Origin of the sequence: Dactylosporangium vinaceum (assembly GCF_019904175.1) — a bacterium.
GTDB lineage: Bacteria > Actinomycetota > Actinomycetes > Mycobacteriales > Micromonosporaceae > Dactylosporangium > Dactylosporangium vinaceum.
Window position 1 is genome coordinate 3095236 of sequence record NZ_CP061913.1, and the last position, 228346, is coordinate 3323581.

Annotated in this window: 208 protein-coding genes, 3 pseudogenes and 1 riboswitch (2 of these 212 running past the window's edge); of the genes and pseudogenes, 97 read left to right on the top strand and 114 right to left on the bottom strand. The window is 73.0% G+C overall.

Annotated features, from left to right (window positions below; all coding sequences use genetic code 11):
* On the bottom strand, window positions 1-320 hold the 5' portion of the coding sequence (locus Dvina_RS13675; protein WP_223102855.1) for a MarR family winged helix-turn-helix transcriptional regulator. Its footprint begins 166 nt before the window's first position; 320 of the gene's 486 nt are visible here — the first part of the coding sequence; its start codon is at window positions 318-320; the stop codon falls past the left edge of the window.
* 56 nt (window positions 321-376) lie between these two features.
* Between Dvina_RS13675 and Dvina_RS13680 the strand changes: the two genes are divergently transcribed.
* From Dvina_RS13680 to Dvina_RS13695, 4 genes are all read left to right on the top strand, one after another.
* The gene (locus Dvina_RS13680; RefSeq protein ID WP_223102856.1) at window positions 377-1306 is read left to right on the top strand and encodes an EamA family transporter; all 930 of its coding nucleotides are present in this window, start codon (window positions 377-379) and stop codon (window positions 1304-1306) included.
* Between the two features lie 11 nt (window positions 1307-1317).
* Window positions 1318-2619: a glycoside hydrolase family 16 protein gene (locus Dvina_RS13685; RefSeq protein ID WP_223102857.1), complete on the top strand. Its 1302-nt coding sequence runs from the start codon at window positions 1318-1320 to the stop codon at window positions 2617-2619.
* A gap of 101 nt (window positions 2620-2720) precedes the next feature.
* Complete coding sequence (locus Dvina_RS13690) at window positions 2721-5828, top strand: FtsX-like permease family protein (protein ID WP_223102858.1); 3108 nt, start codon at window positions 2721-2723, stop codon at window positions 5826-5828.
* Complete coding sequence (locus Dvina_RS13695; RefSeq protein ID WP_223102859.1) at window positions 5825-8854, top strand: FtsX-like permease family protein; 3030 nt, start codon at window positions 5825-5827, stop codon at window positions 8852-8854. Before Dvina_RS13690 ends, Dvina_RS13695 begins: the two co-directional genes overlap by 4 nt.
* A gap of 1339 nt (window positions 8855-10193) precedes the next feature.
* On the opposite strand, the gene Dvina_RS13700 is transcribed toward Dvina_RS13695, so the two are convergent.
* Window positions 10194-11129: an alpha/beta hydrolase gene (locus Dvina_RS13700; RefSeq protein WP_223102860.1), complete on the bottom strand. Its 936-nt coding sequence runs from the start codon at window positions 11127-11129 to the stop codon at window positions 10194-10196.
* The gene (locus tag Dvina_RS13705; protein WP_223102861.1) at window positions 11129-11716 is read right to left on the bottom strand and encodes a GDSL-type esterase/lipase family protein; all 588 of its coding nucleotides are present in this window, start codon (window positions 11714-11716) and stop codon (window positions 11129-11131) included. The genes Dvina_RS13700 and Dvina_RS13705 overlap by 1 nt, the downstream gene beginning before the upstream one ends.
* A gap of 68 nt (window positions 11717-11784) precedes the next feature.
* Here Dvina_RS13705 and Dvina_RS13710 point away from each other — a divergent pair, with 68 nt between their 5' ends.
* The 3 genes from Dvina_RS13710 to Dvina_RS13720 all read left to right on the top strand — a co-directional run bounded on the left by Dvina_RS13710 (window position 11785) and on the right by Dvina_RS13720 (window position 14907).
* The gene (locus Dvina_RS13710; RefSeq protein ID WP_246656200.1) at window positions 11785-12912 is read left to right on the top strand and encodes an alpha-hydroxy acid oxidase; all 1128 of its coding nucleotides are present in this window, start codon (window positions 11785-11787) and stop codon (window positions 12910-12912) included.
* Window positions 12913-13033: 121 nt separating this feature from the next.
* On the top strand, window positions 13034-14305 hold the full coding sequence (locus Dvina_RS13715) for an aminotransferase-like domain-containing protein (RefSeq protein WP_246656531.1): 1272 nt from the start codon (window positions 13034-13036) through the stop codon (window positions 14303-14305).
* Entirely contained in the window at window positions 14302-14907 is a 606-nt protein-coding gene (locus tag Dvina_RS13720; protein ID WP_223102862.1) for a 4'-phosphopantetheinyl transferase family protein, read from the top strand. The genes Dvina_RS13715 and Dvina_RS13720 overlap by 4 nt, the downstream gene beginning before the upstream one ends.
* On the opposite strand, the gene Dvina_RS13725 is transcribed toward Dvina_RS13720, so the two are convergent.
* From Dvina_RS13725 to Dvina_RS13800, 16 genes are read right to left on the bottom strand one after another with little or no spacing between them, the layout of a single operon-like run.
* Window positions 14888-15649: a 2-hydroxy-acid oxidase gene (locus Dvina_RS13725; RefSeq protein ID WP_223102863.1), complete on the bottom strand. Its 762-nt coding sequence runs from the start codon at window positions 15647-15649 to the stop codon at window positions 14888-14890. The genes Dvina_RS13720 and Dvina_RS13725 overlap by 20 nt on opposite strands.
* A 2-nt stretch (window positions 15650-15651) precedes the next feature.
* Window positions 15652-15936 carry an acyl carrier protein gene (locus Dvina_RS13730; protein ID WP_223102864.1) on the bottom strand — a complete coding sequence of 95 codons (285 nt, stop codon included), beginning with the start codon at window positions 15934-15936 and terminating at the stop codon, window positions 15652-15654.
* Window positions 15937-15970: 34 nt separating this feature from the next.
* Window positions 15971-16894, bottom strand: coding sequence for a 3-oxoacyl-[acyl-carrier-protein] synthase III C-terminal domain-containing protein (locus Dvina_RS13735; RefSeq protein WP_223102865.1), 924 nt, complete (start codon window positions 16892-16894; stop codon window positions 15971-15973).
* Entirely contained in the window at window positions 16891-18210 is a 1320-nt protein-coding gene (locus Dvina_RS13740) for a condensation domain-containing protein (RefSeq protein WP_223102866.1), read from the bottom strand. Before Dvina_RS13740 ends, Dvina_RS13735 begins: the two co-directional genes overlap by 4 nt.
* Window positions 18203-19834: a class I adenylate-forming enzyme family protein gene (locus tag Dvina_RS13745; protein ID WP_223102867.1), complete on the bottom strand. Its 1632-nt coding sequence runs from the start codon at window positions 19832-19834 to the stop codon at window positions 18203-18205. Before Dvina_RS13745 ends, Dvina_RS13740 begins: the two co-directional genes overlap by 8 nt.
* Before the next feature lie 11 nt (window positions 19835-19845).
* A complete protein-coding gene (locus Dvina_RS13750; RefSeq protein ID WP_223102868.1) occupies window positions 19846-20814 on the bottom strand; it encodes an alpha-ketoacid dehydrogenase subunit beta in 969 nt (322 codons plus the stop codon).
* The gene (locus tag Dvina_RS13755; RefSeq protein WP_223102869.1) at window positions 20814-21776 is read right to left on the bottom strand and encodes a thiamine pyrophosphate-dependent dehydrogenase E1 component subunit alpha; all 963 of its coding nucleotides are present in this window, start codon (window positions 21774-21776) and stop codon (window positions 20814-20816) included. The genes Dvina_RS13750 and Dvina_RS13755 overlap by 1 nt, the downstream gene beginning before the upstream one ends.
* A gap of 12 nt (window positions 21777-21788) precedes the next feature.
* A complete protein-coding gene (locus tag Dvina_RS13760) occupies window positions 21789-22601 on the bottom strand; it encodes a DUF3050 domain-containing protein (RefSeq protein WP_223102870.1) in 813 nt (270 codons plus the stop codon).
* Between the two features lie 10 nt (window positions 22602-22611).
* Window positions 22612-23535 (bottom strand): phytanoyl-CoA dioxygenase family protein, encoded by a 924-nt coding sequence (locus Dvina_RS13765; RefSeq protein WP_246656201.1) that lies wholly within the window; start codon window positions 23533-23535, stop codon window positions 22612-22614.
* The gene (gene hppD / locus Dvina_RS13770; RefSeq protein ID WP_223102871.1) at window positions 23532-24635 is read right to left on the bottom strand and encodes a 4-hydroxyphenylpyruvate dioxygenase; all 1104 of its coding nucleotides are present in this window, start codon (window positions 24633-24635) and stop codon (window positions 23532-23534) included. Before hppD ends, Dvina_RS13765 begins: the two co-directional genes overlap by 4 nt.
* 33 nt (window positions 24636-24668) lie before the next feature.
* Window positions 24669-25919, bottom strand: coding sequence for a beta-ketoacyl-[acyl-carrier-protein] synthase family protein (locus Dvina_RS13775; RefSeq protein WP_223102872.1), 1251 nt, complete (start codon window positions 25917-25919; stop codon window positions 24669-24671).
* Window positions 25916-26371: a beta-ketoacyl synthase chain length factor gene (locus tag Dvina_RS13780; RefSeq protein WP_223102873.1), complete on the bottom strand. Its 456-nt coding sequence runs from the start codon at window positions 26369-26371 to the stop codon at window positions 25916-25918. The genes Dvina_RS13775 and Dvina_RS13780 overlap by 4 nt, the downstream gene beginning before the upstream one ends.
* Window positions 26368-27516 (bottom strand): beta-ketoacyl-[acyl-carrier-protein] synthase family protein, encoded by a 1149-nt coding sequence (locus Dvina_RS13785; protein WP_223102874.1) that lies wholly within the window; start codon window positions 27514-27516, stop codon window positions 26368-26370. Before Dvina_RS13785 ends, Dvina_RS13780 begins: the two co-directional genes overlap by 4 nt.
* 4 nt (window positions 27517-27520) lie before the next feature.
* A complete protein-coding gene (locus tag Dvina_RS13790) occupies window positions 27521-27724 on the bottom strand; it encodes a phosphopantetheine-binding protein (protein WP_223105515.1) in 204 nt (67 codons plus the stop codon).
* 40 nt (window positions 27725-27764) lie between these two features.
* Window positions 27765-28043, bottom strand: a complete 279-nt coding sequence (locus Dvina_RS13795; RefSeq protein ID WP_223102875.1) for an acyl carrier protein — start codon at window positions 28041-28043, stop codon at window positions 27765-27767.
* Entirely contained in the window at window positions 28040-29455 is a 1416-nt protein-coding gene (locus tag Dvina_RS13800; RefSeq protein ID WP_380030212.1) for a class I adenylate-forming enzyme family protein, read from the bottom strand. The genes Dvina_RS13795 and Dvina_RS13800 overlap by 4 nt, the downstream gene beginning before the upstream one ends.
* Before the next feature lie 728 nt (window positions 29456-30183).
* Between Dvina_RS13800 and Dvina_RS13805 the strand changes: the two genes are divergently transcribed.
* From Dvina_RS13805 to Dvina_RS13825, 5 genes are read left to right on the top strand one after another with little or no spacing between them, the layout of a single operon-like run.
* Window positions 30184-31125 (top strand): methyltransferase domain-containing protein, encoded by a 942-nt coding sequence (locus Dvina_RS13805; protein WP_223102876.1) that lies wholly within the window; start codon window positions 30184-30186, stop codon window positions 31123-31125.
* Between the two features lie 2 nt (window positions 31126-31127).
* Window positions 31128-31406 carry a hypothetical protein gene (locus Dvina_RS13810; protein WP_223102877.1) on the top strand — a complete coding sequence of 93 codons (279 nt, stop codon included), beginning with the start codon at window positions 31128-31130 and terminating at the stop codon, window positions 31404-31406.
* The gene (locus Dvina_RS13815; protein ID WP_223102878.1) at window positions 31403-32569 is read left to right on the top strand and encodes a glycosyltransferase; all 1167 of its coding nucleotides are present in this window, start codon (window positions 31403-31405) and stop codon (window positions 32567-32569) included. Before Dvina_RS13810 ends, Dvina_RS13815 begins: the two co-directional genes overlap by 4 nt.
* Window positions 32570-32578: 9 nt before the next feature.
* The gene (locus Dvina_RS13820) at window positions 32579-33331 is read left to right on the top strand and encodes an ABC transporter permease (RefSeq protein ID WP_223102879.1); all 753 of its coding nucleotides are present in this window, start codon (window positions 32579-32581) and stop codon (window positions 33329-33331) included.
* Window positions 33332-33348: 17 nt separating this feature from the next.
* Window positions 33349-34305 (top strand): ATP-binding cassette domain-containing protein, encoded by a 957-nt coding sequence (locus tag Dvina_RS13825; protein ID WP_223102880.1) that lies wholly within the window; start codon window positions 33349-33351, stop codon window positions 34303-34305.
* Window positions 34306-34353: 48 nt separating this feature from the next.
* Here Dvina_RS13825 and Dvina_RS13830 read toward each other — a convergent pair whose 3' ends face one another.
* Together Dvina_RS13830 and Dvina_RS13835 are read right to left on the bottom strand one after the other, a co-directional pair.
* Window positions 34354-35622: a condensation domain-containing protein gene (locus Dvina_RS13830; RefSeq protein WP_223102881.1), complete on the bottom strand. Its 1269-nt coding sequence runs from the start codon at window positions 35620-35622 to the stop codon at window positions 34354-34356.
* Between the two features lie 69 nt (window positions 35623-35691).
* Window positions 35692-35883 (bottom strand): hypothetical protein, encoded by a 192-nt coding sequence (locus Dvina_RS13835; protein ID WP_223102882.1) that lies wholly within the window; start codon window positions 35881-35883, stop codon window positions 35692-35694.
* 166 nt (window positions 35884-36049) lie between these two features.
* On the opposite strand from Dvina_RS13835, the gene Dvina_RS13840 reads away from it, so the two are divergent.
* A complete protein-coding gene (locus tag Dvina_RS13840) occupies window positions 36050-37192 on the top strand; it encodes a serine hydrolase domain-containing protein (protein ID WP_223102883.1) in 1143 nt (380 codons plus the stop codon).
* A gap of 216 nt (window positions 37193-37408) precedes the next feature.
* Here Dvina_RS13840 and Dvina_RS13845 read toward each other — a convergent pair whose 3' ends face one another.
* The 8 genes from Dvina_RS13845 to Dvina_RS13880 form a co-directional block, all read right to left on the bottom strand.
* Window positions 37409-38728, bottom strand: a complete 1320-nt coding sequence (locus Dvina_RS13845) for an FAD-binding oxidoreductase (RefSeq protein ID WP_223102884.1) — start codon at window positions 38726-38728, stop codon at window positions 37409-37411.
* 371 nt (window positions 38729-39099) lie between these two features.
* The gene (locus Dvina_RS13850) at window positions 39100-39684 is read right to left on the bottom strand and encodes an HD domain-containing protein (RefSeq protein ID WP_223102885.1); all 585 of its coding nucleotides are present in this window, start codon (window positions 39682-39684) and stop codon (window positions 39100-39102) included.
* Between the two features lie 220 nt (window positions 39685-39904).
* A complete protein-coding gene (locus Dvina_RS13855; RefSeq protein ID WP_223102886.1) occupies window positions 39905-40579 on the bottom strand; it encodes a hypothetical protein in 675 nt (224 codons plus the stop codon).
* 222 nt (window positions 40580-40801) lie between these two features.
* The gene (locus Dvina_RS13860; RefSeq protein ID WP_223102887.1) at window positions 40802-41143 is read right to left on the bottom strand and encodes a hypothetical protein; all 342 of its coding nucleotides are present in this window, start codon (window positions 41141-41143) and stop codon (window positions 40802-40804) included.
* A gap of 70 nt (window positions 41144-41213) precedes the next feature.
* The gene (locus Dvina_RS13865) at window positions 41214-43229 is read right to left on the bottom strand and encodes an SIR2 family protein (protein WP_223102888.1); all 2016 of its coding nucleotides are present in this window, start codon (window positions 43227-43229) and stop codon (window positions 41214-41216) included.
* 15 nt (window positions 43230-43244) lie between these two features.
* A complete protein-coding gene (locus tag Dvina_RS13870) occupies window positions 43245-44471 on the bottom strand; it encodes a YqgE/AlgH family protein (protein ID WP_223102889.1) in 1227 nt (408 codons plus the stop codon).
* A 54-nt stretch (window positions 44472-44525) separates the two neighbouring features.
* The gene (locus tag Dvina_RS13875; RefSeq protein WP_223102890.1) at window positions 44526-44882 is read right to left on the bottom strand and encodes an effector-associated constant component EACC1; all 357 of its coding nucleotides are present in this window, start codon (window positions 44880-44882) and stop codon (window positions 44526-44528) included.
* Between the two features lie 44 nt (window positions 44883-44926).
* Window positions 44927-46372, bottom strand: coding sequence for a CYTH and CHAD domain-containing protein (locus tag Dvina_RS13880; RefSeq protein ID WP_223102891.1), 1446 nt, complete (start codon window positions 46370-46372; stop codon window positions 44927-44929).
* Window positions 46373-46432: 60 nt separating this feature from the next.
* Between Dvina_RS13880 and Dvina_RS13885 the strand changes: the two genes are divergently transcribed.
* The 3 genes from Dvina_RS13885 to Dvina_RS13895 are packed head-to-tail and all read left to right on the top strand — an operon-like array spanning window position 46433 to window position 49486.
* On the top strand, window positions 46433-46615 hold the full coding sequence (locus tag Dvina_RS13885) for a hypothetical protein (RefSeq protein WP_223102892.1): 183 nt from the start codon (window positions 46433-46435) through the stop codon (window positions 46613-46615).
* A 10-nt stretch (window positions 46616-46625) separates the two neighbouring features.
* On the top strand, window positions 46626-48698 hold the full coding sequence (locus tag Dvina_RS13890) for an alkaline phosphatase family protein (protein ID WP_246656202.1): 2073 nt from the start codon (window positions 46626-46628) through the stop codon (window positions 48696-48698).
* 8 nt (window positions 48699-48706) lie between these two features.
* Window positions 48707-49486, top strand: a complete 780-nt coding sequence (locus tag Dvina_RS13895) for a class I SAM-dependent methyltransferase (protein ID WP_223102893.1) — start codon at window positions 48707-48709, stop codon at window positions 49484-49486.
* Window positions 49487-49490: 4 nt separating this feature from the next.
* Here the strand turns inward: Dvina_RS13895 and Dvina_RS13900 are convergent, their stop codons facing one another.
* The 3 genes from Dvina_RS13900 to Dvina_RS13910 all read right to left on the bottom strand — a co-directional run bounded on the left by Dvina_RS13900 (window position 49491) and on the right by Dvina_RS13910 (window position 52315).
* Window positions 49491-50090: a DedA family protein gene (locus tag Dvina_RS13900; protein ID WP_246656203.1), complete on the bottom strand. Its 600-nt coding sequence runs from the start codon at window positions 50088-50090 to the stop codon at window positions 49491-49493.
* On the bottom strand, window positions 50087-50830 hold the full coding sequence (locus Dvina_RS13905) for an MBL fold metallo-hydrolase (RefSeq protein ID WP_223102894.1): 744 nt from the start codon (window positions 50828-50830) through the stop codon (window positions 50087-50089). Before Dvina_RS13905 ends, Dvina_RS13900 begins: the two co-directional genes overlap by 4 nt.
* A gap of 69 nt (window positions 50831-50899) precedes the next feature.
* Window positions 50900-52315 carry an MFS transporter gene (locus Dvina_RS13910; RefSeq protein ID WP_223102895.1) on the bottom strand — a complete coding sequence of 472 codons (1416 nt, stop codon included), beginning with the start codon at window positions 52313-52315 and terminating at the stop codon, window positions 50900-50902.
* 83 nt (window positions 52316-52398) lie between these two features.
* On the opposite strand from Dvina_RS13910, the gene Dvina_RS13915 reads away from it, so the two are divergent.
* The gene (locus tag Dvina_RS13915) at window positions 52399-53352 is read left to right on the top strand and encodes an Lrp/AsnC family transcriptional regulator (protein WP_223102896.1); all 954 of its coding nucleotides are present in this window, start codon (window positions 52399-52401) and stop codon (window positions 53350-53352) included.
* On the opposite strand, the gene Dvina_RS13920 is transcribed toward Dvina_RS13915, so the two are convergent.
* Window positions 53349-55634, bottom strand: coding sequence for a putative bifunctional diguanylate cyclase/phosphodiesterase (locus tag Dvina_RS13920; protein ID WP_223102897.1), 2286 nt, complete (start codon window positions 55632-55634; stop codon window positions 53349-53351). The two genes, Dvina_RS13915 and Dvina_RS13920, sit on opposite strands and share 4 nt — an antisense overlap.
* A gap of 78 nt (window positions 55635-55712) precedes the next feature.
* Between Dvina_RS13920 and Dvina_RS13925 the strand changes: the two genes are divergently transcribed.
* From Dvina_RS13925 to Dvina_RS13940, 4 genes are all read left to right on the top strand, one after another.
* Window positions 55713-56936, top strand: coding sequence for a sensor domain-containing diguanylate cyclase (locus tag Dvina_RS13925; protein ID WP_246656204.1), 1224 nt, complete (start codon window positions 55713-55715; stop codon window positions 56934-56936).
* Window positions 56937-56960: 24 nt separating this feature from the next.
* Window positions 56961-57377 carry a MarR family winged helix-turn-helix transcriptional regulator gene (locus Dvina_RS13930; protein WP_223102898.1) on the top strand — a complete coding sequence of 139 codons (417 nt, stop codon included), beginning with the start codon at window positions 56961-56963 and terminating at the stop codon, window positions 57375-57377.
* Complete coding sequence (locus Dvina_RS13935) at window positions 57374-57739, top strand: hypothetical protein (RefSeq protein WP_246656205.1); 366 nt, start codon at window positions 57374-57376, stop codon at window positions 57737-57739. The genes Dvina_RS13930 and Dvina_RS13935 overlap by 4 nt, the downstream gene beginning before the upstream one ends.
* A gap of 105 nt (window positions 57740-57844) precedes the next feature.
* Window positions 57845-59176 (top strand): condensation domain-containing protein, encoded by a 1332-nt coding sequence (locus tag Dvina_RS13940; RefSeq protein WP_223102899.1) that lies wholly within the window; start codon window positions 57845-57847, stop codon window positions 59174-59176.
* 731 nt (window positions 59177-59907) lie between these two features.
* On the opposite strand, the gene Dvina_RS13945 is transcribed toward Dvina_RS13940, so the two are convergent.
* Both Dvina_RS13945 and Dvina_RS13950 read right to left on the bottom strand, forming a co-directional pair.
* Entirely contained in the window at window positions 59908-60654 is a 747-nt protein-coding gene (locus Dvina_RS13945; RefSeq protein ID WP_223105521.1) for an alpha/beta hydrolase, read from the bottom strand.
* Window positions 60655-60674: 20 nt separating this feature from the next.
* Window positions 60675-61319, bottom strand: a complete 645-nt coding sequence (locus tag Dvina_RS13950) for a CGNR zinc finger domain-containing protein (RefSeq protein ID WP_223102900.1) — start codon at window positions 61317-61319, stop codon at window positions 60675-60677.
* A gap of 59 nt (window positions 61320-61378) precedes the next feature.
* On the opposite strand from Dvina_RS13950, the gene Dvina_RS13955 reads away from it, so the two are divergent.
* Entirely contained in the window at window positions 61379-62968 is a 1590-nt protein-coding gene (locus Dvina_RS13955) for an MFS transporter (RefSeq protein ID WP_223102901.1), read from the top strand.
* A gap of 850 nt (window positions 62969-63818) precedes the next feature.
* Here the strand turns inward: Dvina_RS13955 and Dvina_RS13960 are convergent.
* On the bottom strand, window positions 63819-64352 hold the full coding sequence (locus tag Dvina_RS13960) for a GNAT family N-acetyltransferase (protein WP_223102902.1): 534 nt from the start codon (window positions 64350-64352) through the stop codon (window positions 63819-63821).
* Window positions 64353-64987: 635 nt separating this feature from the next.
* On the opposite strand from Dvina_RS13960, the gene Dvina_RS13965 reads away from it, so the two are divergent.
* The 4 genes from Dvina_RS13965 to tsaA all read left to right on the top strand — a co-directional run bounded on the left by Dvina_RS13965 (window position 64988) and on the right by tsaA (window position 70802).
* The gene (locus tag Dvina_RS13965; RefSeq protein WP_246656206.1) at window positions 64988-66841 is read left to right on the top strand and encodes a glycosyltransferase family protein; all 1854 of its coding nucleotides are present in this window, start codon (window positions 64988-64990) and stop codon (window positions 66839-66841) included.
* On the top strand, window positions 66838-67950 hold the full coding sequence (locus Dvina_RS13970) for a glycoside hydrolase family 26 protein (RefSeq protein ID WP_223102903.1): 1113 nt from the start codon (window positions 66838-66840) through the stop codon (window positions 67948-67950). Before Dvina_RS13965 ends, Dvina_RS13970 begins: the two co-directional genes overlap by 4 nt.
* 18 nt (window positions 67951-67968) lie before the next feature.
* On the top strand, window positions 67969-70311 hold the full coding sequence (locus Dvina_RS13975; RefSeq protein ID WP_223102904.1) for an Hsp70 family protein: 2343 nt from the start codon (window positions 67969-67971) through the stop codon (window positions 70309-70311).
* 74 nt (window positions 70312-70385) lie between these two features.
* Window positions 70386-70802, top strand: coding sequence for a tRNA (N6-threonylcarbamoyladenosine(37)-N6)-methyltransferase TrmO (tsaA, locus tag Dvina_RS13980; RefSeq protein WP_223102905.1), 417 nt, complete (start codon window positions 70386-70388; stop codon window positions 70800-70802).
* Window positions 70803-70871: 69 nt separating this feature from the next.
* Here the strand turns inward: tsaA and Dvina_RS55165 are convergent, their stop codons facing one another.
* Window positions 70872-72611 (bottom strand): hypothetical protein, encoded by a 1740-nt coding sequence (locus Dvina_RS55165; RefSeq protein ID WP_223102906.1) that lies wholly within the window; start codon window positions 72609-72611, stop codon window positions 70872-70874.
* Window positions 72612-72872: 261 nt separating this feature from the next.
* Here Dvina_RS55165 and Dvina_RS13990 point away from each other — a divergent pair, with 261 nt between their 5' ends.
* The 3 genes from Dvina_RS13990 to Dvina_RS14000 all read left to right on the top strand — a co-directional run bounded on the left by Dvina_RS13990 (window position 72873) and on the right by Dvina_RS14000 (window position 76821).
* Entirely contained in the window at window positions 72873-74894 is a 2022-nt protein-coding gene (locus Dvina_RS13990; RefSeq protein ID WP_223102907.1) for an Hsp70 family protein, read from the top strand.
* A 28-nt stretch (window positions 74895-74922) separates the two neighbouring features.
* Window positions 74923-76272, top strand: coding sequence for a zinc finger Ran-binding domain-containing protein (locus tag Dvina_RS55170; RefSeq protein WP_223102908.1), 1350 nt, complete (start codon window positions 74923-74925; stop codon window positions 76270-76272).
* A 120-nt stretch (window positions 76273-76392) separates the two neighbouring features.
* Complete coding sequence (locus Dvina_RS14000; protein ID WP_223102909.1) at window positions 76393-76821, top strand: DUF2809 domain-containing protein; 429 nt, start codon at window positions 76393-76395, stop codon at window positions 76819-76821.
* On the opposite strand, the gene Dvina_RS14005 is transcribed toward Dvina_RS14000, so the two are convergent.
* Both Dvina_RS14005 and Dvina_RS14010 read right to left on the bottom strand, forming a co-directional pair.
* Window positions 76808-77644, bottom strand: a complete 837-nt coding sequence (locus Dvina_RS14005) for an undecaprenyl-diphosphate phosphatase (protein WP_223102910.1) — start codon at window positions 77642-77644, stop codon at window positions 76808-76810. The genes Dvina_RS14000 and Dvina_RS14005 overlap by 14 nt on opposite strands.
* Window positions 77645-77717: 73 nt before the next feature.
* Entirely contained in the window at window positions 77718-78392 is a 675-nt protein-coding gene (locus Dvina_RS14010; protein WP_223102911.1) for a hypothetical protein, read from the bottom strand.
* A 90-nt stretch (window positions 78393-78482) separates the two neighbouring features.
* On the opposite strand from Dvina_RS14010, the gene Dvina_RS14015 reads away from it, so the two are divergent.
* Window positions 78483-79541 carry a hypothetical protein gene (locus Dvina_RS14015; protein ID WP_223102912.1) on the top strand — a complete coding sequence of 353 codons (1059 nt, stop codon included), beginning with the start codon at window positions 78483-78485 and terminating at the stop codon, window positions 79539-79541.
* 42 nt (window positions 79542-79583) lie between these two features.
* Here Dvina_RS14015 and Dvina_RS14020 read toward each other — a convergent pair whose 3' ends face one another.
* Window positions 79584-80492, bottom strand: coding sequence for a LysR family transcriptional regulator (locus Dvina_RS14020; RefSeq protein ID WP_223105523.1), 909 nt, complete (start codon window positions 80490-80492; stop codon window positions 79584-79586).
* 150 nt (window positions 80493-80642) lie between these two features.
* Between Dvina_RS14020 and Dvina_RS14025 the strand changes: the two genes are divergently transcribed.
* Genes Dvina_RS14025 through murD form a run of 4 tightly spaced genes read left to right on the top strand, consistent with a single transcriptional unit; the run spans window position 80643 to window position 85300 of the window.
* The gene (locus Dvina_RS14025; RefSeq protein ID WP_246656533.1) at window positions 80643-81275 is read left to right on the top strand and encodes a succinate dehydrogenase cytochrome b subunit; all 633 of its coding nucleotides are present in this window, start codon (window positions 80643-80645) and stop codon (window positions 81273-81275) included.
* Between the two features lies 1 nt (window position 81276).
* On the top strand, window positions 81277-83214 hold the full coding sequence (locus Dvina_RS14030) for a fumarate reductase/succinate dehydrogenase flavoprotein subunit (RefSeq protein ID WP_223102914.1): 1938 nt from the start codon (window positions 81277-81279) through the stop codon (window positions 83212-83214).
* Window positions 83214-83951 (top strand): succinate dehydrogenase/fumarate reductase iron-sulfur subunit, encoded by a 738-nt coding sequence (locus Dvina_RS14035; RefSeq protein ID WP_223102915.1) that lies wholly within the window; start codon window positions 83214-83216, stop codon window positions 83949-83951. The genes Dvina_RS14030 and Dvina_RS14035 overlap by 1 nt, the downstream gene beginning before the upstream one ends.
* A gap of 11 nt (window positions 83952-83962) precedes the next feature.
* Window positions 83963-85300, top strand: a complete 1338-nt coding sequence (gene murD / locus Dvina_RS14040; RefSeq protein WP_223102916.1) for a UDP-N-acetylmuramoyl-L-alanine--D-glutamate ligase — start codon at window positions 83963-83965, stop codon at window positions 85298-85300.
* Between the two features lie 3 nt (window positions 85301-85303).
* On the opposite strand, the gene Dvina_RS14045 is transcribed toward murD, so the two are convergent.
* On the bottom strand, window positions 85304-86017 hold the full coding sequence (locus Dvina_RS14045; RefSeq protein ID WP_223102917.1) for a DUF6199 family natural product biosynthesis protein: 714 nt from the start codon (window positions 86015-86017) through the stop codon (window positions 85304-85306).
* A gap of 115 nt (window positions 86018-86132) precedes the next feature.
* On the opposite strand from Dvina_RS14045, the gene Dvina_RS55175 reads away from it, so the two are divergent.
* Window positions 86133-86264: a hypothetical protein gene (locus Dvina_RS55175; RefSeq protein ID WP_261964084.1), complete on the top strand. Its 132-nt coding sequence runs from the start codon at window positions 86133-86135 to the stop codon at window positions 86262-86264.
* 180 nt (window positions 86265-86444) lie between these two features.
* On the opposite strand, the gene Dvina_RS14050 is transcribed toward Dvina_RS55175, so the two are convergent.
* From Dvina_RS14050 to Dvina_RS14070, 5 genes are read right to left on the bottom strand one after another with little or no spacing between them, the layout of a single operon-like run.
* Window positions 86445-88595: a hypothetical protein gene (locus Dvina_RS14050; protein WP_223102918.1), complete on the bottom strand. Its 2151-nt coding sequence runs from the start codon at window positions 88593-88595 to the stop codon at window positions 86445-86447.
* Complete coding sequence (locus Dvina_RS14055) at window positions 88592-92107, bottom strand: DUF5682 family protein (RefSeq protein WP_223102919.1); 3516 nt, start codon at window positions 92105-92107, stop codon at window positions 88592-88594. The genes Dvina_RS14050 and Dvina_RS14055 overlap by 4 nt, the downstream gene beginning before the upstream one ends.
* A complete protein-coding gene (locus Dvina_RS14060) occupies window positions 92091-93248 on the bottom strand; it encodes an ATP-binding protein (protein ID WP_223102920.1) in 1158 nt (385 codons plus the stop codon). The genes Dvina_RS14055 and Dvina_RS14060 overlap by 17 nt, the downstream gene beginning before the upstream one ends.
* A complete protein-coding gene (locus Dvina_RS14065; RefSeq protein ID WP_223102921.1) occupies window positions 93245-98113 on the bottom strand; it encodes a hypothetical protein in 4869 nt (1622 codons plus the stop codon). The genes Dvina_RS14060 and Dvina_RS14065 overlap by 4 nt, the downstream gene beginning before the upstream one ends.
* The gene (locus tag Dvina_RS14070) at window positions 98110-98985 is read right to left on the bottom strand and encodes a DUF4132 domain-containing protein (protein WP_223102922.1); all 876 of its coding nucleotides are present in this window, start codon (window positions 98983-98985) and stop codon (window positions 98110-98112) included. Before Dvina_RS14070 ends, Dvina_RS14065 begins: the two co-directional genes overlap by 4 nt.
* A gap of 90 nt (window positions 98986-99075) precedes the next feature.
* Here Dvina_RS14070 and Dvina_RS14075 point away from each other — a divergent pair, with 90 nt between their 5' ends.
* The 4 genes from Dvina_RS14075 (at window position 99076) to Dvina_RS14090 (ending at window position 102421) form a co-directional block, all read left to right on the top strand.
* Window positions 99076-99354, top strand: coding sequence for a DUF2277 domain-containing protein (locus Dvina_RS14075; protein ID WP_223102923.1), 279 nt, complete (start codon window positions 99076-99078; stop codon window positions 99352-99354).
* A 4-nt stretch (window positions 99355-99358) separates the two neighbouring features.
* Window positions 99359-101830: a LuxR C-terminal-related transcriptional regulator gene (locus tag Dvina_RS14080; protein WP_223102924.1), complete on the top strand. Its 2472-nt coding sequence runs from the start codon at window positions 99359-99361 to the stop codon at window positions 101828-101830.
* A 94-nt stretch (window positions 101831-101924) separates the two neighbouring features.
* Window positions 101925-102176 carry a DUF4242 domain-containing protein gene (locus tag Dvina_RS14085; RefSeq protein WP_223102925.1) on the top strand — a complete coding sequence of 84 codons (252 nt, stop codon included), beginning with the start codon at window positions 101925-101927 and terminating at the stop codon, window positions 102174-102176.
* Between the two features lie 2 nt (window positions 102177-102178).
* Entirely contained in the window at window positions 102179-102421 is a 243-nt protein-coding gene (locus Dvina_RS14090) for a nickel-binding protein (RefSeq protein WP_223102926.1), read from the top strand.
* Between the two features lie 243 nt (window positions 102422-102664).
* Here Dvina_RS14090 and Dvina_RS14095 read toward each other — a convergent pair whose 3' ends face one another.
* On the bottom strand, window positions 102665-103474 hold the full coding sequence (locus tag Dvina_RS14095; protein WP_223102927.1) for a helix-turn-helix transcriptional regulator: 810 nt from the start codon (window positions 103472-103474) through the stop codon (window positions 102665-102667).
* On the bottom strand, window positions 103459-103599 hold the full coding sequence (locus Dvina_RS14100) for a hypothetical protein (RefSeq protein WP_223102928.1): 141 nt from the start codon (window positions 103597-103599) through the stop codon (window positions 103459-103461). Before Dvina_RS14100 ends, Dvina_RS14095 begins: the two co-directional genes overlap by 16 nt.
* 111 nt (window positions 103600-103710) lie before the next feature.
* Here Dvina_RS14100 and Dvina_RS14105 point away from each other — a divergent pair, with 111 nt between their 5' ends.
* Together Dvina_RS14105 and Dvina_RS14110 are read left to right on the top strand one after the other, a co-directional pair.
* The gene (locus Dvina_RS14105; RefSeq protein ID WP_223102929.1) at window positions 103711-104328 is read left to right on the top strand and encodes a hypothetical protein; all 618 of its coding nucleotides are present in this window, start codon (window positions 103711-103713) and stop codon (window positions 104326-104328) included.
* A complete protein-coding gene (locus Dvina_RS14110) occupies window positions 104325-105251 on the top strand; it encodes a Gfo/Idh/MocA family protein (protein ID WP_223102930.1) in 927 nt (308 codons plus the stop codon). The genes Dvina_RS14105 and Dvina_RS14110 overlap by 4 nt, the downstream gene beginning before the upstream one ends.
* Before the next feature lie 12 nt (window positions 105252-105263).
* Here Dvina_RS14110 and Dvina_RS14115 read toward each other — a convergent pair whose 3' ends face one another.
* The gene (locus tag Dvina_RS14115) at window positions 105264-106403 is read right to left on the bottom strand and encodes a sialidase/neuraminidase family protein (protein ID WP_223102931.1); all 1140 of its coding nucleotides are present in this window, start codon (window positions 106401-106403) and stop codon (window positions 105264-105266) included.
* The gene (locus Dvina_RS14120; RefSeq protein ID WP_223102932.1) at window positions 106400-106948 is read right to left on the bottom strand and encodes a SigE family RNA polymerase sigma factor; all 549 of its coding nucleotides are present in this window, start codon (window positions 106946-106948) and stop codon (window positions 106400-106402) included. Before Dvina_RS14120 ends, Dvina_RS14115 begins: the two co-directional genes overlap by 4 nt.
* Window positions 106949-107121: 173 nt before the next feature.
* Here Dvina_RS14120 and Dvina_RS14125 point away from each other — a divergent pair, with 173 nt between their 5' ends.
* Complete coding sequence (locus Dvina_RS14125) at window positions 107122-107730, top strand: DUF5753 domain-containing protein (protein WP_223102933.1); 609 nt, start codon at window positions 107122-107124, stop codon at window positions 107728-107730.
* On the opposite strand, the gene Dvina_RS14130 is transcribed toward Dvina_RS14125, so the two are convergent.
* Window positions 107711-107896 carry a DUF397 domain-containing protein gene (locus Dvina_RS14130; RefSeq protein ID WP_223105524.1) on the bottom strand — a complete coding sequence of 62 codons (186 nt, stop codon included), beginning with the start codon at window positions 107894-107896 and terminating at the stop codon, window positions 107711-107713. The two genes, Dvina_RS14125 and Dvina_RS14130, sit on opposite strands and share 20 nt — an antisense overlap.
* 179 nt (window positions 107897-108075) lie before the next feature.
* Between Dvina_RS14130 and Dvina_RS14135 the strand changes: the two genes are divergently transcribed.
* Window positions 108076-108984 carry a helix-turn-helix domain-containing protein gene (locus Dvina_RS14135; protein ID WP_223102934.1) on the top strand — a complete coding sequence of 303 codons (909 nt, stop codon included), beginning with the start codon at window positions 108076-108078 and terminating at the stop codon, window positions 108982-108984.
* A gap of 7 nt (window positions 108985-108991) precedes the next feature.
* Here Dvina_RS14135 and Dvina_RS14140 read toward each other — a convergent pair whose 3' ends face one another.
* From Dvina_RS14140 to Dvina_RS14165, 6 genes are all read right to left on the bottom strand, one after another.
* Window positions 108992-109438, bottom strand: a complete 447-nt coding sequence (locus tag Dvina_RS14140) for a DUF6232 family protein (RefSeq protein WP_223102935.1) — start codon at window positions 109436-109438, stop codon at window positions 108992-108994.
* Window positions 109439-109763: 325 nt separating this feature from the next.
* On the bottom strand, window positions 109764-111179 hold the full coding sequence (locus Dvina_RS14145) for a glycine hydroxymethyltransferase (protein WP_223102936.1): 1416 nt from the start codon (window positions 111177-111179) through the stop codon (window positions 109764-109766).
* Window positions 111180-111315: 136 nt separating this feature from the next.
* Window positions 111316-112797, bottom strand: a complete 1482-nt coding sequence (locus Dvina_RS14150; protein ID WP_223102937.1) for an arabinofuranosidase catalytic domain-containing protein — start codon at window positions 112795-112797, stop codon at window positions 111316-111318.
* 247 nt (window positions 112798-113044) lie between these two features.
* Complete coding sequence (locus Dvina_RS14155; protein ID WP_223102938.1) at window positions 113045-114028, bottom strand: hypothetical protein; 984 nt, start codon at window positions 114026-114028, stop codon at window positions 113045-113047.
* 150 nt (window positions 114029-114178) lie between these two features.
* On the bottom strand, window positions 114179-115003 hold the full coding sequence (locus Dvina_RS14160) for a MerR family transcriptional regulator (protein WP_223102939.1): 825 nt from the start codon (window positions 115001-115003) through the stop codon (window positions 114179-114181).
* A gap of 33 nt (window positions 115004-115036) precedes the next feature.
* Window positions 115037-115798, bottom strand: coding sequence for an endonuclease/exonuclease/phosphatase family protein (locus tag Dvina_RS14165; protein ID WP_223102940.1), 762 nt, complete (start codon window positions 115796-115798; stop codon window positions 115037-115039).
* 60 nt (window positions 115799-115858) lie between these two features.
* Between Dvina_RS14165 and Dvina_RS14170 the strand changes: the two genes are divergently transcribed.
* From Dvina_RS14170 to Dvina_RS14180, 3 genes are all read left to right on the top strand, one after another.
* Window positions 115859-118309 carry a PLL family lectin gene (locus Dvina_RS14170; RefSeq protein ID WP_223102941.1) on the top strand — a complete coding sequence of 817 codons (2451 nt, stop codon included), beginning with the start codon at window positions 115859-115861 and terminating at the stop codon, window positions 118307-118309.
* Between the two features lie 181 nt (window positions 118310-118490).
* Complete coding sequence (sigJ, locus tag Dvina_RS14175) at window positions 118491-119336, top strand: RNA polymerase sigma factor SigJ (RefSeq protein WP_223102942.1); 846 nt, start codon at window positions 118491-118493, stop codon at window positions 119334-119336.
* Entirely contained in the window at window positions 119326-121431 is a 2106-nt protein-coding gene (locus tag Dvina_RS14180) for an MMPL family transporter (RefSeq protein ID WP_223102943.1), read from the top strand. Before sigJ ends, Dvina_RS14180 begins: the two co-directional genes overlap by 11 nt.
* On the opposite strand, the gene Dvina_RS14185 is transcribed toward Dvina_RS14180, so the two are convergent.
* Window positions 121322-122080, bottom strand: a complete 759-nt coding sequence (locus Dvina_RS14185; protein ID WP_223102944.1) for a class I SAM-dependent methyltransferase — start codon at window positions 122078-122080, stop codon at window positions 121322-121324. The two genes, Dvina_RS14180 and Dvina_RS14185, sit on opposite strands and share 110 nt — an antisense overlap.
* A gap of 114 nt (window positions 122081-122194) precedes the next feature.
* On the opposite strand from Dvina_RS14185, the gene Dvina_RS14190 reads away from it, so the two are divergent.
* The gene (locus tag Dvina_RS14190; protein WP_223102945.1) at window positions 122195-123202 is read left to right on the top strand and encodes a caspase family protein; all 1008 of its coding nucleotides are present in this window, start codon (window positions 122195-122197) and stop codon (window positions 123200-123202) included.
* Here the strand turns inward: Dvina_RS14190 and Dvina_RS14195 are convergent.
* On the bottom strand, window positions 123169-123876 hold the full coding sequence (locus tag Dvina_RS14195) for a hypothetical protein (RefSeq protein ID WP_223102946.1): 708 nt from the start codon (window positions 123874-123876) through the stop codon (window positions 123169-123171). The genes Dvina_RS14190 and Dvina_RS14195 overlap by 34 nt on opposite strands.
* On the opposite strand from Dvina_RS14195, the gene Dvina_RS14200 reads away from it, so the two are divergent.
* Both Dvina_RS14200 and Dvina_RS14205 read left to right on the top strand, forming a co-directional pair.
* Window positions 123859-124326, top strand: coding sequence for a hypothetical protein (locus tag Dvina_RS14200; RefSeq protein WP_223102947.1), 468 nt, complete (start codon window positions 123859-123861; stop codon window positions 124324-124326). The two genes, Dvina_RS14195 and Dvina_RS14200, sit on opposite strands and share 18 nt — an antisense overlap.
* Before the next feature lie 154 nt (window positions 124327-124480).
* Complete coding sequence (locus Dvina_RS14205) at window positions 124481-124831, top strand: MmcQ/YjbR family DNA-binding protein (protein WP_223102948.1); 351 nt, start codon at window positions 124481-124483, stop codon at window positions 124829-124831.
* A 36-nt stretch (window positions 124832-124867) separates the two neighbouring features.
* On the opposite strand, the gene Dvina_RS14210 is transcribed toward Dvina_RS14205, so the two are convergent.
* On the bottom strand, window positions 124868-125434 hold the full coding sequence (locus Dvina_RS14210) for a P-loop nucleotide/nucleoside kinase family protein (protein WP_223102949.1): 567 nt from the start codon (window positions 125432-125434) through the stop codon (window positions 124868-124870).
* Between the two features lie 83 nt (window positions 125435-125517).
* On the opposite strand from Dvina_RS14210, the gene Dvina_RS14215 reads away from it, so the two are divergent.
* From Dvina_RS14215 to Dvina_RS14225, 3 genes are all read left to right on the top strand, one after another.
* Window positions 125518-125778: a YciI family protein gene (locus tag Dvina_RS14215; protein WP_223102950.1), complete on the top strand. Its 261-nt coding sequence runs from the start codon at window positions 125518-125520 to the stop codon at window positions 125776-125778.
* 67 nt (window positions 125779-125845) lie between these two features.
* Complete coding sequence (locus Dvina_RS14220; RefSeq protein WP_223102951.1) at window positions 125846-126280, top strand: SRPBCC domain-containing protein; 435 nt, start codon at window positions 125846-125848, stop codon at window positions 126278-126280.
* The gene (locus tag Dvina_RS14225) at window positions 126264-126602 is read left to right on the top strand and encodes an ArsR/SmtB family transcription factor (RefSeq protein WP_246656207.1); all 339 of its coding nucleotides are present in this window, start codon (window positions 126264-126266) and stop codon (window positions 126600-126602) included. The genes Dvina_RS14220 and Dvina_RS14225 overlap by 17 nt, the downstream gene beginning before the upstream one ends.
* Window positions 126603-126663: 61 nt before the next feature.
* Here Dvina_RS14225 and Dvina_RS14230 read toward each other — a convergent pair whose 3' ends face one another.
* Window positions 126664-128004 carry an ABC transporter substrate-binding protein gene (locus tag Dvina_RS14230; RefSeq protein WP_223102953.1) on the bottom strand — a complete coding sequence of 447 codons (1341 nt, stop codon included), beginning with the start codon at window positions 128002-128004 and terminating at the stop codon, window positions 126664-126666.
* A gap of 142 nt (window positions 128005-128146) precedes the next feature.
* Here Dvina_RS14230 and Dvina_RS14235 point away from each other — a divergent pair, with 142 nt between their 5' ends.
* The 6 genes from Dvina_RS14235 (at window position 128147) to Dvina_RS14255 (ending at window position 132599) form a co-directional block, all read left to right on the top strand.
* Window positions 128147-129289: a hypothetical protein gene (locus Dvina_RS14235; RefSeq protein WP_223102954.1), complete on the top strand. Its 1143-nt coding sequence runs from the start codon at window positions 128147-128149 to the stop codon at window positions 129287-129289.
* Between the two features lie 42 nt (window positions 129290-129331).
* Window positions 129332-129811 (top strand): hypothetical protein, encoded by a 480-nt coding sequence (locus Dvina_RS54195; RefSeq protein ID WP_246656208.1) that lies wholly within the window; start codon window positions 129332-129334, stop codon window positions 129809-129811.
* A 17-nt stretch (window positions 129812-129828) separates the two neighbouring features.
* The gene (locus Dvina_RS54200) at window positions 129829-130266 is read left to right on the top strand and encodes a helix-turn-helix transcriptional regulator (protein ID WP_246656209.1); all 438 of its coding nucleotides are present in this window, start codon (window positions 129829-129831) and stop codon (window positions 130264-130266) included.
* Window positions 130267-130275: 9 nt separating this feature from the next.
* Window positions 130276-130683, top strand: coding sequence for a VOC family protein (locus Dvina_RS14245; RefSeq protein WP_223102956.1), 408 nt, complete (start codon window positions 130276-130278; stop codon window positions 130681-130683).
* A gap of 78 nt (window positions 130684-130761) precedes the next feature.
* Window positions 130762-131142, top strand: a complete 381-nt coding sequence (locus Dvina_RS14250) for a nuclear transport factor 2 family protein (protein WP_223102957.1) — start codon at window positions 130762-130764, stop codon at window positions 131140-131142.
* Window positions 131139-132599 (top strand): M1 family metallopeptidase, encoded by a 1461-nt coding sequence (locus Dvina_RS14255; RefSeq protein ID WP_223102958.1) that lies wholly within the window; start codon window positions 131139-131141, stop codon window positions 132597-132599. Before Dvina_RS14250 ends, Dvina_RS14255 begins: the two co-directional genes overlap by 4 nt.
* A gap of 60 nt (window positions 132600-132659) precedes the next feature.
* Here Dvina_RS14255 and Dvina_RS14260 read toward each other — a convergent pair whose 3' ends face one another.
* Together Dvina_RS14260 and Dvina_RS14265 are read right to left on the bottom strand one after the other, a co-directional pair.
* Complete coding sequence (locus Dvina_RS14260; protein ID WP_246656210.1) at window positions 132660-134108, bottom strand: NCS2 family permease; 1449 nt, start codon at window positions 134106-134108, stop codon at window positions 132660-132662.
* Between the two features lie 94 nt (window positions 134109-134202).
* Window positions 134203-134505 (bottom strand): ArsR/SmtB family transcription factor, encoded by a 303-nt coding sequence (locus tag Dvina_RS14265; protein ID WP_223102960.1) that lies wholly within the window; start codon window positions 134503-134505, stop codon window positions 134203-134205.
* 86 nt (window positions 134506-134591) lie between these two features.
* Here Dvina_RS14265 and Dvina_RS14270 point away from each other — a divergent pair, with 86 nt between their 5' ends.
* Together Dvina_RS14270 and Dvina_RS14275 are read left to right on the top strand one after the other, a co-directional pair.
* On the top strand, window positions 134592-135575 hold the full coding sequence (locus Dvina_RS14270; RefSeq protein ID WP_223102961.1) for an aldo/keto reductase: 984 nt from the start codon (window positions 134592-134594) through the stop codon (window positions 135573-135575).
* Window positions 135576-135613: 38 nt separating this feature from the next.
* A complete protein-coding gene (locus Dvina_RS14275) occupies window positions 135614-136267 on the top strand; it encodes a cysteine hydrolase family protein (RefSeq protein ID WP_223102962.1) in 654 nt (217 codons plus the stop codon).
* Window positions 136268-136812: 545 nt separating this feature from the next.
* On the opposite strand, the pseudogene Dvina_RS55685 reads toward Dvina_RS14275, so the two are convergent.
* Window positions 136813-137062: pseudogene (locus tag Dvina_RS55685) on the bottom strand (IS481 family transposase); the annotation flags it as partial.
* Window positions 137063-137670: 608 nt separating this feature from the next.
* Here Dvina_RS55685 and Dvina_RS14285 point away from each other — a divergent pair.
* Window positions 137671-137946 carry a hypothetical protein gene (locus tag Dvina_RS14285; protein ID WP_223102964.1) on the top strand — a complete coding sequence of 92 codons (276 nt, stop codon included), beginning with the start codon at window positions 137671-137673 and terminating at the stop codon, window positions 137944-137946.
* Window positions 137947-138275: 329 nt separating this feature from the next.
* Here the strand turns inward: Dvina_RS14285 and Dvina_RS14290 are convergent, their stop codons facing one another.
* The 3 genes from Dvina_RS14290 to Dvina_RS14300 all read right to left on the bottom strand — a co-directional run bounded on the left by Dvina_RS14290 (window position 138276) and on the right by Dvina_RS14300 (window position 141121).
* Window positions 138276-139559 carry a hypothetical protein gene (locus tag Dvina_RS14290; RefSeq protein WP_223102965.1) on the bottom strand — a complete coding sequence of 428 codons (1284 nt, stop codon included), beginning with the start codon at window positions 139557-139559 and terminating at the stop codon, window positions 138276-138278.
* Window positions 139556-140080 carry a SigE family RNA polymerase sigma factor gene (locus Dvina_RS14295; protein WP_223102966.1) on the bottom strand — a complete coding sequence of 175 codons (525 nt, stop codon included), beginning with the start codon at window positions 140078-140080 and terminating at the stop codon, window positions 139556-139558. The genes Dvina_RS14290 and Dvina_RS14295 overlap by 4 nt, the downstream gene beginning before the upstream one ends.
* A gap of 84 nt (window positions 140081-140164) precedes the next feature.
* Window positions 140165-141121: an acyltransferase domain-containing protein gene (locus Dvina_RS14300; protein ID WP_223102967.1), complete on the bottom strand. Its 957-nt coding sequence runs from the start codon at window positions 141119-141121 to the stop codon at window positions 140165-140167.
* Between the two features lie 156 nt (window positions 141122-141277).
* Here Dvina_RS14300 and Dvina_RS14305 point away from each other — a divergent pair, with 156 nt between their 5' ends.
* Window positions 141278-141892, top strand: coding sequence for a hypothetical protein (locus tag Dvina_RS14305; RefSeq protein ID WP_223102968.1), 615 nt, complete (start codon window positions 141278-141280; stop codon window positions 141890-141892).
* A 93-nt stretch (window positions 141893-141985) separates the two neighbouring features.
* Here the strand turns inward: Dvina_RS14305 and Dvina_RS14310 are convergent, their stop codons facing one another.
* From Dvina_RS14310 to Dvina_RS14360, 11 genes are all read right to left on the bottom strand, one after another.
* Window positions 141986-142687, bottom strand: a complete 702-nt coding sequence (locus Dvina_RS14310) for a cutinase family protein (RefSeq protein ID WP_223102969.1) — start codon at window positions 142685-142687, stop codon at window positions 141986-141988.
* Between the two features lie 98 nt (window positions 142688-142785).
* A complete protein-coding gene (locus tag Dvina_RS14315; RefSeq protein ID WP_223102970.1) occupies window positions 142786-144147 on the bottom strand; it encodes a cellulose binding domain-containing protein in 1362 nt (453 codons plus the stop codon).
* A 109-nt stretch (window positions 144148-144256) separates the two neighbouring features.
* Complete coding sequence (locus Dvina_RS14320; protein WP_223102971.1) at window positions 144257-145636, bottom strand: ricin-type beta-trefoil lectin domain protein; 1380 nt, start codon at window positions 145634-145636, stop codon at window positions 144257-144259.
* Between the two features lie 217 nt (window positions 145637-145853).
* On the bottom strand, window positions 145854-147443 hold the full coding sequence (locus Dvina_RS14325) for an ABC transporter permease (RefSeq protein ID WP_223102972.1): 1590 nt from the start codon (window positions 147441-147443) through the stop codon (window positions 145854-145856).
* Window positions 147440-148339: an ABC transporter ATP-binding protein gene (locus Dvina_RS14330; RefSeq protein ID WP_223102973.1), complete on the bottom strand. Its 900-nt coding sequence runs from the start codon at window positions 148337-148339 to the stop codon at window positions 147440-147442. The genes Dvina_RS14325 and Dvina_RS14330 overlap by 4 nt, the downstream gene beginning before the upstream one ends.
* Window positions 148340-148346: 7 nt before the next feature.
* Complete coding sequence (locus Dvina_RS14335) at window positions 148347-148985, bottom strand: TetR/AcrR family transcriptional regulator (protein WP_223102974.1); 639 nt, start codon at window positions 148983-148985, stop codon at window positions 148347-148349.
* A 77-nt stretch (window positions 148986-149062) separates the two neighbouring features.
* Window positions 149063-149749, bottom strand: a complete 687-nt coding sequence (locus tag Dvina_RS14340) for a response regulator transcription factor (RefSeq protein WP_223102975.1) — start codon at window positions 149747-149749, stop codon at window positions 149063-149065.
* A 228-nt stretch (window positions 149750-149977) separates the two neighbouring features.
* Window positions 149978-150625, bottom strand: a complete 648-nt coding sequence (locus Dvina_RS14345) for a DUF6082 family protein (RefSeq protein WP_223102976.1) — start codon at window positions 150623-150625, stop codon at window positions 149978-149980.
* A 90-nt stretch (window positions 150626-150715) separates the two neighbouring features.
* Window positions 150716-152104, bottom strand: coding sequence for a hypothetical protein (locus Dvina_RS14350; RefSeq protein WP_223102977.1), 1389 nt, complete (start codon window positions 152102-152104; stop codon window positions 150716-150718).
* The gene (locus tag Dvina_RS14355) at window positions 152101-152472 is read right to left on the bottom strand and encodes a hypothetical protein (RefSeq protein ID WP_223102978.1); all 372 of its coding nucleotides are present in this window, start codon (window positions 152470-152472) and stop codon (window positions 152101-152103) included. Before Dvina_RS14355 ends, Dvina_RS14350 begins: the two co-directional genes overlap by 4 nt.
* Before the next feature lie 118 nt (window positions 152473-152590).
* Window positions 152591-153469 (bottom strand): NAD(P)H-binding protein, encoded by an 879-nt coding sequence (locus Dvina_RS14360; RefSeq protein WP_223102979.1) that lies wholly within the window; start codon window positions 153467-153469, stop codon window positions 152591-152593.
* 69 nt (window positions 153470-153538) lie between these two features.
* On the opposite strand from Dvina_RS14360, the gene Dvina_RS14365 reads away from it, so the two are divergent.
* The gene (locus Dvina_RS14365) at window positions 153539-154426 is read left to right on the top strand and encodes a LysR family transcriptional regulator (RefSeq protein ID WP_223102980.1); all 888 of its coding nucleotides are present in this window, start codon (window positions 153539-153541) and stop codon (window positions 154424-154426) included.
* On the opposite strand, the gene Dvina_RS14370 is transcribed toward Dvina_RS14365, so the two are convergent.
* Together Dvina_RS14370 and Dvina_RS14375 are read right to left on the bottom strand one after the other, a co-directional pair.
* Complete coding sequence (locus Dvina_RS14370) at window positions 154416-154883, bottom strand: TolB family protein (protein WP_223102981.1); 468 nt, start codon at window positions 154881-154883, stop codon at window positions 154416-154418. The genes Dvina_RS14365 and Dvina_RS14370 overlap by 11 nt on opposite strands.
* A gap of 120 nt (window positions 154884-155003) precedes the next feature.
* On the bottom strand, window positions 155004-155843 hold the full coding sequence (locus Dvina_RS14375; RefSeq protein WP_223102982.1) for a LysR family transcriptional regulator: 840 nt from the start codon (window positions 155841-155843) through the stop codon (window positions 155004-155006).
* Between the two features lie 75 nt (window positions 155844-155918).
* On the opposite strand from Dvina_RS14375, the gene Dvina_RS14380 reads away from it, so the two are divergent.
* Together Dvina_RS14380 and Dvina_RS55690 are read left to right on the top strand one after the other, a co-directional pair.
* Window positions 155919-156626 (top strand): SDR family NAD(P)-dependent oxidoreductase, encoded by a 708-nt coding sequence (locus Dvina_RS14380; protein WP_223102983.1) that lies wholly within the window; start codon window positions 155919-155921, stop codon window positions 156624-156626.
* 110 nt (window positions 156627-156736) lie between these two features.
* On the top strand, window positions 156737-157042 hold the full coding sequence (locus Dvina_RS55690; protein WP_223102984.1) for a hypothetical protein: 306 nt from the start codon (window positions 156737-156739) through the stop codon (window positions 157040-157042).
* A gap of 60 nt (window positions 157043-157102) precedes the next feature.
* Here Dvina_RS55690 and Dvina_RS14390 read toward each other — a convergent pair whose 3' ends face one another.
* Complete coding sequence (locus Dvina_RS14390; RefSeq protein ID WP_246656211.1) at window positions 157103-158086, bottom strand: glycerophosphodiester phosphodiesterase family protein; 984 nt, start codon at window positions 158084-158086, stop codon at window positions 157103-157105.
* Window positions 158087-158142: 56 nt separating this feature from the next.
* Complete coding sequence (locus Dvina_RS14395) at window positions 158143-158763, bottom strand: LuxR C-terminal-related transcriptional regulator (RefSeq protein WP_246656212.1); 621 nt, start codon at window positions 158761-158763, stop codon at window positions 158143-158145.
* A gap of 19 nt (window positions 158764-158782) precedes the next feature.
* Between Dvina_RS14395 and Dvina_RS14400 the strand changes: the two genes are divergently transcribed.
* On the top strand, window positions 158783-159877 hold the full coding sequence (locus tag Dvina_RS14400) for a sensor histidine kinase (RefSeq protein ID WP_246656213.1): 1095 nt from the start codon (window positions 158783-158785) through the stop codon (window positions 159875-159877).
* On the opposite strand, the gene Dvina_RS14405 is transcribed toward Dvina_RS14400, so the two are convergent.
* The 6 genes from Dvina_RS14405 to Dvina_RS14430 all read right to left on the bottom strand — a co-directional run bounded on the left by Dvina_RS14405 (window position 159867) and on the right by Dvina_RS14430 (window position 165102).
* Window positions 159867-160652, bottom strand: coding sequence for a PIG-L family deacetylase (locus Dvina_RS14405; protein WP_223102988.1), 786 nt, complete (start codon window positions 160650-160652; stop codon window positions 159867-159869). The two genes, Dvina_RS14400 and Dvina_RS14405, sit on opposite strands and share 11 nt — an antisense overlap.
* On the bottom strand, window positions 160645-161721 hold the full coding sequence (locus Dvina_RS14410) for a glycosyltransferase family 4 protein (protein WP_223102989.1): 1077 nt from the start codon (window positions 161719-161721) through the stop codon (window positions 160645-160647). The genes Dvina_RS14405 and Dvina_RS14410 overlap by 8 nt, the downstream gene beginning before the upstream one ends.
* On the bottom strand, window positions 161712-162719 hold the full coding sequence (locus tag Dvina_RS14415) for a lysylphosphatidylglycerol synthase transmembrane domain-containing protein (RefSeq protein WP_223102990.1): 1008 nt from the start codon (window positions 162717-162719) through the stop codon (window positions 161712-161714). The genes Dvina_RS14410 and Dvina_RS14415 overlap by 10 nt, the downstream gene beginning before the upstream one ends.
* Window positions 162720-162791: 72 nt before the next feature.
* On the bottom strand, window positions 162792-163817 hold the full coding sequence (locus Dvina_RS14420) for a LacI family DNA-binding transcriptional regulator (protein WP_223102991.1): 1026 nt from the start codon (window positions 163815-163817) through the stop codon (window positions 162792-162794).
* A 165-nt stretch (window positions 163818-163982) separates the two neighbouring features.
* On the bottom strand, window positions 163983-164237 hold the full coding sequence (locus Dvina_RS14425) for a recombinase family protein (RefSeq protein ID WP_223102992.1): 255 nt from the start codon (window positions 164235-164237) through the stop codon (window positions 163983-163985).
* Between the two features lie 64 nt (window positions 164238-164301).
* Window positions 164302-165102, bottom strand: a complete 801-nt coding sequence (locus tag Dvina_RS14430) for an SAM-dependent methyltransferase (protein WP_223102993.1) — start codon at window positions 165100-165102, stop codon at window positions 164302-164304.
* Between the two features lie 48 nt (window positions 165103-165150).
* Window positions 165151-165215, top strand: a riboswitch (guanidine-III (ykkC-III) riboswitch).
* A 20-nt stretch (window positions 165216-165235) separates the two neighbouring features.
* Between Dvina_RS14430 and Dvina_RS14435 the strand changes: the two genes are divergently transcribed.
* Together Dvina_RS14435 and Dvina_RS14440 are read left to right on the top strand one after the other, a co-directional pair.
* The gene (locus Dvina_RS14435; protein WP_223102994.1) at window positions 165236-165550 is read left to right on the top strand and encodes a DMT family transporter; all 315 of its coding nucleotides are present in this window, start codon (window positions 165236-165238) and stop codon (window positions 165548-165550) included.
* An 82-nt stretch (window positions 165551-165632) separates the two neighbouring features.
* Window positions 165633-166283 (top strand): NADPH-dependent F420 reductase, encoded by a 651-nt coding sequence (locus Dvina_RS14440; protein WP_223102995.1) that lies wholly within the window; start codon window positions 165633-165635, stop codon window positions 166281-166283.
* A gap of 77 nt (window positions 166284-166360) precedes the next feature.
* Here the strand turns inward: Dvina_RS14440 and Dvina_RS14445 are convergent, their stop codons facing one another.
* A complete protein-coding gene (locus Dvina_RS14445; protein ID WP_223102996.1) occupies window positions 166361-167638 on the bottom strand; it encodes a TRAP transporter large permease in 1278 nt (425 codons plus the stop codon).
* 224 nt (window positions 167639-167862) lie between these two features.
* On the opposite strand from Dvina_RS14445, the gene Dvina_RS14450 reads away from it, so the two are divergent.
* Entirely contained in the window at window positions 167863-169065 is a 1203-nt protein-coding gene (locus Dvina_RS14450; RefSeq protein ID WP_223092370.1) for an IS110 family RNA-guided transposase, read from the top strand.
* 8 nt (window positions 169066-169073) lie between these two features.
* Here the strand turns inward: Dvina_RS14450 and Dvina_RS14455 are convergent, their stop codons facing one another.
* Complete coding sequence (locus Dvina_RS14455) at window positions 169074-169565, bottom strand: TRAP transporter small permease (protein ID WP_223102997.1); 492 nt, start codon at window positions 169563-169565, stop codon at window positions 169074-169076.
* 1 nt (window position 169566) lies between these two features.
* Window positions 169567-170559, bottom strand: a complete 993-nt coding sequence (locus tag Dvina_RS14460) for a TRAP transporter substrate-binding protein (protein WP_223105525.1) — start codon at window positions 170557-170559, stop codon at window positions 169567-169569.
* A 105-nt stretch (window positions 170560-170664) separates the two neighbouring features.
* Between Dvina_RS14460 and kduI the strand changes: the two genes are divergently transcribed.
* From kduI to Dvina_RS14480, 4 genes are read left to right on the top strand one after another with little or no spacing between them, the layout of a single operon-like run.
* Window positions 170665-171486 carry a 5-dehydro-4-deoxy-D-glucuronate isomerase gene (kduI, locus tag Dvina_RS14465; protein WP_223102998.1) on the top strand — a complete coding sequence of 274 codons (822 nt, stop codon included), beginning with the start codon at window positions 170665-170667 and terminating at the stop codon, window positions 171484-171486.
* A complete protein-coding gene (locus Dvina_RS14470) occupies window positions 171483-172229 on the top strand; it encodes an SDR family oxidoreductase (RefSeq protein WP_223102999.1) in 747 nt (248 codons plus the stop codon). The genes kduI and Dvina_RS14470 overlap by 4 nt, the downstream gene beginning before the upstream one ends.
* A 30-nt stretch (window positions 172230-172259) precedes the next feature.
* Complete coding sequence (locus tag Dvina_RS14475) at window positions 172260-173033, top strand: IclR family transcriptional regulator (protein ID WP_223103000.1); 774 nt, start codon at window positions 172260-172262, stop codon at window positions 173031-173033.
* 22 nt (window positions 173034-173055) lie between these two features.
* Window positions 173056-173244: a tautomerase family protein gene (locus tag Dvina_RS14480; RefSeq protein ID WP_223103001.1), complete on the top strand. Its 189-nt coding sequence runs from the start codon at window positions 173056-173058 to the stop codon at window positions 173242-173244.
* A 76-nt stretch (window positions 173245-173320) separates the two neighbouring features.
* Here the strand turns inward: Dvina_RS14480 and Dvina_RS14485 are convergent, their stop codons facing one another.
* The 4 genes from Dvina_RS14485 to Dvina_RS14500 form a co-directional block, all read right to left on the bottom strand.
* Complete coding sequence (locus Dvina_RS14485) at window positions 173321-174607, bottom strand: condensation domain-containing protein (RefSeq protein WP_223103002.1); 1287 nt, start codon at window positions 174605-174607, stop codon at window positions 173321-173323.
* A gap of 396 nt (window positions 174608-175003) precedes the next feature.
* Window positions 175004-175672, bottom strand: a complete 669-nt coding sequence (locus tag Dvina_RS14490; protein WP_223103003.1) for a response regulator — start codon at window positions 175670-175672, stop codon at window positions 175004-175006.
* On the bottom strand, window positions 175669-176844 hold the full coding sequence (locus tag Dvina_RS14495; protein WP_246656214.1) for a sensor histidine kinase: 1176 nt from the start codon (window positions 176842-176844) through the stop codon (window positions 175669-175671). The genes Dvina_RS14490 and Dvina_RS14495 overlap by 4 nt, the downstream gene beginning before the upstream one ends.
* 79 nt (window positions 176845-176923) lie before the next feature.
* On the bottom strand, window positions 176924-177754 hold the full coding sequence (locus Dvina_RS14500) for a CPBP family intramembrane glutamic endopeptidase (protein ID WP_223105527.1): 831 nt from the start codon (window positions 177752-177754) through the stop codon (window positions 176924-176926).
* 309 nt (window positions 177755-178063) lie between these two features.
* Between Dvina_RS14500 and Dvina_RS14505 the strand changes: the two genes are divergently transcribed.
* Window positions 178064-179191 carry a SigB/SigF/SigG family RNA polymerase sigma factor gene (locus tag Dvina_RS14505; protein ID WP_223103004.1) on the top strand — a complete coding sequence of 376 codons (1128 nt, stop codon included), beginning with the start codon at window positions 178064-178066 and terminating at the stop codon, window positions 179189-179191.
* A 37-nt stretch (window positions 179192-179228) separates the two neighbouring features.
* Window positions 179229-180695 carry a cysteine--tRNA ligase gene (gene cysS / locus Dvina_RS14510; RefSeq protein WP_223103005.1) on the top strand — a complete coding sequence of 489 codons (1467 nt, stop codon included), beginning with the start codon at window positions 179229-179231 and terminating at the stop codon, window positions 180693-180695.
* Window positions 180696-180738: 43 nt separating this feature from the next.
* Here cysS and Dvina_RS14515 read toward each other — a convergent pair whose 3' ends face one another.
* From Dvina_RS14515 to Dvina_RS14525, 3 genes are all read right to left on the bottom strand, one after another.
* The gene (locus Dvina_RS14515; RefSeq protein WP_223103006.1) at window positions 180739-182055 is read right to left on the bottom strand and encodes a serine hydrolase domain-containing protein; all 1317 of its coding nucleotides are present in this window, start codon (window positions 182053-182055) and stop codon (window positions 180739-180741) included.
* Between the two features lie 43 nt (window positions 182056-182098).
* On the bottom strand, window positions 182099-182902 hold the full coding sequence (locus Dvina_RS14520) for a DUF1295 domain-containing protein (protein ID WP_246656215.1): 804 nt from the start codon (window positions 182900-182902) through the stop codon (window positions 182099-182101).
* Between the two features lie 253 nt (window positions 182903-183155).
* The gene (locus tag Dvina_RS14525) at window positions 183156-184355 is read right to left on the bottom strand and encodes an acetyl-CoA C-acyltransferase (protein ID WP_223103007.1); all 1200 of its coding nucleotides are present in this window, start codon (window positions 184353-184355) and stop codon (window positions 183156-183158) included.
* A gap of 100 nt (window positions 184356-184455) precedes the next feature.
* On the opposite strand from Dvina_RS14525, the gene Dvina_RS14530 reads away from it, so the two are divergent.
* The 6 genes from Dvina_RS14530 to Dvina_RS14555 all read left to right on the top strand — a co-directional run bounded on the left by Dvina_RS14530 (window position 184456) and on the right by Dvina_RS14555 (window position 192046).
* Window positions 184456-185685 carry an acetyl-CoA acetyltransferase gene (locus Dvina_RS14530; protein WP_223103008.1) on the top strand — a complete coding sequence of 410 codons (1230 nt, stop codon included), beginning with the start codon at window positions 184456-184458 and terminating at the stop codon, window positions 185683-185685.
* Window positions 185686-185696: 11 nt separating this feature from the next.
* Window positions 185697-187220 carry a carotenoid oxygenase family protein gene (locus Dvina_RS14535; protein ID WP_223103009.1) on the top strand — a complete coding sequence of 508 codons (1524 nt, stop codon included), beginning with the start codon at window positions 185697-185699 and terminating at the stop codon, window positions 187218-187220.
* On the top strand, window positions 187217-188179 hold the full coding sequence (locus Dvina_RS14540) for a winged helix-turn-helix transcriptional regulator (protein ID WP_223103010.1): 963 nt from the start codon (window positions 187217-187219) through the stop codon (window positions 188177-188179). Before Dvina_RS14535 ends, Dvina_RS14540 begins: the two co-directional genes overlap by 4 nt.
* Before the next feature lie 89 nt (window positions 188180-188268).
* Window positions 188269-189051: a phosphotransferase gene (locus Dvina_RS14545; RefSeq protein WP_223103011.1), complete on the top strand. Its 783-nt coding sequence runs from the start codon at window positions 188269-188271 to the stop codon at window positions 189049-189051.
* Window positions 189052-189339: 288 nt separating this feature from the next.
* Window positions 189340-191025 (top strand): class I adenylate-forming enzyme family protein, encoded by a 1686-nt coding sequence (locus Dvina_RS14550; RefSeq protein WP_223103012.1) that lies wholly within the window; start codon window positions 189340-189342, stop codon window positions 191023-191025.
* A gap of 64 nt (window positions 191026-191089) precedes the next feature.
* On the top strand, window positions 191090-192046 hold the full coding sequence (locus Dvina_RS14555) for an LLM class F420-dependent oxidoreductase (RefSeq protein ID WP_223103013.1): 957 nt from the start codon (window positions 191090-191092) through the stop codon (window positions 192044-192046).
* A 17-nt stretch (window positions 192047-192063) separates the two neighbouring features.
* On the opposite strand, the gene Dvina_RS14560 is transcribed toward Dvina_RS14555, so the two are convergent.
* From Dvina_RS14560 to Dvina_RS14570, 3 genes are all read right to left on the bottom strand, one after another.
* Window positions 192064-193926, bottom strand: a complete 1863-nt coding sequence (locus tag Dvina_RS14560) for a M48 family metallopeptidase (protein ID WP_223103014.1) — start codon at window positions 193924-193926, stop codon at window positions 192064-192066.
* Window positions 193927-194036: 110 nt separating this feature from the next.
* The gene (locus Dvina_RS14565) at window positions 194037-194792 is read right to left on the bottom strand and encodes an META domain-containing protein (RefSeq protein WP_223103015.1); all 756 of its coding nucleotides are present in this window, start codon (window positions 194790-194792) and stop codon (window positions 194037-194039) included.
* Window positions 194789-195163 (bottom strand): hypothetical protein, encoded by a 375-nt coding sequence (locus tag Dvina_RS14570; RefSeq protein ID WP_223103016.1) that lies wholly within the window; start codon window positions 195161-195163, stop codon window positions 194789-194791. Before Dvina_RS14570 ends, Dvina_RS14565 begins: the two co-directional genes overlap by 4 nt.
* 179 nt (window positions 195164-195342) lie before the next feature.
* Between Dvina_RS14570 and Dvina_RS14575 the strand changes: the two genes are divergently transcribed.
* The 3 genes from Dvina_RS14575 (at window position 195343) to Dvina_RS14585 (ending at window position 199580) form a co-directional block, all read left to right on the top strand.
* On the top strand, window positions 195343-198558 hold the full coding sequence (locus Dvina_RS14575) for a GH92 family glycosyl hydrolase (protein ID WP_246656216.1): 3216 nt from the start codon (window positions 195343-195345) through the stop codon (window positions 198556-198558).
* A gap of 85 nt (window positions 198559-198643) precedes the next feature.
* On the top strand, window positions 198644-199033 hold the full coding sequence (locus Dvina_RS14580; RefSeq protein WP_223103017.1) for a hypothetical protein: 390 nt from the start codon (window positions 198644-198646) through the stop codon (window positions 199031-199033).
* Between the two features lie 49 nt (window positions 199034-199082).
* Window positions 199083-199580 (top strand): phosphoribosyltransferase, encoded by a 498-nt coding sequence (locus tag Dvina_RS14585; RefSeq protein WP_223103018.1) that lies wholly within the window; start codon window positions 199083-199085, stop codon window positions 199578-199580.
* Window positions 199581-199610: 30 nt separating this feature from the next.
* Here Dvina_RS14585 and Dvina_RS14590 read toward each other — a convergent pair whose 3' ends face one another.
* Entirely contained in the window at window positions 199611-200648 is a 1038-nt protein-coding gene (locus tag Dvina_RS14590) for a LacI family DNA-binding transcriptional regulator (protein ID WP_223103019.1), read from the bottom strand.
* Between the two features lie 227 nt (window positions 200649-200875).
* On the opposite strand from Dvina_RS14590, the gene Dvina_RS14595 reads away from it, so the two are divergent.
* From Dvina_RS14595 to Dvina_RS14620, 6 genes are all read left to right on the top strand, one after another.
* A complete protein-coding gene (locus Dvina_RS14595; RefSeq protein ID WP_223103020.1) occupies window positions 200876-203476 on the top strand; it encodes a glycoside hydrolase family 78 protein in 2601 nt (866 codons plus the stop codon).
* 41 nt (window positions 203477-203517) lie between these two features.
* Window positions 203518-204801 carry an ABC transporter substrate-binding protein gene (locus tag Dvina_RS14600; RefSeq protein WP_246656534.1) on the top strand — a complete coding sequence of 428 codons (1284 nt, stop codon included), beginning with the start codon at window positions 203518-203520 and terminating at the stop codon, window positions 204799-204801.
* Between the two features lie 2 nt (window positions 204802-204803).
* On the top strand, window positions 204804-205661 hold the full coding sequence (locus tag Dvina_RS14605; RefSeq protein ID WP_246656217.1) for a carbohydrate ABC transporter permease: 858 nt from the start codon (window positions 204804-204806) through the stop codon (window positions 205659-205661).
* The gene (locus tag Dvina_RS14610; protein ID WP_223103023.1) at window positions 205658-206476 is read left to right on the top strand and encodes a carbohydrate ABC transporter permease; all 819 of its coding nucleotides are present in this window, start codon (window positions 205658-205660) and stop codon (window positions 206474-206476) included. The genes Dvina_RS14605 and Dvina_RS14610 overlap by 4 nt, the downstream gene beginning before the upstream one ends.
* 130 nt (window positions 206477-206606) lie before the next feature.
* Window positions 206607-207443: an MEDS domain-containing protein gene (locus Dvina_RS14615; RefSeq protein WP_223103024.1), complete on the top strand. Its 837-nt coding sequence runs from the start codon at window positions 206607-206609 to the stop codon at window positions 207441-207443.
* Window positions 207440-208390 carry a sensor histidine kinase gene (locus Dvina_RS14620; protein ID WP_223103025.1) on the top strand — a complete coding sequence of 317 codons (951 nt, stop codon included), beginning with the start codon at window positions 207440-207442 and terminating at the stop codon, window positions 208388-208390. Before Dvina_RS14615 ends, Dvina_RS14620 begins: the two co-directional genes overlap by 4 nt.
* A gap of 15 nt (window positions 208391-208405) precedes the next feature.
* On the opposite strand, the gene Dvina_RS14625 is transcribed toward Dvina_RS14620, so the two are convergent.
* A complete protein-coding gene (locus tag Dvina_RS14625) occupies window positions 208406-209509 on the bottom strand; it encodes a hypothetical protein (RefSeq protein WP_223103026.1) in 1104 nt (367 codons plus the stop codon).
* 230 nt (window positions 209510-209739) lie between these two features.
* Here Dvina_RS14625 and Dvina_RS14630 point away from each other — a divergent pair.
* Window positions 209740-210491: pseudogene (locus Dvina_RS14630) on the top strand (dipeptidase).
* Between the two features lie 4 nt (window positions 210492-210495).
* Here the strand turns inward: Dvina_RS14630 and Dvina_RS14635 are convergent.
* From Dvina_RS14635 to Dvina_RS14655, 5 genes are all read right to left on the bottom strand, one after another.
* Window positions 210496-211524 (bottom strand): SecDF P1 head subdomain-containing protein, encoded by a 1029-nt coding sequence (locus Dvina_RS14635; RefSeq protein ID WP_223103027.1) that lies wholly within the window; start codon window positions 211522-211524, stop codon window positions 210496-210498.
* A 16-nt stretch (window positions 211525-211540) separates the two neighbouring features.
* Window positions 211541-212815, bottom strand: a complete 1275-nt coding sequence (locus tag Dvina_RS14640; RefSeq protein WP_223103028.1) for a glycoside hydrolase family protein — start codon at window positions 212813-212815, stop codon at window positions 211541-211543.
* Between the two features lie 79 nt (window positions 212816-212894).
* Window positions 212895-214298 (bottom strand): hypothetical protein, encoded by a 1404-nt coding sequence (locus tag Dvina_RS14645; RefSeq protein ID WP_223103029.1) that lies wholly within the window; start codon window positions 214296-214298, stop codon window positions 212895-212897.
* A 123-nt stretch (window positions 214299-214421) separates the two neighbouring features.
* Window positions 214422-217115 carry a galactose-binding domain-containing protein gene (locus Dvina_RS14650; RefSeq protein ID WP_223103030.1) on the bottom strand — a complete coding sequence of 898 codons (2694 nt, stop codon included), beginning with the start codon at window positions 217113-217115 and terminating at the stop codon, window positions 214422-214424.
* Between the two features lie 84 nt (window positions 217116-217199).
* Entirely contained in the window at window positions 217200-217634 is a 435-nt protein-coding gene (locus Dvina_RS14655) for a GNAT family N-acetyltransferase (RefSeq protein WP_223103031.1), read from the bottom strand.
* Between the two features lie 29 nt (window positions 217635-217663).
* Here Dvina_RS14655 and Dvina_RS14660 point away from each other — a divergent pair, with 29 nt between their 5' ends.
* On the top strand, window positions 217664-219154 hold the full coding sequence (locus Dvina_RS14660; protein WP_246656218.1) for a dolichyl-phosphate-mannose--protein mannosyltransferase: 1491 nt from the start codon (window positions 217664-217666) through the stop codon (window positions 219152-219154).
* Window positions 219155-219164: 10 nt separating this feature from the next.
* Here Dvina_RS14660 and Dvina_RS14665 read toward each other — a convergent pair whose 3' ends face one another.
* Window positions 219165-220037 carry a LysR family transcriptional regulator gene (locus Dvina_RS14665; protein WP_223103032.1) on the bottom strand — a complete coding sequence of 291 codons (873 nt, stop codon included), beginning with the start codon at window positions 220035-220037 and terminating at the stop codon, window positions 219165-219167.
* A 67-nt stretch (window positions 220038-220104) separates the two neighbouring features.
* On the opposite strand from Dvina_RS14665, the gene Dvina_RS14670 reads away from it, so the two are divergent.
* Window positions 220105-220899: an inositol monophosphatase family protein gene (locus Dvina_RS14670; protein ID WP_223103033.1), complete on the top strand. Its 795-nt coding sequence runs from the start codon at window positions 220105-220107 to the stop codon at window positions 220897-220899.
* On the top strand, window positions 220899-221837 hold the full coding sequence (locus Dvina_RS55180; protein ID WP_223103034.1) for an NAD(P)-dependent oxidoreductase: 939 nt from the start codon (window positions 220899-220901) through the stop codon (window positions 221835-221837). The genes Dvina_RS14670 and Dvina_RS55180 overlap by 1 nt, the downstream gene beginning before the upstream one ends.
* Before the next feature lie 148 nt (window positions 221838-221985).
* Here Dvina_RS55180 and Dvina_RS14680 read toward each other — a convergent pair whose 3' ends face one another.
* A complete protein-coding gene (locus Dvina_RS14680; protein WP_223103035.1) occupies window positions 221986-223230 on the bottom strand; it encodes an NYN domain-containing protein in 1245 nt (414 codons plus the stop codon).
* A gap of 10 nt (window positions 223231-223240) precedes the next feature.
* Window positions 223241-223558 (bottom strand): TfoX/Sxy family protein, encoded by a 318-nt coding sequence (locus Dvina_RS14685; RefSeq protein ID WP_223103036.1) that lies wholly within the window; start codon window positions 223556-223558, stop codon window positions 223241-223243.
* Window positions 223559-223762: 204 nt separating this feature from the next.
* On the opposite strand from Dvina_RS14685, the gene Dvina_RS14690 reads away from it, so the two are divergent.
* A complete protein-coding gene (locus Dvina_RS14690) occupies window positions 223763-223936 on the top strand; it encodes a hypothetical protein (protein WP_223103037.1) in 174 nt (57 codons plus the stop codon).
* Between the two features lie 166 nt (window positions 223937-224102).
* Here Dvina_RS14690 and Dvina_RS14695 read toward each other — a convergent pair whose 3' ends face one another.
* Both Dvina_RS14695 and Dvina_RS14700 read right to left on the bottom strand, forming a co-directional pair.
* Window positions 224103-224693: a response regulator gene (locus tag Dvina_RS14695; protein ID WP_223105529.1), complete on the bottom strand. Its 591-nt coding sequence runs from the start codon at window positions 224691-224693 to the stop codon at window positions 224103-224105.
* Window positions 224694-224760: 67 nt separating this feature from the next.
* Entirely contained in the window at window positions 224761-225855 is a 1095-nt protein-coding gene (locus Dvina_RS14700) for a sensor histidine kinase (protein WP_223103038.1), read from the bottom strand.
* Between the two features lie 108 nt (window positions 225856-225963).
* Here Dvina_RS14700 and Dvina_RS14705 point away from each other — a divergent pair.
* Window positions 225964-226662 (top strand): annotated as a pseudogene (locus Dvina_RS14705) (ABC transporter ATP-binding protein); the annotation flags it as partial.
* Between the two features lie 2 nt (window positions 226663-226664).
* Window positions 226665-227387, top strand: coding sequence for an ABC transporter permease (locus tag Dvina_RS14710; protein ID WP_223103040.1), 723 nt, complete (start codon window positions 226665-226667; stop codon window positions 227385-227387).
* A 151-nt stretch (window positions 227388-227538) separates the two neighbouring features.
* On the opposite strand, the gene Dvina_RS14715 is transcribed toward Dvina_RS14710, so the two are convergent.
* Window positions 227539-228346 carry the 3' portion of an ATP-binding protein gene (locus Dvina_RS14715; protein ID WP_223103041.1) on the bottom strand. The gene runs 11 nt beyond the window's last position, so the window shows 808 of its 819 coding nt (coding positions 12-819); its start codon lies beyond the right edge, outside the window — the gene reads right to left on this strand; the stop codon is at window positions 227539-227541.

The window sequence follows — 228346 nt, forward strand, 5'->3', positions numbered from 1 at the left end:
CGGTCCTCCGGGTCGGGCGAGCGGGTGACGAGGCCGGAGCGCTCCAGGCGGTCGAGGCGGCCCGTCATGCCCCCGGTGGTCAGCATCAGCGTGGCGCTGAGCTGCTTCGGCGAGAGCTCGAACGGGTCGCCGGCCCGGCGCAGGGTCGCGAGCACGTCGAACTCGCCGCGGTTGAGGCCGAGCTCGCCGTACACCTTCTCCTGGCGATCTCCGAGCACCTTGGCCAGGCGGTAGATCCGGCCGAACACGGCCATCGCCTCGGTCTCCAGCTCCGGCCGCTCGCGCGCCCACTGCTCCACGATCCGGTCGACGTCGTCCATGCGGCAATCGTACAACTAACTTGCGTCTAAGTAGCTTGTGAGTAAGCTACTTAGTCATGAGGAACCTGACGGCCGTCGCTCCCGTGCTGTGGGGCACCACATATCTGGTCACCACCGAGCTGCTCCCCGCCGGCCGTCCGCTGCTGGCCGGCACGCTGCGCGCCCTGCCCGCCGGGCTGCTGCTCGTCGCCGCCGCCCGGGCCCGGCCCCGCGGCGCCTGGTGGTGGCGGGCGGCCGTGCTCGGGACGCTCAACATCGGGCTGTTCTTCGCGCTGCTGTTCGTGGCCGCATACCGGCTGCCGGGCGGGGTCGCGGCGGTGCTCGGCGCGCTCGGGCCGTTCGTGGTGGCCGGGTTGGCGTTCGGCATTCTCGGCCAGCGGCCCACCGCCCGGGTCCTGGCCGCCGGGGCCGCCGGGCTCGCCGGTGTCGCGCTGCTCGTGCTGCGCTCGTCGGTGGCGCTCGACCCGATCGGGCTGCTGGCGGCGTTCGGCGGCATGGTGTCCATGTCGTTCGGCACCGTGCTCGGCCGGCGCTGGGGCCGGCCCGACGCCGGCCTCCTGGCCCTGACCGGCTGGCAGCTCACGATCGGCGGCCTGCTCCTGCTCCCGGTGGCCCTGTGCGCAGAGGGCCTTCCCGGCCACCTGACGCCGGCCAACGTCGCCGGGTTCGGCTACCTGTCGGTGATCGGTACCGCCGGCGCCTACTTCCTGTGGTTCCGGGGCGTCACCACCCTCGCGCCCGCGCGGGTCAGCCTGCTCAGCCTGCTGAGCCCGGTCGTCGCGGCGGTCCTCGGCTGGGTCGTGCTGGGGCAGTCGCTCTCCGGCGGGCAGCTGGCCGGCGCGGCCGTGATACTGGCCGCCGTGCTGGTCGGGGCCACGACGTTCACGGTGCGGGGCCCGGGCCGGTCGGGCCCGCGCGGAGCGGCGCCGGACCAGGCCGGGTGCGTCGCCAAGCCGACACTGCTCAAGGCGGTGGTCGCGCCGTAGCCTTGGTCCACATGGTGTCGCTCAGCCCCCGGACCCGCCGAGCCGGCCTCGCCGCGCTCGCCGTGCTGGTCCTCGCGGGGCTGGCCGCCGTCGCCTGGCCGGACGGCGCCGGGCGGGCCGGGCGCGTGCTGAACCGGATCTCCTCGGCCCAGATCGCCGCCGGCGTCGGCTGGACCCACCGCTGGACGGCGGCCCCGGACGGCGCGACGGACGCCGCCGGCAACCAGTGGGACGCCGACACCGCGATCGTGCAGGGCGGGTCCGCGCCCAGAGCGCTCGCCGCGGGCAGTCCGGCGCCGTACAGGTACACCCGAAGCGGCACGTTGGTCTTCACACTGCCGGTGCCGCAGCCGGGCACGTTCGCCGTGATCCTGTCGCTGGCCGCCCCCGAGCGCGGGCCGGCGCCCGAGGCCGCCGTGACCGTGACCCTCGCCGGCGGCACCGCCCGGACCGTCCGGCTCGCGGCCACCGGCGCCGGGCGCGTCCGCCACGCCGTCGCCCTCGCCCCGGTCACCGGCGACGCCGTCTCGCTCACCGTCGGCGACCTGCACAACCTGGCCGGGGTCGCGGCCGTCACCGCCACCATGGCCCGCACCGGCACCGACGAGCTGAAGGCCGAGCTGGCCGAGGAGTTCGACGGCCCGGCCGGGACCGCGCTGCTGCCCGGCTGGCGGCACGAGACCGGCGGGGGCGGGTGGGGCAACGGGGAGCTGCAGGAGTACACGCAGAGTGCGGCCAACGGCGCACTCACCGGCGACGGCCGGTTCGCCATCACCGCCCGCGGCGACCGGGGGAAGTACACGTCGGCCCGCCTGCGCTCGGCGTTCGAGGCCCAGTACGGCCGGATCGAGGGCGTCATGCAGGTGCCCTCCGGCCGCGGCCTGCTGCCCGCGTTCTGGATGCTCGGCGCGGACGTCGCCACCGCCGGCTGGCCCGACGCCGGCGAGATCGACCTGATGGAGACCCTCGGCGCGGCCGAACCGGGCGTCGTGCACGGCACGTTCCACGGCCCCGACGGCTCCGAGCGCGGCTGGGAACGGCCGTTCACCGCCCGGCCGGCGGGCGGCCCGGACCGGGGCATGCACCGCTACGGCCTGGAGTGGTGGCCGGGCGTCCTGCAGTGGTCGGTCGACGGCGTCGTCCAGGCCACCCTGCGCCAGGAGGACCTGGGCGCCCGGCAGCACTGGGTGTTCGAGCGCAAGGCGTACCTGCTGCTCGACATCGCCGTCGGCGGCCGCTGGCCGGGCACGCCCCCGCCGGCGACGGCGTTCCCGCAGACGATGTACGTCGAGTCCGTCCACTGGTGGCGCTGAGGCCCGGCCCCGCCGGACCGGATCGGGCGCCGGCTGAAACTGTCGGACCCGGCGCGTAAGGTGCCCCGTGAGATCGACGGCAAGTGGCCCCGGGGGTGCGCGTGTTCGGACTGGTGTTCAGTGCCCTTCGAGCGCGCGCCGCCCAGGCCGGCACCGTGTTCGTCCTGGGCGTCCTGCTCGTGACCGCGGCCGCGGCCGGCCCCTGGTTCGCCGCCGGGGCGGCGCTGCGGGCGGCCGAGGCCGGGGTGGAAGCGGCACCGGCCGCCGAGCGGACCATCTCGGTGCGCCGCGCGACGAACGCGGACAGTGACCCCGAGTCGGCGCTTGCCGCCTACCGCGACACCGTGGAGCGGCTGCTGCCCGGGCGCGATCCGGCGGTGCCCGGCTACGTCGGCGTCACCGCGGACATGCTGCTGGAGCGGGCCGACGGCGTCGCCATCGGCGAGGCCGGGCCGCCCAAGGTCTCCGTCGCCTACCGCGAGGACCTCTGCGCCCACCTCCAGGTCGACGGGCGCTGCCCGGCGGCCGCCGGTGAGGTGCTGCTGAGCACGACCGCCGCCGACGCGCTGGGGCTGCGGACCGGCGACGTGCTGCAGCTGCGCAACCAGCCCCGGTCGAAGCCGGTCCCGGCCACCGTCGTCGGCCGCTACGACCTGGCCGACCCGACCGGGGTCTACTGGGGCGACCGGCTGTTCCGGGCGTCGGTCGAGGGCGGCCTCGACCCGGTGTTCACGGCCGCCGCCACGTTCCAGGACGCGCAGCTGGCCGGGCCGACGTTCGCCTACACCACCGAGCTGCCGGTGTCCGCGTTCACCGACCCGGCCGCCTCGGTCGCCGACCGCCTGGGCCGGGCCGACTTCGCGTTCGGCCGGGCCGGGCTCACCCTTGTGGCGCCCGGGCAGGACCTGGCCGTCCGGGTCGGCGCCGACCGGGCCGCGATCAGCGACGGCGTCGTGGCCGGCACCGTCGCGGCGGTGGTGCTGTGCTGGTTCGCGCTCGCGCTGGCCGGCCGGCAGACCGCCCGCGAGCGGCGCGGGGACGCGGCGCTGCTGAAGCTGCGCGGCGGCACCCGGCGCCGGGCGCTGCGGCTCGGGGTGGGGCAGCTGGCGGTGCCGCTGGTGGCCGGCCTGCCCATCGGCCTCGCCCTCGGCCGGCTGGCCGGTTGGCTGCTCGGCGGGTCGCCGGGCGGGTTCGGCCTCGGCCTCGGCGGGCCGTTCACCGGGGTCGCCGGGCTGTGGCTGCTCGCCGGGCTCGCGGCCGTCGCCGCGGTCCTGGGCGGGCTGCTGGCCATGGCGGCCGGTGAGTTCGCCGTGCTGCGGGCGCCGGTGGCCGTGCTGCTGCGGCGGGTGCCGTCGCCGGGCCGGGCCCGCCGGGTCGCCGTCGACGTGGTGCTGATCGTGCTGGCCGCGTTCGCCGCGGCCCAGCTCTGGGGCAGTGGGCTGCGCACCGCGGTGCCCGTCCTGATCGCGGCCGTGGTCGCCGTGGCCGCCGCCCGGGTCCTCGCGTCGGCGGCGTCGCGGGCCGGGGCGGGGGCGCTGCGGGCCGGGCGGCTGCGGGCCGGGCTGGCCGCGTTCCAGCTGTCCCGCCAGCCCGGCGCCGACCGGCTCATGGCGCTCGTGGCCGTCGCCGTGGCCGGGCTGGGCGTGGCGACCGGCGGCTGGGTGGCCGGGTTCGCCGCGCGCGACGACCGGGCCGCGCAGGAGCTTGGCGCGCCGCGGGTCCTGACCGTGCGGGCGGCCAACCCGACGGCGCTGCTCGACGCCGTCCGGCGGGCCGATCCGGGCGGGCGGGAGGCGATGGCGGCCGTCGTGGACCGGTCCCTGACGCCGCCGGTGCTCGCGGTCGACGCGGCCCGGCTGCGGGCGGTGGCGGGCTGGCGGCCGGAGTACGGGCCGCTGCCGTCGCTCGTGCCGGCCGGTACCGACGCCGCGGCGCCGGCCGTGACCGGCGGGCGGCTGCTCGTGCGGGTGCGCAACGGCGGGGCGTCGGCCGTGCACCTCGCCGTGCTGCTGCAGAACACCGTCACCGGCAGGCGGACCGCACTCACGCTCGGGCCCATCGCGCCCGGCGAGCAGGAGGCCGGGGCGCCCGTGACCGGGTGTGCCGAAGGGTGCCGGCTGGTCCGCCTCGATCTCGTGCAGCCGCCGCCCCCGCCCGGCTCCGCACCCGAGGGCAAGCCGTCCAATCCGGGCGACGCGGGCGACGCGGGCGACGCGGGCGGGCCGGGCGACTCCGGCGGGTCGCCCGGGCGGGGCGGTGACCAGGTCGTGGACACGCTGACGATCACCGGGATACGGCAGGAAGGGCCGGCGGCCGACGTGCTCGGCGCGGCGTTCCTCGGCGATCCGCGGCAGTGGCGGACGGTGACCAACGGGTCCGCGATGCAGGTCAGCGCGCGCGAGGGCGCGCTCACCCTCTCGCTGCCGGACGCCGCGCTCGGGTTCGACGACCGGGTGTGGGTCATGGCCGCCGCGCTGCCGCTGCCCGTCGTGCTCGCCGGGGCCGCGCCCGACGCCTGGCACAGCGGGGACCCGTCGATCGACCTGTTCGCCGGCGGCGTCCCGGTCCGGGTCGCCGGCACCGCGCCGCTGCTGCCGGTGCTCGGCCGCTCCGGGCTGCTCGTCGACCTCGACGCGGCCCAGCGGGTGGGTGCGGCCGCGTCCTCGCCGGGCGCCTATCAGGTGTGGCTGGCCGCCGGGGCCGGGCCCGGGGTCGAGGACCGGCTGCGGTCGGCCGGGCTGATGATCCTCGGCTCCGACGACACCGCCGGGCGGGCCGCCGGGTTCGCCGGCCGCGGCCCGGCCCTCGCCGAGCGCTATCGCCTCTTCGCCGCTGTCGTCGGGCTCCTGGCCGCCGCGGCCGCCCTGGTTGTCACCGTCGCGGCCGAGCGCCGCCAGCGCAACGCCGACCTGCGGGCGCTGCGGCTGCAGGGCCTCCCGGTGCGCACCGCCGTCGGCGCGGCCCGGGCCGGGTCCGGCGCGGTGGTCCTGGCCGGCGTCCTGACCGGGCTCCTGGCCGCGGTCATCGCCCGGTTCGCGTCCGGCCCCGCCCTGCCCTACTTCGCCGACGGCTGGAGCCCGCCCGATCCGCCCTCGCCGCTGCCGCTCCTGCCGCTGCTGGCGGTGGCCGGCGCCGCGCTGCTGCTCCTCGGCGTCGTCTGGCGCCTCGCCACAGCCGGCGTCGGCGCTGTCGAAGGGAACGCACGATGATCTCGTTGCTGCTGTCGATGCTGCGGGCCCGGCGCGGGCAGGCGGTCGTGCTGGCGCTGCTGGCCATGTTCGCGGTGGCGGCGGCCGTCGCGGCGCCCGCATACCTGCAGGCGGTCGACCGGTCGATCATCGCCGGGCAGGCCGAAACGGCCGCGGCCCGGGAGCGGTCGCTCACGATCAGCGCGGTCGTCGACCCGCGCAAGGAGGGCGAGCTCAACTTCGGCGACGTCGCGCGGGGCGTGGTCGACCTGCCGGGGTTCGACCAGGTGTTCAGCGGCGAGTTCCCGGCCGTCGGCATCGAGCCGGACAGGGTGCGGGCGACGCGGGTGACGTACCGGCAGGACGCCTGCGCCCACCTCACCGTCGTGGCCGGGCGGTGCCTCGTCGGCTCCGGCGACGTGGTCCTCGGTGAGGCGGCGGCGGCCCGGCTGCACCTCGCCCCCGGCGACGCGATCACGCTCACGTTCGCCACGCTCGGCGGCAGCAACTCCAACCCGACGTACGCCCCGGCCGGCGCCCCGGCCCGCCTCACCGTCGTCGGCACCTACCGGCCGGCCGACTCCGTGGAGACCTACTGGGGCGACCACGCGTACTTCGCCCCCGACTCCGCCGGGCGGCCCGGTGAGCCGGCCTTCATCAGCGCCGCGACCTTCGCCGCCATTGACCACGGCGCCACCAACGTCGCCGTCGACCTGACCGCCGGGCCGGCCGCGCTCAGCGCCGCCGCGCTGCCCGACACCCGCCGCCGGCTCACCGAGCTGCGGGGCCGGACCCGCAACCTCGGGTCGGGCATCGTCATCACCACCGGCCTGCCGAACCTGTTCGAGCGGATCGACGCCAGCCAGGACCTGGCCCGGCGCAGCGTCCCGGCCGGGGCCGCGCCGCTGCTGCTGCTCGCCTACGCGGTGCTGTTCATCGCGGCCGACTACGCCACGCAAGGGCGCCGGCCCGAGCTGGCCGTCGTCGCGCTGCGCGGCACCCGCTGGTGGACGCGGTGGTGGCTCACGCTCGGCGAGGGGCTGGCCGCGCTGCTCATCGGCGGTCTGGCCGGGTGCGTGGCCGGACAGCTGCTCGTCGCGGCCGTCGTCGCGTGGCGGTTCCCCGGGGTCGGGGCGCCGGTGTTCACGCTTGAGGCGCTGCGCTACGCGCCTGTCGCGCTGCTCATCGCGGTCGCGTCGGCGCTCGTGGCCCAGCGGCGGCACCTGACCGCGCCGGTCGCCGGGCTCCTGCGCCGGATCCGCGGCCGCGGGACCGGCTGGCGGGCCCGGGCCGGCGAGGCGGTCGTGGCCGTGCTCGCGGCCGCCGCGACCCTCCAGCTGTTCCTCGCCGGCGGGTCGCTGACCGGCGTGGCGGTGGCCGCCCCCGCCCTCGTCATCTTCGCCCTCGCCCTGGGCACCGCGCGGGCGGTCACGCCGCTGGCCCGGCTGGTCGGGGCGTGGGCGCTGCGCCGGGGCCGGCTGGCCACCGGGCTGGCCGCGCTCCAGCTGGCCCGCCGGCCCGGGGCGCAGCGGCTGATCCTGCTGCTCGTCGCCGCGGTCGCGGTGCTCGGCTACGCGGTCACCGCCACCGACCTGGCCGCCCGCGACCGGGACCTCGCCGCGCAGATCGCCACCGGGGCGCCGCGGGTGCTCACCGTCACCGACATGGACCGCGACCAGCTGCTGCGGGCGGTGCGGGCGGCCGACCCGGACGGCAAGTATGCGATGGCCGTCGTCGCCGACCTGCCCCGCGGCCGGCCCGGGGAGGCGCCGCGGCTCGCCGTGGACAGCACCCGACTGGCGGTGGTGCCGACGTGGCTCGACGCGTACGGCGACCCGGACCCGGCCGCCCTCGCCGCCCGGCTGCGGCCCCCGGTCCGCGACGTCGGCGTCGACCTGCCCGGGCGCGACCTCGCCGTCGACGCGACGGTGACGGGGGCCCGGCCCGACAACCCGATCGGGCTGACCCTGGTGTTCTCGACGAAGACCGGCCGGGCCGTGGCCGATCTCGGCGTCGTGCACAACGGGACCGGCACCTACTCGCAGCGGGTCGCGGACTGCGCGGAGGGGTGCCGGCTCGTGGCGGTACACCTGCGCAATGCCGACCCGACAGCGAGCGCGACGCGGATCACCATCGTGCTCAATGCGGTGCGCACCATCAACCCACCGGCCACCGCCGCGGCCGGCGCACAGCTCGCCGGCGCCGATCGCTGGCGCGCCTCCGGGGCCACCCTGAGCGCCGCACCGGACGGCCTGCGCATCACCGTCGACGCCCCCGACGGCCTGCCCAACGGCGTCTGGGTCCAGCCGGCCGACGTCCCGCTGCCCCTGCCGGTCGCGACCACGGCGCCGGACGCGACGATCTCCGGCTTCGACGGCCTCGACGTGCCGGTGACCACCGCCGCGCACCTGAAGGCCGTGCCGCGCCTGGGGACGGCCGGGACGCTCGTCGACCTCGAATACGCCGAGCGCCTCGCCACCGACTCCGGCATCGCCCGCGCCCCCGAGGTGTGGCTCGGCCCCGCCGCCCCGCCCGACGCCCTCAACCGCCTGGCCGCCCAGGGCCTGGTCGTCGTCGGCGACTCCGGCATCGCCGACACCCGCGCCCGGCTGGCCACCCAGGGCCCGGCGCTGTCCCTGTGGTTCCACGTCCTGGCCGGCGCCCTCGCCGTCCTCCTGGCCGCGGGCGGCCTGGCCCTGGTCATAGCCGTCGACCGCCGCGACCGCCGCGCCGACCTGGCCGTCCTGCGCGCCCAGGGCCTGTCCCGCCGGACGGCCGGCCGGGTGGCCCTGTGGACGTACCCGGCGCTGGTCCTCGCATCCGCCCCGCCGGGCTTGGCCACCGCCCTGATCGCGTGGCGCCTGACGGGCTGGGCCCTCCCGGTCTTCGGCGAACCGATGCCCGACCTGCCCCTACCCCACTGGCCGACCGGCCCGGCCGTACCACTGAGCTGGCTGCTCACGCTGGCCCTGCTGGTCACGGTGGCCGCCTCAACCGCCCGCGCAACCACCACCCCACCCCGAACGGCCCACCCGACCGCGCCGTGACCCCGGCCCGCGGCGACAGCCACCTCCGTCCGGGCGGCGGCCGACTCGGCACGCTTCGCACCGGCCCCGGTCGACCTTCCACGGGTGATGGCGGCCCGCGCGTCGCGGATGCGCGGGCCGCGTCTTGCAGCGGGAGCAGCCGGATGGCGGCGAGTGGACGCGGGCGGCAGTGATCAGGTGGTATTTGCTGGCCGGCGCGCCGGGCCGACCGGGCTCGGAGGCGGCCGGCGCCGCGTAGCCGGCCGGGATCAGCTCGGGCGGCTGCGGCCGGCCGTTGGCTCCAAGGGCCCTGGCCCACGTGTGGTGGGCTCGTGACGCAGTGCGGCGCTCGCCCGTGATCGCCGGGTGGAGCAGCTATCGGCTGGCGGCCGCCGAGTGACGATTCACCTGGAGGTACGGCGGTTCGTGTGCTTGGAGGCCGAGTGCGCGCGACGCACGTTCGCCGAAATGTGCCCGGCTTGACGGCGCACCATGCCCGGCAGAGCGTGGCGTTACGCCGGCAGTGGCAAACCCGTCGCGGTGGCCCTGGCCGGGCGTCCGGGAGCCCGCCTGGCGGCCCGCTCGGCGATCACGGCGAGCCGTTCGCCCTTGCTGCGGCTACTGCGGGCGACACCGGCGTCTGAGGTCAAGGCTGATCCGCGGGTGTCGGGCGTCGATGACCTCGCGCTGCGTCGGCGGCGCTCATGCGGAGGGCGCGCACTGCCGCGCCGGCACGCCGCCATCCAACAGCTGCGGGCACAGCGGCACTCTCTGACCGCGATCAGCCGACAGTTCGGCGCGTGGTTCCGCACCGTGCAGCGCTACCTGCGACCACTACGCCCAGCGGCCACCACACTGCGACCGGCACCCGCGCCGGAACCGCGCCGGGTCATGACCAAACCAGAACACCTGAACACCGAGCACAGCGCGACGCTCACCGGTGTCCTTGTCCGCTGCGCGGAACTGCGGGCGGTGCGCGGCCACATCGCCGCGTTCGCGGCCATGATGAGCCGCACTCGGAGCCGGACCGCAAACCGCCGCTGCCGCCCTCACCCTCGCCGCCGAACTGCCCGCCGACCGGAAGCCGACCAGTTGCGCGAGGCGGCGTCCCTTGTTGCCCGTGAACTTCGCTTGACCTGATTGCTGAGCGCTCTTGGCCACCCGGAGCCACCAGTCCAAAGTGAGCTTGTGGTTGGCTGACACGTCGGACGCGAGCGCGCATCACTGTCCACTGTGGACCAGATGTAGCCATCAGAACGCGAGCCAGGGGGCGGCGGCGGCCAGGGGCGAGTACAGCCGCCACCGCCACCCGCGCCGGACTCTCGACGGCGACGGTTGTGCCGTCGCCCCGGCTGCGGTGTCAGCTCTCGAACCACACCCGCAGCTGCTTGGCCGCCTGCGCCTGCGCGACCCGGCCCGCGTCGAGCGACCCGGCCATCGCGAAGAATCCGTGAATCATGCCCTCGTAGCGGGTCACCGCCACCGGCACGCCCTCCTGCGCCAGCCGGGCCGCGTAGCGCTCGCCCTGGTCGCGCAGCGGGTCGTACTCGGCCGTGATGACGAGCGCCGGTGGCAGCCCCGCGAGGCTCTCGGCCTGCATCGGCGAGGCCAGCGGGTTGTACGCGTCGTCGGGGTCGGTGAAGTAGTGCGAGCGGTACCAGGCGACGGAGTGGTGGTTGAACAGGTACGGGTCGTCGTTGGCACGCATCGACTCGTCGTCGGCGTTCTGGTCCGTGTTCGGGTACACGAGCAGCTGTCCGGCCAGGGGCGGGCCGCCGGCCTCCTGGGCCATGAGCGTGATGCCCGCGGCCAGGTTGCCGCCCGCGCTGTCGCCGCCGACCGCGATGCGGGCCGGGTTCGCGCCCAGGGCGGCCGCGTTGGCGATCACCCACTCGAGGGCGGCCCAGCAGTCCTCGACCGCGGCCGGGAACGGGTGCTCGGGTGCGAGCCGGTAGCCGGGCACCGCGACGATGCAGCCGGCCGCGTTGGCCAGGCTGCGGGCGATGGCGTCGGCGGTGTCGACGGTGCCGAGGACCCAGCCGCCGCCGAAGAAGTACAGCAGCACCGGCAGGTCCGGCGCCGCGCTCGGGCGGTAGACCCGGACCGGCAGCCTGCCGCCGGGCCCGGCGATCCAGTGGTCGGTGACCTCGTGGACCTGCTCGGGGCTGCCGCCGGCGGCGCGGATCGAGGCCAGGTCGGCGGCGCGGGCGGCGTCGAGCGTCATCGTGTACAGCGCCGGGGCACCGTCGCGCTCCTTGGCGTCGCGCATGGCCTGGACCTGCGGATCGAGCGGCATCAGCGACGTACCTCCAGCGGTGAACGGTGCAGGCGGTCGAGGATGGCCGCCGCCGCGATCCTATGGCTGTGCGGGTTGCCGTGCAGCCCGTCATCCCCGGTCAGCGCCTCCCCGGCGGCGATCGCCGGGTGGCGTGACAGGTCCACGTGCACGGTCCCGAGCCGGGCCGCGAGCGCGTTCGTGCGCTCGGCCAGCAGCGCCATCCGGCGCGCGAACCCGGCGCCGAGCCAGTGCGGCATCTGCGGGTATTCGCGCATGACGAACACTGAAACGGTGATGACCGTCGCGCCCGCGCGCTGCAGCGGCGCGATGATGGCCGTCATCGCCTCGTCGACGGCGCCGGCCCGCGACTCGTAGCCGGGCCGCATCGCGTCGTTCGCCCCGCACACCACCATCGCCAGGTCGGGCCGGAACGCGAGCGCCGCTGAAAGTTGCACGTCGCGGACCTCGGCCGCGCGCAGGTTGCGCACACCGAGGTTGACGAACGCCGCCGGGGCCAGCGCGTCGCGCACGAGCTCGGCGAAGCCGCCGGGCTGCTCGACCACGCTGTCACCGAGCGCGCAGTAGCGGGCATATTCCGGTGCCATGTAGGCCTTTCGGCTCATGGAGGAGCGGATGGGGTACCGGATAGGCTAACGCCTATGAGGCACCGCCGGTGACACAACTGCGAAGCGGGCCGCCACTGCTCACCGCATCGGATTACCGGCACAACGCCGCCCATCTCGTCGAACCGGACGTATGGGACTTCATCGAGGGCGGCGCCGAGGACGAGCGGACGCTTGCGGCAAACGAGCGGGCCTTCGACCGGGTCCGGCTGCGGCCCCGGGTGCTCGCCGGGGTCTCGGATGCCGACACCGGCGTCTCGCTGTTCGGCACGCGGCACGCGACGCCGATCGGGATCGCGCCCACCGCCTACCACCGGCTCATCGACCCCGAGGGCGAGGTCGCCACCGCCCGGGGCGCGAGCGCGGCCGGAGCGCTCTTCGTCGTGGCCATGTTCGCCAGCCGCACCATCGAGGACATCGCGGCCGCCGTGCCCCAACCGCAGGGGCTCTGGCTGCAGGTGTACTGGCTGCAGCGCCGCGACGTCATGCGCTCGCTGGTCCGGCGGGCCGAGCGGGCCGGATACGGCGCCGTCATGCTCACCGTCGACGTGCCCCGGATGGGGCGGCGCTGGCGCGACATGCGCAACGGTTTCACGATCGGCGGCGACGTCGCCGCGGTCAACATCGACCCGGCCGTCATGGCCGCCGCCCACGTGCGCGACGAGGGCGAGTCGGCGATCGCCAGGCACACCGCCGACACCTTCGACCCGACCCTGACGTGGGCCGACCTCGCCTGGCTGCGCGCGCAGACCGGGCTGCCGCTGGTCCTCAAGGGCATCCTCACGGCCGAGGACGCCGCCCTCGCGGCCGACCACGGCGCCGACGCGATCGTCGTGTCCAACCACGGCGGCCGCCAGCTCGACGGCGCGGTCGCCACCCTCGACGCGCTCACCGAGGTCACCGACGCGGTCGGCGACCGCATGCCGGTCCTCTTCGACGGCGGCGTGCGCCGCGGCACCGACGCCCTGGCCGCGCTCGCCCTCGGTGCCCGCATGGTCCTCACCGGCCGCCCACCGCTGTGGGGCCTGGCCGCCGGCGGTGCCGACGGGGTCGCCGGCGTCCTGCGCGCCGCGACGGGCGAACTGGCCCACGCCATGGTCCTGGCCGGCCGCCCGACGCTTGCCGCCCTGGACCGCAGCGCCGTGCGCCTGTCGTCCCTGACCGGAGCCGACGCGTGACGGCCCCGCCGTCAAGCGGCGCACGGCCCGCGACGACCGGCGACCGCCCACCCGCGGCGGTCCCGAGCGGCCCGGGGCGCCGCGGCGGCCGATTGTCACCCTCGAGTGGAGGCGATGCGTGATGGTGGTGCTGTCCCGCGAGGCGCTGCACGAGTCGGTCGTCGACCCGGTGTCGGCGTCGATGAACTTCCTCAACGAGGTCGCCGGGCGCTACCCGGAGGCGATCTCGCTGGCCGCCGGCCGCCCGTTCGACGAGTTCCACTCGGTCGCCGACATCGACAAGCACATCCAGGCGTACCTCACCCACCTGCGCGAACGCGGCCTGAGCGGGGCGGCCGCCCGGCAGCTGCTCACCCAGTACGGCCGCACCAACGGCCACGTCGGCGACCTGATCGCCCGCATGCTCGACGTCGACGAGAACATCCAGGTCCCGGCGGCCGCGGTGATGGTCACCACCGGCTGCCAGGAGGCGATGGTCATCGCCCTGCGCGGCCTGTGCGCCGGGCCCGGTGACGTCGTCCTCGCGGCCGAGCCGTGCTACGTCGGCCTCACCGGCGCCGCCCGCATCCTCGGCGTCGAGGTCGTCGGCGTCCCCGAGTCGCCCGACGGCCTGCGCCCGGAGACGGTCCGGGCGGTCGCCGCGGCCGTCCGGGCCCGCGGCAAGACCCCGAAGGCCCTCTACCTGGTCCCCAACTTCGCCAACCCGTCAGGCGTCTCGCTGCCGGTCCCGGTCCGCCGGGCCCTGCTCGCCGCGGCCGCCGACGAGGACCTGCTGATCCTGGAGGACGACCCCTACGGCCTGTTCGGCCTCGACGACGAGCCCCGCCCGACCCTCAAGAGCCTGGACAGCGACCAGCGCGTCATCTACCTGGGCTCGTTCGCCAAGTCCTACTTCCCGGGCGCCCGCGTCGGCTACCTGGTCGCCGACCAGACGGTCGCCGACGCCGCCGGCCGCCGCACGCTGCTGGCCGAGGAGCTCTCCACCGTCAAGAGCATGCTGACCGTCAACACGTCAGCCCTGTCCCAGGCGGTCGTCGGCGGCATGCTCATCGACTCCGGCTTCAGCCTGCGCGCGGTCAACCAGGCGAAGATCGCGTTCTACCGGCGCAATCTCAACACGTTGCTGGCCTCGTTGCACAAGCATTTCGCGGGTACCGCCGTGCGCTGGAACAACCCCAGCGGCGGCTTCTTCGTCGTGTGCGACGTGCCGGTCGACGCCTCCGAGGCGCTGCTCGAGGTCTCGGCCCAGGAGTACGGCGTCCTCTGGACCCCGATGCGCTTCTTCTACGTCGGCGGCGGCGGCACCCACGCGATCCGCCTGTCCTGCAGTGCCATCGAGCCCGACCGGATCGAGGAAGGCGTCGGCCGCCTGGCCGCGCTCCTGCGCCGGTGACGACCGTCGACGTCTGGCTCGTCGACACCCGCCGCCCGTTCACGTCCACCCTGGACCCCGGCGAGATCCGCCGCCGCGACGCACTGCGCTCGCCCGAGGACCGGCGCCGCTTCGACGCGTCCCACTCGGCCCGGCGCCGCATCCTCCTGGAGCGGCTGCCGGAGCTGCACTGGGAGCAGGGCCCCCACGGCAAGCCCTATCTGGCCGGGGAGCCGCTGCAGGTGAACCTGTCGCACGCGGGGGAGTGGGCGGCCATCGCCGTCACCGCCGAGCGTCCCGTGGGCGTGGACCTGCAGGACATCCTCGACGACACCGACTACCGGGGCCTGGCCCGCCGGTTCTTCCCGCCCGCCGAGGCCGGCCTGGTGGCCCGCGGCGGCCCCGCGGTGTTCGCCGGACTGTGGGCCCGCAAGGAGGCGGTGGTCAAGGCGGCCGGTGACCGCCTCATGCGCAACCTGCGGCTGGCCGTCGCCGGAGACCCGCCGCCGCTCGTCCATCTGGACGGCGCGCCCCACGCGGTCGCCGACCTCGAGGCGCCGGCCGGGTTCCGGGCCGCCGTCGCCCTGGCCGGTGCGGCCCCCTTCAGCATCCGAATGCACTGATGGACAGGTACCGCAGCGCCCGGTCGTAGTCGGCCACCACCACCGGACCGTCCACCGTCGCGAGCGCCTCCCACACGCCGGTCATCGGCTGGCCGGGGTCGGCGAGCACGACCCTGTCTGCCTTGATGTCAGCCTCGAAGGCGCGCAGGTGGGTCCCGAGCACGACGGTCGCCGCCGTGACGTCGCCGAGCCGGTCGACCACCTCGGCCGCCTCCGCGCCCGCGATGACCCGCGGCGCGGAGACCTCCACTGCAGACGGCCCGAGGAGCACGGCCACGCCGCAGTGGGCGGCCGGGACCTCCACCGGGACGGCCGGGTCGTACGGCAGGACCGACTGCTCGACCACGATGAGCAGCGAGCGCTCGTAGAGCCCGCAGCGCGCATAGTCGTGCAGCAGCCGCAGCGCCGTGTGCGCGCCGGCCCGCCCCTGGTCCGACACCGCGAACGCCATCGGCCGGCCGGGGCAGACGTGGCTCAGGTAGGTGGCCGTCGCCCGGCCCGGCGTGATGTCCGGGATGTCGTAGGCGAGCACCAGCGCGTCGACGGGCTCGTCCGGCAGCAGCACGGCCGCCATCTCGCCGTACGACTGGCCCCCGGCCATGCCGGTCGGCGCGCCGAGCCCGTACGCGCCGACCATGTCGCCGAGGTACGTGGCCAGCAGCGCCGCGTGCGCCGGGTCGGCCGCGCCCCGGGCCGGCTCCGGGAACCGCCGCGACTCGGCGCGGCGCAACCCCCAGGGCACGCTCACTCCTCCGGCAGCAGGTTGCCGGCGACGTAGTGCGCGAGGGTGCCGACCGTCTCGAAGTCGTCGCGCCCCAGGTCCTCGACGCTGATCTCGCGTTCGAGGCGGTCCTCGAGCTCCAGCACCAGCTCCAGGCCGGTGGTCGAGCTCATGCCGAGGTCGTCCATGAGCGTGGTGGACTCCGACGCGTCGGGCACCTCCCGCTTGAGCACGCGTGGGAGCAGGGCGCAGATCGTCGCCACGACGTGCTCGCGCAGCGCCGGGTCCACGGTAACGGTGTCGGACACGGTGGTTCCTTTCCCAGAGTCGGGCCGGGGTTTGTCAGTGCTCGAAGACCATGGCGGAGAACGTGGCGCCGCGGCCGGCCCCGGCGGCGGCGATCACGTAGCGGTCCCCGGGCCGCAGCAGGCCGCGCTCGACGGCGGTCCGGTGGTTGACGAAGGCGTCGGCGCAGAACAGGTGCCCGTAGTCGGCGACGTGCTCGAGCAGGACCCGCTCGAGCGGGTAGCCGATCCGCTTGCACGTGCGCTGCCAGGCGATCTGGTTCACGTTGTGCGGCAGGATGACCGCGAGGTCGCCGAGCTGCAGCCCGGCCCGGGTGGCCGCCGCGACGACCACCTCGCCGAGGGCGTCGTGGTAGATGCGCTGGTATTCGGCGGCGACGTCCTGCGCGTCACCGTCGAACTCCCCGCGCAGCCGGGCCACGTAGGACAGCAGCCGGTCCCGGTCCCCCGACGCGGACACCAGGCACGCGGCCGCCCCCTCGCCGAACATCGACGTGTCCGGCACGAACTGGGTCTCCCGGGTGAACGTCTTCTCCCCGGCGAGCACGATGGCCAGCGCGTCGTCCCCGTCGGCCGCCAGGAGCCGCCCGGCCAGATCGACCGCGAGGAGCCCGGAGGCGCACGCCTGCTGCCCGACCGCGAACGCCTGCGCGTGCCCGAGGCCCGCCGTCCGAAGGGCCTCGTGCAGAGGATTTCGGGGGTACGGCACCACGACGGGGTTCGTCCGCGCGTACAGCACGTACCGGACCCGGGCCCGCTGCTCCTCGCGCAGGGCGAGGTCGGCCAGGGCCAGCGACAGCAGCCCGGTCAGCGTCTCGTCGGTGCGCGCCGCGGTCCCGAGTTTGTGATACCGGCGGAACACCCGCACCTGCATCGGCGTGAGGTCGAACGTCTCGGCGTAGGACTCGATGCTCACCCGCCCCTCGGGCACGAACGTCCCGACGGCGGCGATCGCGGTCATGACAACTCCTCCACCTGCTGGACGGCCAGGGACTCCACGCGGCGCACCAGCGCCTCGGCACCGGCCGCGGGCAGCCGGGCCGCGTCGGTGAACACGGTCAGCAGCAGCGCACCGCCGTCGCCGTCGTCGATGTCCACGCTGAGCGGGTCGAACGGGTCGTCCTGGGCGACGGTCCACCGGAAGGTGCCCGGCGGCGCGGCCCGCACGGCGCCGGCGTCCGGGACGGCACCGGCGAAGCCCTGGCGGGTGGCGACCCGGCGGTCGTTGCACCACAGGCCCGCGTCCGGGTCGGCCCCGGCGGCGGCGAACGCGGCGGCGACGGCGTCGGGGTCGACGTAGGCGTACTTGTAGGCGGCCATCGCGGCCGCGCCGACCCGCTGCAGCGCCTCGGCGAACGGCAACCCGGCGACGTCGGCCGCGCACAGGCCGCGCTGGGCCACCATGGCGACGACCCGCCCGAAGCCGCGGCGGAACCGGTTGCTCACCATAGGCCGCAGCACCGCCGGGCCGTCCCCGGGCAGCGCCTGGGCCAGCAGGGTCATGAGGACCTGCGAGGAGTCGGCGTCGGCCCGCTCCGACAGCGCGTGCACGGCCAGCGGCAGCGCCGTGGTCCGGAACTCCCCGCGCAGGTGGGGCCCGGACGTCGCGACGCTGGGTGCCGGGATGCGGGCGATCGTGCGCTGCCAGTGGCGTACCGCCGAAGCGTTCTGTCGTCGACCGGCGGGACCGGCCTGCCAGCGCGCCTGCTCGAGGGGCGGGGTGCCGGTGTCGGGGTCGGCGTCCGCCCGGGCGGCGACCTCGGCCAGGAAGATGCGCCCGCCGAGCCCGTCGGTGACGAGGTGCGGCATGACCGTCGACAGGTGGCTGGGGACTCCGCGGTGGCGGACCACGGCCATCCGGATCGGCCACTCCTCGACCAGGTCGTAGGGGCGGGCCCGGTCGCGGGCGTCGAGCGCGACGACGTACGCCTCCGGGTCCGCCCCGTCCGGGCAGTCGTACACGTCCAGGCCCACGGTGCCGCGGTCGGCGACGCTCTGCAGCGGCCGGCCGTCGGGGGCGAAGCGCAGTCGGGTGCGCATCGTGGGGTACCGCCGCAGCATCCACCGCAGCTCGTCGGCGACGTCGGCCAGGGTCGTGCCCGGGGCCAGCCGCGACCAGCCGCCGATGGGCAGCCAGGAGCGCTGCCGCTGCATTGTCAGCCAGATCTCGCGCTGACCCCAGGCCAGCTCGCCGACGCCCGCCCCGGACCCGGTGAACCGCACCGGGATGCGCGCGGCGGGCACCAGCGGCCGCGGCGGGGTGCGCAGGTCAGGCATGCGCCATCGCGGCGAGGTGCCGCTGGCGCATGAGGAACTTGCGCACCTTCCCGGTCGGGCCGAGGACGAGGTCGTCCTCGGGGTAGACGACCACCTTGCGCAGTGTCGCGGCCGCGGCCGCCGTGAGCGCGCCCCGGACGGCCTCGGTGTGCTCCGTCGCGGGATCGGCCCCGGCGTGCAGGGACAGCAGCACGTCGGTGACGACGGTGCCCTCCGGGGTGCGGGCCGAGACGACAGTGCAGTCGCGGACCTCGGGTATCGCCCGCAGGATCCGCTCCTCCGACATGGCCGTGTAGAGGAACTCGCCGCCGCCGAGGTCGACGGAGTCCACGGCCCGGTCGACGTGGTAGTAGTAGCCCTCGTCGTCGCGGTACATGAGGTCGCCGGTCAGGTAGTAGCCGGCGAGCCGGTTGCGATAGGTGTTGACGTGGTCGTTCCAGTAGCCGGGGGCGAGCGTCGGCGACTTGAGCCCGAAGTGCCCGACCGCGCCGACGGGGACCTCGCGCCCGGTCTCGGTGTCGAGCAGCGCCACGTCGGCGAAGACGTGCGGGACGCCGACGCACCGCCCGTAGCGCTCGGTGTCGGGGCGGTGCGAGATGTGGAACGCGGAGTGCCCCATCTCGGTCGAGCCGAGCCCGTCGACGAACGTGGAGCCCTTGACCCGCTGCACGCCCTCGCGGGTCACGATGTTGCGGCTGCCGGCGTTGACGAGGTTGCGGATGTGCGGCTCGTGCGCGCAGTCGCCCGTGTTGAACCACAGCGACACCGAGTCGATGCCCCGCGCCGGCAGGTCGTAGCGGGCCAGCTCGGCCCACGTCACCGCGAACCCGAACACCCCCGACGGCCGCCACCGCTCGATCGCCTCGAGCACCGCCGCCCCGTCGTCCTGCCGCGACAGGAACAGCAGCTCCGAACGGTTGCTCAGGGCGTGGTTGATGGTCATGATCCCGGCCGCGTGCGGCGCGGGCAGCGCGCTGAGAATCCGCTCGGTGCCCTGCGCCCGCGGCCCGGCGAGCCGGATCTTCCGCGTGGCGTGGAACAGGCTGGCGTGCGAGTGCACCACCGCCGTCGGCATCCGCGTCGTGCCCGAGGAGTGCGTGATCGCGATCGGATCGTCGGCGTGGTGCCGGAACGCCACCGGCGCCGCGGCCGGGTCGCCGGTGCCGGTCTCGGCCACGTCGTGCACGGCGATGCCGCCGAGGTCGGCGTCGCCGAGGCGCTCGCGGTGGGCGGCGTCGGTGAGCAGGGCGACGCCGCGCAGCTTGCGGATGTACTCGGCGGCGATGTCGCCGGGGATGTTGGGGTTCATCAGCGCGGGGATCGCGCCGAGCCACACCAGGCCCATCCAGTTGAGGAAGCAGTCGGCGGCGCTCGTCACGTAGACGGCGACCGGGTCGCGGCGGCTGATGCCCGCCGCGTGCAGCCACGCCGCCCGGGCCGCGGCCCGCGTGTACAGCTCGCCGAGCGTCAGCCCCTGCCAGGCCGGGATGCCGTCGACGGGGGTGTCGAAGGTCATGCCCGGCCCGTCGAGGGGTGCACCGTGCTCGATCAGTTTGTGCAGGACGTTGCCGGCTCCGACGCTCGGGTCGGCGGCCAGCGCGGCCCGGATATTGGTGGCTGCCATTGTCGACTCCTCTAGAACTTCGCCACGTCTTCGATCGCGGCGCGGATCTGGGCCCGGGACGGCTGCAGGGCCAGGTCGAGGTCGCGGGCGAACGGCAGGACGGCGCCGTCCGGGCGGGTCACCCGGCGCGGCGGGGCGACCAGGTGCATACCTTCCGCGGCCGAGGCCAGGATCTCGCCGGCCATCCCGCACGAGCGGTTCGAGTCGTCGGCGACCACCAGGCGGCCGGTGCGCTCCAGGGAGGCGGCCAGGCCGGGCCAGTCGAACGGGTGCAGCGTGCGCGGGTCGAAGACCTCGACGGAGACGGTGCCGGCGAGCTCCTCGGCGACGGCCAGGGCGTCGTGGACGAGGTGGCCGACGGCGACCACCGTCACGTCGTCGCCGGGGCGGTGGACGCGGCCGACGCCGAGGGGGACGGGCGCCAGCCGGGCGAGGTCGACGTCGGCCCGGACGCCGACCGCGCCGGCCGGTGCGAAGACGACCACCGGGTCGTCGTCGCGGATCGCGGACGCCAGCAGGCCGTAGGCGTCCGCGGGCGTGGCCGGGACGACGGTCTTCACACCGACGTGGGCGAAGAGGCTGTAGGGGTGGTCCGAGTGCTGGCCCGCCCAGCCGCCGCGGGAGCCGGAGCTCGGCAGCAGATACGTCACCGGCACCCGTGTCTGCCCGCCCGTCATCAGCGAGAACTTGTGGGCCTGGTTGGCGATCTGTTCAAAGGCCAGGAACAGCAGGGCCGGGATCTGGTACTCGATGACGGGCCGCTGCCCCGCGATGGCGGCTCCGGTGGCGAAGCTGGTGAACGCCTGCTCCGAGATCGGCATGTCGATGACCCGGTCCGGGCCGAACTTCTTGTGCAGGCCGGTCGTCACGTTGCTCACGGCGACGCGGACGTCCTCGCCGAAGACGCACACCGCCGGGTCGCGCTCCATCTCCGCGGCCAGGGCCCGGTTCAGCGCCTTCAGGTACGACAGGTTCGTCATCAGACACCGGCCCGGGTGCGCAGGCCGTCGGCGTAGAGGTGGTCGAGGGCGCCGCCGGGGTCGGGGTGCGGGCTCTGCCGGGCGAAGTCCACGGCGGCCTCCAGCACAGCCTCGATCTCGGCGTCGACATGGGCCCGCGCGGCCGCGTCGAGCCGGGCGCCCTGGATCTCGACGGGGTCGCGGGACATGCCCGCCGCGACCTCGGCGTCGGTGCGGTAGCGGGGGCGGGCGGCGTGTTCCCAAGTGTGGTGGGCGTCGAACCGGTACGCGACGCACTCGAGCAGGGTGGGGCCCTCGCCGGCGCGGGCGCGCTCGACGGCTTCGCGCGCCTCGGCGAGTACGAGCGAAGGGTCTGTGGCATCGACGGTCTTCGCCGCAATCCCGAAGGCGGCGGCGCGGCCGGTGATGGTGCCGGCCACCGCGTCGGCGATCCGCGTCGTGGTGGCGAAGCCGTTGTTCTCGCACACGAAGACGACCGGGAGCTTCCACAGCGCGGCGAGGTTGAACGTCTCCAGGACCACGCCCTGGCTCACGGCGCCGTCGCCGAAGTAGGTGAGCGCAACCCGGTCCAGCCCGGCCCGGCGGCCGGCCCAGGCGGCGCCGGTCGCGATCGGGACGGCCGCGCCGACAATCGCGTTGGCGCCGAGGATGCCGATCGAGAAGTCCGCCGCGTGCATCGAACCGCCGCGGCCCCCGTTCAGGCCCGTGGCCCGGCCGGCCAGCTCGGCCATCACCCGGGCCGGGTCGGCGCCCTTCGCGAGGACGTGGCCGTGCCCGCGGTGCGTGCTCGTGATGACGTCGCCGGGCCGCAGCGCGGCGCAGGTGCCGGCGGCGATGGCCTCCTGCCCGAGATACGGGTGGATGCCGCCGACGATCGTGCCGTCGCGGACGAGCTCGACGGCCCGCTCCTCGAAGCGGCGGATCAGGCGGACCGTCCGGTACAGCCCGGCGGCGTCAGTCACGTTCGTTCTCCCTCAGACCGCAACGGCTTCGGCGCCCGCGTGCGCCTCGATCTCGGCGAGGATGCCGCTCCACAGCTTCACCCGGGCGTTGAGGGCCAGGTTGATCGTGTCGGCGCACTCGTTCCACTTGTTCTCGTCGTCGCCGCACAGATCGGTGACCATCTGCATGGCCATCGGCGTGTGCTGCTCGCCGTCGACCTCGATGTGCCGGGCCAGGTAGTCGACGAACGTGTCGAGCTGCCCGACCTGCTCGTTGACCTTGACGACCTGCTGGAACATGTCCGGGATCAGGTCCTCGCGGCCGAACGCGAACGCGGCCGCCTGGCAGTGCACCGGCGCGGTGTCGATGATGTGCCAGGTGAGCGCGACGAACTCGGCGGCCGGTGCCGGCACCCCGGCCTCGGCCATCGCCGCCGGCACCGGGGTGCCCGCGCGGAGCAGCTCGATGAACCGGTCGACGACGCCGCGCCCGGCGCCGGCCTCGGTCATGCCCTCGAGGTACAGCTCGAAGTGGCTGATGAACCCACCGCGCAGCTCGTCGGACTCCTCGACCAGCACGATGTCGTTGATGAGGCGGCGGCTGCCGGTCGGGCCGGTCGGCACCCACGGGACGGTGACGCAGGTGAGGTTGCGCTGCAGCGACTTCAGCAGCGACATGAAGTCCCACACCGCGAACACGTGGTGCTCCAGGAACGTACGCACGGCCGGCAGGTCCTGCAGCCGGGCGTAGATCGGGTGGGTGACGACCTCGGTGCGCGCCTCGGCGATCAGCTCTTCGAGCCGGTCGATGCCCGGGTGCCGCTGACCCCAGTCATAGCGGGACATGTGGACTCCTTCAGGGTTGGGCGTTCCGCCACAGCACGGGGCAGAACTCCGGGTCCGCGTAGTCCGGCCGGCCGTCGGGAGTGCGGCGCACGAGGACGTCGTGGTTGTACTGCACCACGTCACCGGTGGACAGGCGGTAGGCGCGGTACTCGTTCGCGCCCGGCTGGAGGTGGAATGAGATCGCCCGGCGGGGGCGGGCGCTCACGTTGGGTCCGCTGCCGTGGTAGGTCCGGCAGTGGTGGAAGCTCATGTGTCCCTTGGGGATGACCATGGGGACCTTGCGGACCTCGACGCCGTTGTGCGCGGCGTTGCGGGTGAGCATCGCCTCGAGGTCGTCGTTGTCGCGGTCGGCGAAGTGCCGTGTCGTCGAGTCGTCGGCGCCGATCTCCGACCAGCGGTGGCTGCCCTCGACCATGGTGATGGTGCCCATGTCGACGCCGCAGTCGTGGAACGGGATGAACGCGGTGAGCATGTCGTCGGACGTGCACGACTGCCAGTAGTGCCGGTCGAAGTGCCACGGCACGACGTTGGAGGGCTCGCCGGCGATCGGCGGCTTGTAGATGAGCGTCGACTGGAACACCCGGATCTCCTCGGCCCGCGCGAGGCGGGCCGCGACCGCGCCGACGATCGGCTTGCGCAGGATGCGGGCGATGTCGTCGCTCTCGTAGTGGATGTAGTCGTGGTGACGCTGGACCGGCCCGTCCTCGGGCTTCCAGTACGCCAGCCGCGCCGGGCGGGCCGGCAGCTCCCGCGAGCGCTCACCGGCGTAGAACCGCTCGCTGGCCGCGACGAGCTCGTCCACCTCGGCGTCGGTGAACAGCTTGCGGGTCAGGTAGTAGCCGGTGCGCTCGTACTCCGCGACCTCCTCGCCGGTCGGCAGGAGCTCGAGCTCCTCGTCCGACAGCACGAAACCGGGCGTGATCGAGGTGGTCACAGGACTGTCCCTTCGGAGTGGGTGATGTCGCGGACGGCGGCCAGCTCGCGCTCCTTCGCCGCGTACAGCGCCGGGATGTTGCTGGTGCCGAACGTCCGCGCGCCGTGGCGGTCGATGAGCTCGTTGAAGTACGTCCGCCGGATGTGCGTCGACTTCGCGAAGATCTGGTACATCTGGCCCCAGTGGTCGCGGTCGACGAGGATGCCCAGCGGGCGCAGGTCGTCGATCGGCACGTCGGTCTCGCCGAGGCGGCCGGCGAGCATGTCGTAGTAGCTGCCCGGGGTCTGCGCGAACTCGACGCCGCGCTCGCCGAGCGTGCGCACCGCGGCCACGATGTCGTGGGTGCTGAAGGCGATGTGCTGCACGCCGGCGCCCTCGTGCCAGGCCAGGAAGTCGTCGATCTGGCCGGCCCGGCGGCTGATGTCCGGCTGGATCAGCGTGAACGTGACCCCGCCGGACGGGCTCTGCACGACCTTTGACTGCATGCCCTGCTCGCCGACCTCGATGTACTCCTGGAAGATCATCGTGAAGCCGAAGACGCGCTCGTAGTAGGCGACTGTCGCGTCGAGCTCGCCCGCCGGCAGGCACACGGCCGCGTGGTCGATCTGGTGCAGCAGGCCGCCGCCCGCCTCGAGCTGTGACACGTCGCCCGGCATCGCGATCAGCCCGGGCAGGAAGCTCGGGTCCGTCCGGTCGCGCTGGATGAGCCGGTGTGTCACGTCGCCGAAGCCGGAGACCTCGGCGAAGACGACGGTGGAGTGGCCGTAGGTGACGGTCTGCGGGGGCGACACGGGCGTCGCGCCGGCCGCGACCGCCTCGGCGAAGGCCGCCGCGGCGTCGGTGCAGCCGAACGCGACGACCGCGACGCCGTCGCCGTGCTGGGCCACGTACCGGCTGGCCCGGTGGCCGCCGGAGAGCCCGGAGGTGAGCAGGACCCGCACGTCGCGCTGCCCGAGCAGCACGCTGCGCTGGCCGGCCAGGCCGGTTTCCGGGCCGCCCTGCCCGTAGACGCGGAAGCCGTACTGCGCGCAGAGCTGATCCGCGGCCATCCGCGCGTCGCCCACATACAGCTCGATGTGGTCGGTGTCAGTGATGTCCATGTGCCGTCCCTTTCGGGTTCTGTTTCGGGCGGGTCAGCCGGCCTTGATCCACTCGGAGCTCGGCGGTCCGAAGACGAGACTGACGTTGTGCCCGCCGAAGCCGAAGGAGTTGGACAGCGCGTGGGTCACCGGCGCGGTGCGGGGTGTGCGCAGGTGGTCCAGGTCGCAGGCCGGATCGGGGTCGTCGAGATTGTGCGTCGGCGGCAGCACACCGCGGCGCAGGGCCTCCACCGTCACCGCCACCTCGGCCACCCCCGAGGCGCCGAGCATGTGCCCGGTGACGCCCTTGGTGGAGCTGACCGGCGGGGTGTCCGGGCCGAACACGGCGCGGATCGCGAGGGACTCGGCGACGTCGCCGAGCTTCGTCGAGGTGCCGTGCGCGTTGACGTACCCGATGTCGGCGGGGGCGAGCCCGGCGTTCGCGACCGCGCGCCGCATGCACTCGGCGGCGGCGGTGCCGTCGGGGCGCGGCGTCGTGGGGTGGTGCGCGTCGTTCGTCGCGCCCCACCCGAGCAGGTCGGCGTAGCGGGCGGCCCGGCGGGCGTCGGCGTGCTCGGGCCGCTCCAGGATGACGACCCCGGCGCCCTCGCCGAGCACCAGGCCGTTGCGGCGCCTGTCGAACGGGCGGCTCGCCTGGGTCGGGTCGCTCCAGCCGCGGGCCAGCGCCCGGGCGTTGCCGAACGTGTCGGCCATCGTCGGGAACAGCGGGGCCTCGCTGCAACCGCAGACCACGACGTCGGCCTCGTCGGCCCGCAGCAGCCGCAGCCCCTCGCCGATGGACTGGGCGCCGGCCGCGCACGCGGTGCCGACGGTGGAGCTGAAGCCCCTGAGGCCGTACTTCATCGCGACCCGGGCCGCGCCCATGTTCGGCAGCATCCCCGGCAGCAGGTACGGGCTGACCCCGGCCCGGCCGCGCCGCTCCCGCTGCACCGCCTGCGCGTCGAGCGTGGCCATGCCGCCGGTGCCGGAGATGATGACGGCCACCCGGTAGGGGTCGACGTCGCGACCGGCCACGACTCCGGCGTCGGCGAGGGCGGCCTCGGCGGCGGCCAGGGCCATCACGATGTACCTGTCGACGAGCCGGGCGTCCGGCCCGGGCAGCACCGACAGCGGGTCGATGGCCGGCCCGAACGAGGCGACCTCCAGGCTCCCCTCGAGGGGATGCCCGGCGGGCGGGCTGGACAGCCCCGAACGCCCTTCGCACATCGCCTCGAAGACCTGGGCGGCGGTACTGCCCACGGACGTCACGAGCCCGATACCGGTAACTGCCGCAAACCCGCTCATGAATTTCCTCGTTCTGTGTAAAGGGTTGCGGTGGCCGGCTCGGCGTTGAGGTCGATGAGCAGCACCCGGCGGGCGTCGCCGTCGGCGAGGAGGCCGCGGGCGGTGCCGAGCCCGGTGGCGGCGTCGCAGACGCAGCTGACCGGGCCGTGCAGCCCCCACTTGGCGGCGATGTGGCCGAGGACCGCGTTGGGCACCGACTGGAAGAAGAACAGCGGCCCGACCCGGCCGCCCGTGTCGACGGCCTTCGCGACGTGGGCGGCGCTGTCGACGTCGCCGAGGTCGCTCACGAGCACCAGCGCGGTCTCGGCGTCCGGGGTGGGCGCCTGCTCGAGGCAGCGGGCGGCGACGGCGGCGACGAGCGGGTTGAAGTCCGAGTGCACGAACCCGGCCAGCTTCGGCGGCTCGGTGTCCGCGGACCACTCGGCCCGGGCCAGCGTCGCTAACTCGCTCATGACACTGCGCCCAGGAGCAGTGCGGTGTTGGAGCCGCCGAAGGCGGCGTTGAGGCTGAGCACGTACTGCGGGAACGCCGGCCGGCGCTCGCCCAGGACCAGGTCGAGCGCGCAGGCGGGGTCGGGCTCCAGGTAGCCGGCGTTCACGGGTAGCCGGCCGCCGCGCAAGGCGTGCAGGGCGACCGCGAGCTCGAGGATGCCGGAGGCTTCGAGGGCCTGGCCGTGCAGCGCCTTGGTCGACGAGACCGGGACGGTCGCCGCGTGCTCGCCGAAGGCGGTCCGCAGCGCCAGGGTCTCGGCGGCGTCGCTCTGGGCGGTGCCGGAGCCGTGGGCGTTGACGTAGCCGACGTCGGCCGGGCCGATGCCACCCCGGCGCAGGGCGTCGGCGACGGCGCGGGCCAGGCCGCGGCCCTCGGGGTGGGGCTGGCAGGGGTGGTGGGCGTCGCCGGCGCGGCCCCAGCCGGCCAGCCGGGCGAGCGGCTCGACCCCGCGTTCGGCGGCCGCGGCCGTGGACTCGAGGACTACCGCACCGGCGCCGTCGCCCAGCAGCAGGCCGCGGCGGTGTGCGCTGAACGGGCGGACCTGCCCGTCGGCGGCCAGGGCCCGGCCGGCGTCGAACAGGGCGAACTGGTCGGGCTCGACGAGGTACCCCCCGGCGACGACGATCCGGCCGGCCTCCCCGCGGGCGATGGCCCCGGCCGCGTCGGCGATCGCCGTGCTGGCGGCGACGCAGGCCGAGGTGTAGGCGCGCGGGGTGTGGAGCCGGGAGAGCCCGGTGTGCTCGGCGAGGTCGGCCGCGAATGCCGAGCCGCCGTGGCGGGGCCGGTCCGCGGCGCTCGCGCGGGCCAGCCGGGGATCGCCGTGGACCGCGAGGAACAGCGGCGACCCGGCCCGGTCGGCGGTGCCGAGCTTGGCCTCGTCGCACGCCTCGTCGACGAGCCACCACAGCTCGTCGTCGAGGTCCGGCGAGCCGGGCAGCGTCGCGGCGACGCCGACCCGGCGGCCGCTCACGTCGAACCGGGTGACGGGCGCGAACGCCGGTCGGCCGGCGTCCAGGCCGGCGGCGAGCGCGCCCGGGCCCCGGCCGAACGCGCTGAGCACGGCCAGGCCGGTGATCAGCACGTCCGTCTTGCCTACCCTGGTCATCAGCTCACCGGGTGCCGGTCTCGACCGGTAACTCGGACAGGACCGCGACGGCACCGTCGACGGTGGACATGCGGGCGAGGTCCTCGTCGGAGAGGTCCAGCGCGGTGCCGTAGTGCTGCTCGAGCTGATGGATCAGCCAGGCCAGCTCCAGGGAGTCGATCCCCTCGGCCACGTCCTGCGGCCGCCGGTCACCGTAGGTGGCCAGCATCGCGAGGATCTCGTCCCGGCTCGGTGCTGCGTGCGTCACGTCAGCTGCCCGCGGTCGCCGCGGCGGCCCGGCGCTCGGAGACGGCGCCGATGAACTCGCCGACCGTCATGCCCGCGAGCTTCTCGGCCTCGTCGTCGTCGAAGCGCACCCCGAAACGGTCCTCGACCCGGACCGCGAGCTCCGCGAGGGACAGCGACTCGAGGTCGGCGCCGGCCGGGCCGAGCGCGGTGTCATCGTCGATGTCGTCGGTGCTGTAGTTCATCTCGGTCAGCGAGTCCATTAAGAACTGCTTGATCTCGCCGTACGTCTCGTCGCTCATACTTCGGGGTTTCCTTCCTTCACTGACGCCGCAACCAGCAGGGCGCGGTCGCGGACGAGCTTGCCGGTGGCCGTGCGGGGCAGCTGCTCGACGACCTTCAGCACGCGGGGGCGCTTGAACGCGGCCAGCCGGGTGGCCAGCTCGGCCTGCACCTGCTCGGCCGTGGTGTCGTCGCGCAGCATCACGTACGCCTCGATGGCGCGGTCGTACGTGACGACGGCCGAGGTGACGCCGGGCAGGGCGGCGAGGGTGTGCTCGACCTCGGTGAGGTCCACCTTCAGCCCGCCGACGGAGACCTGGGAGTCGTTGCGGCCCTGGATGCGCAGCCGGCCGGTGCCGGGCTCAACGGTCCCGGCGTCGCGGGTGTGCAGCCAGCCGTCCGCCCAGCGGGTCGGGTCCGACAGACCCAGGTACGGCGACTCGGCCAGCGACACCAGCAGCTCGCCGCCCTCTTCGCGGACCCGCAGGCCGGGCGCGGGGGTGAGGGCCGGGCGGTGCTCGCCGAAGAGGTCGGTGGCGATGACGCCGACCTCGGTCATCCCGTACATGTTGCCGAGGCGGACGCCGAAGCGGTCGGTGAAGGTCTCGTGCACGGCCGCGCGGACCAGCTCACCGCCGGTGGTCATGCCGGTCAGCTGCGGCAGCGGGGGCGGCTTGGGCCCGGACGACAGCAGCTCGATGTGGAACGGCACGCCCAGCAGGGTGGTGGGCTCGGGTCCGGCGGCGACGGCGGCCAGGATGCCGTCCGCGGTCATCCGGGCCGGAACGATCACCTGGGCGCCCGCGTGCAGGCCGTAGAGGAGGCCGCCGACCAGCCCGAGGACGTGCACCATCGAGGCGAGGCAGACGATGCGCTCGCCCGGCTGCGGTACCCCGGCCCCGATCGCGGCGTAGCGCTCGAGCTCCTCGACCAGGTTGGCCGCGGTGCGCGCGATGACCTTCGACGGTCCGGTGGAGCCGGAGCTGAGCTGGACCAGGGCGTGCGCCGAGTCGGCCCGGCGCCCGGGGTAGGTGGCGACGCGCTCCTCGACGTCCTGGAATCCGCGCAGCGGGCCGCCGGTGGCGTGCTTGGCCGACACGACCGCCTGCGGGGCCAGCCGCTGCAGGGCGGCGTCGATCTCGAACGGGGTGAGCCGGTGGTCGAGCAGCGCGGCCCGGGCGCCGAGGCGCCAGCAGGCCAGGAGGTTCACGACGAACGCGAGCGACGGGGCCAGGCAGATCGCCACGGAGTCGCCGGGGCCGCCGCGCCCGATGCCGGCCGCGGCCAGGACGGCCTGGCGCTGCTCGACGAGGCGGCGCAGCTGCGCACGGGTGACCGGGGCGGCGAAGACCAGGGCCGGGGCGTCGCGCCCGGGTCCGCCGGCCAGCAGCACGTCATCGACCCAGCTCGGGTCGAGGGCCGGTGCGGTCACCGTGACACCCCACTTTCCTGAACGCTGCTCCGGCACGGTGTATCGGCGGCCGGAGGCACCACCATTCGCCGTAGGGCGACGCGGTGCGCCGGGGCCGCGCGGGCACACCCTGCGCAGGGTCGTATGGCTGAGCGGGCCGGCCGTCATCGGCCGCCTGATCAGCGTGGACACCCCCGTGATGAACACACTGCGAAGAGTCGAGGGCACGCTGGCGCCATGGGTCCGTCAACGTTGCCGGAACGCAAGTACCCGGGTATGCGAAAGAATTTCGGGCACCTCGACAGGGATAGACCTTACGCAATTGAAGACGTTTTACAAGAGTGCGTAGCCTGACCATGTGACGGGATGTCCGTTCTGTCACGCGACCTCCACAGAAAACTCGTTTGGATCGTTACGATCGGCATTTCGGCAACGGCACTGGTCAGGACGGGTGGCGGCCACATGCATTCCCCGCACAATCGGACATTCGCTCCCATGCCCGCCCGGTTCGGGTCGAGCCGAGTTGTTTCACCAACAATTGTGGACGACAACGCGCGTTCATGCCGGTGCGGATATACGGCTTGAGCAGGTATCCGTGCGGTGCGGGTACTCGCCGATTGTGGAACTTACAGTGGCACTCCACGTGTCATTGACAAGCGCCATCGTCACCTTCATACAATGGCCAAGCTCGCGCCGACTTCGGTTTTCGGGCTCTCTTTCCCGGTACAGTAATTCGGAGAATCGCGACTGTGAAAGCCGATACCGGTTCCGCATATCCATCCGCGCCCGCCGGCCCGGGGCTCAACGCCGCGGTCGAGCGCTATTACGACACCACGCTCGACCTGTACGAGGACCTGTGGGGCGAGCACGTCCACCACGGGTTCTGGGACGCGGGGGAGCGCCCCGGCAGCGATGACGAGCGTCACGCCGCCACCGACCGCCTGGTGCGCGAGCTCGTGGCGTACGCCCGCATCCCGGCCGGCTCCCGCGTGCTCGACGTCGGCTGCGGCATCGGCGGCCCGGCGCTGTACCTGGCCGGCCCGCACGGCTGCACGGTCGAGGGCGTGACCCTCAGTGCCGCCCAGGCCGCCCGGGCCAACGAGAAGGCGGCCGCCGCCGGGCTGGGCGAACGGGCGCACTTCCACCAGCGCGACGCGCTCGCCAACGGCTTCCCCGACGCGTCGTTCGACGCGCTGTGGGCCGTGGAGAGCCTCATGCACATCGCCGACCGCACGGCGTTCTTCGCCGAGGCCATGCGGCTGCTGCGCCCGGGCGGGGTCCTCGCGATCGCCACCTGGTCGGTCCGCGACGGCGAGCTGAGCCCGCAGGAGCACCGCGTCGTCGACCAGATCCTGCGCCACCAGGTGATGCCGAGCTTCTCGTCGCTGGAGGAGCACGAGCGCCTCGCCGCGGCGGCCGGCTTCACCGAGGTGTCGTCTGTGGACTGGAGCGCGAACGTGGCCAACTCCTGGGAGCCGACGTTCGCCCAGGTGAAGGAGCTGGACAACGGCCGCGCCATGATGCGCGACCTGGCCCGCGACCGCGGCGTCGACGTGCTCGGCTTCTTCTACGCCGGGCCGCTGATGCTCAAGGGCTTCAGCACCGGGGCCATGACCTACGGCGCTGTGCGCGCGGTCAAGCCGCCGGCCGACGCCGCAACCGACTCACCCGTCGAGCCGGCCGGGAGCTGACGATGTCGACGCCGACGCAGCAGGCCGTCGCCGAGCTGCTGCGCGAGGTCACCGGGGAGGACGCGGCCTGGCTGGCCGGGCTCGGACCCGCGACGCGGCTCGACGGCGACCTGTTCCTCGACAGCCTGGAGGTGGCCGCGCTCGGCGAGCGGCTGGCCGCCGTCTACGGGTCCACCGTGGACCTGGCCGGCTATGTGGCCGGGCTGTCGTTCGAGTCGCTGCTGGCGCTGACCCTCACCGACGTCGCGTCCTATGTGGACAGCACTCGCGGTACCGGATGAGCCGCTTCCTGTTCTTGTCACTGCCGCTCACCGGGCACGTCAACCCGATGGCGGCGGTGGCGGCCGCGCTGATCCGGCGCGGCCATGCGGTGCAGTGGGCCGGCTCGGAGTCGTTCCTGCGCCCGCTGCTGGGTGCCGGGGCGGACATCCACCCGATCCCGCTGCGGGCGCACCGCGGCCAGGCCGAGCGCGGCCTCGACGCGACCCGCACCCGCTGGGCCGGCTACATCGTTCCGCACGCGAAGGTGACCCGGAAGGGCGTCGAGGCGGCGGTGGAGACGTTCCGGCCGGACGTGCTCGTGGTGGACCAGCACGCGGTCGCGGGCGCCATCGTCGCCAACGCGCGCGGGCTGCGCTGGGTCTCCGCCGCACCGACCACCATGGAGCTGACCCGGCCGTTCCGTCGCGGCCTGCCCGGGGTCGAGTCGTGGATCCACGGCCGGATGGCGGAGGCGTGGACCGCCGCCGGGCAGCCCGGCTCGCCGCCGCACGACCTGCGCTTCTCGCCGTACGGCACGATCGCGTTCACCGCGGGTGCCCTGGCCGGCGACCCGGCCCACTTCCCGGCGCCGTCGGAGTCCACAGTGGACCTCGTCGGGCCGTCACTGGCCGCCCGCGAGTCCGGACCCGAGTTTCCGATGGACTGGCTCGACCCGGGGCGCCGGCACGTGCTCGTCACCATGGGCACGCTGTCGATGGACATCGCCAAGGACTTCTACCGCCGGGTCGACGAGGCGCTGCAGCCGCTCGGCGACCGGCTCCAGGCGATCGTCGTGGCGCCGGACCGCACGCTCGACTCGGTCGCCGACCACGTGCTCGTGCGCCACCGGGTGCCGGTTCTCGACCTGCTGCCGCACCTGGACGCGGTGGTCTCCCACGGTGGGCTCAACACCGTCTCGGAGGCGCTCGTCCACGGCGTCCCGCTGGTCATCGCGCCGATCAAGGGCGATCAGGCACTCAACGCCGCGGCGGTGCAGTCCGCCGGCGCGGGAGTGCGGGTCTCCTTCGACCACGTCCGCCCCGACGACCTGCGGGCCCGGCTGCTGCACCTGCTCGACGACCCGGCCTGGGCGGCGGCGGCCCGCGCCGAGGGCGACCGGCTGCTGGCCGCCGGTGGCGCCGAGGCGGCGGCCACGATTCTCGCGACACACCACCACGATTGAGGCGATCCCGTGAAAGTACTGCGCGACACCTGGCTCATCTTCCAGCGTCACATCCTGCTCATGGTCCGCTCTCCCCTGTGGGTCTTCCTCGGCATCGCCCAGCCGGTGGTGTTCCTGGTCCTGTTCGCCCCGCTGCTGAAGCCGGCGCTCGGCTCGGCCACGATGCTCGACGCCTACCGCGTGTACGTGCCCGGCATGCTGGTGGCGCTGGCCATCGGCGGCGGCCTGTACGTCGGCTTCGGCCTGCTCGGGGACCTCGCCAACGGCTCCATCGAGCGGGCCCGGGTCACCACCGTCAGCCGGGTCGCGCTGCTGCTCGGCCGGGCGCTGCGCGACGTGGTCACGGTGCTGGTGCAATCGATCCTCATCACGCTGCTGTCGCTGCCGTTCGGGCTGATCCTGAACATCGGCAACATCCTGCTCGGCTACGCCATCCTGGCCCTGATCAGCCTGGCCGCCGCGGCCATCTCCTACGGCATCGCCATCAAGGTGAGCAACCCGAACGTGCTCGGACAGGTCATCAACAACCTGGCGATGCCGCTGATGCTGCTCTCCGGCACGCTGCTGCCCCTCGCGCTGGCGCCGCTGTGGCTGCGCACGATCGCCAACTACAACCCGTTCTACTGGGCCGTCACCGGCATGCGGGAGCTGTACACCGGCAGCCCCGGCAACCACGTCCTGGGCTCGCTCGTGTTCTGCGGCGCGATCGTCGTCGCCGCGGTGGCATGGTCGGCCAGCCTCTTCGCGCGCTCGGTCAAGTAGGACTGGAGGACACTGCAATGATCAAGACCAAGGGGCTCAAGAAGTCCTACAAGACCCGGGCCAAGCGGCAGACCACCGAGGTCGAGGCGGTCAAGGGCATCGACCTGGACGTGGCCGAGGGCGAGATCTTCGGGTTCCTCGGCCCGAACGGCGCCGGCAAGACCACGACCCTGCGGATGCTGGCCACGCTCATCCCGATGGACGACGGCGAGGCCACCATCGCCGGGGCGAACCTGCGCACCGAGGCGGGCAACGTCCGCCGGGCCATCGGGTTCGTCGCGCAGGGCGGCAGCACCTCCGACGACGTCAGCGCGCGGGAGGAGCTGATCCTGCAGGCCCGGATGTACGGGATGGGCCGCTCCGAGGCCGCCGCGCGGGCCGCCGAGGTCATCGAGTCGTTCGAGCTGACCGAGTTCGCCGACCGCAAGTGCAAGACCTACTCCGGTGGGCAGCGCCGCCGCCTCGACATCGCGCTCGGGATCATCCACCGCCCGCAGGTCCTGTTCCTCGACGAGCCGACCACCGGCCTGGACCCGCAGAGCCGGGCACACATGTGGGACGAGGTCCGCCGGCTGCGCGCCGAGGGCATGACGGTGTTCATCACCACGCACTACCTGGACGAGGCCGACGCCCTGTGCGACCGCATCTCCATCATCGACCACGGCGAGATCGTCGCCGAGGGCACGCCGGACGCGCTCAAGCGCGAGATCTCCGGCGACGTGGTGACCGTCGGCGTCGCGGACGACCTGGCCGAGAAGGCCGCCGAGGTGCTCAAGGGCCAGGAGTTCGCGCGGGAGGTCGACCTGCGCGACGACGGCGAGCTGCGCCTGACCGTCGAGTCCGGCGACACCGCGATCCCGCAGATCATGCGGACGCTCGACGGGGCGGGGGTGGCGCTGACGACGATCGAGCTGCACCGCCCGACGCTCGACGACGTGTTCCTCACCAAGACGGGCCGCTCGCTGCGCGACTGAGGTTTCGGTGCGCGGGCCGTCCCGGACGGGGCGGCCCGAGCGTCCGCTCTACACCGACGGGACGTTCGCCGTGCGGGCGAACGTGTTCAGCTCATGGGTCACGCGATCGACGAAGGCCGCGACGCGGGGGGCGTCCCAGCCCGGGCGGTTCACCCGGACATCGAGGTCCAGCGAGGTGAGACCACGGACGATGATGTAGAAGTTCGGGCCGCTGGCCCGGGCCGGCTCGTAGTACTCCACAGCGGTCGGCATCGGCACGTCGTCGGACGGGAAGCCGGGCGGGGCCAGCATCGGGTTGTAGTGGTAGCCCGCGTCGGCGTCGGGCTGCTCGGCGTGGGCGGCCGCGATGGCGTCGGGCGAGCAGGCCGCGTGCTTGAGCGCGCTGAAGTGCTTCCAGTGCACCTTCTCCACGACCTCGGCCAGCGGCGCGCCGGGCCGGGACAGCTCCGCCTCCATGATCAGCGGCGCCCACTGCACGAGGCTCGTCACCATGTCGGCCTGCAGGTCGCCGTAGCGGTTGTTGGACAGCGAGAACATCAGGTGCCGCGGCTCCCCGGTGAGCTCACAGATCGCCCGGTGGTAGACGGCGAGCAGGATGCTGGACAGGCTCGCCCCGGTCGTGGCCGTCGCGGCGTGGGCCATCGGCATCGGGATCCCGGTGCGCACCCGCGCGCCGATGCGCTGCGGCGCGGCCCCGGAGGCCGGTGCGGCCGCGCGGGGTGCGGCCGCGAGGGTCCGCCGCCAGTGCCGCTCGGCGCTGCGCAGCCGTCCGTCGCCCGCACCCTGCTGCTCCAGCGCCAGTTCCCGCGGGCCCGGCGCGGGTGGCAGCCGCTCGCCGGCGAGCAGCCGCATGAAGTCCTCGCGCACGATCATGGCCGCGACCCCGTCGGCGGTCAGGTGGTGCGCGATCACGATGAGCCGGACGGGCCGGTCGCCGTCGGTCAGCAGCAGCGCCCGGAACGGCAGGTGGGTCGTCACGTCGATGACCGCGCGCTGCTCGCGCAGCTCGGCCTCGGCCTGCTCGGCGATCGGGGCCACGCCCTGGCACACCTGCTCGTGCACCGTGGCCTCGAGCTCGTCGTCGTCCTCGATCAGCCATTGCCGCGGCAGCGCGGCCCCGTTGTCGACGTACCGGGTGCGCAGCGAACCGTGCCGCCGGGCCAGCCCGACGAGCGCCGCCCGGACCGCCGGCTCCGTGGTGCCCTCGGGAAGATCCCAGAGCCACTGAATGTTGGCCTCCCACCGCCGTTCCGGCGGGATCTCCATGAGTTCACGCCAGACGGACAGCTGCCCGACCGTCACGGGGTACGTCTCCACGCGCTGCCTCCATGCGTTGCGGAAAAAGCGGCGCGGGCGGCCCGGGATTGCCGGACCGCCCGCCAAGGATCAGTTCGAGATGACGCGAGAAATAATCTTGCGGCTGATGATGCTCGGCATGGTGGTCACCTCCAGTTCGCGACATTCTTTGCTGGATGTAAACAGCATTGTCGCAGCTCGTGGGCGTGTCAACCGCGCCGAAATCGCTGCGGTTCGGCGACAAAAGGACATATACAAATAGGTCGGCATCATTTGCTTCACCGTGACTTCACCTTGCCTTTTGCTGGCTTTGACTTTGCGTCTACGTCGTCATTAGGGTCCAAACGGGCAAATTTTCGGTACCCTCGTAAAGACCCTTTTCGATCAGGAGCTCCTTAGGGGATCGTCCCCGATGCATCTCGGTCGATCTTGCTGGGAGGCTCGGGGCATGACAGCCATGCCTCGCCGCGCACTGCTCGCCGCGGCCGCTCTCGGCGGAGCCGCCCTCGCCGCCGGTCGGCCCGGGTTCGCATTCGCCGCCGACCCGCCCTGGTACGCCCCGATGGAGCAGGCGATCAGCGGCCTGCCCGACGGCTCCGCCACCGCCGCCCAGGTCCGCCTCGCCCGCCCGGGCCAGTCGTGGGAGGGCCGCTGCGGATACGCCGACATCACCACCCAGGCGCCGGTGCCGGCCGGCGCCCGGTTCCGCATCGGCAGCGTCACCAAGGCGTTCACCGCCACGGTCGTCCTGCAGCTCGCCGCCGAGGGCCGGCTGCACCTCGACGCGCCGCTGAGCCGGTACCTGCCGGGGTTCCTGACCGCCCCCTACGCCGCCGTGACCGTCCGGCACCTGCTCGACCACCGCACCGGGCTGCCGGCCCCGGGCCAGCCCGACGACATCGAGTGGCAGATCGCGCACCGCTTCGACAGGTACTCGCCGGAGCAGCTGGTGCGGATGGCCCTGGCGGGCGAGCGTGAGTTCGCGCCCGGCTCCGCGCAGCACTACACGAACATGGGGTACATCGTCGCCGGGGTCCTGATCCGCCGCATCACCGGGCACTCCTATGCCGACGAGATCGACCGCCGGATCCTGCGCCCGCTCGGGCTGCGCGCCACGTCAGTGCCGGGCAACGACCCGGCGATCCACGGGCCGCACGCCCACGGATACCAGGCCGTCGGCACCGAACTCGTCGACGTGACGCTGTGGAACCAGTCGGTCACCCCGGCCGCCGGCGACATGATCTCGTCGCTCGGTGACCTGGACGTGTTCATGCAGGCCCTGTACCGCGGGCGGCTGCTGCCACCGGCGCAGCAGCGGGAGCTGTTCACGCTGCCACCGGCCGACGTCCTCGACTTCCAGACGGGCGCCCGGGCCACGTACAGCGCGGGCCTCACCCGGCTGGTGATCCTGCCGGACGGGCGCGAGATCTGGGGCAAGTCCGGGGCCCGGTACGGCTACAGCGCGGCCATCGCGGGGACGGCCGACGCTGCGTCGCGGGTCCTGTACTCGGTGAACTCCACCGACGCCAAGGCCGAGGGGCAGGCGGCGGTCATCTCCCGCATCACGCTGACGGCGCTGAGCCTGCTGTAGCCGGATTTTCGGGGACTCGTCCTCGCGAGACGGATAATTCGGCCCGGCGGCCGGTCCGAACCGCGCCTGGTTTGTGACCGTGCGCGCCCGGCTGCCGGGCCGATTCGCTCTTGAGGATCGTCCTGTGGCGGCGAGCCTGTCAATCTTGGCTTTTTCAGTTAACTGTCGGGCTGGACGTCCACTGTGGACGGCACCGCCGGTGGCGCCGGGCCTCGGTCAGGGCAGCCGGATCGACTGGGGGTGATGGAAGACGTCCTGCGGGTCGTACTGGGCCTTGACCTGCTGCAGCCGCGGGTAGTTGTCGCCGTAGTAGGCCGCGGGCCAGTCGGCGAGGTCGCGGTCGGCGTAGTTCTGGTACACCTCGCCGGTCAGGTACGGCCGCAGCGCCTCGTGGAACCCGCCGATCCAGGCGACGTTCGCGTCGGTCTCCTCGTCGCCGCCCCACTGCGCGATGATGGACACGTAGTGGAGCGAGTCGCGATGCACGAACGCGGTGGCGTCCGTGGGCACCCGTGCAACGGCCCCGCCCGCGAGCAGGTCGAAGCGCACCATCGAGAACCCGGACGGCGCCCGCCGGAACCCCTCGGCCAGCACCGCGAAAGCGCCCTCGTCGAACCCGTCAGCGCTGAAGTACCCGCCGAGCCACTTCGACTGCAGCCCGTAGACGATCTCCTCACCGAGCACCGTCATCACGTCGAGGTACCGCGTCTCACCGATCGTGCTGAACAGCGGGTCCGCGATGGCCAGGACGGGCGCGAAGTGCTCCGCGGCCTCGTCGACCGGCCCGATGTACGCGCCGTACATGGCGATGACGGGCTCGCCCTCCGGATAGGGTTCGGTGGTGAGCACCAGGCAGAGGGCCAGCCGCTCGTCCACCCGGTCGGCGTAGAGGTCCCGGTAGGCGGCGAAGACCTCCGCGGCCCGGTCGAGCGGCCAGGCGACGATCCCGCCGATGACGGTTTCCGGCATGGGGTTGAGCCGGTAGGTGAGCTGGGTGACCACCCCGAACCCGGCACCGCCGGCCCCGCGCAGCGCCCAAAACAGGTCCGGATGCTCATCGGCACTGACCTCGAGCGTCCGCCCGGCGGCGTCGACGACCTGGAGCCGCACAATGTGGTCACACCCGAGCCCGAACGTGCGCCCCAGCGGCCCGTACCCTCCGCCGAGGCTGTACCCGGCATTACTCACAGTGGGGCACTCGCCACCGGGCCCGGCCAGCCCGTGCGGAAGCGTCTCCCGGTCGATGTCCCGCCACCCGACGCCGGGCCCGACGGTGGCCGTCCGCGCCTCCGGATCGACTGAGATGTCCCGCATCCCGCCGACGTCGACGACCACCCCATCTTCCACAAGGGACAGTCCACTGGCGCTGTGCCCGCCACCGCGAACGGCGATTGGCAGCTTCCGCTCCCGCGCAAACCGAATCGCCGCCGCGACGTCCTGGGTGTCGGCGCAGCGGGCGATGAGCGCGGGCCGGGTCCGTACGCGCGTGTTGAACAGGCCCCGAACCGCCTCATAGTCCGGCTCATAGGGCGTCACGAGCGATCCACGAAACCCATTCAACGGCGAGAGGTCGAGGCGCACCGGCCGATCTTGTCACCGCCACCCATCGACGGCAACCACCCACCTGGTGGCGGCCCGGGCCGCGATGCGGGGCAACCGAGTGAACGGTGAGCTTTGGGATTTTTAAGCCCGATCGTCTATTTTGCGCAGTTTTGTCGGCCCGTTGGACCATGGCCCCATGAGATCAACTGCCATCACCGCCGTGCTTTCCGTGCCGCCATCACGAACATCGCCGGCACGGACGCCCGCCTGCGAGCTGCGCGCGGGGTTCGCCCGGGCCGATCGTGCCGCGTGATCACGGTGGCGAATCGTGCGGCGTGATCACCGTGGTGGGTCGTGCTGCGTGATCACCGTGGTGGGTCGGCGGAGATCACCGCTTCGAACTCGCCCACGAGCCGCCGCAATCGCCCCACAACCGGCCGTTTCCCCAGTTTCTGCTCCAGCACCTTGAGCACTTCCCGGTAGTTCCACAGCAGCTCGTCGGCGCTCCGCGCGCTCCGCGCGAACAGCTCTGGCCCGAATCGGTGCAGATCGTCCACAAGGGACTGGAGGCTGCACACCTTGTCGGCCGCGATGACGAGCAGGGACTCGGGGGTAGCCTCGCTGCTCATCCGCCCCAGGTGGGCGCGTTTGCGCTCCCACCAGGTCAACGCCGGCCGCTCCCCGGCGTCGGCGTCGGTGCAGTCGTGCACGATCTTGTACACGTCGTCGCCGAAGGCGGCCCGCAGGGCTCCGCGGCCGGTGGGCTGGTCTTCGAGTACGTCGTGCAGGAGGGCGCCGATGGCGGCCGTCTCGCCGCCGCCTTCTTCGAGCACGATCGCGCAGGTGGCGAGGAGGTGGGACACGTAGGGCGTGCCGGTGTTGTGGCGGACCTGGGCGCCGTGTTGGCGGGCGGCGTACGCGAGTGCTTCCTCGAACCGCGGTGACAGCAACTCCTGCGGCCCTTTCCGGTGCCGGATCGCCCGGGCAGCGGCCGGTGCCGGGGCGGCGGGCCGGTGTCTGGGTGCTGAAAGTATTTGGTCGGGGTGCCGGGGAAACCGGGCCGCTGGTGCCGCCTCGCCCCCCTGTTTTCCAAGCTCAGTTTAGCCCACGCCGCCTAATTGATCTCATTTCCGGTGGTCGATCCACTGCGCTTCGTGACTGGCGGGGCTTCTACGCGAGCATGGTGCGTACGTCTTCGAGCTGGCGGACTACCTCGGTGTGCGTCAGGCGCCGGCCGAGCTGGAGGCCGCCGCTCGGAGCGGGTTCGGTGGGGCGGTAGTAGACGTTGGAGGTGCGTTTTTCTCTCGGGCCGCGCAGCACCAGGGTGGCGCAGGAGTGGGTCCGATCGGTCACCGCCTGGTGGATGACCGTCGCCGTGATCTCGTAGCGGCCCTGCAGCGGGGCTCGCTCCACCGTGCGGAACGGCTCAAGTGCCACGACGCCCGTCTGGCGGACGAAGGCTATCCGGCCGCCGGCGTAGGGCTGGTAGGTGAAGCGGCGCCAGGGGGAGCCGGTGGCCTGGGGCGAGTCGGTGGCCTGGGAGAAGGTGGCGGCCTGGGACTCGGTCAGCTCGATGAAGTGCTGGTGGCCGCCCAGGAGGATGGAGCTGAAGGAGAAGCGGTGGTCGTGCGGGCGGGAGACGTGCTCGCCGGCCGAGGGGTCGGCCGGCCAGTAGTGCAGCGTCAGGCGGCTGCCGTCGGGGTGCTCGGCGGCCACGATCTTCGTGAAGCCGTTGACGTGGCGGTAGGGCCGGCCGGCCGGCGGGTGGTTTGCGCGGAAGCCGGCGGTCAGGCGCTCCAGTAAGCGTGTGATGTCCAGGCGGTCCAGGACATGTGCGTCGCCCACGGCGGATCCCTCTGATGGTCGCGGTGGAGGTGGTACCTGAGTGTCGGCTTCGGTGGCCGGACATCAAGTAAACAACGTTGACCCGCGGCTATTTGAGGGCGGGGCGGTTACCGGTTGATGAAACGCTCCGGTCTCGCGCCACATCGGCGGCCGTCGGCGGACCACGGCGTGGCCACCCGGCAGCGGTCGCAGGCGCGTCCGCCGCCGGGCCGCCGGAGCGCCTCAGCGCCTGGTGAAGCGCTCGGCCGAGTCCAGGACGCGCTTGAAGGTGTCGCCCGTCGCTTCGCGGAGCAGGCGGGCCGGGCTGCGGCCGGCTACCCCGGCGGCGCCGACCTCGCGGAGCCAGCCGGCGGCGGCGCCGAGGCGGTTGGCGCGGGCGAAGGTGTCGGCCACCTCGACGGCGCCCTGGATGCGGACGGCGAACTGGGACCAGCGGACACGGTCGGTGCGCCAGCGGTGGAACTCGCCCACGCTGGCGGCGCCCGCGATGTACGCGGTCAGCTCTTCACCCAATAACGCGACGCAGCGGTCGATGCCGCTCGTCGACAGGACCCCCACGGTCATGCCACAAACGCTACCTGTCCGCCGCCAACTCGGCGAGCCGCAAATCCGGGCCGGACGAACCACCCGAAACCTACTGCTTTCCGCCGAGATAGAACGCCGAGACGTCCGCGGCCAGGAGGTCCAGGACCGGCAGGCCGCTGTCCAGCGCGGCGGCGAAGGCGGACCAGGAGTCCAGGTGGAAGCCGCCGACCTCCGGGAAGGAGGAGCCGGTGAGGTACCGGGGAAGGAGGAAGGCATTCTGCACCAGCCAGTGCACGTAGCCGCCCTCCGATCCCCAGCCCGGCAGGCCGCGGGTCGAGGTCAGGTAGGCGCGCAGCTCCTCGGGGCTCGTCCAGCGGACCATCCGGGACTCGTTCGTGAGGTGCTTGATGTACGGGTTGAACAGCAGCGTCCCGCCGAGGCCGAAGTGCTCCCGGAACTGCTCCCACAGCAGCCGCTCGTCGCTGCCCGCGTAGGCCATGACCTCGGCCGCGGGCTCGTTGCCCAGGAGCGAGTGCAGGTAGGACCAGGTGGTCAGCGGGGTGAGGAGGCGGTTGGCGTCCTTGCTCAGCAGCGTCTGGACGATGGCGTGGGCGTTGCGCTCCAGGTCGTGCAGGGCCAGGTGCGGCACCACCTTGATCGCGGCCAGGACGCTGTAGAGGGAGGGGTTGCGCTCGCCGTAGAAGATGCGGGCCACCGACCACGGGTCGGTGGGGCGTTCGAGGGAGGCGCTCGCCGTGGCCACGTAGTCCTGCAGGGAGGCGACCTGCGGGGCGGCGGACGGGTCGACCCGGCGCATCCAGCCGGTCAGGTCGGCCGCGAACTCCGCACCGAGCGCTTCCCGGTCGGTGACGCCGAAGTCGTCGAGGCAGACGACCACGCGCACGCCGCGGGCGCTCAGCGCGGCGGCGGTCAGGGCCTGGACGGCGTTGATGAGCGACGCCCGGGCGCGCAGGCGGACCGGCCAGAAGAGCAGTCGCGGGCGCTGGGGTTCGCCGGCCCAGTCCACGCCCCATCCGTAGCGCCGTTCGAGCTGGCGGAGCAGTGGCAGTACACCCTCGGGGGCGGTGTTGCCGGGCTGGGAGAACAGCTCCCGCTCCCAGTCCAGGTGGCGGACCCGGCGGCGGGGGTCGACGCGCGGGCCGGCGGCGGGGATCTCCAGGCGGTCGGCGAGGCCGGTGAACAGGTCGTCGCCGTGGATGTCGGTGAAGAACTCGACGAGGCCGGCCAGGCGGTCGGGGAGGCGGATCGGGGCCGCGTCGTGCACTGCCCACAGGACGCGGACCGGGCGGTTCACGGCCACGGCGCGCAGGGCGCCGGCGACGACGTCGTCCCAGCCGCTGTAGCCGACCACGAGCACGACATCGCCCGTGATCAGCTCGGCCAGGGCCCGCGAGGTCGGCTCGTAGGCGTCGGCGTCGGGGGCCGGGTCGTGCAGCAGGGGCGAGCGGACCTCCTCGCTGACCGGCCGCCAGAACCCGTGGAGGTGGAAGACCTGCACCGCGCCCTCACCCTCGGGGCGGCGGTCCGGGCGGCCGTCGGGGGCGACGGGGACGCTCACCGCCTGCCGGCCGGTCTGGCGGACGGCGACCTCGAAGAGCGGGTCGAAGTTGGTGGTGAGGATGCTGTTGCCGAAGTCCTCGGGCCGCCCGGCGAGCAGGCGGCCGACCGCGCGGACGCCGGCCGGCAGCTCCCACCAGTCGAGGCTGTTCTCGACGCGCTCGCCGAGGCGCAGGTCGACGCGCTGCCAGATGCCGTGCGTCGCGAGGGGCGACAGGCTCAGGTCGGGTGCGCGGTAGCCGGCGAGGACGGCCTGCTGGGCGACGACGTCGAACTCGCCGGGGGAGCGGCGGGCGGTGAAGACGCGGCGGTACGCGAGGTAGACCTCGATGGGCAGGGCGTGCGGGTCGAGCGCCTCGCGGGCCTGGCGCAGTGACTGGGTGAGCTCGCCGTCGTCGCCGAGGCCGGCGGCGTAGCGGTCGGCCAGCTCGACGAGCTCGCCCAGCCCCGGTACCGCGGGCATCGTCATCCCGGCGCCGAGGATGAGCGTGACGGTGCCGCCGTGGCGGATCGCGGACACCACCTCGTCGATCAAACGGAGCTCCACGTCACTCTCCCGCCCTCACTCGCCGGCCGCTCGGGCATGCAGGGTCGTCCACAGGTCGCGCGGGCGGCTGGACAGCCCCTCGCGCACGTCGGCGTCGCTGAGCAGGAGCAGACCTCCGTCGATGTCGGCTTCGAGCTGGTCGGGTCCCCAGCCGATGTACCCGGAGAACAGCCGCAGGCCGGCGATCACGGGTGCGAGGGGCTGGGGGTCGGCGGACAGGGCGATCACGCCGAGCCGGTCACGGATCGGGCTCCAGCGCAGCGGCGCTTCGACGTCGGGGCGCAGCCGGGCCAGGGCGATGAAGCCCTCGTAGCGGCTCAGCGGGCCGGCGTCGAAGAGCACCGCCGGCGTCGTCAGCAGCCGCCGCCAGCCCTGGGGGATGTCGGCCGGCAGCGGGTCGGCGGTGGGCCGGTTGATCCGTACGCCGACGGCGCCCTTGGACCGGTCGTGGCGCAGGATCAGCACCGCGGCCTGGCGCAGGTCGCGGTCCTCGACGGCGGCGGTGGCCACGACGATCCGCCCGACCAGGTCGCGGTGGTGGCGGGCCGCGTTGTGGACCAGGGGCAGCTCGTCGCCGGCCGAGCGCAGTTCGGGCAGCTCGAAGCCGCGTTCGCGCAGGCGCAGCGTGACCTCGCGCCAGACGGTCCGCACGTCGAGCGGGGTCGGGCGGTCGGGGAGGCCGCCGCGCAGGACCCGCAGCAGCTCGCCGGTGAACGCGGTGTAGGGCTCGCCGGGCGGGGCCTGGGCGGTGCGGTTGCGCGGCGCGGAGACGAGCAGGCACGTGTCGTCAGTGCCGGCCTGGTCGGCGACGGCCTGGGTGCCCGACTCCCCGGCGGCCAGGTGCCCGGTGGCCCGCCCGGCGTAGCAGCAGTCGAGGATGACCAGGCGGCGGCGGGCGCGGCTGCCGGCGACCGCGCGGCGGATGTGCTCGAAGGGCAGCCCGGCCTCGTAGGGTACCGCCGGATCGGTGTCCCGCAGCCCGAGGACGAGGCTGCCGTCAATGGGGTCGACGAGCCCGTGCCCGGCGAAGTAGACGACGAGCATCCCCTCGGGTGCGGTCTCCTCCGCGGCCCGGCGCAGTTCGCGGGAGACCTCGCGGGCGTCGTCGGGGTCGTGCAGCACCGTGCAGTGCTCGGGCGCGAGGCCCCACAGCTCGGGGTCCTGCAGCACCCCGGCGAGCCCGTTGAGGTTTCTGGTGATCGCCGGGACCTCGGGCAGCGTCGCGTATCGCGCCCCGCCCACGAGCACTGCCCGCGACGCCCGCGGGTCGGCCAGCTCCGCCACTACGCGCCCGGCTCAGCCGTCGAGTGCCCGGGCCGCGGCGGCGACGGCCGCCGGGTCGGCGGACTCGATGCGCACCGACGTGCCGTCGGGGTCGATGCGGGTCAGGACGATGGCCGGGGCGGCCGGGCGGGTGCTGCGCCACTGGGCGACGGCCAGGAGCAGCTGCGCGACCGACAGCCCGGTGCCGAGCACGAGGCTGATGATCTCGACCGCCCCCGACAGCTGCCCCTCCTCGGCGCCGGTCGACAGGCCGATCTCGGACTGCACGATGCCGGGCTCGCCGACCAGCCACTGCTGGAGGTTGAGCAGCTCATCGATATCGGAGGCGGGACCGTCGCCCATGGGCTCGAGGTGGATCTGCAGTTGCACGACTTCGAACAGTATCGAACTGCCGCACCCCTGTCATCCGGCGATCACCCGTAAAGGGCCCGGGCCGCCTTGCGGGCCCGGCGCCGGACCCGCGGGAGGTCCTCGAGGGCGCGGCGGCCCTGCTCGTCGATGCGGGCGTGCAGCAGGCCGTAGGTGAACGCGTTCTCGCCGGCGCCGTACGCCGTGATGCCGTAGGCCTTCAGCAGCTCGCCGGTGACCATGGCGTCCTGGTGGGTGCCGAGGGCGTCCTGGAGGTCGGTGATGCGGTCGGCCAGGGCCGTGGCGGGCTTGCCGGCGACGGGGGCGACGAGCTCGGCCGCGTACCGGGCCCGCTTGTACGCCTTGCGGGACTCGTGCATCTCGGCGTCGGAGGTGGCCGCGTCGAGCCGCCCGTCGGCCCGGCGCTGCGCCTTGCGGGCCAGGCGCATCAGCCGCTTGCGGGGCGCGGGGCCGGTGCGGGCGACGAGCGCGTCGATGTCGTTGAGCAGTGCCGTGTACCGCGGGCTGTCCAGCCCGGCCGTGAGCGCCTTGCGGGCCTCGGCCGCCTGGGCCGCGAGCAGCGACGTGATCCGGGCCGCGACCGGGCCGAGGACCAGCTCGGCCGGCTCGGCGTGGACGAGGTGGTCGAGCCGCTCGCCCATCACGTCGGTGTCGCGGACCGCGCCGAGCAGCCCGGTGACCCACTTGACCTCCTCGTGCAGGGCGTCGAGGTCGCCGGTCAGCATCGGGGCGAACGAGCGCAGCGTCGAGCGCAGCCGGCGGGTGGCGACGCGCATCTTGTGCACCGCCTCGGCGTCGCCGTCGCGGACCTGGGGGTCCTGCTCGATGAGCGCGTCGCGCTGGGCGGCGAGGTAGGCGGCGAGGGCGGAGCCGGGCGCCTCCGGCGCGAGGGGGTAGTCGGGCCCGAGGGCCTGCTGCAGCTTCGAGGCGCTCTTCGACGGCCGGGCCCCGGCCTTGCGCAGGGCGGCGTCGAGGCGTTCGAGGGCCTTGGTGTCGCCGTCGACGAGCTCGACCTCCAGCTCGTGCCACTCGCGGGCGCCGCCGCCGGCCTGCAGCGACTCGGTGCTGACCGTGTCGTCGGCGAGCAGCGCGAGGGTGCGGCCGTCGGCGGCGCGCAGGGCCCGTTCGACGCGGTGGGTGCGGATGCGGGCGACGGGGGCGAGGGCCTCCCCGCGGGTCAGGGCCCGGACCTGGTCGGCGATGGCGCGCGGGGGGACGCGCTGGGTCTTGTTGGCGGGCACCTGCAGCTCGCTGCGCTCGCCGCCGGCCGGGCGCTTCAGGTGCCAGCCGGCGTCGTTGCCGCCGGTACGCCGGCGCAGCGTGACCCGGCCCCGGGCCAGGTGCAGCTCGGCGGTGTCGTAGTAGACGGCGTCGAGGCGCTGGTCGTCGGGCTCGCCGACGGCGGCGACGCCGCCGACCCCGGTGAGGTCCGGCATGGCGAAGCCGTCCGGCAGCTCGTATTTGCGCTCGATTTCCAGCTTCCCGGCCATGTGAACCATTCTCGCAGCGAACCGGCTGCCGCGCCCACACGAACGTGGGATAAACGAGGTGTGCACCCCGACCTGCTCGCGCTGCTCGACGCGCACCTCGCCGAGATGACGGCGCTGCGCCACGTCCTCTGCGCCCCGCGCCCGGTGCAGCCCGGCGAACGGTGGGCCGCGGCCGCGGAGACCGTTCGCTCGGCCGAGCGGTACCGGCTGGCCGTCGAGGCGGTGTTGAGCCCCACGCCGTAATCTTGGCGGCGTGGGGGTCGTCGCTGCGCGGATACGCTTCGCGATCCGGCTGCTGCGCGACTGGCGGCTCACCGTGGCGTGGGGCAAGTCGCTGCTGCGCTCGGGCGTGACGAGCTTCGCCGTCCTCGCCGTGACGTTCTGGGCGCTGCCCGGCGTGACGGCCAGCGGCGGCCCGTGGGCCCTGGTCGAGCTCACCGTCCTGCTCGCCGTGATCGGCACTGCCATGCGGCTGGTGCTGCTCGGCGTCGCGGTGCTCGTCGGCGGGGTCGGCGTGCTCGCCGTCGGCGTGATCATCCAGGCCGTCGTGATGTTCACCGCGCTGCGCCTGGGCAACGGCGTCAGCGTCGGCTCGTTCACCGACGCCTGGATCGCCAGCTGGCTCGCGGCCGCGCTCACCGCGCTCGTCAACTGGCTGGCCGACGCCGGCTCGGAGGACGTGTTCCTGGGCCAGGCGCTGCGGCAGATGGCCCGCCGCCACCGCGGCCGGCCGGCCACCGAGCCGGGTGTGCTCATCGTGCAGCTCGACGGGCTCTCCGCGCCGCTGCTGTCGTGGGCGGTCAAGGCCGGCAACCTGCCGAACCTCGGCAAGTGGGTGCGCACCGGCACCCACGCGATGCAGGCGTGGCACACCGGCCTGCCGGCCACCACCCCGGCCAGCCAGGCCGGCATCCTGCACGGCGACTTCGGGCAGATCCCGGCGTTCCGCTGGTATGAGAAGGACGGCGCCCGGCTCGTCGTCACCAACCGGCCCCGCGACGCCGCCGACGTCGAGGCCCGCATCTCCACCGGCCGCGGCCTGCTCGCCGACGGCGGCGTCAGCATCAGCAACGTCTTCTCCGGTGACGCCCCGACGAGCCTGCTCACGTTCAGCAACGCCGCGCTGCCGGGCCGCTCGGCCCGCGGCTACCTGGCCTTCGTGGCCAGCCCTTACGGCTTCGCCCGGGCGCTGGTGCTGTCGGTGGGCGAGATGCTCAAGGAGATCCAGCAGGCCCGGCGGCAGCGGTTTCGCAACGTGTACCCGCGCGTGCCCCGCACCGCCGCGTACGTCGCCCTGCGCGCGGTGACGAACGTGCTGCTGCGGGACCTGAACGTGTCGCTGATCGCGGAGCAGATGAGCCGGGGCGCGCCGGTGATCTACTGCGACTTCGTCGACTACGACGAGGTCGCCCACCACGCCGGGCCGCTGCGCCCGGAGGCCCTGCAGACCCTCGAGGGCCTAGACCGGGTCCTGGGCACGCTGCACCGGCTGGCCCGGGTGGCCGGGCGGGACTACCGGATCGTCGTGCTCTCCGACCACGGGCAGAGCCAGGGTGCCACGTTCAGCCAGCGCTACGGCGTGACCCTCGAACAGCTCATCGCCGACATCTGCGGCAACGGCGTCGCCTCGGCGGCCCCCGGGCCCAACGACGAGGAGTGGGGCCGGGCCGGCACGCTGCTGGCCGGGGTGTCGCACCAGACCCGCTCGTGCGGGCCGGTGACCCATGGTGACGGCGGTCCGGGCCCGCACGGTGAGGTGGTCACCATCGCCTCCGGCAACCTCGCGATGCTGTACCTCACGAGCGTCCCCGGCCGGGCGCAGCTCGCCGACGTCGAGGCGCTGCGCCCCGGGCTCGTCGACGGGCTGGCCAAGCACGCCGGCATCGGCCTGGTCGTCGTCGCCACCCCCGACGGGCCGGTCGCCATCGGGCCGAACGGCCGGCACCTGCTGCGCGACGGCACCGTCGAGGGCGACGACCCGCTGCTGCCCTACGGCCCGCACGCCGCCGCCGATCTGCGCGCGCACCAGGAGATGGCGCACGTCGGCGACCTGATCGTGGTGAGCCGGGTCGACGCCGGCACCGAGGAGGTCGCCGCGTTCGAGGAGCTGGTCGGCTCCCACGGCGGCATCGGCGGCTGGCAGACCGAGGCGATCCTGGTGTATCCGGCCGAGTGGCCGCTGCTCGCCGCGCCGCCGCCGGGGGCGGTTGCGGTACACCGGCAGCTTGTGTCGTGGCTCGAAGATCTCGGCCTGCGGGAACCCGGGCCGGTCCCGGAGACGGGGGATGACGATCTTCCCTTGTCCGCCAAAGTTCGAGGTGTTTAGATGCACGCATGTCTGAGGCCGCGTTACGCCCCTGGAATTGGGAAGACCCGCAGGAGCTGGCCGTCACGGTCGACTCGTTCACCGAGGACCTGGCCCGCGTGGAGAAGCTGGAGCCGCTGCTGCGCTTCGAGGTGCTCGACCGCAGCCACTTCGACGAGCTGGGCCTGACCGGCATCGAGTTCGCGGCGTTCAAGACAGGCCACCCGCGGGCGCTCGGCACCGACCTGGTGTCGCTGACCGCCGAGGACGGGACGAAGAGCGAGAGCCGGCAGGTGTACCGCGTGGACGGCGCCGCCTGCTTCGCCGAGATGGACATCACCGGCGTGCTGCCGGTCGCCGACGACACCGTGGACTGGGTCTACGCCGAGCACCTCATCGAGCACGTGACGCTGCGGGCCGGGATCGCCTGGCTGCGCGAGGTCAAGCGGATCCTGCGCCCCGGCGGCCTCCTGCGGGTCACGACGCCGGACCTGCGGGTGTACTGCGAGAGTTACGTCAACGGCGACGGCTTCTTCGGCAAGCACCGGCGCCGCATGAACCGGGCCCTGACCGGCGTGGCTCCGGCGATGCCGGCGCGCGGGGCGTTCATGTTCAACCAGCTGTTCTACGTGTACGGGCACCGGTGGCTCTACGACCGCGAGGAGCTCACGTACGCGCTGACCGAGGCCGGGTTCGACGCGGACGGCATCACGGTGCGGGCGTACCGCGAGGGCGCCGTCCCCGACGTGGCCGACCTCGACCAGGTGCTGCGCAACGACGAGACCATCTACGTCGAGGCTGTCGCCTGAGCCGTCAGGGCGTGACCTCGGCGCCGGCGTCCCTGGCCTTCTGCCGCCGCTTCTGCACCCAGCTCGCGACCTGGCCGGCGGCGAGCACGACGACGATCGCGCAGACGACGCCCTGCCACGGCTGCGGGAAGACGTTGCGGCTCAGCAGGCCGATCGCCGAGTAGGTGGCCGACCACAGCAGGGCCGCGGCGATGTTGGAGACGATGAAGGTACGCCACGAAAGCCCGACGATCGCGGCCGCCAGCAGCACCGGAATCCGCCCGCCGGGCACGAGCCGCGACACGAGCAGCGCCGGCACCGGCCGCCGCTGCAGCCGCTCGCGCACCGTCTCGGCCAGCTTCCAGTCGGTGCGCAGCAGCCGCAGCCGCCGGGTCAGCGCCTCCCCGCCGGCCCGGCAGATCGCGAACGTGACGGCGTCGCCGAGGTACGCGCCGAGCCCGCCCACCGCGATCACCGCCGGCACCGCCAGCGGACTGTAGTGCGCGGCGAGCACCGCGGTGGCGCTCACCGCCGCCCCGGTCGGCAGCACGGGCAGGATCGACCCCACGGCCACGACCCCGAACATGACTGCGGTGGCGGCGACGAGCCCACCGAACGTGATCAAAGCGTCGTGCTCTCGCCGGGCGCGAGCACGCGCACGTCGGTCTGCGGCGCCGTGCTCCGGCTGCACGCGGCGAACTCGTCGCCGGGCCGCTCGAACCGATCCGGCCGGACCCGTCCGCACCCGACGGGCCAGAGCGTCCCCCAGTGGATCGGCACCGCCACCCCGGGCTCGACCAGCCGCATGGCCTCGGCCGCCCGCGCCGGGTCGAGGTGCCCGGGCCCGAGCGTCCAGCCCCAGCCCCAGACCGGCACCAGTGCCAGGTCCACCGGCCCGAGCTCCTTCATCTCGTCGAACAGCCCGGTGTCCCCGCCGAACCAGGCCGCCCGGTCGCCGGTGACGACATAGCCGAGCGCCGCCGCCCGGACCCGCGACTTCGGCGTGCGCCCCCCGTCGTGCGCGGCCGGCACCGCCCGGATCGTGACATCCCGCACCCGGGTCTCCTGACCGGCCTTGAGCTCGACGAAGTCGCGCTCACCGAGCCGTCTGCGCAGGAACGTCGCCGCACCGTGCGGCACGATCAGCCGCGTCTCCGCCGGCAGCGACCGCAGGGACGGCAGGTCGCAGTGGTCGCCGTGCAGGTGCGACACGACGACGGCGTCCGGCGCCCGGTCGAGCCGGGGCCGGGGCCCGCGCCGCCGGTGCAGATGCGCGAGCCGGTTGCGCAGCACCGGATCGGTCAGGATCGTGACTCCGCGTTCGCGGATGGCCACGGTCGCGTGCCCCCACCAGGTGACGTCCATCCAGCCATTATGATCGCCGGCCCGCGTCCGGCACGCCGGACGCGGGCAGCGCGGCGATCGGCGGGTGCTTTACACGGTCTCCTGCACGGTCTCGCCGGCGGGAGCGGCCGCCGGCCTCGGGGCCTCCCAGGCCGGGCGGCCGGCGCGGACGACGAGCAGCACCAGCACCGCCGTGCCGAGGGCGACGAAGCCTGCGACCGCGGCCACGTGGTTCACGGCGTCGGTCGGGGCGTGGTGGCCCGCCAGGCGGTGGGCGAAGATCGAGCCGAACACGGCCACGCCGAGCGCGAACCCGAGCTGGCGGAACGTGTTCATCGCCCCGCCGGCCATGCCGCTGCGCTCGTGGGGGACCGCGGCGAGGGTGGCCGAGGCCATCGTCGGCAGGACCGCGGCCACGCCGAGGCCGGCCACGATCAGGCCCGGGATGAGCGCCCGGCCGCTCGAGTCCGGGGTGAGGCGGGCCTGCAGGAGCGCGCCGGCGCCGATGAGCAGCAGGCCCAGGCCGATGGTCAGGCGCGGCGAGACGCGCTGCAGGAAGCGGCCGGCGAACGCGCCGCCCACGAACGACGCCGCGCTCATCGGGAGGGCGCCGAGCAGGCCGGCGTCGACCGGGCCCTTGCCGAGGAACTGCTGCAGCCACACCGTCGTGAAGGGCAGGTACGCGAACGCGGCCGCCTGGGCCAGCAGCGCGGCGATCATGAGGACGCTGAACGACGGCTTGCGGAACAGGTGCAGGTCGAGCATCGGGTGGTCGCTGCGGCGCTCGACGGCGATGAAGGCGATGAGGGCGAGCGCGGAGACCGCGAACGCGGCGAGGGTGCTCGGCGCGGTCCAGCCGGCGTCGCCGCCGCGGATCAGGGCGAACGTGACGGCGGAGGCGCTGAGCGTGAACGTGACGGTGCCGGGCAGGTCGAGGCGGGCGTCGCTGCGGCCGCGGGACTCGGTGACGCCGCGGACGGTGAACCAGATCGCCAGGAGGCTGACCGGCAGGTTGACCAGGAAGATCCAGCGCCAGCCGAGGTGCTCGGTGAGCAGGCCGCCGGCGATCGGGCCGGCCGCGGCGGCGGCGCCGTTGACCGCGCCCCAGATGCCGAAGGCCACGCCGCGGTCCTTGCCGGAGTAGGCGACGTTGAGGATCGCGACGGTCGTGGCGAGCATTGCCGCGCCGCCGAGGCCCTGCAGGAACCGGGCCGCGATGAGCAGGCCCGCGTTGGGGGCGAGCGCGCACAGCAGCGAGGCCAGCGCGAACACGACGGTGCCGCCGAGATACACCCGGCGGCGGCCGTGGCCGTCAGCGAGGGCGCCGGAGGCGAGCAGGACCGCGGCGAGGGCGAGGGCGTACCCGTCGAGGACCCACTGCAGCCCGCCGAGCGACGTGGACAGGTCGCGGGAGATGGCGGGCAGGGCGACGGTCACGATCGTGACGTCGACGAGCAACATGAACGTGCCGATGGAGACGGCGGTGAGGGCAGACCATTTGCGCATGCCGCCAATGTGCGGCCTGTGCTCGATTGCCGATAGCTTTCGCCGTGATCATGGCGGATCTCGACTCGTTGTAGGCTGCTCTGGTGGAAATCGACACACTCGACCAGTCGGTGATCGACGCGCTGCGCCTCGACGGGCGGGTGTCGTTCAGCACGCTCGCCGAGGTCCTCGGCGTCTCCGACCAGACCGTGGCGCGGCGCTACCGGCGGCTGCACGACGAGGGCGTGCGCGTCGCCGCCATGCCTGACGGGGTCCGGCTCGGCTACGACATGTGGATGATCCGGCTGCAGAGCGCCCCGGACAGCGCGGCCGCGATCGCCGACGCCCTGGCCCGGCGGCCCGACACCTCCTGGGTCACGCTGGCCTCGGGCGGCACGGAGATCACGTGCATCGTGCAGAACCCCGGGACCGCCGACCGCGAGACGCTGCTGCTGCAGAAGCTGCCGCGCACGCCCCGCCTGGTCTCCGTCCGCGCGCACTGCCTCATGCACCACTTCGCGGGCGGCCCGGTCGGCGGAGAGGCGCGCAGCACCATGCTCAACCCCGAACAGACCGAGCGGCTGCGGTACCGCCCCGCGCTCCTGGACACTCCGGCCGTCCTGGCCGCGGAGGACGGGCCGCTGCTGGCCGCGCTCAACCGCGACGGGCGCCTCGGCTTCCCGCAGCTCGCCGCGGCCACCGGCTGGTCGGAGTCGACGGTGCGGCGGCGGCTGGAGCAGCTGCGGGCGACCGGGGCGATCTTCTTCGACGTCGAGCTCGACCCGGCGACGCTGGGGTTCCGGGCCCGGTTCATGCTGTGGCTGACGGTCGCGCCCGCGCACCTGGCCGCGGTGGGGGAGGAGCTGGCCCGGCACCCGGAGGTGGTGTTCGTGGCCGCGACGACCGGGGAGACCAACCTCATGGCCATCGTGCTCTGCCGGAACGTGGCGGACCTGTACACGTACGTGACCCACCGGATCGGGCCGCTGCAGGGCGTGGAGCGGCTGGAGTCGGTGCCCGCGCTGCGGCACGTGAAGCAGGTCGCGTCGCTTGTCTAGTGCCGCACGGCCAGCCCGGCGAACGCGGGGGCCGGGGTCCGGGACCGCTCGGCCAGGTCCTCGGGGGCGAGCGGCTTCGAGTACAGGTAGCCCTGGCCGTACCTGTACCCGAGGTGGCGCAGCATCCGCGCCTGCGGCTCGGTCTCGATGCCCTCGGCCACCGTGTCCAGGTCGAGGGCCTGCGCCATCCGGATCACCGCCGTCGCCACCGCCTCCTGCCGGGCCACGGTGGTGATCTCGGAGACGAACGAGCGGTCCAGCTTCAGCGCCGTCACCGGGCACGTCAGCAGCAGCCCCAGCGACGACGCGGCCGTGCCGAAGTCGTCGAGCGCGATGCGGACACTGCTGTCGCGCAGCTGCTGGAGCGCGGCGATGGCGGCCTCGTCGACCACCGCCGTCTCGGTGACCTCGATCGTGAGGTGGATCGGGTCGAGGTCGGCGTCGGCGAGGGCGGCCAGCACGTCGCCGACGAAGTCCGGGTCGGTGAGCTGGCGGCCGGCGACGTTCACCGACACGTACGACGGGGCGGCCGCGCCGAGCTCGCGCCGCCACCGGGCCTGCTGCGCGCACGCCTCCCGCATGACGAACCGGCCCAGCGGCACGACCAGCCCGGTCTGCTCCGCGGCCGGGATGAAGTCGCCCGGCGGGATGGTGCCCAGCTCCGGGTGGCGCCAGCGCACGAGGGCCTCCGTGCCGACGGTGCGCCCGTCGTCGAGGCGCACGATCGGCTGGTACTGCAGATACAGCTGGCCGGCGTCGATGGCGTCGCGCAGCCGGGCCCCCAGCTCGGCGTGGGCGACGATCCGGGTCGTCATGCCGGGCACGTAGACGAAGTGCCCGCCCTTGCCCCGCTCCTTGGCCGCATACATGGCCAGGTCGGCGTTGCGCAGCAGCGTGTCGACCTCGTCGCCGGGCTCGGAGGTGGCCACGCCGACGGAGGCGCGGACCAGCAGCTCGTGGCCGGCCGCGCGGACCGAGGCGGACAGGGCCTCGCGGATGCGCTCGGCGACCCGGATCGCCGCCTCGCCGGCGACGTCGTGCAGCATGGCCGCGAACTCGTCGCCGCCGAGCCGGGCGATCATGTCGTCGTGGCGGACGGCGGCCCGCAGGCGCTCGGCGACGGTGGTCAGCACCTCGTCGCCGACGGCGTGCCCGAGCGTGTCGTTGATGAGCTTGAAGTCGTCGAGGTCGATGAGCAGGACGGCGGTCGGGGTGGCCCGGTCCAGCGCGGTGCCGAGCAGCTCGGTGAAGTGGGCCCGGTTGACCAGGCCGGTCAGGGCGTCGTGGTTGGCCTGGTGGCGCATCCGCCGCTCGTGGGTGCGCACCTCGGCCAGCAGCCGCTGGTTGTCGCGCAGCGCGAGCAGCTGGCGGACGCCGACGACCGCGCTTACCGCTATCGCGCCCGAGGCCACGGCGGCGATGTCGCGGTGGTCGGTGTACGCGACCCAGGCCAGCAGGACGAGCGTCGCCCCCACCGCGAAGTAGGGCAGCTTGCTGTATCCGCGGGGCGGCCGGACCCGGCGCTCCCGCTCGGCCGGGCGCCACTGCGCGCGGGCCGCGTGCGCCACCAGCAGCGCCGACACCAGGTTCAGGACCGGCTGCAGCCCCGAGAACTGCGGGCGCTGGGCGATCAGCGGCGACGCCGCCGAGCTGATCCCGCCGACGGCAAGGGTGGTGGCGAGCAGGGCCATGGAGCGGCGGCTGACGGTACCGCTGCCGAGCATCACGACCTTCAGCACGGCCGCAAGCGTGATGAGCAGGGCGGTGCCCACGATCGACAGGCCGGCGACGACCTGCAGGTCGCCGTTGTGGGCGGCCACGGGGTGCAGTGCCAGGTGCCACAGGAACAGGGCCGTGGTGACCAGGACCGTCAGCCCGTCGAGGCCGAGGCGGACCCACTCGGCCCGGGTCCGGGCGTGCACCGGCAGCCGCAGCAGGGCGTACAGGGTGCAGAAGATGCCCACGACGAGCAGCGGCGAGGCGATCTGCAGCAGGCGGGTGGCCCACGGCGCGTCGGGGGTCATCCGGGCCGGGGTCATGATCGCCGTGCCCACGGTGACCCAGGCGCTGCCGATGCCGAGGCGCCGCCAGAACCGGCGGGCGCTCGCGGCGATCTCCGGCGCGGACCCGGTCAGCCAGGTGGCGAGCGCGGAGAACGCCAGCCCGAGCGGGCACAGCGCACATACGATCCACTTCGGCACCGGTACGCCGGCGGCGAACAGGGCGGTCCACGACACGGACGCGAGCAGGCAGGCGACGACCGCCCCGTGCACCCGCCGCATTGCCGTCTCCGCCGCCACGGTCTTCTATCGGCAGGAAGGTTTGCTCAGTTGAGCACACGGGTGGGCCGATAAGACGCCGTGAGCGTCAACGGCCGCCTGTTCACGTGGGTGTCGCTGGTGGCCGTGGGCGGCATCGACAGTCTGCTGCTGGCGCACTGGGGCGACCGGCACGGCGTGCGCGGCTGGGTCGTCCCGGTCGCCGCCCTCGTCCTCAACGGGCTGGTGCTGGCGCGGCAGGCGGTCTCGCTGCGGGTGCACGAAAAGACCCTGCGACGGCTGGACGGGACCCTCGCGGCGCTGCGCAAGTCGATGGTGCGCGACCAGATCCTGGCCGACATCGGCACGGGCCTGCTGACCGCGGCCGACACCACGGCCGTCCACGAACTCGCCGTCGAGGGCGCCGCCGCCCTGCTGGCCGACACGTCCGACGCGCTCGCCGTGGTGCTCGCCCCCGACGTCGACGAGCTGGTCGTCACGGCCGCCGCCGGCACGGAGCTCGACGGCACCGACACGGGGCTTGTCGGCCGCCGCGTGGCCCCGCCGGCGGGCCTGCGCACCCTCATGCAGTCCGGCGAGGTGCTCGGGATCGGCTCGATCGCGGAGCTGGGCGTGCCCGGCATCGACTCGACCCGCTCCGCCCTGATCCTGCCGCTCGTCGTCAACGGCCGCTTCTTCGGCGTCATCGTGGCGACCTCCGAGCGGTCCCTGCACGCCGAGCTGCGCCGGGCGCTGGAAACACTGCGCACCCAGGTCGCGCTCGCCCTCGACGGCGCCGCCCTGACCGCCGAGCTCACCCGGCGCGCCCTGCACGACCCGCTGACCGGCCTGGGCAACCGCGCCCTCATCGGCGAGCGCATGGTGCAGGCGCTGGCCCGGGCCCGGCGCACCGGCAGCCGCGTCGGCGTCCTGCTGATCGACCTCAACGGCTTCAAGCCGATCAACGACACGCTCGGCCACGAGGCCGGCGACGAGCTTCTGCGCGCGGTCGCGGGCCGGCTCACGCACTGCGTGCGCCTCGAGGACACCGTCGGGCGGCTGGGCGGCGACGAGTTCGTGGTGGTCCTGGAGGACCTGCCGGACCTGGCCGCGGCCGCGCGCGTCGCCGAGCGGGTGGTGGAGGCCGTGGCCAAGCCGATCGTGGTCGACGGCCACGAGCTCCCGGCCAGCGCCAGCGTGGGCGTGGCCATCTCCAACGACGCGTCGCTGCCCGACGAGCTCCTGCGACAGGCCGACAGCGCGATGTACACCGCGAAGAAGACCCGCAAAACGGGCGCCTTCGCGATATGGGGTTCCGGAGTTTAGTCCGAACTCGTATAGTCCGATTCCGTGGTACCTCTCCTGCTCGACCTTCAGCGCGCCACCCACGCGACCCTCCACCACCTCACGACCGCCCTGGCCGACCTGCACCTCTCGCCGTCCGAGCTCAACGCCCTGGCCAACCTGGCCGTCTTCACCGACGGCACCGGCACCGTGTCCGAGCTGGGCGCGGCCGCCGGGGTCCGCCCCACCACACTCACCGGCATCGTCGACCGCCTGGAGCAGCGCGACCTGCTGACCCGCGGGCCCCACCCGAGGGACCGCCGCACTGTCGTCCTGCGCCTCACGCCCGCGGGGGCCGCGGTGGCCGCCCGGGTCATCGGCGCGATGGCCGAGCTCGAGCGGCGCGCCCTGGCCTCGTTGCCGTCCGGCGCCGCCGCGGACTTCGCGGGGGTACTGCGGGCGCTGACGGAGGCCGCACAGTGACGTTCGACGAGCTGTTCGCGGCGGTGACCGGCTCCTCGGGCCGCTTCGCTCACCGCGACCACGTGCACCTGACCTGGCTGGCCATTCGCGCGGTGGGTCCAGCGGCCGCGGTCGACCTGGTGAGCGACGGCATCCGGCGGACCGCGCGATATGCGGGGCAGCCCCGCAAGTACCACGCCACGATGAGCCGGGCCTGGGTCGAGCTCATCGCGGCCCGGATGTCACAGGCGGACGCCACCTTCGACGACTTCGTCGCCCGCCACCCCGAGGTGCTGGACAAGCGGCTGCTGAACACCCTCTACCGCCCGGGCACCCTGGCCACCGAGGCGGCCCGCACGGGCTGGGTCCCGCCGGACCTGTAATACGCCCGGGCGGGTATCGGGGCTGGCGCTCCGTCGGTCGGCCCCGCACTCGCATCCATTCGTATTCTTGCCTGCATCGATGTCCACTCAGCACGATGACCTTCCATGGAACGCATCAGGGTGAGCTTCTCCACCGGCACCGCCGCCGGCGCGGGCGTCGGCGGGCTGACGTGGGGCCAGCAGCAGGTCTTCCGGGCCATGCGCGAGATGGGCAGCTCCATGAGCATGGGCGGCGTCGTCCCGGTCCACGACGCCCGCCAGGTTGCGGACTTCGCCGACGAGCTGCGCTTCCTCATGACCCGCTACCCGTCGATGCGCTCCCTGCTGCGCTTCGCTCCCGACGGCACGACGACGCAGGAGGTCTTCACCAGCGGCGAGGCGTACCTGTCGGTCCACACGGCAGGCACGGACGCGGACGCGGCCACGCTGGCCGCCGAGGTCTACGCGGGCTGGAAGTCGCGCCCGTTCGAGTACACGACGGAGTGGCCGATCCGCATGGCCGTCGTCCGCACCCCGGCCGCCGTGACCCACGTCCTGGTCGACGTCTGCCACCTGGCCACCGACGGCAGCGGCCTGGCCACGATGATCCGCGAACTCCCGCAGCGCCACGCACTTGCCGCAACGATCGCCGGCGGTCCCCTGGAACTGGCCGCCCAGCAGCGCCGCTCGACCCGCCAGACCGACAACGCCATGCGTTTCTGGGAAACCCACCTGCGCACCATCGACGCCAGGCGCTTCCCCGCGGGCCACCGCCACCCGCCGGCGCCCCGCTTCCGCCGCCTGATCTGGACCTCGCCCGCCCTGCACGCCGCAAGCGAACGCGTGGCGTCACGGCTCTCGGTGGACACCGCCCCGGTACTCCTGGCCGCCTACGCCACCGCCTACGCCCGCGTGGTCGCCACCCCCCGGTTCGTCACCCAGGTGATCGTGGGCAACCGCTTCCGCCCGGGCCTGGCCGACGCGGTGACGCCACTGGCCCAGAACGGCCTGGTGGTCATCGACACGAGCCGAGCCACCGCCGACGAGACGATCCACCGCGCCAGACAGGCGTCGATGGCCGCCTCGAAGTACGCGTACTACGATCCGGCCGCCCGCGACGCGTTGCTGGACCGGGTGTCGAAGGACCGCGGCGAGCCGATGGACCTGCAGGTCCTCTACAACGACCGCCGCACCGCGACAAGCCCTGCCGCCAGGCCGTGGACGCAGGCGGAGATCGACGCGCTGAGGCCACGAACACGGGTGGTCAGCGAGGCCGAGCTGCCGTACTTCAACGAGAAGCTGATGCTCAACATCGACGACATCGAGGACACGACCCAGATAACCACCGAGGTGGACACCGCCTACCTCCCGATGCCGGCCCTGCACCGCCTACTGACCGAGATGGAAAACTTCACCGTAACCGCCGCCAACTCCCCGCCCACCCCAGCCACCCCGTAACCCCACCCGCGACCACGCACCAACCCGCCAAGCACCTCCACCACACCGGAGCCGAGCCGAGCCAGGCCGGCCAGAGCCGAGCCAGGCCGGCCAGAGCCGAGCCAGGCCGGGCAGAGCCGGACCGGACCGGGAACCGCCGAGCGCCCGCCATGCCGCAATCGCCGCCGCCGCCCGAGTAAGCCGCACAGGATCTCCGTAGCCCAGTTCGACCGCAGCCGCGGCGGCCGTCAACCACCCCATACGGCCGAACGCACCCTGGCCACCACCGTGCCCGACGGCCAGTGCAGCCATGACCATCTCAATGCCCTGGCCGGCCGCGGCGCCCTACCTGGCGACGTTGCCTCGGGCGGCAGTGACGCCGTGCGTGGCCGCGTTGCCTTGGCCGGCCGCGGCGCCCGGCCTGGCCGCGTTGCCCTGGCTGGCTGCAGTGCCCTGCCTGGCGACGTTGCTCCGGCTGGCAGCGGCGCCCTGGGCTGGCCGCGGTGCTCCGGGCGGTCGCGGTGCTCTGCCCGGCGACGGTGGCGGTCAGCGCGGCGGCGGCGGTGCTGCTCCCTGCCGGCTCGTGCGTGGCGACGGCGTGGGCGGAGGGTGGCCGACCGGCCCTGCGATGCGCAGTGCGGGTGACTGCACCGCCGCAGGGGAACGGCATCACGGCAACGGCGTCGATGGAGCGCGGTTGACCGGCCCTGCGATGCAGAGCGCGTCGACTACATCGCCGTTGGGGTACGGCATCATGGCAACGGTAGCCAGGCGAGTACGTCGCGGATCTTCGCGTCCCAGAAGCGCCAATCGTGGTCACCGGGGGAGAACTCGCTCACGAGTGGCACATTGTGCTCGGCGCAGGCGTCTCGGAATTTGACGTTCGACGGGTACAGGTGGTCTTCGGTGCCGCACGCGGAGTACAGAAGCGGCGGGTTCTTGACGTTCTTGATGAGGTGCAGCAGGTCGTCGGGAGTGTTCTCGACCATGGGCGGGTCGCCGAAGATGCGTGGCCACATCCGCGGGTCCTCGGGCGGGCGCAGTGCCTTGGCGCGGGTGGCGATGTCCAGGACGCCCGACAGGCTCGCGGCGGCGCCGAAGCGGTCGGGGTGGCGCAGTGCGAGCTTGAACGCGCCGTAGCCGCCCATGGACAGTCCGGCCGCGAAGGTCTTGGCGGGGTCGTCGGAAAGGCGGAACAGTGCGCGGGCCGTGCGTGGCAGCTCCTCGGAGATGAACGTCCAATATGGACGGCCCCAGACCTCGTCGGTGTAGAAGCTGCGCTGGACCTGGGGCATGACGATGGCGAGTTGCATGTCCGCGGCGTACTGCTCCAGCGTCGTGAAGCGGGTCCAGGCCGTGTCGTCGTCGCTGAGGCCGTGCAGGAGGTACAGCGTCGGGAGTTCGGCCGGGCGGTCGGGTGTCGGCGCGGGCAGGAGCACGGTCATCGACGTGGCGAACCCGAGTGCGTCGGAGAAGAAGTCACATCGAATGCGAACCATCGGCATGCTCCCACCATAACCTATTTTGGTGGTAGCTGTCGACCCCGGCGTTTGACCGTGAGGCGGCGGGCCTTCACGCGGGTGCCGCAGTCCGCCATCGCGCACCAGCGGCGCGAATGGTTGCGGCTGCGGTCGAGGAACAGCCAGCCGCAGCCGCCCTCGTCGAGCGGGCACTGGCGCAGATCCTCGATGTTCTCCCTGGTCAGCAGGTCGACAGCAATGGCGGCCAGGCGGTCCTGCACCGCGAATGCGGCGACGTCGCCGAGTCGGAGCCGGCCGATCGTCGGCGAGTCGGGCGGCAGCGTGAGGCCGCCCCTGGCCACGGCGGCCGCGTAACGTGTGCCGAGCTGTTCGAGGGCTGGTTGATACGGGAGTATCGGGCCTCCCTCCTCGTTCAGCCGGGCCAGTAGTACTGCATAAAGGGCCTCGCGAATCGCCAACACGGCGGCCAGCGCCGCCTCACCCTGCCAGACGAGCCGGATCTCCCGGGCCTCGACCGGCTCCACCACGCGGGTGCGGACGGCCCACTCCAGCAGCTCCTCCGGCGTATTGAGGTGCTCCTTCTCGGGCTCGGCCCCCGGCACCCGCGGCTCCACCGTATTCACCAGGTCGAGCCCGGTATGCCCGCCGACGATGCGAAGTGCGGAGTTGTCCGTCGCTTCCATGTGTGAGATGCTACCACCGTTCAGGCAAATACCGGAATCATCGGGATGGGAGAGCGCACATGCTCGAACACCGACGCGCCAACCTGGCTCTGATCGCACTGTCCGTCTCGACGTTCACCTACATCACCACCGAGGTGCTGCCCGTCGGGCTGCTCACCCTCATGGCCGACGACCTGCACCGGTCGCGATCGCAGGTCGGGCTGCTGATGACGGGGTACGCCGTGGTGGTCGTGCTCATGTCACTCCCGCTCGCCCGCGTGACCCGGCGCATCCCGCGAAGGCTGCTGCTCGGCCTGACCCTCGGCGTCTTCTCCGCGGCGACGCTTGTCTCCGCACTCGCGCCCGGATACGAGGTGCTGCTCGCCGCCCGGCTCGTCGTCGGGCTCAGCCAGGCGCTGTTCTGGTCCATCGTCGCCTCGACCGCGACGAGTCTGTTCCCGCCCTCGCGCCGCGGCCGGACCGTGGCCCGCATGTCGCTCGGCGCCGCCCTGGCTCCCGTGCTCGGCGTGCCGCTCGGGACCTGGATCGGTCAGCAGGCGGGCTGGCGCGTCGCGTTCCTGGTCATGGCCCTGGTCGGCGTCGCGACCTGCGCCATGGTGGTGGCGTTCCTGCCGAAGGTCGCGCCCGAGGCCGACGCCGCATCGCGCGGCGCGACCCCTTCGCTGCGGCGGTACGTCATCCTGATGCTCTGCACGGCGATCGGCGTCACGGGCGCGATGACGGCACAGACCTACGTCACGCCCTACCTGCTCGACGTCACCGGGTTCGCCGCCTCGAGCCTCGGCCCCGTGCTCCTGTTGACGGGCTCGGCCGGTTTCCTGGGCGCCGCCGTCGTCGGACGATTTCTTGATGGGTACCCCTGGTTCGCGCTCCTCGTCCCATGGATCCTCATCGCCGCGTCGCTGACGCTGCTGTACTCCCTCGGCACCCTGAAGTTCGTCGCGGTCGCGGCGCTGGCCCTCATCGGCTTCGGATACAGCGCCATGGCCGCCGCCGTGCAGAACCGCATCCTCCTGGTCGCCCCGGGCAGCACCGACATCGGCTCCGCCGGCGGCAGCTCGGCGTTCAACGTCGGCATCGCCACCGGCTCCTTCCTCGGCGGCGCCATCATCGACCACGCCGGCGTTCGGACGGTCGCCCTGGCCGGCGCCATCATCACCGCCGCCGCCGTACTCCTGCTCCTCGCCGAACCCCGCCTCGCCCGCGACCGCCCCCAGCCCGACCACGCCGAGCCCGACCGCTCCCAGCGCGACCACGCCGAGCCCGACGGCCCCCAGCCCCGTCGCGCCGAACCCGACGGCCCCCAGCGCGACCACGCCGAGCCCGACCGCTCCCAGCGCGACCACGCCGAGCCCGACGGCCCCCAGCCCCGTCGCGCCGAACCCGACGGCCCCCAGCGCGACCACGCCGAGCCCGACCGCTCCCAGCGCGACCACGCCGAGCCCGACGGCCCCCAGCCCCGTCGCGCCGGCCCCGACCACACGGAGCCCGACCACGCCGAACCCCACCGCTCTCAGCCCGACCACGCGAAGCCCGACCGCCCTCAGCGCGACCGTCCCCAGCGCGGACGATCGCAGGCCCCGGGTCGAACCTCGGCCCGATCTCCGCAGGACGAGCCCGCGGCGCCCCTGTGGGAGGCGGTGATCTGATTCGCAGCTGACCGGTGCTACTCCCGGGCCGTGAGCAGCGCCAGCGTCGCCGCAGGAAGGATCGGTCTGCAGGAGGCCGCCCGCGTCGGAGCCTGCCCACGTCGGAGCCCGTCCGCGTCGGAGGTGCCGGCATGGAGCTCCGGCCGCCCGACCAGCACCTCATCGCACCTCGCATCGGGGAGCATGGAGTCAGCGGAAGGCCGCCCGCGGAGAGCCGGAGCGGAGAGTGGAGGGCCGGGAGCGGAGAACCGGGAGCGGAGAACCGGGAGCGGAGAACCGGGAGCGGAGAACCGGGAACGGAGGGCGGGAACCGAGAACCGGGAACGGAGGGCGGGAACCGAGGGCCGGGAACGGAGGGCCGGGAGGCGATCGGGTATTGCCGGTGCCCTCAGCCATCATCGGCAGAGCCACTCGCGCGTAAGGCGGACCGGGGCGAGCCCACTCGTGTGCAAAGCGTCTCGCGCGCAGGCCGAATCAGGCGCAGACCGAATCGCGTGCGGGCTCGATTACGCGCACGTCGAGTCGTGTGTAGGGCAGATTGCTTGCAGCGCGGGCGGGCACGAGGCGGTTTGGTCGCGGGGGGCTCGCGCGGGAGTTACTCGCGCGCTGGGTGTTTCGCGCGCCGGGCTATTCGCGTGCCGGGCGGTGTTGCACGAAGTGCAGGGCGGTCGCGCGTAAGGCGGTTCAGAACGTTTTTGAGAAAGTCACGCGAAGTCGGCCAGCAGTTCGGCAACCACCCTCGCGTTGGCCCGGCGGCAAAGAGGACGACCGCTGGGGGTCGGCGTCGACGGTTTGAGGGCCCTGGTGCACCGCTGGGTTAGGGGCCTTGGGAGCTTCACCTCACGAGCGGTCATGGGACGCGTGACATGTAGTGCAGGGTGCCCTTCTCGTCGGTTTCGCTTCGGGTGAAGGACATGCCGAGATGGTGGAGTACGCGTAGTGAGGCGGTGTTGGCCGGTCTGACTGTCGCCCAGACGCGGGGCAGTCCGATGCGGGCGCACTCGGTGATGACGGCGGTGGCTGCTTCGGTGGCGTAGCCGCGGTGTTGGCTGTCGTGGCGGATCTCGTAGCCGATTTCGGGTTCGGTGGGGCCGGTGCGCCCGACGAAGATGCCGCAGTTGCCGACCAGGCGGCCGGTTGGCCGCTCGCGTAGGGCGTACCAGCACAGGCCCAGGTCTCGCCGGCATGCCTGTCGACGGGTGATCCAGTGCTCGGTTTCCCGGATGTCGCGCAGCGGCCCGTTGCCGATGGTGTGGGTCTGCGGATCGCTGAAGAGCTCGTGCAGTGCTTCGGCGTCGTCGGGTTGGAAGGCGGCCAGGTCCAGGCGCGCGGTGGTCAATGTCCTGCGCATGCCACCTCGGGTCGACATGTCGAGATCGTCCACGGCGGCGCCATGCCCGGCAAGTGCGTATAGCTCGACGGTCGAGCCGGGCGGTGGTTCGCAACGGATAGACGCAGCGCGCTCGCACCGGGTCGAGACGCCGGCGAGCGGGCCGCGGCGGCTGGCCGGGCTGGTGCTCGGTCGGGGACGCGGGCCAGGAGCCTCGGTGTGAGTGGCGTATGCAAAAGGAGATGCGCGCCGGCGGCTGGAGATACCGGGTGTTGCCTCAGCCGCATGTCAGGTTGTCGACACTTCCCGGGGTAATTCGGGCGGCACTGGATTGGTTCAAGAAAGAGATCAGGAAAGGGGCTGTCGGATCTGTTACATCCTGGGGCGTCCAAGGGCTGCGGAAAGTCCCGAAAAACGCTCTTGAGCTGCGCAGACACGGTTGGTGTGAAGGTTGGTTAACGGGCCGTTCGGGTGGTCCTCGTGATCGCATTCTGTGCCTACCATCGGCATTGCGTGGGCGGCTCCGGGTCGTCCCTGGGTCGGAATGGTTTCTGCTGACAAGATCGGAGGCCGGGTCGTTGCTGGACACCGCCGCGCCCCGATCGGTGGCATCCGGGTCGTCCGGAGCTGAGGCCACGCCCGGTGCAGGGTCGCGCGCTGAGCGGCGGGCTCGGCGGCGGCGCGGGAAGTTGCTGGCCAAGGCCGAGCAGACGCACCGGGCCTACGAGGACTGCAATGAGCTTGCCGGGCCGTTGACGACGCCGCGGACGGCGCAGCACCCGGTGGTGTTCCGGCACGTCGGGGGTGCGTGGCGGCGGGTCGTGCTGTCGCTGCTCATCGGGCTCAACTTCCTGACCGGTGTGGTGTTCGTCGGGTGGCTGCTGCTGCCCGAGCACATTCCCGGCGGCGGGGACGCGGCGCCGGGTGACTGGCACGTGATCGTGGCGCGGGTGGCGTTCTGCTTCGTGGTGCTCGTCGAGGCCGTGCGGATGCTGCAGAACTTTGCCGTGTGGGTGTTCGCGTGGAAGGCGCGCGACCCGGTGCCGATGGTGCCCGAGCCGGGGCTGCGCATCGCGATGCTGACGACGATCGTGCCGGCCAAGGAGCCCATCGACGTTGTCGAGCGGTCGTTGAAGGCGATGCAGCGGGTGCGGTACGACGGGCAGGTCGACATCTGGATCCTCGACGAGGGCGACGATCCGCGGGTCAAGGCGATGGCCCGGCGGCTGGGCGTCAACCACTTCTCGCGCAAGGGGCGGCCCGAGTTCAACCAGGAGCACGGGGCGTTCCGGGCCAAGACGAAGTCCGGCAACCACAACGCCTGGCGGGCCACGCACGAGCACGTGTACGACGTCGTGGCGCAGATGGACCCCGACCACGTGCCAATGCCCAGCTTCCTGGAGCGCACGCTCGGCTACTTCCGCGACCCCGACGTCGCCTTCGTCGTGGCGCCCCAGGTGTACGGCAACATGTACGACAACTGGGTCGTGCACGGCGCGTCCGTGCAGCAGTACCTGTTCTCCGGCCTCATCGAGCGCGGCGGCAACGGGCTCGACGCGCCGCTGCTCATCGGGACCAACCACCTCTACCGGCCGCTGGCGTGGGCGCTCATCGACGGATACCAGGACTCGATCATCGAGGACCACCTCACCAGCATGGTCGTCATGGGCGCGAAGAACCCGCTCACCGACCGCAGGTGGCGGGGCGTCTACACGCCGGACGTCGTGGCGATCGGCGAGGGGCCGACCAGCTGGACCGACTACTTCAACCAGCAGAAGCGCTGGGCCTACGGCGTGTGGGAGATCCTGCTGCGCAAGGCCAAGCCCAGCCTCGCGCGCCTGAGCATGGGCCAGCGCCTCTGCTACGGCCTGGTCCAGTCGTACTACCCGAGCGTGGCGCTCTCCGCGGTCTCCGGGATCGTGGCCACCGGGACCTACCTCACGCTCGGCATCAACGCGGCCACCATCGAGTGGCGCCTGTGGCTCGGGCTGTGGGGCGCCAGCATGGGCAGCTGGGCGATCCTGTGGCTGTGGCTGCGGCGGTACAACCTCGCCCGGCACGAGCGCCGGGAGATCGGCGTGCACGGCATGCTCCTCGCGCTCTTCGCCATGCCCGTGTACGCGGCGGCGGGGCTGGCGGCGCTGGCCCGGCGGCCGCTCGCCTACGCGGTGACGGCCAAGGGGCGGCTGCGCAGCGGCGACGGGCCCCGGACGTTCCGGACCCACGCGGTGTGGGCGCTCGTCGGCGCCGCGCTGCTGGTGACGAGCGCGCTGCTGCGGTACGACTCGATCGCTTTGCGCTTCTGGGCCTCACTCAGTGTCGTCGTCGGCGTCCTGCCGCCCCTGATGGCGTATGCGGCATATCTGCGCCGGCGCGGTGTCGAGGAGCCCGAGGAGGACCCGGTGACCGCGGGCCTCGTCGTCACCATCCGGGCCACCGCCGCGAGTGGGATGGCCATCGACGACCTGCCGACGGTGCACGGGTTTCCGGCGGTGCCGCACGCGGGCCTGCCGATCCAGCCCAAGCAGAAGAGCCCGGCATGATCACCCTGCCGCGGCTCATGCTGGCCGCGCTCGTGGTCATCGGCGGCTACGTGTTCGTGGTGGCGCCGCGCGTCGAGGCGTACACGAGCGCGAAGGCGACCTGGCAGGAGCAGCTCGCCGAGCCGGTGCCGTCGTTCGCGCCGACCCAGGCGCAGAAGCCGCCGCAGGTGTTCCCCCAGAACGGCACGGCGTTCTTCGGGATCTTCACCGAGAAGGGGCCGGGCGACCTCACCGACTACAACGGCTTCGTCAAGGCGGCCGGCAAGCAGCCGCAGGTGATGATGTTCGCGTCCGGCTGGGGCGCGCAGAAGCACTTCGACCGGCAGCCGTTCGACCGGATCGTCAACCGCGGCATGCTGCCCATGCTGGGCTGGGAGCCCTGGGACTACCGCGCGGAGTCGAAGACCGACAAGGACCGGGGCACGCAGCCGCAGTACCGACTCGGCAACATCAGCGGCGGGAACTTCGACGCCTACATCACCGAGTGGGCCAACGGCATCAAGGCGCTCGGCTATCCGGTGGCGATCCGCTTCGCCCACGAGATGAACGGCTACTGGTATCCGTGGTGCGAGTCCGCCAACGGCAACCAGGCCGGCGACTACGTCAAGGCGTGGCGGCACGTGCACGACCTGTTCGAGAAGCTCGGCGCCGGGAACGTCATCTGGGTCTGGAGCCCGAACGTCGTGTACGAGAACGCGACGCCGCTGTCCCAGCTGTACCCGGGCGACCAGTACGTCGACTGGGTCGGGCTGTCCGGCTACTACGGCACCGCGGGCATGGAGAAGTACCAGACGTTCGAGCAGATCTACCGGGTCACCCTCGGCGAGCTCAAGACGCTCAGCAAGCGCCCGATCGTCGTCACCGAGACCGCGGCCACCGACGCGCAGGGCCGCAAGGCCGAGTGGATCACCGACCTGCTCCAGACGCTGCCGAGGCACCCGGAGATCATCGGCTTCCTCTGGTACGAGTCGGTCAAGGAGACGGACTGGCGCATCGCCGCCTCGCCCGCCGCGTCGGCCGCGTTCGCCAAGGGTGTCGAGCAGCCATACTTCGGGGCCCGGTGGGACCCCGACATGACTACGCGCCGGCTGGTCCCCAGCCGTGATTGATAGAGGAGCAACCCCGTGGTGAGCGGTTACGTCGTCGGCATCGACCTCGGCACGTCGAACACGGTCGCCGTGATCCGCTCGCCCGACGGGCGGCGGCGCCCCGTGCTGTTCGACGGCGCGCCGCTGATGCCGTCGTCGGTGTTCCTCACCGACAACGGCCAGCTCGCGGTCGGACGGGATGCGCAGCGCCTCGCCCAGCTCGACCCGGGCCGCTACGAGCCGAACCCGAAGCGGCGCATCGACGAGCCCTCGGTGCTGCTGGGCAGCTCCGAGATTCCCACAGTGCACATGCTGGCGGCGGTACTGCGCGCAGTGGCGGTCGGCGTCGCGGAGGTGACCCGGTATGCGCCGCCGGTCGTGCTCACGTACCCGGCCTCGTGGGGGCAGACCCGGCGCAAGATGCTGCACGACGCCGCCGTCACCGCCGGGTTCGGCGACGTCAGCATGCTGCCCGAGCCGGTCGCCGCGGCCCGGTACTTCATCAGCGCCCTCAACCACCCCCTGCCCCCGGGCCAGGCCGTCGTCGTCTACGACTTCGGCGGCGGCACCATCGACATCGCCGTGGTCCGCAACGATCCGCAGGGCTTCACCGTCATCGGCTCCGGCGGCCTCGAGGACGTCGGCGGCCTCGACCTGGACGCCGCCCTCGTCGAGCGGCTCGGCGAGGTGCTCGCGGCGTCGCAGCCGGACGTGTGGCGGCGCCTGCAGGACCCGCGCACGTCGCAGGAGCGCCGCGACCGCCGGCTGTTCTGGGAGGACATCCGCGGCGCGAAGGAGATGCTCTCCCGCACCACGGTGGCCCCCGTCTCCGTGCCCGGCGTCGAGTCGGCCCTGCACCTGACCCGTGACGAGCTCGAGGCGAAGATCGGGCCGATGATCACGCGGACCGTCAACGAGACCGCCCGCGTGGTGCGTGACAGCGGCCTGACCGCCAACGGGCTCGCCGGCATCCTGCTCGTCGGCGGGTCGTCGCGGGTGCCGCTCGTGGCCCGCATGCTGCACCGCGAGCTCGGCGTCGTCCCGACCGTCCTCGAACAGCCCGAGCTGCCGGTCGCCGAGGGTGCGGTCGTCCACCCGTCCGAGCTGACCGCCGACGGCCGGGTCCCCGTCGCCACCGGTACCGCCTCGGTGCCGGTGAGCGCCCCGCCCTCCGGCACGCAGTCGATGATCTACCCGGTCTCCGGGGTGCCGATGTCGGCGCCGCCCGTCTCGGGGCCGCCGGTCTCGGCGCCGCCGGTCTCCGGGCCGCCGCTGCCGGTCTCGGCCGCGCCGGTCTCGCCCGCGGTGACCTACACGCCCGCGCCGCCGAAGCCACCGCAGCTGCCGGCGCCACCGCCGTCCGGAGGGCGCAAACGGGCCGCGCTCATCGCGGGGATCGGCGCCGCCGTCCTGCTCATCGCGGGCGGTGCCTTTGCGCTGAAGGCCTACAACGACAACACGACGACGCCGTCCGGCACGAAGTCCGACGCCCCGGCCGTCATCGGCAAGTGGGAGAAGCTCAGCGAGCTGCCCACGAAGATCGGCATCGAGGGCGCCGGCGCCGCTGTCGTCAACCGGCAGCTCTGGGTGATCGGCGGCTACACGGCCGAGGAGCCGCGCGGCACCACCGACCAGGTGTGGATCTACGACCTGGACCGCACCAACAGCTGGGTCAAGGGGCCGAAGCTGCCCAGGACGCTGAGCCACATGGGCGTGGTCCTGGACAGCAACAAGACCATCTGGGTCCTGGGCGGCCTGGCCAGCGACGGCGCCACCGACCAGGTCTGGCAGCTCAAGCTCGGCTCCGAGACGTGGGAGGAGGGCCCGAAGCTGCCGGCCAAGCGCAACTCCGGGGTCGCGCTGCAGGACAGCGACGGCATCATCTTCGCCGGCGGCACCGGCTCCGACGGCTTCGCCACGGACACCATCTGGGCCCTGGACGCCGGCGGCTGGAAGTCGATCGGGCAGCTGTCGCAGAAGCGCGAGAAGCTCACCGCGACCACCGACCGGGCCGGGCGCATCTGGTTCATCGGCGGGCGCCGGCAGAAGGGCGACGGCGTCACCCTCGACTCGATCGACATCATGCAGGAACGCAAGATGACAAACGACCACCTCACGATGGACGGCCCGCGCGAGGGCGCCGCGGCCATGTTGATCACCAAGGTCGGCCTGTGCGTGCTCGGCGGCAACAACGGCCCGAAGGCGCTCGGCTGGTGGTGCCAGGACGCCTCCAAGACCGCGACGCTGCCCAAGCTGGACCTGCCCCGGGCCGGGCAGGCGGTCGCCATCTCCGACGGCACGATCTACGCCGTCGGCGGCTACAACGGCGAGCAGAACCTCAACGGCAGCTTCGACGTGGAGGCGTTCCAGTACACGAAGTGAGCCTGGCCCAGTGCGCTCCGGCGGTGGCGCTGGGTGACTGCGGTGCGTGCCGGTGGCGGGATAGGGTGCGGGGCGTGTGGCATGACGGGTTCGTGGTGCGGCCGGTCGGGCGGGTCGAGTCGGCGCTGGCCGAGCGGGCCGGGGCGCCGCGGCAGGGGGACGAGGGTGCGCCCGAGGCGTGGCTGGTGTTCGAGGAGCGGGTCGCGGCGGCGCTCGCCGATCTGCGACCGGGGGACCGGGTGCTGCTGCTGACCTGGCTGCACCGGGCCGACCGGGACGTCCTCGCCGTCCACCCGCGCGGGGACCGCAGCCGCCCGGAGACCGGCGTGTTCAGCACCCGCGCCCCCGACCGCCCCAACCCCATCGGCCTGCACGGCGTCGAGATCCTGGCCGTCGACGGCCTGCGGGTCAGGGTCTCCGGCCTCGAGGCCATCGACGGCACCCCGATCCTCGACGTGAAGCCGGTCCTGGGCGACCTCCAGCAGCGCTGACGGCCACACCGCGGACAGCCGGCAGCCGCACACACCTGCGGACAATCAGCAGCGGCGCAGCGCCGGCGGTCAGCTGCTGCGTACCTGCTGGGCGCAGCTCGTCTCCACGCCGGCCCAGTCGGTGCCCAGGACGGTCGAGGAGGCGATCTCCAGCGAGTCGTTCTTGCGCACGACGTCGCCGAAGAAGTCCAGCATCTTCGGCTCGGTGTACTTCTTCGCCAGGCAGGTCATCGCCAGCAGCGCGATCCCGTACCGCGCGTCGATCTCCCAGCCCGGTGTGTTCTGCGGCGGCGGCCCCATCGTGATCTTGCCGTCCCAGCCGTTCTTGACGAACTTGCGCACGTCGGGGAGGCGGCCCTTCGTCGTCGTGCCGTCCCGGTCGGCGATGTAGTCGGCGATCCCCTCCGTCATCCACCAGTCCTCGGCCGTGCCGTAGTCCTCGCCCACGGTCACGACGTGCCCGAACTCGTGGGTCAGCAGCACCTGCAGGAACGTCTGGCCGGCGTCGGCGGCCTGCATGACGATGCCGCGGGGGCCCGTCGAGTAGCCGTCGTAGGACGCGCCGATGTCGCCGTTGTCCCACCAGGTCTTCCACTCGCCCTCACCGGCGACGTAGACGATGTACCACTTCGGCGGGGGACCCCACTTCGAGTATCGGTCGGCCACGTCGGCGGCGGCGTCGGCCTTGGTGGCGACCCGCTGAAGCTTGCTCGCGTTCGCCCCCGAGCCGGCCACGATCACCCGCCGCCCGACCACCGTCTGCAGGGCCGAGGCGTCCCACGGCTCCGAACTCTGCTCGTACTTCGCGACCGTCGCCTGATCCCCGGCCACCGTCCACGACGTCTGCACCACCTGCGGGAACTGCTGGACGCACCCCTGGCCGAAGCAGTAGTCGTGGCGGACCAGCACGCTCCAGGTGCCGTCGGCGTTCTGGGTCGGCTTGTCCACAAGCGTGGGCGTCCACACCCGCACACCCATTGCCCGCAACGATCCGAAGCGGCGGTTGTACCCGTCCTGCAGCCCGGCACCCACACCCGCCAGGTATCCGGCCTGATCGCCGGCCAGCAGCGCCTTGGACTGCTTGGTGAGCGTGGCCAGGATCTTGTCGCCGACGGTCGGCTCCGCGTTGGACGGCGGCGCCGCTGCGGCCACCGCTCCCGACCGCCCCGGAATGGCTTTCGCGGGCAGCGCCACACGCTGCCCACTCGGCCCCTGCGAGGCGATCCACACCACGAGCGCCAGCACGAGCACGACCGCGACGAGCACACCCGACACCACCGGCCACCGCCGCCGAGCGGGCGGCGCCGCCACAGCCGGCACGACCCCGGCCGGCCAGTAGATGGGCGCAACACCGGGTGCCGGCAGCCCCGGCGGTGCCGACACGGGCGGCAGCCCCTGCGCCGGCGCGAACATCGCCGGCCCCCGCCCGTCGAAGGGCTCCGTGGACGGCTCGGTCGGCGCCGGCGACGACTCCAGCCCCGGCTCCGCGGCGGGCACACCCGTCGCCGGCGCCGGCGGCGCGAAGGCCGACTCCGCGCCCGGCGCGGGTGGTGCGGAGACCGACTCCGCGGATGGCGCGGGCGGTGCAGAGGCCGATCCCGCGGGTGCTGCGAAAACCGACTCGGCGGCGGGCGTCGGCGGCTGGCCCGGCACGAACAGGTCCGGCCGGCGCTCCAGGAGCGATTCGCGGTCCGGACCGGACGGTGGTGGCTCGACGAACAGCTCTGGTCCGCGCTGGCGAGGGATCGCCGGCCCGGCCTCGGTGACCGCTGCCGGCGCGGCCGGCTCCGTCTTGTCCCCGTCGTCCACGGCTGGCACGGTACTGGATACGAGCCACCCTCGGGAATCGGAGGTCCGGCCACGATCACGGCCCGTGAACCGGCCGGTCGGCTATCCGACTGCGGCGGGCGGCGGCGACCTCACGCAGTGGGCCGGTCCCGCTGCGTGCCGACCGGCGCCGCCGGGTGGGCGGTCGGTGACAGAGCGCAGTCGCCGGTGGACGAGCCGCGGTGGGTGGTCGGTGTGACCCCGAGGTGGCCGGGTGGAGGCGGTGGCTGAGACGATGCCGCGATGGCCTTCCGGTTCGCTGTCGATCTCGGCACGTCCAACACGGTCGCGGTGGTCGACAGGGGTGACGGGACGCCGCGTCCGCTGCTGTTCGACGGTAGCCCGGTCCTGCCCTCGGCCGTGTTCGCGGACGTGACCGGGGCGCTGCTCGTGGGGCGGGACGCCGAGCGGCACATGATGACCGACGCGGCGCGGTTCGAGCCGAACCCGAAGGGGCGCATCGACGACGGTGCCGTCCTGCTGGGAGACCGGGAGCTGCCCGTCGCCGAGCTCCTCGCCGCCGTGCTGCGCCGGGCCGCGGCGGAGGCCGCGCAGACCGGCGTCGCGATCGTCGACGCCACCGTCCTGACCTGCCCCGTCGACTGGGGTACCGCCCGCCGCGCGATCCTGCTGGAGGCGGCCGCCCGCGCGGGTCTGGGCCGGGTGCAGCTGGTCGACGAGCCGGTTTCGGCGGCCACGTACTGCGTCCGCGCCCTCGGTGGCCGGCTGGCCCCCGGGCGCTGCGCGGTGGTGTTCGACTTCGGCGGCGGCACGCTCGACGTCACGGTCGTCGAGGCCACGCCCGGGTCGCTGCGGGTCCTGGCCACCGGCGGGCTGGCCGACCTCGGCGGGACCGACGTCGACGACGCACTCGTCGGGCACCTCGGGCACCTGCTGAGTGCGGCCGACCCCGAGCTGTGGCAGCGGCTGGCCAATCCGCGGACATCGGGGGAGTACCGCGACCGCCGCACGTTCTGGTCGGAGGTCCGCCAGGCCAAGGAGATGCTGTCGCGCACCGCCTCCGCCCCGGTCCACGTCCCCGGCTCCGACCGCGCCCTGCACCTGACCCGCGAGGAGCTCGACCGCGTGGCCGGCCCGCTCATCGACCGCGCCGTCGACGAGACCCGCCGGGTCCTGCAGCGCTCGGCGATCACCCCGGCCCAGCTGGACGCGATCGTGCTTGTCGGCGGCTCGAGCCGGCTGCCCCTGGTCGCGAGCCGGCTGCACGCGCGCTTCGGCCTGGCCCCCGTGGTCCCCGAGCAGCCCGAACTCCCCGTGGCCTTCGGCGCCCTGCTCCTGACCGCCGCGGCGGCCCGCGAACGATCACCGCACCCCACCGCGCCGGTCCACCCCACTGCGCCCGTCTACCCCACCGCACCGTCCGGCTACGGCCAGACCACTGCGCCGATGCAGCCGACCGCACCGTCCGGCTACCACCAGGCCACCCCGCCGTCCGGCTATCCGCCTGCCAGGCCCGCCTCCCCGCCTTCCGGGTACTTACCGGCCACTGCGGCGTCGGGGTACATCCCGGCCGCGCCACCGTCGATGCCCGTCTCGGCCGCCCCCGCCGCCGGTCCGATCTCGGCCCCGCCGGCCCCGATCGCCCCGGCGCCTGTCGCCGCGGCGCCGGTTGCCGATGTGCCGCGGCGCCCGTCGGTGGTGATCGGGCCGGGCGTGACGATCCAGGGCAACGTGGGCATCTACGGCGACGGTGTGCCGTTCCCCGGCGATCGCGATGACGACGAGCCCGAGCCCGAGCCGGCGCGGGCGGCGGCACCGACCTCCCGCCGGCCGGCGCGGACGGGGTTCGGCCTCATGCGCCGGGTGCGGTTCGCCCTGCTGCCGCTGCTGCCGGTCGCGTTGATGCTGGTGCTCACCCCGTGGGGCCGCGACCTGCTGCACGAGGGCTTCGACGCGGTGTCCGGCCCCGGCCCGAGCGCATCGGCGCCGGCCGCGCAGACCCCGGTCCAGCAGTCGTCGGCGCCGGCCGCCGCCGCCCAGGACGCGACCGCGAAGCTCGACCCGAGCATCGCGAAGCCCGGCACCTCGGTCCGGCTCACGGTGCACGGCTTCGGCCCGCGGGAGAAGGTCGAGGTGAAGGCCGGTACCAAGGTCCTGACCACCGTCACCACCGACGAGGCGGGCGGCGCGGAGACCACCACGACCCCGGCCGCGAAGGGCGCCGCGGCGGGCACGGTATTCATCATCCTTACCGGCAAGACGAGCAACCGGACCGCCAACGTGGCCTTCGTGATCCAGTCCTGACCGCACCGAGGCGCTAGGGTCAGAACCCATGTGGCAGTGCGTGGTGTGCGGCTCGAGCAACACCGGGGACGCGACCTCCTGCGCATCCTGCGGCGCCGCCCGGCCGCAGAGCGCGCTGCTGCCGTCCGACCCGCCGGTGTCCTGGCCCGCCTCCGCCCCGGCCGACGCGTTCGGCTCCTGGTCCCCGGCCGCCGGCCAGCCCCACGGCGCGCCCCCGCCGCACCCGGCCTATCCGATGGGCCCGGAAGGTGCGGGCGCCCCGAACCAGCCGCCCGGCCCACCGGCGTCGGGCCCACCCGCCCAGCAGTGGCCGGTCTCCGGCCCGCCCGCCCAGCAGCGGCCGGCCTCGGGCCCGCCGGCCGACCCGTCCCTGCTCGCCGCGGACAACTGGCCCGGCGCCGGACCCGGCCTCGGGCACCAGCCCCCGCCGTGGGCGACGCAGCCGGCGGCGGGTCCCGACCCGAGTGGCCCGCCCGTGCCGTGGTCAGCGCAGCCGGCGGCGGCCGGTCCCGACTTGGGCGGCCCGCCTGTGCCGTGGTCAGCGCAGCCGGCGGCGGCCGGTCCCGACTTGGGCGGCCCGCCTGTGCCGTGGTCAGCGCAGCCGGCGGCGGCCGACCCCGGCCTCGGTGAGCAGCCGTCGTGGTCAGCGGCCGCGCCGGCGGTGGAGACGCCGTGGCATCCGCCGCCGGCGTATCCGCAGCCGCGGCCCCGGCCGGTCTGGATCTTTCCCGCGATCGTCGCGCTGGTGCTGCTGCTCGCCGGCGGCACCGTGGCGTTCGTCATGCGCGACACGTGGCTGCCCGGTGGCACGGCCGGCCCCACGACCGGCCCGACCGGCGCCGCCGGGCCGACAGGTGACCCCACCGCCGGCCCGAGCGCCACCGCGACGGGCGGCCCCACGGACGGCCCGACGCCGACCGCCGCCCCCACGACCGCGGGGCCGCCCACGCTGCCGGCGACGGTCGGCAGCGTCAAGCTCGATCCGAGCCTCGACCCCGCCCGGGCTCCCGCGGTGGCGGCGGTCTTCGACAGGTACTTCACGGCCGTCAATGCCCGCAACGCCGGGGCCGCCCTCGGTGCCATGGACCCCAACGGCTCCATCAACCAGGGCGACGCCGGTGCCGTGAAGCGGTTCACCGACGGGATCAGCACCAGCAGCGACGACGACATCGCGCTGCTCGCCCTCGGGCCCGACCCGACGGGCAAGGGCGTCCTGCAGGCCCAGGTCACGTTCCGCAGCCGGCAGCAGGCCGGCAAGGGCCCGAAGGGCCGCGAGTCGGAGACCTGCACCCGCTGGGACGTGACCTACTCGATCACCCAGCCCGGCGGCGAGTACCGGATCTGGGGCAGCACCAACGCCGGCAGCCGGCCCTGCTGATCGCTTCGGGCGCGGCACCGCGCCGGCCCGCGCCCGCGGCCGGGCCCGGCCGACCCCTGACGGATGCGGTTGCGGGTGGCCGGCCCGGGTCGGTGGCGGTGGGTCAGTAGCATCCGCGGGGTGCTGCAGAGCAATCGGGCGATCCGCGTCGCCGCCGTCGTGACAGGTGTCGTGGCGCTCGCGATCGCCTTCGGGGTCCGGGCGGTGTTCGGTGGTGCGCTCTACAGCAACGGGGCGCTGCAGCAGAACACGGGCACGGCGCTGTACGCGTCGGCGGTCTATGCGGCAGTGGTGTTCGTGGCCCCGAGGTGCCCGCCCGTCGTCGCCGGGCTCGTCGCGGCGGCCTGGTGCTGGGGCGTGGAGGCGTTGCAGCTCACCGGTGTTCCGCACGAGCTCAGCAGGTACAACATCATGCTGCGTTTGATCTTCGGAGATGCCTTCGACTGGCTCGATGTGCTCTGGTATCCGGCGGGGATCCTGCCGCTGGTCCTGCTCGAAGTGCTCGTGCGGCCGCGCGGGACCGGGCCGCGGAGGATCACGTCGCGGTGATCGCGCCGCCCCAGAGCAGGCCGATGATGATGCCGCCGACCGCGACCCGGTAGTAGACGAACGCGGCGAAGGTGTGGCCGGCTACGTAGCGCAGCAGCCAGGCGATGCTGATGTAGGCCACGATGAAGCTGATGACGACGCCGACGCCGGTCGCCGTCCAGCCGACCGTCTCGGAGATCTCCTTGGAGCGGGTGAACGCCTCCAGGATGCCGCCGGCGGTGAGGGCGGGGATGCCCAGGAAGAACGACAGACGGGTCGCGGCGACGCGGTCGAGGCCGCGGAAGAGCGAGGCGCTGATCGTGGCGCCCGAGCGGGAGACGCCGGGGATCACGGCGATGCACTGGGCGAGGCCGATGATGAGCGAGTCCTTCCAGGTCACCTCGGCCTCGCCGCGCCGCTGCTTGCCCAGGTGGTCGCCCAGGGTCATGACGAGGCTCCAGAGCACCAGGCCGGCGGCGACGAACCACATGCTGCGCAGGACGCCCTCGATGTAGTCCTTGAAGAGCAGGCCGACGATGACGATCGGGATCGAGCCGACGATGACGTTGATCGCCATCCGCCAGTCCTCGCCCTGGCGCTTCTCGGCCTTGAACAGACCCTGGAACAGGGCCTTGACGAACCGGATGATGTCGTTGCGGAAGTAGATGACGGCGGCGAGGATCGCCCCGACCTGGATGACCGCGGTGAACGCCGTGACGCCCTTGTCGTCGATCGGGATCCCCATCAGCTTCTCGGTGATGGTCAGGTGGCCCGTCGAGGACACGGGGAGGAACTCGGTCACGCCCTCGACGATGCCCAGCACGATCGCTTCCCAGATCTGCAACGCCGTTCCTCCCGAGACCGAACCAAACCGAGATCGCCGCAGGGGAACTTACCGGACGCTCCTGAGAAGGCTTTCAGTCGCGGTGGTGCTGGTTGGCGTGCCCGGCCGCGAGCTCTTCGCGCAGCTCGGCGAGGTGCTCCGTGTCCGGCGGGAGGGCCAGGCGGTCCAGCAGTTCCAGCGCCGGCTCGATCTCGAGGGAGCCGTACACGTCGTGGAAGCTGTAGAGCACCCCGCTGAAGACGGCCCGGTGGAGCCGCTCGTGCTCGGCCGCCGCGGAGTACACGGGAAACTTCACCTTCCAGGGGACCGGGCCGCTGACCTTGAGGACCGCCGTCGCGCGGCGCAGCAACGCCTCGTCCGCGTCGCCGAGCTTCGCCACGTCCCGGCCCAGCACCTCGGTGAACGCGCGCTGCGAGGTCTCGATGTCCTCGAACCAGTCGTTCCAGAGCGAGTACAGGACCGCCTCGCTCGGCCGGGGCTGCTCCAGGTAGTCGCGCAGCGCCTGCCAGTGGGTGTCCCAGAGGCTCTCGTCGGCGTTCACGAGCCAGCGCAGCTCGACGAGCACCCAGTACGCGTCGAGGATCTCCAGCAGGCCCAGGCCGATCTCCAGCTTGTCGGCGGGCGAGAGCTCGTCGTCGGCGCGGATCTCGGGCATGAGGTCGCGGGCGGCGTCGTTCGGGTCGCCGTCCGTGTCCAGGTCGTGCGCGGCCAGCCACTGCCGGGTGCGATCGCTGCGTGCAGTCTCCACGATCGACTAGTATTCCCGGTCGTCCATGATCCCGCGCGGGCCCGGGATCCGATCGGTGATCTTCACCCCATGCCGCGTACCGTCTCGGCCATGGGGAATCGTATATGGTCGGCCGGGCTGCTGGTCCTGGCCCTGGCCGGATGCTCGGCGCCGGACACGGCGAGCCCGGCCGCCGCTCGCAAAGAGGCGTCCGCGTCGCCGTCGCCGTCCGCGGGTCCGCTCGCCGATGACTACGTCGGCGTCCTCAACGACCATTACGTGGCCGATCTCAGCTCCTCCGGTGCGCCGAAGGGCGCCGCCTTCGACCCGAACGCGGCCTCGATCCGCGGCCCCCACTACGCCGTCGCGCTCGCCGAGTCGGTCGCCGTGGCGGAGCTCCCGGCGATCGTGACGACCCGTGTCACCTCGGAGCACGGCTCCCGCGCCACGCTGCGCCCGAACCCCGGCCACGAGCTGCTGCTGGCCCGCTTCACCAAGGCGCCGCTGAGCCCGATGTCCGACTCCAAGGGCTCCACGCAGGAGGTGGTCGTCGGTGACCAGCGGCGCCCGCTGGCCGGGGCGATCGCCGACGGCACGCTGCTGGCCGTCAGCGTGCCGCAGGGGGCGCCGGTGTCGTTGCAGATCACCGACGACGGCCGGGCCCAGTCGATCGACCTGCGCACCGGCGCGGCCGGGCGGGTGGACGGGCTGTATCCGCGCTACGGCGCGCACGCCGACACGATGGGCTCGTGGATCACGCCGGCCGGCTCCGACATGATCCCGCTCGGGATCAGCCTCGACTTCGAGCTGACGCCCTGGGTCGAGGGCAGCGGCTGGGCCCCGGCCGGCCAGGCGTGGCTGTCGTACGAGGTCGACGCCGTGCTCTACGGCGACGGCATCGACTGCGACATCGACATGGGCCGCACCCTGTCGCTGAGCGGCGCCGGCTTCAAGGCGAGCGGGGCCGGGACGTTCACCGTCCCGTCCTACGTCGCCTCGCTGACGACGAACACGCCGACGCACACGGGCGTGGTCGCGGCGCCGGCGAACCTGCGCTCGGTGTCGATCGGCTGGTCGCTGCACGCCGGCTGCAGCAAGGGCGGGGCCGCGGTGAAGTTCTCGATCCGCAGCAACGCCGGCGGGTCCGCGAACCTCAAGGCCGAGGACTGACGGCGAGCGCCGAGCGGCCGGGTCCGCGCCACCGCTGTCGCCCTACAGCGGCTGGACGCCGACCGGCAGCGGGCCGCGGGCCACGTGATCGAGCAGCGTGGCCCGCATCGCCTGGGCGGCGTGGGGCAGCACCGTCTCCCGGCGCTGGGCCAGGGCGATCGTGCGGTGCACGCCCGGGGCGACGAGCGGCGCGGCGTGCAGCAGCGGCCGGTTGACGATGGCCATGCTCGGCACCAGCGCGACGCCGAGCCCGGCCTCGACGAACGCGAGCACGGCGTCCATCTCGCCGCCCTCCACGGCGTAGCGGGGCGTGAACCCGGCCCGCCGGCACGCCTCCAGCGTCGTGTCGCGCAGGTCGTAGCCGGTGCGGAACATGACGAGCGGCAGGTCGCGGAGATCGGGCAGGGAGATCGTCTCCGACAGCGGCTCCACGGACGCGACGACCAGGCTCTCGCGCAGCACCGGCACCGTCTCCAGCGCGGGGTCGGTGCCCCGGGCCGGTTCGACGATCAGGGCCAGGTCGAGGCCGTGCGCGAGGAGCTCGGCGACCAGGTCCTGCGACCCGCCCTCGTCGACGTGCAGCTCGATGTCGGGGTGCCGCGCGTGGAAGTCGCGCAGCACGAGGGGGACGAGCGACGTGCAGAGGCTCGGCGTCGCGCCCAGCCGGACCCGTCCGCGCCGCAGGCCCACCACCTCCTGGACGGCGTCGCGGGCGGTGTCGGCGTCGGCGACGACCCGGCGGGCGAGCGGCCACAGCGTCTCGCCGGCCGTGGTGAGGACGACCCCGGCCCGCGAGCGGTCGAAGAGCGGTGCGCCGAGGGCCGCTTCCAGGGTGTGAATTTGTTTACTCAGTGTCGGCTGGCTCACACCGAGCTGTTCGGCGGCCCGGGTGAAATGTCGTAGTTCGGCGACGGTTAGGAAGTACCGAAGCTGCTGTAGCTGCACTTGGATAGCCTACGGCTATCGCCACTGTGAGATTCATGCATTGGACGAATGACGAAGGCCGCCCTTAGCGTCGGGGGAGTGGCGGTAATGACGGCAGAACGGGCGACTCCGGCAATCCGGAAGAAGAAGACATCGTCCGTCGCCCTGAAGATCCTGATGGCGGTCACCGGCATCCTGCTGGTGCTGTTCCTGTTCGCGCACATGGCCGGCAACCTCAAGATCTTCGTCGGGGCCGAGTCGTTCGACCACTACGCGCACTGGCTGCGCGACCTCGGTGCGCCGGCGCTGCCGCACGAGTGGTTCCTGTGGATCCAGCGCGGCGGCCTGACCGTCGCGGTGCTGGGGCACATGTTCGCCGCCGCGGTGCTCGCCCGCCGGGCCCGCCGCGCCCGCCCGGTGCGCTACGCCCACCGCGCGAAGGTCCAGGGCAGCTACGCGGCCCGCACGATGCGCTGGGGCGGCGTCATCATCGTGCTCTTCGTGATCTTCCACATCCTCGACCTGACCACCGGCACGGTGAACCCGGTCGGCGACCACGAGCACCCCTACGCCAACGTCGTCGCCGACTTCGCGCCCGGCCGCTGGTACGTGACCCTCTTCTACACGCTCGCGATCGTCGCTGTCGGCTTCCACCTGCGCCACGGGATCTTCTCCGCCGCCCGCACCCTCGGCCAGCAGGGCCGGCGCGGCGAGCGCATCGCCCGGGCCGTCGCCCTGGTGCTGTCGACGGTGCTCGTCGCCGGCTATCTCAGTGTGCCGTTCGCGGTACTCACCGGATTGGTGAAGTGACATGAACCTGTGGACCGAAGGCGACCCGGTCGCCGACACGGCCGCGCCGGACGGGCCGATCGAGACGCGCTGGGAGCGCCGGCAGTTCGGCGCCAAGCTGGTCAACCCGGCCAACCGGCGCAAGCTCACGATCATCGTGGTCGGCACCGGCCTGGCCGGCGGCTCCGCGGCGGCGACCCTGGCCGAGGCCGGATACCGGGTCCGCTCGTACTGCTACCAGGACAGCCCCCGCCGCGCGCACTCGATCGCGGCGCAGGGCGGCATCAATGCGGCCAAGAACTACCGCAACGACGGCGACTCGGTGTACCGGCTCTTCTACGACACCGTGAAGGGCGGCGACTTCCGGGCGCGGGAGTCGAACGTCTACCGCCTGGCCCAGGTGTCGGTGAACATCATCGACCAGTGCGTGGCGCAGGGCGTGCCGTTCGCCCGCGAGTACGGCGGCCTGCTCGACAACCGCTCCTTCGGCGGCACCCAGGTCTCGCGCACCTTCTACGCCCGGGGCCAGACGGGGCAGCAGCTGCTGCTCGGCGCGTACCAGGCGCTGGAGCGGCAGATCGCGGCCGGCAACGTGGAGATGCACGCCCGCCACGAGATGCTGGAGCTGATCGTCGTCGACGGGCGGGCCCGCGGGATCGTGGTGCGCGACCTGGTCACCGGCGAGATCACCACGGACTTCGCGGACGCGGTGGTGCTCGCGTCGGGCGGCTACGGCAACGTCTTCTTCCTGTCCACCAACGCCAAGGGCTGCAACGTCACCGCCTCGTGGCGCGCGCACCGGCAGGGTGCCCTGTTCGCCAACCCCTGCTACACGCAGATCCACCCGACGTGCATCCCCGAGTCGGGCACGCACCAGAGCAAGCTGACCCTGATGAGCGAGTCGCTGCGCAACGACGGGCGCGTGTGGGTGCCGGTCGAGGCGGGCGACCACCGGGCCCCGGCCGACATCCCGGAGGCCGAGCGCGACTACTACCTGGAGCGCATCTACCCGTCGTTCGGCAACCTGGTGCCCCGGGACATCGCCTCGCGGGCGGCCAAGAACGTCTGCGACGAGGGGCGCGGGGTCGGGCCGGGTGGGCTCGGGGTGTACCTCGACTTCGCCGACGCGATCGCCCGCCTCGGCCGGTCCGCGGTGGAGGCCAAGTACGGCAACCTCTTCGAGATGTACGAGCGCATCACCGGCGAGGACCCCTACGTCACGCCGATGCGCATCTACCCAGCCGTGCATTACACGATGGGCGGGCTGTGGGTCGACTACGACCTCCAGTCGAACCTTCCCGGCCTGTTCGTGGTGGGCGAGGCCAACTTCTCCGACCACGGCGCCAACCGGCTGGGCGCCTCCGCGCTGATGCAGGGCCTGGCCGACGGATACTTCGTCCTGCCCAACACGATCAACGACTACCTGGCCGCCGGGCCGTTTCCCGCGGTGTCGTCATCCGACGAGGCCGTCGTGGCCGCGCGGGCCGCCGTAGAAAACCGTATTACGTCGCTTTTGTCGGTCAACGGCGATCGCACCGTCGACTCCTTCCATCGCGAGCTCGGCCACATCATGTGGGAGTACTGCGGCATGGAGAGGACGGAGGAGGGGCTCAGGAAAGCGATTTCCTTGGTACGGTCGCTCCGCGAGGAGTTCTGGACCCGCGTCAAGGTCCCGGGAACGGGCGAGCAGCTCAACCAGAACCTCGAGCGCGCCGGGCGGGTCGCCGACTTCTTCGAGCTCGCCGAGCTCATGTGCGTCGACGCCCTGCACCGGGCCGAGTCGTGCGGCGGGCACTTCCGCGCCGAGAGCCAGACCCCGGACGGCGAGGCCCTGCGCCACGACGACCAGTTCTCCTACGTGGCCGCCTGGGAGTTCACCGGCACCGGTGAGCCGCCGGTGCTGCACCGGGAAACCCTCGAGTTCCAGTACGTCCACCCGAGCCAGCGGAGCTACAAGTAATGGACATCAAGCTGCGCGTGTGGCGGCAGACGGGCCCCAGCGACAAGGGAAAGATGGTCTCCTACGAGGTGAAGGACGTCTCCCCGGACGCGTCGTTCCTGGAGATGCTCGACGTGCTCAACGAGCGGCTCATCCTCGAAGGCGACGAGCCGATCGCGTTCGACCACGACTGCCGCGAGGGCATCTGCGGCATGTGCGGCATGATGATCAACGGGGTGGCCCACGGCCCGCTCAAGGCCACGACCACGTGCCAGCTGCACATGCGCCACTTCAAGGACGGCGACACGATCGACGTGGAGCCGTGGCGCTCGGCCGCCTTCCCGGTCGTGCGCGACCTCGTCGTGGACCGCCGGGCGTTCGACGGCATCATCCAGGCCGGGGGGTACATCACCGCGCCCACCGGAGCCGCACCCGACGCCCACGCCATGCCGGTGCCCAAGGCCGACGCCGACGCCGCGTTCGAGGCGGCCACCTGCATCGGCTGCGGCGCCTGCGTGGCCGCGTGCCCGAACGGCTCGGCCATGCTCTTCACCGCGGCCAAGGTCGGCCACCTCGGGCTGCTGCCGCAGGGCCAGCCGGAGCGCGACTCCCGCGTCCTGAGCATGATCGAGGCGCACGACGAGGCCGGCTTCGGCGGCTGCACCAACGCCGGGGAATGCACCACCGTGTGCCCCAAGGGCATCCCGCTGACCCTGATCGGCCGGTTGAACAGCGACTACCGCAAGGCTCTTCGCTAAGGTACCGAGTCATGCAGCTTACGGAGCTAGCCGGACGGCGAGTCGCCGTGTGGGGCACGGGCCGCGAGGGGCTGGCCGCGATAGCGGCGATCGCCCCCGTCGGCCCGGCCTCGCTGATCGCCGTCCAGGACAAGCCCACCTTCCTGGCCGCGTCCGCGTGGGACGGCCCGGTCCCGCTCTACGAGGGCGAGGCGTTCGGCCCGGCCCTGGACGGCGTCGAGGTCCTGGTCCGCTCGCCCGGCATCGGCGAGTCGAACCCGTGGATCCAGCGGCTGCGTGAGCGCGGCGTGACAATCACCGGCGGTACCGCCCTGTGGATGGCCGACCACGCGAAGCACACGATCGGCGTGACCGGCTCCAAGGGCAAGAGCACCACCACGACGCTGATCTCGCACCTGCTCACCGCGACCGGCCGCCCCAACGAGCTCGGCGGCAACATCGGCATCGCGGTGCTGTCGCTGCCCCCGGCGCAGCAATACGTCCTCGAGCTCTCGATGTACCAGTGCGCCGATCTCCAGGACTCCCCGCGCATCTCCGTCGTCACCTCGCTGTTCGAGGAGCACCTCGACTGGACCCGCGACGGGCGCCCGGCGCAGTACTACGCGCACAAGCTCAACATCGCCATGCACGGCCCGGAGGCGGTCGTCTACAACGCCACCGACCCGACCCTGTCGGCGGAGCTCGCCGCCCGCCCCGGCCTGCCGCTGGTGCCGGTCGAGCCCTGGGACAGCGACGGCTGGATCGTCCGCCACGGCGAGCGGCTCTTCCCGCGCGACGCGTTCGCCCTGCGCGGCCGCCACAACACCGGCAACCTCAGCGTCGCCCTGGCCACCCTGGAGGCGTACGGGGTCGACGTGATCGCCGAGAGGTCGTCGATCGAGGCCGGCCTGCGCAGCTACGTGCCACTGCCGCACCGCCTGACCCCGATCCCCGACCCGTCGGGCGTCGAGTTCGTCAACGACTCGCTCTCCACCGCCCCGCAGACCACGATCCACGCCATCGAGGCCTACGCCGGCCGCGAGCTGGCGGTGCTCATCGGCGGCCAGGACCGCGGCATCGACTACACCCCGCTGCGCGACTACCTGCGCGACCGCGCGGTGCCCGTCACGCTCATCGCCATTCCGGACAGCGGCGAGCACATCCTGGACGTGGTCGGCGACCTGCCGAACGTCCGCCGTGAAACCGCAACGGACCTTTTCGCGGGGGTACTGCGCGCACGCGCGCTGATCCCGCCCGGCGGCGTGGTCCTGCTGTCACCGGCGGCCCCGAGCTACGGCCGCTACGACAACTACGAGGCCCGGGCCAAGGCGTTCATCGCCGCGATCGAGCAGACCGCCGCGCAGCCGTAGCCGTCACGCGACGGCGCTCCCGGTGCTCCCGTCGATCACGGGGCGGCCGGCGAGCGGCTGCGCCAGGTTGATCGGGAGGAGGTACACGCTTGCCGCGCCGGTGGTGACCGCCCCTGACGGCCGCGCCGACTCCGCCGGCTCAGACGACCCCGCCGGCTTGGACGACTCCGCCGGCTTCGCCGGGGCACTCGTGTACACGGTCACGGTGACGCGGTCCGGGGCGTCCGCGACGACGACCGCGGCCGGGAACATGTCGCCGTCGATCGAGACGACCAGCCGGGTCGCCGCCCCGATGGAGCGGCCGAGCCACGGCGGTGTCTCGGACGGCTCGACCGCCTGATAGCGCAGGATCGGCACCGCCCGCACCCCGGCCGGGGCGGCCGACTGCTGACCCACGAACGGCACGAGCGTCGCCCGCTCGGCCCCGAACGCCGCTCGCAGCGCCGGCGTGGTGTCGGGCCGGGCCGACGCGGACGGTCCCGCGACGGGCCGGTTACCGCGATCGGCCGCGTCGGCCAGCCCGTAGCCGGTGCAGACCATGGCGAGCAGCAGGAAGATGCTGGAGAACCGGGTCCACGCGTAGGCGGCGTCGCTCGGCTCATTGGCCGCCGGATCGCGGTATCGCCACGCGGTAAGCGTCCGCCATTGCGACCGCGGCGAGACGGCGCCCCAGAGCAGCAATGCGGCGAACGGGATACAGCACAGCAGCGCCCCCATGTACATCGAGCCTAACCGCTGTGCGCAACCCTTCCTGCGCCCGGCCGGGAACTGTACAGTCGTCGCCGTCGATGCAAAGGCCGTCGCGGACGGCGGCCACCGAGAAGGGGGTGCGATGCGGAAACTGATGGCGGTCCTGGCGGCGCTGGCGATGCTCGTCGTCGGACCGACCGTGGTCTGGGACCCGAACGGCAACCCGACCTGCACGACCCAGTTCACCGACGCCGGCGAGGCCCGGCCCGAGTAGCAGCGGGGGAACGCGGGAGCGCCGCACGGCGCGGCAGGCGGATCGCCTGAACGGTGCGTGACCAGAGGGCCGGGGCAACCACCCCGGCCCTCTGTCTCCGCGGCCGTCTGTCGTCTCGCCCGCTGTCGTCCTCGCGGCCGTCTGTCGTCCCCGCCGTCGGCTATCCCTGCGCGGGGGGCGTCAGGCCACGGGCGTCGGCAGCCAGGACGCCTCGGCGAGGGCCCGGCCGGCGGCGTCGGTGTACGTCGCCGCGGCCAGCCAGGCCCGGGCGAACGCGGTCCCGTCGTCGTCGGCGAGGCGGCCGAAGGCGTTGCGCGGCCTGTCGTTCGCGGCCTGGATCAGGTGGTCCAGGAGCGCCGCGCCCGCCTCCAGCCGGGCCTTGCGCAGCCGGGAGGCCGGTGAGGCGGACCGCCCGGCCGGGAACGTCAGCATCACCCGGCCACCGGCGACCGCCCGCTCGACCTGCGCCGCCAGCAACTGCAGGGCCGCATCGTGTACCGCCGGCCGCCACCCCTCGTCCCCGATGTCCCCGGCCACCGGGTCGGCCCGCGACTCGACCTCGTCCCGCAACGTCCCCGCCGGGAACTGACTGGAGTGCAGCCGGTCGAAGGCCAGGTCCACGTGCCCGTCGACCCGCCAGGCCGCCGTGTCGACCGGCGCCACCGACAACGGCAGCACCGTGCCCGGCCGCCCGGGGTCGGGCCGCGCGACCATGAGCATCGCCAGACCCTCGGCCCGTCCGAGGATTCGCAGGTTCTCCCGGTAGCCGAGCGCGGCGTTGTCGGCGGCGACCCGCAGCGTGAGCGCGGTCCCGTCGGCGTGCTCGGCGAACACCGCATCGCCGTCGGTACCCCTGATCGTCACCCGCAGGAACAGCAGATCAGCCCCGGCGGTCCGCGCGGGCACCGGCACCGCCAGCGCGGCGAACGCCCGGTGCACCTGCTCGCCGACCGGCTCGTCCCACAGCTGGGCGAGCGGCTCGGCGTCCCAGCCCGCGCCGGAGGCGGTGACCGCGCGCACGCCCTTGCCGGCCCCGAGCTGCCGCGTGCCGGCCGCCGTGGCCCCGGACACGACAAGCCCGGCCCGGGTCAGTTTCCGGTGCGTGAGCGCCGTCTCGCCCATGGCCACTGTCGCGTCCCCGCCCCGCGCCGCCCGCCGGGCGTCACCCGGCATGACGTCGGCGACCATCCAGATCGTGCCGCGCCGATCGACCGCATACGTCACGACCCCCGCGTGCCCGGTCTCGGCCAGCACCGCTGTCGTGCACAGCCCGTAGAGCCGCAGGCTGCCCGCCACGGTGTACTGCCGCCGCGCCGTCCCCAGCTCGGTGCTCCCGCCGGTCCGCAGCGTGTGCGTCACGAGCAGCAGCTCCCGCAGCCCGTCACTGAGATCGGCCAGCCGATACTGCGGATCGTCCCCCCGGGCCGCCTGCAACAGCGTGGCCACGGTCCGCGCCGCCGCCGCCACCCGATACACCTTCGACGCCTGCGCCTCGTGCGCCGCCCGCAGCAGCCCCGCCCGCGCCACCGTCCCCGACCCGCTGACCCCACCCCCGAGCACCGCCGCGGCCGCCGCCCAGACCTGCTCCACCGCAGCCCGCTGCACCACCCCGAGCTCCCCACCACCCCTGCCCGCGCCGACCTCCTCCAGCACCGCCTCCTCCAGCACCGCCGCCCCACCCACAGCCGACCCGCCACCCGCCGGCCTATCAACAGCCGACCCGCCACCCGCCGGCCCACTACCCGCCGACCCATCCACAGCGGACCTGCCATCGGCCGACCCATCCACCACAGCCGACCGGCCATCCACCGACCTGGCACCGGCCGGCCCGTCGCCCGCCGACCTGCCGCCTGCCGCCGCGTCACCAGCGCCGCCGGGTCCGGCGCCGATCGGCTCGCCCGCGCCGCCGTGTCCCACGCGGTCGTCGCCGTCACCGCCCACGCCGTGACCGCTTGCGCCGTCACTGCTCGCCCCGTCACCGCCTGCGTTGTCACCGCCGGGCCCGGCTTCGGCGTGGTCGCGGAAAGCGGCCGGCTCGTCCGGCGAATACGTGGGCGCGTTGGCGAGGACGCCGGCCCGGTGCAGGCAGTTCGGCGCGAGCAGGCACGTGCACGTCACCGAGTCGGCGGACCGCACGTATCCGCCCTCGGCGAGCAGCGTGACGGTCGTGGCCTCGTCGACCGCGACCGTGAACCGGTCACCGTCGCGCACAACCGCCAGCCCCGCGAAGCGCCCGGCGGCGTCGTCGAGCTTCTTGCGCAGCCGGGCCGGCAGCCCGTCGACCGCGGCGACCAGGACCGAACCGTCGATAGGCGGCAGCGTGTCGCTCATGATGACCTCACCTTCTCCGCGACCCACCGGGCCAGTTCGAGCGGGCTCAGCGCGGCCACCGGCATGCCGGCCGCGACCAGCTGGGACGCCACCGAGACGGAGTACCGGGGGTGGCCGGCGTCGTCGAGGCTCGCGCACCCGAGCACTGTCACGCCCGACTCCACGAGGGCGCGGGTCTCGGCGAGCAGGCCGCTGAGCGGGTAGCCCTCCTCGAAGTCGCTGACGACCGCGACGAGGGTCCGCGACGGTACCGTGACGAGGCTCCGCGCATGCCGAAGTCCCTTGGCGATGTGGGTGCCGCCGCCCACCTGCACCTCCAGCAGCAGGCTCAACGGGTCGCTGACCCGGTCGGTCAGGTCCACGACCTCGGTCGAGAACGCGACGAAGTGCGTGGTCAGCGCCGGCACCCCGGCCAGGATCGCCCCCGTCAGCGCCGACCAGATGATCGAGGCCTCCATCGACCCCGATACGTCGACGACGAGCACCAGCCGCCAGTCGACGCCGCGGCGGGCCCGGGTCTTGAACACCGGCCGCTCGGGGATGACCTGCACGCGCCCGTCCGCGCCGCGCCGCGTGGTGGCCAGGTTGGCCCGCAGCGTCCGCGGCAGGTCGAGGGGTCCGCCCGGCCGGTACGTCGGCCGCGGTGTGCTGATCCCGGCCAGCGCCGGCCGCAGCCGGGTGGCCAGCCGCCGGGTGAGCTCCTCGACGATCCGCGCGACGAGGGGCCGCAGCCGCACCAGCGAGCTCTCCGGCATGCCCCCGGCGAGCGACAGCACAGTCTGCAGCAGCTCGACCGACGGGTTCACGGCCTCCGGCTCGAGCAGCATGACCGCGTCCCGCCGCCCGCTCTCGGCCGCCCGGGCCAGGACCTCTTCGCGAATCCCGGGCCCGAACAGCGCGGACAGCTCCTCGGCCCACTCCCGCACGTTGGGGAACGGCGCCTCCCGCCCGGCCCGCCCGGCCGCCTCGGCCGCCGCGCCTTCTCCGCGCCCCTTGCCGTAGAGCTCATCGAGTGCCGTCGCATACCGCCGCGCGGCCGGCCCCATCTGCTGCTCCTGCCGCCCGAGCAGCAGCCGCCACCGATCGAGCACCGCCAGTTCCCCGGCCGCCGGCGCGTCGACCGTCAACTCCCCGGTCACCGGCTTCGCGGCCCCGGGCCGTGGCTCCGGCCCGGCTTCCCGGACCGGTTGGGCGACCGCGGGCATCAGGCCGAGCGCCTCGGTGGCGGCCCGGCCCGCGCGGTCGGCGAGCAGGCGGCGCAGCAGCGCCGCCGGGTCGGGCTCGCTGCCGTCGAAGTCGGCGCCGTCGCCGAGGCGGTCGCGCACCACGGCGAGCAGGCGCTCGCGGCCGGCCGGGCTCACCGCCTGGAACCCGCCCCGCAGCGCGGGCAGCCGTGAGAGGAAGGCGGAGTCCGGCAGCGCCGACACCCGGTCCAGCAGCGCGTCGAGCGCGTCCGGCCCGGACTGCAGCAGGGGCTCCGCGGCCGCCAGGAGGCCGCGGAGGTGGCCCAGCAGGCGGCGGCGGGTGTCGTCGTTGACCGCCGAGTCGACCCAGGACGCGACCCGCGAGCCGAGCGCCGCCGGCTCCTCCAGGCCCAGCAGCACCTCCACCGCGCCGGCCGCGGCGGCCATGGTCGGGGTGGCGTCGGTGGTCAGGCGGCGCAGGGCGGCGGCCAGGCGCAGGCCCACGCCGGCGCTGTCGGCGCGCCGGCCCAGCGCCACGAGCGCACGGACGTCGCCGAGGTCGTCGGAGCCGGCGAGGCCGTCGACCTGCCGTACCGCCGCCGCCTCGAGCGTGGAGCCCAGCGCCTCGAGGTCGGCCAGGGCGGTGGCCGCGCCGGCCGGCAGCCCGGGGATGTGCCCGTTGCGCAGCCGGTCGAGCAGGCCCAGGGCGGCCATCAGCTCCTCGAGGGTGGCGCCCGCCGGGACGAGCTCGGCGACCTCCGCGAGGCGCTCGGCGGCCAGCTCCGGCAGCCCGCACTCGGCCGCCGCGGTCAGCCCGGCGAGAATCTGGGCCGCCGTGGGGCCCTCCGCGCCCTCCTCGCGCCGGCGCCGTTCCCGCAGCGCGCCCTCGGCCGCCTGGGCGAGGGTGACCCCGCGCATCCCGGCCACGTCGAGCATCGCCTCGGTGCCCGGCGTCCACTCGATCCGCCAGCGGGTGGTGAGCGCGTCGACGCCGCCGGCGCCCTCGACGGCGGTGTGCTCCGCGTAGGGGATCCGGCACACGCCGAGCCGGCGCAGGGCCACGTCCCGGCGCCGGTCGAGCTCGGAGCGCAGCGGGTCGAGCCGCACGTCCCTGGCCGCGGTGCCGGGCCCGGGCAGCCGCAGCTCCTCCAGCAGGGCCTCGGCCGCGGGCCGCAGCCCCGAGCGCGGCGCCCCCGGTGCGAGCGCGCCGCGGACATCGCCGACGAGCACCGACTCCATCGCCGCGGCCACGGCCCGCCCGCGCCCGAGGACCTCGCCGTGCGCGAGCACGCTCTGGAGTGCCTCGACGATCTCGCCGCGGCCGGGTGCCGGCAGCCCGCGCAGCCGGGCCAGGTCGGAGGCGAGCCGGACGACCTCGCGCGCCTCGGCCGGCCCGGCGGGGTGCCCGGCCGCCCGGACGCGGGCGCAGACCTCCACAATTGACGCCAGCGCGGCCGCCTCCACGCCCTCGGCCCGCCCGGCGGCGCCCACGACGGCCTGCTGCCACCGCGGATCCCGGATGCCGGCCGGGTAGCCGGACCGCGAATCCAGCAGCGCGAAGCTGTACGGCACGAGCGACGTCACCACGCCCGCCGGGTCCGGCGCGGCCTCCTCGGCCGGCGCAGACTCCTCGGCCGGCGCACCGCGCAGCAGCGCCGCCGCGTGGAACGACCCGACGACCGCCGCGACCTTCCGCCCGCCGGCCGCGGCCAGGCACCGCCGCATCCAGGCCTCGCGCCGCAGGTCCAGCTCGGAGACCCCGGGCCCGGTCGCCGAGTCGGTCCGCATCGCCCACCCGACAAGCAGCGCCGCCCGCCGCACCGCCTCGGGGTCGCAGCCCGGGGCCCGCGCCTCCACGACCCGGTCCCACATGTCCTCGTCCGGCCGCCCGGTCGCGGCCTGGCGCAGCGCGTCGCCGAACGACGACCGGGCGACGGCGCCGTCAACCGGGGCCACGGCGGGCGACGACCGCCAGGAACTCGACGACAGCGGCAGGTCGCAGGGGACGACCTCGACGCCGTGCTTGGCCGCCCACCGCACCGCCACCAGCTCCGGGGAGAAGTCGGCGAACGGGTAGAACGCCGGGCCGTCGTCGGCCCCGCGCACCCCGGCCAGTGCGACCGGGGCGGCGGTTGCGGGGTCGGCCAGCCACGGCAGCCACGCGGCGAACTCGGCCGGCAGCTCCAGCAGCAGCACGTCGGGCCGGAACCGGTCGAGCAGCTCGCCGATGACGACGGACAGGGCGGGGGAGTGGTGCCTGACCCCGATCAGGAACGGCGCGGTGGAGCCGGCCAGCGCGGCCAGGGCGGCGTCAGGGCTGGAGGACATCGCGCAGTTCCCACAGCCGGCTCCACAGGCGGGCGCCCTCCTCGGCCCGGCGCCGGACGGGCCCGTCCCAGTAGCCGAGCAGCTTCGCCCCGTCGGCCGGGTCGTCCTTGCACACGACGCCCTGCAGGTGGGCCGGCAGCAGCGAGAGCACGTCGCGGTCGCCGGGGAAGTAGGCGGCGGCCAGCCCGAGCGACGTGGCCACCGCGACCGCCTCGGCCGTGCTCATCACCGTCGAGGGCCGCTCGACCTCCCAGCCCTCGACCGAGCGCCCGCCGCGCAGATCCCGGAACGCGGTGACGAGCGCCTCGAGGACTGCCTCGTCGACCTCGAACGCGGTCTGGACCCGTTCGAGCGCGGCCCGGGCCTGCCGCCCGACGAGCGCCGTCTCCTGGGCCAGGTCGGGGATCGGGCCGACGGTCTCGAAGTTGAACCGGCGCTTGAGGGCGGCCGACATCTCCGAGACGCCGCGGTCGCGCAGGTTGGCGGTGGCGATGAGCGTGAAGCCGGGCGCGGCGTGGACCGTCGCGCCGGGGGTGCCGGAGAGCTCCGGCACCGCGATGCGCCGATCGGACAGGATGGAGACCATCGCGTCCTGGACCTCGGGCAGGCAGCGGGTGATCTCCTCGACGCGGGCGACCTGCCCGGCCCGCATCGCGGTCAGCACCGGCGACGGCACGATGGCCTCGGGGCTGGGGCCGTTGGCCAGCAGGAGCGCGTAGTTCCAGCCGTAGCGCAGCTGGTCCTCGGTCGTGCCGGCGGTGCCCTGCACGACCAGCTCGCTGGTGCCGCAGACGGCCGCCGACAGCAGCTCCGAGAGCATCGACTTGGCCGTGCCGGGCTCGCCGACGAGCAGCAGCCCGCGCTCGCCGGCGAGGGTGACGACGCACCGCTCGACGAGGGCGCGGTCGCCGACGAACTTCCGGGCGATGGTCAGCTTCGCCGGGACGCCGTCGGGCCGCTTGCCCTTGGGCAGGGCCAGTTCGCCGTCGCTGCCGACGATGAACGTGACGACGGCCCGCGGGGTGAGCCGCCACCCGGGCGGCCGCGCCCCGCCGTCGAACGCGGCCAGGAACGCGAGCTCGGTCGCGTGGGCGTGCTCGGCCGGGTCGATCTGGCGGGGGTTGGTCACGGTGGCGGTCATCGACGCCCTCCCTGAGTCGCGCGGGTCTGGAGCTCTTCGAAGCGTGGGGTGTCGCCGGCGACGATCCGGTCCCAGGCGAGGCCGAACAGCGCGGGGGCGGGCGCGATCGGCACGACCGCGCCGAGGGCGGTGCCGTGCTCGCCGCCGCCGAGGATCAGCGGCAGCTTCCAGCGCTCCACGGGCAGGGCGGGCGCCTTCCAGGCCAGCCAGCCGCCGGGCAGGAACAGCGTGCGCCCGGCCCGCGGCCGCTTGGCCTCGACGACGAGGTCGGTGGCCTGCAGCTCGGCCCGGGCCTTCTTGAGCCGGGCCGGCTTCCACCCGGTCCACGCCGCCACGTTGCGGTCGGTGGGGTCGGGCAGGGCCAGCAGCTGCAGGTAGAGCGTGGCCGCGTCGGCGCCGATCCCGTGCCGCTCGGCCACCTGGGCGACGACCTGCGGGGCCGAGCGCGACGGGTCGTGGGGCGCCTCGACGGTCGGCGCCTCCAGCCAGCGGGTGATGTCGTCGCCGACGATCGCCCGCAGCGCCACGAGGGGGGCCGTGTAGCCGCCGAGCGCGGCGATGAGCGCGTCGACCCGCCGGTCGCCGGGCCCGTCCATCCTCACCGGGTGGACCGATACCTGCCGCCAGTACCCCTGCGCGCTGACACTGAACAGCCCGGACTCGCGGTCCAGGCCCAGCGCCGCCAGCGCCTTGTCGACGGCGGTCTCCTCGGCGCCGGCGACGGTCAGGCTGAACCGGGGATCGGCGATGAGGGCCCGGACCGCGTCGAGCACGGCCGGCAGCCCGGCCCGGATCGGGTCGTCGGCCGGGAGCCGGCGCACCAGCCACGGCACGCCGCGGGCGATCGAGACGAGCAGCGCCTCGCCGTCGACGCCCTGGTCGACGGCGTGCAGCCACTTGCAGGTGGCCGGGTTGGTCAGCCCGTGCAGAAACTCCGAGGCGCTGAGCTCGCCCGGCGCGGCGGCCTTGCGGTATTCGACGATCAGCTCGTCGCTGACCGGTGTGCGGGCACCGACCTGCCCGGCCCGCCAGGCGCCGAACCGGGCCGGGTCCGGCCCGTCGGTCCAGAGCGCCGCCGGGTCGGCCGGCAGCAGCGCCGCGGGCGCCCCGCCCTTCGGATGCAGCGCACCGCCGCGCCGGGCGCTCTCGACCGCCGTCTCGATCGCGGCGTCGGTGACCGCCGGCCCGGCGGGCTCCCAGTCCGCGAACGCGCCGATCGTGGCGTGCCGGGCGTCAGTCGTGGCACACAGCAGGACCGTCGCCTCGGCGAGGCTGATGCCGCCCGCATCCGACAGCGCCCGCACGACCTCGGGCCGCAGCAGGGCGCCGGCGCCGGCGTGGGCCCGGCCGGCGGCGGCGAACCGGGCGACGGCGGCGCTGTCGAGGCCGCGGTGGTCGAACTCGCGCTCGAACTGCACCGTGTGCCCGGCCACCGGCCCGAACCGCCCGTCGGCCGCGTGCTCGATGGCGTAGGCGTCGCCGTCGTTGTCGACCCGGAACGGCAGCACGATCCGGCCCGGGCCGGCCACGACCGGCTGCGCGGCCGTCAGCTGCGGTGCGCCGGTGTCGGACTTGAGCGTGAGCCGGCGGGTGCGCCCGGCGCCGTCGAGCAGCCCGGAGCCGGCGAGGACCTCGAGCACGTCGAGCAGCGCGGCCCGGAAGTCGGGCTTGGTGGCCGGGGACGCCGCCCGCAGCAGGACCGCCGGCAGCACGCCGAGCGTGTCCCACCAGTCCAGGTCGCCGCCGCTGATCCAGGTGTCGAGCGGCGCGCGCGGCTCGCCGCCGGTGAGCACCGCTCCGGCGTCGGTGAAGTGCTTCACCCATTCCCGGCCGTGGTTGTAGCAGCTGGGGATGAGCCCGTCGAGCGCGTCGTTGACCACGTTGTCGCCGGCGCGGTGAGCATCCTCGCCGGTGGCGTCGGCCGCGGCCGGCCCGGCGGCCAGCATCTCGGCCGTGACCGAGGTGAGCCGGGCCAGCCGCAGCGCCGCCCGGGCCGCGTGCCGCACGACCCCGCCGACGCCGGTCAGCAGGGCCGGGTCGGTGATCTCCGGCAGCGCCGGGCGGACCGCGGCCAGCACTGCCTCGTCCGGGATCGCCGCCCGGTCGGCGTCCGGGCCGGCCAGCGCGGCGACGGCGGCCAGGAGCCGCCCGGCCGCGTCGTCGCCGAGCGCCCGCAGCGCGGCCGAGCCGGCCTCGTCGCGGGGGCGCAGCTGGTGCCAGAACGACGCCGGCGGGAGGACCATGGTGCCCTCGGCGAACGGCCCGTTGTCGCCGCCGGAGTCGGCGCTGGCGAAGTTGAGGCCGTCGGCGGTGTACAGGTGGACGGTCACCGACCGCCAGTTGTGCTCGACGTAGAGGCCGTGCACCGTGTCGGCGCCGGGGAAGCGGATCGCGCCGCTGAGGGAGCGGTGCCGGTGGCTGCGGCTCGACTCCGGGTCGGGCATGGCGAAGGCCCGCCCGTCGACGCCCTCACCGGCCTGGCCGCCCCGGCCCGCGGGGTCGCTCGGGGTCCGCCGGGACCGCCAGCCGACCAGGCCGTCGCGGTGCCCGAGCGGGCTGCCCGCCATCCGGGGCGAGGCGGGGCGCAGGGCGCAGCCGGACGGCTCGAGCGACTGCCCGTCGGCCGCGCCGTCCTCGAAGAACGAGGGCACCGACGCGCGGCCCCGCTCGCCGGTGGCGGCATCGTACTCGTACCATCGCAGCGAGTAGTCGGCCTCCTGGACGAGCAGCCAGTGGTGGCGCCCGTCGCTCGCGACCCGCCCGAGCTCCTGGGCCTTCTGGTCGCCGGCCCGCAGCGGCCGCCCGCCCGCGGTGCGCCCGCCGTCGGGCAGCGCGAGCGAGTGGTTGCCGCCGTCGCCGAGCCCGTCCTCGGCGTTGACGAACACGTCGTCGGGAGCGCCGCTCCAGTAGCCGGCCCGCGACCCGCTGCGGTTCCAGGCGACGAGCAGCTGCCCGTCGGCGTAGCGGGTCGCGAGGTTCCAGGAGTAGCGCAGCTCGTCGGGCGGGACGCGCAGCGTGTGGTCGAGCTCGACGCCCTCGTCGCCGACGACGAGCACGCGGTCGTCGCGCCGCAGCACCAGGGCCGGCCACTGCGGCGTGACGACCAGGGCGTCGCTCAGCTTGGACCGGTCCCGGCCGAACAGCGTCTCGGTGGCCGCCTCCAGCGCGGGCCAGCCGAGCTCGTCGATGACCCCGGCCCGCAACGTGCGGCCGAGCACCGGGCCGAGGTCGAACGCGGTGATCCGGGCGATCGCCTCCGGGTTGACGGCGAGGCCCTCGGGGCAGGCGACCAGGTTGAGCCGGTCGAGCTCGGTGCCGACGGAGGTGAGGCCCTGCGCCTCGACCCGGTCGGCCAGCCGGTCGAGCCACCAGTGCAGTGCGGTGCGCAGCCCGGGCACGGCCACCACCTGGGCCACGCGCTCCTGGTCGACCACGGCGTCGCCGGAGCGGTACCAGGTGCGCAGGTGTCCCTCGACGCTGTCGGCGAGCAGTGAGCGCAGCCGCTCGTGGGCGACCGCGTGGGTCAGGTCGCGGCGCCCGTCGCCGTCCTCGTTGAGCCAGGAGGTGACGTCGCAGCGGCCCTGCTCGTGGACCTCGGCGAGCGGCGCGCCGAGGGCCAGCATGAGGTCGAAGAGGTCGAGGTCGATCCGGCCGTGCGAGGGAGCCAGCTCCAGCGGGGTGCCGTCGGCGGTCAGGCGGGGCGCCATCCGTTCGGCCAGGGCCAGGAACCGGGCGTCGCGCTGCTTGCGCCAGCCGCGGCTGCGGTCGGCCCGGGCCAGCCAGCCGGCCGGGCCGTCGGGTGACTCGGCGGCCGGGTCCACGGTGCCGGCGGGCGCGGTGAGGGCTTCGGTCGCGCCGGCCTCCTCCAGGATCTCCAGCCACGTGCCGAACGGGCAGTCCTGCGGGAACATGCCGAGCAGCTGCCCGCGCACCTTCGCCTCGCGCTTGGCGATGCGCAGCAGGGCCGGCCGGTAGGCCTTCCAGAACCCGCCGGGCGCCCGCAGCAGCGAGGGCGCCGCGAGCAGCTCGCGCAGGACCGACTCGTCCTCCTCCGGGCCGAGCCTGGCCGCCTTGGCCAGCCGCCCGAGGTCGACGTGCATCTGCGCGTAGGGCGGCATCCCGCCGAGCGTCCGCTCCAGGCACAGGCGGCGGAAGCGGGCGTAGGCGACGTCGGGGGTGCAGCGCCCGGCGAGGTCGCGGGCGTGCTGGGCCAGGGCCTTCGCGGTCAGCGCGCCGGCCAGGGCGAACTCGAGGAAGACGGTGTGCTGGCGCTCCTCGTCGATCTCCAGGGCGTAGGTGCGCTCGGCCTCGCGGGCCTTGCCGAACATGCTCGCCGCGTAGGTCTGGCTGTCGGCGGCCAGGAACGCGCGGGCCGCCTCCTCGTAGTAGGTCGGCAGGAAGTGCGGCACGGCCCGGGCCAGGCGCTCGCCGAGCTCGTTGAAGCCGTCGCGGGCCGGGCCGATGCGGGACTTCGCCACCCGGACCAGCCGCTCGATGTCCTTCACGAGGGCGAGGGCGTGGTGGCCGTTGGCGGGGTCGTGGACGAGGGCCCAGGCCGGGAACCCGAGGGCCTGCTGGCGCACGACGCCGACCTCGGCGACGGTCTGCGGCGCGGTGAACCCGAGGAACTCCATCGTCAGGTCCTCGGCCTGGCCGAGGGTTGCGGGCACGAGCCGGACGACCCTGCGCTCGCCGAGGACCGGGTGGACGTACGCCCGCGTGGTGAGCGTGTCGATCGTGTCCTTGGCGGCGTCGGTCCCGATCGGCAGGACCGCTCCCGCGTCGAGCAGAGCCTCGGTGTCGGGGGCCGCCTCGCTGCGCCCGGTGCCGCTGTGCCCCTGGTGCGGGGCCACCTTGCCCGTCACTGGCCCTCCTCCTTGCTCTCTTCGACGACCCGGCCGGCGTAGAGCGCCGCGGCCATGCGCATGCCCTCGGACCAGGCGACCGGGCCCACCTCGGCGAGCGGGATCGACTTGCCGTCGGGGTGGACGAACACCAGGTCGCCGGTCTCGGCCTCCGAGTAGGGGTCGTCGGCCCCGACCCAGCTGCGGGCCTCCAGGCCGCGGCCGTCCTCGAAGACGCGGCAGACGGCGTAGCCGCCGCGCACCGGGTAGCCCAGTGAGCCCGCCCGGGCCAGCAGGTGGCGCAGCTCGGCGAAGCGCCCGCCGGCGTAGTCGCGCACGCCCCGCGCGCCCGGCTCGAGGTCGGCCGGGCGGGTCCAGGTCTGGCGGAAGAGCTGGTCGACGGACTGCTTCACGCCGAGGTCGGCGGCGAACTCGCGGAGGTCGTCGAGGTCGGGCAGGCGGGTCGGGTGCGGCACCGCGACCCGCTCGGCCGGCAGCCGCACGGTCTCACCGTCGAGGTTGACGATCCCGATGCCGTCGGCGGTGGCGTCACGCAGGAATCCGGCCTCGTCCGGGTCGAACGAGCCGTCCTCGTCGAGGACGGCGACGACGAGGTCGGTGAGCGCGGCCCGCCAGGTCTCGTCGGCCCACACCCGGGCCAGCAGCTCGGCCGGGACCGGCAGCGAGCGGATCATCCACAGGTCGACCTGCTCGCGCACCTCGGCCTCGTGCCGGCCGAGCCACTCGGTCAGCTGGCGCAGCCCGACGACGACCGGATCGTCCCGCAACGCGGGGGGCAGCGATCTGAGCGTCTTGCCCTTCTGGTTACGGCACGCAATGCGCCCCGCATCCAGAGTCACCTCATAGCCGCCCCCGGCCGCCAGCCACGCCATGCGGGTTGCTCCGTTCCGTCGTCTGTCAGTTGTCCGGCACCCTAGCGAGAGGGTGCGACATTTTTCCGGCGGCCTGGCATGGTGGAGTGCATGTGCAGGAACATCCGGGTGCTGAACAACTTCGAGCCGCCCGCCACCGAGGACGAGATCGAGGCGGCCGCGCTGCAGTACGTGCGCAAGGTCGCCGGCATGACCCGGCCCGCCGCGGTCAACCAGGAGGCGTTCGACGCCGCCGTCGCGGCCGTCACCGAGGCGACCCGGACGCTGCTGGAGAACCTCGTGACCCGCACGCCCCCGCGCGACCGGAAGATCGAGGCGGCCCGGGCCAAGGCGCGCGCCGAGCAGCGGTACGGCCCGCGCTCCGCCTGACGCCATGGCGCTGATCGAGCGGGAGGCCGCGCTGGACGCCCTGGCCGAGTACGCGGCCGGGGACGGTGGCGTCGTGCTCGTCAGCGGCGAGGCCGGGGTCGGCAAGACGGCACTCGTGGAGGAGTTCACCCGGGGCCGCGACCGCGTGGCCTGGGGGATGTGTGACGGGCTGTTCACGCCGCGTCCCCTGGGGCCGCTGTTCGACATCGCCGAGCAGATCGGCCTCGACACCGCCACGGGCCGCGACGAGCTCTTCGGTGCCGCGCTGCAGCAGATCACGAAGCACATCGACATCCTGGTCATCGAGGACCTGCACTGGGCGGACGAGGCAACCATCGACCTCGTCCGATATCTTTCCCGGCGGCTCCGCGGTACCGTCGCCATCCTCACCTATCGCAACGACGGCCTCGCGCCCGGTGATCCGTTGCGTGTGGCGCTCGGGGATCTCGGCACCCATCGCGGCACCCGCCGCATCGCCCTGGCCCCGCTGTCGCCGGACGCCGTGCGCGCCCTCGCCGAGGGCCACGCCGCCGACCCGGCCGAGCTCTACCGGCTCACCGGCGGCAACCCGTACTTCGTGACCGAGCTGCTGCAGGACCGCGACAGCGCCTCCGCGCGCGACGCCGTCCTGGCCCGGGCCGCCCGCCTCGCACCGGCCGACCGCGCGGTGCTGGACACGGCGGCGCTGATCGGCACCCGCGTCGATCCGCGGCTGCTCGCCGCGGAGCCGGCCACCCTCGACGCGCTTATCGCGTCGGGGCTGCTCACCAGCGACGCGTCAGGACTGCACTTCCGGCACGAGCTGGCCCGGCTGGCCATCGCCGAGGTGATCCCGGCCCACCGGCGGCCGGCGATCCACGCGGCGATCCTCGAGCGGCTCACCGACGACGACGCCGGCATGGCCCACCACGCCGAGGCGGCCGGTGACGCGGCGAGGGCGCTGCACCACGCGGTGCGGGCGGCCCGGGCCGCGGCCGCCCTGCGCTCGCACCGGGAGGCGGCCGCGCAGTATCAGCGGGCCGTGCGCGCCGACGGCGGCGACCCGGCGCTGCTCGACGCGCTCGCCTTCGAGCTCTCGATGATCGACAGCTGGCCCGGCGTCGCCGAAGCGGCCGAGCGGGCCCGGGTGCTGTGGCGGGCGGCGGGCAACGGACGGCGCGAGGGCAACGCACTGCGGATGCGCGCGGCCGCGATGGTCAGCCTGTGCCGCGGCGCGGAGGCGCAGGCCGACGCCGAGGCCGCGATCGCCGTGCTGGAGCCGCTGGGGCCCTCCGCCGAGCTCGCCCGCGCCTACGGCGACCTGGCCAAGCAGCGCATGCTCGCCGACGACAACGCCGCGGCGATCGACCTGGCCGTCCGGGCGCGCGTGATCGCGGAGCCGCTGCGCCGGTTCGACATGGTCAGCGACACCCTCAACACCGAGTCCGCGGCCCGGCTCATGCGGGGCGAGGAGTGGCTCCCGCTGATGCGCCGCGCGCTTGACGTGGCGATCGAGCACCGGCACGACGAGAAGGCCGGCCGGGCGTACGTCAACCTCTACGGCCTGCTGTGCCGGGCCCGCCGCTATGCCGAGGCCGAGCCCGTCTACCACGAGGCGATCGCCTACTGCGACGAGCACGACGTCGACACGTACGGCACCTGCCTGCGCGGCGAGCGCGCGTCGGCGCTGGGCCGGATGGGCCGCTGGGACGAGGCCCTGGCGATCTGCCGGCTCATCCTGACCCGGGTCGAGGAGGCGTCGCCGATCAACCGGATCTATCCGCTGTACTGCTACGCCGTGATCCGGGCCCGCAGAGCCGAGCCCGGCGTGTGGGAGGCCCTCGACGAGGCCGCCGAGTCCGCGGACGGCAACCGCGAACCCCAGTGGATCATCAAGGCGCGCCTCGGCCGGGCGGAGGCGTTCTGGCTGGAGGGCCGGCTCGCCGAGGCGCGGGCCGAGGCCGAGCGGGCCGACGACGCCTGTCACCGGGCCGACGGCTGGTTGCGCGGCTGGGTCGCGACCTGGCTGGGCCGGACCGGCTCGGACCGCCCGGCCCGCGGCGAGCTGGCCGAGCCGTTCGCGCTCGAGGTCGCCGGCGATTGCCCGGGCGCGGCCAAGGCGTGGGACGCGCTCGGCTGCCCGTACGACGCTGCCCTGGCCCTGCTCGCCTCCGACGCCGAGGACGACGTCCGCCGGGCCCTGGCCACCCTCACCGACCTCGGCGCCACCGCCACGATCCGGGTCGCCCGGCAGCGGCTGCGCGACCTGGGCGCCCGCTCGATCCCGGCCGGGCCGCGCACCGCGACCCGGGCCAACCAGCACGGTCTGACCCGCCGGGAGCAGCAGGTGCTCGACCTGATCGCCGAGGGCCTGACCAACGCGGCGATCGCGGATCGCCTGGTGCTCTCGGTGAAGACCGTCGACCATCACGTCTCCGCGATCCTGACGAAGCTCAGCGTCACCACCCGGGGGGAGGCGGTGCGCAAAACCGGGTAGGTGCCCGGGAAACATGGGGAGGCGCTGCCGATCCGCCGGTACCCCGCGCATCCGTACGGTCGTCTCACACCGAACTGATCGAGGAGGCCCCGGAATGCCGCTGTACATGGACATCCACAGCATCGAGGGCGGCGTGTCCGTCGACGACGTCGTCAAGGCGCACCTCGCCGACCTGCAGACGCAGAGCCGGTACGACGTCAGCTACCTGCGGTACTGGGTCGATGAGGCCCGCGGCAAGATCTTCTGCCTGGCCGAGGCCCCCTCCGCCGAGGCGGCCGCGTCAGTGCACCGCGACGCCCACGGTCTCGTCGCCGACGAGATCTACCAGGTGCAGGAGGGTTCCTGACCATGGCGACCTTCCTGGACGTGCACGGGGGGTATGCGGACGTCAGCCCGCAGGAGCTGACCGCGGCGCTCGCGGTCGATCGGGCCTGCGCCGAGCCGGAGGGGGTCCGGCTCGGACGGGGGTGGCTCGACCGCGCCTCCGGGCTGATGTTCCGCGTGGTGCACGGCCCGGACCGGGAGACGATCCTGCGGGTGCAGGAACGGGCCGGACATCCGGCCACCGAGTTGGTGGAAATACCGCAATAATGTGCGTTGCACCTCTCCCGCCTGTGCCGCACTGGGGCACGCCGAGGGGGCGGGGGCGCGCCGGCCGTGTCACCTCGAGGGTCGCCCTGGGAGGCGTCGAGGTGACACGGCCGGACGCGGAATCCGGGAGCCGGAGCCAGACGGCGGGGCGGTGGTCACACCCCCCGCGTGACCACCGCACGGCGCCTTCCATCCTCCCGGCCGGACCGCCGGGCATGCACTCACCAGTCCTGGTGAATGGGCTCAACAGAGGTTGAGCTCGCGCGCCCACAGCTGCGCGGCGGTGCGCTGGGGCAGGTTCGGTGCGGCCTGCGGGTGCACGAGCTGATACTTGCGGCGGATCGAGCGCAGGTGCGTGTTCGCGGTGTCGGTCGAGACGAACAGGCGCCGGGCCACGTCGGCCGTCGACAGGTGCTCGCAGCCCACCAGCCGCACCACCTCCAGCTCGCGCGGGGTGAGCTGGTGCTGCTGGCGGCGGGCGACGGCGGCGGCGAAGACCCGCTCCACCGCGCCGCGGACCTGGGCCCGGGTGAGGCCGCAGCTCGCGGCGGCCCGCTCGGGCGGCTCACCCTGGACGAACGCGCGCAGGACCCGCTGGTCGCCGCTCGACAGCTCGATGCCCGGCGGCAGTGGGCGGCGGCGCAGGTCGGCGTGGAACATCGCGGCCAGCGCGGCGGACAGGTGGCGGCCCTCGGCGGCGACCGCGCGGACGGCGGCGACGAGCGCGGCCGTCTCCTCGGACTTCTCGACGTACGCGGCGGCGCCGGCCGCGATGGCGTCGAGGGCCTGCTCCTCGGGGGCGTAGCCGGACATGAGCAGCACCCGCCAGCCGGTCGCGACGAGGGCCCGGACCGCGTCGGCGCCGGACGCCCCGGTCGCCAGGATCACGTCGCAGATCGCGATGCCGGGCGGCCCGGAGGCGATGGCGTCGGTGACCGTCGTGGCGAGGGGGCGCACCGCGAACCCGTGCTCGGCCAGCAGCGGGGTGAGCACTGTGACAAGCGGCCCGGCGAGCAGCCGATGGTCGTCGACGACGACTACTGCGACGGCCACCGCCGCACCACCTTGGTTGCCTGCGCCGGTATGGTCCGCACGATCGGCGCATGGGCCGGGCCGCCGTCGCCGGCCGGGGCCCGCGACCGGTCCAGCGCGGCCCGCACCCGCCGAATCACCCTCATCGATCCCTATCGTGCCTGACCGGTCACCCGGCGCGGGATCGGTCCAACGACGGACCCATTCCGCGTCCGGCCCGGCGGGCGAGGGTTGACGTCGATCGCTAAGTTGGGGCCGTGGCGCAGTCACGGGGCGGGGACTTCCTGGTCGAGGACTGGCTGGCGATGGTGGCCGGCCTGGCGGTGGTGGTCGTGTTCTGCGGGTGCGCGGTGCGGTGGAGCGCGCTCGTGCCGCCGGACGACGGGGCCGGGCCCTACCGCACGCCCGAGCGGGTGCATACCGTGTTGGTCGTGGTGGGTGTGCTGGGGCTGGCGGCGGTCGTGCTGGCCGCGCGCGCCTGGTGGGCGGATGCGGGCGCGTCCTGGTTCAGCGCCGGCGCGCTCGTGACGATCGCCGCGATGCTGCTGCTCGGGCTCTACATGCCGCGGGTCGAGGCGCAGATCGTGGCCGACGGGTTCGGCGACACCTGGTACGGCACCGACACCGACGGACGGTTCTCGCTCTACAACACCACCGGCGAGCCGGTCACCGTCTGCCTCGGGCTCAGCGGCGACTGCGACTCGGGCGCCCCGGGGCCGTCGGAGCTGCGCTCGCCGGGGCTCACCATCCCGGCCGGGCACCGGCGGACCGTCAGGACGCCGGGCCGGGCCGGCGACTTCAAGCTCACCCTCGTCGGGCCGGGGATCAGCCACCGCGACGCGATCCTGCACACGGAAGTCCCGCCGAGCTCATGAGGCTCGGGATCGTCGGCGCGGGCGAGGTGGCCGGGCGGCACGCGGCGGCCGCGGCCCAGGTGCCGGGCCTCACGCTCACCGCCGTCGCCGACCGTGACCCGGCCCGGGCCGCCGCGCTCGCCGGGCGCCACGGCGCCCGGGCCGTCGCCGGCCTCGACGACCTGCTCGACGACGCCGACCTCGTCGTGCTCGCGGTGCCGCACGCCGACCACGAGGACCTGACCCTGCGCGCGGCCGCGGCGGGGCGGCAGGTCCTGGTCGAGAAGCCGATGGCGACGACCGCGGCCGCCTGCGACCGGATGATCGCCGCCGCCGGTGACCGGCTGCACGTGGGCCAGCAGGGGCGGTTCTTCGCCCAGGTGCGGGCGGCCCGCGACGAGCTGCCCGCACTCGGCGCCCCGCTGCTGTACGTGGAGCGCCGGTCGACCGACTACCGCCGCCCGGACCGGCCGGCCTGGTTCACCGACCGCGGCCGGGCCGGCGGCGGCATCGCGATGCTCGTCGGCGTGCACAGCATCGACCGGGCGGCCTGGCTGCTCGGCGCCGCGATCGACGCGGTGGCCGGCGCTGTCGCCGTCCCGGCCGGCTGGACGGTGGAGACCGCCGCCGCGGCGACGCTGCACCTGGCCGGCGGCCTCCAGGCCCACCTGACGCTGCTGGACACGCCCGAGTTCTTCCACGAGACGACGATCGTGTGCGAGCGCGGGACGCTGAGCATCGGCCCCGGGTCGCTGAGCGTCGACGGGCGGCGCGTGCTCAGCGTCGACGGCGACGCCGAGTACACGGCCTCGTTCCGCCGCCAGTACGAGGCGATCCTGCGCGGCGAGCCGACCGCCACCCTGGCCGAGGCGCGCCAGGCGGTCGCCGCGGTGGAGGCCCTGTACCGCTCGGCCGCCACCGGCGGACACCCGGTGCCGGTCTAGCGCAGGGCCCGCTCACCGCGGGATGGTCACCGGGATGCGGGTCCAGTGCAGGCCGTCGGTGGAGCGGTGGACGGCGGTGCGGTCGGACGCCACGTACAGGCCGGGGGCGATCACGTGCACGGGCGGCCGGACGCCGTCGAGCCGCGTCAGCTGGTAGTCGTTGCCGTCACGGCTGGAGTACCACGACCCGGGCCCGGTCGGCACCACGTGGCTGCCGTCGGCCGCGACGAACGACTCGCCGGTGGGGTCGGGGAGCGTGTCGAGCCGGTCGGTGCGCTGCCAGGTGTCGCCGGCGTCGATGGTGCGGTACGCCTGCGGGCCGAGCATCGCGTAGCCGGTGACGCCGTCGGTGCTGGCCGCCGTCACCCCGTAGGTGGGGTCGCCGGCGTCGGTGAAGGTGTGGACGGCCCAGCGCCGGCCCCGGTCCCGGCTCACGGCGACGACCGGGCGGTGCTCGCCGAGCCGCTCCCGGCCGGTGATCCAGATGCCGGACTCGGCCGGGACCGGCAGGATCTTGAGGCCGATCAGTGCCGGGCCGGCGCCCAGCGGAAACGAGGTGAAGCTCGCCGGGTCGTAGGCGACCAGGCGGCAGGCGCTCGGGCTCGCGGGACAGTCGGCGGTCACCCAGCCGTTGTGCGGTACCTCAGCGATCGCGGGATGCATCGGCTGGATGTCGCGCCAGGTCAGGCCGCCGTCCTGGCTGATGCTGCTGCCCTCCTGGGGATGCTGCCAGAAGACGACACCGGGAACCGGCACGCTGACCTGGCCGATGACCACGTCCTGGCGCTCCGTCCAGGTCCGGCCGCCGTCGTCCGAGCCGAAGAGCCCCGGGCCGCAGTGGTCGGGCTCGAAAGCCGGCCCCGGGCAGCCCTCGACGGTCACGAACAGGTGCTCCGCGTCGCCGGCCATGACCGAGAGCAGCGGCCGGCCGCCGGCGCCCGGCTGGCCGACGGGCCACGGCGCCGGCACGCCGCCGGTGAGCAGGCTGAGCCCCACACCGGCCGCCAGCAGTGTCGCGACTCCCGCGCCCAGCCGGGTCCGGTTCGCGCGCCGCCGCCGCAGCGCCTCCGCGTACACACCGTCGGCCGACAGCCGCGTCGGTGGCGCCGCCTGCCCGGCCACCTGCTCGAACCCCGCGCGCATCCGGCTCACGACCGCCCTCCAAGCATCGTCGTCGTCCTGCTGTCGTCGTCATCGCGCTCGCCGAGAAGGTCGCGCAGCTTGGCCAGCCCACGGGCGGCCTGGCTCTTGACAGTGCCCTGCGAGCAGCCCAGTGTCGCCGCTGTCTCGGCGACGTCGAGGTCCTGGTAGTAGCGGCACAGCAGCACGACCCGCTGGCGCGGCGGCAGCGTCCGCAGCGCCGCCTCGAACGTCATCCGCCCATCGGCCCGATCGGTCGCGCTGCCCGGCCCGGCCACGTCGGGCGGCTCGGCCACGCTGCGCTCGCGCCGGCGCCAGACCCGCTTCACGTCCGACAGGTACGCCCGCACCAGACACGTGCGGACGAAGCCGTCGAGCGCCTCGCGGTCGCGGACCCGGCGCCAGCCGGCGGCGAGCCGGATGAAGGCGTTCTGGGTCAGGTCGTCGGCCCAGTGCCAGTCCCCGCACAGCACGTATGCAGTACGCCGGACGGCGTCGTGCCGGGCCGTGAAGTATTCGCGAAACTGCCTCTGGTCGTCGCTCTCGCCCTGCGGCATCGCACCTCCCTGCCACCTAGGTGCGCCCCTGACCGCTGTTCGGTTGCACGGATGAACGGCTTTCTTGAGGGCACCAATAGGGGCTTGGCGGCCGGCGAGGGCTGTGAAATGGTACAAATCCATGAGTTTGCGTTTTGCAGCCAGACTGATGCGAAGAGACTACGGTTGAAGGGGTGAGTGGCTCGATGGTGCGCGGCTGGGGGGCTTTCGAGCGGTTCGTGGAGTTCGAGCGGGAGTCGGCCCGGGTCCACGTGAACCAGCTGGGCGTCCTGCCGGCCCTGCTCCAGGTCGCCTCCTACTCGGCGGCGATCATCGGCGGCATCGCCGGGATCGCGGCGGACGACCCCGGGCTGATCGAGCGGGTGCAGGCGCGCTTGCGGCGGACCGAGGCGTTCCGCAAGCGGCTCGAGGGCCCGCAGCGGCCGCACCTGTGGGCCGTGTTCGACGAGAGCGCCCTGCGCCGCCGGGTCGGCGGCGACAAGACCATGCGCGAGCAGATCGACCACCTGCGGCTCATGGCCGAGTTCGACACCGTCCATCTCGGGATCGTGCCGTTCACCGCGGGGGCCTACCCGGGCCTCGGCGGGTCGTATGAGGTGCACGAGCACGCGGACGGCACGGCGATGGTGTTCTTCGAGAGCGCGCACGCGGACGAGTTCGTGGAGGGCGAGCCGGGTGGCGCGCGGGAGCGTCAGGCCGGCGTGGAGGCGCTGATGGCGTCCGGCGCCGTCGTGGCCGACCCGCGGGACTTCCTGGAGTCGCTCAGCCGTTCGCTTTCCTGAGGCCTGTGACAAAGGCGCGGAAGGCCGCGACGGAAAACGTCAGCACCGGGCCGTCCGGATCGCGTGAGTCGCGCACGAACGCCGATTCGCCCTCGACCGCCACCTCGACACAGGCGCCCGCACTGCTCTTCGAGCTCTTCCGCCACGTGAGTGCTTTTCGATCCATCACTGTTGTCTCCCGCAACCCGCGCACGCGCCGAGCGCACCAATGGCCACTTCATCGGAGCCGACCGATCACTCACGGTACCTGACGGGCGGCCGGAATGACGTAGGTCGAATCGCGGAGGCATGGTACGTTCGGCTTTCTGCGTTCTGCAGATCGGAAAAGGCAGGGTGGGGATTTCGTTGACCACACCGGAATCGTCGGGAACGTCCGCGCCCGCCGAGGTCGGGCCCGCCATCGCGCGGGAAGTCGTGCGGGTCCGCCTGAAGGAGTTCCGCGAGGCCAGCGAGCTCACGGCGGCCGACGTCATCGCCCATACCGGCTGGTCACCCTCGAAGCTCGCCCGGATCGAGAAGGGCGAGGTCACCGTCCAGCCGCTCGAAGTGCGGGTCCTGCTGCAGTTCTACGGCGTCGACGACGAGCAGATGGTGGGGTCGCTGACCAGGCTTTCCCAGGCGTCCCGGTCGCGGCAGTGGTACAGCAAACACGGTTTGGCCGGCGATTTCCAGCGGTTTGTGGCGTACGAATTCGAAGCTACAACCATCAATGTGTGGCAAATACAGTTCGTGCCCGCACTGGTGCAGACCGAGGAGTATGCGCACGCCATCACCGCACTGGCGATGCGCCGCAGCCCGGACGACCGGGAAGTCGGCGTCCGGGTGAAGCTGCGGATGGACCGGCAGGAGGCGTTCCAGCAGCGGCTCGCGAAGCCGAATGCGCCGCGGATCGTGGCCGTCCTCGACGAGTCGATCCTGCGGCGGCCGGTCGGCGGGCGGGACACGATGCGCCGCCAGCTCGACCACATCCTGACGCTCGCGGAGCAGCCGGAGGTCTACACCTTCGCCGTGGTGCCGCTCGGGCTGGAGCACAACTCCGGCGTCGGCGGCAACTTCGAGCTCCTGCAGTTCGCCCCCCACGACCACGGTGACGTGATTTTTTTCGAGGCGGCGGGCGGCACTGATGACCTCGCGACGGAGAAGTCCGTGACAGCGCTCTACCGCGCGATCATGCAGGACCTGCTCGACTACGGGCGCACCGGTGAGGACGCCCTGGAGATGATCCGGGCGGCGCGCGACTCGATGGCCGTCTGAGCGCGGGTCAGAGGCGCCGCCCGCGGTTGGCCTCCACGGCTCGGATGACGGCCCGGCGGACCGCGCCGAACTCGGACTGGTCGCGGCTCTGGAAGACCAGGATCTCCCGGCCGTTGCGCAGCGCCCGCAGCGCCATCCAGCGCGGATTCTGCCGCCCGTCGTAGAGCACGGCCGCGGCCATGCCCAGCCCCGCGATGCAGCCGGACCCCAGCAGCGCGAGCGACCCCTCGCTCGCGGCCGCCAGCGCGGCGCCCAGCAGCAGCTCCACGACGCCGGTGAACAGCGCCATGTGCGAAGCCGGATAGGCGTTGACGAACACCCGATCGATCACGTCGAGGTCGTCGAAGCGGAAGTGCCCCTCGGCGCTCTCGATGTAGTCGCTGGTCACGATCGCGCGTGGACCAGGGTGGTGGACGGCCCGGGTCGGGCCGGGCTTCTCGGCGTGCACTGCCATGCTGACCGCCCCCTCGGACTCCAGGGTGCGGTAGACGCCCGCCGTCGGCAATCACCTGGCGTGAAAATCCTGACGGTATTTCGCTGTCTGCGTTCTGCAGGTTGGTCTCTATGTACGTTTCGCACCAGATGAGAGCATTTTCTGCCGGGCCCGTCGGTGGTTCGCGGCATTCGCCCCATTGCTCACTTCGTGCACAGCGTCATCCGCGGTGGAGGCAGCCGGCGGCCCGGCCCGATGGGGTGACCGGCCACGCCAACGACGAGGAGGAGGCGGCCGGCCCGGCCACCTCCTCCTCACCGCCTGCGGAGACGCTTGTGCGAGCGCTCTAGCCCAGATCGACCGACGGGTACAGCGGGAACGGCGCGAGCAGCTCCGTCGCCTGCTTGCTCACCCGGTCGGCGAGGGCCGGGTCGAGCTGGTACTTCGCCTTCGACCCCGCGTCCGGGGAGGTGCCCGTCAGGACGGTGTGGATCAGCTCGGCGATCTGGTCCATCTCGGCGGTGCCCAGGCCGCGGGTGGTCAGGGCGGGCGTGCCGATGCGGATGCCCGACGTGTACCAGGCCCCGTTCGGGTCGTTCGGCACGGCGTTGCGGTTGGTCACCACGCCGGAGTCGAGCAGCGCCTGCTCGGCCTGGCGACCGGTGAGGCCGAACGGGTGCACGTCGAGCAGGACGAGGTGGTTCTCGGTGCCGCCGGACACCAGCTGCACACCGCGGCTCAGCAGGCCGTCGGCGAGCGCCTGGGCGTTGTCGACGATGCGCTGCGCGTAGTCGGCGAACTCCGGCTGCCGGGCCTCGGCGAACGCGACGGCCTTGGCCGCCATGACGTGCGACAGGGGGCCGCCGAGGACCATCGGGCAGCCGCGGTCGACCTGGTCGGCCAGCTCCGGCTGGGCGAGCACGGCACCGCCGCGCGGGCCGCGCAGGCTCTTGTGCGTCGTGGTGGTCACGATGTGGGCGTGCGGGACCGGGTTGAAGTCGCCGGTGAAGACCTTGCCCGCGACGAGGCCCGCGAAGTGCGCCATGTCGACCATGAAGGTCGCGCCCACCTCGTCGGCGATCTCGCGCAGGGTGGCGAAGTTGACCTTCCGGGGGTACGCCGAGTAGCCGCCGACGATCACGAGCGGCTTGAACTCGCGGGCCGTCTCGCGCAGCGCGGCGTAGTCGATCTGGCCGGTGCCCGGGTCGACGCCGTAGGAGCGCTGGTCGAACATCTTGCCGGAGATGTTGGGCCGGAACCCGTGGGTGAGGTGGCCGCCCGCGTCGAGCGACATGCCGAGCATCCGCTGGTTGCCGAACGCCGCCCGCAGCTCGGCCCACTCGGCGTCGGTGAGGTCGTTGACCTGCCGCTTGCCGAACTTCGCGAGGTGGGGTACCTCGACCCGGTCGGCGAGAATCGCCCAGTACGCCACGAGGTTGGCGTCGATGCCGGAGTGCGGCTGCACGTACGCGTAGGGGGCGCCGAACAGGGCCTTCGCGTGCTCGACGGCGACGGCCTCGACCGTGTCGACATTCTGACAGCCGGCGTAGAAGCGCCGGCCGATCGTGCCCTCCGCGTACTTGTCCGACAGCCAGTTGCCCATCGCGAGCAGCACCGCGGGCGAGGCGTAGTTCTCGCTGGCGATGAGCTTCAGCGACTCGCGCTGGTCGGTGAGCTCCTTCGCGATCGCGTCGGCGATGCGCGGCTCGACGGCCCGGACGGCCTCCAGCGCGGCACGGAATGCAGTCGATTCGGCGTTCATGAGTCTCCCGGTCCGGGCCGGGCAGACTGTGGAAACGTCGGGCCCGGCGCATGGTCGCCACCGTGGCGGTCGCGCCCCATGCTACCCACCCCGCGGCCGGACGCTTTCAGACGTCCGGCCGCGAGACAGTCCCTCGTTAGGAGGAGAAGGACCAGAGCTGGCAGGTGTTGTTCAGCCACATCCACATCTGGACCTTGGTGCCGTTCGCGGTGCCGCAGTTCTGGTCGTCGAGGACCATGCCGCTGTTCTCGACGACGAGCTCGTAGCGGCCGTTGCCGGCCGGGATGACGGCCCACTGCTGGCACGTGTTGCCCAGGGACTGCCACAGGTTCGTCGCCGTGCCCAGGGCCAGCCCGCAGTTGACCGCGTCCACGACCTTGCCGGCGTTGACGTTGGTGATCGTCCACTTGTTGGGGCCGACGTTGTTGAACCGCCACTGCTGGCAGGCGTTGTTCAGGTTGTCCCACATCTGCAGGCCGGTGCCGTTGGCCGTGCCGCAGTTGACGGCGTCGAGGACCTTGCCGCTCGCCAGGTTCGTGAGGCGGTACACGCCGCCGTTGGCCGGGAACGAGACGCTCTTGCTGTAGCCGACCGAGACGATGTTGGCCTGCACCGAGTTCTCCGTCGCGTCGGACGGGTACCCGCTCGTCATCACGCCCTCGAAGAACGACCCGACGGAGCCGTTGCTGTTGTCGCCGCCGATGCCGAGGATGATCGCGCCCTGCTTGGTCATCGGCCGGTACCCGGACTGGGTGGGCAGGCCGCCGTTGTACTGCGTCTTGAGGCCGCCGGACTGCGCGTTGCCGTCCTTGATGGCGTACGTCGTCGTGCCGTTGTTCTTCAGCATCGCCGTCACGAATGCGCTGTTGCGCCCGGTGTTGGCGGTGTTGGAGCCGTTGCCGCCGGCGAAGAGCCCGTTCTCCAGGTCGGCCGCCACGCGCGGGCCCGACGCGCAGGGGGAGAACCAGCACAGGTTGCCGAAGTAGATGGCGTCCATGTCACCGTTGCCGGTGTCGTTGTTGTTGGTCTCGGCGTTGCCGTAGTCGAAGCAGCAGCGGTCGTTGACGTGCGTGCCCTCGGTGACCATGTACATGCCCTCGGGCTGGCTGCCGGTCGCGACGCCGTTGGTGGCGTTGTTGCGATACCCGTTGCCGGCCGAGATGTACACGCCGTAGACCTTGTGCCCGCCTGCACTCACCGGCAGCGCGGCCGCGTTGGCGCCCTGGTCGCCGGTCGGGTTGGCGCCGCCGCCGGGGGCGATGGTCAGGTCGTTGTGGCGCGCGGTCTGGTCGTAGATCCGCACGATGGTGCAGTAGGTGCCGGAGCAGAACGAGTCCTGCGCCGCCGCGTTGGCGTAGCCGCCGGCGCTGAGCACGCCGATGTTCGCCGTTGCCCCGTCCGACCAGCGCCGCACCTGGTACAGCGCGCCGTTGTAGGACCCGAACAGTGCGCGGGTGGTGCTGTGCGCGGCCACGCAGGGGGTCCCGCCGCCGGCGTAGATGTCACAGGGCAGCGTGCCGGCCGCTTGGGCGGTCCCGGGCAGGGCGACGGCGGTGGCGACGCCGAGCACGGCGATGGCGGCGCCGGCCAGGGTCGTCCGCCACGATTTCAGGCGCATGTGGTTGGCCTCTCGCAGTGGGGTGTGAACGCTAACAATTTGGCCTGGCCACCACATAGGGCGGTGATGACCAGGCATCCCGTGGCAGCGGGACGTTGCGCTGGCCCCGAGTGTTATCGCTCACATCGATGGTGTCAAGTACGACGCAGCGTCGTACAGGCGCACCGTGAAACGTTCATCCACCCCTCGCCGTCGCCTGCTCGGACGGCGGCCGGCGGGAGGCGGACAGGGGTGTTCCGCGGGAGGGCTAGGGGCGGTACGAGCGGATGGCGACGGCGGTGTGGACCTCGGCGTAGTCGGCGGCGGTCCAGGCGCGGCCGGCCACGGTGTCGTTGAAGGCGCGGACCCGGTCGTGGTTCGCCTGCGCCTCGGCGGTCGAGGTGAACTCCGGGTCGGGGAGGCGGATGGCCTCGATCCGGGCGTGGTGGTGGGGTCCGCAGACGTCCTGGAGCAGGTCGTCGAGGTCGGTGGCGAAGAGGTGCCAGTAGTTGAGCTGGTGCAGCTCCGTCCGGTACATCACGTCGCCGGCGGTCCGGACCGGGTGGCGGCCGACCTCACCGCGGGCCAGGCGCTCGGCCCAGGTCCGCTGGGCGTCGACCAGGTCGCCGGTGGTCGCGACGGCGAGGAGGAGTTCGCCGCGGTCGGCGGTCGTGGCGGCCAGCATGCGGACGTACGCGCGCCGCCGGTCGTGGCCCGGCACGTGGCCGAGGCCGCTGTACCACGACGTGGTGAGCAGATACGGGGTGCGGGCGTTGGCGTCGCGCAGGAGGCCGGCCACCGACGCGACAGGCTCGCGCTCGTGCCCGTGCACGAAGACCACCGACACGTCGACGCCGCGGGAGGACCGCGCGAGGGTGCCGGCGATGTAGCCGGAGTCCTTGTCGTCGTGCCAGCGCAGCGCCCGCCGCGGCGTGAACCCGTGCTCGGCGGTCAGGGTGGCCGCCGCCTTGCGCAGCCCGACGGCGGAGACGTCGTAGGCGACGACCGTGAGGCTGCGCGCGTGCTTGCCGAACCGGGCCGGGAAGGCGAGCGCGAACTCGTTGGTGACCCGCCCGGTGCCGTACCCGAAGTCGAGCAGCGACACGGCGGCGGCGCTGTCGCTCGCGGCGATCGCCCGGGCGGCGGCGGCCTCGAGGGCCTCCGTCTCGGCGGGGAGCACGCGCACGGCCGAGCGCGTGTCGTACGAGGAGCCGGCGTACCGCTCGTCGTAGATCTTGCGCTGCGACACCACGCGCCCGGCCCCGCTTCCCGCTGGCAAATCCGCCGAAACCGGGACATTAGCACTCGTGGCGCGCGTGGCCGGGATCGCGCCCGCGGGGCCGGGTGGGCGCTGCGCGGGTGACCCGGAGATCCTCGCACAGCGCCCGGCCGGCAACCGTCCCTACTCGATCGGCTGGGCGATGTCGCAGCAGAGCTCGTCGGGGGCGGCCGCGGCGAAGTCGGCGAAGTACACCTCGCGCGGGGAGCCGAGGCGGGTCACCGGCTCGCGGTCGGTCCAGGCGGCCACGGCGTCGTAGGCCGAGAGGATCTGGGGGAAGGCGACCTGGGCCTTCGTGATGCGGGTGTACGCCTCGCGGTGCGCGGGCTCGATGCGGGACGCGGCCTCGGGCGGGCCGGCCGGGTCCGGGGTGATCGGCAGGCAGATCTCCACCGGACCGTCGGACTCCTCGTTGACCTCGCCGTGGTAGACGATGAAGCACGGGCCGGCCAGGCCGTCGCCGTGCCCGGCCGCCGCCTTCAGCAGCCGGGCGATGCTCTCGTCGATCCACTGCGGCAGGTCCTGGACGCGGACGTGCCGCTGCTCGGTCAGCACCAGCTGCTCCGGCACGTCGCGCACCTGGATGTCGTACATGTGCAGGCTCCCTTCGTCGCCGAGCAGGCGGATCCGCAGGTGGCTCACGAGCTCCCGCCGGGCCGCCACCCGGTACTCCTCATCGGTCCAGTACTCGTCGAGCAGGGCCACGGCCTCGGCCCGGCCGGCCGTGACGATCGCGGTGATGCGGGCCAGCGGCATGTCGAGGCGGCGCAGGCGGGCCACCAGGCGGGCCGTGTCCAGCTGCCCGGGGCGATACCACCGGTAGCCGGTCCGCTCGTCGACGATCGCCGGCACCAGCAGGCCCTGCTGCTCGTAGAGGCGCAGCGCCCGCGGTGAGAGCCAGCTCAGCCGGGCGAACGATCCGATGGTCAGCAGGCCGCTCGTGTCCACCCACTCACCCTGCACCTTCACCCGGGGTGAAGGTCAAACCCGCAGCGTCGCCGCCACGCCGTAGTGGTCGGAGAGGTACACGGCGCGGCCGTCGGGCAGCGTCACCCGGTCGTCGGTGAAGACCAGCCGGCACTCGGCGGTGAGCCGCTCGCCGCGCAGCAGCACGTGGTCGAAGGCGGGCGGGTGCGGCCAGCCCGTCGTCGGGCGGTACGTCGGGCGGTCGTCGCCGGCCATGGCGTCGCGCAGCCCGGCGGTGGCGCAGAACTCGGCCAGAGCCTGCGCGTCACGGGGGAGGTTCAGATCGCCGGTGACGACGAGCGGTATCCCCGGATCGATCGCCGACAGCGCCCGGGTCAGGGCCGCGAGCTCCGTGCGGGCCACCGCGGTGTAGCGGTTGTCCGGCGTCCAGTCGTCGTCCCGGTTGGCCGAGAGGTGGGTGTTGACCACGGCGAACGGCCCGGCCGCGGTGTGCAGGACGGCGACCTGGGCGCCCTTGCGCATCAGCAGCTCGGGCCGCAGCGGCCGGGTGAGCGGATACCTGACGAACCGGTGCCCGGCGATGGGCCGGCGCGACAGCAGGACGAGGCCGCCTTTGACGAGCCCGCCGCCGGTGTACCGCCGGTGCGGGAACGACAGCGCGAGGCGCCCGAGCAGCCGGGCCATCCCCGCGGCCATGACCTCCTGGAGGCACACGACGTCGTAGTCGGACTCCTCCAGGCGCGCCGCGATGGCCTCGATGCGCGGCCGGACGTCGCCCTTGAAGAGCGCGTTGAAGGTCAGCAGGCGAAGTTCCACAGTCCCGCCATCATGTCAGCACCGTCAACCGCGTGGCACGCGATGGAACGCCGTGCGGGCATGATGACCCGAACCGTGCGCCGGGCCCTTGCCGTGATCCTGGCCGGCGCCCTGCTCATCCTGGTCGGCTCGGTCCCGGCCCGCGCGATCATCGTGCCGCCCGACCCCAACGACCCGAACCCGCCGACGTATCCGCCGGGCAGCAGCGGCTGGTGCTACGTGAACTCCGGGGGCCGGCTGACCACCCCGGCGGCCACCGTCGGCGCCGGCGCCTTCCTCACCCTCAACTACACCGCTGACGTGCCGAGCCAGTGCATGGCCTACGTCCACGTCTACGGCCCGGGCTCCGACGGCCAGGCCAACCTCGGCTCCACCGGCTCGATGACGGTCAACGCGCCCATCGCGTTCGGCACGGCCACCTGGAACCTGTCGGTCACGATTCCCGGCCAGGTGCCGAAGACCGTCGGCAGTACGTCGGTGACTGTCGTCGCGCCGCGCCAGTCAGCGGTCGCTGTCGCGCGCAACGGCGACGGGCGGATGGAGTACTTCCGGACCCAGAGCAGCGGCGCACTCACGCACCGGTCGCAGACCGCGGCCGGCGGCGTCTCGGCCTGGACGCCGTTCGACGGCAGCCTCAACTCGATCGCCGCCGAGACCGGCTCCGACGGGCGGGTCGAGGTGTTCGGGGTCAGCGCGCAGGGCACGCCCTGGTACCGCTACCAGCTCGTCGCCGGGGCCGGCACGTGGTCGGACTGGCAGCAGTTCCCGAGCTGGCAGCCGGGCACCGACACCATGCTGACCCTGGCCGTGACCCGCGACGGCGCGGGCAGGCTGCACGTGTTCGGGTCCACGCCGGCCGGGCAGCTCTGGCAGTCGGTGCAGGGCCAGGCCGGCAACCCCGACTACTGGACCGCCTGGACGTCGATGGGCAGCTCGTCGCTCGTCGCGCTGGCCGCCGGCACCGACGCCGACGGCACGATCGAGCTCGTCGGCCTGCGCCCCGACGGCGCCATCCTCCAGCGCTGGTCGACCGGCTCCGGCTGGACCGAGTTCAGCGCGATCCCGGGCGGGCTGACCTCCATCGCCATGGCCCGCCAGGGCGACGGGCGGCTGGAGCTGATCGGGACGAACATGTGGGACAGCATCTGGGAGAACTGGCAGACCGGGCCCAACCAGCGGGCCGGCTGGAACGGCTGGCAGCTCGCGAGCGGCCAGCTCGTCTCGGTCGGCGCGCAGACCAACGCCGCCGGCGCCGTCGAAGTGCTCGGGGTGAACCGGCAGCAGGGGTTCTTCCACACCACCCGGTCGGGCGTGGGCGGGGCCTGGAGCTGGCCGCAGTTCGATGAGACGGTCGCGCCGTCCGGAAGTACCGTCGCCGCGCCTTCTGCCGGTGCCCTGCAGGTCGGGGCCCAGGGCGTCGGCACCCGCCTGACCGACCGCTCCACCAACGAGGCCGGCTTCCAGGTGCAGCGGCGCGACAACCGGGGCCGCTGGGCGGTGGCCCACAACACCGCGACGACGAACGCGGCCGGCACCGGCGACACGTACGACTGGACCGACACCGCCGACCTGAGCGGGCAGTGCTACCGGTTCGTGGCGTACACCCACGACGACTTCGCCGCGACCGCCGAGCAGTGCGGGGTGCGCCCGGACGGCGGCCGGTTCCCGCAGGCGGTCAGCACCGTCGCCCAGCAGTGGTCGGGCTTCAGCACCGTCAACGGCGGCACCGGCGAGCTGCACAACACGAAGACCGGCTCCGACGTGGTGTGGCAGGAGCGCACCTTCGGCGAGAACCTGGGCTGGGGCAACGCCGACGCGTGGACGTTCGAGGCGCAGGGCGGCCCGCAGCTGATGAAGGGCCAGGCCCTCGCGCTGCGGCTGGGCTCGCACGGCTACCTGCGGTACAGCCACCGCCAGTTCGGCGTGGACCTGGAGCTGACGAGCGAGCCGGTGTACGAGTGGTACGTCATCGGCGGCGGCAGCGGCGAGGAGTCCCGGGCCGGCACCGCCCTGTCCGGCGGCGGGGCGATCTGGAACCGCACCGCCCAGGCGTACCTGGTCAACGGCGGCGAGACGTGGGGCATCGACCTGAACTGGTACCAGGTCGGCGACGGCTCGACCCCGCCGATGCAGAACCCGCCGCCGACCCAGTTCACCGGCATCGGCACCGTCAAGGTGGTCAACTGCGCGCCGGACCAGCACCCGCTGGAGGTCTTCCTGCAGGACCGCTCGGCCGGCGGCGGCTTCACCGACAAGGGCTCGGTCGCGCCGGCCTGGGTCGCGGGCGGCTGCCCGGGCCAGAGCCCGCCCACAGTCACGTTCTCCGGTCTCATCGCCGGGCACCAGTACGTCCTGGTGACCACCGACCGCCTGAACTCCTACTGCGGCAGTCACACCGACAATCCGCTGGAGGGCGGCTGCCAGACGTCGGTCGCCACGTTCACGGGGGACACCAGCGGCAACGGCCACACGCTCACGCAGTACGTGGGCATCAATATCGTCGTGACCTAGCCTGCGGCCGGGGGCCCGGCCGGTCACCCGATCGGCCGGGCCACCTCCCCACCCGAGCGGTGCGGCGTGCTCGTGCGTGTGCAGCCGATCCGGGCGTGAGGCCTGTCACACGGCGCGGCTCGGCGTCACACTTCCGGGGCGGCCCGGCTCTCAAGGGGGCAACCGTCACGGGAGGTCACCGATGCCAGACGAGTTCAGCGAACATCGCGAGCTGTTGTTCTCGGTCGTGTACAACATCCTCGGCACCGTCGCCGACACCGAGGACGTGCTGCAGGAGACGTGGCTCGCCTGGACCCGCCGCACCGGCGAGCCGGTGGAGCACCCCCGGGCCTACCTGGTGCGGATGGCGGTCAACCGGGCACTGGGCCAGCGGGCCGCCATCAGCAGGCGTCAGGAGACCTACATCGGCCCGTGGCTGCCGGAGCCGATCGTCGACGCCCCGGACGCCGCCGTGCGGGCCGAGTCGGTGTCCATGGCGCTGCTCGTCGTCCTGGAGACGCTGACGCCGCTGGAGCGGGCCGTGTTCGTGCTGCACGAGGTCTTCGGCTACCCGCACACCGAGATCGCCGAGATCCTCGACCGCACCGCCGCGTCCGTGCGCCAGGTCGCGCACCGGGCCCGGGAGCACGTCCAGGCCCGCCGCCCCCGCTACGAGCCCGACCCGCAGGTGCAGCAGCAGGTGACCGAGCGCTTCCTGGCCGCCGCGCTCGGCGGCGACCTCGACCGGCTGATGGAGATCCTCGCGCCCGACGTCACCCTGTGGGGCGACAGCGGCGGCCAGGGCAACGGCGGCCGGCGCCCGATGCAGGGCGTCGACAAGGTGGCCCGGCTCATCGTCGCCCTGCACACCCGGCCCGGCGACGCCTTGCGGGTCGTGTATCGGCGCACCAACGGCGACCCGTCGGCGCTGCTGCTCCTCGGCGACACGCCCTACGCCGTCGTCGTGCTGGACCTGACGCCCGAGCGGGACCGGGTCGCCGGCATCTACGTCGTCGCCAACACGGAGAAGCTGAGCCATGTGGGCTGAGTTCGTGGCCGGCCGGCGAACGAAGTGGGTCGTCATCGCCGTGTGGGTCCTGCTGCTGATTCCCGCCGCCGTGCTCGCCGGGCGCCTCGGTGCGGCCGAGGAGAACGACAACGCGGCCTGGCTGCCCGCCGGCGCCGAGTCGACGGCCGTCTACGAGCGGGCCGCCCGCTTCCAGCCGGCCGACACGGTGCCCGCGATCGTCGTCTACGACCGGCCCGGCGGCGTGACCGGCGCCGACCTCGCCAAGGCGCGGGCCGACGCCGAGGCGTTCGCCAAACTGCCAGGCGTCGTGGGTACCGCCCAGGGCCCGGTCGAGTCCGAGGACGGCGCGGCGATCCAGACCGTGGTGCAGGTGCACCGGGACAGATCCGGCTGGGAGGGCATCGGCGCGGTCGTCGACGCCATCACCGCGGTCGGGCGGGCCGACGCGGACGGCCTCGGGCTGCACGTCGCGGGCCCGGCCGGCTACGCGTCCGACTCCATCAAGGCGTTCAGCGAGGCCGGGAGCCTGACCACGATCACCGCGCTCGTCGTGGTGGCGATCCTGCTGCTGACGTACAAGAGCCCGCTCCTGCCGCTGCTCCCACTGCTCACCGCCGGGGGCGCGCTGGCCGGGGCGGAGGCGCTGATCTACCTCCTGGCGGAGCACGCCGGGCTCACCGTCAACAAGCAGACGAGCTTCATCCTGGTGGTACTCGTCTTCGGCGCCGCCACCGACTACGCGCTCCTGCTCATCTCCCGCTACCGGGAGGAGTTGGCCCGCCACGACGATCGCCACGTGGCCATGGCGGAGGCGCTGCGGCGCTCGGGCCCGGCGATCGTGGCGAGCGCGGCCACCGTCGCGGTCAGCCTGCTCCTGCTGATGCTCGCGTCGCTCAACTCGACCGCCGGGATGGGCCCGGCCTGCGCGGTCGGGGTCCTCGTCGGCCTCCTGGCCATGCTCACGCTGATGCCGGCGCTGCTCGTTGCGTGCGGCCGCTGGATCTTCTGGCCGTCGCTGCGGGTGCGCGCGGGCGCCTTCTGGTCGCGGACGGGCTCGTCGATCGCCCGCCGCCCGCGCACCGTGTGGATCGCCACCGCGCTCGGCCTGGGCGCGCTGGCCCTGGGGCTGTTCGGGCTGCGGGCCGACGGTCTGTCCAATGTGGACCAGTTCACGGACCGGCCGCAGCTGGCGGTGGGGGAGGAGATCCAGGCCCGGCACTTCCCGGCCGGTGCGGGCGACCCGGTGTACGTCGCCACCGGCGCGGGCACCGCCGAGCGGGTCCGCGCGCTCGTCGCCGCGGTGCCCGGGATCGCCGCCGTCGCCCCGCCGCTTGTCAAGGACGGCGACGCACTCCTGCTCGCCGAGCTGGCCGACCCGCCCGGCAGCACGGCCGCGATGCGCACCGTCGAGCGCGTCCGGGCCGCGGTCGGCGGCGCCGCGCAGGTGGGCGGCTCGAGCGCCGTCACCCTCGACACGCAGGAGGCGGCGGCCCGCGACGCCCGGGTCGTCATCCCGGTCGTCCTGGCCGTGGTCCTGCTCATCCTGGCTCTGCTGCTGCGGGCGGTCGTGGCGCCGCTGCTGCTCATGGCCACCGTCGTGCTGTCGTTCGGCGCCGCGCTCGGGGTCAGCAGCCTGGTGTTCAACCACCTGTTCGGGTTCGCCGGGGCCGAGGCGTCGTTCCCGCTGCTGGTGTTCGTGTTCCTGGTCGCCCTGGGCATCGACTACAACATCTTCCTGGTGACCCGGGTCCGCGAGGAGTCGGGCCGGCACGGCACCCGGGAGGGCGCGCTGCGGGGCCTGGCCGCGACCGGCGGCGTGATCACCTCGGCCGGCCTGGTCCTCGCGGGCACCTTCGCGGCGATGGCCTCGCTGCCGCTGGTGTTCGCAGCCGAGCTCGGCTTCGCGGTGGCGTTCGGGGTGCTGCTCGACACCCTTGTCGTCCGCTCGGTCCTGGTCACCGCGCTCACCCTCGACGTGGGCCGGTGGATGTGGTGGCCCTCGGCTACCGGTCCCGAGGCTTGCGGAACACCAGCAGCTCGTTCGTCTCGTATTGCGGTCCCGCGTCGAGCGCCGGCAGCGCCGCCTCGATCCGGGCGAACCCGGCCGCGATAGTGGCCTCGTCCATGAGCTCGAAGACGGAGACGGCCCGCAGCCGGAGCCGCTCGTAGTCGGCGGCCAGGCTCGCCGCCCGCATCCAGGTCACCCGGTCGCGGGCGGCGAGCGCCCAGCCGCCGCGGGTGAAGTCGCCCTCCACCTCGGCCCGGGTCGGGAACTGGGCCCGGTCGGCCTCCAGCCACCGCGGCACGACCCGGAACCACCACGTGTCGGGCATCCGGTCGGCGCAGTTGACCTGCACGAACAGCGTCCCGCCGGGCCGCACCACCCGCCACAGCTCCCGCACCGCGGCCGCCCGGTCGCGCACGTGGTGCCAGACGAAGAACAGCAGGGCCGCGTCGCAGGCCGCGTCCGGCAGCGGGATCGCCTCGGCCGACCCCTTGGCGTAGGTGACGGCCGGGTGCGCGGGCGCCTGGGCCCGCATCCGGTCCGACGGCTCCACGCCGTGCACGGGCCCGCCGAACGCCCCGGCCAGTGCGGGCGTCAGCCGGCCGGTCCCCGACCCGAGGTCGAGCCAGGCCAGCGGGCGCTCCGGCGGCAGATGCCGGGCGAGCGCCGCCATCCACGTGTCGAGCGCCTCCGGTGCCAGCCGGCGGCCTGTGGAGTACACCTGATGCAGGCGCCTGTCGTACTCGACATTCCCCATGCGGCTCAGCCTAGGCCCCGTCCGGCCGATCGTGTCGAGCCGTCGCAGGCCGGGCACTGATCGGCGGGCGGGCCTGGACCGCGGTCCGTCAGATGAACATGAGGAGGCGGTGGCGTGCGACGAGACCTGCAGGCGGAGCAACCCTGGACGGTGATGCATGGGAGTACGGACGTGAAGCGGGCGCTGCTTGTCGGGATCGACGCCTACCGCAACTTCCCGGCGCTGCGGGGCTGCGTCAACGACGTGCGGGCGGTCGACGAGCTGCTGGCCACCCACGAGGACGGCGCCCCCAACTTCGGCTGCCAGCTGCTCGACGCCCCGGCCGGGGTTAGTGGCGACGAGTTCCGGGCCGCGCTCACCCGCCTGTTCGCGCCCGGCGCCGACGTCGCGCTGCTGTACTTCTCCGGCCACGGCGCGGTGCGCAACAACGACCTGGTGCTGGCCACCACCGACGGCACCGACGTCTTCCCGGGCGTCGCCGTGGCCGAGATCATGGGCATGATCGCGAAGGCCACCGGGCTCCGCGAGGTCGTCATCATCCTCGACTGCTGCTTCTCCGGCGCCGCCGCGGGCGTCCCCCACGTGGCCGGCGACTCGGCGACGCTGCGCCCCGGCCTGTCGATCCTGACCGCGGCCCGCGCCGACCAGCCGGCCGTCGAGACCGGCGACCGCGGCCTGTTCTCGACCCTCTTCTGCGGCGCCCTGGCCGGCGGCGCCGCCGACGTCCGCGGGCGGGTGACGATCAGCGGCCTCTACGCGTACCTCTCCGAGTGCTTCAACGCCTGGCACCAGCGCCCGACCTTCAAGGCGAACATCGACCGCGCCCACGACCTGCGCCGCTGCCTGCCGTCGGTGCCCGACGCCGACCTGCGCCGCCTGCCCGAGCTCTTCCCGACCCCGGAGCACGAACTCCCGCTCGACCCGTCCTACGAGCCGTCCGTCCCGCCGCCGGACGACAAACACCAAGCCGATTTCGCAGTACTCCAACGGGCCCGCTCAGCCAAGCTCGTCGAACCGGTCGGCACGCCCCACCTCTACTTCGCCGCCATCGAGAGCCTCAGCTGCCGCCTGACCCCGCTCGGGCGCCACTACCGGCTCATGGCTGAACAACGACTGCTGTGAATGCCACGGCCGCCCACCCCGCGAGCCATGCCCCCGACCCCGGCGCGAGCCACGCCGCTTGTCCCGGCGCGAGCCACGCCGCTTGTCCCGGCGCGAGCCACGTCGCTTGTCACAACGCGGTTCACGATTTTGTTAACGTCGCAGGTCACGACCTCGGTCTCGCCGCCGGCCACGTCGCTTGTCACAGCGCGGGTCACGGCCTCGGCCACGTTGCCGGTTGCCGCCTTAACCCCGCCGCGGGTCACGTCCTCGGTGACGGCACAGGTCAGGGCGTCGGTCTCGCCGCCGATCAAGCCGTTGGCGGCGCCGCCGGGCATGCTGTCGGCGACGCGGCGGGCATCGCAGCCGGCCCCGCGGCGGGCGACGCAGCCTGCCCTGCGGCGGGCATCGCAGCCTGCCCTGCGGCGGGCATCGCAGCCTGCCCTGCGGCGGGCATCGCAGCCTGCCCTGCGGCGGGCGACGCAGCCGGGCTTGCAGCGGGCGACGCAGCCGGCCCTGAAGCGGACGACGCGGTCGGCCCTGGGGTCGGTCGTGCGGTCGGCCCTGGGGTCGGTCGTGTGATCGGTCATGCGGTCGACGGCGCGGCTGGTCACGCCCCCGAACAGCCGGAGGACGGTGGCGCCGCTGCGCCGCCTGACCGCCCCGCCATGACCGTCGTGGGCATCACCGGACACCAGAACATCCCTGCCACTGCGATCGCCTTCGTCCGCAGCCGCATCCGGGCCGTCCTCGAGGCACAGGAGCCCCCACCGGCCGGCGTCGGCTCCCTGGCCGTCGGGGCCGACCAGCTCTTCGCCACGATCATCGGCGAGCTAGGCGCCCCCTTCCACGCCGTGGTGCCGTGCGCCGGCTACGAGTCCACCCTGAGCCCGCCCGACGCGCTGCGCTACCACGAACTGCTGGCCGCCGCCGCCTCGACCGAGCAACTGCCCTTCCCCACCCCGTCCGAGGAGGCGTTCATGGCCGCCGGCATCCGTGTCGTCGAACGCTGCTCGCTGTTGATCGCGGTATGGGACGGCCGTCCCGCCGGCGGCCTCGGCGGCACCGCCGACGTCGTCCACCACGCCCAGACCCTGGGCCGCCCGGTCCACGTCATCTGGCCCGCCGGAGTCAGGCGGGGTTGAGCGTCTCTGAGCAGGGGCCACCGGGAACAGCGGCCCGATCCGTCAGGGCAGTCTGCGTCGTCTTCGTCATGCCACAAGGGTGCGGCCCGCGCCCGCGGCCGCACCACGGCCATCGGTAGGACCAGTACCCCGACTTTGGTCTACCGTGTGCCTCATGGCCGACGCCGATGATGTGCGCCGCCTCGCACTGGCCCTCCCGCACGTGGCCGAGATCGACAGCGAGGGCTTCGATTTTCGCGTGGGCAACAAGGGATTCGTCTGGTCGTACCCCGACCGTAACCCGTCCGGGAAGCGCGTCATCCGCACGGACGTCGCCGTGTTGTACGTCGGCGACGAGGCCGAGAAGCAGGCGCTACTGCTGGGCGAGCCGGACAAGTTCTTCACGACCCCCGCGTACGACGGCCTGCCGTACGTCATGCTCCGCCTGCCCGCGGTGGACGCGGAGCGACTGGCCGAGCTCGTGGCGGACGCCTGGGACATGCGAGCCCCCGACGGCCTGAAGTGAGCGCTCGATCCCGGGCGCGCCCGGGTCGGATGAGGGTCAGTGCCGGATGATCGGCGGGGCGGTCACGAACGCGGCGATCTCGTCGAGGGTGGGGCGGTAGTCGGCGGTGGTGTCGACCTCCAGCTGTGGCACGTCGAGCCGGACGCGGTCGAACCCGTTGTGGGTGCTCGCGTGGGCCTCGCTGTCGCTGCGGGAGGAGTCCCCGTGGGCGCGGCGGATCGGGTCGTCCTCGCGGCGCTTGCGGATGCGGGCCCGGGCCGTCTCGGCGGTGACCCGGCAGTGGACGACGCGGATGGTGGCCAGGTCGGCCAGCGGTTGCAGGTGCGGGCGCCAGACGCGGTCCTGGAAGGCGGCCTCCGCGACAGTGGTGACGCCGGCGCGCAGGAGGAGCTCCAGGACCTGGAAGAACACCGGCAGGGTCCGCATGGTCAGCGGGTCGCTCGGGCCGGCCACGAACTCGCCGGCCGCGTGGACCATGCCCTCCTTGATCTCGTCGCGGCAGATGGCCGGGCAGCCGATCCGGCGGGCCAGCCGGTGGGCGAGCGTGGTCTTGCCGGCGCCCGGCGGGCCGCTGACGACGATGAGGGTCGGTTGCTGCACCATGCCGTTATAGACCGGCGGCCGCCTGCGGCGCGCGGGTCGTGGGGGGACAGCGCGGATCGGTGCGGGCGGCATAGCGTTCGGGTATGTGGATTTTGGAGCTGGCGTTCTCGCCCACGGACGAGCGGCTGGCGGCTCGCCCCGCGCACCGGGAGCGGCTCGCGGCGCTGCGGGAGGCCGGCACGGTCTACCTCGCCGGGCCGCTCGCCGACGACTCCGGGGCGGTCATCGTGTTCGACGTGGGTGACCGGGCGGCCGTCGACGAGGCCATCGCGCAGGACCCGTACTACCGGACGCCCGGGGTGCGGGTCAGCGGGGTCCGGGAGTGGCGCCCGCTGTGGAGTTGACGCAACCGATTGGTTGCAATAGCGTCTGTGGCAACTTCAAGGTTGCTATCTGTGCTGGAGGTTTGTCGTGGGGTTTCCGGACCGGATCGAGCGGACTGTCGAGCTGGCGCACTCGCCGGCCAAGGTTTGGGCGGCCCTGACCACTGCCGAAGGGCTCGGCACGTGGTTCGGGAACGGGGCCAGCGTCGATCTGCGGGAGGGCGGGCAGGCCCGGCTCACGTGGGACAGCGGAGACCAGGCCACGCTGTACATCGAGCGGGTCGACGAGCCCTCGCTGTTCGCGTTCACGTGGCGGATCAACGGGCTGGGCGACGAGGACCCGCGGCGCACGTACGTCGAGTTCTCGCTCGAGGCGGCCGGGGACGGGACGCGGCTGCGGATGGTCGAGTCCGGCTTCGCGCAACTGCCCGGCGATGAGTACCGTAAGGCGTTCGAAAGCAACACCGGAGGCTGGAAGCACGAGTTGGGTGAACTGGTCGAATACCTTGCCGCAGCAGCCTGACGTCGAGGCGATCGCCGAGCAGGTCTTCGTCGCCCTGGCCGACCCGTCGCGGCGCGGCATTCTGGCCGCGCTCGCGCAAGGGGGGCCAGCCACGGCGACGGACCTGGCCGATCGGCTGCCCATCACGCGGCAGGCGATCGCCAAGCACCTCGGGCTGCTCGCCGAGGCCGGGCTGGTGACGGCCGAGCCCGGGGAGCGGCGGCGGGTGCGCTACCGGCTCAGCTCCGCCCCGATGCGCGTCGCCCAGCAGTTCCTCGCCGCGCTCGCCCGCGACTGGGACGGCCGCCTCGACGCCCTCTCCGAGCACCTCAAGCAGAGCTGAGGCGCCCGCTCCGAGCGGAAGCCGAAGCGCCTGCTCCAAGGCAAAGCCCAGACGAGCGCAGCTAGCCCGCCAGCGACTCCGACGTGCCGACCTTGCGCGCCGCCAGGGCCTTCACGATCGCCGCCGTCTCGTCGTAGCCGAGGATCAGCACCCCGTTCGGCGCGGTCTGGCGGACCCGGGCCGCGACGGTGCCGAAGTCCTCGGTCGCCGTCGGGTACGTGATCAGGTCCACGGACCCGTCGGTCATGCCGGCCGTGAGCAGGTCGGCCTTGACGTTCTTCTGCAGGCCCAGGCCGTAGGCGTCCTCGCGGGCCACGATCGTCACCCGGTGCGGGCCGTTGCGCATGATCACGTCGGCCAGGGCGCGGGCCTGGAGGGTGTCCGGCGGTGCGGTGCGGAAGAACAGGCCGTTGTCCGGGACCGAGGTGAGCTCGTCCGAGGTCGAGGACGGCGAGATCAGGATGCGCCCGGCCGCGGCGATCTTCGGGATCATCGCCTTCGTCACGCTCGACGAGGACGCGCCGATGACGACCTGGACGCCGAGGCCGATGAAGCGCTCCAGCGTGGCCGTGGCGACCTTCTCGTCGGTACCGTCATCGCCGTCGACCCACTCGACGGGCTGGTCGATCACGCCGCCGGCCGCGTTGAGCTCGGCCACCGCCAGGCGCGCGCCCGCGAACCGGGGTGCGCTGCGAAACGCCAGCCGGCCCGTGTGCGGCATCAGCCCGCCGACCTTCAGCGGCACGATCTTCTTCTTCGCGTTGCCGGTCGGGTACGCGGTGTACGCCGGCGGTGCCACCTGGGACGCGGCCGCGGAGTCGCCCGCACCGACGTACTCGGTCAGGTTGTCGTTGATCGTGTTGCCCCGGCCGAAGTGCAGCGTGCCGTACGAGGCCGACGACGGGTCGCCGGCGTCGGTGAAGCCGCTGCGGCGCATCGACACCCCGCGGTAGGCGAAGTCCTTGCCCGCCCGGGCCAGGGCCAGGCAGTCGGCCGCGCTGCCGCACACGGTGCCGGAGTTCGAGACGCCGACCATGTACTTCGCGATCGCCGGCGCGTCAGTGGAGCGCGCGGACTCGGCGGCCAGCCCGGCGAGCATCACCGCGTCGTACGCCTCGGCCGCGTAGCCGTAGTCGGCCAGGCTCGGATCGACCCCGCGGAGGCGCTCCTTGAACGACTCCGGCATGTCCAGCAGCGGCGCCGTGCCGATCATCCCGGACAGGACGGCGGGCGCACCGGCGAGCTTGTCCTTGAGCGAGTTGGACATGTTGGCGTCGGACCCGTACAGGTGCACGACGAGCGGCTGCCCGTCGTCGTTCCCGTCGGCCGGCGTCGTACCGCACCCGGCGGTGATGGCCGCCACACTTACCAGCGCGACGAGCATCGATGCCTTACGTCCCACGAACCCTGCCTCCCCGTGAACGACCCCGAGGACCGTAAGCGGCGGCGCCCGGATACGCCCAGTACGCGACCCGGAGTTTGAGCAAAACTTGCGACATCCCATGGAACGGGATGGAACGCACCCTCTGCGTCACGTTGCGTAGATGGGGGAGCCGGTCACCGTGGACACCGCAGAGCCTCCGGCGGCGCTGGAACGGGCCCGGCGCCTCGTGTCCGGGCTCGAGCTGCTCATCGCGGACGGGCTGCCGAGCGGGTGGGACGCCCGCGCCGTGGAGCGGGCGGCCGCCGAGATGCGCTCGCTGGCGCTGCGGGCCCGCCAGGCCCTCGGGCCGCCCGGGGACGGCGACGCCGAGCGCGAAGCCCTGCGGGTCCGCGTGGACGTCGGCGAGGCGGCCGTCGGCCTGCTCGTCGGGGAGTGGCGGGTGCGGGCGCGACCACTGGCAGTACACCATCAGCTGCTCGTGCTGTTGGAAGGGGTGGCCGACTGGGCGGAGGAGACCGTCGGGGCCGGCGAGTGGCCGCTCGAGGAGCCGCGGCTGCCCAAGACGCGGGAGGCGGTGCAGCGACTGCGGCACTTCGCGGGGACCGACCCGGGCGAGGACTCCGCCGCCGCCTGGGCGGTGCAGCGCGCGGCCGAGGAGATGTTCGAGCGGGCCGGGGCCAAGCTCGACGCCGCATTCAACGCGATGCTCGACGCCGCCGACGCCCGGCCGGTGCCGCTCGACCAGCCGGACCTGGACCGGCCGCGGCATCTGGCGGCGGCGGCCCGGTACACCTTCGAGGGCACCCGGTTCCTGGAGGCCAACGTGGCCCGGTGCGAGGCGCTCCACACGCGGTGGCAGGCCGAGGCGGCGGCGATCAAGGCCGCGCGGCGGGAGCTCTACGACCGGCTCGCCGCGTCGGCCGCGCAGGCCTGGCCGGCGATCGTCGCGAAGCACGCTCCGGGGCCGTTCTCCACCGAACCGGGCGCGATGGTGCTGCTGGAGCGCGTGCACAACCGCGCCGGCTGGGAGTACGCCGGAGACGAGCACCCCTTCGTCGTGCAGCACGACGGCGTGGTGCTGGCCGCGGACTACGCGCCGCACGTGCTGGCGGCCCTGGAACACGCCTGGTTCGGGCTGCAGCTCGACGTCGGCGACCGCATCCCGTGGTCTTTGGTCGCCGTGGTGCTGGGCCCGGGGACGGTCGGCGCCCGGACGATGCGGGCCGGGCGGGCGCAGTGGCCGCCGGTCCCGTGCGTGCGGCTGCGGATCGTCGCCCTGCACGCCGGGCCGGTCGTGGCATGAATCGGGGATTTCCCGCGCGGCCGGAGCGGCCAGGCTTGGCGCATGGCGTACGCATACCAGCCCCAGCAGGCGTGGAACCCCTACCCGGTCCGCTCGACGGCCCCGATCTCGCTGCACGTCGTGGCGATGTTCCAGTACCTGGGTGGGGTGCTCTTCCTCGGCGCGGCCGCCCTCATGGCCCTCGCGGCGGCGAAGGTCGGCCCGTCCTGGCAGCTGCCGGCCGGCAACGAGGTGTTCAACGCCCGCACCGTCACCACTGCCGCGTACGTCATGGCCGGCACCGTCGCCCTGATCGGGCTGATCGCGCTCATCCTCGGCCGCAAGCTGCAGAACGGCCGCAACTGGGTCCGCATCCTGCTCACGCTGCTCAACGGGCTGAGCATCGCCGGCGGCGTCTACCAGGGGTACATCAGCGGCGCGCCCTACGCCACGACGTTGATCTCGGTCGCGTTCCCGCTGCTGTTCGTGATCCTGCTGAACACGCGGGCCGCGCGCGGCTGGTGCCACTACCGCACCTACTGACCTGGCATTGTGGAGGGGTGAACGCCTCGACCGACCCCCGGCTGCGCGAACTGCGGCTGCTGCGGCGCGTGCGCGACCGCATCGACCGCGACTACGCGCAGCCGCTCGACGTCCAGGCGCTCGCCAACGGCGTCCACCTGTCGTCCGGCCACCTGAGCCGGGCGTTCAAGGCCGCGTACGGCGAGTCACCGTACAGCTACCTCATGACCCGCCGCATCGAGCGCGCCATGACCCTCCTGCGCCGCGGCGACCTGTCCGTCACCGAGGTCTGCTTCGCCGTCGGCTGCTCCTCGCTCGGCACGTTCAGCACCCGCTTCTCCGAGCTCGTCGGCATGTCCCCGAGCACCTACCGCCGCCGCGCGGCCGAGGACGCCCGCGGCATCCCGCACTGCGTCGCCAAACAGATCATGCGACCGATCAGGAATCGAGAAGTGGCGCCGGAGCAGTCCGTCTAAGTTTGTCGCATGGGTGTATTCATTCAGAGCACGCTGCTGCCGGCCGACGACCCCGAGGCGTCCCTGGCCTTCTACCGCGACGCCCTGGGCTTCGAGGTCCGCCTGGACGTCGGGCGGGGCACCATGCGCTGGATCACGCTCGGCCCGAAGGACCAGCCGCAGACCTCGATCGTGCTGTACCCGCCGGCCATCGAGCCCGGCCTCACCGACGACGAGCGCCGCACGATCTTCGAACTGATGGCCAAGGGCAGCTACGCCACCATCATCCTGAGCACCGAGGACCTGGCCGGCACCTTCGAACGGGTCCAGGCCACGGGGGCCGACGTCGTCCAGGAGCCCGCCGACCAGGACTACGGCGTGCGCGACTGCGCGTTCCGGGACCCGGCGGGCAACCTCGTCCGCATCAACCAGCTCTGAGCCGGCGCCGGACTCTTCGGACATTCCCGGCGCCGTGCGGGACCGCCCGGTGGGCGTGGCCGGGATAGACTGGAAAAAGTGACGCTTTCGCATCAGGAGATCTTTCAGCGGTACATGTTCACCGGAGCGGTTTCCCGCAACGCCGAAGGGCAGGCGGCGCTGTTCACGCCGGACGGCGTGTACGAGGCGCCCCTGGAGCACCTCCGGCTGGCCGGCCGGGACGCGCTCGCGAGCGGGTTCGCCGAGCTGCACCGGCGGATGCCCGCGCCCGACGGGGCGTTGAACGCGAGCGCTTCGCAGAACACCTTCCACGACACCGGCGACCCCGACGTGTTCATCGTCGAGCTCGACGCCGTCTTCGACCGCGCCGACCGGACGCAGCACACCGTGTCGCTCGTGCAGATCTTCCGGGTCCAGGACGGCCTGATCCGGCACCTGCGGGACTACTACACCCCATGAAGAAGGTCCTCGTTGCCGCCGCCGTCTGCGTCGTGCTGGCCGGATGCTCGAACGAGCCGACGAAGCCCGCGCCCGCGCCGTCGCCAAGCGCCTCGGCCGCCGGCGGGGCCGGTACCGGTGCGCCCGCCGGCGGGCAGTTCAGCGCCGGCCGGTCGACGCCCGTCGCCGATCCGGTGTACCCCCAGTACGGCAACCCCCAGCTCGACGTCCTGCACTACGGGCTCGAGCTGGCCTGGAAGCCCGACACCAGGACGCTCACCGGCACGGCCACCCTGGACCTGCGGGCGGCCGATGATCTGCGCGAGGTGCGCCTGGACTTCTCCGGCGCGTACCAGATCGACGGCCTGACGCTCGGGGGAGCGACGGTCACCGGGAGCGTCGCGGGCTCGAAGCTGACCGTCGCCGCCGCCCTGCACCGCGACGAGCAGCAGGCGCTCGTCGTCAAGTACCACGGCACACCGGCGACCGTCGCCATGCCCTCGCACCGGGCCGACGTCGAGCCGCTCGGGCTCACCGTCACCGGCGACGGTGCACTGTGGACGATGCAGGAGCCGTTCGGCGCGAGCACCTGGTATCCGGCCAACGACCAGCCGTCGGACAAGGCGCTCTACGACATCGCCGTAACCGTCCCGGACGGCTGGACGGCGATCGCCGGTGGCACGCCGAAAGGGCACGACGGCAACGTGTTCAAGTACGCGTCGACGGTACCGGTGGCGACGTACCTGACGACGCTCGCCGTCGGCAGATACACGCAGGAGACGCTGGCGGGCCCCGGCGGGGTGCCGCTGACGGTGTGGTACCGCCCCGGCGCCGACGACAAGGCCCTGCCCTACCTGCGCAAGTCCCCGCAGTACGTCGACTGGCTCGCCGCGCGCTTCGGCCCGTATCCGTTCGACAGCGGCGGTGTGGTCATGGTGCCGTCGGAGTCCGGCATGGAGACCCAGCAGATGATCACGATGGGCCTGCCCGACTACGGCAGCGACGCGAACTTCACGTCCGGGTTCGACGCCGACCTGCTCCACGAGTACGCCCACCAGTGGTTCGGCGACGCGGTGACGACCTCGAACTGGAACGACCTCTGGCTCAACGAGGGCTGGGCCGAGTACGCGCAGTTCCTGTACGAGTACGAGCGCGACCACCAGACGATGGACTCCTGGGAGGCCTGGGCCCGCACCACCGACGCCGGCCTCCGCAAGCGTCTCGGGCCGCCGGGCAAGCCCCGGGCGGACAGCTTCGCCGAGAGCAACGTGTACATCTGCCCGGCCCTGATGCTCCATCAGATCCACAAGAAGCTCGGCGACGCCGCGTTCTTCGCGCTGGCCAAGGACTGGGTGCAGCAGCAGCGCGGCACCGCCCAGGACCGGGCGGCGTTCATCGCGTTCGTCAACAAGCACACGGGCCAGGACTTCACCCAGCTCATCAACGCCTGGCTCGACTCGCCCACGACACCGAAGTGACGCGCGCCGCCCGGGGGACCGCCGCCGCCTTGGACGAGCGGACCCCCGGGCGCCGTCGCGCTAGAACACGGACTCGATCGGCCCGCGCAGGAAGTAGATCAGGAACAGCACGGCCACCCCGTAGAGCAGCGGGTGTACCTCACGCGCCTTGCCACCCACCAGCTTCACCACCACGTAGGAGATGATCCCGGCGCCGATGCCGTTGGAGATCGAGTACGTGAACGGCATGATCACGATGGTCAGGAACGCCGGCAGCGCGATGTCGTAGTCGGCCCAGTCGATGGTCCGCACGGCGGTCATCATCAGGAACCCGACGACCACCAGGGCCACCGACGCCGCCTCGAACGGCACCACCGTCACCAGCGGCGCGAAGAACATCGCCAGCAGGAACAGCACCCCGGTGACCAGGCTCGCGATGCCGGTCCGGGCCCCTTCGGCCACGCCCGACGCGCTCTCGATGTAGCTGGTGTTGCTCGACGTGCTGGCCGCGCCGCCGGCCGCCGCCGCGAGCGAGTCGACCAGGAGGATCTCCCGGGTCTTGGGCGGCATGTTGTTCTCGTCGAGCATGTCGCCTTCCTGCGCCACCGCCACCATCGTGCCCATGGTGTCGAAGAAGTCGGTGATGAGCAGCGTGAAGACGAACATCAGCGGCACCAGTACCCCGGCCGCCTGCCACGAGTGCAGCACGTTGAAGTGCCCGAGCAGGGAGAAGTCGGGCTTGTCGACGACCTTGTCCGGCAGGGTGGGCACGTTGAGGCTCCACCCCTTCGGGTTCGGCTTGCCGTCGACGAACGAGGGCCCGACCTTGGCGACGGCCTCGATGATGATGGCGAGCACCGTCGACGCCAGGATGCCGATCAGGATCGCCCCGCGGACCTTCCGCACGACGAGCACCACGGTGAGCAGCAGCCCGATGCCGAAGGCCAGCGCGGGCCAGCTGACCAGCTTGCCGCCGATCCCCAGCCCGACGGGCACGGTGGTGTTGGCCGCGTCGGGCACCCGCCGCACGAACCCGGAGTCCACGAACCCGATGAGCGCCAGGAACAGCCCGATGCCGACGCCGATGGCCGTCTTCAACTGGGTGGGTACCGCCCGGAAGACCGCGGTCCGCAGACCCGTCAACACCAGGACGGTGATGAGCACGCCCTCGATGACCACGAGCCCCATGGCGTCGGCCCAGGTCATCTGCGGTGCGATCTCGAACGCCACGAGCGCGTTGACCCCGAGCCCGGCGGCCAGGGCGAGCGGGAACCGGGCCACGACCCCCATGAGGATCGTCATGACACCGGCGACGAGCGCAGTGCCGGAGGCGAGCGCGGTGATCGCGAGCTTCGCCCCGTCCTTGTCGACGCCGCTTCCCAGGATCAGGGGGTTGAGCACGACGATGTACGCCATCGTGAAGAACGTCGCGAGGCCGCCCCGGACCTCGCGGCTCACCGTCGACCCGCGCGCGGTGATCTCGAAGAACCGATCGAAGCGGCTCTGCTGGGCGACGGTGGCGTCGGCCATGAAACCTCCTGGTAGACCGATGTTTGACCGGCATGATCCCATCTCGATCACTACCGCTGAAGACCTGCCGTGAAACGATCTGGTAAACCGCGGTTCAGTCCTCGCCGCCCGGTGTGATTCCCGGCACGGGCCACCGCTGCACGATCGCCCGCAGCGGCTCGAAGTCGACGTGGTGAAACTTGTACCGCCCGCTGCGCTCGGCCCGCACGAACCCGGCCTCGGCCAGGATGTCGAGGTGCTGCGAGATGGCCTGCCGCGAGGAGGCGATCCCGTGCCGGTTGGCCAGCCGGGCGCAGATCTCGAACAGCGTCTGTCCGTCGCGCTCGGCCAGCTCGTCGAGGATCGTCCGCCGGGTCGGGTCGGCGAGCGCGGCGAAGACATCCGTCACGCCGTCCATGATAGGCAAGCTGGAACTTGCCCATCGCCGGGTCCGGTGGGGGACTAACGTCGGTCGGGGTACCGCCGCAATGAGAGGACCGACACATGGACAAGCGCACGTTGGGCAACGGCCTGGAGGTCTCGGCGCTCGGCCTGGGATGCATGGGGATCAGCCACGGGCTCGGGCCGGCGGCCGACCGGGCCGACGGGATCGCGGTCATCCGGGCCGCGGTCGAGGCCGGGGTCACGTTCTTCGACACGGCGGAGGCGTACGGCCCCTACGTCAACGAGGAGGTCGTCGGCGAGGCGCTCGCGCCGTTGCGCGACGAGGTGGTCATCGCGACCAAGTTCGGCTTCTCCTTCGACGAGGACCGCCAGAGCGGGGTGGACAGCCGCCCCGAGCACATCCGCGAGGTCGCCGACGCGCAGCTGCGGCGGCTCGGCGTGGAGACGATCGACCTGCTCTACCAGCACCGCGTCGACCCGGACGTGCCGATCGAGGACGTGGCCGGCACGGTGAAGGAGCTCATCGAGGCCGGCAAGGTGCGCCACTTCGGCATGTCCGAAGCCGGCGTGGAGATGATCCGCCGCGCGCATGCGGTGCAGCCGGTGACGGCCCTGCAGAGTGAGTACTCCCTGTGGTGGCGCGAGCCCGAGGCGCAGATCCTGCCCACCCTGCAGGAGCTCGGCATCGGCTTCGTCCCGTTCAGCCCGCTCGGCCGCGGCTTCCTAACCGGCAAGATCGACTCCACCGTCTCCTTCGGCGCCAACGACATCCGGGCCACCCTGCCCCGCTTCAGCCCCGAGGCCCGCCAGGCCAACCAGGCCCTGGTCGACCTGATCGGCGCGGTCGCCACCCGCCGCGGCGCCACGGCGGGCCAGGTCGCCCTGGCCTGGCTGCTCGCCCAGCACCCGTGGATCGTTCCCATCCCCGGCACCCGCAACGTGACCCGGCTCACCGAGAACGTCGCCGCCGCGGCGCTGGAGCTGACCGCCGACGACCTGAGCGAGCTCGACGAGGCCGCCCGGCGCATCGCCATCCAGGGCGAGCGCTACCCGGAGCAGATGCAACGGTTGATCAACCGCTGACACCGGGCGGACACCGGGGGCGGGACAGAATCGGGGGCATGAGTGTGGAACCAGCCGCCCTGGCCGCCGACCCCTGGACCCGCCCCGAATGGGACCGGGCCGCGCTGCTCACCATCGACACCCAGGTCGACTTCGTCGAGGGCGGCGCGAGCCCGATCCCGGGCACGGCGGCCGTGGTGCCCACGATCGCCCGCCTCCTCGAGGCGTTCCGCGCCGCCGAGCGCCCGATCATCCACGTGATCCGCCTCTACTCCGGCGACGACATCGACCTCCCGCGCCGCACCCTGCTCGCATCCGGCGCGCCGGTGGTCCGCCCCGGCAGCCCCGGCTCCCAGCTGGCCCCGCCGCTACGGCCGCCCGGCGCCCCGGAGCTGGACGCCGGCAAGTTGCTGGCCGGCGAGTTCCAGCCGCTCGGCCCGGCGGAGTGGGCGATGTGGAAGCCCCGCTGGGGCGCGTTCCACCGCACGGGCCTCGACGGCTTCCTGCGCGGGCTGGGCGTGTCGACGGTCGTGGTGGCCGGGTGCAACTTCCCCAACTGCCCCCGGGCCGCGGTGCTCGGTGCGAGCGAGCGCGACTACCGGGTGGTCGTGGCCGCAGACGCCATCTCGGGGGTCGACGGACGCCACCTGGAGGAGGCGGCCCGGCTGGGCGCACTCCACGCACCGGCGGAGGTGATCGCGGCGTCGATCTGAAGCATCGCCAGCTCCTGCACCTCCAGAGCACGATCCTGCGACGGCTCAGCGGGCACCGCGACGACCTGTCCCACAAACACACGCCGCACACCGCACCGATCGAGGCGTCCAGCGGCCGCGAGCGCTGCCCAGTCGGATGCATGGTGGTGGTCGGTCGTCGCCGCGTGGTCGAGACGCTCTCCGGCTCGTCCGCTTCGACGTTCACGCGGGCGCAGGGATGCGGGCCTCGTCGTCTGCCTCGCGGGCTGTCTTAGGTGTGCTGTCCAGGGACGTAGGTCAACCTGGTGACGGATGGTAAGCCACCGGTTGCGGTGTGGGGTTGGTCTTCTTCGGGGTGATGCCGAGGTCGGTGCAGGCGTCGCGCCAGGCGTGGGACTTGCAGGCGGAGCCGTTGTCGGTCAGGAACCCGGTCGACGGTGACACCGCGGGCGGCGAACCGGGCGATCGCGTTGCAGAGGCCAGCGATCGCCGTCACGGCTTTCTCGCGCGTTGGTAGTCCTTGCCCCGCCGGCCGGTCCGTTTCGTGGTGGCTTCGCCGGTGCGGTCGCCTTGGCCGCGGCCGAGGAAGCGCCAGCCACCACCGTCGGGGATGTTGCCGTACTCCGTCACATCGACGTGCAGCATCGCCCGGGGCCGGTCGTGTTCGTAACGGCGGACCGGCTCACCGGTGGTCCGGTACGGATGCGACAGCCGGTTGAGCCGGCAGCGCACCAGCACCGCGTGCACGGTCGAGGCCGGCATCCCGGGCCGGCCACCGAGCTGCGCCGGGCCCGGACGGCGCCGACGCCGCAGCCGCGCGATCACGACGACCGCCGTCCGTGGGGTCAAAGCAGCATTCCTAGACAGCTCCGCTCCACGACCGGAGGCCTTCACCTGTCCACAAGATCAGACCGACGCATCACGCAATCTCGACCAACCTCCCTGGACAGCACACCTCGGCCGTTTGTCATAAGTGCCGTCGAGACGGCGGAGCCAGGCGTCGATCACGCTGATGGTGGTGGTTGCTTCGTAGAGGACAGCGAGCTTCTCGTACCGGGTGGCCACGGCGTGGCGGCGTTTGTCGCTCTCCGGATGGCAGGCGGGTGGCCGCCCGCCGTGTGAGCCACGGTTGCGGCGGTGGGCGGCCTGGTCGGCCCTGTCGCCACGTTGCCCGCCGGTCAGTACGGACGCGAGGACCCTACGGCCCTGTTCGCAGGCAGATGCAGCTTGGTGGCCCAGCCGCCGCCAGCGCGGCTCATTGTGTGATCGTCGGGTCCGTCACCCGACGGCTCTGTCTGCGCGTCCGGCCGTTTCCGGGTGCCGGCGGCGTGCTGGTGCGCCCGGGCGGTGTATCGAATGCATGGACGCATTCGATACACCGCGAACCCGCTGCCCAATGTATCGCTGTACGAGATGATCGAGACGTGGCTGACGGCGACTGGCGCTTGATGGGCCAGCACACATGGCTTGCCGGAAGGCCGTTGCGCCGGCGTCAATGGACGCCCCACCGTCCCGGCTGGGGCCATGACCACTGCGCGTTCTGCCACGCGGAGATCGCCGCTGTCGAAACCGAGCATGCGTCCCTCACCTCCGGCTACGTCACCGCCGACGACGGATACACCTGGATCTGCCAACCCTGCTTTGACGACTTCAAAGACAAGTTCAACTGGCAGGTTCCACCCGACGACGACCAGCCGTAGCCCAGTCACAGCCCCTGAACGGCGAGGCGGACGGGCCGGAGGCCATCTCGCCCCTGCCGGTCACCGACGTGACCGAGCGATTGCCACGGCAATGACCGGGCCGGCGCCGGACACGCCGGTCAGTGTCTCCGGCCGCGGCGAGAGCGTGTTCGAACCCGGGGGCATCGGAAACGGTCGCCAGCCACACCACCCGCGGCTATGCGGCGCCCTCGACGGCGGACATACGGACCCAGGCCATGTTGCAGAAGTGGGTGGCGACACCCGGGCCGGGACGCGGGCTCGTGGGCTGTCGGCGGTGGTGCTCGGGCACTCGGCGGGCGCGGGTGGCATCAGCACTTCCACAGGACCAGGTCGTAGGGGCCCAGGGGGTCGTCGATGGAGGGTGGTGGCGGGGGTGTGAGGGTGCCGAAGGCGGTGGTGCCGTCGGCGGAGATGCCGCTGTCGATCAGCCAGGCGCGGGACGGGTCGAGGATCGGTAGGGGGGTTACCGTGCCGGCGCGCCAGGTTGCCGGGGTGCCGTGGTACATGTCGCTCACGCCGAGCATGACGCCGGTGGTGCTGACGGCGGTCGGGGAGAAGGTGCCCAGCTCGTCGAAGTCGCCGGTGTCGAGGTTCCAGCGGACGTAGGCCTGCGGCGTGGAGAACCTCATGCCGTCCACGTCGGGCGGTATCGACGGGCGGGGGCTCTGGAGGTTGCCGGCAACGCCGATCGCCCATCGGCCGGCCATCGCTGTCGCGCCGGCGGCCTCCTCGGTCAGCTCGCGGGGCATGGGCAGGAGGCGGCCGGTGTGGCCGGCGTTCCAGAGGTACGGCAGGGGGACGCTGAAGACGTCGCCGGTGCGCCGGGCCGTGCCGAGGATGACGCCGTCGTCGCGGATGGCCACGGCGGACTCCGGGGTCAGGTCCTTGGTGCCGGTCGGCAGGAGCTCGTAGCCGCCGCCGGCCGGCCACAGGATGGCCAGGGTCGTGTTCGTGGGCAGGGTGGAGCCGCTGATCCGGCCGACGACGTCGCCGTTGGTGTTGATGGCCAGGGCGGCGCTGGAGGTCGCGCCGACGGGGCGGGGGAGCAGTGTCACCTTGCCGTCGCGGAACACGGCGGCCTGGCCGCGGCCGTCGGCGTCGGGCGCCTTGCCGGCGACCACGGCCCGGCTGTTGACGGCGGCGGCCGAGAACTGCTTCGCGGCGGCGGGCTGGCTGGGCTTGCCGTCGGTCCACAGGAGCAGGCCGGAGGTGTTCGCGCCCGAGGTGTAGGTGCCGGCGATGTAGCGGCCCGACGGGTCGATCGCCCGGGCGGTGCGCTGGGCCGCGGTCAGGCCGGCCGGTGCCGGGAGGGGTTCGGCAGTGCAGTGCAGTGGCGGGCCGGTCGGCGACGGCGCCCGGGTGGACCCCGACGGGGACGGGTGGGCCGGCAGCGGCGCGGCGCCGGGGTGCGGGAGCGCGACAGCGACGCCCAGGACGACGAGTGCGGTGCCGATGCCGGCCGCCGCGGCCAGCCGGATGCGCCGGCCGCGGACCTGCCGGCGGGCGGTGGCCAGCACCTCCTCGGCGAGGACGCGTGGGGGCGGGACGTCGTCGTGGGCGGCGTACGAGCGCAGCTTCCCCTCGGCGTTCACAGTGACCTCCCCGGCTGCGCCTCGGCCCCGGCCGGCAGCGACTCGAACGCGTCACGGAGCGTGCGCAGCGCCGCCGCGGTGTGGCTCTTCACCGTGTTCTCGGACCGGCCCAGGGTCGCGGCCACGTCGGCGATCGACATGTCGCACAGGAAGCGCAGCACGACGACGATCCGCTGCCGCTCCGGCAGGCGGCGCAGGCACTGGCGGATGGCCAGCCGCTCGTCGACCAGGCCGCCGGCCTCGTCGACGGGGCGGTCGGGCGGCTCGGCCCGCAGCAGGACGCGGGCCCAGGGGCGGCGCTGGTCGGCCAGGCAGGCCCGCACGACCATCGTGTGCACGTAGGCGTCGAGGTTGTCGACCTGGCCTCGCCCCGACCACCGCTTGTACAGGGTGGTCAGCGCGTTCTGCACCGCGTCCTGGGCCCGGTGCTCGTCGCCGAGGACGAGGTACGCGACCCGGTGCAGCCGGGGCAGCCGCAGCCGGACGTACTCGACGTACTCGCGCTCGTCGTCGACCTGCACCCGGGCTCCCTTCCGTGGGCCGGCGGCCGCGACGTGCACGGCGGGCCCTTCACACCGGTAGATGCACGCAGGTGCCGGAAAGGGTCAGTGGTCGCCGAACGGGAATCGGCCGGTGCGCCAGTGCCAGTGGCGGCCGGCCTTCCAGTGCTCGATGACGGCCCGCTGCAGGAGGGTGCGGCGGGGCAGGTCGTCGAGCGGGGTGGTCAGGTCGCGGAAGACGAAGCGGCGCACCTCCAGGTCCGGGTCCAGACCCTCGGCCGGCACGTACGGCTCGTCGAGCGTGAAGCGGTCCTGGAAGCGCACGATGTTGGAGTCCGGCGGGAGGTACTCCCGCAGCTGCGGGTCCAGCAGCCAGGAGCCGCACGAGAACGCGGTGTAGGGCTCGTGCGGGAAGTGGGCCGGGAAGAACGCGCGGGCCGCGTCCAGGGACGCGTCGATCAGGTCCGGCGCCAGGGGGCCGGCGTCGGCGATGTGCAGGCCGATCGCGGTGCCGCCGCGCTGGTGCTGCAGCCGGCCCAGCTCGTAGATGCCGCCGCGGAAGTGCAGGGTCAGCCACGCCTGCATGACCGGCCAGCCCTGGCCCCGCATCCGCCGGTCGACGCCCAGGTTGCGGCCCAGGTCGGCCAGGGTCGCCCAGGTGACCTCGGCGCCGATGCCATGGCTGCGGTGGTACTGCGTGACGACGTCGACGAGCGCCAGGAAGGTGTAGACGTACAGGTGCCGCCAGGCCGGGCCGCGGTCGCGGTCGAGCTCCGGGCCGGGGGGCAGCCACTCGTGCCCGCCCAGGTCGGCCCGCACCAGCGCGGTGGAGCGGTCCAGCAGCCAGCGCAGCTCGGGCGTCCACAGTGGAGAGCCGGGCTCGGGCCAGGCCGCCAGGATCTCGGCGGCGTCGGCCGCGGGCACCTGCAACCGGTCCAGGATCGCGGGCGCGTCCGACCGGGGCGGCAGCGGAGCCGACGGGTGGTCGCCGGCGAGCTCCTGGACGCGGGCGACGTGCTCCGGACGTACACCCAGCGCGGCAGTGATCTTTTCCAGGTCCACGCAGAGAGCCTATCGGGCCCGCCGGTTGCGCGGATCAGTGTCGGTCTCGCGACATCATCGCTGGTGAACGGCCTGGCGGCGGGCCGCGTGTCCCTCATTGTCCGGCGGCGGTAGGAGCCGCGGGGGAGCCCCGATCAAGGGGAGGGGAGACACATCATGGGCATCATCAAGGGCATCGCGGTCCTGGCCGCCGGAGCGGTCGCGGGCGCGGCCGTGTTCGCAGGCGTGCAGACCTTCAGCGGCGGGGCGGCGACTCCGGACTTCGACAAGGTCGGCGACTACACCTCGACGGCCAAGAACGTGGTCAGGTTCAAGCTGGCCCCGAGCAACGACCAGCTCGCCAAGTGCATGCCGAAGGTGAAGGTCGAGGTGGCCGTCGCGCTGCTGACCGACGCCAAGGGCTTCGACGTGATGGACGTCAAGGTGACAAACGCGGTGCCCGACACCTCGTTCACCGTCTTCCTGCTCGAGGTGCCGGCGAGCCCGTTCGGCGCCGCGGAGTACATCGGCGACGTGAACACCGACAAGAAGGGCAACGGCACCGCCGAGCTCAAGCTCATCGTGGAGGAGGCGTTCTCCTCGACGATCGTCGGCAAGGACCGCGTGCGCAAGGAGCTCAACCACGTCGGCATGTGGTTCGCCGACCCGGCCGGCGACGACTTCTGCCTGGGCAAGGGGGCCGGCCCGGTGACCCCGTTCGACGGCGACAACGAGGCCGGCATCCAGGCGTTCAACTCGGCGCCGTCGCTGCCGAAGGCGCCGCTGCCGTAGGCCGCACCGTGGCCGCCGCCGGGCCCGTCCCGGCGGCGGCCACAGTCATGCTCGCGATCGGCGCCGTGCTGGTGAGGAGTCGCCGTCGGCGGGTCAGGCGGTGAGGCGCTGCACCGCGAAGTCGGCGGCCTGCTGGATCGAGCCGTTGGTGACGTAGCGCAGGTGGGCCGCGAAGTCGTTGCCGTTGCCGCACACCGGGTCGCCGATGTTGCAGAACTCCTTGGCCTTCGGGCCGAAGACGGCGCTGCGCCCGGCGATCGTCTGGCGGCCGATGCCGAGCGGGTTGCCGAAGACGACGACGGCGGCGACCCGGTCGTCGAGGGCGGCCGGGATGGCGTTGCCGCGGGTGCGGCCGACCTGGATGCCGATGGCGATGTCGGTGACCGTGGCGCCCTGCGAGTAGCCGCCGAGGACGAACCGGGTGCCCGGGCAGCCGGCCGCGGTCGCGGCGACGTGGCCGCTCATCTCGGTGGCGCCCGGGCCGGCCGCGGCCTGCGAGGCGTCGGCGGCGTAGTCGACGGCGTGGGAGACGACGGTCCGGCCGGCCAGGCCGGCGCCGATGGCCCGGACCAGCGGGGTGCCGACGATGCCGAGGCCGGGCCGCTCGCCGGTGCCGCGGGCGAAGACGACCTCGACGTCGGCGCATCCGGCCGCCGCGCTTGCCGACCCGCCGCCGCGGTGCCACGGGAAGAACGTCGATGCCGATGCGAACGGCGCGCTCAGCGCGCCGGCGGTGAGGATCGCGGCGGTCGTCACGACGACGGCCGCGATCCTCCTTCGCTTGTGCTTGGTCATGCGCCCCAGCCTCACGCGGCCGGGATCGATCGCCCACTGATCAGGGACAATCTTAAGGCGGGCCTCACGCCGGCCAAAGATTGTGCACTAACCATGCATTATCGAGCAGAACAGCTCACGCCGGTGACCGCCAGGCCGGGTCCGTTGAAGACCAACCCCCAGCTGGTACTACCATTCGCCGCAATTGTCCCGTTGTACGAGGCATTCGTGGCGGTGACGCCCGACCCCGACACCGTCACCGCCGCGTTCCACGAGCTGGCGATCGTGACCCCGCTGGGCAGCGTGAACCTCACCGTCCAGCCGGTCGTCGGCGCGGTGCCGGTGTTCGTCACCTTGACCTCGCCCTGCCCGCCGCCGCTCCACGAGCCCGTCGCGGTGACGGCGGCCGTGCAGCCACCGGACGGCGCGGGGGAGGAGGACGCCGACCGCGAGGCCGACGGGGATGTCGACGCGGAGCGGGAGGCCGAGACCGAGACCGAGGGCGAGCCCGGGGCCGACGGCGAGGTCGAGGTCGAGGTGGTGGTGTAGGTGGCCTGGGTGTACGCCGCGCTGCACTGCGAGGAGCAGGCCGCCGGGAGCGAGAACGAGTACTCGCGGCCGCCGAACAGCAGCGCGTCGGAGGCGTCGCGGACCCGGATGCGGAAGTCGGTCCCGCCGGACGTGAGGCCGCCGATGATGAACGACTGGCCCATGTCGCTGTTCATGGGCGCGGCCGTCCAGGCGCCGTTGGCGAAGTACTCGACGCCGTGCACGCCGTTGGGCAGCTTCGACACCGCGATCGCGGGCCAGTAGCGCTGGGCCCCGCTCAGGAAGCCGATCTTGATGTCGCCCGAGTAGGTCGGCGCCGGAATGAACTGCCAGGACACGTGGCGGTTGTTCCAGTGGTTCGGGTACAGGTCGGTCATCGGGGCGCCGTTTTTCACGAACTTGTTCAGCGAGTCCTTCGACAGGTCCAGGTGGTACTTGTCGTCGCGGCACCACGCGTTGGAGTCGCCGCAGCTGTCGGCCACGATCATGTCGAGGGTGCCGCCGTTGTACGCGTCCGCGGTGAACGCCCCGTTGCGGCAGAACGGCTGGCCGAGCGCGCCGTCGTTGGTCCCGGTGCAGTAGTCGCTGATGCTGACCCGGACCCAGCGGCCGCAGTTGTGGCCGTTGTTCCAGATGCCCATCTTGTCGGCGTCGGCTGAGGAGAGCGGCCGCGGGTAGAAGGTGCCGCTGCCCGGGGTGTCGAAGACGTTGAGCGCGACGAAGTTCTGCGTCTCCAGCTCCGCCTGCGGCAGGCCGCAGCCGCCGTAAGGTGCCCCGAGCCCGTCGAAGTACGTCGCGTTGCCCGTGACCGGGGCCGTGGGCTCCGGCACCGTGGCCCGCGCCGAGGGCTGCAGGGCCAGCACGATCAGGGCGGCGCCGAGCGCGGCGATGGCCGGGATGGCCAGCCGGGTCCACCAGATTCCACGATGCATGATGGCAACGTCGGCGGCGGCCGCCCGGAGCGTCAACCATCGACGCCCCGGGACGGCCGCGACCTGCGGAGTCCCGCGAAACTTGCAAGCGCGGGGCTACCGGCCGGGGCTAGCCCGGCAGGGAGAACTTCTGCGCCGCGCTGCCGTTGCAGTCCCAGAGCTGCAGCTGCGTGCCCGCCGCGGTGCTGCCGTTCGGGTCGTCGAGGCACCGGTTGGACGCCGGGTTGTAGTAGGTGTTGTCGGTGCGGTGGATGAACACCTGCGCGCCTGTCGTGTTGCAGTCCCACAGCTGGATCTTCGTGCCGTTCGCGGTGCCGCCACCCGCGGCGTCGAGGCACTTGCCGAACGCCCGCAGCGTGCTGCCGGCCTCGACGTAGGTCCACTGCTGCGCGCCGGTGCCGTTGCAGGTGTAGATCTGCACCGGGGTGCCGTTCGCCGAGTTCGACGAGCGGACGTCAAGGCACAGGCCGCCCGGGCCCTTGACCGCCTTGCCGCTGGTGGGAGGCGGGGTGGTGCCGCCGCCGCCACCGCCGCCGGCCGTGTAGGCCGCGACGTAGTCGATGAGCATCGGCACGCCGGACACGGTGTTGCCGTTGGGGCCGCCGCCGAACGCGTCGGGGAAGCCGCCGCCGATGGCCACGTTCAGGATCATGAAGAACCCGTGGTGCGTGGCGTTGTTCCAGGTGGTCGCGTCGACCTGGTTGGCGTTGATGGTGAAGAAGTTGCTGCCGTCCAGGTAGAAGCGCAGCTGCTCGGGCGAGGTGCTGCGGTCCTGCTCCACCGCGTAGGTGTGGAAGCCGGTCTGGCACCCGCTACAGGCCCGCTCACCGCTGCCGATGCCCGTCGTCTCGTTGCACGGGCCGCCGGGGTTGGTGCCGCAGTGCAGCGTCGCGAACTCCGAGCTGCGGCCGTTGATGTCCTCGAGCATGTCGATCTCGCCGATGCCGGGCCAGCCGCTCGCCCCGGTGCCGCGCGCCGCCGCGCCCAGCGCCCAGAACGCGGGCCAGTAGCCGGCGCCGTTGGAGGTGTTGACGTTCGGCTGCTGGATGCGCGCCTCCATGCGCAGCTTGCCGCCGGCCGGGGCGGCCAGGTCGGTGCGCTGCGTCTCGATGCGGCCGCTCGTCCAGTTGCCGGCGCCGTCGCGGATCGGCTTGATGGCCAGGTTGCCGTTGCCGTCGTGGTACACGTTCGCCGTGCTGTTGGTCATGTTCTCGATCTCGCCGGTGCCCCAGTTGCCCGCGCCGCCGGGGTACCCGTGGCCGAGGTCGTAGAGCCAGTTGGCGGTGTTGACGCCGGTGCCGGCGGAGCCGGAGAAGTCGTCGGCGAAGACCTGGGTCCAGCCGGCCGGGGTGGGCGGCAGCGACGCCGACGCGTTCGGCTGCACCGCGAGGAACGTGGCGCCGGCCAGCATGGCGACGCCGGCCGACGCGAGCAGCGCGAGGCGGCCGCGGCGGGACTTGCGCTTTGTGGGCTTTTGTTCGTTCTCCACAGCGATTGTTGCCCTTCTCAAGATGGGGGCGGGGGCAGGGCAGACGTTGTGACCCTCACCTGATTGCTCAGGCGACACAGACCGGTCGTGGCGGACGCGGTCGGTCGGTGTCGGACGTGAGAGCGCTCTCAGCAGAGCATCGCCGACTGAAAATAATGTTGTCAATAGCAAGCGGGCCGGTGGAGTACCACCGGCCCGCTCGTGCCAAACCTCGCATTTACCCCACGGGCATATCCCGGCGCCGCAAACCCAGCAGCCCGACTGCGCCAAGTGCCAGCGCAACCACCGTGAGCCATACGACGGGCATCGCCGTGAACGCGGCGCCCGGCAGCTTCGGCACGTGGGCGAACGGGGCGGCGTCGACGACGTACTGGTTCAGCCCGAACAGCCCGCCCAGCTCGACGAGCAGCGCCGACACGATCAGCGCGGCCCACGTCAGCGTGGTCAGCTTCGGCAGCAGGCCGATCAGCGCGACGCCGACCCCGGCCAGGACCAGCGCGGCCGGCAGCTGCACCAGCGCCGCACCCAGCAGCCGGCCCGTCTGGCCGGCGACGTCGTGGACCTGGGCGCCGTACGACAGGCCGCCCGCCACCCCGGCCACGGCCAGCAGCAGGGCCGTGCCCACCACCGCGAAGACCAGGTGGCTCGCCGCCCAGCGGACCCGCCCGACCCGGGTGGCCAGGATCGACTCGACCCGCCCGGTGCTCTCCTCCTGCCGCAGCCGCAGCGTCGCCTGGATCGCGTACACGGCGACGAGCTGCCCGATGATCCCGTAGATCGCGCCGAGGAACGCGTCGGTCAGCCCGGCCGTCCCGCCCATCCGCGACAGGATGTCGGTGAGCTGCTGGTTGGGGGAGTCGAGGTTGCCGATGCCGACGGCCGCGCCGCCCATCACCGCGCCGCTCAGCGCGAGCGCGACGACCCAGCCCAGGAGCAGCCCGCGGTGCAGGCGCCAGGCCAGGCCCAGCGGGCTGCCGAGGGCGGGCGCGGCCGAGGCCGGTCCGGGCCGGTCCGGGAGCAGCCCGGCGCCCACGTCACGGCGATCGATAAGGGTGTACCCACCGACGCCGAACACCACCGCGAAGCCCACGAACAGCAGCGCGATCCACCAGCGCTCACCGGCGAACGGCCGCATGTGCAGCGCCCACCCGGTCGGCGACAGCCACGCCAACCAGCTCGGCCCGGTGTCGCCGACGGCCCGCAGGAGGTACGTGCCGCCGAGGACCGCCCCGGCGATGCCGCTGGCCGCGCGGGCGCTCTGGGTCAGCTGGGCGGTGAACGCCGCGATGGCCGCGAACAGCAGCCCGAACAGCGCGACGGCCAGCCCGAAGGCGAACGAGCCGGCCGGGTCGAGGCCCACACCCATGAGCCCCAGCGCGGCGAGCAGGCCGATGGTGACGTCGGCGATCGCGGTGACGGCGAGGGCGGCGGTCAGCGGCGCGTAGCGGCCGACGGTGGTGGCCCGCAGCAGCTCGAGGCGCCCGGTCTCCTCCTCGGTCCGGGTGTGCCGCACGACTGTCAGCATGCTCATGAGCCCGACCAGGATGAACTCGGTGATGCCGATCTTCCACGCGGTGAGCGCGCCGATGTTGAGCCCGAAGAGCGGACCGCTCATGGCGACGAGCGACGGGTTGGCCAGCACCCCGCTCACCGCCTGGAGGTCGGCCTGCGTGGGGTACAACTTCTGGTAGTTGGCGGCGGTCCCCATGGGCATCACGGCGAGCCCGAGGATCCAGATGGACAGCCGCACCCGGTCCAGCCGCAGGGCCAGCCGGGCCAGCGCCCGCGTCCCCTCCAGAGCGCTCATTTCGCGGCCCCCGAGCGGTCGTAGTGCCGCAGGAAGATCTCCTCGAGCGTCGGAGGCGTGCTCGTGAGGCCGCGCACGCCGATGGCGGTGAGCCTGCGCAGGACCGGGTCGAGCTCGGCGTTGTCGACGCTGAAGCGGATGGAGCCGTTCTGGGTCTGCAAATCGTGCACGCCGGCCAGCTCGCCCAGCCCGTCGACGGGCCCGGCCAGCTCGGCCTGGATCGACGTGCGGGTCAGGTGCCGCATGCTCGCCAGGGTCCCGGTCTCCACGGCCCGGCCGTCGCGGATGATCGTGACCCGGTCGCAGAGGGCCTCGACCTCGGCCAGGATGTGGCTGGACAGCAGCACCGTGCGGTCGCCGCGCCGCTGCTCCTCGCGGATGACCTGCCGGAAGACCTCTTCCATCAGCGGGTCGAGCCCGGAGGTCGGCTCGTCGAGCACGATCAGCTCGACGTCGGAGGCGAGCGCCGCCACCAGGGCGACCTTCTGCCGGTTGCCCTTCGAGTAGGTGCGCCCCTTCTTGGTCGGGTCGAGGTCGAAGCGCTCGAGGAGCTCCTTGCGGCGCGCGGGGTCCAGGCCGCCGCGGAGCCGGCCGAGCAGGTCGATGACCTCGCCGCCGGAGAGGTTCGGCCACAGCGTCACGTCGCCGGGCACGTACGCGAGCCGCCGGTGCAGCTGCGCCGCGTCCCGCCAGGGGTCGCCGTCGAGCAGTCGCGCGGAGCCGGAATCGGCCCGCAGCAGTCCGAGCAGCACCCGGATGGTCGTGGACTTCCCGGCCCCGTTGGGCCCCAGGAAGCCGTGTACCTCCCCCGTCTGCACGGACAGATCGAGCCCGTCGAGCGCACGGGTGCGCCCGAACGTTTTGACCAGTGCGTCGACGCGGATCGCCTCGGTCATGGCTGCCTCATTGCTCCTTCTGACTGGCTCGCAGTGCTTCCATCGCCCGGTGGGCGTCGGCGGCGAGCGCGGGATCGAGCATGGTGGTGGAGTAGAAGTCGACAAGGACCTCGACCATGCGCGTGTAGCCCTCGGTCTCGAACATGTCCTGGCCGAAGTTGCGCGACACGTGCTCGTGCATGGCGATCAACCCGGACTGCATGCCGATGAGCACTGTCGCGAAGCCGCGCTTGTCCTGGGTGATGCCGGGGGCGACCTTGTCGATCCACAGCTCGGCGATGCCGACCATGCGGTCGAACAGCTTGGCCGCGGCCGGCGAGCCGTCGAGCAGGGCCCGGGAGGTGTACCGGTACGTCAGCAGGACCGTCGGGTGCACGGAGGGCATGAACCCGGGGTTGGCCAGCTTGCCGTCGTTGAGGATCTCCTCCTTGATCCCCATCGCGCGGTCCAGGACGTACTCGTCGCAGACCTCGCGCAGCCCTTCCTTGGACCCGAAGTGGTGCCGGAGCAGCCCCGGCGACACCCCGGCGGCCTGCGCGATCTCCCGCACGGTGGTGCCCTCCGCGCCCTTCTCGGCGAAGAGCTTGATGGCGGCGTCCCGGATGCGGGCCCGGGCCGTGAGGTCCTCGAACGCCGGATCCGCCATCGCGACCACCCCTGTACATGCGTATAGCCGACTATCCGCTCCGATAGTCGACTATACGCGCGTATAGGCCGGGCGCATCAACCCCCTTGAGGGTCCAATCTGTAACCCGCGCCACGTACGGTCTTGATCGCCGTCTTGCCGTACGGATGATCGATCTTCTTGCGCAGGTAGCCGATGTAGACCTCGACGATGTTGGGATCACCGTCGAAGTGCGCGTCCCAGACGTTCTCGATGATCGCCGTGCGGCTCAGCACGTCCCCCGGATGCCGGAGCATGAACTCCAGCAGCGCGAACTCGCGCGCCGTCACCGAGATCTCGTCGGTGCCCCGGGTGACCCGCCGCTGCACCGGGTCGAGCCGCAGATCCCCGGCGCTGAGCACGACGGGCCGCTGCGGCGCCCCCCGCCGGATGAGCGCCCGCAGCCGCGCCACCAGCACGACGAACGAGAACGGCTTCGTCAGATAGTCGTCCGCGCCAAGATCAAAGGCATCGGCCTGGTCGTACTCGCCGTCCTTCGCGGTCAGCATGAGCACTGGAGTCCAGATCTCGCGCGCCCGCAACTGGCGGCACACCTCATACCCGGACAGCCCCGGCAGCATGATGTCGAGCATGATCGCGTCATAGGCCCCGTGCGGCGTCTCACTGGCCGCCCACAACCCGTCGACCCCGGTGTGCACGAGGTCGACAGTGAACCCCTCACCAGCCAGCCCGTCCCGAATCGTCTCAGCGAGGTTCACCTCGTCCTCGACCACCAGCACCCGCACGACCCCACCCCTTCGCCACCGCCCGGACACGCCAGGTTCACACCAGCATCCTGAACCAATCCTGAAGGCCCGGCCCCACACCCCCCGAAACACCACCCCGGCCACCGGCGACGTGCGCACGACCGGTCCGATGCGCAGCGGTGCCAGCGACGCACCCGCCCGCCGTGCTGGAGCAGCTGTCAGTCGATGCGCCCTGCCCGATGCGAAGCCGGACATTGCGTTGTCGGCCTAGGAGATCGCCTCTCGATATACCTCCTCGGCCAAGCCAAAAAATTCCGCCTCCGGGCCGTGCTCGGTAATTGCGACAAGACGCTTGGCCTTCGTGACCGACCAGTAGTCGCGAAATGCGGGGCTGGCGAAGAAATATCGAAGTTGGGCCCGGACGTCATCGTCGTCGTAGCGTCCGGCCCGGATGTTGAGCCAGACACCCTCCAGGATCAGCGTGCAGTACATGTGCTTGCCGCGCATGTCGTCGGAAACGCTGACGTCGCCGGTGGGCCAAACGGAGGCCAGCTGCGGGTGCCGAATGCCGATCTCAAGTAGGTTCATGTGGAACATCGATAAGCTCACGTCCACCTGACTGTGCAGGCTCGCTTGGACATGGTTGACCGCTGCTCGTTGTTGGCGGAGGTCTTCCTGTTGGGCCCGTAGATCCTCGCGCTGCGTCAAGACGGTGAACACGAGTAGCGCGAAGCCGGCCGTCGACGCCACCGCGGCCCAGATTCCGAACGCCTGGCCGATGTCGGCCCAGGCGCGGAGGGTGGAAGGCGCAACGACTTCGATGACGACACCGCCCACCGCCGTGCCGATGCACGGCATAGTGACCGACATTGCGGCAATGGCGATCCACCTGCGCGCGTGCCGCGCATTCGTCAAGCGGCCACGGAGGCTGAATGATGCCGGCTACCGGCCATCTTGAAACGGCCATGAATGAACGAAGCCGTCTGGCAAGATGTGCCGATACATTCACGTGCTCTGGTGATCGGCCGCTAGGAGGCTGGAGGCGGTGTCGGATTCTTCGGGTGGGGAATCGGCCGGGTGCGGCACCGCGGCCGACTGGTCGGCCGGGCGGTGCAAAGCGGTCACGGCCCAGCAGGCGGCGCTCGCGCAGGAGAGCATGACGACCGGGATGACGACGCGGTCGACCGAGGTGCTCAGGTGCCAGTGCAGGTCGTTCGGGGTGACGACGTAGATCAGGGTGAGGAAGCCCCAGTAGATGGCGGCCACCGCCCACAGCCACCCGTCGCCGCCCAGCCCGAGCTCGTGTCGCCGGCGGCGTAGGAGCAGCCAGCCCAGGACGGCCGCGGCGATGGCGAGCGGCACCATCCGCTCGACGCGGCCGGCCATCGTCGACAGGATCAGCGGCAGGCGGCCCCAGGTGTCGGCGTCGCCGTGCAGCAGGTCGCCGAACTTCCCGCCGGCCAGCACGTCCGTCTGCGCGCCCAGGAGCCGGGCCGTGAGCGACCACACCGCGGCGAACGCGACAGGCAGCCAGACCCAGCCGATCAGGCGACCCTGGCGGCGGTACCGCACCGTGGCCACCACGGCGAGCGCGACGACCATGCTCTGGCCCTCGTTCTTCATGAGCGCGGCCGCGGACAGCAGCACGAGCGTCAGCGGCAGCAGCGGGCCGAACGGCCGGCGGCCGAAGAGCAGCAGCACCGCCCCGGCCGTGAACGCGCCCGCGCACATGGCGTCGCTGAAGCCCGCGGTCGGCACCGCCCACAGTGGACTCCAGGCCGACAGGCCGACGGCGACCGCGGCCGGCCACGCGATCCAGGGCGACGCCTGCGCGGTGACGACCCGGACGGCGAAGACCGCGGCGGCGATGGCGGAGAACGTCACAAGGCCGGTGACGATCGCGGCCGGGTAGAAGTCCCGCGTGCCGAGGGTCTGCCACACCAGGGCCACGGGCGCGGAGGCGAACGGCGGGTAGTCGGGGTGGCTGAAGATGAGCGCCGGATTGCCTATCGAGTCCCGCGCGAACCCGCCGCCCTCAGCGAAGTACCCGGCGTGCAGCCACCAGATCAGGTGCGCGTCCCACAGGAGCGGCTGCTGGGCGATGGGCAGGAAGGGTGGCGCCAGCGGTACGGCCATCAGCAGGGCGTCGCGCCATGACCCGAGACGGGTCCGGCCGCGCCGGCTCCACGCGAGGTAGAGCGTGCCGAGGTACACGGGAAGGAGCCACAGCAGCATCGGGCCGCCGGTGGCCAGCATGAGCAGTACCGCCGACGTTGCCACCGCCGCTGCGGCGATCGGGGCGAGCACGAGCGCGAGGGGCCAGGAGCGGGTGAGCGCGAACGCGAGCGGCAGCCCGGCCGCCACGAGCACGACGGCCGTGAGCAGATTCGTCATCCGGCCACCACCTTGCGGGTGCTGACCCGGACGCCGTGCGGGGCGCGCTCGTCGAACGCCAGCCGCACCTCCAGGTCGGCGCTGTCGAGGACCACCGGGATGCCGTGCATCGTCGCCAGCTGCGTCAGCCGCATCCGCCACTCGGGCGTGACGTCGGCGAACACGACCCGGCTCCCGGTGGGCACCTGCCGGCCGAGCTCGTCCCCGATGTACTCCAGCTGCTCCCGGATCGGCGCGGCCGGCGCATAGGCATCGGTGAAGACGTCGCGCGCTCCCGTCCGCGCCGAGTACACGGCGGGCCGCATCGCCTGCAGGAGCGCGGCGGCACAGAGCGCCACGACGAGGAGGGGCAGCAATCGTCGGACCACGCTCAGTGACTCCCCACGGTGTTCGGGAACCCGACCACCTTAGACGACCCACCTCCGCGCCAGCCCGCCGCGCGGGCGAGCCCGCCCTCGGCACGAGAGCGGGCTCGCCCGGCGCGGGTCAGCCGGAGACGGCCGGCTTCAGCACGTCGGCGCACCACTGCCGAAACGTCGTGGGCGTTGTCGACGCGGGCGTGCGCACGACCCCGTTGTCGAGCCCGAGGTTCTTCGCCGCCGACATGTCGGCCATCGCCCGCACCATCGCCGCCGACATCCCCGGCCGCACCACCTCCAGCTCGGCCCCCGTCACCTGCCGGTACCGCACCTCGAACCCCAGCACCGACGACATCGTCTCGGCCATCTCGAGGTGCGTGACGTCCGCCGCCCCGAGCACCGGCACCTCCGCGAACCCCGTCCACGCGTCATCGAGCAGCCAGGTCGCGGCCACCGCGGCGATGTCCCGGGTGGCGACGAGCGGCGCGCGCAGGTCCGGGGTGATCGGGCCGGCGAACACCCCGTCCGATCGGATCGACGAGACCTGCCGCAGCGTGTTGTCCATGAACGACGGCATCGTCAGCGCGCGGTACGGCACCCCGGTCGCCGCGATCAGATCGTCCGCCTTCAGCGTCGCCGTCACGTGCCCCGCCCGGCCGGCCACCGGTGTCCCGCGGCCCAGGGCCGAAATGCCGACCACGCGGCCGACCTCATGCGCGGCGAACACGTCGATCGCCGCCCGCGCGAAACCCAGAAAGGCCGAGTCCACCGACGAAGCCTGCGGGTCCGCCGCGATCAGGAAGAAGACGGCGTCGGCCCCCGCGAACGCCTTGGGCACCACGGCCGGGTCGGCGTGTGAGCCCGTGACGACCTCGACGTTGGCGGCGACGTGCGGGGCCAGCCGGGCCGGGTCGCGCACGACGACGCGGATCGGGGAGCCGGTCTCGAGCAGGGCGTTGACCAGGTGACCGCCGATGTGGCCGGTCGGTGCGGTGACAACAATCATGAGCCAAGTCAACGGCCGGGCGGGCCGATGCTGAAGGACCGATCCCGTCTCGATTGATACCCTGGTGGTATGAGCGAGCTGGAGACGCGGCAGCTGCGATACTTCGTCGCCGTGGCCGAGGAGCGGCACTTCGGGCGGGCCGCCGAACGGCTCGGCATGGCCCAGCCGCCGCTGTCCCGGGCCGTCCGCGCGCTCGAACGGCAGCTCGGAGTACAACTGCTGGAGCGCACCACCCGCAGTGTCGCGCTGACCCCGGCGGGTGAGTCGTTGCTTGCCGACGCCCGCGTCGCGCTTGACGCCGTGGCCCGGGCCGAGCGGCGGGCGCGCCGGGCCGGGGAGCCGGTGCCGTCGCTGCGCCTGGCGCTCAAGGCCGACTACGACGCCGGGCTGCTGCCGAAGCTCCTCGACGCCTTCACGGCGCTGCCGGTCGAGCTGCTGCTCGGCGGGCGCGGCGAGCAGGTGGCGGCGCTGCACGACGGCCGGGCCGACGTGGCGCTGCTGCCGACCCCGTTCGACGGGCGCGGTCTGGACACCGAGCCGCTGCTCACCACGGCGTCGGTGGTGGCGCTGGCCGCGAGCGATCCACTGGCGGCGCGCACGAGTCTTCGCCTGGCCGATCTGACCGGCCGAAAGCTTCCCGGGGGTACTGCGGCCGAGCGCGGCCGGATGCAGCCGCACGCTTCGGGCCGCAGCTTCGACCTGTCGCAGATCTTCAACCTCATCGAGGTCGGCGAGGTCGTGTGGTTCCTGCCGGAGTTCGTCGCCGAGCGGTTTCCGCGCCCGGGGCTGGCGTACCGGCCGATCGAGGGCGTCGAGCCCGTGACCCTCGCCGTGGCCTGGCCGGCCGAGTCGCGCTCGCCGGCGGTGGCGGCGTTCGTCCGGGCCGCGAAGGCGGTCGCCGAGGCGGCGTCGCGGACCGGCGGGGAGTACGAGTCCGCTCGGTTGGTCAGCCCATGATGTAGCCGACGAGCGGGGCTTCCTCGGTGACGCAGGCCGCCGGGGCGACGACCTCGGAGGCGGCGCCGCCGTCGACGCCGGTGCGGAACGTGCCCGGGGCGCCGGTGCAGGAGATCGCGGTGTAGGTGACGCGCACGCCGCTCGCGTCCCACGCCGGGGCGCTGCCGGTGCGGTCGCTTACCTGGTGCTGCTGCGAGCCGTCGAGGTTCATGACCCACACGGTGTCGTTGTGCACGTAGGCGATCTGGGTGGCGTCCGGGGACAGGACCGGCTGCTTGCTGACCTCGTCCTGGGTGAGGCGGGTGGCGTGGCCGGCCTGCTTGACGTAGACGGCGCCGTGGCTGGCGTAGACGGTGGGGGTGGTGCCCGCGGAAGCGGCGGTGGCCCCGGCGAGCGCGGCGGTCGCGGCGGCGAAACCGGCGACGATAAGCGTGCGCGTGACGAAGTTGCGGTTCATCCCTGCCCCCTGGTGTTCTGTCTCGTCCGTGTGACGCTGAGACCATCGGCGCAACCGGGCGGCACCTGAACGAAACCCGCGACGAACCCGTGTGACGAATCGCGGCGTCACAGCGCGGCGCTACAACCGGGTGGCCGCCCGCACCAGCCCGGCCACCGCGCGCGAGTGGCTGTGCGGCGGCCACGCGATGAGCGTCGTGATGGTCGGGGCGTCGAGCAGCGGCACGGCCACCAGGTCCCGGCGCAGGTGGACGCCGGCCGACTCCGCCACGACGGCGCAGGTGCGCCCGAGCGCGATCAGCTCCAGCAGCTGCGAGTGCTCCCGGATCTCCGGGCCCGGCCCCGGCGGATACCTGCCGTCCCGCTGCGGCCAGCGGGGCAGTGGCAGGTCGGGCAGGTCGGCGACCTCGGCCATCAGCAGGTGCGGCCGGACCGTCAGCGGGTGCCCGGCCGGCAGGATCACGACCTGCCGCTCGGTGGTGAGCTCCTCGGTGTCCAGCCCGGCCGGCGAGTCGTAGGGCAGGTGCAGCAGCGCCACGTCCGCCCGCCCGTCGCGCAGCCACTTCTCCTGCTCGCCGATGCCGCACAGCTGCACGTCGACGGCGACCGCACCGGGCTCGGCCGCGTAGGCGGCAAGGAGCTTGGCCAGCAGCTCCCCGGACGCTCCCGCCTTGGTGGCCAGCACGAGCCGCGAGCGGCCGGCCGCGGCCCGCCGGGTCCGCCGCCCGGCCGCCTCGACCGCGTCCAGCGCCGCCCGCGCCTCCCGCAGCAGCACGTGCCCGGCGTCGGTCAGCCCCACGGTCCGGCTGGTCCGCTCCAGCAGCGCGACGCCGAGGCGCCGCTCCAGCCGGCTGATGGCGCGCGACAGCGGCGGCTGCGCGATCCCGAGCCGCTGGGCGGCCCGGCCGAAGTGCAGCTCCTCGGCGACGGCCACGAAGTACCGCAGCTCCCGTGTCTCCATATCGATACCGTCAGGGTATCGCTGCCCACCCGGACGGTGTTGCCGCCCGCTCCGCCCGGCGACCAGGATCGAACCATGAGCGAACCGAACGTGGCGCTGGTGACCGGCGCGAACAAGGGCATCGGATACGAGATCGCCGTCGGCCTGGGCCGGCAGGGCTTCCGCGTCGGCGTGGGCGCCCGCGACGACGCCCGCCGCGACGCGGCGGTCAAGACGCTGCTGGAGAAGGGCATCGACGCATTCGGTGTACCGCTCGACGTCACCTCCGACGCCAGTGTCACGGCCGCCGCGGCCGACCTCACCCGGCTGGACGTGCTCGTCAACAACGCCGGCATCACCGGCAGCATGCCCCAGCACCCGACAGCCGTCGACCTGGACACCATCCGCACCGCCGTGGAGACGAACGTCCTGGGCGTCATCCGCGTCACGAACGCGATGCTGCCCCTGCTGCGCCGCTCCCCGTCCCCGCGCATCGTGAACATGTCGAGCACCGTCGGCTCCCTGACCCGCCAGTCCGAGGGCGACCAGGGCCCGATCTCCGCCGCCTACGCTCCGTCGAAGACCTTCCTGAACGCCGTCACCGTGCAGTACGCGAAGGAGTTCCGCGGCACGAACATCCTCATCAACGCCGCCTGCCCCGGCTACTGCGCCACCGACCTCAACGGCTTCCGCGGCCACCGCACCCCCGAACAGGGCGCCGCCGTCGCCATCCACCTCGCCACCCTCCCCGACGACGGCCCGACCGGCAGCTTCTTCGACGACGAGGGCGTCATCCCCTGGTAGGGGGACTGTCAGAAACGGCTCCGGCGCAGAAACGGTGGTGCCGGTCGATCGAGGTCGATAGCTGGGCGGAACGCTGACGGCGGTGCGATCCTGCTTGGGTCGCAGCGCTGTTGCCGGAGCTGTCGTCGCTGCTCATCGATGAGGTGGCCGAGCAGGGCCGGGTGGTGTCGGTGCCTGTGTCTGTGTCGGCGAGGACGCGCGTCCGCTACCTCAACCAGGGCCGCGCCGATGCCGTACGCAAGCCGCCGCCACCACGCCGGCTGCGCATAGACCTGCCCGCCGTGGTTGCCGGCCTGACGCAGGCCTACAGTAACGGCCCGTTCGAAAGTGCCAACACCAAGGTCAAATTCTTGAAACGCCAGATGTACGGCCGAGCCGGCTTCGCCCTGATACGCCAACGAATCCCGCTCGCATGAGACCGACCGGCACCACCGTTTCTGCGCCAGAGCCGTTTCCCTACAGTCCCTGGTACGGCGCTACCGGGTCAGGAGCGGGGCTATGACGTCGACTCGGTTGGTCCAGATGGCGCCGGTCCAGCCCTTCGGGAGCGTGGCGAGGTCGGCGGGGGTGTCGAAGCCGGCGGACCAGTCGCCCACGTAGCGGACCAGGACCACGCGGGTGTCGGCCTCGCGCATGCGGGCCACGAAGCGGTTCGGCCAGCCCCAGAGCCACTTGCCGTATTCGATGGGCACGATCAGCTCGCGGTGGCGGCAGTCGGAGGGGACGTGGCCGGTCCAGCCTTCCCCGAAGTACCGGAGCAGGCATCGCTTGATGATGGCCTTCGACGACGTGCGGACCTGGGGGAGGCGGTCCGCGACGGCCGCCACCGCCTGGTCGCCGCCGGTGACCGTGACCGCGGCGAGGCGGTCCGGGGGAAGGGTCTGCAGGAACGCGGCGACGGCCGCGCCCTCGGCGGGGGTGTCGTGCTTCAGGTCGAGCTTCAGCTCGCGGCCGGGCAGTGCGGCGAAGACCTCGGGGACTGTCGGGAGCAGGCCGACGCCCTTGCCGCGCAGGGGATGGCTCGCCCCGCCGTCGGCCGTGTAGCCGTAGCCGAGGTCGAGGGCGCGCAGCTCGTCGAGGGTGTGCTCGGCGACGGTGCCCACGCCGTCGGTGCGGCAGTCGAGGGTGGCGTCGTGGAACACCGCGAGCCGGCCGTCGCGGGTCAGCTGGACGTCGATCTCGGCGGCGTCGGCCCCGGCCGCGAACGCCGCCTGCAGTGACGGCACGGTGTTTTCCAGGAACGACACCTGCGGCGGGTGGATGCGGGTCGCCGTGCACGTGTCAGCGGCCACGCCCTGCAGGTCGAACGTCTGGGCCAGCCCGCGGTGGGCGAGCAGGAACGGCCGCCGCCCGGCCTCGGGCCCGGCCAGGGTGGAGCTGTTGCCGAGGTACAGCGCCAGGCCCGCCAGCACCAGCACGGCCAGAGTGATGACGAACCCACGTCGCCGGAAAATCCGCACGACAGCAGCCTTCCAGCGCCGGTCCGGGGCGGAAACCGCCCAAAGACGCAGCACGTCTAATACTTAAGTCCCTGGGCGAGCAGCGCCGCCTGCGTGCGGCTGGCGACGTCCAGCTTTCCCAGGACGTTGCTCACGTGGGTCTTCACCGTCCGCTCGGCCACGTCCAGGGCGCGGGCGATCTCCCGGTTGCTCAAGCCCTCGCCGAGCAGCCGCAGCACCTCGCGCTCGCGAGCCGTGAGCGCCTGCAGGTCGGGGCCGGTCGGAGGCGTCGAGGGCCGCGGCCACAGCAGCTCTGCCGCGGACGCGCTCAGCGGCCGGAGCCCGGCGTGGGCCCCGCGCACGGCGGCCGCCAGCTCCGCGCCCGTGGCGTCCTTGAGCACGAAGCCGTCCGCCCCGGCCGCCAGGGCGCGCTGGACGTCCGCCGCGCTGCCGACGGTGGTCAGCATCAGGACCCGGCCGGTGTACCCGCGCGCCCGCAGTGCGCGCAGCACCGCGACCCCGTCGGCGCCGGGGAGGTACAGGTCCAGGAGAATGACGTCGGCGTCGACCGGTGTGGCCAGCAGCGCCTCGCCGTCGCCGAACCCGGCGACCACCGACACGCCGGGCTCGCTGCCCAGGATCAGGCTCAGCCCTTCCCGCACGAGGGCCTGGTCGTCGACGATGGCGAGCCGGATCACCGCCCGATCGTATGCGGAGGTGCAGGTGCAGGTGCGCGGACACTGGCGCCCGGCGCTCGACGCCGTGCTGTTCGCCCTGGTGGCCGTGCTCTTCGCGCTCTCCGGCACGGCGATCTCGGTGCCGCTGGCCGTCGCCCAGGTCCTGCCCCTGCTCGTGCGCCGGCGATACCCGGGGGCGGCCCTCGCCGTGATCGCCGTCGCCACGTCGGCCCACTCGCTGCTCGGCATGGCCCGCGCGGTCGGATACCTGCCGGTCGCCCTGGCCGTCTACAGCGCCGCCACCCATCGATCGCCGTGGGTGCGGTGGGTCGCCTGCGGCGGGGCCGTCGTGCTCGTCACGGTGACTGGCGCGATCCGCCACGGGCCGGTCGAGGGCGGTCTGCTGGCCGCGGTCGCGCTGATCGTCACCTGGCTGGCCGGAGCGGAGCGGGCGGTGATCGCCCAGCTGCGCCTCGAGCGCCACCTGGCCGACCAGGCCGCGGCCACCGCCCGGTCCCGCGAGCGGCTGGCCCGCCGCCTGCACGACAGCCTGGCTCACACCATGACGGTCATGCTGGTGCAGGGCGAGGCCCTGCGTGCGACGGCCCGGCTGACCACCGAGGACGAAGAGCGTCTGGCATTGGTACTCCAGGCCGGCCGGACCGCGCTCGCCGACGTCCGCCTGGCTTTGGCCGAGGAGACGCAGCGCGATGCCGCCGCGGCGCTGGATGGCCGCCTGGCCGCCCTGCGCGAGGCGGGGCTGCGGGCCGCGGACCCACCCGGCCTCGACGCGCTGCCGCCCGCCGCCCGCGAGGTGGCGTACCGCCTGCTCGGCGAGGCCGCCACCAACGCCCTGCGCCACGACGGCCCCGGCACCCGCCTGACCGCCGAGCTGATCCGGGCGGCCGAGCGCACGTCGCTTCGCGTGACGAGCACGCCACGCACCGGCCACCCCCGCCCGGCCGGTCGGACGCCGGCGGGCGGCTTCGGCCTGAGCAGCCTCGCCGACGACGTCACAGCGATCGGCGGCACCCTGACCTACGGCCCGGCCGGCGGGTCCTGGACCGTGCGCGCCGACTTCCCCACGCCCGGCCCGCCGCACCCGGCCGAGCCAGCGGGCGGGCCTACACCCTGACGGTCGCGAAGATGTCGTCGCCGGGGCGGGCGCCGGGCGTGCGGGCGGCCTCGACGAACCACTCGCGGCCGCAGACGGCGCGGAACAGCGGGCCCGGCAAGTGCGACAGCAGCGCCAGGGTGCGGACCCCGGAGCCGCCCTCGGCCTGGGAGGCGTGCGCGCGCATCGCGGCGCGTTTCTGCCCGGCGTAGGCGCGGACGTCCACGGCGTGTGTGATGGCGGCGCGGGCGGTGAAGACGCGGGTCGGGTCCCCGAACGGGAGGCTCGGCAGGAAGCGGCCGGCCAGCCGTAGCGGCGTCAGCACCATCCGTAGTGACGAGCGGTCGACGGTGGCCTCCAGCAGGGGGGTGCCGGTCAGCTCGGCCGCGGCCCGGGCCACGCGGTGGACCTGGAGGTGGTCCGGGTGGCCATAGCCGCCGTTCGCGTCGTAGCCGGTCAGGATGTCGGCCCGCTCCTCGCGCACGATGGCGGCCAGGCGCGCGGCGGCCTCCGGGACGGGGACGGCGCTGAAGCCGCCCGTCGCGTCGAGGCCCGAGTCGGGGTAACCGAGCGTCTCCACCCGGGCACAGCCGAGCGCCTCCGCGGCCGCCAGGAGCTCCGCGTGCCGGCGGGTGCCGAGCCCCTCGCCGGAGGCGGCCAGGCCGGCCTCGCCGAGGGTGGCGGTGACGAGCACGACACGGTGGCCCTCGGCGGCGGCGCGGGCCAGGGTGCCGCCGGTCAGCAGGGTCTCGTCGTCGGGGTGGGCGTGGAAGGCGACGACCGTGTACTCAGGCATGCGCGAACGCGCGCTCGTACAGCGCGTCCGCCGTGTCGAGCACTGTCTCCCAGCGGACGCACGGCGCGACCGCGCGGTTGTGCTCGGCCACCGCCGCCGCCCGCGCCGGGTCGTCGAGGAGCGAGGCCAGGGTGTTCTGCAGCTCGGCGTCGGAGTGCACCAGCCAGCCCTCGAGGCCGTGGCGGATGAAGTCGGCGACGCCGCTGCCGGCCCGGGCCACGACCGGCAGGCCGGCGCTGCGGGCTTCGAGGGCGGCGATGCCGAAGGACTCTCGCGGGGCCGGGGCGATGTACACGTCCGCCGAAGCCAGCAGCGCCCGGATCGCGGTGCGGTCGAGGGCGCCGGTGAACGTGATCTCCGGCGTTGCCGCCCGGCGCAGGCCCGGCAGCAGCGGCCCGTCGCCGACGAGGACGGCCCGGAACCGGCCCGGGTACGCGTCGTGCAGCGCCTGCAGCGTGCGCAGCAGCGTCCGCGGCCGTTTCCGGCGGACCATGCGCATGACGCTGATGAAGGTGGGGATCGGGGCGGCGGTGCGCGGCAGCAGCCAGGCGGCCGGGTCGATGCCGTTGGGCAGGACCGACACGTGGGTGCCGTCAAGCGCCGTGCGGACCGCCGAGGCGGCCGCGCTGGAGACGGCCGCCCACTGCACGGGCCAGCTGCCGGCGTCCATGACCCGGGCGAAGCGGCGGACCAGCGGCAGGATGTCGTGCCACATCGAGTGCACGGACACGACTGTCGGCAGCCCGGTGGTGGCCGAGGCGCGGGCCGCGGTCCAGGCCAGGGGCGAGAACGCCGAGACGTGGGCGTGGACCGCGTCGATGCGGTGCGTCCGCAGCAGGTCACTGAGCGCGGGGGTGCCGAGGCGGCGGTACGGGCCGGCGCCGAGGCCGGAGATCCGCACGACGGGGACACCCTCGGTGGCCGGGGCGGCCGGCCACGACGGGGCGGTGGTCGTCAGGACCATCGTCTCGTGACGTCCGGCGTGCTGGCGGGTGGCCAGGTCGTGCACCTGGAGTTCGACGCCGCCGAGCCGGGGGAGGTAGACGTCGGTGACATGGGCTATGCGCATTGGGCGGGGGGTCTCCTGAAGAGCAGCCACAGGGCCGTGGCCATGGCGCCGACGGGGATCTCGGCGGCGAAGACGAACGCGCGGTACAGCAGGACGCCGGCCAGCGCGCCGGTGGGGTCGGCGCCCAGGGCGATCAGGATCGCGATGGTGCCCGCCTCGACCACGCCCGCACCGCCGGGGGTGATGGCGGCGAGGGTCAGGAGGCGCTCTGCGACCAGCCCGGCGAGGATGATCGGCCACGGGAGGTACACATGGATAGCAACGAAACTGAGCCAGAGTAGGGCACCCTGGAGCACCCAGTAGCCTGTCATCCCCCAGCTCAGCTCCCGCCAACGGCGCCGGACGAGGCTGTCGGTGCCGTCCAGCAGGTCGGTCGTCGCGGCCGTCCAGCCCGGCTGCGCCTTCGGGCGGATGCGGGTCCAGACCCGCTCACACCACGCGACCAGGCGCAGCAGGGGACCGGCCCGGCCGAGCAGGGCGGCGGTGACCAGGACCCCCGAGACGAAACAGATCACGGAGCATAGCAGCCAGAGCAGCATGTGGCCGCCCGGCGTCAGGTCGGCTACGAGCAGTACTCCCAGCGTCACCAACGGCATGAAAAGCTTGGCGATCAGGTCCCACGCCTTGGAGACCACGACGAAGCGGGCGAACTCCAGGCCCGTGTGCCCCCAGCCGCGGACCATGCCGAGGTTGAGCGCGGTGCCGGCCACCCCGCCCAGCGGCAGGACGTTGGAGACCGCGCTGCCGGAGAGGTTGAGCGTCAGCGCGCGGCGGTGGCTGAGCCCGGGCAGTGACGCGGTGAGCACGGAGGTGTGGACCACCAGGCCGAGCAGCCACACGACACCCAGCAGCAGCGGCCAGCGCCAGCCGAGATTGGCGATCATCCGCCACGCCTGCGACCACGATGCTCCGACGGCGTGCAGATGCACGGCCGACCAGGCGACCAGCCCGACCGCCCCCACGAGCAGCGCAATCCGGCGCGGCGCCTTCACCGCCATGCGGTCCTCCCCCGTGCGACCATCTTCGAGTCGCTCAAGGTCGCAGACGGAAGCTGAAGAAACGCTGAACGTCTAGATTATGACAGGCGCGGCGGTACTTTCGCGCACAATCAGCTCCGTTGCCAACTCAATGCGTGGCGATTCGATGCGCTCTCCGTTGACGATCCGTAGCAGTGTGCGTGCGGCGGCGACGCCCATCTCGTGCAGCGGCTGGCGGACGGTGGTCAGCGGGGGAGCGGTCCACTCGGCGAAGTTGAGGTCGTCGAAGCCCACGACGCTCACGTCACCGGGAATCGTCAGGCCGGCCCGGCGGACCGCCTCGTAGACCCCTGTCGCCTGCTGGTCGCTGCCGGCGAACACGGCGGTCGGCGGGTTGGGCAGCGACAGGAGCGACTCGGCCGCGCGCAGCCCCCCGTCGTGCTGAAAGTTTCCGTACCGCACCAGTTGCCGATCGGCCGCCAGCCCGGCCGACTCCAGGGCCGCCCGGTAGCCGGCGATGCGCGCCCGGGTGCACTGGAACTGCTCGAATCCGCCGATCGCGGCGATGCGCCGGTGCCCGAGCGCGGCCAGGTGCTCGGCCGCCGCGTAGCCACCCGCGAAGTTGGTCGCCCCGATCGACGGGATGCCCGGCGGCGGCTGGTTGACCGCGTCGACGATGACGAACGGCAGGTTGCGCCGGCGCAGGTCGTCGTGCTGGCGCTCGGCCAGCTCGCTGAGCACCAGGATGGCGCCCTCGGAGCCGCGGGCCAGCAGCGACTCGACCCACCGCCGGGACAGGGACTGGCGATTGTGGATCGCGGACACGACGAGCCCCAGCCCGGCCTCTTCGACGACCTCCTCGACGCCTGTCAGTATCGACAGCCCCCACACGCTGTCGAGCTCGTTGATGACCAGGTCGACGAGTTCGGTGCGGCGCCGCCGCCCGCTCTTCGCCGCCCGTGGCCGCTGATAGCCGCGCTCGGCCAGCAGCCGCTCGATGGCCTGGCGGGTCTTCGCCGAGACATCCGTGTGTCCATTGAGGACCTTCGAGACAGTGGAGACGGCCACGCGCGCCTCGCGCGCGATCTCGGCCATCGTGGGTCTGCCGTTCGCCGTCATGGCCTCACCTGCGAGTTTCGAAAACGATTGCCCATGTGTGGGCGGCGCTGCCTGGTGATCGGCACCGTACACCCCGCACCTGCGTTTCGAAATGTTTCTCGAAAGGACGGCCCGTCCCATGCGCACCGCTGCGCCGGGCCCGGCGAGCCGCGGCGGCGGCTGCGGTCAGCGCGACTGTTCGACGAGCTCGACGCGCGGCACCGTGTTGCGGGGCAGCCCTGCGTAGTCCCAGGTGACGATGACGTCGAGCTCGCCGAGCATCGCGCGGTTGAGCAGCTCCTGCAGCAGCACGCCGTCGGGATCGTGCACGGTGTCGACGGTGTCGTACCCGTGCCGGTCCGCGTGGGCGGCACACTCGGCGACGTGCGTCATCTGGCGCAGATAGATCACGGCCCGCAGAGGTGGCAGGTTGGCGTCCATGCCGTGTGTATCGGGGCCGCGCTCAGGTTCGTAACACCTCCTGCTGAACCGGGCGGCGCCGGCCTCAGGGCTTGCGGGCCACCACGCCGACGATGCCGAGGTCGGGGCTGACCGGGCGGCGCGCGGCGGGGTCGGCGGGGCGCCAGTCGGCCACCGGCACGATGCCCGGCTCGACAAGCTCCAGGCCCTCGAGCCACCCCGCGATCATCGCCCGGGAGCGCGCCCGCACGTCGGTGCCGCGGGCGGCGAACATGCGCTCGTAGGCGGCGATCCCCTCGGCGTTGCTGAAGTCCATCGTGCCGTGGCTGAGCACGACGAAGCTCCCCGGCGCCAGCGGCGCGATCAGCTCCCGGACGATCTGCGCGACCTGCTCGTCGTCGTGCACGAAGTGCAGCGTCGTCACCAGCAGCAACGCCACCGGCCGGCTGAAGTCGAGGGTGTCGCGCACTGCCTGGTGCTCGAGGATCAGCCGCGGCTCGCGCACGTCGGCCTCCAGGTATGCGGTCCGCCCCCGCGGATCCCCGACCAGCAGCGCCTGGGCGTGCATCATGACGATCGGGTCGTTGTCGACGTACACGACCCGCGACTCGGCCGCGACCTGCTGCGCGACCTCGTGCGTGTTGTCGGGCGCGGGCAGCCCCGTGCCGATGTCGAGGAACTGGCGCACGCCGGCCTCGGCGACGTGGCGCACCGCCCGCCCGAGAAACGCCCGGTTGGCCCGGGCCAGCTCCACCACCGCGGGGAACGCCGCCGCGATGGCGTCCCCGGACGCGCGATCGGCGGCGAAGTGGTCCTTGCCGCCGAGCCAGTAGCTGTAGCGCCGCGCGGGGTGCGGCACCGACGTGTCGATCCGGGTGTGCTCCATCACCAAGCAAGGTAATGGATCGAGCCCGGCACTGGCTATACTGAGCGTGACGCTGTCATCGGACTGTCGTCCCGGACGAGTGGAGTCGTACCCGGCCTGACAAGACGACCACCGAAAGTCAGGTGTCGTCACCGTGCCGTGGATCGTCCTCGTCATCTCGGGCCTGTTCGAGTCCGTCTGGGCCATCGCCCTGAGCCGCTCGGCCGGCTTCACCCGCCCCGTCCCGACCGCCACGTTCGCCGTCGCCCTGGCGCTGAGCATGGGCGGCCTGGGCTACGCCCTGCGCTCGATCCCGGTCGGCACCGGCTACGCCGTCTGGGTCGGCATCGGCGCCGCCGGCACGGCGGTGGCCGGCATGCTCTGGCTGGGCGAGCCCGCCGGCCTGCCCCGGATCCTCGCGCTCCTGCTGGTCGTCGCCGGTGTCATCGGCCTGAAGATCTTCCACTAGCCGGCGTGGCCGCCGCGCGGGTCGAAGATCACACCGGAGCGGGGCCGGAATAGCCCGCCCGGGGCGGCGGGTTGCGCGGAGTATGACAACGATCGGACTCATCGGCAGCGGCAACATCGGCAGCACCGTGGCCAAGCTGGCCGTGGACGCCGGCTACGACGTCGTGCTGAGCAACTCCCGGGGGCCGGAGACGCTGGCCGACCTGGTCGCCGCGCTCGGCCCCAAGGCCCGTGCGGCCCGCCCGGCCGAGGCGGCCGCCGCCGGGGACATCGTCGTGGTGACCGTGCCGCTGAAGGCGTACCGGGACGTGCCGGCCGAGCCGCTGGCCGGCAAGGTGGTCATCGACACGAACAACTACTACCCGGAGCGCGACGGGCAGATCGCCGAGCTCGACGCCGGCACCGCCACCACCAGCGGGCTGCTCCAGGAGCACCTCGGCACCGCGAAGGTGGTCAAGGGCTTCAACAACATCTACTTCAAGCACCTCGCCGAGCAGGGCCGCCCGAGCGGCGCCGCGGACCGTGCGGCGCTGCCGATCTTCGGTGACGCGCCCGACGCGAAGCGCGCGGTGACCGAGTTCCTGGACACCATCGGCTTCGACGCCGTCGACGGCGGCCCGCTGGCCGACAGCTGGCGCTCCGAGCGGGACACCCCGGTCTACGTCCAGCCCTACAGCGACGCCCAGGCCGACACCGCGAGCGTGCGCGCCCGGCTCGCCGAAGCCAAGCGTTAAGCGGGGCCGCCACGGGTCCCGCAGGGGCGAGGGTGCACCTGCGGGACCGGGAGCGCGGCGGGCGCGGCCGGTTCGCGCTAGCGGGCGAACTGCTGCGGTATCCACTCCGAGAACGCCGGCACGTACGCCAGCAGGATGATCGTGGCGAACATGACCGCCATGAACGGCAGCATCGGGCGGAGCATGTCCACGATCTTGATCCGGGCGATCCCGCACACGATGAAGCAGGCCGACCCCAGCGGCGGCGTGACGAGCGAGATGCCGAACACGGCCAGGCTGAAGATGGCGAAGTGCAGCTCGCCCATGCCGGCGTCGCGGGCCAGGGGCATGAACAGCGGGATGAGCACCACCAGCGCCGGCACGCCGTCGAGGAGCGCGCCGAGGATCCAGAACAGCACCATGACGATGGTGATGAACAGGAAGTAGTTGCCGGTGAACTGCCCGGCCCACTCGGCCAGGACCACCTCGACCTGGTCGTAGGCGAGCATGTACGCCAGCAACTGGGCCACGCCCACCAGCGACAGCACCACGCCCGAGGTGCGGCCGGCATTGACGAAGACCGACGTCCACTCGCCGCGTGGGATGGTGCGGTACGCCAGAGCCAGCAGTGTGGCGTAGAGGACGGCGACGGCGGCCGCCTCGGTCGCGGTGAAGACGCCCCAGAGGATCCCGCCCAGGATGATGACCGGGGCGACGAGCGGCGGCAGGGCGGCCAGGCCGGCCCGGCCCAGCTCGCCCGGGGTGACCCGGACTCGCTCGGTGGTCGGCTCGCGGTACTTGGCGTAGAAGTAGATGACGAAGCCCTTGCCGATCGCGACGACCACCGCGGGGACGAGCGAGGCCAGGAACAGGTCGCGGATCGAGAGGTTGGCGACGGTACCGAGGACGATCATGGTGATCGAGGGCGGGATGAGGATGCCCGTTCCCGACGCGGCCGCCACGATCGAGGCCGACCACGGCCGCCGGTAGCCGGCCTTCGTCATCGGCGGGATCATCGTCGACCCGATCGCCGCCGCGTCGGCGTTCACCGAGCCGGACAGGCCGGAGAACAGCATGGTCGAGGCGACCACGCTCATCCCGAGCCCGCCGGTCATCCAGCCCACGAGCATCGTCACGAACCGGATCAGCCGCTCGGCCGCGCCCGAGCGGTGCAGGATCTCGCCGGTCAGCACGAACAGCGGGATCGCCAGCAGCGTGAACGAGTTCAGGCCGTGGAAGACCGCCTGCGCGGCGATGGACAGCGGCACGTCGTCGGCCGTGGCCTGGATCAGCCCGACCGCGCCGAGGGCGGCCACGATCGGCACGCCGAGCACGATCAGCGCCAGGATGCCCACGAACGCCAGACCGAAGCTCATGCTGCCCTACCTTTCATAGCGAGCCCAGGTTTGATATTGATCTGGGTTGACGCGGGCGAGGCAGGTATGGCTTTCATGCTGGCTGCCGTCGATGGTTCAGGACGCATGGCCGCCTGCCTCGTCTGCTCTTGCTGACTGCTGATTGGGCTCTGCGATCCATCGCTGTGTAGGGCGTTGACGGCGGCAAGAGCGCGCGGTGACAGGCCATGGGAGAAGGGAGTCAGATGGCTGTCGCGGTCGGAGTCGATGTGGCCAAGGAACTGCACTGGGCCGCCATCGTGCACACCGAGACCGGGAAACTGCTGGCCAGCTGCAAGGTAGCCAACGAACCGGCGGCGATCCATGAGTTGATCGACCAGATCCACGCGGCCGAGGGCGATCACGGCCCGGCGACGGTCGCGATCGACGTACTCGGCGGGATCGCCGGGCTGTTGCAGGTCATGCTCAGCGACGCCGGCTTGGACCTGGTCCACGTATCCGGGCTGGCAGTCAACCGGGCCCGGCGGGCCACCCGCGGTGGCGAGCACAAGTCGGATCCGCGCGATGCCAAGGTGATCGCCGATCAGATCCGGCTGCGCCGCGAGGAACTGCGCCCGGTCACCACCGACACCGACGCCGATGCCGAACTGCGGCTGCTGGCCGGACGCCGCCGGGAGCTCGTGGTCGATCAGACCCGCCGCATCGCACGGCTGCGGGACCTGCTCGCCTCGATCCATCCCGGCCTCGAACGCGTGCTCGACCCGACCAACAAAGCCGATGCCGCACTGCTGGCCCGCTATGTCACCCCGGCCGAAATCCGCCGCGCCGGCCGCAACCGGATCATCACCTACCTGCGCACCACCGGCCGGCACAACACCGCCGTCATCACGGCCTTGGCCGACAAAGCCCTGACCGCCGCAACCGGGCAGCACCTCACGGTGCCCGGCGAGGCAGTCGCTGCCGACATCGTGCGTGACCTCGCCCGCGAGGTGCTCGCCGGCCGCGACAAACTCGCCGCGATCGACGCCCGGCTCGCCGAGGCGCTCACCCGCCACCCTGACGCGGCCCTCGTCCAGTCCCTGCCCGGGATGGGGGCCACCCTGACCGCCGAGTTCCTCGCCGTGGCAGGCGGCATCAGCCGATTCGCCAGCGGCAACCAGCTCGCCTCCGCAGCCGGACTCGCCCCCGTGCTGCAACAATCCGGCAAGATGCACTACCTGCGCCGCGCCAACGCCGGCGACAAAACCCTCAAACGCATCTTCTACCAATCGGCGTTCTGCGCCCTGCAACGAGACCCGGCCAGCCGCGCCTTCTACGACCGCAAACGAGCCGAAGGAAAGCGGCACCACCAAGCCCTCATCGCCCTGGCCCGCCGACGCATCAACGTCCTGCACGCCATCCTGCGCACCCGGCAGCCCTACCAAGCAAACTTTGCTCTCGCCTCTTGACTCAGACATTAGGCTGCGCTCTCCAGCACCGGGTCGGGCTCGGCGATCTCGCCGCCCCGGGCCAGGAACACCACGTGGGCGACGACGTGGACCAGCCCGAGCGCGGCCCCGAACGGCAAGGCCAGGAACGCGGCCCACAGCGGGACGCCGGCGGGGGAGACGACGTCGCGCTGCTCCCACAGGTACACCGCGCCGCCGATGCCGATGCCGGCCAGCACCGCGCCCAGCGCGAGCAGTTCGCCCACGCGCAGCCGGCGCCGGGTCCGGGCGCCAATGCGGCGCTCGAACAGGTGCAGGGCCACGTGGGCGTGGTCGCGCACCCCGATGGCGAAGCCGACGAACGCGATGTACACGAGCAGGTCGGTCGCCACCTCGTTGGACCACGACAGCGGCTGCTCCAGGGCGTAGCGGAAGAACACCTGCGCGAGGATCACCAGGACGGTGCCGGCGAGCAGGACGACGATGAGCGCGTTCTCGAAGGCCGCGAGCGGACGCTGCATGTCAGGCCACCGGGAGGTACTTCACCAGGTCGCCGAACGTGGCCCGGTTCTTCTCCAGCACGGGCTTCACGGCCTGCTGGAACGCGGTGACGTCCACGTCGTCGTTGATCTTCGCGCCCTTGTCGGTGGCCTGCTTGACGTACTTGTCGGTCTCGTCCGTCCACAGCTCCCGCTCGCGCTGCTCGGCCTCCTTGCCGGCCTGCACCAAGGCGTCCTGGTGCTCCTTGGACTGGTCGTTGAACCACTTCTTGCTCACCAGCAGCGCGTCGATGCCGAACTGGTGGCGGGTCCAGGACCAGAACTTCGCCTCCTCCACGTGCTTGTTTGTCACGTAGAAGATCGGGTTGTTCTCGGCGCCGTCGATGACGCCCTGCTGCAGCGCCGAGTAGATCTCGTTGGTGGCCAGGGGGGTGGCCTGGGCGCCGAGGGTGTTGAACGTGTCGATCGCGACGGCGTCCTGCGGCACCCGGATGCGCATGCCCTTGAGGTCGGCCGGGGTCTTGATGGCGTGCTTCTTGTTGTAGACGTTGCGGGCGCCGGAGTCGAACCAGCCGAGCACCTTGAGGTCGTAGCCGTCGAGCACCGCGGCGAGGTTCCGGCCCAGGTCGCCGGCGAGCCCGGCGAAGAGGTCGGACTGCTTGGTGAACGCGTACGGCACCGAGAGCACGCCCAGCCGCTTGTCGAACGCGGTCAGGTTGGCGAACAGGGTCTTGGTCATCTGCAGGGTGCCGTTGCGCACCTGCTCGTTCATGCGGTTGTGGTCGCCGAGGGTGCCGTTGGGGAAGACCTTGACCTCGTAGGCGTTGTTCGTCAGCGCCGCGAGCCGCTCGCCGAAGTACTTCTCGGCGGCGATCTCCGGGTTGGTGTCGTTGACGGTGTCGCCCAGCCGTACGTCGGTCTTGCCGCCGCCCCCGGCACCGCTGCTCCCGCAGCCGGCCAGGGAGGCCGCCGCGGCCGTGCCGACAGAGATCTTGATGAAGTGCCGCCTGTCCATGGCGCGAAGTCCTTCCGGTTTCAGGGGTGTTCCGGAGACATTGACGGACTGTACTGTGTTCCGTGAGACGGAACAAGCTTCAGCTGAATGGAACAGGAGTACTCCATGGAAGTGCGCCACGCCACGTCCCCGGATGAGGTCGACCGGATGGGCACCGAGGAGCTGCGGGGGCGCTTCCTGGTCCCGGGCCTGGTCGGCGGGGCCATGGTCCGCCTGGTGTACAGCCACCACGACCGGCTCGTGGTCGGCGGCGTCACGCCCGGCACCGAGAGCGTCGCGCTGCCCAACCCCGGCGCGCTGCGCTCGGCGTACTTCCTGGAGCGCCGCGAGCTGGGCGTGGTCAACGTGGGCACGGCGACCGGCCGGATCACCGTCGACGGCGAGGTGTTCGAGCTGGGGCCGAAGGAGTGTCTCTACGCGGGCCGCGGCGCCCGGGACGTGGCCTTCGCCGGGCACGGCGCGAGCTTCTACCTCGTGTCGACCCCGGCCCACGCGGTGTTCCCGACCCGGCGGGCCGGGCTGGCCGACGCCGAGCCGGTGAAGCTCGGCGGGGTCGAGGGCTCCAACGAGCGCACCATCTACAAGTACATCCACCTCAACGGCGTCCGCAGCAGCCAGCTGGTGCTCGGCGTGACGGTGCTGGCGCCCGGCAGCATGTGGAACACGATGCCGTGCCATGTGCACGACCGCCGCACCGAGGTGTACTTCTACTTCGATCTCCCGGCCGACCAGCGCGTCGTGCACCTGATGGGCCGTCCCGACGCGACCCGCAACCTCATCCTGGCCGGCGGCGACGCCGTGATCTCGCCGCCGTGGTCGGTCCACTGCGGCTTCGGGACGCGCAACTACGCGTTCGTGTGGGCGATGGGCGGGGAGAACCAGGCGTACGACGACGTCGAGGTCGTGGCCGTCCAGGATCTGCGGTGACGCCGTTCGACCTGAGCGGGCGGGTCGCGCTCGTCACCGGGGCCGGGCACGGCATCGGGCGGGCGATCGCGATCGGGCTGGCCCGGGCGGGGGCCGACGTGGTGCTGCACGCGCGCCGCGCCGACGACCTGGACGAGGTGGCTTCGGCGGTACTGCGCGAAGGCCGCACGGCCGAGCGCTGGGTCCAGGACCTCGCCGACCCCGCCGCCGTCGCCGGGGCCGCGGACGCCCTGGGGGCCGTGGACATCCTGGTCAACAACGCCGGGGTCATCCATCGGGCGCCGGTGCTGGAGCAGACGTACGACGCCTGGCGGGGCGTGCTGGCGATCAACCTCGACGCCGTCTTCGTGCTCACCCGGGCCCTCGGCGCCGGCATGCTCGCGCGCGGGCGCGGCAAGGTGATCACGGTGGCGTCGCTGCTGTCGTTCCAGGGCGGGCTCAACGTCGCCGGCTACGCCGCGAGCAAGCACGCCGTGGCCGGCCTGACCCGCGCGCTCGCCAACGAGTGGAGCGCCAGTGGTGTGCAGGTCAACGCGATCGCGCCGGGGTACATCGAGACGGCCAACACCGGAGCCCTGCGCGCGGACGCGGACCGGGAGCGGGCCATCCGCGACCGGATCCCGGCCGGGCGCTGGGGCCGCCCCGAGGATCTCGCCGGCGCCGCCGTCTTCCTCGCCTCGTCGGCGGCGGACTACGTGGCCGGTCACGTGCTGGTGGTCGACGGCGGCTGGATGGCCCGGTGACGCGGTCCGGTTCCCGGCTAGGCTGGTCCGGTGACGACCGGGATGCCCAGCGGGTCCATCGACAAGGCCCTGACCGTGCTGGAGGCCCTGGCCGAGCACAGCCGGCTGACGGACATCGCCACCGCGTCGGGCCTGCCGAAGTCGACTGTCCACCGCATCCTGCAGTCGCTCATCGGCTGGGGCTTCGCGCTCGTCGACGGCAACGGCGGCTACCTGCCCGGCCCGCGCATCCTGACCCTCGCCGGGCGGGTGATGAGCCGCTTCGACCCGGCCCAGCACGCCCGGGCGGCGCTGCGCGACCTGCGCGACCGCACCGGCATGACCGTGCACTTCGCGATCCGCGGCGGCGACGAGATCGTCTACGTCGACAAGATCGAGGGCCGCCGGCCGTATCAGATGAAGTCGCGCGTCGGCATGGCCGTCCCGCTGCACACCACCGCCATCGGCAAGGCGGTGCTCGCGCACCTGGACGACGCCGAGATCGCCGCGATCGTCGAGCGGACCGGCCTGAGCGCCGTCACGCCGCGCTCGATCGTCGACCCGGCGGTCCTGCGCGAGCAGCTCGCGGCCGCGCTCACCGCCGGCTACGCGGTCGACGACGGCGAGAACGACATCGAGATCCGCTGCATCGGCGCGGCGGTCTTCGACCACACCGGCAACGTCCTCGGCGGCGTCTCCATCTCGGCGCTGTCGTTCGAGCTCGACCTGACAAGCGCGGCCCTCATCGCCGAGGTGACGGGCGCCGCACACGCGGTGTCGCTGGCCCTCGGCGCACCCCCGGCCCGCCTCTCGGAGGTGGGCTGAAGCCCACTCATCTGGAGCGACAATGCCCAACATCACCGTGGAGCTGCTGTCCGGCCGGACCCTGGACCAGCGGCGCGAGTTCGCCGAGGCCGTGACGGCCGCGGCCGTGCAGATCCTCAACGCCAAGCGGCCGTCGGTCCGCATCCGCTTCGACGAGATCGAGAAGACCGACGTCGCCAACGGCGGTGTCCTGGAGTCCGACAAGGACTGAGCGCCAGGCGTGCGGTGGCCCTCGGCGAGCGGGGGTCACCGCGGCGGCGGCACCGGCCGGCCGCTCGGCATCATGCTCAGCCGATGGGTGTCCTGACCCGGGCGGCCGCGACGACGACCTCCTCGATGCCGCGCAGCCCGGCCTCCAGCATGGCCGGGGAGATCGCGGTGGTGTCCACCCGCCACGTCAGCGCCAGGCCGCCGGGGACGGCGTCGACGTGCAGGAAGCAGGTGGCGTCGTACTCGTTGGAGCCGGGCCCCCACGTGAGGGTGCTCTGCTCCAGGGCGGCCGCGCGGGGGATCTGGGCCGACGCGCGCCGCCGGTCGTTGAAGTAGCACATGGTGTCGAGCTCGACGCCGCGCTCGGCCGCGACCCGGTCGACGAGCGCCCACAGGTCGCGCGGGTGGTAGTACGCGTGCATCCCGGCCGTCAGCTGCGCCCGCCAGGCCCGCGCCACCACCTCGTCGAAGTCCGCGCCCGCGGTGTCGACGACGGCCAGCCCGGCCTGGGCCAGGTTGCTCACCGAGGCCGCGAAGCCGGGCCGGAACCGGTTGCTGACGACCACCCGGAACGCCCCGACGGGCTCCCCGGACAGGCGCGCGAGCACCGTCGCGTACGCGGCCAGCAGCACGGTACCGCTGTGCACCTTCGCATCGGCGGCGACGGTCTCGGCGGCGCGGGCCAGGGCCGGTGACGTGAGCGTCGCCTCCTGCCAACGCTCGGGCTCCGGCGGGCGCTTGACCGGGAGCCGCTGGGGGCTGATGGCCCGCAGGTGCCGCTCCCAGTAGCGCAGCGAGGCGTCGTGCTGGCGCCGCGCGGCCCGCCCCTGCTGGGCCCGCGCCAGCTCCAGGGGCTGGACGCCCTCGACCGGCGCGAGCGCCCGCCCGGTCGCCGGGTCGAGGTTGGCCAGGTCGGCGATGAGCGCTTCGAAGCCGTACCCGTCGATGGCCATGTGGCAGTAGAGCGCGACGAGGTGCCGGGCCTGCTCGCCGTCGGCCACCACCGCCATCCGCACCGGCCAGTCCGCGGCCGGGTCCCAGGGTGCCGCCTCGTAGCGGTCCCGGATCTGCGCGGCCCGCGCCCCGGGGTCACTGCCGCCGTCGTACACCTCCAGCCGGATCTCGCCCGCGGGGGCGAGCACCTGCCGGGGCGGCATGTCGGTGGACAGCCGGGTCCGCAGCGACTGGTGCCGGCTCATGATGAATCCGAGCGTGGTCGCGATGTCGGCCACTGTCGTGCCGGGCTCCAGGGGCATGACCCCGCCGGCCCACTCGACCGCCTCCACCACCTGCATCGAGCGCCAGGCGGCGAACTGCCCCCACGTCAGTTCGCCGGTGCCTTCGCCGTCTCCGGAAAATGGCACGGAGAGGCATTCTCGCAGCGACATGGGCTATTCCCCTCGGCGGCCGATTTCGCTATTTGAAGAAGGGATGCGCCGGCGACGCTTTCGCTCGCCGCCGGCGCCGAGGCTCCTTAGAGCGAGCGCACAGACTTCATGGCCGACCTCCCTTCGCCGCACCGCGTCGGTCGATTGCAAAAGGGAGCCTAGCGCGAAATGAATCGATGAAGAAGTACTCCGGGAGTGTTTGGGTGCGAAGGACATCGATTTGTTAGGACGCTGCACGCATTGATGGCGAACCATTTTGAATTGGTCTGTATTGACGCGAACGAGGCTTGCCGCCCGGTTGGTGCACTACGTTCCCGGCGGGAAAAGGGTCGCGATGGGGTTGTATCGACTGCCTGTATATGCCGATGACTGCTAGCCGGCGTCGGCGAGGCCGTTGCGGTAGGCGTACACGACGGCCTGCACCCGGTCGCGGAGATCGAGCTTCGTGAGGATCCGGGAGACGTACGTCTTCACCGTCTCCGAGCTGATGACGAGCGTCGCCGCGATCTCGGCGTTGGACAGCCCGGTCGCGATGAGCCGCAGCACCTCCAGCTCCCGCGGGGCGAGCACCTGCCCGGCGGCCACCTCCGGCGCGGCCGGGCGCACCCGGGTGCCGAACCGCCCGATGAGCTCCCGCGTCACGGCCGGGGCGAGCAGGGCCTCACCGGCCGCGACCGTCCGCACGCCGGCGATCAGCTGCTGCGGGGTGGCGTCCTTGAGCAGGAACCCGCTGGCTCCGGCGCGCAGGGCCTGGAAGACGTACTCGTCCAGGTTGAACGTCGTCACCACGAGCGTCCTGACCGGCTCGGCGATACCGGGCCCGGCCAGCTGCCGGGTCGCCTCGATCCCGTCGAGCACCGGCATCCGGATGTCCATGACCACGACATCGGGCCGCAGCCGCCGCCCCAGCTCGACCGCCGCCCGCCCGTCACCGGCCTCGCCGACGACCTCCAGGTCCTCCTGCGCGTCGAGGATCGTCACGAACCCGGTCCGGACCAGGGCCTGATCGTCACAGACCAGCACCCGGATGCGCTCACTCATGCGGTGTCTCCGGTGGGGATGCGGGCGGTCACGAGGAAGCCGCCGTCGTCGGTCGGGCCGGCGTGCAGTTCGCCGCCGAGGATCTCGACCCGCTCGCGCAGCCCGTCGAGCCCGCGCCCGGAGCCGCCGACGGGGTGGGCCGGCGCGGGCCCCGGATCGTTGCCGACGGCGATGTGCACGCCGTCGCCGCGGTGGGCGAGGTGCACGCGGGTCGGCCGGCCGGGGGCGTACTTCAGGGCGTTCGTCAGCGCCTCCTGCACCACCCGGTATGCGGTGAGCTCCCGACCGGAGCCCAGGCCGCCCGCCCGCCCGTCCTCCACCAGCTCGACCGGCTGCCCCGCGCTGCGGGTCTGCACCACGAGCTCGGGCAGCGCGGCCAGGGTCGGCAGGTCACCGCGGGGCGCGACCCGGTCCGGGTCGAGCACCCCGAGCAGGTCGCGCAGCTCACGCAGTGCCCGCCGGCCGGTACCGCTTATCGCCTCGAGATTGGCGCTCACCTGCTGCGGCGCCGCGGCCAGGAACTGCGCGGCGTCGGCCTGCACGACCATCGCCGTGACGTGGTGCGTGATGACGTCGTGCAACTCCCGCGCGATCCGCGCCCGCTCCCCGGCCCGGGCCGCCGCGGCCGTCGCCCGCCGCCGCTCGGGCTCCATGATCCGCATCCGCCGCACGCGCGACCCCGCCGCCACTCCGGCCATGACGATCAGGAAGAACAGCACGAAGTCCTGCACCCGGGTGGGCGACCCGGCGGCATGCAGGGCAACGGCGAGCCCGGCATACCCGGCACAGGCGATGCCCGTCGTCAAGCCCCGCCGCCGCTCCTGGTAGGCCGCCGCGCTGTACAGGGCCACGAGCAACCCGGCCCCGGCGAACGTCGGATAGCCCCGCAGCTCCTGCACCGCGAACCCGCCCGCCGCGACCGCCAGCACCGCCGAAGGCCACCGCCGCCGCCACGCCAGCGGCACCGTCTGCGCCAGCGCCGCCAGCACGGCGAGCCCGTCGACGGCCCGGTGCGGCAGCTCCCCGAGCCGGGTCCCGTTGGCCGCGAGCGGCGGCACGAACGCCAGCGCCGCCAGCGCCACCCCGACCGCCCCGTCCCGCACCACCACGCTGCGCGCCCGCCACCACCGCGGCGCGACGACCCGGCCCCGCCCACCCAGCCCACGCAGCACGCCCGCAGCGTAACGACCCTCGAACCCCGGTGCCGCCGGACCCATCGTCAACCCCCTCTCCCCGCTCGCCCCGCCCCGCTCACGTGCCGGCCGCGGCGTCAGGGCTCTGGGAGGAGGGCGTGGTGGCGCGGCGGTGGCGGTGGACGAGGCGGCCCGTGCGGTACGCCCGGCGCAGGAAGACGGCTGTCACCGCGGCCCCGGCCAGAATGGCGACGAGGCTGCCCTCGGGGCCGAAGGGGCCGCCGCTTATCAGATCGGAGCCGGCCGCGGCGCCGCGCAGGAGGCCGTGGGTGCCGGTGGTGCCGGAGACCACGGTGCCGAAGAGGCCGGACTCGGCGAAGTTCCAACCCAGGTGCAGGCCGATCGGGACCCAGAGGGAGCGGGTGGCCGTGTACGCGGCGCCCAGCATCAGGCCGGCCTCGGCGGCGATGGCCAGGGCGCCCCACAGCGTGGCCTGGGGGTTGAACAGGTGCAGCACACCGAACAGGACGCCCGAGACGCCCAGCGCGGCCCACGTGCCCTGCCACTGCTCGACCAGGCGGAACAGTGCGCCGCGGAACAGCAGCTCCTCGGCGACGGCGGCGCCGATCATCGTGCCCAGGGTGGCGAGCATGGCCCAGCCCGAGCCCCAACCCCGGATCTCGTACCCCCCGAACAGCGCGATGACCCCGATCGTCAGCGTGAACAGCGCGATCCCGGCGCCCGTGAAGCGCAGGACCTGCGGTGCCAGCGCAGCCGGGGCGACCTCGGTGACCGGGCGCCGCTCGAGCGCGGCGACGATCCGGCGGTACACCCACAGGCCCAGCCCGGCCGTCAGCACCCCGACGGCCAGGGCGGTCGCGGCGTTGCCGGAGGCGGCCGAATTGACGGCCGCCGAGGCCACGAGCACGATCCCGAACACCACGAGCATCACGGGCAGGCGCAGCCCGATCCGGCGGGCCGGGCGCGCCGGGGCCGGCTGAGTCTCGGTCATCGTGAACCCCTTCACCAGGTGCGCGACCGCCTGCCGCGCCGATACGCCGACGCTATGGCGCACCGGCCCACCGGCACGTCCCCGCACGGTGGGCATCGGCGTGTAGCTCCCGCGGGGGACACGTGTCGATCGATTCCACCGGATTCACTCCGCAGAGGGATCGGTCCTTCGCTGTGCGTATAACCGCTGCGCGAAACGTCGCTCGGCGGACTAGTTCGAGGTTGCCGCAGCCAACACGATGAGACAGTGGACCTGTCTGTGCTGCGGTCACTCGCCGGGGAGCGCTGCCTGCTGGAGCTGGACGGCGTCGTGGACTACGCCTCCGCGCCCTACCTCCGTCAGCTGGTGTTCCGGCAGCTCGATGTCGGCGCGAGCGAGCTCGTGCTGGACGTGTCACGGCTGCGGCTGCTCGACGCGGCCTCGATCCGGGTCCTGCTCTACCTGAGCCGCCGGGCCGAGCAGCACGGTGCCCACCTGCACGTGGCCGGGGCGGGCGGCGCGGTCCTGTCCGCGCTGGAGATCGTCGGGGCGGCCAAGCGGCTCGCCGCATACGACGGCTTCGCCTGGCCGCCGGAGCACCTCCAGCGCGAGGCTGTCGCGCTCGCCGAGCTGCCGGTGCCGCCCGGGCAGTTCCCGGCCGACGTCATCGAGCTCGTCCGCCGGTTCCGGGCGCTCGACGCGGCCGATCCGGCCCGGCGGCGGGCCCGCAACGAGGTGATCGAGGTGTGCCTGCCCGCCTCGCGGCGGCTGGCCCGCCGCTACGGGCCGCCGGCGGCGCGCGGCGACCTGATGCAGGTGGCGGCGCTCGGGCTGGTCAAGGCGGTCGACCACTTCGACCCCGAGCACGGCGTCGACTTCGGTGCCTACGCGACGCCCACGATTCTCGGGGAGCTGAAGCGGTACTTCCGGGACCGCAGCTACGGCGTGCGCATGCCCCGCCGCCTGCAGGATCTGCGGCTGCGTCTCAACCGGGCGCGCGAGGAGCTCACGCAGTCGCTGCGCCGCCCGCCGTCGGTCGCCGAGCTCGCCGCGCACCTCGGGGTGGCCCCGCACGAGGTGCTCGACGTGGCCGGGGCCGGGGGCGTGTTCCGGCCGCTGTCGCTGGAGGAGCCGGCCCGGGCGGGCGAGTCACAGGTCACGCTCGGGGAGACGATCGGGGCCTGCGAGCCCGAGTACGAGCTGGTCGAGCACCACGAGGCGCTGCGCCGCCTGATCGTCCGGCTGCCGGAGCGGGAGCAGCGCATCATCGCGCTGCGCTTCTACGGCAACCGGACCCAGGCCGAGATCGCCCAGATCGTCGGGCTCTCGCAGATGCACGTGTCGCGGCTGCTCGCGCACGCCCTGGACTTCCTGCGCCGCCATCTCAACGCCTGATGCTGCGGGGTAGCGCCGGTTGGTACCGTTTTGCTCCATGGCCGACGGTGCACCGATCTCGCTGTACAACTCCCTCTCCCGGCGGGCGGAGCCGCTGCGCCCGCTGGTCCCCGGCGAGGTCGGCCTCTACACCTGCGGCCCGACGGTGTACTCGTACGCCCACCTCGGCAACATGCGCCCCTACGTCTTCAGCGACACCCTGCGCCGGGTCCTCGAATGGAAGGGTCTGCGCGTCCGGCAGGTCGTCAACATCACCGACGTCGGCCACACGGTCGGCGAGAGCGACCTCGGCGAGGACAAGGTCGAGGCGGCCGCCCGCCGTGAGCTGAAGTCGGTCCGCGAGGTCACCGCCCACTACACCGAGGCGTACCTGCGCGACCTCGCCCGGCTCAACGTCCGCACCCCGTCCGAGCTGCCCCGGGCGTCCGACTACGTGCCGCAGATGATCGAGTTTGCGAAGGTGCTCGACGAGCGCGGCTACACCTACCAGGCCGACAGCGGCCTGTACTTCGACACGTCCCGCTCACCCGGCTACGGCACCCTGGCCCAGATCTCGATGGAGGGCCAGCGCGAGGGCGCCCGCCTGGAGGCGGTGCCCGGCAAGCGCAACAAGGCCGACTTCGCGGTGTGGCGCACGGAGGCCCCGGGCCAGCGGCGGGTCATGCGCTGGGAATCCCCGTGGGGCACCGGCGTGCCCGGCTGGCACCTCGAGTGCTCGGTCATGAGCATCGACCTGCTGGGCCGGCACTTCGACATCCACACCGGCGGCGTCGACCACCGCGAGATCCACCACGTCAACGAGATCGCGCAGAGCGAGGCGTTCCTCGGCGAGGCAGCCGCGCCGTGGGTGTCCCTGTGGCTGCACAACGAGTTCGTCCTCCTGCGCGCCCGCAAGGTTTCCAAGTCCGAGGACGGCGGACCGCTGCTGCAGGACCTCGTCGACGCCGGCGTCCACCCGCTCGCCTACCGCTACTTCCTGCTCACCGCCAACTACCGCAGCCAGCTGGAGCTCACCGACGCCGCCGTCCAGGCCGCGTCGAGCGCCCTGCGCCGGCTGGTCGGCCGGGCCGAGGCCCTGCGCCCGCTGCCGGACCGGCCGACCCGCGCGGCGGCGGAGGCGGCGATGAGCACCGACGCCGGCCGGGCCGCCCTGCGCCGCCTCGACGAGGCCGTCTCCGACGACCTGAACACCCCGAGAGCCCTGGCCGACCTGAACACGACACTGCGCGGCGACGACCTGCCGGACACCGACCGGGCCGTGCTGCTGGCCGCGGCCGACGCCGTGCTCGGCCTCGGCCTGGCCACCCTGTCCGCGGCCGATCTGACCGGCCGGACCGCCACCACCGCGGCCGGCGCGGCGGTGCAGGCCCTGCTGGCCCGGCGCGAGGACGCCCGGCAGCGCCGCGACTGGGCCGAGTCCGACCGCCTCCGCGCCGAGATCGCCGACGCCGGCTGGCGCGTTGTCGACACACCGGAGGGCCCGGTGCTGGAGCCGGCCTCCTGAGAGCGGCCGGCCGCCTGATCGCTGCCGTCCAACCGGCCGCGCCTCAGCACGGGGTCCGCTTCGTCATGCGGCCGCCGGCGCAGCGGTGGGTGGGGTGGCCGTGCTCGTCGCCGAGGTAGGAGACGAGGTACACGCGGCTGTAGCCGGTGAGGGACTCCAGGGGCAGGCCGGCCGGGGCGAACAGGTCCTTGGCGACGGGGGCGTAGCGGTGTGGGGGCGCTGCGACGGTACCCCCGGCAAAGGCCGTGAAGATGGCCTCCTGGTCCGCGTCCGCGGGCTCGTAGGTGACGGTCTCCTCCAGCTGGCCGTCGACGACCCGGACGTCGACGCGCAGCTGCTGGGACCGGTAGGTGCCGGCGTAGCGCTCCAGGTCCTCGGCGGGGGCGGCCGGCAGCGGGCGGAACGTCACCGGGGTGTGCTGCCCGACGAGCCACGGGAGCAGCTCGTTGTGCAGGGCGAACGCGCGGGGATCGTTGCCGTATGCGGCGAAGACGAGGTCGAGCGCGGGGACGACCGCGAGGACCGCCACGCCGCCGGGCGACGCGCCGGACATGCAGAGCACCGTCACCGAGCCGAAGTCCTCGAGGAGCCAGCCCATGCCGATCGCCGGGACGTTTGCCACGCCCATGTCGTGGGTCTTCACGGCCATCGGGTTGTCCGCCCGCAGGTGGGCCCGGCCGAGGGTGAGCAGGTCGCCGACGGTGCCGATGGCGCTGGCGCCGGCCGCCGCCCACGTGTCCGGCAGCTTGAACATGGTGGTGGGCCGGGCGGCCCCGTCCGCGCCGGGAAAGTGGCCGATCGCGGTGGTGTCCCCGGCGCCGCGCAGGCCGAGCGGCTCGTAGACGTCCCGCCGGAGCAGCTCCAGGTACGCAACGCCGGTGACGGCCTCCAGCAGCCGGCCCGCCACGTTCATGCCGCCGTTGGAGTAGCTGACGTACTGCCCGGGCTCGAACAGCGTTCCGCACTGCTCGGCGAGCCCCTCCAGGTAGTGCTCGCGCGGGAAGTACAGGTCGGCGTCGATCCCGCTGGTGTGCGTCACCAGGTGCCGGACCAGGATCTTCTCGGCCGCTCCGGGCTCGGCGAGGCGAAACTCGGGCAGGTAGTCGACGACGGGCCGGTCGAGGTCGAGCCGGCCCTGCTCGACCTGCTGCAGGACGAGCATCGTCGTCATGACCTTGGTGATGGACCCGAACAGCAGCCCGGTGCCGGCGGTCATCGGGGCGCCGGTGGTGATGTCGGCGGTACCGTGCGCGGCGATCTCGGTCTCGCCACCCCGGTAGACCCCGGCGACGTAGCCGGGGACACCGCTCTCGGTGCAGAACTGGGCGACCCGCTCGCGAATGTGCGTCATCTCGTGCATGCCGTCGATCGTCGAGGGTTGCCCCAGGGGCAAGGTCAAGCCGTCAGGCGGCTGTCGTTTTCGGCGGCCGGGGGAAGAAGCCGCTCGTGCGGGCCGCGTAGTCGGCGTACTCGGGCCCGCGCGCGCGGCTCATCCGCCGTTCGAGCAGCGCCTTGCCGCTCTTGTTGACGAGCATGTGGGTCATGAGCGCGGGGGCGAAGACGGTGACCAGGCCGAGCCAGTGGGAGCAGGCGAGCAGGAACAGCCCGGTCCACACGACGGCGTCGCCGAAGTAGTTGGGGTGGCGGGTCCACGCCCACAGCCCCCGGTCCATGAGCCGGCCGGCGTTGGCCGGGTCCGACTTGAACCGGGCCAGCTGCGCGTCGCCGATCGCCTCGAACGCGAACCCGATCGCCCAGACGGCCACCCCGGCCCACAGCACCACCGGGATCGGCTTCGCGACGTACATGGCGACCTGGACCGGGATCGACACGACCCACATGACGGCGCCCTGCGGGACGTAGATGGTCCTGAGGACGTACGGCACCAGGCCGCCCCGGTTGCGCTGGAGCAGAGCGGTGTAGCGGGGGTCCTCGCCCTTGCCCCGGTTGCGTGCGTGGATGTAGCCGCCGAGCCGCACGCCCCAGATCGCGGTGAGCGCCAGCGTCACCGACCGCTGGAGGGTGTCGCCGTGCCCGGCGGAGAGCAGGAACGACACGGTCGCGATGACGACGAAGCCGAGGCCCCACACCGTGTCGACGATGCTCTGCTCACGTCTGTGAAGGGCGTAGGCCATCGTGAGGGCCATCGTGACCGCAACGGCGGCCAGCGTGGCCACGAGGTTGATCCCGACGGCCGCCCAGCTCACGCCGTCACCTCCGCCCGCTGCGGCGCGGCCGCGAGCGCCACCCGGCACTCATGGTGAGCGGCCGGCCCGATCCGCTCGTTCATGGCATTGTCTCCTCGGCGAACTCGGCGAACGCTTCCTGGGCGGTGCGGTATTCGTGCGGCTTCCCGGCCCGGCTCGCATCGAGCAGCCCGGCCCCCGGCCGCCGCGATCGCGGCCACCACCCGTCCCCCGGGGATTCGCAGCGCCCGGGCCGCCGGACTGGTGCGGATCCTCACGCGTCCACCCGCTCCACCAGGACGGCGACGCCCAGGCCGGCGGCGCCGCTGACCGCGGCCACGCCGTAGCGGCCGCCACGCTGGTGCAGCTCCTCGACGCACTGGCCGAGCAGGATCGCGCCGGTGGCGCCGAAGGCGTGGCCCATGGCGATCGTGCCGCCGTTCGGGTTCATGCGGTCCGGGCCGGCGTCGAGGTCGCGGCGGAACGTCAGGCACAGCGCCGAGAACGCCTCGGCGAACTCGAACACGTCGATGTCGGCGGGCGTGAGGCCGGCCTTGGCGATCACCTTCTCCACGGCCTGCCGGCCCGCGGTGAGCATGATGACCGGGTCGGTGCTGCAGGTGGCGGCGGCGACGATCCGGGCCCGGAGCGCCAGGTGGGCCGCCGCGGCCGCCGCGCGCGTGCCCAGGAGCACCAGGGCGGCGGCGTCGGCGATGGCGGGGGAGGTGCCGACGGTGTGCCGGTGCTCGATGGCGCCGGCCTCGGGGTGGGCGGCCAGGGCGATGGCGTCCTGACCCGCGGCGCCCAGCTCGGCGAACGCGGGCGGGAGGGCGGCCAGGGACTCGAGGGTCGTCCCGGGGCGGACCAGCTCGTCGCGGTCGAAGCCGTCGAGCGGTACCACCGCTGACCGGAAGAAGCCGGACGCCCACGCGGCCGCCGCCTTGGTCTGGGTCTCCACGCCGTAGGCGTCGAGCTCCTCGCGCCGCCAGCCGTCGAGTGTGGCGTTGAGGTCGGCGGCGATGCCCATGTGGATCGAGCCGACCCGGCGGATCGTGTCGGGGTCGCTCCAGAGCGGGCCCGCGTCGGAGAACATCGGGACCCGGGACACGCTCTCCACGCCGCCGGCCACCGCCAGGTCGAGGTCCTCGGCCTTCACCCGGGCCGCGGTCTGGGCGACCGCGTCGATGCCGGAGGCGCAGAACCGGTTCAGGCTGACCCCGGGCACGTGCGCGCCCCACCCGGCCAGGAGCGTGGCGGTGCGGGGGAGGTTGGCACCCTGCTCGCCGCTCTGGGAGGCCAGGCCGAGGGTCACGTCCTCGATCCGGGCCGGGTCGAGGCCGGTGCGCTCGATCAGCGCGCGCTGGAGGCGCACGACGAGTTCGGTGGGGCTGAGGTGGTGCAGCGAGCCCTTCGCCGAGCCCTTGGCGCGCGCCGTGCGCAGGTGCTCCAGGACGTACACGTCGCGTGTGGTCACTCTGTCAGATGTAGTCTCGTCGGAGGTGGTTGGCAAGAGCACTCTCAGGTCAGGACGCTTGTACGTTGACGAGCTACTCTGCTTGTTGTAGTAAGAAGGCATGGCAGCAGTGACGACCTGGGTCGCCGGCGGTTTCCAGACGGACTTCGCCCGCAACTGGGCGCGGGCCGGCCACGGGTTCGCGGAGCTCTTCGCGGAGGTGACCACCGGGACGCTCGACGCCGCGGGCATCGACCCGGCCGACATCGGGGTGATCCACGTCGGCAACGCCTTCGGCCAGCTCTTCACCGGGCAGGGCCAGCTCGGCGGCATGCCGGCGACTGTCGACGAGCGCCTGTGGGGCATCCCGGCCACCCGCCACGAGGCCGCCTGCGCCTCCGGCGGCACCGCGATCCTCGCCGCCATGGCCGACCTGGAGTCCGGCCGCTACGACGCCGCCCTGGTGCTCGGGGCCGAGCTCGAGCGGACGGTCCCCGGCGACCGGGCCGCCGGCCACCTCGGCGCGGCCGCCTGGGTCGGGCACGAGGGGCAGCAGGCGAAGTTCATGTGGCCGTACATGTTCAGCGCGCTCGCCGACGAGTACGACAAGCGCTACGGGCTCGACGAGCGCCACCTGCGGGCCATCGGCCGGCTCAACTTCGACAACGCCCGGGTCAACCCCAACGCGCAGACCCGCAACTGGACGTTCACCGACGCCAGCTTCACCGACGACGACGCGGCCAACCCGCCGGTCGAGGGCCGGCTGCGGCGCAACGACTGCAGCCAGGTCACCGACGGCGCGGCCGGGGTCGTGCTCGTCGGCGACCGCTACCTCGCCGCCCACCCGGGCCTGGCCCGCCGCCCGCTCGCCCGGATCCTCGGCTGGGGCCACGCCACCGTCGGGCTCTCCCTCGACCAGAAGCTGCGCCGCAGCGCCGACGACCCGTACGTGCTGCCACACGTGCGCCGGGCCGTCCTCGACGCGTTCGGCCGGGCCGGGATCGGCGGCGTCGACGACGTCGACGGCATCGAGACGCACGACTGCTTCACGATGTCGCAGTACGCGGCGATCGACCACTTCGGCATCACCGCCCCCGGCGAGAGCTGGAAGGCCGTCGAGTCCGGCGAGCTGGCCATCGGCGGGCGGATCCCGATGAACCCGAGCGGCGGGCTCATCGGCGGCGGCCACCCCGTCGGCGCCACGGGCGTGCGCATGCTCGTCGACGCCTACCGCCAGGTGACCGGCCAGGCCGGGCCCTATCAGGTCCCGGGCGCGCGGACCTTCGCCACGCTCAACATCGGCGGCAGCACCACCACGACGGTCAGCCTCGTGGTCGGCGCGGCCCTCTAGAAGGACGACGCATGGATGTCGAGCTGGTCGGCCACGCCCTGTCCACGCTGCCGGAGGACGACGACCACCCGTACCGCACCGGCCCCTGGCGGCCGCAGACGAACGAGTGGCGCGCCGACGACCTCACCGTCACCGGGGAGATCCCGGCCGACCTCGACGGCGTGTACCTGCGCAACACCGAGAACCCGGTGCACCCCGCGATCGCCGGGAAGTACCACCCGTTCGACGGCGACGGCATGATCCACGTGGTCGGGTTCCGCGACGGCAAGGCGTTCTACCGCAACCGGTTCGTGCGCACCGACGGGTTCCTGGCCGAGCAGGAGGCCAAGGAGCCGCTGTGGGCGGGCCTGGCCGAGCCCCCGAACACGAGCCTGCGCCCCGGCTGGGGTGCTCGCGGCGGGCTCAAGGACAGTTCCAGCACCGACGTGGTCGTGCACGCCGGCGTCGCCCTCACCAGCTTCTATCAATGCGGCGACCTGTACCGCCTGGACCCCCTCACCCTCGACACGCTCGGCAAGTCCGGCTGGGGCGGGCGGTTCCCGTCGCAGTGGGGCGTCTCGGCCCATCCGAAGAGCGACGAGCACACCGGCGAGCTGCTGTTCTTCAACTACGGCAAGGAGGCGCCGTACCTGCACTACGGCGTGGTCGACAGCGGCAACCACCTCGTGCACTACATCGACGTGCCGCTGCCCGGGCCGCGCCTGCCGCACGACATGGCCTACACCGAGCACTACGCGATCCTCAACGACTGCCCGCTGTTCTGGGAGCCCGACCTGCTGGCGCAGGGCGTGCACGCGGCCCGCTTCCACCCCGAGCTGCCGCTGCGGATCGGGGTCGTGCCCCGCCGGGGTACCAGCGAGCAGGTCCGGTGGTTCGAGGCGGACCCGACGTACGTCCTGCACTGGGTGAACGCCTACGAGGAGGGCGACGAGATCGTCCTCGACGGCTTCTTCCAGGACGACCCGGAGCCCCGGGACCGCGGGGACGGCTCGTACTTCCAGCGCATGTTCCGCTTCCTGGCCCTCGACCGCATGCAGTCGCACCTGCACCGCTGGCGGCTGAACCTGGTCACCGGCCAGGTCCGCGAGGAGCGGCTGCGCGACACCGTCACCGAGTTCGGCATGATCAACGGTCGGCACGGCGGGCGCCGCAACCGGTACGCCTACGCCGCCACCGGGGTCGAGGGCTGGTTCCTGTTCGACGGCGTCGTCAAGCACGACCTGGAGACCGGGCACGACGAGCGGTACGCGTTCGGCGAGGGCGTCTTCGGCAGCGAGACCGCGATGGCGCCGCGGGTCGGTTCGGCGGCCGAGGACGACGGCTACCTGATCACGATCGTCACCGACATGAACCGCAACCTGTCCGAGTGCCTGGTCTTCGACGCGCAGCGGGTCGGCGACGGCCCGATCGCCCGGGTCGCACTGCCCGAGCGGGTGTCCAGCGGCACCCACGCCACCTGGGCCGCCGGCTCCTCGATCCCGGGCTGGGCGAGCGCCGCCACCATCGCCGCCGGCCTGCGCATGGGACATGCGTGACAGCGGGCCCGGGCGACTCGCCGACACTACTGGAGGCGGGGTCGCAGAACGCCGTCGCGCACGCCCTCGGCATCATCGGTGATGAGTGGACGCTGCTGCTGCTGCGCTACGCGACGGCGCTGGGGGTGCGGCGCTACAGCGACTTCCTCGAACGCCTGCCCATCTCCAACTCGGTGCTGACCAACCGGCTGTCCCGCCTGGCCGAGCTGGGTCTGATGGAGAAGGTCGCCTACCAGCAGCGCCCGCCGCGCTTCGAGTATCGCCTCACCAAGCGCGGCCGCGACACCTGGCCGATCCTCCTGACCATCTGGGCCTGGGAGGCGACGTGGGTGCCGCAGCACGAGGAGCGGCTGCCGGTCATGCGCCACAGCCGCTGCGGGCAGCCGTTCCAGCCGCTGCTCATGTGCGCCGCGTGCGGCAAGCCGGTCGAGCCCCGCGACGTCACCGGCGGCTTCGGCCCGAGCGGCACCTGGGAGCGCAGCGTCCCCGCGGCCACGACCCGCCGCCGCTCGTTCGCCGGCGCCGGGGCCAGCCCCGGGCTGTTCCCGCAGACGATGGCCCTGATCGGCAACCGCTGGTCCTCGGCCCTGCTCGGCGCCGCGTTCCTGGGCGCCCACCGGTTCAAGGACTTCGAGCAGCGCCTGGGCGCACCGCCGACGATGGTCGCCGACCGCCTGCGCACGTTCTGCGACCTGGGCGTGCTCGACCCGGCCCCGGGCGCGGAGCGGGCCGACTGGCTCAGCTACCACCTGACCGCGAAGGGCCGCGCCTTCTTCCCGGTCGTGATGTGCACCCTCGACTGGGGCCACCGCTGGTTCAAGGCCCCCGAAGGCCGGGCCCTGGTCTACCGCCACACCGAGTGCCGTCGCATCTTCACGCCCCGCCTGGCCTGCGACAAGTGCCGCGAACCCCTGCGCGGCGGCAGTGACGTCTCGATCGAGCCCGAGGCGCGAGCATGACCGACCGGGCCCTGCTCGGGGTCCGCGGCCGCTATCGGTGACGCGCTAATTCGGTCGCGTCGGCCGGGCGGTCACGGTAGAACCACGGGGTGACTGAGCAACGGCTGCCCGGCGGGCGCACATACGGAGCTGTCCGCGTCGGCGACGAGGTCCGCCGCCCCGCCCAGCCGTCCACGGCATCGGTGCACGCCGTGCTGCGGCACCTGGAAAACACCGGCTTCGCCGGTGCCCCGCGGGCCCGCGGCTTCGACGAGCAGGGCCGCGAGCGCGTGACCTTCCTCGAGGGCCGCACGCTCGGCGACGAGGGGCCGACGTGGCCCGACTTCCTGCGCTCCGACGCCGCCCTCCAGCAGGTCGGTGCGTGGCTGCGCCGGCTGCACGACGCCACCGCGACGTTCGAGCCGCCCGCCGGCGCCGTCTGGTTCACCGGTCAGGCGTGGGCGCCCGGGCTGGTCATCGCCCACCTCGACGCGGCACCGTGGAACGCCGTGTGGGACGGCGACACCCTCGTCGGGTTCGCCGACTGGGAGCTGGCCAGCCCCTCGCCGCGCGAAGGCGACCTGGCGTTCTCGGCGCTCACCTGGACGCCGCTGCTGACCGCCGGGATCACCGAGCCCGCCGGGTTCAAGGACCCGGACGACCGGCGGCGCCGGCTCCATCTGTTCCTCGACGCATACGGGTACCAGGGCGACCGGCTCGTGATCCGTGACGCCATCCTCGGCCGGGTCGAGCGCAACGTCGGCGTGATCCGGCACCTGGCGTCCCAGGGCGCGCCGCCGTTCCAGCAGCTGCTGCCCTGGGCCGCCGACCTCGAGCAGTCCGGCGCCGAGGTGGCCGCCCTCCCGGACGAGTTCTGGCGGCCTCAGGAGTAGGCCGCCCGCAGGGCGTGCCTGAGCAGTCGACCGAGCCGACGATGAGCGCATAGACCCGAGCGCCCCGGTCGAGCAGCGAGAGTGACTTGGACAGGGCACGGTGGCGGAGTATTTCTCGGCTGTTTCCCCGATGGGCCCGGCCGACCCCGGCGGGCATGGTGAGTAGCGGGGGTATCGGCCGCTTCCGCCCGTTCCAGCGCAGCGCGGCAACGGTGGCGGGCAAGCCGTTCGGTGACGTCGTCGACATCTCCAGCACGTACATCACCACGTACCAAAGGGGCTTCGGGCATGCCGGGACGCAAGCTGCACCCACCTTCGCGGGTCGAGGAGTACACCGCGCGCGGCTGGTGGTCGCCCGACACCATTGACGCGCTCCTGCGGGCGCAGGTCGCCCGGCAGCCCGACCGGCTCGCGGTCGTCGACCCGGCCAACAAGGCCGCGCTCGTCGGCGCCGAACCGCGCCGGCTCACCTGGGCCGAGCTCGACGCCGAGGTCGACCGGCTGGCCACGGTCCTGCTCGACTACGGCGCGGAGCAGGGTGACGTCCTGGCGGTGCAGCTGCCCAACACCGTCGAGCTGGTGATCGCCTACCTCGCCTCCTGGCGGCTCGGCCTGATCGTCACGCCGTTGCCGGTCCAGTTCCGCGAGCACGAGATCGTGGAGCTGGCCGCGCTGGTGGAGCCCAAGTTCTTCGTGACGACGCAGCGCATCGGCGACCGGTTCCACGCCGCGGAGGTCCTCGGCTACAAGCTGCCCGCCATCACGCTCGCCCACGGCCCCAAGGTCGACGACGGCATCGTCCCGCTGGACCAGCTGCTGGTCGCCGTCGGCCCGAGTCTGGCCGACTACGTGGCCGCGCATCCGGCGGACCCGAACGACTGCGTCACCATCTGCTGGACGTCCGGCACCGAGAGCACCCCGAAGGGCGTCCCGCGCTGCCACTACGACTGGCTGGCCATCTGCTGGGGCACCGTCGAGGCGCCCCGGCTCACCGAGGACGACGTGCTGCTCAACCCGTTCCCGATGGTCAACATGGCGGGCATCGGCGGCATGTTCCTGCCGTGGCTGCGGGTCGGCTGCGTCCTGGTCCAGCACCACCCGTTCGACCTGCCGACGTTCCTGCAGCAGATCAGCGCGGAGAAGGTCACCTACACGGTCGCCCCGCCGGCCCTGCTGACCCTGCTCCTGCAGCGCGAGGAGCTGCTCGCCCGGGCCGACATCAGCAGCCTGCGACTGATCGGCTCCGGTTCGGTACCCCTCCAGCCCACCATGGTCCGCGGATGGCAGGAGCGGCACGGCATCGGCATCATCAACTTCTTCGGCTCCAACGAGGGCATCTCGCTGCTCACCGACCCGCACGACGTCCCCGACCCCGAGCAGCGGGCCCGGTACTTCCCGCGCTACGGCGTTTCCGGCTACACGTGGAGCTCCCGCGTCGCCGAGTGGACGAGCGTCCGCCTGGTCGACCCGGCCACCGGCGAGGAGGTCACTGAGCCCGGCGTCCCCGGCGAGCTGCGGCTCAAGGGCCCCACGGTCTTTGCGGGGTACCTGCACGGCGAGCGCCTCGCCAGCCCGTTCGACGAGCAGGGGTATCTGCGCACCGGCGACGTGTTCGTCATCGCGGGCGCGGACGGGCAGTTCCTGGAGTACGTCGACCGGGCCAAGGACCTGGTCATCCGCGGCGGCATGAACATCGCCCCGGCGGAGCTGGAGGGCCTGATCGCGGCCCACCCCGCGGTGGCCGACGCCGCCGTGGTCGGCTACCCCGACGACGTCCTCGGCGAGCGGGTCTGCGCGGTCGTGGTGCTCCGCGACGGCGCCGAGCTCGACCTGGCCGAGCTGGTCCGCTTCCTGCAGGACCGGCGCATCGCCTCGTACAAACTGCCCGAGCGACTGGAGCTGCGCGCGGCCCTGCCCCGAAACCCGGTCGGCAAGGTCCTCAAGCGGCAGCTCCGTGAGGAGTTCCTCCCGTGACCGGGGCCATCGCCGACGCCTCGACGATGCGCGGCCTGGGCCTGCCCGCCGGCTTCAGCCGCTCGTGAGCATCGAGATCTCCCTCGGCCTGTGGCAGGACCGCCCGCCGGCTGAGGCCCTCGGCACCGCCCGCCTCGCCGGGGAGCTCGGCTTCCCGGCGCTGTGGATCGGCGAGATGGCCACGTACGACGCGTTCGCCCTCGCCGCGGCGGCCGGCCCGGCGCTGCCGCCGGCGACCCGCCTGGTGCTCGGCCCGTTCGCCGTCACCGTCCGGGACCCGATGATGATCGCGATGGGCGCGGCCTCGGTCGCCGCCCTCACCGGGCGGAGCGTCTCGGTGGCGCTCGGCACCTCCAGCCCGGTCGTCGTCGAGCAGTGGCACGGCCGCTCCCGCGCGGGCTCGGCGCAGGCGCTGGAGACAGCGGCCCGGTCGGTCCGGGCGCTGCTGGCGGGGGAGCGGGTCGGCGGATACCGCCTGCGCCTGCCGCCGGTCGAGCCCGACATCGTGGTCGCCGCGTTCGGCCCGCGCGCCGTCACCACCGCGGCCCGCCACGCCGACCGCATGGTGCTCAACCTCCTCGACCCGCCGACCGCGGGCGATCTGGTGCGCCGGCTCCGGGCGGCGGACGGCCGGCGTCCCCGCGTGGCCGCCTGGGCCCCGGCCGCCATCGGCTCCGACCTTTCCGCCGCGTACGAGCAGCTTCGCCGCGGTGTGGTCGGCTACCTCGCCGCGCCCGGCTACTGCGACATGTTCGTCCGGGCCGGCTTCGGTGACGTGGTCGAGTTCGCCCGCACCGGCCCGCACCCGCGGGAGCTGCTCGCCGCGATCCCGGACGCGCTCGTCGACGCCGTCGGCGTGGTCGGCGACCGGGACGCGGCGCGGCAGCGGATCGCCGCCTACCGCGAGCACGGCGTCGACGACGTCGTCCTCGTGCCCGCCTCGACCGACGCGGACCCCCTCGGCGCCGCGACGCTCGCCGCGGCCAAGGAACTGCTGCGCGAGCGCGACGCGGCGACCTAGCGGGGTGGGTTCGGCGCTCAGGCGGTGGGGGCCGGGGTGGTCACGTACGGCTCCAGGGCGGACGCCAGCAGGTCGTTGTCGTGGCGGCCCAGGCGTTCGCCGGTCCACGACTCCGCCAGCTCGAGCCGTTCGCCGCTGTGCAGGGTCAGGGCCACCTTGATCGGGGTGGTCTTGGGGATCGCCGCCGCCGCGATGTCCTCGAACGGCAGGAAGCGCCACTGCCGGGCGAGCTCGGGCAGGGGGGCGGAGCGGATCAGGTGCAGCAGCCGCTGCTTGCCGTCGTCGGTGGATTTGGGGCCGGGGATCAGCAGGAGGCCGTTGGTGAGGATGAGGACGTCGAAGTGGAGCTTGCCGGGGGCGTTCATGTTCGCGATGCCGCCCACGACCTCGGCGCCGTCGGCGGTGGCGCGGGCCGACTGCTGGCGGACCGCGGCCGCGTCGACGCCCAGGCCGGCCAGGCGCCGGCGGGCCTCGGGCGCCGTCGCCGGGTCGGTGGCCAGGCGGGCGATCTCGTCGATCGGGGGCTGCCGGCCGTCGGGGCCGACGAACTCGGCGGCTCCGGTCCAGGAGTGCCGCCAGCGGCCCTGGCCGCCGCCGCGGGTGGCGATGGCGATGGCGGCGGCGATCAGGGCGGTGAGCGCGGCGCGCTGCTCCTGCGGGTCGCCGTGGGGCTGCGCGGCCCGGGCCAGGTCGGCCGCCCGGCCCTGCTCGACCAGGGCCAGGACCAGGCCCAGGTCGCCCTGGGCGGCGCCGGCGAGGCGGGCCGCGGCGCGGAAGAGGGCGTCGACGTCGCGCTGGGCGTTCGCGGCGACGCTGACGTCGGTGAGCTGGTCCCACGGCAGGAGGGTCTTGTCCTCGATGTTCAGCGCGGCCCGCTGCAGGCGCTGGGCGAGGGTGGCCGGGTCGGCGAGCAGGACGGTGGCCGGGCGCTCGTCGGCGGTGACGCCGGGGTCGGGCATGGCCTGCATCGCGCGGATGCGGTCGGCGATCGGCGGGTGGGAGTCCCAGCGTGAGCGCTCCTCGGGCGGGGCGCCGTCGCGCAGCGCGGCCAGCTCGCCGGCGCGGCCGCGCAGCAGCATGCCGAAGCCGCCGAAGACGTCCTGGGGGGCCAGCTTGGCGTCCCAGCCGATGGTGACGTACCGCTCGACGAAGAAGTTCCACGCCGCCTCGATGACGGGGATGTCGCGCATCGAGCTGACAGCGGCCGCGCGGCCCGCGATGCGGACCGAGAACTCGTCGGCCTCGTACTCCATCCGGCGGCTGACGGCCTGCTCGACCAGGATGTAGAGCCGGGCGTAGGTGCGGAACACGAACCCGGCGATGCTCGACGGCCCGACCTGCACGATGGTCTGCACGATCGCCATCCGGCCCCGGTGGGCCAGGGCGCCGAGCCTGGTGTGGCTGCCGGAGTAGTGGCCGAGCTCGTGGGCCAGCACCGACGTGAGCTGGGCGACGGTGAACGCCTGCAGCAGGGGCAGCCCAACGTACATGATGCGGCGCCCGCCCGCGAGGCCCAGCAGGCGCGTGTGCTCGGCCACGGCCGCGTTGACGTCCGGGATCAGCCGGATCTCGTCCGGGGCGCGGGTGGCGACCCGCTGCGCGAGGTCGCCGGCGGCGTGCCAGAGCCCGGGCGCCTCCGCCGGCGTGAGGGGCAGGCCCTCGGGCTCACCGGGCTTGGCCCGCAGGATCTTCCAGAAGGCGACGACGAGGCCGGCCGCCACGGCGATCGTGAGGTAGGCGACCTTGCCCGCGGCCACCCCGGGATGCTCCTGGAACAGCCAGACGCTCACCCAGCCGAGCCCGCCGATGAGCGCGATCGCCAGCAGATAGAACCCCGCGAGGAGGCCGACCGAGATCACGGCCCGGACCGTCGTCTTCATGTGTGCTGATCCCCCGATGAGTGCGAGCAGCCCAGGGTAGCGGCTCCGTCGGTGCCTGTCTGCCCGCAACGATGCCGGGGCCCGGCCCCGCGAACCGGGGCCCGATCCGGTCAGCCGGCCCGCAGCTGCAGGCCCTTCCCGTTCGCGGCGCGCAGCTCCAGCCGGTCGCCGTCGATCTTCACGGTCACCACCCCGCTGAGTGTGGCGAGCACCGCCTCGTCGAGGGTGTTCCGGTCGTCGGCGCACGCGATGAGCGTGAACCGGACGTCGCTGAACGTCACCGTGTCCGGGCCCGGCACCGCCCGGCCGCTGAGCCTGTTGCAGCCGCCGTCGCCGGTGACGCGCTCGCCGTCGAACTGCAGGTACGCCTCCGCGCCCGCCGGCACCGAACCGGCCGTCGACCCGTCGAGCACCGACTCCACCACCCAGCGCGTCCCCTGCAGTGCCCGGTCCGGCGAGGCCGCCTTCCGGTCGACGAGCCGGATCGTCTCCGCGGCGCCGGTGAGCACGAGCTCGTCGCCGGTGAGCGTGAACGCCGGGCCCGCCGACAGGAAGTGCACCAGCCACGTGTCCTGTTCGCCGCGCGCCTGCTCGCAGCCCATGTCCGTGGTACCGATGCCGGAGACCTGCAAGCGGCCGCCGCCGAATGAGACGTCGCCGAAGAGGTGGTTGCAGCCGGCCTGCGCGGTGAGCTTGCCGTCCTGCGGGAAGCCGACCTCGAGCCGGGTGCCGGCGACAAGGGTGTGGCCGGTGACCTCGGTCGACAGGAACGTCCGCCCGGCCAGGCCCGCACCCGCACCGGAGCCGCCCCCACCGCACGCCGACAGCAGCAACAGGATCGCGGCCAGCGCGATGCGAGTCGTCATGACGGCTTGGACGGCCCGGGGCGGCTGCGGGTTCCCATGAGCCCGCAGCAGCCGGCGGCCGCGAAGCTCGCCATCTGCAGCCACCCCGCCGCGAACTGCACCACCGCGCCGGGGTCGGTGAGCCGGTCGCGGAACTGCGCGGCGGCGAACCCGCCGACCAGGAACAGCGCCGACATCACCACGGCGAGCAGCGGCATGAACCGCCACCGCACGAGGGCCACGAGCACCGCCACCCCGAGGTAGATCAGCGGCCCGGGCCCGTCGTACCCGGCGACAAGGCTCCGCGAGGCCACGATCTCCGGCCCGGCGTCGCCGATCGCCGCCAGCACCAACGCCACACATGTCGCCCCGATCCACCACCGTCTCGTCATACCCGGATCATCGGTGCCCGGCCGGGCCGGGGGCATCCGCCGGGAGCAGGCCCGGCCGTACGCAGATCTGCGTACCCGGTAATTGACAAGTATTGACATAACCGCGCCGTTCGCGAGAACCTTCACGAGCGTCGATTTCGGCGGTCGGCGGCCACTCACCGTGTATCGATCGGAGCGACGTGAGAAGGCTGCTCAGCACCATCCTGGCCGCGGCATGCGCCGCCGCCGTCACCGTGACCGCCCTCGGTGCGCCCGCCCGGGCCGCCGTACCCGCCGACCTCACTGGCCTGGTCAATCCGTTGATCGGGACGCAGAAGGAGGGCAACACGTTTCCCGGTGCGGCGCTGCCGTTCGGGATGGCGCAGGTCAGCCCGGACACCGGCTGGGGGACGGGCTACAGCTACGACCACACGAAGGTCTGGGGCTTCTCCCAGACCCACCTCTCCGGCGTCGGCTGCCCGGTCGCCGGCGAGGTGCCGCTCATGCCGACCGTCGGCGCCGTGAGCAGCAGCGACCCGAACACCTACGGGCAGGCGCTCAACCACGCCCAGGAGCAGGCGACGCCGGGCTACTACCGGCTCGGGATGCCCGACGGCGTGACCGCCGAGCTGACCGCGACGCTGCGCTCCGGCTGGCAGCGGTACACGTTCCCGGCCGGCACCCAGTCCAACGTGCTGTTCAACACGGCGCAGGCCCGCGGGTCGGCGACCGGGGCGAGCAGCTCCAGTGTGTCGATCCCCAACAGCACCACCGTCGAGGGCTCGGTGACCGCCAGCGGGTTCTGCAACACCTCGCCCGCGCACACGATCTACTTCACGGCCCAGTTCTCGCGCCCGTTCGCCTCGTTCGGCACCTGGGCCGGCTCCACCTTCACCAGCGGCTCCCAGTCCTCGTCGGGCAGCGGGGCGCGCGGCGGCTGGGTGCGCTTCGACACCAGCGCCGACCGGGCGGTCACCGTGAAGGTCGGCCTGTCGTACACGGGCCTGGCCGGGGCCCGGTCCAACCTGAGCGCCGAGACGAGCGCGGCCGGGTTCAACTTCGACACGGTCCGCACGGCCGCCCACGACACCTGGAACGCCAAGCTGCACAAGGCCGAGGTCGACGGCGGGACGACGGACCGGCAGGTCGCGTTCTACACCTCGCTGTACCACTCCCTGCTGCACCCCAACCTCGCCGGTGACGTCGACGGCAGCTACCGCGGGTTCGACAACGCCGTGCACACCGCGTCGGGCTACACGCCGTACCAGACGTTCTCGCTCTGGGACACCTACCGCGCCCAGAACCAGCTCGTGGCGCTGCTGGAGCCGCAGGTGGCCAGGGACTCGGCGCTGTCGCTGCTGGCCGTGGACCGCGAGCTCGGCTGGCTGCCGCGGTGGGCGCTCGACAACACCGAGACCAACACGATGACCGGCGACCCGGTCACGCCGTTCCTCGTCGACCTGTGGTCGCGCGGGCTGCTGTCCGGCTACGAGGAGCAGTTCTACACGGCCCTGCGCAAGAACGCGTTCGGCACCCCGCCCGCCTCGACGGGGCTCAACGCGCGCAACGGCAACCCGTACTACACCGCGCTCGGCTACATCCCGACCGGCGTCCAGTGCACGCCGACGAACTCGTTCGACAACGACTGCCAGTACCCGAGCTCGTCCACACTGGAGTATGCGGCGGCCGACTCGGCACTGGCCATCATGGCCCGGGCGCTCGGCCACACCGCCGACGCCGACCAGCTCGCCGTCCGCGGCCAGAACTACCGCAACCTCTTCGACCCGTCGATCGGGTTCTTCCGGCCCCGCAACGCCAACGGCGTCTTCGCGCCGACGTACTCGCCGACCGACGGTGCGCACACCTTCCACGAGGCGGGCGCGTACCAGTACCAGTGGCTCGTCCCCCAGGACCCCGACGGGCTCGTGGGCCTGCTCGGCGGCAAGGCGAACGCGAACAGCCGGCTCGACCAGTTCTTCGCCTACAGCGACCTGCTGAGCGACCCGGCGGGCACCGCCCACGACAAGTGGGTCAACGGCGCGTACGACTACTACAGCTTCACGACGTACAACCCGAACAACGAGCCGGACCTGCTGGCCCCCTACACCTACCTGTGGACGGGCCAGCCCTACAAGACGGCGACGGTACTGCGGGCGGCCTACACCCTGTTCGCGAACGGCCCCAACGGCGTCACCGGCAACGACGACCTCGGCACCATGTCCGCCTGGTACGTCTTCGCCTCCCTCGGCCTGTATCCGCTCATGAACGGCGGGAACTTCTACGGCGTCAGCACGCCGCAGTTTCCGTCGGCGAAGGTGACGGTGGGATCGTTCGGGTCCCAACAGGGCGGCACGATCACCATCAACGCCCCCGGCGTCACCGACGCGAACCGCTACATCGCCACCGCCAGCCTCGGCGGCACCGCCTTCACCCGCACCTGGCTGGCCCAGTCCGACATCGCGCACGGCGCATCGCTGGAGTACAGCGTCTCCGGTACCCCAGGCGCCTGGGGAACCGCCGCCGGTGACACGCCACCCTCGGCCGACCACACCACGCCCCCGGCCGCGCCGGTGAACCTGGCCCAGGGCCGGCCCGCGACCGGCTCGGCCGGCTGCGCGTCGAGCGAGGGCCCCGACAAGGCGGTCAACGGCAGCGTCACGGGGGGCAACGCGGACAAGTTCTGCACGAGCGCCGCCGGCGCCTGGGTGCAGGTCGACCTCGGGTCCGCGCAGCCGCTCAACCGGCTCGTCGTCAAGCATGCCGGTGCCGGTGGCGAGCAGTCGGGGTACAACACCAAGGCCTTCAATCTGCAGCTCTCGACCGACGGCTCGACCTGGAGCACGCCGGTGTCCGTGACCGGCAACGCGGACCCGGTGACCACGCACCAGATCGCGACGACGACGGCGCGGTACGTCCGGCTCAACGTCACCACCCCGACCCAGACCGCGGACGGGGCCACGCGCATCTACGAGCTGGAGGCGTACGGCCCGGCGCTTACCAACTGGGCCCTCAACCGGCCGGTGACCGGCTCGACCGCGTGCGCGGCGTCGGAGGGCCCGGAGAAGGCGGTCAACGGCAGCGTCTCGGGCGGCAACAGCGACAAGTTCTGCTCGGCGACGGCCGGCGCGACGCTCCAGGTCGACCTGGGCGCCAACCGCTCGATCAGCCGCTTCGAACTGGCCCACGCCCAGGCCGGCGGCGAGTCCGCGGACTACAACACGAAGGCGTTCACGATCGACGTCTCCCCGGACGGCACGACCTGGACGAGGGCCGTGACCGTCACCGCCAACACCGCCGCGAACACGGCCCACCCGGTCGCGGTCTCCGGCCGGTACGTCCGCCTGACGGTGCAGACCCCGACCCAGATCGCCAACGACACCGTCACCCGCCTCTACGAACTGCGCGCACTCGGCTGACCCACAGGGTGAGCCGGAGGGTGAACCGTCTGCTCACCCGCTGACGACGGGATCGGCGAGGGCCGATGAGGCTTACGTTGCCAGTATGCCTCCGGCCCTCGTCCGCCCCTATGTGCGGGTCATCCCCATCGCCCACATCAAGCCCGCCGCCCCGCGCCGCTCGGCTGTCGCGCCGCGCCCGGCCCCGCCGGTGTACCGCCCTCGCCACGAGGGCACCGCTGCGGTCGGCCACCGCCGCTCGGCCGGGCACCGCCGGCCCGCCGCCCGCCGCCGCGGCCCGGCCCTGGTCTGGGGCGCCCTCCTGGTCGCCCTGGCCACCTCCGTGATCACGCTGCGCCCCACCGCCGCCCAGACCGTCGCCGGCACCACCGGCTCCGACGCCGGCCGCCTCCAGACCGCACTGGTCCCGGCGCAGGTGATCCAGCCGGCCCCGGCCCCGCGCCGCCCGGACGCGCCGCCACCCCGGCGCCGCTGATCGCCGGTATGCTGCCCTGGCCGGCACACGCGCAGACGGGCGGGGTCACATGGATCAGCAGGACCGCGAGATCCTGGACTGGCCGGCCTTCGGCCGCGCCGCCCGCGAGCTGGCCCAGCGGATAGCCGACGACGCCTACCGCCCCGACCTGGTCCTGAGCGTGGCCCGGGGCGGCCTCCTGGTCGCGGGCGCGCTGAGCTACGCGCTGGACGTGAAGAGCATCCACATGCTCAACGTGCTGTACTACACCGGCATCGACGAGCGCCTGGACGCCCCCGTCATCCTCGACCCCCAGCCGGACCTGACCGGCCTGTCCGCGGCCCGGGTGCTGATCGCCGACGACGTGGCCGACACCGGCGCGACCCTCGAGGTCGTCCGGGCCTTCTGCGCCGGGCGGGTGGCCGAGGTCCGCTGCGCCGTGCTGTACGAGAAGCCCCAGTCCACGGTGGCCTGCGAGTACGTCTGGCGCCGGACCGACCGCTGGATCAACTTCCCCTGGTCGAGCCTGCCCCCGGTGACCGACCCGGCGGCCCCCGTCACCGGCTGACCCTCCCACCCCGGCGGCCGCGCGTGCGCCTCAGCCGTCGGCGGCGGGTGGTGCCGCGGTGCTGCGGCGGGGGACCAGGGTCGGGGAGAGCGACATCAGGACCGAGCGGCGGCGTTTGTCCTCCACGCGCTCCAGCAGGAGACGGGAGGCGTTGGCGCCCATCAGGTGGCCGTCCTGGTCGACGCTCGTGAGCGAGATCGGGCCCATCGCGGCCACCGTCGTGTTGTCGTAGCCGGCCACCGAGATGTCCTGCGGAATGCGCAGGCCCGCCTCGTACACGGCGTTGAGGACGCCGATGGCGGCCACGTCGGCGCCGGCGAAGATGGCGGTCGGGGGAGCCGGGCGGGACAGGAGCTCGCGGGCCGCGGCGTAGCCGCCCGACTCGCTGTAGGTGGACGGGACGACGTCGATCTCGTCGGTGAGGTCGTTGCGCTGCATGGCGCGGCGGTAGCCCTCGGCGCGGACGGTCTGGGGCATGGTGGTGGGGATGCCGCGGGTCGTGTCGCGGTGCTCGATGTGGGCGATGCGGCGGTGGCCCAGGGCGGCCAGGTGGTCGACGATCAGGGCGGCGCCCTCGATGTCGTCGTCGACGACGGCGTCGAACTCGGCGGAGCGGCCGTGGCGGCCGATCACGACCGTCGGGATCGTGCGGGCGGTGGCCTCCAGCTGGGCGCGCGGGACGACCGGGGCGATCATGATCAGGCCGTCCATCCGGCGGTCGATCATCGCCTCGGTGATGCGGGCCTGGGACTCCGGGGTGCTGCCGCCCGGCCCCAGCAGCGCCTGGTACTGCGTGCCCGCGAAGTGGTCGCTGATGCCCTCGATCAGCTCGGGGAAGAACGGGTTGCGCAGGTCGGGGATGAGCACGCCGATGGTGTAGGTCTGCCCCCGCATGCCCCGGGCGGCGGCGTGCGGGCGGTAACCCAGCTCGGCGATCGCGGCCCGGACCCGCTCCTGCATGGCCGGGCTCACGCCGTAGGCGTTGCGCAGCACCTTCGACACCGCCGCGGTCGACACGTTGGCCCGGCTGGCCACGTCCGCGATGGTCGCCCGACGACCGGAGTCCAATGCGCCCTCCCGAGAAACTTGTAGAACGAACTACACGCCGGTGGCAGTGTATCGGAGCCCCGGCGGTCGATACTGATCTACACGATCGGCACGTACGGGTGCTTGACACGCCGTCGGGCGCGACCCAACATGTGGAGAACGCTCTACAAAATCCGCCGCACCATCCCGAACGACGCCGCTGGCAGGCCGTGGCGTTGAATCGTTTCATAGAGCAAAGGCACCCCATCATGCGCGTTGTCGATCTGCGGGCCGAGCACGTCCGCGAACCCCTCGGGCTGGGCACGCCGAGGCCCCGGCTGTCGTGGCGGCTGGAGTCGGACGTCCCCGGCGCCGCCCAGGTCGCGTACGAGCTCACGGCCGGCGACTGGACGTCCGGCCGCGTCGAGTCCCCGGACCAGGTGCTCGTGGCCTGGCCGGCGCCCCCGCTGGCCGCCCGCGAGACCAGAGCGGTGACCGTCCGCGTGTGGACGGACGCGCGGACGTCGGCGATCAGCGAGCCGCTGCTGGTCGAGGCCGGCCTGCTCGACCCGGCGGCCGACTGGCGGGCCGCGCTCGTCGAGGGCCCGGCGATCACCGGCGAGGACGGGCCGGCGGTGCTGCTGCGCACGGTGTTCGACCTGCCCGCCGCGCCGGCCCGGGCCCGGCTCTACGCGACAGCGCAGGGCGTCTACGAGCTGGAGCTGAACGGGCAGCGGGTCGGCGACCACGTGCTCGCCCCGGGCTGGACCAGCTACCACCACCGGCTGCGCTACCAGGCGTTCGACGTCACCCAGGCGCTGCACCAGGGGCCCAACGCGATGGGCGGCTGGCTGGCCGAGGGCTGGTACGCCGGCCGGCTCGGGTTCCGCGGCGGGCGGCGCGGCGTCTACGGCGAGCGGACCGGTCTGGCGGTGCAGCTGGAGGTGGACTGCACCGACGGCTCCCGGCACGTCGTCACGACCGACGGCCGCTGGCGCACCGCGCCGAGCCCGATCACCGCGACCGGGCTGTACGACGGTGAGCGCTACGACGCCCGCCGGGAGCTCGACGGCTGGTCGAGCCCCGGCTTCGACGACCGCGACTGGGCCCCGGCGACCACGCGGGCGCTGGACCCGGCGATCCTGGTGGCCGCCGACGGGCCGCCGGTGCGGCGCACCGGGACCCTGCGGCCGGTCGCGGTCACGCGCGATCCGGACGGGCGCACGATCGCCGACTTCGGCCAGAACCTGACCGGGCGGCTGCGGATCACCACGACCGGCGAGCGCGGCACCACCGTCACGCTCCGCCACGCCGAGGTCCTCCAGGACGGCGAGCTGTACACGCGCCCGCTGCGGGAAGCGCGGGCGACCGACGAGTACACGCTGAAGGGGCAGGGGACCGAGGCATGGGAGCCGCGGTTCACCGTCCACGGCTTCCGCTACGCGGAGGTGACCGGCGGCGGGCCCGGCACCACCGTCGAGGCCGTCGTGTGCCACACCGACATGGCGCGGACGGGCTGGTTCGACTCGTCCGACCCGCTGCTCAACCGCCTGCACGACAACGTGGTGTGGAGCATGCGCGGCAACTTCCTCGACGTGCCGACCGACTGCCCGCAGCGCGACGAGCGGCTCGGCTGGACCGGTGACCTGGCCGTGTTCGCGCCGACGGCCGCGTTCCTCTACGACTGCGCCGGGCTGCTGACGTCGTGGCTGGCCGACCTCGCGGCCGAGCAGGCCGAGCTCGGCACCGTCCCGTTCTACGTGCCCTGGGTCGAGCTGCTCGGGCCGCCGCGCCCGGCCGCCGTCTGGGGCGACGCCGCCGTGGACACGCCGTGGACGCTGTTCGAGCGCTTCGCCGACACGGGGGTCCTGCGGACCCAGTACCCGAGCATGCGGGCCTGGGTCGACCAGGTCGCCGCGCTCGCCGGTGAGCACCGCCGCTGGGACACCGGCTTCCAGTTCGGCGACTGGCTCGACCCGGCCGCCCCGCCCGAGCGCCCGGCGGCCGCCCGCACCGATGCGGGGCTGGTGGCGACGGCCGTGCACGCCCGCAGCGCCCGGCGGCTGGCCGCGATCGCCGCCGAGCTCGGTGAGGCGGACGACCAGGCCCGCTACGCCGCGCACGCCGCCGCCGTCGCCGAGGCGTTCAACGACGAGTACGTGACGCCGAGCGGCCGGCTGGCCAGCGACGCCCAGACCGCCTACGCGCTGGCCCTGACCGGCGGCCTGCTGGCCAAGCAGGAGCAGCGGCAGCGGGCCGGGCGGCGCCTCACCGAGCTCGTCGCGGCCGAGGGGTACCGCATCGGCACCGGTTTCGCCGGTACGCCGCTGATCTGCGACGCACTCACGACGGCCGGCGCGGACCAGGACGCCTACCACCTGCTCCTGCAGCGGGAGTGCCCGTCCTGGCTCTACCCGGTGACGATGGGCGCCACGACGATCTGGGAGCGCTGGGACAGCCTGCTCCCGGACGGGACAGTCAACCCCGGCGAGATGACCTCGTTCAACCACTACGCGCTCGGCGCGGTCGCCGACTGGCTGCACCGCACGGTCGCCGGCCTGGCCCCGGCCGCGCCCGGATACCGCCGCGTGCTCGTGCGCCCCCGACCGGGCGGCGGCCTCGAGCACGCGGAGGCGGTGCACGACAGCCCGTACGGCCGGATTCGGGTCGCCTGGCGGCGCTCGCACAACCGGCTGCACGTCCAGGTGACCCTCCCGCCGGGGGTCACCGCGCGGGTCGAGCTGCCCGGCCCGGCCGAGACATTCGAAGCCGGGTCCGGCCTCAGCGAGTACACCTGCGAATTCCGAGATCCGGCGGACGATCCCCGGCCGTCCGAACCGGTGCACCCCTTCGACACCCCTGAGGAGTAGACCCAATGCCCAAGAAAGACGTGCACCGAGCATGTTTGGCGGTGCTGACCGCCGGCCTGCTGGTGCTGAGCGGCTGCAGCGCGGGCGACCTCGGCTCCAGCGGCGACAGTGGCGCCGGCACGACGATCTCGTTCCTGGCCGACAACTCCGACGCCAGCCTGTCCACCGCCAAGGGGCTGGCCGACGCGTTCAACGCCAGGAACACCGGCGTCACGGTGAAGGTGGAGACCCGTCCGCAGGGCGGTGAGGGCGACAACATCGTCAAGACGCGACTGTCCACAGGGGACATGGCCGACGTCTTCATGTACAACTCCGGCTCCCTGTTCACCGCGCTCAAGCCGGAGCAGAACCTGGTGGCGCTGGACGACCAGCCCTACGTCGGCGACCTGGACGCCACGTTCAAGTCCACGGTCTCGGCCGGTGGCAAGCTCTACGGGGTGCCGTTCGGCGGCGCGACCGGCGGCGGCATCCTCTACAACAAGGCCGTGTACGCGAAGCTCGGCCTGCAGGTGCCGAAGACCTGGGCCGACTTCATGGCCAACAACGCCAGGATCAAGGCGGCCGGGATCGCCCCGGTCGTGCAGACCTACCAGGACACGTGGACGTCGCAGCTGATCGTGCTGGCCGACTTCCACAACGTGGCCGCGGCCCAGCCGGACTTCGCCGAGCAGTACACCGCGGGCAAGGCCAAGTATGCGACCACCCCGGCCGCGCTCAAGAGCTTCCAGCGCCTGCAGGAGGTGCACGACGCCGGGTACCTCACCACCGACTTCGCCTCCACCAAGCTCGAGGCCGGCATCAAGCACCTGGCCGACGGCGAGGCCGCGCACTACCCGATGCTGACGTTCGCCGTCGGCACCATCCAGTCGCAGGCGCCGGGGAAGATGCAGGACATCGGCTTCTTCGCGCTGCCCGGTGACGACGCGGGCAAGAACGGGCTCACCGTGTGGGAGCCGGCCGCCGTCTACGTCCCGAAGACCACGACCGGCAAGAAGCTCGACGCGGTCCGCCGGTTCGTGGCGTTCGTGGCGAGCAAGGACGGCTGCGACGCGATGGCGAAGGCCACGACGCCGTTCGGGCCGTTCCTGGTGAAGGGCTGCTCGCTCCCGGCCGACGTGGCCGCCCCGATCAAGGACATGCAGCCGTACTTCGACAGCGGCGCCAACAGCCCGGCCCTGGAGTTCCTGTCGCCGGTGAAGGGCCCGTCGCTGGAGCAGATCACCGTCGAGGTCGGCTCGGGCATCCGCAAGGCGGCCGACGCCGCGGCGCTCTACGACCAGGACGTCAGGAAGCAGGCCCAGCAGCTCGGCCTGCCCGGGTGGTAGCAGTGCGCAGGAGCCCCTATCCGTACTGGTTCTACCTGCCGGCGGCGCTCGTCTACGGCGTGCTGTTCCTGGTGCCGACGGTCGCGTCGTTCTGGTTCAGCCTGACCCGCTGGAGCCTGTTCGACGCGCACTTCATCGGCCTGGACAACTTCCGGCAGTTCTTCGCCGAGCCCGCGCTGGTGCAGGGCTTCACCAACACCATCGTCTACGCCGTTGTCACCTGCGCGCTGAAGGTGGTGCTGGGGCTGCTGCTGGCGGTGCTGCTCACCTCGCGGCTGTCCGCCCGCGGCTACCTGCGCTCGGTCGTGTTCTTCCCGGTCCTGGTCAGCACCATCGGCGTCGGCCTGACGTTCACGGTGCTCATGGACCCGCAGCACGGGCTGATCAACGAATCGCTCGGGGCCGTCGGCATCGACGGCCCCGGGTGGCTCACCGATCCCAGGTACGCGCTGCTGTCGGTGGCGCTCGTCGACGTGTGGAAGGGCGTCGGCCTGGCCACGCTCATCTACATCGCCGGGATCGTGTCGATCCCGCAGGAGTACTTCGAGGCGGCGAAGGTCGACGGGGCGGGCGGCCGGCAGCACTTCCGGCACATCGTCCTGCCGCTGGCCCGCCCGGCGACCGTCACCGTCATCATCCTGTCGTTGATCGGGGGGCTGCGCTCGTTCGACCTGATCTGGGCGATGACCCGCGGCGGCCCGGGTTTCACGTCCGACGTCATCGCCTCGGTCATCTACAAGCAGTACCAGAGCGGCTTCTACGGCCTTTCGACGGCGGGCAACGTCGTGCTGTTCCTCGTCGTCACCGCGTTGGTGCTGCCGCTCTACTGGGTGCTCAATCGGAACGAGACCGAAGCATGAGACGGCATGTGTACGGCGGGATCGCGATCCTGGTGTCGGGGGTCGTCTTCCTCGTGCCGTTCCTGTTCATCGTCCTCAATGCGGTGAAGGACCGGCAGGACGCGGCGCTGCCCGCGTTCAGCTGGCCGAAGCACTTCCAGCCGTGGCGGAACCTGGTCGACGTGATCGAGGCCCGCGACTACATGCTGGTGATCGCGTTCATCAACAGCACCGTGCTGACGGTCCTCAGCGTGCTCGCGATGGTGGTGCTGGCCGCCATGGTCGCATTCGTGCTGCAGCGCCGCCGCAGCCGCTGGAACCGCCTGATCGACCTGCTGGTGCTGTCCGGGCTGATCATCCCGCCGGCCGTGGTGCCGACGATCTGGGTGCTGCAGGGCCTCGGGCTGTTCAAGACCATGGCCGGGCTGATCCTCGTCGAGATCGCGTTCGGGCTCTCGTTCAGCATCCTGCTCTTCCGGGCCTTCATCGCCACGATCCCGCGGGAGCTCGACGAGGCCGCGACGATCGACGGCGCCGGGCCGCTGCGGCTGTTCTTCCGGGTCGTGCTGCCGCTGCTGCGCCCGGTCGCGATCACCACGGTGGTCGTGCAGTCGGTGGCGGTGTTCAACGACTTCACCAACCCGCTGTACTTCCTGCCCGGCGACCAGAACGCGACGGTGCAGCTGACCCTCTACAACTTCAACAGCCAGTACACCTCGCAGTACAACCTCCTGTTCATGAACATCCTGCTCATCACCGTCCCACCATTGATCATGTTCATGTTCTTCAACCGGCAGATCGTGGCCGGGATGACCTCGGGCGCGGTCAAGGGCTGACCGGATGATCGGCTGCGCCATCCGGCCGGGTGGCGTAGCCCGGGCGGATGGAACAGGTGGCAGGCCATCGGCGGCGGTCATCGTTCGCGGTACCGTGTGACGATCCGAGTACCGCGAGTGAGGTGGCAGCGTGGTGGGCACCGCGACCCTGGCCGGCCTGCAGGCGGGTGACCACGTCTGCGTCCCGTTCCACGGCGCACGGGTCCGCGGGCAGCTCATGGAGCAGTTCGTCCGGACCGGCCTGGACGAGGGCGACAAGATCATCTGCTGCACGGTGGCGGACGATCCGGAGCGGCTGACCGCCGCGCTCGTCGCCGCCGACAGCCGGGCCGCGGACGCGCTGCGCGACGGGCGGCTGCAGATCGGCAGCGCCGCCGAGAGCTACCTCGCCTCGGGCCGCTTCGACGCCGAGCAGGTCGCCCACGACCTGCGCCGGCTGATCTGGCGGGCCCGGCGCGAGGGCCACCCGGGCATCCGGGTGATCGCCGACATGGCCTGGGCGACCGGGAGCGTGCCCGGCACCGACCGGCTGGCCTGGTACGAGGCCGAGGTCAACCGGGTCTTCGCCGGCGGCTTCGCCAGCGGGGTCTGCCTGTATGACCGGGGCGCGTTCACGCCGGTCCGGCTGCGCCGGTACATCGGCACCCACCCGGGCACCGCCGAGCCGGGCGACCCCCAGCCGCCGCAGCTGCGGATGCGCCACACCGCGCAGCCGCGCGGGCTGGCCCTGACCGGCGAGGCCGACATCGCCAACCGGGCCGCGCTCATCGCCGTCCTCGACGGGCTGCGGGCCGACCTGCCGGGCGACGACCCGCTCACCGTCGACCTGTCCGCGCTGACCTTCGCCGACGTCGGCGCGGCCGCCGCGATCGTGCGCCTGGCCCGGCGCGAGCGCGGCCTGCTGATCACCGGCGCGAGCCGGCGCCTGGCCGGGCTGCTCGACCTCGTCCGGCAGGTGGACGCGTGAGGAGCGGCGCCCCGGCGGGGCGGCCCGGCTTCTTCCACGAGGCCGCGTTCTACTCCTCCGACGAGGAGTTCCTGGCGATCGTCGCGCCGTTCCTGGCCGGGGGCCTGGCCGCCGGGGAGCCGACCGTCGCCGCGTTCAACCCGCACTTCACGGGGCTGCTGCGGGCCGCGCCCGGGCTCGGCGGGGTGCGGTTCCTGGACGGCGAGGAGCACTACACCCGCCCGGCCACCGCCATCCACCGCTACCGCGGGCTGGTCGCCGGCCTCGTCGCCGCCGGGGCCGAGCAGGTCCGGGTGGCCGGGGAGGTCCCGCACCCGGGCGTGGGCGTGCCGTGGGACTGGTGGGCCCGCTACGAGGCGGTGATCAACCACGCCTACGACGAGCTGCCGCTCTGGGGCCTGTGCCCCTACGACGTGCGCATCTGCCCGCCGGACGTCATCGCGCAGGTCCGGCGTACCCACCCGTATGTCGCGAACACCGCCGGGCACCACCCCAACCCGGACTTCGCCGACCCGGAGGAGTTCCTGCGCAACCGGCCCTCGGCGTGGCGGGACCCCCTGGAGCGGACCCCGCCGCGGGCGCACCTCACCGACCCGATGCCGGCCGAGCTGCGTGCGGCCGTCATCGCGGCCGGCGAGCACAGTGCGATACCCCCGCAGGATCTGCGGGGTCTCGTGCTGGCCGCGACGGAGGTCGTCACCAACGCCCTCGTGCACGGCGCACCGCCGGTCGACGCCCGGGTCTGGGCCGCCGAGCGCCGGGTCCTGGTCACGGTGGCCGACGCCGGCCCCGGCCCGCGCAGCCCGCTCGTGGGCCTGCGCCCGGTCCGCACCCCGACCGGCGGCCTCGGGCTGTGGATCGCCCACCAGATCTGCGCCCACGTCGACCTGCGCCACGAGCAGGGCCGCTTCACCGTCCGCCTGCTGGCCGGCTCGCCGGAGCCGTGAGCGGGGCGCCGGTGCTCAGCGCAGGACGCGGTGGCAGAACCGCTCGAACTCGCCCGTCGAGTCGCCGATCCACACCATCCCGTGCTCGCGGATGATGACCCAGTCGGAGCGCCGCCCGCGCAGCTCGGCGAAGAGCTGCCGGCCGGCCGCAAACCGTCCACACTCGACGGTGGCGGCGGTGACCAGCTCGCGGTAGCGGTGGCCGCGGGTGAGCTCGCGGTGGTGGAAGTGCACGATGAGCCGCGGGCGCCGCCCGTGCATGCTGAGCAGGCTGCTGAGCATCAGGTATTCGGGCGCGTCGGAGCTCGGCAGCCGCGGCCCGGTGTAGGTGAGCGCCTGCCGGCCCTCGTCGTAGGACGTGACGAGGTCGAAGTCGGCCGTCGACATGGCCGTCTTGTCGGTCACGGTCTGCGACACGTACCAGTAGCCGTCGTGGGTGAACACGACCGACCCGTCGGTCCACGGCTTGCGCTGCCACAGCCGGTGCTCGCGGTGCAGGCGGGCCAGCTCGGCGATCTCCCAGGCGTGCTCGGCGCCGAGGCGGTGGCGGACCGCGAGGTCGCCGGGCTCGAGGCTGCGGGCCGGGGTGTACTTCAGCCGGATCGTCTCGCCGATGACGTTGGTGTAGAGGTCCTGCCACGTGTTGGTGCGGATGTTGCGGCGCCGGTCGACCTCGTCGGGGTAGATGGCGTTGACGTCGAGCTCGTCGCACAGGTCGGGCACGACCGTCGCGGCCCGCTCGTAGCCGGGCCGGTCGGCCCCGTCCGCGGTCAGCTCGTAGGCGGAGACGACGTTCGTGCGCACCCCGGCGGCCGAGAGGGCGGCCAGGTAGGCCTTCTCGTCGCCGGTCATCAGCAGCGGATCGGTCGGCCCGTAGACCACGTAGGTGATCAGGCCCGGCCGTGCCGCGGGGACCTCGCCGTAGGGCAGGGCCTCGGCCGACAGCCCGTATTCGGCCCGCAGCGCCCGGAACGCCGGCCGCACGATCTCGCGCAGCGCCCAGTCGCCGTGGGGCGAGCGCGGGTTGATCACGTAGAAGCAGCGGACGTCGGCCGGACGGCGCTTGTGGCAGTAGTCGGCGGCCTGGAGGTTGCCGGACGTCAGCGCCGCAGTGACCACTCGGTTACTCTACATTGATCATCGCCTTCTTCGCCGAGGAGTTCGAGGTGGTTTTGTGGGAGCAGCACTGCTGCCTGCCGCTGACGCAGCAAGCCCCGCTCAGTGAGCCCGAGCGCTATCAGCGCCCGGGCGGTGCCTACGTATCCGTCAACGTCGGCTATGCCCCGCACAGCTATGCGGACGTGACCGGGCTCATCGCGGCCTGGGCCCCCCGGATCGCCGCCTCGGACATGCTGCGGCCCGCGTCGGGCGTCGGCGACATCGCCGACGGCCGGGTGGCCGTCGCGTTCGACCTGGAGGACTCCGGCCCCCTCGAAGGCCGTCTCGACCGGGTCCGGGAGTTCTACGACCTCGGCGTGCGCACCATGCTGCCCACCTACAACACCCGCAACGCCGCCGGCCACGGCTGCCTCGACGCGGTCGACGAGGGCCTCACCGCCTACGGCCGCGACCTGCTGCGCGAGATGAACGCCGCGGGCATGGTGGCCGACGGCTCGCACTGCAGCATCCGGACCGGCCTGGACCTGTGCACGTACTCCGAGCAGCCGGTCGTCTACAGCCACTCGTGCATGCGCGCGGTGTGGGACCACCCGCGCAACATCACCGACGAGCAGGCCCGGGCGTGCGCCGAGACCGGCGGCGTCATCGGCATCACCGGCGTGGGCATCTTCCTCGGCGCCAACGAGGCCACCGTCGACGCGTTCGTCAGGCACATCGAGCACGCCGTCGAGCTGGTCGGCCGGAGCACGTCGGGCTGTCCACGGACTTCTCCTTCGACGGCGACGATCTCAACGCCGAGATGCAGCGCAGCCCGCACCTGTTCCCGGCCGCGTACACGGCCTGGGGTCCGATCCGGTTCACGCCGCCCGAGGGCCTGTTCGCCGTCGAGGAGGCGCTGCGCGACCGGGGATACCCGCCGGACGCCGTCGCCGGCATCGTGGGCGGCAACTTCCTGCGCGTCGCCACCCAGGTCTGGCGGTAGCCGCTCAGCGGACCGTGTCGGTGGCCGTGACGGCGATCCGGGTCGGCAGGGCGCCGTGGCCGAGCCTCGCCGCGAGGGCCTTCGCCGAGTCCGCGGTGAAGCCGCCGGCGATCTCCGCGTCGCCGGGGATGACGCTCTGGATCATCGGCGCGGAGATCACGGTGTTGTCGACGAGGATGGCGACCTGCTGCTGCAGCGCCTCCCGGGTCAGGCCGGTCCACCGCTCCTGCCCGGCCGCGGTGAACCGCAGGGTGATCGTCCACGCGCCGTTCGCCGGGCTCGTGCCGGCCTGCGCGCCCTGCAGGTCGGCGCCGGTGGCTCCGGCCACGTCGAGCTGGTACTTCTCCCGCTCCCCGCACGCCGTCACCTTCGCCCGCGGCGCGAGGGGCGGGCCCGTGCGGTGGTCGAGGGCCGTGCAGCCGACCCCGGGGGCCGCGAACTGCACAAGCGGCGGCAGCACACCGATCTCCGCGCACGTCAGCTTCTCGAACCCGGTCAGGGTCTTCGCGTCCGGGTCGGTCGCGTCCTTGAGCCCGTTGGCCTTCGCCCACACCGTTTCGCCGAGCTTGTTGCGGGCCGACGCGAGCGCGCCGGCCGGGTCGGGCACGCCGACGTCGGCCCGGCAGTCGGGCCCGGGGTCGCCGCTGTCGACGAGGTCGAGCACCTTGCGGAACGTGAGGTCGCCCGGCGCGAGGACGCCCTTGGCCCGCTCGGCGTCGGCGTGGGCGGCGGTGACCCGCAGTGTGTCGGCCGCCGTGACGGTCACCGAGGGGCGGCCGACGTCGAGCTGCCGCAGCCGGTCGAGCAGAATGCCGCGGGTCTGCTCGACCGCGTCCTTCGCCGGTGCCGCGCCGTCGAGGCCGGTCAGCTGCAGCGTGTAGGCGACGTCGCCCTGACGCGGGCCGCCGCCGAACCGCCGGGTGAGCAACAGCGTGGCGGTGACGGCGGCGGCGACGAGCATCAGCACGACGAAGCCGATGACGAACCAGAACCAGCGGGGCGTGCTGCGGGCGGCGGGCGGCGGCGCGTACATGCCACCAGGTTAGGACCTAGGCCGCGGCCCGGTAGGCCTCCCCGGCCGGGGTCGGGGTGGAGCCGTCCTTGTACAGGCCGTAGGGCAGCGAGTCGCCGACCGCGGGCAGCGAGAACCAGGCGTAGCGCTCGATGTAGGCGGTGGCCTGCATCTGGGTCGTCGTGCGGGTGATGAACGACGTGATCTGGGCGGTGTTCGGGAACTTCGGCGTGCCGCTGAAGTTCATCAGGCCGTACTCGGTGATCCAGATCGGCAGGTTGTAGCGGTCGTGGACGCGCTGGACGTAGCCGAGGAACTGGCCCACGGCGGCGTCGGAGAAGTCGGAGCCGTACCAGTGCAGGGTGATGAAGTCGACCCGCTTGTTCTGCTGGCGGGCGCCGGTCATGAACCGGTCGAGCCAGCCGCCGGCCTGGTCGCCGCCCCACGCGACGGCGGGGCTGCCGAGGCGCATCCCGGTCGACTGCAGCCGCGGCCACAGCGACAGCGCCTGCTCGACTGTCATGTTCGCCTGGCCCTGCATGTCGGGCTCGTTGAAGCCCAGCAGCGTGGTGCCCTCGGTCCGGACCTTGGCGAGGGTGGTGTCGGTGACGTTGGCGGCCCCCCAGATCATCGGCACGAACTCGGCCGGGGCGGGCATGCTGTCGTTGTCGGGGGACCAGTTGTAGTACCAGCCGGAGCCGACGTTGCGCATGGCGTCGGACAGGCCGGTGAACTGCCAGGTGCTGACGCCCTTCTTCTTCACCGACGGGCCGCTGGTCCGCGACGCCGACGGGCTCGGGGCGGCCGTCCGGGTGGCCGTGGCGGTCGGGGTCGTGCCGCCGCCGGGGAGTTTCCACTGTTGGTTGGCGTTGCCCGTGCACGCCCAGATCTGCAGCCGGGTGCCGTCGGCGGAGCTGTTGCCGCTCGCGTCCAGGCACTTGCCGGACCCGGTGTTGACGAGCTGGGTGCCGCTCGCCGTCCACTGCTGCGCACCGGTGCCGTTGCAGTCGTAGAGCTGCACCTTCGCCCCGTCGGCCGTGGCGGCTCCGGTCACGTCGAGGCACTTGTTCAGGGCCCGGATGCTCTTGTCGGCCGCGGTGAGCGTCCACTGCTGCGCCCCGGTGCCGTTGCAGGTCCACAGCTGCACGGCGGTGCCGTTGGCGCTGTTCGATCCGGCGACGTCGACGCACTTGCCGGCGACGCCCGTGATCGGCGCGCCGGTGGCGGCCATGGCATTGGTGAGCCCGAACGCCCCGGCCGCCACCGTGGCGGCGGCGAGCAGGGCGAACAGCGGTTTGCGGCCGAGTTTCATGGCGCCCAGGCTCGGCCATGCCCGGACGGGAGTCAACGTTCTTAAGGCAAACTTGAGAGAGCGCTCTCCCGGCCCGGTCCTACTGCATCGGCATGACCCGCGCGACGCGGATCGAGGTGCTGTTCGCGCCCGCGGCCGGGTAGGCGGCGCTGCCGTCGCCGTAGGCCTTGAACGCCTGGTAGTCGTGGTCCTTCACGCCGATGCCGAACTGGGCGCCGACCGCCGACCCGCGGCCCGAGTCGTACACCTGGGCCGCCATCGCCGAGCCGGACTCCCACGCCAGCAGCATCCGGCCCGGGCCGTAGGTGACCAGGTGCGGGTGCGCGGTCTTCGCCGCCGTCTTCACCGTCGAGTCCGACGCGCCGGTGCCGAAGTGTTCGAGCCGGGCCGTGCCGCCCTGGCTCCACGCGGTCCAGTAGCCGGAGCTCGTCGCCAGGACCAGGTCGCCGCCGAACAGGGTGCCGTCGCAGGCCCCGGCGGCGACCGTGCGATACGGGTGCGGCTGGGCGATGCGGCAGCTGTTGTCGGTCGCGCAGACCATCGCGAAGTGGCTGCTGCGCGGGTCCCAGGCGATGCGGGTGCCCCAGCTGTGGCTGCAGCCGACCTCGAAGCTGTCCCGGTGGCCGGTCACCAGGGCGCCGCTGGAGTTCACGACCTGCATCCGGTCGCCCTCGTGGATGTCCACACAGGACCCGTTCTGCACGGTGATGGCGACACCGAAGTACGCGGCGTAATTGCTGCCGTCGTAGGCCAGCCGGCCGTGGTGCTGGTACCACCACACGAACCGGGCGCCGTTGTCGTAGCCGCCGAGGCCCGAGCCGAGGTTCGTGACCTGACGCTCCCACACCTGCCTGCCGCTGGTGTCGAAGCGGACCATCCACATCGTGTTGCAGGGGCTCGACTCGCCCCCGCACAGCGGGCCGGTGCGGCAGTCGCCCTTGCGGGTCACGAGCAGCACGCCGCCGTTCGCGTCGGCCGACACGTCCTGCAGGTCGATGCCGTCGAAGCTGGTCGGGGTGCCGGTGAGCCTGTCGTCGCAACCGAGCCGGCCCAGGTGCACCCGGCCGTCGGTGCCGAGCCAGGCCAGCCACGAGCCGCCGTCGGGGGTGGCGGCGATCGCCATCGGCAGCGGGTCGGTGTCACCCTCGCGGCCGTAGCCGGTGACCGCGGAGCCGACGCCGACGTCGGTCACCCGCACCACCGGCGTCGCGCTCGCGGTGCGGCCGCAGGGCCCGGTCTCCTTCGGCGGTGCGATCGGCGACCCGCTCGGGGTCGGCCCGGCGGAGGCGTCCGCGGCGGTCAGGGCCGCGGCATCGCCGTCGGACGACCGGGTCGCCGCCGCCGCCGCGTCCCGGGCGCCGGCCGGTCCGGCGCCGCCGCCGGAGGAGAAGGCGGCCACGGCGCCGACCGTCGCGGCGAGGGCCAGGCCGGCGGCGGCGGCGATCACGACGCGGCGCCGGGAAAGCTCGAAGGGGAGGCTCACGAGGGCAGATGGTAGCTTGGGAAAGCGCTTTCCGGCGGCGGAAAGCCAAACTTAAGCGAGCCGTAAACCGCCGCCGGACCTGCGCTTTCGTTGTTACTTGTCACACGGGGTGCGGGTGGCCGATCAGCCCCAGATCTGGAACTCGGCGAGCTGCGCGGCCGGCCAGCCGGTGTTCGCGGTGACCGTCACCCGCCAGTACCGGGCCGTCGCCGCGCTGAACGTGATGGTGGCCGACGGGCTGAAGGTGTAGCCCGCCGACGGCACCACTGTCGTGAACGCCGAGCCGTCGTTCGAGGCGCTCAGCGTCAGCGTCTGCGTGCGGGCGCCCCAGCCGGCCGGCAGCTGCAGGACCACCTTGGTGGCCGACCTCGCCGCGCCGAGGTCGACCTGGACCCACTGCGGGAACGCGTTGTTCGCGCTCTCCCAGTAGGTGCCCTGGTTCCCGTCGGTGACGTTGCCCGACGCGTACACCTGGTTGTGTGAGGACTCCGCGGTCGGGCGGCCCGCGGCCAGGTCGGTCGGCGCCGGTGTGCTCCCGCCCGCGGTGAACTGGAGGCTGTTGAGGTTCCAGCCGCCGGTGTCCTGCACGACCGTCAGCACCTGCCGGCCGGCCGGGAGGGTGAGCGTCGCCGTGGCCGTGCCCCACGCCTGCCACCCGCCCGTCGCGGGCAGGCTGACGGCGCCGGTGAGGTTGGCGCCGGCGGCGTCGGCGATGTGCAGCGCGCCGGTGACCGCGCTCGGGGCGGCGACGCGGGCCGACACCGTGTACTGCCCGGCGGTGGCGACGTTCACCGTGTATCGGAACCACTGGCCGGCGCCGGTCCAGCCGAGGTTGTAGCCGCCGCCGGTGTCCGATGTGGACTCCAGGTCGACACCGTCGGCCCGGTAGCCGTTCGCGGTCCCGTTGACCGACGTCACGCTGTAGGCCAGGCCCGGGCCGCCGGTGTCGTAGTGCTCGGCCTGCACGGTGCCGGGGACGGCGGCCGCAGTACCCCCGAAAGGCGCTTCGACCGGGCCGCTCCCGCCTTGCCAGCTGTTGGCGCTCAGGGTCGCGGCGAAGCCGGCGGAGTTGTTCAGGTAGGCGCTCGCCCCGCTCTTCAGGCCGGTCACCGTGTTGCCGGTGATCGTCGCCGAGCCGCTCGGCGCCGGGTAGAACGGCGGCGCGACGACCACGCCGTTGCGGCCCGGGGCGGTGACGGTGTTGTTGAGCAGCTGGGTGTTCGTCGACTGGGAGAACCCGATGCCGTCGTAGAGCGAGCCGGTGACGGTGTTGCCGGCGGCGGTGACCCGGTCGACGACGCCGACGTTCTGGCCGTCGCCGCCGTTGCCGATCTGCAGCGCCGGCTGGCCCTGGCTGTAGCCGTTGCCGCCGGAGCGGGTGACGACGTTGTTGGACACTGTCGCGCCGAGCAGGTCGCTGCCGTTGACCCCGAACCGCCCGGCGCCGAGGCCGATGTAGCGGGCGGTGTCGCTGACGGCGTTGTACTCGACGTCGTGGCCGCCGCCGCCGTAGATGCCGATGCCCTTGCCGCCCCAGGGGGCGACGATCGTGTTGCGGGTGAACGAGATGTTGGCCATCGGCGTGTAGTAGGTCCGGTTGCCGTTCGCGTCGGTGTTGTAGTTGACCGAGTTGATGGCCATGCCGTCGTCGCCGGTGCCCCGCACGAAGTTGTTGGTGGCGCTCAGGTTGTTGCCCACCGAGCTGTTGAGCGAGACGTTGTTGAGGTTGATGCCGTCGGCCCAGATGGAGGTGAGCCGGCTGTTGCGGACCTGCCCGCCGGTGCCCGACGCCCAGAAGCCCGACAGCGTGTGCTGGGTCCAGATGTCGTCGGCGACCCAGTTGGTGCCGGTGGTGTCCATGGCTCCGCCGGCGCCGTCCACAGTGGCCCGGCTGGTGGCGTTGGAGTCGATGTGGAAGTCCCGGACCGTGCACGACGTGAGGTCCATGACGGCGCCGAGCGGCTGCGGGTTGGGCAGCGGCACCGCCCGGTAGATCGTGCTGTACCACGGACCCGCGCCGGCGATGGTGATGCCTGTCGCGTGCAGGCCGGCGGTGCCCTTCAGGTAGAAGGTGCCGCTCGGGATCCACAGCACCTTGTTCTGGGCCTGCGCCTGGTTGATGCAGGTCTGGATGGGGCCGGTGCTGTCCACGTCCGGGCTGTCCGCGGCGCCGCAGCTGGTGATCGAGATCGAGCCGGCCGGCTGGCTGACCGGGGCCGGGTTCTCCACGTCGACGACGTCGATGTCGTAGAAGGCGGCGGTGTCGGCGGCGTCCTTCTGCAGCGCGAACGTGGCGCCGGGGGCGATCGGCGCGGTGAACGCCCGGGCCTCGTCCCAGAACACGCGGGGGTTGCCGTCGGCCGGGTTCTGGTCGGCGCTGTCGTTGTAATGGTTGTTGCCCTCGTACACCCAGGACTGCTTCGACGTGAGGCTGAGCGCCTGCCGGTACCCCCCGTCGACGTACAGGCTCAGGCTCGCGGTGATCCCGCCGCCGGCCGCCGAGTCGGGGATGCTGGCCCGGACCACTATCGCGCTGATCGGCCGGCCGGTCGTGTTGGTCCAGGTCACCCGCTGGCCGGCCGCGGCGAGGTGGACGTACGCGTGCCCGGACGCCTCAAGGGCGGCGCTCGAGTACTGGGTCGCCGGGGCCGCGGTCAGCGCGACGGTGCTCGCCCCGCCGCCGAGCGCGCCGGCCTCGGCCTCATAGCTGGTGAACGGCGTGGTCGCCCCGGCGGTGGCGGCGTGCGCGGGCGGGGCGGCGATGACGAGCGCCGCGCCGGCCAGGAGGGCGACGGCGAGGAGTGATGAACGGGCCATGGGAGTCCTCTCTGCAACTCACGCATGTAGCGGCATGCGCAAGTATTTGCAGAGAACACTCTCCAAGCTGACGAGTCAAGGGTGCTATTTTTCGTAGGAAAATACGATCATGTCCAGCATGGGGATGCCGTGCTCGACGATCGGAGGGTCGATGTAGGCGAAGTAGTCCCGCTCCACCCGCAGCATCCGGAACCCGCACCGCTGGTAGAACGCGATGTTGTCGAGCGACGAGTTCGCCGTGCCCACGACGAGTCCGCCCGGGTTCGCGCGCTTCAGCTCGTCGAGGATCTGCCGGCCGTACCCCCGCCGCCTGTGCTCCTCGACGATGGCGATGTAGACGATCTCGCCCTCGCGGACGACGGCCGCCCCGACCAGGAGCCCGTCACTGCTTGCGGCGTAGGCGACCGACAGCGGGTCCCGCAGCACCGCGCGGATGCGGTCGTCGCCCTCCTCGGCGTCGCGCAGGACCGGGATCAGGGGCTCGGTTTCGGCAGACGCCACGACGACCAGCTCGAACATCGGCTCAGTCTGGCGCCTACTATCGGGCGGTGACCACCGGATTTCGCGGCGACGCGGCCCTCGGCAGCGCGCGGCGGCGGCTCGGCTGGCCGGGCCGGTTCCCGAGATCCTTCTGGCTCGCGACGCTGCTGATCGGCGGCATCGCCCTCGCCCTGCGCCTGGTCAACCTGGCCCACCCGCCGGGTGTCATGTTCGACGAGGTGTACTACGCCAACGAGGCGCAGGACCTCCTCCAGCACGGCGTCGAGTGGGTCCCGGAGTCCGGGCAGGCCGAGTACGTCGTCCACCCGCCGCTGGGCAAGTGGATGATCGCGGTGGGGGAGCAGCTGTTCGGGTACAACTCGTTCGGCTGGCGCATCATGGCGGTCCTCGTCGGCGTCGCCGCGATCGTCCTGCTCATGGCCGCGGCGTGGCGGCTGTTCCGCTCCACCCTCCTCGCCGCCGCGGCCGGCCTGCTCGTCGCGCTGGACGGCATGCACTTCGTGCTGTCGCGGATGGCGCTGCTCGACATCTTCCTCATGTTCTGGGTGGTGCTGGCGTTCTACCTGCTGGTGCTGGACCGGGAGCAGCGGCGGGCCCGGTGGCTCGCGGTGGTCGAGTCCGGCGGCGACACGCTGCGGCCGCGGCTCGGGATTCCCTGGTACCGCATCGGCTGGGCGGTCGCCATCGGGCTCGCGTGCGGCGTCAAATGGAGCGGGCTGTGGTACCTGCTGCTGTTCGTCGCGGCCGCCGCGGTCTTCGACATGGGGGCCTGCCGCAGCGCCGGGGTGCGCCACTGGTTCGCCGCGAGCCTGGTGCCGGTCATCGGCTGGGGCTTCGCGATCCTCGGCATCGCCCTGTTCGCGTACATCAACGTGTGGTGGGGCTGGTTCCTCAGCGACGACGGCTACTTCCGCCACTGGTATGCCGCCACCCACAACCTGCCCCACGACCGGTTCATCGACCCGCTGGTGAACCTGATCCACTACCACGACACCGCCTATGCGTTCCATACGACGCTGGACAAGCCGCACCGGTACCAGTCGTGGCCCTGGCAGTGGCTCCTGCTCGGCCGCCCGGTCGCCATCTACTGGGACCCCGGCGTGTCCTGCTCCGCGGACCGCTGCACCGCCGAGGTCCTGCTGCTCGGCACGCCGGTGCTGTGGTGGTCGTTCCTGCCCGCCCTGGCCGCCCTGACCTGGCTGGCGATCGCCCGCCGCGACGGGCGGGCCTGGCTCGTGCTGGCCGCGGCCCTCGCCGGGATCGTGCCGTGGTTCCAGTCGATGCCGGAGCACCGCACGATGTTCTACTTCTACGCCCTGCCGGCCGAGCCCTTCCTGGTGCTCGCGGTGGTCTACGTGCTCGGCGCCCTGCTCGGCGCGCCCCACGCCCGCCGCCGGTTCGCCGGATCCATGATCTTCGGCGGGTACGTCCTGGCTGTGGCCCTGTGCTTCGCGTACTTCTACCCCATCTATTCGGCGACGGCGATCCCGTACACCGCCTGGCTGGACCGGCTCTGGCTGGGCAACCGCTGGGCGTGAGAGCCCGTCCTCACAGCGCCGTCCGGGCGGCGATGAGCTGCCGCAGCCACGCGTGGGCGCGGTCGGTGTCGTTGCGCTGATGCCACCGCAGGATGATCGGCACCGGCGGCGCCTCCACGGGCAGCGGCACCACCCGCATCCCGTGCCGGGCCACGGCGTCGGCGGTCATCCGGGCCGGCACCGCGACCACCGCCCCGATCGCCGCGGCCAGCCCCAGCGCCGCCTCCACGGTGGGCGCCGACGCGACGGTGCGCCGCTGGACCACGTCGTCGAGCGGGTCCCGCAGCCGCCCCCGCCGCGACACGATGATGTGCGGGACCGCGCCGAACCGCTTGCGCGACAGCGTCTTTGCGGCCCAGCCCGCCGGAATCGCCAGCACCCGCTCGTCGTGCCCGAGCACCTCCCAGCGGATCTCCGGCCGCTGCGGCTCATCGGCGCCCATCTCGAAGTCGACCCGCCCGTGGCGCAGATCGCTGGTGTCGGCGCCGGACTCGCCCAGGAACCGCAGCCGCACCCCTGGCGCTTCGGCGCAGACCGCCCGCAGCAGCGCCGGCCCGACAGCCGCGGTGATCCCGTCGTGGAACCGCAGCGTGAACGTCCGCTCCAGCGTCGCCGGCGCCACCTCGGCATCGGGCGCGAGCAGCGACTGTGCCTCCCGCACCACCCGGTGCACATCGGCCTGCACCCGCAGCGCATAGGGCGTGGCCGTCATCGTCCGCCCGGTCCGCACCAGTATCGCGTCACCGGTGGCCCGCCGAATCCGCCCCAGCGTCCTGCTCATCGCGGGCGGCGACAGCCGCAGCCGCTGCGCCGCGCCGAGCACGCTGCCCTCTTCGAGCAGCGCGTCGAGGGCGGTCAGCAGGTTGAGGTCGAGTGAGTGCATGGGGGTAACTGTATGGCTAGCAAAGATGCATTTGCCGCAACGCTGGGGGCTGGCTTGACTTGGGGGCATGGAGCTGACCCCGGTAATCGACGTAGCCCGCGACTTCGGCCACCGCCTGCTGCACCAGCACTGGAGCCCGTCGAACCGCCTGACTGACCGCACCGCCATGCGAGCCGCCGCCACCGCCCTTGACGAGTCGATCCACGCACCGTTGCGCGCAGCACTGTCGGCGCTGCGTCCGGGGGCCTGCTGGGTCGAGGAGCCGGACGAGCGCACACCGCTTGACGAGGGGGAGTGGTGGGCGGTCGACGAGGTGGAGGGCGCCGTGAACCTGCTGCACGGCCGCCCGGAATGGTGCATCAGCATCGCGCTGCTGCGCGCCGGCTCCCCAGCCCTGGCCGTGATCTACGAACCGGTGCCGGACCGCCTGTTCACCGCCGTCGCCGGCGCCGGCGCCCACCTGCACACACCCGCCACCGCGCGGCCCAGTGTGTTGAACATTTCCCCCAAATTGGACTTTTCGGATGCAATCGTCGAGACGAGCCAGGTGGGCGACGAGCCGGAGGAGCTGCAATCCCGGATAGGCAACGCAATCGGCAAGCTGATGTCTCGCGCCCTGCTGGTCCGAACCACGATCCCAACGACGTTCCCGCTGCTCGCCGTGGCCACCGGCCGCTCGGACGTTTTCTGGCAGTTCGCCCCGGCCACCACCGGAGTAGCCGCCGCCACCTTGATCGCCACCGAAGCCGGCGCCCAGGCGTCGGACCTGACCGGCACCCCCTGGCGCCCAGGCGCACCATCGCTGCTGGTCACCCCGCCGGCGTTGCACGAGCCCGCCCTGAAGGCACTGGCCGACCTCTGATGCCGACAATCACGATCTTGGGCGCAACGGGCGGCACGGGCCGCGAACTGATCCGCCAGGCCCTGTCCCGCGGCCACAGGGTCCGAGCCGTAGCCCGCACCCCGTCCCGCCTGACCAGCGACCCCTACCTGCCCGCCGACCACCCCGACCTGACGGTGATCACCGCCGACGTGCTGGACCCGGCCGCCCTCAAGCGGGCCTTGGACGGCGCCGAGATCATCGTCTCGGCTCTCGGCATCACGAGCGGCGGCCCCTCGGCCGCGCCCGGCCCGAGCGGCCCGGGCATGGGCGTCGTGCGCCCAGGATTTACGGGCGGCGGGGTCTTGGGCGCGTCGGGCCTCGGCGTCAACGGCGGCGAGGCCGCGGTCGTGGCCGGCTCGGACGGTACTGGCGGCCCGGGCGTCTCGGGCAGCGAGGCCGCGGTTGTGGCGGGCTCGGACGGTATTGGCGGCGCTGGCGGTACCGGCGGCCTAGGCGTCTCGGGCGTCTCGGGCGGCCTGGGCGTCTCGGGCGGCGAGGCCGCGGGGGTGGCGGGGCTGGGCCTCGCGGGCGGTGTGGCCCTGGGGGTCCTGGCCGCCGGCGCCCGGGGTGCGGCTGCGTCGGGTGCGCGGGTGGTCTGGCTGTCTGCGCTGGGGGTCGGCCCGTCGGCGGCTGCGGCGGGGTTCCTGACCCGGGCGCTGCTGGGCGTCTTCATGCGCAAGGAGCTTCCCGACCGGGTGGCGGCCGCGGAGACGGTGCTGGCGGCGGGCGGGACGGTTGTGCACGCGGGTCCGTTGAGCGATGGCCCGCTCTCTGCGAGCCGCCGCATCCTGACCCTGTCTGAGCTGCCGCGGAGCCTGTTTCCCGCGCGTGTGAGTCGGGCGACGGTGGCGGCTGCGATGCTTGACGAGGTCGAGTCGGGGCGGTTCATGGGGCGGCCTGTTGTCGTCGTTTCGTGAGCATTCCAGCAGTGCGGTGCATGTGCAGCCGGGTCAAGTTGCGTGGTGGCGGCCCCGCGCGTTTTCCCTGCCTCAGCTTACCATCACCCGCCTAACTGATCACGGACGTCGATTCGCTCGGTTGACGCTCGATTACGAGCCGTAGCGACTAGACCGTCTCGCCCAGCCAGGTGCGGACGGCTGAGGCTTCGTCCTCGGTGAAGGGGATCTGGGCGGCCTCGGCGCGGCTCAGGACGTTGTTGACGAAGGCTGAGGCGATCTCGGCGGGGGTCGGTGGGGGCTGGCGGTGCAGGGGGTAGCCGCCGAAGGACGTGCCGCGGACCACGAAGGCCACGGCGCCGCGGCTCACCGGGACGCCGTTGTCGCGCAGGCGGTCGCGGGACCAGCTCGTGCACTGGGTGAGGTTGAAGCGGTGCTCGTGGGCGTACGCGGAGAGCGTCTCGTAGATCGACGGCCACCACGCCCGGGGGAGGCGGGGCAGGCTCAGCTGGTCGGCCAGGCGCTCGACGGGCTCCGGCAGGACGGTCCGCGGGGTGCCGGGCGAGGCCGGTTCGGGCGCCTCGTGGCGGCTGTCGTCCCACAGCAGGTGCTGCGACATGTGCAGGTTCGGCAGCTCGAGCGTCTCCAGGGCGCGGGCGAATGAGCCGAAGCCGAACCAGTTGCTGGTGCCGACGACCGGGCCGAGCTCGCTGCGCAGGCGGTAGGCGAGGGCGGCCATGTTGAGCGGGGTGTCGGCGGCCTCGTAGTCGGCGGTGACGATGGCCCGGAACTGCTCGTACGCCTCGTCGGGCACGAAGTCCGGGGAGTTGCCGGCGCCGTTGTCGAAGTCGTCCAGGTCCACTGGCTCGCCCTGGACCAGGGCGAGGAGCTGCTGGCTGTCCAGGAGCTGGTCGGCGATGGCGGTGAACGCCTCGGCGGCGTCGGCCGGGGAGACGATCATCGTGCGGCGGTCGGCGCGGCGCAGGCGCTGCAGGAGCGGGGTCATGTCGGAGTCGCCGGACGCGATGACGAACTCCTCGTAGCGGGTCTCGTCGGCCAGGGCGTCGACCGCGTCCACGACGATGCGGATGTCGGCCGCGTTCTTCGTGGCGTTGTAGCGCGGGCAGTCGATGACCTCGAACCCGGCGCGCACGAAAGAAGGGCGGAAGCGGGAGAAGTACAGCCGCGTCGGCTCTCCGTTCGTGTCGCGGGAATTCACCCAACCGGCGGGGTTGAGGTAGCACCGGAGGATGAGCCAGCGCCGGGGGCCCTCCGGGGTCAGGGTCGTGGCCAGGCGGTGCAGCCAGAGCCCGGGCTCGGTGGCGAACTGCACGGCGACCTCGGGATCGAGCTTGAACAGCCCGCTGAACACGTTGTCGAAGTCGAGAAAGAATGCCGTGCGTACGTGCCCCATCCCGGGAACCCTACTTCGGTGGGAGAGTCGCCACGAACCCGGAGGCGGCGGCGATCCAGCGGTCGAGGTCCGGGTCGTCGAGCTGGTCGCCGGCGACCACGACCCAGCCGCGCATCGGACGGCCCGGGCCATCGAACTGTGTGACGCCGGGGCGGCCCAGGGCGTCACCGGCGGCTTCGGGCCCCAGGCGGACGAGGAGGTCGTCGCCCAACACGCCGACGGTCAGATTGCCGTTGGTGAGAAACGCCACGCCGCCGAACATGCGCTTGGCGGCCGCGGTGGGCAGCCGCTCGCGGACGCGCTCGGCCAGTACCTCGTCGTACGCCACGTGTGCCATGCTAGGCCCGCTTCAGGATGGGTCTGTACGGTGCTCGCGTACGGCCCGAGCTGAGTGAACGGTCGTGAATGCAAGCTCCATGTGTTGCTATCGTTCTGCCCGCACGACGCGTCAGTGCGATGCAGCAACTTCACTGAGCGTCATAGAACGGCTACGCTGAATGCCCGGCGTCCTGATGGGGAGGAAACGGCGACCATGCCTAAAAAAATTCTCAGATGGGGTGGCCTGGCGTTCCTGGTGTTCTTCATCGCGTACCGCCCGCAGTCCGCGGCCAATGCGGTGAGCGCCATCGGCGGCGGGCTCCTCGACATCGCCAACGGCTTCGGCGACTTCTTCGCCAGCCTGGGCAGCAGCATCGGCGGCAGCTGACCGATCGGCGCCCGCTTTCGCGAGGGGTGCACACGGATTTTTCGCGGCGGGTGCACACGGTGCCCCGCCGCGAGGCATCTGCTCTTCCGGTCCGGTGCTCGCTCAGGCGGCGCCTCTTCCGGTCCGTGCTCCCTCAGGCGGCGCCTCTTTCCGGTCCGGTGCTCCCTCAGGCGGCGTCGTGGACGAGCAGCGCGATCTGCACCCGGTTGTTGAGGGCGAGCTTGGCCAGCAGGCGCGACACGTGCGCCTTGACGGTCGGGACGCTCATCGCCAGGGCGGCGGCGATCTCGGCATTCGATCGGCCCTGGCCGACGGCCTCGGCGACCTCGCGTTCGCGGCCGGTCAGCCGGGTCAGGCGGGTGCGGGCGTCCGCGCGGCGGGCGGCGGCGGCCGGGTCGGCGACGTGGTTGATGAGCCGGCGGGTCACGGCGGGGGACAGCATCGCCTCGCCGGCCGCGACGGTCCGCACCGCGTGCAGGATGTCGCGCGGGGCGGTGTCCTTGAGCAGGAAGCCGCCGGCGCCGGCCCGCAGCGCCCGCAGCACGTAGTCGTCGGCGTCGAACGTGGTCAGCACGATGATCTGCGGTGCCCGCGGCCGGGCCCGGAGCCGCTCGGTGGCGACCAGGCCGTCGACCCGGGGCATGCGGATGTCCATCAGGATGACGTCGGGCGCGTGGGCGTCGGTCAGCGTGATCGCCTCGCCCCCGTCGGCGCCCTCGGCGACCACCTCGATGTCGCCGGCGCCCCGCATCACCATCACCAGACCGGCCCGCACGAACGGGTCGTCGTCGACGATCGCCAGCCGGATCGGCCGCGTTGCCGATTCACTCACGGCGGTTCACCGCCCACGGAAGCCAGGCCGCTAAACGAAACCTTCCCCGGTCCGGGCCGTGCTGGAGCCAGCCGCCCGCCAGCTCGACCCGTTCGGCGAGCCCGATCAGGCCCAGCCCGGAGCCCGGAACGGTGCTGGGTGCCCCGAGCGGGTTGCTGATCTCGATGCTGATGCCGTCATCGGGGGCACCGGACAACGACACGCTGCTGCGGGTACCCGGGGCATGCTTACGCGCATTGGTCAGCCCCTCCTGGATGATCCGGTAGACCGTGCGCCCCACCGTCGCGTCGAGCGAGTCGGCCTCGCGCACCTCATTGCGGTAGTCGGCCGACGTCACCAGGTCCGGGACGTCGACGAGGGTGGGCTGCGGGCGCTCGACCCCCTCGAATGACGAGGTGTCGCGCAGCACCCCGATGACGGTGCGCAGCTCACCGAGCGCGGCGTGGGCGTTGGTGCGGATGACGGCGGCGGCGGTGGCGATCTCGTCCGGGTCGGCGTCGGTGCGCAGTTCCAGGACGCCCGCGTGCAGGCTGACCAGGGACAGCCGGTGCGCGAGGACGTCGTGCATCTCGCGCGCGATCCTGGCCCGCTCGGTCAGCCGGGCCTGGTCGACCAGGGAGGACAGGAGGCGGCGCTGGGCCCCGGCGAACAGTCCCCAGCCGAGCGCGCCGGTGATGATCCCGCCCCGCACGATCAGGTCGACCGCGAGGGGGTGGCGGGGGTCCACCTGCAGCCCGAAGTACATGAGCACCGAGATGACGTTGTCGGCGGCGATCAACACCGCCTGCCGGGCCGGCCGGTGGACCGCCACCGCATACACGGACACGGCCAGGGCGGGCGTCACGGACCCCGAGACCGCGCCCAGCGGCAACAGCAGGAGGGCGACGATGATCGGGTTGCGGTGGCGATACCACACCAGCAGGCTCCCGGCCGTCCCCACCGCGGCGTCGGCGGCCCAGCTCACGGCCGGCACCGCACCGTGGCGGGCCCAGCCGGCGTCGCCGAAGCGCAGCAGCAGCGCCCCCAGGGCGAGGCACGCGACCACGCAGACCACGTCGGCCAGGCGGTGGCGGCGGGTGCTGGACATGCCCGAAGGTTACGACGTTGCGGCTGGGTGCGGGACCGACCAAAGTCGGGGGTGCGCCGCTACCGAGGACGGATGCCCGCCCCGACGGTCACCGCGCAAGCTGGGCGCATGATCGAGGTCGAAGAGCTTTGGCGGTGGTACTCCGGCCGCCCCGTCGTGGCCGCCGCCTCCTTCCGGTGCGAACCGGGGACGGTCACAGGGTTCCTGGGGCCGAACGGGGCCGGCAAGTCCACGACGCTGCGGATGCTCTGCGGGTTGACGCGCCCGTCACGGGGGCGGGCGAAGATCTGCGGGGTGCCGTACCGCGCACTGGGCAACCCCGGCCGCCGGTGCGGCGTGCTCCTCGACGCGGGCGCGCAGCACGGCGGCCGGACCGGGCGGGAGACGCTGATCCTGGCCGCACGGATCATGGGGGTGCCGAAGGCGCGGGTCGACGCGGTCCTGGAGCGGGTCGGCCTGGCCGGCCCGGCGGCCCGGCAGCGGGTCGGCACCTACTCGCTCGGCATGCGCCAGCGCCTCGGCGTCGGGCAGGCCCTGCTCGGCGCGCCCGAGGTCCTGATCCTGGACGAGCCCGCGAACGGCCTGGACCCCGAAGGCATCCGCTGGATGCGGCGCCTGCTGCGGGATCATGCGGACGCCGGCGGCACGGTCCTGCTCTCCTCGCACCTCCTCGCCGAGGTCGAGCGGATCGCGGACCGGCTGGTCGTCATCGCCGGCGGCCGCATCGTGGCCCAGGGCACCCGGTCCGAGCTGGCCGGGCCCGGCGACCTGGAAGACGAGTTCCTGCGACTGACCGGAGAGGCGGCGCGATGAGCCTGGTCCTTGTCGAACTGCGCAAGACCGTTGACACCCGGGCCGGGCGATGGCTGCTGGCCGCGGTCGCGGCCCTGGCCGTGGCCGCGCCGGTGGTGCAGGGCGGGCGTACCTTTCCGGAGGCGGCCGCCGCGGCCCAGCTGCCGGTGTCGATCCTGCTGCCGGTCCTGGCGGTGCTGTCGGTGACGAGCGAGTGGTCGCAGCGCACGGGATTGACCACGTTCGCGCTCGTCCCGGACCGGTGGCGGGTCGTGCTCGCCAAGCTGGCCGCCGTCACCGTCCTCGGGCTGGCCGCGGCCGGGTTCGCGCTGACCGCCGCCGCGCTGACCGCCGGGGGTGCCGACCTCGCCGGTCTCGCCGACGCGGCCGGTCCCGCCGACGCGGCCGGTCCCGCCGACGCGGCCGTCGCGGGGCAGCTCGCGCTCGTCGACGTGGCCACGATGCTGTGCGGATTCGGGTTCGGGCTGCTGCTGCTCGGGTCGGCGGGGGCGGTGGCCGCGTACTACGTCGTGCCCATCGGCTGGGCCGCGGCCGGACGGCTCGTTCCCGCCCTCGAACCGGCGGCCCGCTGGCTGGACCTGAGCCGCACCCGGGCGCCGCTCGACGCGCCCGGGGTGACCGCCGCGGAGTGGGTGCGGTTCGGCGCCTCGGCGGCCGTCTGGGTCGCGCTGCCGGTCCTGCTCGGCCTGCTCCGTGCCACCCGCGCCGAGATCCGCTGACGCCGCGCACCGACCCGCGTCCGGGTCCAGGTCGGGGTCCGGGTCTGGGTGCAGGGTGGCCCGAGAAGGCGCGCGGTGCAGCGGTGCAGCGGTGCAGCGGTGCAGCGGTGCAGGAGGTTGCTGGGTGCCGGTCCCGGTCTGGCGGGCGGGGTCAGCCGCGTGGGGATCGGCTGAAGGCTCGGCGGCGCAGGACGATGTGGGACGGGTCGTCCGGTGGGGCGGATGGCAGTGTCACGGTGACGGTGACGCCGGTGTCGTCGGCGGTCGCGGCTATGGTGCCGCCGTGGTGGGCGACGACTGCGTGGGCCACGGCCAGGCCCAGGCCCGGTCCCTCCAGGTCAGCCAGGGCCGGGGCGGCGCACAGGCAGCGGTCGTACAGGGCCAGCTGCTCCCCGGCCGCCGGGCCGCCGGGCGGGCACGTCACCACCAGGTGGGTCGCTGCCGGAACCGGCACAGCAGGAGCCGGGTGCGTGGCAACGGCAGAGGCGGCCGGGTGCGGGGAAACGGGAGAGGCGGCCGGGTTCGTGGAAGCGGCCAGGCGGACGGTGCCGTCCCGCGGGGCGAGATCGATGGCGGTGCCCAGCAGCTCGGCCAGGGCCCGCTGCAGGTGCCGCGGATCGGCCAGCAGCGTCACGTCATCCGCCACGGCCACGTCGATGGCCACCCCGGCGACCCGGGCCCTGGTGGCGACCTCCGCCGCGACCCGGACCGCGAGCGGGGCCAGGCGGGTCGGTTCGACGGCGAGGCCGAAGGTGCCGTCGCCGATGCCGGTGAGCACGATGAGGGCCTCGATCGTCGCGTACACCTTGCCGGCGCACAGGTCGATCAGGCTCGCCATGCGCTGCTGCTGGTCGGTGAGCTCGCCCGCGCGGCCGGTGGCCAGCAGCTCGCTGTACCCGCGGATCGAGGTCAGCGGCGTGCGCAGCTCGTGCGCGGCGAGCTGGAGCAGCTCGGCCTGG

What these genes read in the sequence shown, in the direction of transcription:
- Dvina_RS13680 (WP_223102856.1), top strand. Translation starts at nt 377, where the DNA reads ATGAGGAACCTGACGGCCGTCGCTCCCGTGCTGTGGGGCACCACATAT.
- Dvina_RS13685 (WP_223102857.1), top strand. Translation starts at nt 1,318, where the DNA reads ATGGTGTCGCTCAGCCCCCGGACCCGCCGAGCCGGCCTCGCCGCGCTC.
- Dvina_RS13695 (WP_223102859.1), top strand. Translation starts at nt 5,825, where the DNA reads ATGATCTCGTTGCTGCTGTCGATGCTGCGGGCCCGGCGCGGGCAGGCG.
- Dvina_RS13700 (WP_223102860.1), bottom strand. Translation starts at nt 11,129, where the DNA reads ATGCCGCTCGATCCGCAGGTCCAGGCCATGCGCGACGCCAAGGAGCGC.
- Dvina_RS13705 (WP_223102861.1), bottom strand. Translation starts at nt 11,716, where the DNA reads ATGGCACCGGAATATGCCCGCTACTGCGCGCTCGGTGACAGCGTGGTC.
- Dvina_RS13715 (WP_246656531.1), top strand. Translation starts at nt 13,034, where the DNA reads ATGGTGGTGCTGTCCCGCGAGGCGCTGCACGAGTCGGTCGTCGACCCG.
- Dvina_RS13735 (WP_223102865.1), bottom strand. Translation starts at nt 16,894, where the DNA reads ATGACCGCGATCGCCGCCGTCGGGACGTTCGTGCCCGAGGGGCGGGTG.
- Dvina_RS13740 (WP_223102866.1), bottom strand. Translation starts at nt 18,210, where the DNA reads ATGCCTGACCTGCGCACCCCGCCGCGGCCGCTGGTGCCCGCCGCGCGC.
- Dvina_RS13745 (WP_223102867.1), bottom strand. Translation starts at nt 19,834, where the DNA reads ATGGCAGCCACCAATATCCGGGCCGCGCTGGCCGCCGACCCGAGCGTC.
- Dvina_RS13750 (WP_223102868.1), bottom strand. Translation starts at nt 20,814, where the DNA reads ATGACGAACCTGTCGTACCTGAAGGCGCTGAACCGGGCCCTGGCCGCG.
- Dvina_RS13760 (WP_223102870.1), bottom strand. Translation starts at nt 22,601, where the DNA reads ATGTCCCGCTATGACTGGGGTCAGCGGCACCCGGGCATCGACCGGCTC.
- hppD (WP_223102871.1), bottom strand. Translation starts at nt 24,635, where the DNA reads ATGGACATCACTGACACCGACCACATCGAGCTGTATGTGGGCGACGCG.
- Dvina_RS13775 (WP_223102872.1), bottom strand. Translation starts at nt 25,919, where the DNA reads ATGAGCGGGTTTGCGGCAGTTACCGGTATCGGGCTCGTGACGTCCGTG.
- Dvina_RS13780 (WP_223102873.1), bottom strand. Translation starts at nt 26,371, where the DNA reads ATGAGCGAGTTAGCGACGCTGGCCCGGGCCGAGTGGTCCGCGGACACC.
- Dvina_RS13785 (WP_223102874.1), bottom strand. Translation starts at nt 27,516, where the DNA reads ATGACCAGGGTAGGCAAGACGGACGTGCTGATCACCGGCCTGGCCGTG.
- Dvina_RS13790 (WP_223105515.1), bottom strand. Translation starts at nt 27,724, where the DNA reads ATGCTGGCCACCTACGGTGACCGGCGGCCGCAGGACGTGGCCGAGGGG.
- Dvina_RS13795 (WP_223102875.1), bottom strand. Translation starts at nt 28,043, where the DNA reads ATGAGCGACGAGACGTACGGCGAGATCAAGCAGTTCTTAATGGACTCG.
- Dvina_RS13810 (WP_223102877.1), top strand. Translation starts at nt 31,128, where the DNA reads ATGTCGACGCCGACGCAGCAGGCCGTCGCCGAGCTGCTGCGCGAGGTC.
- Dvina_RS13815 (WP_223102878.1), top strand. Translation starts at nt 31,403, where the DNA reads ATGAGCCGCTTCCTGTTCTTGTCACTGCCGCTCACCGGGCACGTCAAC.
- Dvina_RS13825 (WP_223102880.1), top strand. Translation starts at nt 33,349, where the DNA reads ATGATCAAGACCAAGGGGCTCAAGAAGTCCTACAAGACCCGGGCCAAG.
- Dvina_RS13840 (WP_223102883.1), top strand. Translation starts at nt 36,050, where the DNA reads ATGACAGCCATGCCTCGCCGCGCACTGCTCGCCGCGGCCGCTCTCGGC.
- Dvina_RS13860 (WP_223102887.1), bottom strand. Translation starts at nt 41,143, where the DNA reads ATGACCGTGGGGGTCCTGTCGACGAGCGGCATCGACCGCTGCGTCGCG.
- Dvina_RS13880 (WP_223102891.1), bottom strand. Translation starts at nt 46,372, where the DNA reads ATGGCCGGGAAGCTGGAAATCGAGCGCAAATACGAGCTGCCGGACGGC.
- Dvina_RS13895 (WP_223102893.1), top strand. Translation starts at nt 48,707, where the DNA reads ATGTCTGAGGCCGCGTTACGCCCCTGGAATTGGGAAGACCCGCAGGAG.
- Dvina_RS13905 (WP_223102894.1), bottom strand. Translation starts at nt 50,830, where the DNA reads ATGGACGTCACCTGGTGGGGGCACGCGACCGTGGCCATCCGCGAACGC.
- Dvina_RS13910 (WP_223102895.1), bottom strand. Translation starts at nt 52,315, where the DNA reads ATGCGCAAATGGTCTGCCCTCACCGCCGTCTCCATCGGCACGTTCATG.
- Dvina_RS13920 (WP_223102897.1), bottom strand. Translation starts at nt 55,634, where the DNA reads ATGCGGCGGGTGCACGGGGCGGTCGTCGCCTGCCTGCTCGCGTCCGTG.
- Dvina_RS13940 (WP_223102899.1), top strand. Translation starts at nt 57,845, where the DNA reads ATGGAACGCATCAGGGTGAGCTTCTCCACCGGCACCGCCGCCGGCGCG.
- Dvina_RS13945 (WP_223105521.1), bottom strand. Translation starts at nt 60,654, where the DNA reads ATGGTTCGCATTCGATGTGACTTCTTCTCCGACGCACTCGGGTTCGCC.
- Dvina_RS13950 (WP_223102900.1), bottom strand. Translation starts at nt 61,319, where the DNA reads ATGGAAGCGACGGACAACTCCGCACTTCGCATCGTCGGCGGGCATACC.
- Dvina_RS13955 (WP_223102901.1), top strand. Translation starts at nt 61,379, where the DNA reads ATGCTCGAACACCGACGCGCCAACCTGGCTCTGATCGCACTGTCCGTC.
- Dvina_RS13970 (WP_223102903.1), top strand. Translation starts at nt 66,838, where the DNA reads ATGATCACCCTGCCGCGGCTCATGCTGGCCGCGCTCGTGGTCATCGGC.
- Dvina_RS13990 (WP_223102907.1), top strand. Translation starts at nt 72,873, where the DNA reads ATGGCCTTCCGGTTCGCTGTCGATCTCGGCACGTCCAACACGGTCGCG.
- Dvina_RS55170 (WP_223102908.1), top strand. Translation starts at nt 74,923, where the DNA reads ATGTGGCAGTGCGTGGTGTGCGGCTCGAGCAACACCGGGGACGCGACC.
- Dvina_RS14015 (WP_223102912.1), top strand. Translation starts at nt 78,483, where the DNA reads ATGGGGAATCGTATATGGTCGGCCGGGCTGCTGGTCCTGGCCCTGGCC.
- Dvina_RS14025 (WP_246656533.1), top strand. Translation starts at nt 80,643, where the DNA reads ATGGCGGTCACCGGCATCCTGCTGGTGCTGTTCCTGTTCGCGCACATG.
- Dvina_RS14030 (WP_223102914.1), top strand. Translation starts at nt 81,277, where the DNA reads ATGAACCTGTGGACCGAAGGCGACCCGGTCGCCGACACGGCCGCGCCG.
- Dvina_RS14035 (WP_223102915.1), top strand. Translation starts at nt 83,214, where the DNA reads ATGGACATCAAGCTGCGCGTGTGGCGGCAGACGGGCCCCAGCGACAAG.
- murD (WP_223102916.1), top strand. Translation starts at nt 83,963, where the DNA reads ATGCAGCTTACGGAGCTAGCCGGACGGCGAGTCGCCGTGTGGGGCACG.
- Dvina_RS14045 (WP_223102917.1), bottom strand. Translation starts at nt 86,017, where the DNA reads ATGGGGGCGCTGCTGTGCTGTATCCCGTTCGCCGCATTGCTGCTCTGG.
- Dvina_RS55175 (WP_261964084.1), top strand. Translation starts at nt 86,133, where the DNA reads ATGCGGAAACTGATGGCGGTCCTGGCGGCGCTGGCGATGCTCGTCGTC.
- Dvina_RS14050 (WP_223102918.1), bottom strand. Translation starts at nt 88,595, where the DNA reads ATGAGCGACACGCTGCCGCCTATCGACGGTTCGGTCCTGGTCGCCGCG.
- Dvina_RS14055 (WP_223102919.1), bottom strand. Translation starts at nt 92,107, where the DNA reads ATGTCCTCCAGCCCTGACGCCGCCCTGGCCGCGCTGGCCGGCTCCACC.
- Dvina_RS14060 (WP_223102920.1), bottom strand. Translation starts at nt 93,248, where the DNA reads ATGACCGCCACCGTGACCAACCCCCGCCAGATCGACCCGGCCGAGCAC.
- Dvina_RS14070 (WP_223102922.1), bottom strand. Translation starts at nt 98,985, where the DNA reads ATGGCGTGGCTGGCGGCCGGGGGCGGCTATGAGGTGACTCTGGATGCG.
- Dvina_RS14075 (WP_223102923.1), top strand. Translation starts at nt 99,076, where the DNA reads ATGTGCAGGAACATCCGGGTGCTGAACAACTTCGAGCCGCCCGCCACC.
- Dvina_RS14080 (WP_223102924.1), top strand. Translation starts at nt 99,359, where the DNA reads ATGGCGCTGATCGAGCGGGAGGCCGCGCTGGACGCCCTGGCCGAGTAC.
- Dvina_RS14085 (WP_223102925.1), top strand. Translation starts at nt 101,925, where the DNA reads ATGCCGCTGTACATGGACATCCACAGCATCGAGGGCGGCGTGTCCGTC.
- Dvina_RS14090 (WP_223102926.1), top strand. Translation starts at nt 102,179, where the DNA reads ATGGCGACCTTCCTGGACGTGCACGGGGGGTATGCGGACGTCAGCCCG.
- Dvina_RS14100 (WP_223102928.1), bottom strand. Translation starts at nt 103,599, where the DNA reads ATGAGGGTGATTCGGCGGGTGCGGGCCGCGCTGGACCGGTCGCGGGCC.
- Dvina_RS14110 (WP_223102930.1), top strand. Translation starts at nt 104,325, where the DNA reads ATGAGGCTCGGGATCGTCGGCGCGGGCGAGGTGGCCGGGCGGCACGCG.
- Dvina_RS14120 (WP_223102932.1), bottom strand. Translation starts at nt 106,948, where the DNA reads ATGCCGCAGGGCGAGAGCGACGACCAGAGGCAGTTTCGCGAATACTTC.
- Dvina_RS14130 (WP_223105524.1), bottom strand. Translation starts at nt 107,896, where the DNA reads ATGGATCGAAAAGCACTCACGTGGCGGAAGAGCTCGAAGAGCAGTGCG.
- Dvina_RS14140 (WP_223102935.1), bottom strand. Translation starts at nt 109,438, where the DNA reads ATGGCAGTGCACGCCGAGAAGCCCGGCCCGACCCGGGCCGTCCACCAC.
- Dvina_RS14145 (WP_223102936.1), bottom strand. Translation starts at nt 111,179, where the DNA reads ATGAACGCCGAATCGACTGCATTCCGTGCCGCGCTGGAGGCCGTCCGG.
- Dvina_RS14150 (WP_223102937.1), bottom strand. Translation starts at nt 112,797, where the DNA reads ATGCGCCTGAAATCGTGGCGGACGACCCTGGCCGGCGCCGCCATCGCC.
- Dvina_RS14170 (WP_223102941.1), top strand. Translation starts at nt 115,859, where the DNA reads ATGATGACCCGAACCGTGCGCCGGGCCCTTGCCGTGATCCTGGCCGGC.
- sigJ (WP_223102942.1), top strand. Translation starts at nt 118,491, where the DNA reads ATGCCAGACGAGTTCAGCGAACATCGCGAGCTGTTGTTCTCGGTCGTG.
- Dvina_RS14180 (WP_223102943.1), top strand. Translation starts at nt 119,326, where the DNA reads ATGTGGGCTGAGTTCGTGGCCGGCCGGCGAACGAAGTGGGTCGTCATC.
- Dvina_RS14185 (WP_223102944.1), bottom strand. Translation starts at nt 122,080, where the DNA reads ATGGGGAATGTCGAGTACGACAGGCGCCTGCATCAGGTGTACTCCACA.
- Dvina_RS14205 (WP_223102948.1), top strand. Translation starts at nt 124,481, where the DNA reads ATGGCCGACGCCGATGATGTGCGCCGCCTCGCACTGGCCCTCCCGCAC.
- Dvina_RS14210 (WP_223102949.1), bottom strand. Translation starts at nt 125,434, where the DNA reads ATGGTGCAGCAACCGACCCTCATCGTCGTCAGCGGCCCGCCGGGCGCC.
- Dvina_RS14215 (WP_223102950.1), top strand. Translation starts at nt 125,518, where the DNA reads ATGTGGATTTTGGAGCTGGCGTTCTCGCCCACGGACGAGCGGCTGGCG.
- Dvina_RS14235 (WP_223102954.1), top strand. Translation starts at nt 128,147, where the DNA reads ATGGGGGAGCCGGTCACCGTGGACACCGCAGAGCCTCCGGCGGCGCTG.
- Dvina_RS54195 (WP_246656208.1), top strand. Translation starts at nt 129,332, where the DNA reads ATGGCGTACGCATACCAGCCCCAGCAGGCGTGGAACCCCTACCCGGTC.
- Dvina_RS14245 (WP_223102956.1), top strand. Translation starts at nt 130,276, where the DNA reads ATGGGTGTATTCATTCAGAGCACGCTGCTGCCGGCCGACGACCCCGAG.
- Dvina_RS14255 (WP_223102958.1), top strand. Translation starts at nt 131,139, where the DNA reads ATGAAGAAGGTCCTCGTTGCCGCCGCCGTCTGCGTCGTGCTGGCCGGA.
- Dvina_RS14260 (WP_246656210.1), bottom strand. Translation starts at nt 134,108, where the DNA reads ATGGCCGACGCCACCGTCGCCCAGCAGAGCCGCTTCGATCGGTTCTTC.
- Dvina_RS14265 (WP_223102960.1), bottom strand. Translation starts at nt 134,505, where the DNA reads ATGGACGGCGTGACGGATGTCTTCGCCGCGCTCGCCGACCCGACCCGG.
- Dvina_RS14270 (WP_223102961.1), top strand. Translation starts at nt 134,592, where the DNA reads ATGGACAAGCGCACGTTGGGCAACGGCCTGGAGGTCTCGGCGCTCGGC.
- Dvina_RS14275 (WP_223102962.1), top strand. Translation starts at nt 135,614, where the DNA reads ATGAGTGTGGAACCAGCCGCCCTGGCCGCCGACCCCTGGACCCGCCCC.
- Dvina_RS14305 (WP_223102968.1), top strand. Translation starts at nt 141,278, where the DNA reads ATGGGCATCATCAAGGGCATCGCGGTCCTGGCCGCCGGAGCGGTCGCG.
- Dvina_RS14310 (WP_223102969.1), bottom strand. Translation starts at nt 142,687, where the DNA reads ATGACCAAGCACAAGCGAAGGAGGATCGCGGCCGTCGTCGTGACGACC.
- Dvina_RS14315 (WP_223102970.1), bottom strand. Translation starts at nt 144,147, where the DNA reads ATGCATCGTGGAATCTGGTGGACCCGGCTGGCCATCCCGGCCATCGCC.
- Dvina_RS14325 (WP_223102972.1), bottom strand. Translation starts at nt 147,443, where the DNA reads ATGAGCGCTCTGGAGGGGACGCGGGCGCTGGCCCGGCTGGCCCTGCGG.
- Dvina_RS14330 (WP_223102973.1), bottom strand. Translation starts at nt 148,339, where the DNA reads ATGACCGAGGCGATCCGCGTCGACGCACTGGTCAAAACGTTCGGGCGC.
- Dvina_RS14335 (WP_223102974.1), bottom strand. Translation starts at nt 148,985, where the DNA reads ATGGCGGATCCGGCGTTCGAGGACCTCACGGCCCGGGCCCGCATCCGG.
- Dvina_RS14350 (WP_223102977.1), bottom strand. Translation starts at nt 152,104, where the DNA reads ATGACGAATCTGCTCACGGCCGTCGTGCTCGTGGCGGCCGGGCTGCCG.
- Dvina_RS14360 (WP_223102979.1), bottom strand. Translation starts at nt 153,469, where the DNA reads ATGATTGTTGTCACCGCACCGACCGGCCACATCGGCGGTCACCTGGTC.
- Dvina_RS14365 (WP_223102980.1), top strand. Translation starts at nt 153,539, where the DNA reads ATGAGCGAGCTGGAGACGCGGCAGCTGCGATACTTCGTCGCCGTGGCC.
- Dvina_RS14370 (WP_223102981.1), bottom strand. Translation starts at nt 154,883, where the DNA reads ATGAACCGCAACTTCGTCACGCGCACGCTTATCGTCGCCGGTTTCGCC.
- Dvina_RS14375 (WP_223102982.1), bottom strand. Translation starts at nt 155,843, where the DNA reads ATGGAGACACGGGAGCTGCGGTACTTCGTGGCCGTCGCCGAGGAGCTG.
- Dvina_RS14380 (WP_223102983.1), top strand. Translation starts at nt 155,919, where the DNA reads ATGAGCGAACCGAACGTGGCGCTGGTGACCGGCGCGAACAAGGGCATC.
- Dvina_RS14405 (WP_223102988.1), bottom strand. Translation starts at nt 160,652, where the DNA reads ATGCCTGAGTACACGGTCGTCGCCTTCCACGCCCACCCCGACGACGAG.
- Dvina_RS14410 (WP_223102989.1), bottom strand. Translation starts at nt 161,721, where the DNA reads ATGCGCATAGCCCATGTCACCGACGTCTACCTCCCCCGGCTCGGCGGC.
- Dvina_RS14415 (WP_223102990.1), bottom strand. Translation starts at nt 162,719, where the DNA reads ATGGCGGTGAAGGCGCCGCGCCGGATTGCGCTGCTCGTGGGGGCGGTC.
- Dvina_RS14420 (WP_223102991.1), bottom strand. Translation starts at nt 163,817, where the DNA reads ATGACGGCGAACGGCAGACCCACGATGGCCGAGATCGCGCGCGAGGCG.
- Dvina_RS14425 (WP_223102992.1), bottom strand. Translation starts at nt 164,237, where the DNA reads ATGGACGCCAACCTGCCACCTCTGCGGGCCGTGATCTATCTGCGCCAG.
- Dvina_RS14430 (WP_223102993.1), bottom strand. Translation starts at nt 165,102, where the DNA reads ATGGAGCACACCCGGATCGACACGTCGGTGCCGCACCCCGCGCGGCGC.
- Dvina_RS14440 (WP_223102995.1), top strand. Translation starts at nt 165,633, where the DNA reads ATGACAACGATCGGACTCATCGGCAGCGGCAACATCGGCAGCACCGTG.
- Dvina_RS14445 (WP_223102996.1), bottom strand. Translation starts at nt 167,638, where the DNA reads ATGAGCTTCGGTCTGGCGTTCGTGGGCATCCTGGCGCTGATCGTGCTC.
- Dvina_RS14450 (WP_223092370.1), top strand. Translation starts at nt 167,863, where the DNA reads ATGGCTGTCGCGGTCGGAGTCGATGTGGCCAAGGAACTGCACTGGGCC.
- Dvina_RS14455 (WP_223102997.1), bottom strand. Translation starts at nt 169,565, where the DNA reads ATGCAGCGTCCGCTCGCGGCCTTCGAGAACGCGCTCATCGTCGTCCTG.
- Dvina_RS14460 (WP_223105525.1), bottom strand. Translation starts at nt 170,559, where the DNA reads ATGGACAGGCGGCACTTCATCAAGATCTCTGTCGGCACGGCCGCGGCG.
- kduI (WP_223102998.1), top strand. Translation starts at nt 170,665, where the DNA reads ATGGAAGTGCGCCACGCCACGTCCCCGGATGAGGTCGACCGGATGGGC.
- Dvina_RS14480 (WP_223103001.1), top strand. Translation starts at nt 173,056, where the DNA reads ATGCCCAACATCACCGTGGAGCTGCTGTCCGGCCGGACCCTGGACCAG.
- Dvina_RS14490 (WP_223103003.1), bottom strand. Translation starts at nt 175,672, where the DNA reads ATGAGTGAGCGCATCCGGGTGCTGGTCTGTGACGATCAGGCCCTGGTC.
- Dvina_RS14500 (WP_223105527.1), bottom strand. Translation starts at nt 177,754, where the DNA reads ATGCTCGTGGTGTTCGGGATCGTGCTCGTGGCCTCGGCGGCCGTCAAT.
- cysS (WP_223103005.1), top strand. Translation starts at nt 179,229, where the DNA reads ATGGCCGACGGTGCACCGATCTCGCTGTACAACTCCCTCTCCCGGCGG.
- Dvina_RS14515 (WP_223103006.1), bottom strand. Translation starts at nt 182,055, where the DNA reads ATGCACGAGATGACGCACATTCGCGAGCGGGTCGCCCAGTTCTGCACC.
- Dvina_RS14530 (WP_223103008.1), top strand. Translation starts at nt 184,456, where the DNA reads ATGGCAGCAGTGACGACCTGGGTCGCCGGCGGTTTCCAGACGGACTTC.
- Dvina_RS14535 (WP_223103009.1), top strand. Translation starts at nt 185,697, where the DNA reads ATGGATGTCGAGCTGGTCGGCCACGCCCTGTCCACGCTGCCGGAGGAC.
- Dvina_RS14550 (WP_223103012.1), top strand. Translation starts at nt 189,340, where the DNA reads ATGCCGGGACGCAAGCTGCACCCACCTTCGCGGGTCGAGGAGTACACC.
- Dvina_RS14560 (WP_223103014.1), bottom strand. Translation starts at nt 193,926, where the DNA reads ATGAAGACGACGGTCCGGGCCGTGATCTCGGTCGGCCTCCTCGCGGGG.
- Dvina_RS14565 (WP_223103015.1), bottom strand. Translation starts at nt 194,792, where the DNA reads ATGACGACTCGCATCGCGCTGGCCGCGATCCTGTTGCTGCTGTCGGCG.
- Dvina_RS14570 (WP_223103016.1), bottom strand. Translation starts at nt 195,163, where the DNA reads ATGACGAGACGGTGGTGGATCGGGGCGACATGTGTGGCGTTGGTGCTG.
- Dvina_RS14580 (WP_223103017.1), top strand. Translation starts at nt 198,644, where the DNA reads ATGCCTCCGGCCCTCGTCCGCCCCTATGTGCGGGTCATCCCCATCGCC.
- Dvina_RS14585 (WP_223103018.1), top strand. Translation starts at nt 199,083, where the DNA reads ATGGATCAGCAGGACCGCGAGATCCTGGACTGGCCGGCCTTCGGCCGC.
- Dvina_RS14595 (WP_223103020.1), top strand. Translation starts at nt 200,876, where the DNA reads ATGCGCGTTGTCGATCTGCGGGCCGAGCACGTCCGCGAACCCCTCGGG.
- Dvina_RS14610 (WP_223103023.1), top strand. Translation starts at nt 205,658, where the DNA reads ATGAGACGGCATGTGTACGGCGGGATCGCGATCCTGGTGTCGGGGGTC.
- Dvina_RS14635 (WP_223103027.1), bottom strand. Translation starts at nt 211,524, where the DNA reads ATGTACGCGCCGCCGCCCGCCGCCCGCAGCACGCCCCGCTGGTTCTGG.
- Dvina_RS14640 (WP_223103028.1), bottom strand. Translation starts at nt 212,815, where the DNA reads ATGAAACTCGGCCGCAAACCGCTGTTCGCCCTGCTCGCCGCCGCCACG.
- Dvina_RS14650 (WP_223103030.1), bottom strand. Translation starts at nt 217,115, where the DNA reads ATGGCCCGTTCATCACTCCTCGCCGTCGCCCTCCTGGCCGGCGCGGCG.
- Dvina_RS14655 (WP_223103031.1), bottom strand. Translation starts at nt 217,634, where the DNA reads ATGTTCGAGCTGGTCGTCGTGGCGTCTGCCGAAACCGAGCCCCTGATC.
- Dvina_RS14665 (WP_223103032.1), bottom strand. Translation starts at nt 220,037, where the DNA reads ATGCACTCACTCGACCTCAACCTGCTGACCGCCCTCGACGCGCTGCTC.
- Dvina_RS14670 (WP_223103033.1), top strand. Translation starts at nt 220,105, where the DNA reads ATGGAGCTGACCCCGGTAATCGACGTAGCCCGCGACTTCGGCCACCGC.
- Dvina_RS55180 (WP_223103034.1), top strand. Translation starts at nt 220,899, where the DNA reads ATGCCGACAATCACGATCTTGGGCGCAACGGGCGGCACGGGCCGCGAA.
- Dvina_RS14680 (WP_223103035.1), bottom strand. Translation starts at nt 223,230, where the DNA reads ATGGGGCACGTACGCACGGCATTCTTTCTCGACTTCGACAACGTGTTC.
- Dvina_RS14690 (WP_223103037.1), top strand. Translation starts at nt 223,763, where the DNA reads ATGCCTAAAAAAATTCTCAGATGGGGTGGCCTGGCGTTCCTGGTGTTC.
- Dvina_RS14695 (WP_223105529.1), bottom strand. Translation starts at nt 224,693, where the DNA reads ATGGTGATGCGGGGCGCCGGCGACATCGAGGTGGTCGCCGAGGGCGCC.
- Dvina_RS14700 (WP_223103038.1), bottom strand. Translation starts at nt 225,855, where the DNA reads ATGTCCAGCACCCGCCGCCACCGCCTGGCCGACGTGGTCTGCGTGGTC.
- Dvina_RS14710 (WP_223103040.1), top strand. Translation starts at nt 226,665, where the DNA reads ATGAGCCTGGTCCTTGTCGAACTGCGCAAGACCGTTGACACCCGGGCC.